This window comes from Nocardiopsis terrae (assembly GCF_014651695.1).
Lineage (GTDB): Bacteria > Actinomycetota > Actinomycetes > Streptosporangiales > Streptosporangiaceae > Nocardiopsis > Nocardiopsis terrae.
This window is the reverse complement of the sequence record NZ_BMXJ01000007.1, coordinates 136180-366865: the sequence shown is the minus strand read 5'-3', so window position 1 is coordinate 366865 and position 230686 is coordinate 136180. Positions and strand designations below refer to the sequence as shown.

Here is a 230686-nt window from a genome sequence, read left to right as displayed (position 1 = left end):
GCAGTTCTCCGCCGTTCTGGAGTGCGCGGCCGCCGCCCGTGAGCTGGGCGGGCACGTGTGGGCGGACGGCGGCGTGCGGCACCCGCGTGACGTCGCCCTGGCCCTGGCCGCGGGTGCGTCCAACGTGATGGTGGGTTCGTGGTTCGCGGGCACCTACGAGTCGCCCGGCGACGTCATGCGTGACGCCCAGGGCCGCCAGTACAAGGAGAGCTTCGGGATGGCCTCGGCCCGCGCGGTGCGGCTGCGCACCTCCGAGGACTCCCCGTTCGAGCGGGCCCGCAAGGCGCTGTTCGAGGAGGGCATCTCCACCGGCCGGATGTACCTGGACGCGGAGCGTCCCGGCGTCGAGGACCTGATCGACCAGATCATCGCCGGTGTGCGCAGCTCCATGACGTACGCGGGCGCCACGTCGCTGGCGGAGTTCCACGAGCGCGCCGTGGTCGGTGTGCAGAGCGCCGCCGGGTACAACGAGGGCCGTCCGGTGGAGAACGGCTGGTAGTCCGGACGCGGAGAGGGTGACGGGGAGGGGCCTTCGGTCCCCTCCCCGCTCCGTTCCCGGGGCCGCTACCCGTCGGCGGCGTGTTCCTTGCGGTACTGGCCGCAGAGCCGGTCCGCGTGCCGGATGGGTTCGGGGATCCGGTACTTGGGCGACAGCCGCAGGATGAGGTCGGCGGAGCCCGCCAGGTCCACGCGGTGGCCCACCGAGACGTAGACAGGTCTGGTCCTGGCCCGGGTGCGCAGGACCCGGCCGATGACCTCGGCCCCCTGGGCGGCGAGTGGCTCGGTGTCCTCGACGAGTTCTGAGCGGCCCGCGACCATGGGCTTCCACGAGCCGCGCTCCTCCCCGGGCATGGAGTTCCTCCCGTAGAGCACGGACTTGGCGGAGCCGATCACCGGTGCGTCGATGAGGACGCCGAGGTGGCTGGCGACCCCGAACCGGCGGGGGTGCGCCAGCCCGAAGCCGTCGCTGACGAAGACGTCGGGGGACACCGAGAGCCCTTCGATGGCCCTGAGGACCGGGGGCAGTTCCCGGAAGCCGAACAGGCCGGAGATGTAGGGGAAGGACGGGGTGTCGGCGATCAGGGAGGTGTCGACCACCTCCAGGGTGCGTGCGTCCAGGACCACGGCTGCCGCGGCGAGTTCCCTGTCCCCGACCCCGTAGCTGACGTCCAGCCCGGCGACGTAGCGCACCGAGTCCGGGTCGAGGGGTTCGGTGCGCACCCGGTCGGCCAGCAGGCGCTGCCGGGCCACGGCCTCCTTCGGGTCGTCCGGCCAGTTCTCCGCGTTGTCCAGGGCTTTGGCCGCCCGTTCCGCGATGTCGTCCACGTTCTCCCCCGTTACCCGTTCCGCGCGATCTCCGGTGCGGTGTCCAGCCGCAGTCTAGGACGGCCGGGGCGGGGGCGGCCGAAGGTCAGTGGGGGGCCGGTCCGGGCGCGTCGAAGACCTCGTGGTCGGCGGGCACGCCCACACCCGTCCAGGTGAACGGGATCCCGTGGGCGAGGCTGAGGTCGGGGTGGTCCATGAGGTGGAAGTGCAGGTGGGGCTCGCTGGAGTTGCCGGAGTTCCCGCACAGTCCGATCCGCTGCCCGGTGGTGACCCGGTCCCCCGCGGCTACCTCCGCCGAACCCCTCCTGAGGTGGGCGTACACGGCGTGGACGCCTTCGCCCAGGTCCAGGATCACGTGGTTGCCGACGATCCTGCGGGCACCGCCGAACATGCGGATGATCCCCTCGAACACCAGGTAGACCAGGGCCGGATAGGAGTTTCGGCTGAGGTGGTCGCGCTGGCTGTCCGAGACGGCCACGACCGTCGCGTCGGCGACGGCGTACAGGGGCTGACCGAAGGCGGGGAAGTCGCTGTTGGGCCGCATGGGCGGCCACCAGCCGGCGCCGGGACGTTCCCCGTCCGCGGGCTCGGCGACGACATCGATCGCGTACGCCTGGCCGAGTTCGCGTGTGCCGTGGCTGGGCACCCGGTCCGCGGGGCTGTTCAGGGCCGACCAGCGGCCGTGTACCGGCGGGGCGACCTCCACGGCTCCGGGTTCGCGTCCGGGCCGGGCCGCGTATCCGGCCGCCAGGGACGCCAGCCACACGCAGACCACCACCGGCGGAAGAAGGAACCACCAGGTCGGGACCGACACGAAGGCGTCGGTGACGATGAGGGCCAGGACCGCAGCCAGCCCCCACGCGAAGAGGTTCCGCAGCACCTTCGCGGTCCTGCGCATTCCCGGTCCGCCGCTGTCCACAGCCACCCACACCCTTCGGTCGCCACCTCTTCTTCATCAATTATTACGTAATTACGGAATGCCAGCAACAAGCCCCGCCCACCCCTGGGACTCCCCCTGGGACTCCGCGCTGTGCCGGAGCACACACACCCGAACGCCCGGGGCCACCGCCCCGGAGCAGTACCGTGGAGCCGTGAATTTGTACTGACCGGTCAGTTCAAAAATGGGAGGCCGCAAGGATGCGTCGGGCCACCGGAGCTCGCGTGCACGCCGAAGGCGTCACACTCACCACCCGGGAGGGCCCCGTCTACACGGGGGTCGACTTCACCGCCCGGCCGGGAACGCTCACCGTTCTCCAGGCCGACTCCGGGGGCGGGCGCAGCGCGCTGCTGCTCACCCTCTCCGGCCGGATGAAACCCACCGGGGGCACCCTGCACGTGGACGGCTACACCCTGCCCGAGCAGGCACGGAAGGTACGGCGGATCAGCTCACTCGGACTGATGGACGACGTCAACGCACTCGACGACCGCCTGCGGGTACGGGAGCACCTCTCCGAAGCCCGCCTACTGCGGGCACGGCCCGCCGCGCGCACCGTGGCCGACCAGGCCATGGCCGCGGCGGGGCTGGCCGAACTCGACCGCCAGACCCTGGTCAAGGAGCTTCCGATGCTGGATCGGCGGCGCCTCGGCGTGGCCCTCGCACTGGTCAGCGAACCGCGCCTGCTCGTGGTGGACAACGTTGACGGCGGCCTCGGCCCCGAGCACCAGGCCGACATGTGGCGGTCCCTGAAGGACCTCACCGACGAGGGACTGACCGTGATCGCCACCTGCGCCGACGCCCGACAACTCGATGCCGTGTCCGACGCCGACACCCAGGGCCCCCTCCGGATCCGGCAGGGCGAGACCGGCACGGAGGAGACCACCGCGGACGGGACCGGGACTGACGAGGCCGGAACACGGGGAGGTGAGCGCGGTGAACAGGCGTAGGAAACCCGAGGCGCCCGCCTACCGCCTCATGGCCGTCCCCAGGCTCGGCCTGCTCACCATGCGGTCCTTCCTTCGGTCGCCGCTGCCCACCGCGGCACTCGCGGCCCTCATGCTCATCCCCCTGCTCTACTCCGGGATGTACCTCTGGTCGTTCTGGGACCCCTTCGACCGGATGGAGCACCTGCCGGTCGCCCTCGTGAACGAGGACGACGGGGCCGAGGTCGACGGCGACGAGGTCAACGCCGGCGACGAGCTCACCGAGACCCTCCTGGACCGCGGCGACCTCGACTGGCACGACGTGGACGCCCGGACCGCCGCCGCGGGGCTCAGCGACGGTACGTACTACGTGACGCTGACCATCCCGGGCCACTTCAGCGAAGCCATCACCTCGCCCTCCCGCGACCGTGAGGACCCGGTCCCCGCACTGCTGGTCGCCAACTACAACGACTCCAACAGCTACATCGTGCGCCAGCTCGCCGGAAGCGCCTTCAAGGAGATCCGCGCGGCGGCGGCGGGCTCCGCCACCAGCGACTACCTGGACCAGATCTTCCTGGGCTTCAACGAGATCCACGGCAAGACGGAGGAGGCCTCGGAGGGAGCCGACCAGATCGCCGACGGCGCCGACGACGCCGAGGACAAGTCGGGGGACCTCGCCGAGGGCGTCGACGGCGCGTACGAGGGCGCCAGCTCGCTGAACAGCGGGATCAACGAGCTCCACGAGGGGTCCAAGACGATCGCCGACGGCGCCGCCACCGCCTCCGAGGGGGTGTCCGAGAAGGTCGACAGACTCGACGACGTGGCCGACGAGTGGCTGCCCCAACTGGAGGAGGACATCCCCGATATCCAGGAGCGCGCCGCCACGGCCGCGACGGTCTCCGCCGCGGTCTCCGAAGCCCTGGCGGAACTGCCCGACGAAATCGACGTCACCGCGCTGAGCGAGGTCGACGGACGCCTCGACGACTACCTGGCGGAACACCCGGAACTGGAACAGGAACAGCCCGAGCTGTACACCCTGCTGACCGACCTCCAGGAGTCCATGGACACCGCGCTGTCGGTGGCCGGGTTCGTCAACGACAACCGTCAGGAGATCAACGACACCGCCGCCGAGGCCGCCGACCTGAGTGAGAAGGCCGCCTCGCTGTCCGAGGACCTGCCCGACATGGTCGAGGACGCCGAGGCGGAACGGGAACAGGCCGACGAACTCGCCGAAGGACTGGCGGACCTGGCCGAGGGCTCCGGTGAGCTCCGCGACGGGCTCGCCGACGCCGCCGAGGGGTCGGGGGAGCTCGAAACCGGCCTGGGCACGATCAGCGACGGTGCGGGCGAATTCCACGAAGGGCTGGGCAGCCTGGCCTCGGGCTCCGACGAGCTCGCCGAGGGCCTGGCCGAGGGGACCGAGGAGATCCCCACCTACTCCGACGAGGGCCGTGTCAGCGCCGTCGACATGATGAGCGAGCCGGTCCGGTTGGACAGCGAGGTGGACAACGAGGTGCCCAACTACGGGACCGGATTCGCACCGTTCTTCGTGCCCCTGTCGCTGTGGGTCGGCGCCATGGTGGTGTTCATGGTGCTGCCCGCGCTGTCCAGCAGGGCGCTGGCCTCCTCCTCCGCCTCCTGGCGGGTCGCCCTGGCCGGACGGGTCGTCCCCCTGCTGCTCGGCTGGGCCCAGGTGGCGGTCATGATGGCCGTCCTGCACCTGGGGTTGGGGCTGGACACCCGGAACTGGCCGGCGCTCATCGGGTTCCTGCTGCTGACCTCGGCCGCCTTCACCGCGACCGTGCAGTACCTGAACGTGAAGTTCAACGCTGCGGGCAGGGTGGTCGCGCTGGCGCTGCTGGTACTCCAGCTCACGTCGGCGGGCGGCACCTACCCGATCGAGACGAGCCCGGCGTTCTTCCAGGCCATCGGCCCGTACCTGCCCCTGCACTGGGCGGTGACCGCCGTACGCCACCTGATCGGCGGAGGCGACACGGACCTGGTCTGGCAGGCCGTCGGGGTGATGTCGCTCTGGCTGGTGGTACCCCTGCTGCTCACCTGGCTGACCGTGGCCCGCAAACGGGTGTGGACGATGTCCACGCTCTACCCGGCGCTGAAGATCTGATGCCCGGGCGGGGCAGCGCGGACGCCGGGCGCACGGTGCTCGACGGCACGGCGCGGAACAGGCCGGGCCACCGACACCGGGGACCGGAACCCGTACACCGCGCGCGCCCCGCCCGACCAGTGCAGAATGGTGGAGATGAACGCGAGCACCCCCGAACCGGCGAAACCAGTCAGCGGCCGCCGCGAGGCCACACGACGCAAACTGTTCGAGGCGGCCGTCACGCTGATCTCCGAGCAGGGTTACGGAGCCACCACAGTTGACGAGATCGCCGAGCGGGCCGGGGTCGCCAAGGGCACCGTCTACTACAACTTCGGCGGCAAGAACGAGCTGTACGCGGCCCTGATGGAATGGGGCGTGACCCGGCTGGCCGACACCCTGAGGGAGGCCGTGCCCGCCGCCGGCCAGGACGTCGGACCCCGCGAGGCCCTGGCCGAGGTGCTGCGGTCCGGCGTCGTCTTCATCAGCGCCCACGAGGCGCTGGCCCGGCTGCTGATGGCCGAAGCCTGGCGCACCAACCAGTCCTGGTACGCGACCGTCCGCCAGATCCGCACCGAAGCGATCGGGGTGATCACCGGCCAGCTGGACGCCATGGTCGAACGCGGACTGACCCGACCGGACCTGGACACCTCCCTGGCCGGGTCCGCCCTGTTCGGCATGGTGGTGACAGTGGCCCTGGACTGGCGTACCCTCCAGCCGGAACGACCCGTCGAGGAGATCCACACCACCCTGGCGCACATGGCCGACGGACTCATCGGGTCCCCTGCCTCCCCGCAGTGACCCCCGCACGAAGAACCCGGAGAGAGGGCCCGCCATGGTCGACCTGTACCCGCTGCTCCCCCTGACCGCCGGCGTGGTCCTGCTGTGGATCGTCACCCGTGACACCCGCATGGAAGTACGCCTGGTCCGCAACGGCGTACGCGCCAAGGGCAGGGTGATCGGCTACCACGAGACCTCGATGGCCTCCCGGATGATCGTGCAGTTCCAGACCGAGGACGGCGAAGAGGTGCACGCCGAACACGAGAACACCGGCTGGATGGCCTCCCGGGCCGGTGAGATCGTCACCGTCTCCTACGACCCCGAACTGCCCGAACGGGCCCGCATCGTCTCCGGCCCCTGGCTGAGCCACTGGGTGCGCGCGATGTTCGGCGGTCTCGGCCTGGTGCTCCTCCTCACCGGCCTGCTCCTGGGGTATCTGCACTGGTCCGAATAGTTTCCGCCGTTTCTGTTCCGGGCCTGCGCCGTGCGGCCGCCGATGGCGGCCGTGGCGCCTCGAGCCGTGCCCGGGGTGCGCTCCACCGAGGATTACTGGTCCCTGATATCGGGATACGATGCCTGAGCGCACGGACCGCGACGCCCCCGGAGCGGTCTCGGCGCGTGTATCCGCAGTCAGAACGAACTGAGGGCCCTTTCCGTGTCCCTGCTCGAAGCGGTCGTCCTTGGCCTGGTCCAGGGTCTGACCGAATTCCTCCCGATCTCCTCCAGCGGGCACCTGCGCGTGGTGTCCGCCTTCTTCGGCTGGCCCGATCCCGGTGCTGCCTTCACGGCCGTCAGCCAGATCGGCACCGAACTCGCCGTGGTGATCTACTTCCGGCAGCGCATCTGGGCGATCCTGTCCACATGGACCAGGTCCCTGGCCAACCGCGATCTGCGCGGCGACATCAACGCCCGCATGGGCTGGTACGTCATCCTGGGCTCGATCCCCATCGTGGTGCTCGGCCTGCTCCTCGAGGACCAGATCGAGAGCGTCTTCCGTGACCTGCGCCTGGTCGCCCTGAACCTCATCATCTTCGGTGTGTTCCTGGGCCTCGCGGACCGGTACGCGCGCAAGCACCGCGACCTGGAGGAGCTCAACGTCCCCCGGGGCCTGGGCTTCGGCCTGTTCCAGGCGCTCGCGCTGATCCCCGGCGTCTCCCGCTCGGGCGGCACCATCACGGGCGGTATGCTGCTGGGCTTCAACCGCAAGGACGCCGCCGAGTACGCCTTCCTGCTCGCCCTGCCCGCGGTCTTCGGCTCGGGCGTGTACAAGCTCGCCGACATCGGCGGCGACGAGTACGCCGGCTGGGGCGCCACCATGGTGGGCACGGTCATCGCGGGCGTGATCGGCTTCGTGGTGATCGCCTGGCTGATGCGGTTCATCTCCACGCACAGCTTCATGCCCTTCGTCTACTACCGCGTGGGTCTGGGCATCGTCATCCTGGCGCTGGTGAGCTGGGGCGCGCTCGACCCCCAGGGCGGCGCGGAGTCCCAGCAGAGCCGCAGCGACATCGTCGTCACGGAGGAGACGCCCGGGCAGGAGCCGGAGGAGGACTCCGAGCCCGCCGCCGGGCCCTCCCCGGAGCCCGCCGAGGAACCGGAGCCGACACCGACACCGAGCGTCGACCCGGTGACCGGCTGGGAGATCGACCCCGAGGTGGGTCTTCCGCGCAACCCCGAGACCGGCCTTTACCACGATCCGGAGCTGGGGATGGACGTGGACTACGACGTCTCGACCGGGCTGGCCACCAACCCGGTCACCGGCGAACAGTACGACCCCTCCCCCCTGGACTGACACCGGGACCGGTCACCCGCTCCCCCTTCTCCGCCGGGCCGTCTGCCCGGGGGAGGACCCCCGCGCAGAAACCAGAGCGTCCCTGGAACCGGGCCTGCCGTAACGGGACCGGCCCGTACGGGCTACGGCCGGGATCCCTGGCGCCGGGGCCCCGGACGGGACCCCGGCGGCTCAGAGGAGGGACGGGACCTCCGGCGGAGGGGCGTAGCGCACGAGGCGGCGGGGCAGGCCGCCGTCGAGGCTGGAGCGGGTACGGACCCGCAGGCGGCAGAGCAGGTCCGCCAGGCCCGCGCCGTCCGGGCGGACCACCGCGGTGCTGGCGTGCACTCCGACGACAGCCAGGGCGAACCAGGGGGACCCGAACGCGATCAGGACGGCCACCGGCACGGGCAGCAGCAGTGCGCGGGCGGTGACGCGGCGGCGGGCGGCCGGTCGGGGCACGGACCACTCGGTCAGGGCCAGGTGCACGGCGGTCCGGCCCAGGGTGCAGCGGTCACGGCGCAGCAGGGGCAGGAAGAGCCCGAAGAGGGCCGCCAGGCCCAGGAGGGTGCCGGTCAGGACTTCTTCCTCCGTCCCGGGACGGACCACACCGTAGGCGTGCAGCAGGGCGACCAGTGTGGCCGCGCCGAACCACCACAGCCCGAGGTCGATCAGGGCGCCGAGCATACGGCGGGTGAGGTCGGGGGCGACGCGGTCGGGGACCGCGACGGGCCAGGAGCGGTGCGGGCCGAACGGCCACAGCGGGGGTACCCACCGGGCGAGGGTCCAGCCCAGGAGGGTTCCGGCGACGCCGACCCCGGCGGTTTCGAAGGCGACGGTGTCGTAGGCGCACGGGTAGAGGCCGAGGATCCCGGTGGCGCGGACCGCGGTGACCGCGAGCGCTAGGGCGGCGCCCAGGGCCAGGGTGGTGAACAGGCCGCGGCGGAACCGGGACCGGGACAGCAGTCCGACCGGCAGGAAGAGCCCCAGCGCCGGAGCGGCCTCACGGAGCGACAGGGGCGGCGCGGGTTCGGGGTCTACGGGGCAGAGCCCGTCCGCTGAGGCGGGCAGGGGCCAGACGGCGTACACGGCCAGCCCGACCCCGGTGAGCAGGGCTGCGAGGGTGAGCTGCGCCGGCCAGCCGACCAGACGCCCGTAACGCCGGTGCTGTCCGCTCAGGTAGAACGCGGATCCGACGACCACCAACAGCGGTACGGCGGCTACCGCCACCTCGATGGCGGCCTGTCCGCCGCCGAACAGTTGCCCCATCGCCTCTACGTTCCCCCTGCTCGTTCCCGGGGCGCCAGGCTAGTACGGGCCGCTCCGGCGCGGGGCGGGAACGGGGATATCCGAGGGCCCCTCGAAGCGAACCAGAGATACGCATGTGACGTTTGTCCCATAAGGTACACACAAGCGTGGACACCCCTCGCACAGGCGTCATACCTGCTCTTGTGTGACCATTTCACAACTTCATGGCAGACTGCCTGAGTCCCCCGGATAATCCGCCGTTTCCCAGGCGAGATACGATCCCCAACGCCGAACCCCCCGTTTGTGGCTACTCTGCGGTAAGTCCGGCGTCGACCACCCCCACAAGGCACGGGCGCGGCCCGCAGGGTGGGCAGGGCTGCGCACGCGCGCGCCGGCCTCCCGAAGAAGGCCAGGCGACCACGGCCCCCGACGCCACCCGAGAAGACTTTGACGCGGATCGACAGGAGAACCGTGCAGGCAGTACCGAAGAAACGTGGGCGGACGATCGCCGCCCGTATCCGCGCCATGGTCATGATCCCCACCGCCGCGCTGGTCGCGCTGTGGCTGGCCCTCACCCTCGCCCTCGGCGGCGACGCGGTCTACCAACTGATCCGGTCCAAGGCCACCGACGAGCTCGTCACCCCCGCGGCCGTGGGCCTCGTGGACGCGATGTCGGAGCGGTCCGCGACGATCGCCTACATCGAGAACCCCGACAACGCCGACCTGGCCCAGGAGCTGGAGGAGGCACGGCAGAACACCGACGGCTCCCTCGGGGCCGTCGTCGAGGACCTCATCGGGTTCGCCGACATCGCCCCCGGCGAGGGCGGCATGCATATCGAGATGCTGCACGGGATGTACCAGGACATCGGCGAGATGCGCGAGGCCGTGGACTCCGGCAGCGCCTCCCGCGCCGACGTCCTGGACTACTACAACGAACTCGTCCTGCACGGTGCCGACAGCTTCGACAGCCAGGGCCGCGCGGGCAACCAGGAGGGCTCCACCAGCCCCGGTTTCACCGCCGTCTACATGTTCCGCACGGTGGACGTGGTCGCGCGGGCAGACGCCCAGATCGCCCGCGGCTTCGCCACCGGTGAGCTCACCCTGGAGGACCAGCGCGAGTTCACCGAGCTGATGGGCTCCTTCCAGACGCTCCTGGACGCCAACGCCCCCTACCTCTCGGACGAGGGCCACCGGGAGCGGTACGAGACGCTGCTGGAGAGCCCCGAGTACGCCGCCTTCACCTCCCTCTCGAACGAGATCATCGAACGGCAGGTCGAGGCGCAGACGGTCACCAACCCGGAGACCTTCACCCTGGAGACCGTCGACGACCTCTCCATGCCGGTCGACAAGGCCGAGTGGCACGAGGCCTACGACCCCGTACTGGCCGAGCTCACCGCTCTGGGGGCCGACGAGGCCATGTACTCCGCCCAGGTGAACCGGGAGAGCGCCAACGGGGCCGTGCTGCTCGCCGTCGGCGGCAGCCTCGGCGTCGCCGCCGTCATCGTGGTCGCGTTCTACCTGGCCCGCCGGTCCTCGCGGAACCTGACCGAGCGCCTGCTCACCCTGCGCGAGGAGTCCCAGGACCTCGCGGAGAAAAGGCTGCCCGACATCATGGGGCGGCTGCACCGGGGCGAGCGCGTGGACACCTCCAGCTCCCTGCCCGAGCTCAGGATCGATGACGACGAGATCGGCGACGTCGCCCGGGCCTTCAACACCGCCCAGCACGCCGCCATCGACGAGGCCGTCCAGCAGACCGAGCTGCGCCAGGGCGTCAACCGGGTCTTCCTCAACATCGCGCACCGCAGCCAGACCCTGGTGCACCGCCAGCTCCGGCTGCTGGACCGGATGGAACGCGAGCAGGAGGACCCGGAGCAGCTCGCCCAGCTGTTCAAGCTGGACCACCTCGCGACCCGCTCCCGCCGCAACGCGGAGAACCTGCTGATTCTGGGCGGTGAGGCGCCGGGCCGCACCTGGCACCGTCCGATGCCGCTGATCGACGTACTGCGCGGCGCGATCTCGGAGTCCGGTGACTACACCCGTGTCAAGCGGGAGCGCATCGCCCGGGTGAACCTCAACGGTCCGGCCGTCGCCGACGTCATCCACCTGGTCGCGGAACTGGTCGACAACGCCGCCATGTTCTCGCCGCCGCACACCCAGGTGCGTCTGAGCAGCGAGGACGTTCCCAACGGGGTGACGATCGAGATCGAGGACCGCGGCCTGGGCATGACCGATGGCGAGTTCGACTCGGCCAACGCGCTGCTGGCCGACCCGCCCGAGTTCGACGTGATGCGCCTCAACGAGAAGATGCGCCTCGGCCTCTTCGTGGTCTCGCGCCTGTCCCACCGGCACGGCATCCGGGTGCACCTGCGTCCCTCGCCGTACGGCGGTGTGCAGGCCATCGTGCTGCTCCCGCAGGAGATCATCTCGGGTGACCGCACCCCGCTACCCTCCTCGGAGGAGAGCGGGGAGGACATCTGGGAGGTGCGCGAGATCGTCGACCGCCCCGGCCCCGCGCTGGAGGCGGGCCGGGCCGGCCGCTCCGGCAAGCCCGTCCTGACTTCGGTGTCGACCTCTCCCGGGGGTTCCGGCCAGGAGCGGCGATCCGACAAGCCGGACGGCGGCCCCGAGGCGGACGCGGAACCGCAGGCGCCGCTCGCCCCGGCCGACGCCCCCGGGGACGACCTCCTCGGCACTCCGGACAAGGACGACACCCGTCCTTCCCTGCCCACCCGCAACTCCCGGATCAGCGCGGTGCCCGACGCCCCCGGGACGTCCCCCGTCAAGGAGACCAAGCAGCCCGAGACCGTCGATGCCGGCGGCGGGCGCCCCGCACTGCCCAAGCGACGCCCGCAGGAGAACCTGGCCCCCCAGTTGGCGACCTCCCCCGCCGGTGACGGGGCCACCGGCCCCGCGGCCGGCGGCGCCTCCTCCGAGGCGGCCCCCGACAACACGGAACGGCTGGCGCGCCTGCGCCGGAACATGTCCGCGTTCCAGAAGGGGACGGACCGCGGGCGACGCGACGGCAAGCAGAACACCAACGACACCGACAAGGACGCGTAACCGTGACGAGTACCGAAAGCGCCGAGCGCGGCAGCGGAAGCGCCGCGGGCAAGAAGGACATCAACTGGCTGCTCGACGAGCTGCTCGACCGTGCCGTGGGTTCCCGCCACGCGATCGTCCTCTCCGCTGACGGCCTGCTCATCGGCCGCTCCCGTGACCTGGTCAAGGAGGACGCCGAGCACCTGTCCGCGGTGGCCTCGGCGTTCCAGAGCCTGGCCCGGGGCACCGGCCGCCACTTCGGCGGCGGCGAGGTCCTCCAGACCGTGGTCGAGATGGAGAGCGCCTACCTCTTCGTCACGGGCGCGGGCCGCGGTGCCTGCCTGGCCGTCCTCGCCGAGGAGAGCTCCGACGTCGGTCTCATCGCCTACGAGATGAATGTCCTGGTCGAGCAGGTGGGCCGTTACCTCGACGCCGCGCCCCGTAGCGAGGGTGCGGCCGGGGACTCCGGGGAAGCCACGCGATAGGGGTCGGTATGCAAGCGCACAACGAGTTCGATCCGGGCGACATACCGCACGGTCTGCCACAGCGTGACGCAGTCGGTGGTTACGGCGAGCCGGACGGCGGTCCAGACGACGCCGCCGGGTCGGAGGAGGCGGGGCCGCTCGTCCGCCCGTACGTGATCGCGCAGGGCCGCGACCACGCCGACTCCGTCCAGTTGGACATGATCAGCGTGGTGATCGCCGCAAAGCGCGCCGAGGTCGACGAGATGGCACTGGAACCGGAACAGCTCCGGATCCTGGAGCTGTGCCGCCGCCCCCAGTCGGTGGCTGAGGTGTCCGCGCACCTGGACATCCCGGTCGCCGTCGTCAAGGTCCTGCTCAGTGACCTGCTCAACCGCGGCCTGGCCCTGGCCCGCGCCCCCTACACAGCTAAGAGCCCGGTGAGCCGGGACGTACTCCAGGCGGTTCTCGATGGCATCCAGAGACTCTGACCCGGGCACCGAGGCCCCCGTTCCCTCGGCACTGAAGATCCTGGTGGCCGGTGGCTTCGGCGCCGGGAAGACCACACTGGTCGGCGCGGTCAGCGAGATCGCCCCCCTCAGCACGGAGGAGGTGATGACCGAGGCCAGTTACGGGGTCGACGACCTGTCCGGGGTGGAGGCCAAGACGACCACCACCGTGGCGCTGGACTTCGGTCGCATCACCATCAGCCCCAGTCTGGTGCTGTACCTGTTCGGCACGCCCGGCCAGGAGCGCTTCTGGTTCATGTGGGAGGAGCTGTCCGAGGGGGCTCTGGGCGCGATCGTCATCGCTGACACCCGCCGTCTGGAGACCTGCTTCGCCGCGGTCGACTTCTTCGAACGGCGCGGGGTGCCGTTCGTGGTCGCGGTGAACTGCTTCGAGGGCGCCCACGAGTACGAGGCGGACGAGGTACGCGAGGCGCTGAGCCTGAGCCCCGAGATCCCGGTGGCCCTGTGCGACGCCCGCCGACGCGAATCCGCCAAGCAGGTCCTGCTGACCCTGGTGAACCGGGTCGCGGAGCGCGTCACCGCCTAGTGCGCGTCCGGCGGCGGGTGGCGGGGGACCGGTTCCCCCGCCACCCGCCGCTGTTTTTTCGGGAACGTTCCGGGCACGGTTCGGGTGCAGGGACGGCGCATCCCGCCGGGGGCCTCTGTACACGCGAAGCGTCCAGGTAAAGTGCGGGGCGTCGCAACGTCTGTGTCGGGCGTTTCGGTGCCCGACGACCATGGTCCCGTCCCGGGCGGGCCCGGACGAAGGTGGAGTTCCCGTGAAGCGTTTCGAGTGGCGCGACAAGATCCACGGCCTGGACGCCGAGGCGGACTGTGAACAGATCGTCCGCATCCTGGGCACCTACGAGTTCCCCTGGGACATCGAGCAGGCCCTGGGGCTGGCGCTGTACCGCACCTACGCCGTGCCCAGCATCGGCGAACTACTCGGGCGGACCCGTGAGTTCACCGAGCGGACCCAGCACCGCTACGACGACACCGCGCTCATCCTCAACGACATCCTGGAGCACGGGTTCGGGCCGGGCCGCGGCCGGGACGCGCTGCGCCGGATGAACCAGATGCACCGCTCCTACGACATCAGCAACGACGACTACCGGTACGTGCTGAGCACCTTCGTCGTCATGCCGGTGCGCTGGCTCAACGACTACGGCTACGGCTGGCGGAAGCTGTCCGACCACGAGACGGCGGCCAGCACGAACTACTACCGCAAACTCGGCAGGTACATGGGCATCAAGGACGTCCCCGAGACCTACGCCGAGTTCCGTGAGCTTATGGACTCCTACGAGGCGGAGCACTTCGCCTACACCGAGGGCGGCCGCGCGGTCTCCGACGCCACCCTGGAGCTGATGGTCGACTTCTACCCGGCCTGGCAGCGGCCCCTCGTCCGGCCCTTCACCAAGGCTCTGCTGGACGAGCCCCTGATCAGGGCCTTCCGCTACCCCGAACCCTCGGCGTTCTGGCGCAGGTCCGGTGACCTGGCGCTCAGGCTGCGCGCGAAGGTCGTACGGCGGATGAAACCGCGCCGGGAGCCGCGCTGGGCCCGGATGAGCCCCAACATCCGCAGCTACCCCGACGGCTACGAGCCCGACCGCATCGGCACCTTCCCCCAGGGCTGCCCGGTCCCCCACGACATGCGCACCCAGGAGGTCCCGGCGACCGGTGCCAGGGTTCCCGCCCCCGGCCAGGCCGTCGCCTCCCGGGCACCCGAAGCGGAGTCCCCCGCCTCCCCGGAGACCCCCGCGACCTGAGCGGGTCTCCACCCCTTTCCCGAGCCCTCCGCTCCCCGATTCCAGCACACGGCCCAGCCGCGTGTTGCCACCCCCCTTCCACCATCCCCACTTCCCCCGAAGGAACCGCGAATGAAGCGCTTCGACTGGCGAGACGAGATCCACCGCCTGGACGCCGAGACGGACTGCGTGCGCATCATGCAGATCCTCAACTCCCACGAGTTCCCGTGGGACATGGGACGGGCGCTGGGTATCGCGCTGTACCGCACCTACGCCGTGCCCAGCATCGGCGAACTGCTGGGCAGAACCGACCAGTTCACCGGTCAGACCCAGAAGCGCTACGACGACACCGCGCTCATCCTGGGCAACATGATCCGGCACGGGTTCGAACCGGGTAAGGGCCGGGACGCGCTGCGCCGGATGAACCAGATGCACCGCTCCTACGACATCAGCAACGACGACTACCGGTACGTGCTCAGCACCTTCGTGATCATGCCGGTGCGCTGGCTCAACGACTACGGCTACGGCTGGCGGAAGCTGTCCGACCACGAGATCAGCGCGATCACGAACTACTACCGCAAGCTCGGCAAGTACATGGGCATCAAGGACGTCCCCGAGACCTACGAGGGGTTCCGCGAGCTCCTGGACGGCTACGAGGCGGAGCACTTCGCCTACACCGAGGGCGGCCGGAGGGTCTCCGACTCCACCCTCGACCTGATGGTGACGTTCTACCCGCCGCGGGTGTCCGGTCTGGCCCGCAAGTTCTCGATGGCGATCCTGGACGAGTCGCTGATCAAGACCTTCCGCTACGACCCGCCCAGCAAGGCCTGGCGCAGGTCCGCGGACATCGCGCTCAAGCTGCGCGCGAAGGTCGTGCGGCGGATGAAGCCGCGCGAGGAGCCGTTGTGGGCGGACATGAACCCGAACATCCGCAGCTACCCCGACGGCTACGACGTGAACGGGATCGGTACCTTCCCGGCGACCTGCCCGGTGCAGCACAACGTGGACCCGGTGGCGCACGAGGAGCTGTACGGCGAGGAGGGTGACCGGCCCGCCGAGAACGGCGAGAACGCCGGGACCTCTTCCGAGGGGTCCGGGAAGCCCACCGCCGACACGGCCTCGGACGGGCGCGCGTGACCACGACCGACAGGGCCCCGTCCGCGGTGGACGGGGCCCCCGTTGCGGGCGCCGGGCCTGCTCCCGGACCCCTGCCCCGCTCGGTGCACGCCTGGTACGGCAGCGGCGCGGTGGCCATGGGGGTCTTCAACACGGTCCCCGGGTTGCTGCTGCTGATCTATCTGACCGACACCCTCGCGGTGAGCCCGGCCCTCGCCGGTGCGGTGATCTTCCTGCCCAAGCTGGTCGATCTTCTGGCCAGTCCGTATATCGGAATCTGGTCCGATCGGACACGGTCCCCCTGGGGCCCGCGACGGCCGTGGATGCTGGCGGGCGCGATGACCCTGCCGCTGTTGTTCGCGGCCATGTTCGCGGGACCGCCGTTGGAGGGGGCTCAGGCCGCCGCCTACGTGGCGGTCCTGTTCGTACTGGCCGCGCTGGCCTCGTCGGCGTTCGTGGTGCCCTACACCGCGATGCCCGGCGAGATCACAGCGGACTACCACGAGCGCTCCACCCTGAACACGTGGCGGACCGCCTTCGCGGGCCTGGCGCTGCTCCTGGGCGGGGCCCTGGCACCCGTCGTCCAGACGACCCCCCAGGACCCGGTGGTGGGCTACCGCCTCATGGGGCTGATGATGGCCGCGGTACTCGTGCTGTCCATGCTCGGCTCGGTCGTCGGTACCCGCCGGGCACCGCACCCGGTCTTCCAACCCCGGAGCGAGGGGCTGCCCGCCCAGCTCAGAGTGGCCTTCGGGCACCGCGACTTCCGGGTCCTGTTCCCGGCCAACCTCCTCATGGCGGTGGCCAGCGGCACGATGGTGGCCGGTGTGCCGTACGTGACCGCGAACGTCATGGGCGAGCCCGCCTACACGAGCATCCTCATGGTGTGCGTGCTGGTCCCGCTCATGGCGGCGGCACCGCTGTGGAAGCGGCTGTCGGTACGGGTGGACAAGCGCCGCGCCGCCGGCTGCTCGGCACTGGTGTTCGTCCTCGGCGGGGTCGGCCTGTTCCTGATCCCGGTGCTGGGCGTACCGGGCGCGGTGGCCTCCTCCGTGCTGGTGGGCGTCGGTCTGTCCGGGACCATGATGCTGCCCGCGTCCATGCTGGCCGACTGCCTCGCCACCGACGACGGCTCCGGCCGGCGCCAGGGCGGGGTGCTGTCGGGCGTGTGGACCTCGGGGGAGGCCATGGCCCAGGCGGTGGGCACCGGCCTGCTGTCCCTCTCCCTGGCCCTGAGCGGTTACGTGGAGTCCGGCTCGGGAGAGGTCGTCCAGCAGAGCGAGACGGCTCTGCGGGGCATGCTGGTCGGCAGCAGCCTGGTACCCGCCGCCGTGATGCTGTGCTGCCTGGTGCCGCTGGTGTTCTACCGGATGCGGGCTCCCGGTACGGACGCGAAGGAGTGACCGCGCGGGGCGGGGCCGGGAGAACCGGCCCCCGCCCCGTGCGGCCCCCGCCCCGTGCGGCCCCGGTCTCATCCGCGGCCCGGTCCCAGCCCGCCCCGGCCTCATCCGCGGCCCGGGCCGTGGATGCGCAGGAAGGCGTCCACCCCCGAGCGAACCATCGCGACCCGCTCCTCCTCGGGCAGCGGGAGCGCTCCGAAGAAGGACCGGCTGTTGGCCTGGGTGCGCACCAGGGCCAGATAGTGTCCGGCGGCGGTCTCCTCACCGCCCTCCTCGATCTCCAGCAGTCCCCGGTCGGCCAGGGCGCGCAGGTGTGCCGCCAGGTCCTGGACGACCAGTTCGGAACCGCTGTCCGACCAGGCCCTGGCGGCGTCGGGGAAGTGCGCGGCCTCCCCGATCAGCAGCCGGACCAGGGCCGTGTGGTCGGCGCGGCGGCCTCTCGGGGACAGCCACTCGTCCCCGAAACCGACCAGGGCCTCGCGCGCGTCCCCGGCTTCCCGCAGGTGGCGGGCGGCGATCACGGCGTGGTCGGCGGCGAGGGTGGCACTGCTCTGGGAGACGATCCTGAGGAACAGGTCCCGCTTGTCGTCGAAGTGGTTGTAGATGGTGCGCTTGGACACGCCCGCGTCGGCGGCGATCGCGTCCACGCTGGCCCGCGCGTAGCCCTCCCTCAGGAAGACCCGCAGCGCGGCCTCCGTGATGGCCTCGTGCTTGACCGCCGACCTGCGATCACGTCCGTCCGCGCATGTGTCGGTCATCTCGCCCTCTGTCCTCGCGGGTCCTCGGTCCTGGAAGAACACAGTTCCCAAGGGAAACTGCACCGTGTAGTTTACCTTGTATGGCGAAGCAAGACCCCACCTCTCCATCCGCCGGTTCCACCGGTCCCGCCAGTTCCCTCCCCCCGGCGCCCCAGCGGCTCGACCGCCCGCTGCTCAAGCTCGCCTCCGTCCTCCTGGTCGGCGCCATGGCCGCGCTCCTGGACACCACCATCGTCAACGTGGCCGTCGACCACCTCTCCCGGGCCCTGGACGCCCCCGTCTCGACCGCGCAGTGGGTGGCCAGCGCCTACCTGCTCTCCACCGCCTCGGTGATCCCGATGACCGGCTGGGCGATCGACCGCTTCGGCCAGCGCACCACCTGGATGACCGCGCTCGCGCTGTTCGGAGCGGGGTCGCTGCTGTGCACCACCGCCTGGTCGATCGAGAGCCTGATCGCCTTCCGGGTGCTCACCGGGCTGGGCAGCGGCATGGTCCTGCCCCTGGTCATGACGATCCTCGTGCAGGCCGCGGGACCGCAGCGCCTCGGAAGGGCGATCGGTCTGCTCAGCGTGCCCATCCAGCTGGCGCCCGCCCTGGGCCCCGTGCTGGGCGGGATCGTCCTGGACACGCTGGGCTGGCGGTGGATCTTCGTGGTCTCGCTGCCCTGCATCCTGTTGGCCATGGCTCTGGCCGTGCGCGGGGTGCCCAAGGGGAGCCCGCGGGCCGCCGAACGGCTCGACCTGGTGGGGCTGCTCCTGCTCTCCCCCGGGATCGCGACCCTGCTCTACGGCATGTCCGTACTGGGCGACTCCCGCCATGCCCTGGTGTTCGTGGCCGTCGGCCTGCTACTGATAGCCGGCTTCGTGGCACACGCCCTGCGCGAGCGGCCCGGGGGCCCCGCCCCGGTGATCGATCTGCGCCTGTTCCGGAACCTGCTGTTCCGGCTGGGTGCACTGCTGATGTTCGTGTTCGGGATCTGTATCTGGGCGGGCATGTTCCTGCTCCCGCTCTTCTTCCAGCAGGTCCAGGGAGCCTCCGCGCTGACCGCGGGGCTGCTCATGGCACCGATGGCCGCCGGTGTGGCCGTGGTGAACCTGTTCATCGGGCCGATCGCGGACCGCACCGGGCCGCGTTACCTGGTGCTGGGCGGTCTCCTCGTGGGCGCGGCCGCCACCGCCCCGTTCGGTCTGGCCGGACCGGACACCCCGGCCGCCCTGCTGGCCACCGCGATGTTCGTCCGCGGTCTGGGCCTGGGCGCGGCGATGGTGCCGATGCTGGCCACCGCCTACCGGGGACTGCCCTCGGACCGGGTGCCCCGGGCCAGCAGCGCGCTGAACGTCACCCAGCGGCTCGGCGCCGCCGTCGGCACCGCCGCACTGGCCCTGCTGCTCGCGTCCCTGCTCGCCGACGCAGCCCGCCCCGAGACGGCCTTCCGGGCGACCTTCTGGTGGATGACCGGCCTGACGGCCGGGGCGATGGTCCCCGCGATGTTCCTGCCGAGCACCCGCCCGGACCTCACCGAGCGGTCCGGCTAGCTCAGGGGCCAGCGGCCGAAGGGACGCCGACCGGGGATGCGGCGGCCGTGGAGGCGGACCGGAGAACCAGGGGAGCTAACGCCCCAGGCGGCGCCACAGGGCCCGGGGCATCATCCGCATCCCCGCGAACACGGGTTGCAGCACGCGCGGCGCCCAGACCGTGGTGGCGCCGCCGCGCAGCCCCCTGGACACGGAGTCGGCCACCTGGCCGGGGGTGGCGGGGAACGGCGCCGGGTCGACGTGCCGGGACATCCGGGTGGCGACGTAGCCCGGCCGGACCACCAGGACCCGCGCCCCGGTTCCGTGCAGCGAGTCCGCCAGCCCCTGGGCGAACCCGTCGAGCCCCGCCTTGGCGGAGCCGTACACGAAGTTGGCCCGGCGCACCCGGACCCCGGCCACCGACGACAGCACCACGAGCACCCCGTGGCCCTGTTCACGCAGGCGGGCGGCGACGGCCAGCCCGACGGACACGTGCCCGGTGTAGTTCACGGTGGCCGCGCGGGCGGCGGCCAGGGGGTCGGCCTCGTACTCCGCCTGCTCGCCCAGCACCCCGAAGGCGTCCACCACCACGTCCAGGTCGCCCACCAGCTCCACTGCGGCGGCGACCACGGCGGCATGGGTGTCGGCGTCCTCGGCGTCGAACTCCAGCGAGTGGGTGGTCGCGCCGAGGGCCCCGAACACGCCCGGCGCCTCACCCGCCCCGCCCCGGGCCGCGAGCACCACCTCGCGGGCGCCCTCGCGCACCAGCCGTTCGGCGACGGCCAGGCCGATCTCACTGCGACCGCCGAGCAGCAGGACGGTTCGTACGCTTCCCAGCGAGTCGCGCATGGGCGGGTCCTTCCGGGGTTCGGGGGCGCGGGGCGGCTGCCCCGGGCCGGTGTTCACACGAGTCGGAGGCGTCGGGCCAGGTCGGACACGAGTACGCCCCCGGGGTCCGCGCGTGCCCGCGTGGCCTGCCAGGAGGGGATTTCCGGGTACATGGCGTGCACGGTCTCCGCGTCGGCCCGGCTGTCCTTGGCCAGGTACAGGCGCCCGCCCGCCGCCAGGACCCGTTCGTCGAACCCGCGCAGCAGCCGCGCCAGCCCGGGCAGGTCCGCGGGCAGGTCGAGGGCGAGCGCCCACCCGGGCCGGGGGAAGGACAGCGGGCCCGGTGTCGGCTCTCCCATCCGTTTGAGGACGGCGAGGAAGGAGGGCGCACCCACCCCGGACAGCCCCGCCACGACGGCGCGCAGGGTGTCCTCCTCCCCGAAGGGCACGACGAACTGGTACTGCACGAACCCGCGCGGCCCGTACATCCGGTTCCAGCCCCGTACCGAGTCCAGCGGGTGGAAGAACCCGCCGACCGGCTGGGCCTGGCCGCGCCTGCGCTGGGGGGCGGCGTTGTAGTAGGCGGTGTTGAAGGCGCTCACCGTCCACCGGTTGAGCAACCGCGGCGGCGCCCAGGGCGGGGCGGGCAGCGGTGTCCCGGTCCGGTACCGCAGGGGTTCGCGGCGCTGCGGCGCGGGCAGGTCGGCGGGGCGGGCGTGGTGGGCGCGGGTCAGCACCCCGCGGCCCGTGGCCGCTCCCCTGGCGAGCAGGTCGACCCAGCAGACCGTGTACCGGTAGGCGTGGTCGGTGCGCGCCATCAGGTCCAGGGTGGAGTCGAGGTCGCCGGTGCGGTCGGTGTCCACCCGGACGTGGGCGGTCTCGACCGGGTGCACGCCGAGGGTGGCCTCGGTGATGACCCCGGTCAGCCCCATCCCGCCCACGGTGGCCCAGAAGAGCTCGGTGTCGCCGTGGTCCGGGCCGAGCCGGTGCACCTCGCCGACCGGGGTGAGCAGGGTGAGGGAGCGCACGTGGGCGCCGATCGAGGAGTCGGCGTGGTGGTTCTTGCCGTGCACGTCGGCGGCGATCGCCCCGCCCAGGGTGACGTGCCTGGTCCCGGGGGTGACGGGGACGAAGTACCCGCGGGGCAGCAGGTGCGCGATGATCCGTTCGAGGCTGGTCCCCGCGGGCGCGGTGACCTCCGCCCGTCCGGTGTCCAGGCGCGGCGGCCCGGCGAGTCCGGTGCAGTCCAGGACGAGTCCGCCCGCCGCCTGGGCGGCGTCGCCGTAGGAGCGCCCCAGGCCCCGGGCGAGGGCACCGCGCGGCCCCGCGCGGGTCAGCGCCTGCGCGGCCTGTTCGAGGGTGCGCGGACGCACGACGCGGGCGGCGGTGGGGGCGGTGCGGCCCCAGCCGGTGAGGAGGGTCGGTCGACTCACAGGTAGATCCCCAGTCCGACCAGGAGGGCGAGGGCGGCGAGGACGAGCTGGAGGGGGCGGTCCCCCAACGCGATCTCCTCGGGTTCCTCGCCCGCGCCCCGGTCCACGAGCAGGTTGTAGCGGAGCACGAACATGACGAACGGAACGATACTGACCGCGTGGAACACGGAGTGCGGGCCGCCGTCCTGCTCCAGGGCCCACAGGCAGTAGGTGACGATCATGGCACCGGAGGCGATGGTGCGCATCTGGGAGAGGTAGCTGGTGGTGTAGCCCAGCAGCGCCGCGCGGGTGGGATGCACCTCCCGCTCCCGTTCCCGGGGGTCGTTCCGGGGACCGTCGTCCTGGGCCCCCGGTTCCCCGTCCGGGAGGTGCAGGCGCAGTTCGGCCTCGCGTTTGCCGACCACCACCAGCAGGGCGGCCAGCGAGACCACGATGACGAACCACGAGGTCAGCTCCACACCGGCGACGATCCCGCCCGCCACGGCCCGCAGCACGTGGCAGGAGGCGACCGCGACCAGGTCGCAGACGACGACGTCCTTGAGCAGGTGCGTGTAGGCCAGGGTGAGCAGCACGTACACGGTCAGCAGCAGGGTGAGGCGCCAGTTGCCCAGGGCGAGGGAGGCCAGCGGGGCGGTAGCGGTGAGCACAGCCCCCGCGGTCGCGGCGACCGGTGCCGGGAGCTCGCCGGAGGCGACGGGGCGGTGGCGTTTGCGGGGGTGTTCGCGGTCGCGGTGCAGGTCGCGGACGTCGTTGAGCAGGTAGGTTCCGCTGGCGGCCGCGCAGAAGAGGACGAAGGCGGCGGCGCACAGCAGCAGGGTGCGGGGATCGCCGAGCGCCCCCGCGGTGCCGGGGGCGGCGAACACCAGCAGGTTCTTCAGCCACTGGCGGGGGCGGCAGGCCCTGAGCAGGGGCAGGACCCGGAGCGGGAGGGGGCGCGGCCCCATGACGGTGCTCCTCACGGGCCGGTTTCCGGTCCCGGGGGTCGTGGTCGGCGCCATGGCCTCCCCCTTCTTCCGTGTGTCAGGCCCTGTGGAAGGTGGATGCCGGACCGCCTGTGGGGGGTTCAGGCGGTCCGGCCGACGGAGTGCCCGGGTCGGGGGGTCCGGGTCGGTTTCGGGGGGCGTGTCCTCGGGGTGCGTCCTCGCGGGGGTCGGGGGCCGGTCGGTGCCGTGCTAGTGCTGTTCGGTGCGGCGACCGGTGACGAACAGGACGATGGCGACACCGATGAACCCGACACCGACGATCAGCGCGCCGATGGGCAGTGTGGTGTGCAGCAGCGGGAGGACCGTTCGGGCCTGTTCGGTCTTCTCGATGGCGGTGGCGCGGGTGGCGTCGTCGAAGCGGAGTTCGCCGCTGAGCAGGGTCAGGACCTCCTCGCCGTCGACGACGACGACACGGTGGTGGTCCTCACTGATGTCGATGGGGGAACCGCTGACCGGTTCGATCCAGTAGGTCCGGGTGATGGAGAAGGTCTCGTCGCCGACGACGTCGCCCTCGCCCTCGAGTCCGGCGACCGAGCGCGGGATCTCGCGCTCGTCGACCACGGTCGGCTCGACGGTCTGGACGAACTTGTAGGCCTCGACGCCGTCGACCTCCTCGACGCCCTCGAACTCCATGGGGACGTTCTCCTGGACCGTGGTCTCGAAGAAGTCGTGGTCGCGCTGTTCGGCGAAGAAGGGGAACTTCCACCCCTGCCCCGTCTGGGCGACGGCTTCGTCGTTGATCATGGCGTCGCAGCAGTCGACGAGCTCTCCGGTGACGCGGTCGTGTCCGGCGCGGCGGTTGGTGGAGCTGATGCCGAAGTCGGTGTCAGCGTCCTTGATCCAGGTGAACTGGTCCCACACCACCACGTCGTCGGTGCTGGAGGCCACGTCGGCCCGGATGGTCGAGTGCGCCTCCACGTCGGCGTCCTCGACGAGTTCGACGTCCTCGATGTTGAAGTAGGTGACCTCTCCGGTGTTGACGGTGGCGTTGTAGTAGTCCAGTGGAGTCTTCATCAGGGAACTGGACATCCACGTGCGCATCATGGGTGCCAAGGCGAGACAGAAGACCCCCAGCGCGATGAGAACAACCGCAACGGTACGGCGCATGTGCCCTCCTGGGCGGATGAGAGTCCAGAGCTGGAACTAGGTTCAGTTCCGGGTAGAGTACTGCCCAGTAGTGAACGACGTCACCTGGGCGTGTCTGAATTTTTATAACACGTTCTAGTAGAACACGTTTCGGTTCCCTCCCGTTCTGGAAGGCCCCATGGCGCCCACTCCCTCCGCGCCCGAGGTCACCCCCTCCGGCAGCCCTCGGACACCCCCCGCCGACCGGACGCGCCTGCTTCCGCAGGTGAGCGGTCGGCACCACGCCCTCGACGGGGTGCGCGCCCTGGCCTGCCTGATGGTCCTGGTGGTGCACGTGTCCACCGAGACCGGCGACGCCCTCGCACCCGGCCCGGTGGGGGCGCTGCTCAGCTCCTCGGCCCTGGCGGTGCCCCTGTTCTTCGCGCTCTCGGGTGTGCTGCTGTACCGGCCGTGGGCCCGGGCCGCGCTGGACGGCACCCGCGGACCGCACACCGGCGCCTACCTGTGGCGCCGCCTCATGCGCGTCTTCCCCTCCTACTGGGTCGTGGCCGTCGTCGCCCTGTTCCTGTACGCGGGCGAACACCTGTCCTCGGCACGGCACTGGTTCGAGGTCCTCACCCTGACCTTCCCGTTCAACACCGCCCCCCACTGGGCCGGCCCGGGCCCGGAGGGGCTCGGCCAGATGTGGAGCCTGTCGGTGGAGATCGCCTTCTACGTCACCCTCCCGCTCCTGGCGGTGTTCCTGGGCCTGTGGGCCAAGGGCGGTAGGACGGTCGACGCCCGCGGCCGGAGGCTGCTCGGCGGGCTGGTGGCGGTCACGGTGCTGGCCTACCTGGCCCTGATCCCGCAGTACTATCCGGAGCCCCGCGAACTCATGCACTCCTGGCTGCCGCGCTGCATGGGCATGTTCGCGGTCGGGATGGCACTGGCCACGCTCTCGGAGTGGGCCTGGCGGGAAAGCGGCCCCGACGGCCCCGTCCGCCGGTTCTGCCGCACCGTCGGTACCGCGCCCGGCCTGTGCTGGACGGTCGCCGCTGCTTTCTACGTGCTGGAGGCGACCCCGGCTGCCGGAGGCAGGTTCTTCGAGCCCGGCAACCTGTGGATGTCGATCGTCGAGTCGACCGCGAGCATCGGTTTCGCCTTCTTCGTCGTCGCCCCGGTGGCCCTGGCCCCGCCCGCGCCCGAGGGCCCCCGCCGCCGCCTCCGATCCCTCGCCACCTGGACCGAGGGCGCCTGGCTGGACGGGCTGATGCGGCACCCGGTGATGGTGTACTTCGCCCCGATCAGCTACGGCGTGTTCCTCTGGCAGTTCGTCGTCCTCTACCTGTGGCGTGACTTCACCGGCCAGGAGATCTTCACCGGCTCGTTCTGGCTGGACCTGGTCCCGGTGCTGATCGGCAGCGTGCTGCTGGGCAAGCTCACCCACCACCTGGTCGAGGAGCCGAGCCGGAGGTGGTCGCGGGAGTTCTTCACCTCCGGGACCCGTGCCGGGCGCGGCCGGATGCGGCACGGAGGGGACGCACGGGACCCGCAGCCGCCCGCGCAGGACCGCTCCCGGGACTGAGCCGTGACCGGGTCCGACCGGTCGGACCCGGCCGGGCCTCACTCGTCCTCGCCGGCGGCCTCCGACCCGTCCTCCTCAGCGCCTTCCCCGGCTGCCGCCTCCTGCTCCGCGACCTGGCTCGCCGGGGCGAGCTGACCCAGCGAAGCCCAGGTCACGCAGGTCTTCCCCGCATCGGTGAACAGGGTGAACTTCGTGTCGCGCTCACTGACGGGCACGTACCAGAAACCGCCCTCGGGGGCGGCGGGGAGCTCGGTCCGGACCTCCTGCTCACCGACCACCACGACCAGGTCGGCGTCCTCCTCGGAGGTGTAGCCGATCGTCGCGACCTGCGCGACCCCGCCGACCTCCCACACGTTCCAGGACATCAGGCCGTCCCAGCTCTCCATGCACTCCTCGCCCTCCTCCGGGCGGAAGGCGTTGGCCCAGGAGATCGGCGCGGCCTCCACCAGGCGCCCGTCGTCGTCGAAGACGTAGGCGCTGTCGGACTCCTCCGGCGTGTACATCCGGGCGGCCACCTCGCGGTCGGCCAGCGGGGCCAGGACGTAGGAGCTGAGCCTGCGGGGCCCGTTCCACTCCAGGACGAGGTCGGTGGGGACCGGACGGCTGTACAGGCCCGCGTCCCCGGGCACGTCCTCCAGGGACTCCCGCACGTTCGCCAGGTACTCGCGCTGCCGGTCACCGCTCAGGGTCTCGGTGTAGGTGTAGGTCGAGTAGGACGCCGAAACCGCGTACACGAGCGTGACGGACGTCGCGGCCACCCACACGCCGCGGGTGTGGCGCAGGAGCTGGAGCCGGCTCCGGCCGCGCTCCTCGCCCGCGTTGCCGACCCACTCCCGGGACCGTTCCTCCCGGGTCGCCAGGAAGGCCAGCGCCAGGACGAGGGCGAAGACCAGGGCGGCGTCGGCGACGTAGCGCGGGTCCGAGCCGACCTCGCCGTACATCCGCCCGCGGGCGATGACGGTGGGGAGGGCGTCGACGAAAACCAGGTAGCCCGCGAGCAGGGCCCAGGCCCGCCAGGACGCGCGCCGCACCCGCACACTGGCGAGCACGATCGCGACGAGGACGGCCCAGGCGCCGATCAGCACCACCCCGGGGGGATCCACCAGACCGCCGGCCGGGGTGATCGGCCCCCACTGGAAGGGCCCGCCGAGCGCACCGGTGGGGAAGACCTCGCCGAGCATTCGCCCCACCAGTTGGACCACGACCTCGGACTCGGGCACCGAGGCGCCCTCCCCCGAGCTCGAGGCGCGCTGTCTGACCAGGTAGAGCAGGAGGTAGCCGACGGTGATCGCGACCATCGACAGCCAGTACGTGCGGTGCCGCCGGAAGGCGTGACCCAGCGCCGTGAGGAGGCCGCCGGGGTAGAGGAAGGCGACCGCCAACACCAGCGCCAGGGCCGGCAGGAACAGCGCCTTGACGGAGAACAGCATCCCGAACACGACGGCGCCGCCCGCCCACCAGGCGAAGAGCGGGGTCCCGGTGCGCAGGTAGCGGACAGTCCACAGCAGCGCCAGCACGGTCGCCAGCTGGAGGGGGACGGCGTTGAGCGCGGCCGCCCACCAGCCCAGGACCGGGATCGTCAGGGGCGCCAGCGCGTACACCGTGAGCGGGACGAGCAGGGCCCAGCGGCGGCCGAAGAGTTCCCACAGCAGGCGGAGGAAGGCCAGGATCGACGCCGCCTGGAGGAGCAGCATGGTGCCGGCCGCGGACGCCCAGTGGTAGGGGCCGAAGGCCGTCTGGACGTACACCAGGAAGAGCCCGCCGGGCATGAAGTGGCCCTTGTGCAGCTCCAGCAGGTACGCGGGGGCGAGTTCGCTGGTGCGCGCGCCGGCGAAGAAGAGGAAGTCGTCCTCGACGAAGTAGGACTCGCTGAGCACGTACACCTTGAGCAGGAGCGCGGCGAGGACGATCAGGAGACCGGCCTGGAGGACCCGGTCCCGCAGCACCCCCCGCAGGGCGGCGATCGAGTCGCCCAGCACGTCGCCGTACGTGGGCTCCTGGTCGTCGGCTTCCTCCACCGGTCGGCGTAGCCTGGTGGCTCCGCCGACCTCCGCGCGCCCTGTGGGGGAATCAGGCGACATGGGTACTCTCCCCGACGTAGGTTGGCCAACCCGGAAAATGGGTGCCAGAATACAACACGTTCCACTTTTTCTCTGACCCTTGGCGCAGGTCCTGATGACCCGCGTGCCCATAACAGGAACAAGCTCCAGTCGGAGCTGCCCGGCGGGTGGTCACAAGCACTGTGGGGGTGATGCCGGTGGGGCTCGAACAGGTTCGCCGCGACTGGACCCGGCTGGGTTCCACCGAGCCGCTGTGGGCGGTCTGCGTGGACCCGGACAAGCGTGACGGCGGGTGGGACGACGACGAGTTCCTCGCCTCCGGCCGCGCCGACATCGACCCGGCGATCGCCCGTCTGGACGAGCTCGGGCTGGCGCCGGGACGCGGCCGCGTCCTGGACTTCGGCTGCGGGGCGGGGCGGCTCTCCAACGCCCTGGCCGCGCACTTCGACCGGGTGGTGGGTGTGGACATCTCCGCTCCCATGCTGGACGAGGCGCGCCGCCTGGACCGCTCCGGGGGCCGGATCGACTTCGTGCTGAACGAGCGCCCGGACCTGTCGCCGTTCTCGGACGACTCCTTCGACCTCGTCTACACCGACCTCGTCCTCCAGCACCTGCCGACCGACCTGGCCGAGGGCTACCTGCGCGAGTTCGCCCGGGTGGTCCGCCCCGGCGGGGTCCTGGTGGTCGGAGTGCCCGAGTCCGAGCGGCGCACCTTCAAGGGCCTGGTGTTCCGGTACGCGCCGTGGCCGCTGGTGGCCCTGGCCCAGCGGGTGATCCTGCGCTACCCGGCGCCGATGCGGATGCACACCCTGCGGACCGGGAGGATCGCCGAGCTGCTGCCCGGGTCGCGGATCGCCGCCTCCGACGAGTACTGGGGCGGCGACCACTGGCGCCACCTGCGCCACTACGTCGAGGTCGGTGGCGCGCAGTGACCCCGGCCGCCACCCGCTCCGACGGCACGGTGCCCTTCCGCGCCACCCTCGCCCGCTCCGTGGGGCTGTTCACGGCCTTCCGCAGGGAGCAGACCGACCCGGCGTTCTTCTACGGCAGGCTGGCCCGCGACACGGTCGACCAGTTGCGGTCCTACACCCCGTTGGCCGGGGAGCTCGTGGTGGACGTGGGCGGCGGTCCCGGTTACTTCGCCGACGAGCTCCGGGCCGCGGGCGCGCGCTGCCTGTGCGTGGACTCCGACGCGCACGAGATGACCCTGCACGGCCGCGAGGCCGACTCGGGGGCCGTGCAGGGCAGCGCTCTGGACCTGCCGCTGCGCAGCGGGACCGTGGACGTGTGCTTCTCCTCCAACGTGCTGGAGCACGTGCCCGACCGCGTCCGGATGGCCGACGAGATGGTCCGGGTCACCCGCCCCGGAGGGCTCGTCTACCTCTCCTACACCCTGTGGCTCTCACCGTGGGGCGGCCATGAGACCTCTCCCTGGCACTACCTGGGCGGGTCCTACGCGGCCGATCGCTTCACGCGCAAGCACGGCCGGCGGCCCAAGAACGACTTCGGCCGGAGCATGTACGCGGCGTACGCCAAGGAGATGCTGCGCTGGGTGCGGGGGCGTTCGGACGTGGACGTGGTCGACATCCGGCCCCGGTACCTGCCCTCGTGGATGAAGCCGGTCGTGCACGTGCCGCTGCTGCGGGAGGTCGTCACCTGGAACCTGCTGATCGTCCTGCGCAGGCGCTGACCCGTCCCGACCCCCTGTGTCGCCCGCGCCCCGGGCCCTCGGGCTTCCGCCGGGTTACGGCGGGTCCCCGAGGGGCTTTTGGGTCGCCGGGGCCGTTCCGTGTTCCACCGAAACCGGGACACGGGGAGCGCACGCGGTTACGCTCCCCCGGGAATGATCACGGTGAGACGCTGGGGGCGGCTGGTGCGGGAGATCGAGGCGAAGTACAGGACCGGTGACCTGGAGGCCCTGCTGGCGGCGTTGAAGTCCGCCGGGGTGACGGTCGCTGATCCGGTCTTCCAGGACGACCAGGCCTATGCCCCGGCAGGGTGGGAGCCCGGGTACGGGAAGGTCGGGCACACGTTCGCCCGTCTGCGCACGGAGGACAACACCCACGTCCTCACCACCAAGACGCCGCTGGGCAACGCCATGGAGTGCATCGAGTACGAGACCGTGGTGGCCGACCGGGAGCAGACGCACGGTGCGCTGTTGGCGCTGGGGTACGAGCCGTTCGTGCGTATCGTCAAGGACCGCCGCAGCGGGGCCGTCGGGTCGGTGGGGGTGTGCGTCGACGTCGTCGAGGGCGCGGGCACCTTCCTGGAGTTGGAGCTGGTGGTCGACGACGACCGGGACGGGCGGGCCGCCCAGGAGGAGCTCGATGCCTGGGCGCGGGGGCTCGACGTCGAGCTGGAGCGCACCACCGAGACCTACGACGCCCTGGTGCGGCCCGGCGCGACACCCCGATGATCCTGCTCCCGCACGGGTCTCCCCCGCCCCAACCCTCGGTGATCTTGCTACCAGGGGCAACTTCGGCGCCGAAATTGCCCCTGGTAGCAAGATCACCGCGAAAAGGGGGCCGTCGGCCCGGCCTACTCCCCCTCCCCCCGGCTGGTACGGGGGCGCGGCACCACGCCGCCCTCACCCCGGTCGAGCAGGGACAGCGCCCGGCGCGGCGACCTCGCGTGCCTGCGCATCCCCGCGAACGGGCACTCCTGGCGTTCCAGGTCGATGGTGAAGTCCCGCGAGGAGGTGAGCTGGTCCAGTTCCTCCCAGGTCACCGGGGCGGCCACCGGAGCCCCGGGCCTGGCCCGGACCGAGTACGGCGCGACCGCGAGCTGGGCGGGCCCGTTGCGCAGGTAGTCGACGAACATCCGGCCGTGCCTGGCCGCCTTGCGCACCCGGGTGGTCCACTCCTCGGGCGCGCGGGCCGCGACCCGGTCCGCGACCGCCTTGGCCAGCCGCCGCACCTCCAGGTCGCCCACCTCGGGCCGCAGCGGCGAGTGGACGTGCAGCCCCCGGGAGCCGGTGGTCATCACGTACGCGGCCAGCCCGAGTTCGGTCAGGACCTCGCGCACGCTCCAGGCGGCGTCCCGGCAGGACTCGAAGGCGTCCTCCCCCTCTCCCACCGGGTCGAGGTCCAGGACCATCCGGTCGGGCAGGCCCAGGCGCGGGGTACGCGAGGACCAGGTGTGCAGGGTGATGGCGGCCTGGTCGGCGCACCACACCAGCGCGGCCGCCTCCTGGCACTCCATCATCCGCCCCGAGGAGGTCCACACCGTACGTATCCACTTGGGGTGCGGTGGGTGCTGGGACAGGAATCCGGGATCGTCGATGCCGTCCGGGAAGCGCTCCAGCGCGACGGGCCGGTCCCGGACCAGCGGCAGCATGAGCGGCGCGATCCTGGCGTAGTAGTCGGCGAGGTCGGCCTTGGTCGCCCCGTCCGGCCCGAAGAGCGGCTTCTCGGCGTGCTTGACCTCCACCTTGCGCCGCCCGGCCCGTACCGTCGTCCGCATCGACCGAACCTCCTCCGGTCAGGAACATCGTGCGCCGGACTTACCCGGACACACCACGCGAAAACCACACGGAACCTTTCACATAGGGCAAACCACCTGCCCTTCCACACACGAAAGCCAACGCCCGGCCGGGGCGGACCCCGGTCGGGCGTTGGCTCGGATACGCGAAGCGCTCGCTACTACTTGCGCTTGTTGATCTCCTCGGTCAGCTGCGGGGCGACCGTGTGCAGGTCACCCACGACGCCGAAGTCGGCGAGCTCGAAGATCGGGGCCTCGGGGTCCTTGTTGACCGCGAGGATGTTCTTCGAGGTCTGCATACCCGCCCGGTGCTGGATCGCGCCGGAGATACCCAGGGCGACGTACAGGTTCGGGCTGACCGTCTTACCGGTCTGGCCGACCTGGAACTGGTTCGGGTACCAGCCGGAGTCGACGACGGCGCGCGAGGCGCCGACGGCGGCACCGAGGGAGTCGGCCAGGTTCTCGACGACCGTGAAGTCGTCGGAGCCCACACCGCGGCCCCCGGAGACCACGATGGCGGCCTCGGTGAGCTCGGGGCGCGCGCCCTTCTCCTGGACGACGCGCTCGACGACCTTGGCGCCCTTGGCGGCGTCGGAGATGTCGACCGAGACGGCCTCCTCGGCGGCGGCGCCGGCGGCGGCCTCCGGGACGACCGAGTTCGGGCGGACCGCGACGATCGGCACACCGGTCCGCACGCGGGCGTGGGTGACGGTGGCGCCACCGAAGATGCTGTGCTCGGTGACGAGCTCAGCGGTGACGTCGACGACGTCGGTGAGCACACCGGAGCCCAGCTTCACGGCAGTACGACCGGCGATCTCCTTGTTCTCGGCGGTGGCCGAGACGAGGATGGCGGCGGCGCCCTTGTCCTGGGCGAGCTTGGTGAGCAGCTCGGCCTTGGGGGCTACGACGTAGTCGTTCACCTCGGCCGGAGCCACGTAGACCTTCTCGGCGCCGAACTCGGCCAGCGTGGCCTTGCCCGACTCCGCACCTTCGCCGACCCACACCGCGGCGGGCTCGCCGATGCGGCGCGCAGCGGTCAGCAGCTCGGTGGTGACCTTCTTGACCTGTCCGTCGACGTGGTCGACGAGGACGAGGACCTCAGCCATAATCCTTGAACCTTCCTGAGTCTCTCGCCTGACCTACACGAACTTCTTCTCGGCGAGGAAGTCGGCGGCCTTGGCGCCACCGTCACCCTCGTCCTTGACGATCGTGCCCGCGGCACGCGGCGGCGCGGCGGCGAAGTCAACGGTCTCGGTGGTGGCGTTGGCCAGACCGACCTTGCCGGTGTCGATGCCCGCGTCGGCCGCGGACTTCTTGTCGACCGGCTTCTTCTTCGCCTGCATGATCAGCTTGAAGGACGGGTAGCGGGGCTCGTTGATCTTCTCCATGACGGAGACGACCGCCGGGAGCTGAGCCTCGACCACGTCGTAGCCGTAGTCGGTCTGACGCTGGATCTTGATGGCGCTGCCGTCGATGTCGACCTTGCCGGCCAGCGTGAGCTGGGGCAGGCCGAGGTACTCGGCGAGCGCGGCACCGACGACACCGGTACGGGCGTCGGTGGACTCCGAGCCGAGGACGACCAGGTCGAACTCGATGGTGCCCAGGGCCTGCGCGAGCGCGTAGGCGGTCTGGATCGCGTCGGAGCCGTGCAGCGCCTCGTCGTTGACGAAGACGGCCTTGTCGGCACCCATGGACAGGGCCTTGCGGATCGAGTCCGTGGCCTGGTCCGGTCCCATCGTCAGGACGGTGACCTCGCCGCCGTGCTTCTCCTTGAGCAGGAGAGCCTCTTCGATCGCGTACTCGTCGAGCTCGTTGATGACGCCGTCGGACGCTGCGCGGTCCAGCGTCTTGTCATCGGCGTTGAGCTTCCGTTCGGTCGCCGTGTCCGGGACCTGCTTGACCAAAACGACAATATTCATGGCCGGTGGCCGACCTCCCTGCACTCCCATATCCGCCGTCAGGCGGGTGGGCGCTGGCGCGCCCCGTTACTGCCAACAATGCCGAATGCCGTTCGGTCATCCGACGGCGGGTCCGGTGTACACGTCTACATCCGCCCCGCCAGTGCTCATAACAAAGATGTTACTCGCTAGTAGCTTGAAGGCCAACCCGTGACCCCAAGTTCGACTTAGGAAACCCTAACCAAGTTGCCCGCGGCGGCCGCCGCCGGGCCGCGGGTACTGCGCCCACCAGCGTCGACGGACCGGGAACGCGGGGCCCCTGCCCCCACCTTAGTGACCGGTTCCACGCGGTTGGCGGGCGCACCACCGCCAACGGCTGAGGCGCTCCCCTCCCGGTGGGAGTGGGAGCGCCCCTGATCGCCTCGTGCCCCGGCCGGACCCGTCGCCCGCTAGTCGCTGAACCAGTCGGACGGGCCGCTGAGCGAGCCCATCGTCCAGATCGGCAGCGAGGTGAGCCCGGTCGACAGGACGAGCATGGTGAACAGGATGATCGCGATCACCACACCCGCGTACACGTACAGGTTGCTGAACCGGATCCGCTCCACCAGCCAGACCGCCTGGTGACGAGTCTCACGCCCGCTCGGCATGATGTAGCTCAGCAGGATCATCACGAACACCGCGAAGGCGCCCGTGTAGTTGGCCCCCTCCCCCGGTGTGTCCATGATCCTCGCGTAGACCATCCCGATCAGGATGCCGCCCAGCAGGTAGATCAGGCCGAACCCGACCGTGCGCACCGCCATGCGGCCGAAGGCCCACGGGAAACTGAGCGCCACCACCATGCTGTCGGAGTTGCGCGGCCCCCGGGTCTGGAGGCGCCGGGCGTGCTCGGACTTGACCACGTCCAGTGCGCCCAGCCCCGCGATGACCACGATCCCCAGGAAGATACCGATCCACGGGAACCACAGGGCGACCCCGGCCAGCATGAGCATGACGGGGACGAGCACCAGCGGGTGCATCCGCCAGGACTCCTCGTACTCGTCGTACTCGTCGTCGTAGTCATCGTCGCCGCCGCGGAAGTAGTCACCGAACCGGTCGCCGCGGCCGCGCCGGAAGCGCGCCAGCAGGCCCCCGCGCTCCTGGTAGTCCTCCTCGTCGAACTCCTGGGTGCTGTCGGGCCTGTTGTCCCGGCCCACCGGGGTCAGGATGTCCTGGAAGGCGTTCGGGTCCAGCGGGGAGTTGAAGAACTGGGTCTGCGGGGCGTCCTGCGGCCCGCGGCGGTCGTGCTCGGGCCGACCGGGCTCGACCGGGCCCATCATCATGGTCCCGGCCGGGTCCTCGGGCCGCGCCGGGTCGCCCGGGTCGATCCGCTGGGTGCCCTGGACGTCGTTCCGGCCGGGCTGGATCCGCATCGTGCCCTGCGGGTCGTTCAGATCCTCCGGGGAACGCGGGGCGATCCGATCCGTACCCGGCAGGTTGTCGGACAGGTCGTCGGTGGCCTCGTCATCGGAGTTCCACCCCGAACCGGAGGCGTGGCCGGCACCGGCGGAACGGGCGCCGCTCAGGTCGTCGGTGGCCTCGTCATCGGCCGCCCAACCGCCGGAGCGGGCGTGGCTGGTCTGCGGCGCCGAAGGGTTGGACCAGGCGCTCACGGTGTTGGGCGGGGTCGCGGCACGTGTGTGGGAGGGCCCCCAGCCCTCGCTGGCCCGGCCCGCGAGGTAACCCGCGGCACCGCCCATCCCGGCGCCCGCCGCTCCGGCCGCGGCCGCACCGCCCGCCCCGGCGCCACCGCCCCGGGTTCCGGGCCCGTGGGTGGGTGCGGGCGCCTGCATCGTGTGGTTGCCGGTCAGACCCGTGGACGGGGCCGTTCCGGTGGTCTCGGTCCAGGGCAGGTCGAGGTTGAGCCGACCGGTCTCGGCGACCAGCTCCGCGGCGGTGGGCCGCGCCGACATGTCCCGGGAGACGGCGCGGTTGACGAGCGGGCGCAGCGCCTCGTGCATCCCGTCCATGTCGATCTCGCCGTTGAGGATCCGGAAGAAGATGACCTCGAACGAACCCGCGCCGTAGGGCGGGCGCCCGGTCGAGGCGAAGGCCACGGTGCCGCCCCAGGCGTGCACGTCGGTGGCCGGACCCAGGTCCGTACCCTCGATGACCTCCGGGGAGAGGTAGCTGGGCGTGCCGACGAACGTACCGGTCTGGGTCAGCTTGGCGCCGTCCACGGCGTGCGCGATACCGAAGTCGATGACGATCGGCTCACCGTTGGAGATGATCACGTTGCCGGGCTTGAGGTCGCGGTGGATCACGTCCACCGCGTGGATGTCCTTGATCGCCCGGGCCATGCCGGTGACGAAACGGGTCAGAGCGCGGCCGCGCAGGGGTCCGTGGTCGGTGACGGTCGCGTCCAGGGTGGGCCCCGGAATGTACTCGGTGACCACCCAGGGCAGTTCGGCCTGGGTGTCCGCGTCGATGACCTCGGCCACGTTGGGGCTCTGCACACGACGCATCGTCTCGACCTCGCGGGCGAGCCGGGCGCGGGCGATGTGGTCTCCGGCGACCTCGGGCTTGAGGACCTTCACCGCGACGAACTGGTCCGTCCGGGTGTCCTCCGCCTGGTACACCACGCCCATCCCACCGGCACCGATGCGACGACGGATCACGTAGTGGCCGATGCGCTCCGGCAGCTCTTCACCCGCGGGGAAACCTGCCGACATTGACATCGAGAACTCATCCCCTCAAAAGACCGCATACCGCCACGTCCAGCTTATCGGCCGGGGGGATGGGTCAACGTTGGCTTGTGTGGCCCCTCCGAGGGGCGCGTGTGGTCTTCTTCGGCCCCGCCGGAGGGTGCGGACGCGGCGCGCACCACCGGGAACTCCGGGCGGACCGTCCGCCTCGGACGACCATTGACGAGTATGACGGAAAAACCGTGCGAGCGGTTCCCCGCCTCATGTCCCGGTTGGCCGGATCCGGACGTCCTGCCCGGTTCGAGCACTGTCGGGCGGCCGGGAACCGGCCGCCCGGAGCAGTCAGCGGCCGTTGAAGACGGCCTTGCCCGGACCCTGCTCGACGAAGCTGCGCATACCGGTCTTCTGGTCCTCGGTGGCGAAGAGGCCGGAGAAGTGGAGGCGCTCGATCTCCAGACCGGTGTCCAGGTCGGTCTCCAGTCCGCGGTCGATGGACTCCTTGGCGGCGGCCAGCGCCACGGCGGGGCCGTCGACGTACCGGGCGACCAGGGCGACGGCTGCCGAGTAGACCTCCTCGTCGGCCACGACCTCGTCCACGAGGCCGATCTCCCTGGCCTCCTCCGCGCGCACGTGACGACCGCTGAACACCAGGTCCTTGGCCCTGGCCGGGCCGACCAGGCGCGGCAGCCGCTGGGTGCCGCCCGCGCCCGGGATGACGCCCAGCTGGATCTCGGGCTGACCGAGTTTGGCCTTGGCGCCCGCGACCCGGAAGTCGGCGCACAGCGCCAGTTCGCAGCCGCCGCCCAGCGCGTAGCCGCTGATCGCCGCGACCACGGGCTTGGGGATGCGGGCGACCGCCGTCAGGGCGCGCTGGAGGGCACGCGAGTACTCCAGCATCCGGGCGTGGGTGAGGTCGGCCATCTCCTTGATGTCGGCCCCGGCCACGAACGCCCGCTCACCGCCGTAGATCACCACCGCCCGCACGGAGTCGTCGGCGGACACGGCGGCGGCCGCCTCCCCGATCTCCTTGGTGACCTGGCCGTTCAGCGCGTTCAGCGCCTTGGGCCGGTCAAGCCGGATGACGGCCACACCGGGGTTCTCCGGGTCGGCCTCGACTCGCACGAACTCGCCCACGTTGGACACCTTCCTCACTTCGACGTCTGTGTCAGTTTCCCACCCAACCACCGGGGTCAGGAGAACAGCAGCACCAGGGTCCCCAACCGGGCGGACAGGGCATAGGCGCCCACGAGCAGCAGGACGGTCCCCGCCAGCAGCAGGGTGTCCGCCGTACGCCAGCGGCTGTGCCGCGCGTGCGTGCGCCGACCCGTGCCGAAGGCGCGCGCGTCCATCGCCGTGGCCAACAGGGTCCCGGTCCTGATGGAGCGCACCAGCAGCGCGAACAGCCGCCCGAAGAACAGCGTGACGATCCGCACCGGATTCCGTCCGGCCTCCAGCCCGCGGGCCCGGCGGGCGAGCGTGATGGTCCGCCACTGGTCGGCGAGCAGCGGGATGAGCCGCAGCGCCGCGAGCACGCCCATGGCGGGCCGCTCGGGCACCCTGAGCTTCTGCACGAGCCCGTCGGACATCTCCGTGGGGTCGCTGCTGACCGCCGCGAGCAGCCCGGGCAGGGCGATGGCCAGCAGGCGCACCGCCGCGCCCACCGCGCCCTCCAGCCCGTGTTCGCCGTACAGGTAGTTGACCGCTCCGCTGCTGAGCCCCATCAGCAGGAAGGGGCCGCCCAGGACGAGCAGGGTGCGCCGGTCGACGCCGCTGAACGGCACGGTCAGCAGGACCGCGAGCAGGACCACGCCGCCGGTGACCGCGTCCACGGCGGGGATCAGCCCGATCCCGATCGCCAGCGCGGCCAGCAGTTTGGCGGCCGGGTTCAGGCCGGTGAGCCAGTAGCGGGCTCCCCCGCCTCCGGGCACGTCCAGGGTCAGCGCGTCCCCGCCCGTCGCCCGGGCGTGCGGTGGGGTGCTCACGAGTCCCCCTTCCGCCGTGCCGACCGCGGGTCCGCCGAGGCCGGGACCCCCGCGGGCGGGCCCGCGGCGGGCGGTGCCGTGTCCGGGGGCGCGGCCGGGGGCGGAACCGTGTCCCGGGGGCCCGTCGCAGGGGTCGCAGGGTCGGGGACGGCACGGCCGTCGGCCACCCGCACCCGCACGTCCGTCAGGCTGCGCAGGAGCAGTCCGTCGTGCGTGGCCATGGCCACGGCCCGGCCCTCGGCCCGCAGGGCGCCGAGCAGCTCCACCAGCTCCGTCCAGGTGCGGGTGTCCTGGCCGAAGGTCGGCTCGTCCAGGGCCAGCACGTCGGGTGCGTGCGAGGGGCCCGAACTGAGCGCGGTGGCCACCGAGAGCCGGCGCTTCTCCCCGCCGGAGAGCGTGTACGGGTGCGCGTCGGCCAGGCCGCTGAGCCGCAGCCGTTCCATCAGCTCACCGACCCAGCGGTCCGTCCCGGCCTCGTCCAGCCCCGCGCGCAGCGGTGCGAAGCGCAGCTCGTCGCGGACGGTGCCGGTGACGAACTGGTCCTCGGCGTGCTGGAAGACCGTGCCCACGTGCCGGGCCAGGCGCCGTGCGGGCCAGCGCACGAGCGGGCGCCGGTCGGCCCCGGCCAGTGGTCCGCGCGGCAGCACCCGGCCCCGGTGCGGTTTGGACAGTCCGGCCAGCATCGTGAGCAGCGTGGACTTGCCAGCGCCGTTGGGGCCGGTCAGGGCGGTCGCCGTTCCGGCCGCCAGGGTGAGGTCCACCCCGTCGAGCACCGTCCGCCGGGGTGCGGCCCGCACACCAACCTGGAAGGGAGTGCGCGCGGTGACGCCGACGGTCTCGACCAGGGCCGGACCGCCGGGTGCGGGCGGGACCTCCGGCACCGGTTCGTTCCCGGGGATCCACACGCCCTGTCGGGCCAGGGACCGGCCGTGCTCCGCGAACACCCTCCTCGGCGTCCCGTCGGCGATCACCCCGCCGCCCGGCTCGACCACCACGACCCGCTCCACCAGGTCCACGACGTCGGCGACCCGGTGTTCGACCAGGACGAGGGTGGCCTCGGTCTCGGCGAGCAGGCGGGTCAGCAGTGCGCGTACCAGTTCGGCCCCGGCGGGGTCGAGGTTGGCGGTGGGCTCGTCCAGCAGCAGCAGGCGCGGACGCATCGCCAGCGCCCCCGCGATGACCAGGCGCTGCTTCTCACCGCCGGACAGGGCCCCGGTGGAGTGCCGGAGCCCGTAGGGGAAACCGACCTCGGCCATGGACCGCTCCACCCGGGGCCAGATCAGCTCCGGGTCCACACCCAGGTTCTCCAGGCCGAAGGCGACGTCGTCACCGGCGCGGGCCATCACCAACTGGGTCTCGGGGTCCTGGCTGACCAGCCCGACGCCTCCCCGGCCCCGGTCGGCCGGGCGGCCGTTCACGAGCAGCGATCCCTCCTGGTCGCCGCTGATGGCGCCGTCCTGGCCGGTGAGCCCGGCCAGGGAGTGCAGCAGGGTGGACTTACCCGCCCCGGAGGCGCCCAGCAGCAGTACGCGTTCACCGGGTTCGATGGACAGGTCCACGCCCCGCAGCGCGTGGGTGGCACGACCCGAGTGCTTCCAGCCCCACCCGGAGAGTTCCACGCGCGCGCCGCGGGCGTTCGGTCCGACCACGGTCAGCCCTTGGCCGACGGGAAGGGTGCCAGGGCACCGGAGCGGGCCAGCGCCGTGGTGAGCAGACGCGCCCCCACACCAGCGATGACCGCCGCGCTGATCACCACGATCACCCCGTAGGTCACCTGGTAGTGGAGCGGCCAGGTGACGTTGTAGGCGATGTTGTCGCGGATGGCCGGGGAGACTCCCGCGACCGCGGCCGCGAGCACGGCCACGCCCATGTTCCACCGCCGGTAGGCGAAGGCCAGGAAGACCAGTTCGGGCAGCAGCCCCTGGAGGGTGCCGTCGAGGATGACCATGATCCCCCACTGGGTGCCCAGCACCGCCGAGACCGAGGCGGCCGCGACCGAGGTGAGCAGGGCCGCGCCCGGCTTGCGGATGATCAGGCCGCCGAGCACGCCGGAGATCAGCCACATGCCGTAGACGACGGCCTGCCCGGGCGGGAAGGCGACGAACAGCGGTGTGGTGACCGACCAGACGATGTTCCACAGCCAGAAGACGACGCCGACGGCGACGCCGATCACGGCGGCCACGACGATGTCGACGGTGCGCCAGCTCCGGAACCTCTCGCGGATCTGGCGGACGAAGCCCGTCCGCTCGGTGCCGGTTCCGGGGTCGGATTCGGTACTCATTCTGGTGACGTCCCTTCGTCGGGGGTGACGAGGGCCCATGTGGCTAAGAGCGCCACCCCGGCGTACCCGGGTACGCGCACGGTGACGGGTTCCTATGACTTCCTTCGCTGGCATGACCCAGATCAGGTGTGTAAGGGTCTGCGGCTCGGTGCCGCACTCTCAGCGCTCACGCGCTCCCCTGTCGGATTGGCTCCATTATGGGGCAACAAGGAGAGCTGTGGGATGTTTCCACCCCACAGCCCTCCCTGTACTCGTTTGGAGGTTCCGCCCAGTGACGGCCCCGTTCCCGTTCCCCGCAGGGGATCCGGTCCGGGTGTCGAGCCCCGTGCCAGGCTTCGGACTCCGCTCCAGACGGTCGGACTCCGCTCTAGGTGTCGGAGTCGTCCTCCTTCTCCTTGGGCGGTTTGGCCTTCGGGTCGCCGAAGGCACCCGGCGAACCCGCGAAGCTCTCCGCGGGCAGCGAGGCGGTGGCGCCGCGCATGCTCTCCTGCCAGATCGGACCGGGCAGGGTGCCGCCGTAGACGATGCCGTAGTAGCGGCCGCCGATGCTCACGCCCTGGAGCGGGTGCTTCTCACCGCCGCGCACGTCGCCGACGGCCACCGTCGAGGCGAGGTTCGGGGTGTACCCGGCGAACCAGGCGTAGGCGGCGCTGTCGGTGGTGCCGGTCTTGCCCGCGACCGGACGGCCCAGGTCCAGCCCGTTGGCGGTACCGCCGTCGAAGGTCTGCTGGAGCAGGTGGTTGACGCCGTCGGCGGTCCGCTTCTTGATCACCTGCTCGCACTCGGAGCCGGCCTTGGTCTCCTCGCCCGTCTCGTCGTCGGTCACCGAGCGCACCGGACGGGGTTCGCAGTACTGGCCGCGGGCCGCGAAGGTCGCGTACGCGGCGGCCATGGTCAGCGGGGAGACCTCCTGGTCGCCGAGGGTGAACGAGCTCCACACCCCGAGTTCGCCGCCGTCGGCGCGGTGCACACCGAGCTTCTTCGCCATCTCGGCGGTGTCGCACAGGCCCACCCGCTTCTGGAGCTGGGCGAAGTAGGTGTTCACCGACCCCTTGGTCCCGCTGATCATGTTGTGGCTGCCCCCGTCGCTCTCACCGGCGTTGCGCACGCTCCACGAGGACATCCTGCCGCCCTCGCAGTTGGTCATGCCGCTGATCGACATGTTCTTGGGCGCGGAGAAGCTGGTGCCGTACCCCAGGCCCTCGTCCAGCGCGGCGGCCAGCGTGAAGGGCTTGAAGGTCGACCCGGCCTGGTACCCGGTGGATCCGCCTTCGGCCTGGTCGACCGCGAGGTTGATCGAGGTCGTGCCGACCCGTTCGTCGTCGAACCCGTGGCGGAGGTTCTGGGCCAGCCCGCGCACCCGGCCGGAGCCGGGTTCGACGAAGGCCTGGGCGGCGAACTTGGTGGAGTCCTCGTGCGGGACCCGCTTGTCGATGGCGGCCTGCGCGGCGTCCTGCGCGGCGGCGTCGAGCGTGGTCCGCACGGTGAACCCGCCCCGGCTGATGAGCTGTTCGCGTTCGGCCGCGCTCTCGCCGAGCAGGTCCGACTCCTTCAGCCAGCGCATGGTGTAGTCGCAGAAGAACGGGTAGTCGCTCTCCGAGCAGCTGCCCGCCCGCGGTGTGGGGTCCAGGCCCAGGTCGCTCTCCTTGTATCCGGCGCCCTCCTCGGCTCCCAGCACCTCGGTGGCGACCATCCGGTCGAGCACCAGGTTCCGGCGCTCCAGCGCCGCCTCCGGGTTGCTGAGGGGGTCGTAGAACGAGGGTCCGCGGACCAGGCCGGCCAACAGGGCTGACTGCCCGGGGTCGAGTTCGGCGGCGGACACGGAGAAGTACCGTTTCGCGGCGACCTCGATGCCGTGGGCGCCGGCGCCGAAGTAGGAGAGGTTGAGGTAGCCCTCCAGGATCTCGTCCTTGGTGTGGCGTTCCTCGATCTCGATGGCGTAGCGCAGTTCGACGAGCTTGCGGTTCAGGGTCTGCGCGCTGGCGCTCTCGATCTCATCCTCGCTCTCGGCGTTCTCGATGAGGAGGTTCTTCACGTACTGCTGGGTGAGGGTCGACCCGCCCTGTGTGTCGCCCTGGGCCGTCCGCGTCGCCGCGCGCAGGACACCGCGCAGGTCCAGGCCGCTGTGCTCGTAGAAACGGTCGTCCTCGATCGCCATCAGGGCACCGGTCATCCACGGGCTGATCTCGTCGAGGCCGACGACCTCGCGTTCGCGTTCGGCGACCTCCGCGAAGGGCTCACCGCCGTCGGTGGTGAGCAGGATGCGTGAGGACAGGGGCGGGACCTCCAGGTCACTGGGCATGGCCATGAACCCGGCGGCCGTGTCCCTGGCGACCAGCCCGATGCTGCCCGCCCACGGCAGGACCAGGGCCGCCGACAGGAGTCCGGCGACCACGCCGAGCCCGGACAGGCGCAGCAGCGTGTCGCCCCTCCCCTTGAACAGGTCACCCTTCAGGAACTCCCGGGCCCCCCGGAACTGACCACTCCGGTTCGACTCCGTCACGTCGCCCCCCTACGGCCGTGTGCTGTCCGCCCGCGGTGCGGAACGGACACTGCGCCGCCCACACTCGCAGGGACGCCGTAAAGGGAACTCCGCCAAATCGGGCGTGTCGCCGAAAAGCTTCCCCAATCTACGGCAAAGCACACAGATCACCCATGAGGCACGAGCAAGGGCGCATCATAAGAAAACCACCGCCCTCTTTCTTGATGTCAAGAAGAGTTGGACAACAAAGTCGACCCCCAGAGCGACAGCTCGACCAAATATGGGACGAATGCTTCCCAGGGGGCTGAACGGACACAAGGGGATGTCCGGAATACGACCCGACCCCCGCCTGGTGCATTCGGTCATCCCTACCCACCCCGAAGGCATCGACAACATGCGGGGGGAATTTTCCGACTTTTCATGAGGGGGAATGCGAAAACAACCACAGAGACCCCTGAATCGCATGTGTACTTATGCCCGCTTTGAGAGGTTAGCCCGGGCGAAACGCGGCAAATACCAGGTCTTGGCGCTGACAGCGAGTGTGATGAGGATCACATAAATTATCCGGCCCCGACACTCCGCCAAACCCCGCCAGAGGGCCGACGATAGACAGGGGAGAGCATCGAAGCCGCAATCCGGACAGTTTTCGATCCAGCACTTCGTTAACTCCACCGCACCCCGGATTAAGTTCCGATTATTTCCGCACGCAAGCCACTGCGTGCTGCCCCATAACGCCCGAACCACGACAATTACGGTGTAGCCAGTGATCGGACGACTGCCCATCCTCGATATCTCTCCAGACAACGACCTGGGGCCGGTGAAAGCCGTTCCCGGAGAGCGCTTCACGGTGAGCGCCACCGTGATCCGGGAGGGGCACGACTCCCTCGCCGCGGGCGTGGTGGTCCACCCGCCCAAAGGCCGCCGGAGGGCCCTGGTCCCGATGCGCGAGAAGGCCCCCGGAACCGACCGCTACGAGGCCGAGATCAGCCTCCCCCGGGAGGGGAACTGGTCGTTCTCGGTCGAAGCCTGGAGCGACCCCTTCACCACCTGGCTCCGCGTCGCCCGCGTGAAGCTGCCCCTGGACACCGACACCGACCTCGTCCTGGAGGAGGGCGCGCGCCTGCTGGACCGGGCCGGCCGCCGAGTCCCCCGCGTACCCGCCCTGAACAGGGCAGCCAAGGTCCTGCGCGACACCTCCCTGCCCCCCATGGAGCGTTTCGCCGCCGTCACCGACGACGTCCTCGCCCAGATGGAGCGCAATCCCCTGCGCGAACTCCTCACCCGTTCCAGGCGCACCAGGGTCGTCGTCCACCGCGAACGGGCCCTCTTCGGCTCCTGGTACGAGTTCTTCCCCCGCTCCGAGGGCGCCCAGGTGGACACCGCGCCCGGCCAGGAGGTGTCGGGGACCTTCTCGACCGCGGCCAAACGCCTGCCCGCCATCGCCGACATGGGCTTCGACGTCGTCTACCTGCCGCCGATCCACCCCGTCGGCGAGTCCCACCGCAAGGGCCGCGACAACACGCTCCGGGCGGGTCCGGGCGACCCCGGCTCGGTGTGGGCGATCGGTTCGGCCGACGGCGGCCACGACGCCGTCCACCCGGACCTGGGCACCCTCACCGACTTCGACTCCTTCGTCGCGGAGGCCCGCGAGAACGGCCTGGAGATCGCCCTGGACCTGGCCCTGCAGTGCTCCCCCGACCACCCCTGGGTGGCCGAGCACCCCGAGTGGTTCACCAGGCGCGCCGACGGATCGATCGCCTACGCCGAGAACCCGCCCAAGAAGTACCAGGACATCTACCCGCTCTGCTTCGACCACGACTTCGAGGGGCTCTACCGGGAGTGCCTGCGGGTGGTCGGGCACTGGATCGACCACGGCGTCCGGATCTTCCGCGTCGACAACCCGCACACCAAACCGGTCGCCTTCTGGCAGCGGCTGCTCGCCGACGTCGCCGAACGGGACCCGGACGTGCTCTTCCTCGCCGAGGCCTTCACCCGCCCCGCGATGATGCGCACCCTGGCCAAGGTCGGCTTCCACCAGTCGTACACCTACTTCACCTGGCGCAACGGCAAGGACGAGCTCACCGACTACCTCACCGAGCTCAGCCAGGAGACCGCGCACTACCTGCGCCCCAACCTCTTCGCCAACACCCCGGACATCCTCAACGCCTACCTCCAGGAGGGCGGCCGCCCCGCCTTCGAGGTGCGCGCGGTGCTGGCCGCGCTGCTCTCCCCCACCTGGGGCGTCTACTCGGGCTTCGAACTGTGCGAGAACACCCCCGCCGCCCCGGGCAGCGAGGAGTACCTGCACTCGGAGAAGTTCGAGTACCGGCCCCGCGACTGGGCCGCGGCCGACGCCTCCGGCGGGACCATCGCCCCGCTGATCACCAGGCTGAACAGGCTGCGCCGGGCCCACCCCGCCCTGCGCGAGCTGCGCAACCTGCGGTTCCACCACGTGGACCGGCCCGAGCTGATCTGTTTCTCCAAGTACCGCCCCGGATCCCCCGGTGAGCCCGACGACGCCGTGATCGCCGTCGTCAACCTCGACCCGCATCACGCCCGCGAGGCGACGGTGCATCTCGACCTGCCGTCGATCGGCCGCACGTGGGAGGAGGACCTCAGGGTGACCGACGAGCTGACCGGACGCGACTACACCTGGCGAGCGGACAACTACGTCCGCCTCGACCCGGCGACCGGACCCGCGCACGTGTTCACCGTCAACGGCAGATGAGGGGCCGGGGCGGGGCGCCCGGTCCGAGAGCCGCAGCCCCGCCCGAAACGCCTGTTGATCAGATGTCGAACATTCTTGGTGGGGAGCAGTAGATGAGCAACGACGAGCCCGGACCCGGTGCCCGCGAGCACGCCGAACACGGTCCGCTCGCCCCAGCCACCGGGGCTGCCACCGGCCCGCTCATGTCCTCCGGCGGCACCAGTGACCCCCACTGGTTCAAGCACGCCGTCTTCTACGAGGTACTCGCACGGGGTTTCTTCGACTCCAACGGCGACGGCACCGGTGACCTCGCCGGGCTCGTGCAGAAAATGGACTACCTCCAGTGGCTCGGCATCGACTGCGTCTGGCTGCTGCCGATGTACGAGTCCCCGCTGCGCGACGGCGGATACGACATCTCGGACTACTTCAAGATCCTCCCCGAGTTCGGCAACACCGCCGACTTCGTGGAGCTCCTGGACGAGGCGCACCGACGCGGCATCCGCGTCATCACCGACCTGGTCATGAACCACACCAGCGACCAGCACCCGTGGTTCAGGGCCTCACGGGAGGACCCGGACGGCCCCTACGGCGACTTCTACGTGTGGTCCGACACCGACGACCGCTACGACGAGGCCCGGATCATCTTCGTCGACACTGAGACCTCCAACTGGACCTACGACGAGGTCCGCGGCCAGTACTACTGGCACCGGTTCTTCTCCCACCAGCCCGACCTCAACTTCGAGAACCCTGCGGTCCAGGAGGCGATCCTGGAGGTGCTGCGCTACTGGCTGGACCTGGGCATCGACGGGTTCCGCCTGGACGCCGTGCCGTACCTGTACGAGCGCGAGGGCACCAACTGCGAGAACCTCAAGGAGACCCACGAGTTCCTCAAACGGGTGCGCGCCGAGGTGGACCGCCTGTACCCGGACCGGGTGCTGCTGAGCGAGGCCAACCAGTGGCCGTCGGAGGTCGTCGACTACTTCGGCGACTTCGAGTCCGGCGGCGACGAGTGCCACATGAACTTCCACTTCCCGCTGATGCCGCGCATGTTCATGGCGGTGCGGCAGGAACAGCGCTTCCCGATCTCGGAGATCCTCGCCCAGACCCCGGAGATCCCGCGCAACTGCCAGTGGGCGATCTTCCTGCGCAACCACGACGAGCTGACCCTGGAGATGGTCACCGACGAGGAGCGCGACTACATGTACTCCGAGTACGCCAAGGAACCCCGCATGCGTGCCAACGTGGGGATCCGGCGGCGGCTCGCCCCCCTTCTGGACAACGACCGGAACCAGATCGAGCTCTTCACCGCGCTCCTGCTCTCCCTCCCGGGCTCACCGGTCCTGTACTACGGCGACGAGATCGGGATGGGCGACAACATCTGGCTGGGCGACCGGGACGCCGTGCGCACACCCATGCAGTGGAGTTCGGACCGCAACGCCGGGTTCTCCCGCGGCGACCCCGCCCGGCTCTACCTCCCGCTGGTCCTGGACCCGGTCTACGGGTACCAGGCGCTCAACGTGGAGGCCCAGCGCGACAACCCGGGCTCCCTGCTGCACTGGACGCGCCGGATGATCCAGATCCGCAAGCGCCACCCCGTGTTCGGCACCGGGGAGTTCACCAAGCTGAACGCCACCAACCCCAGCGTGCTGGCGTTCATCCGGGAGCACGGCGACGACCGCATGCTGTGCGTGAACAACCTGTCCAGGTTCCCGCAGCCCGTGGAGCTGGACCTGCGCCGCTACGCCGGAGTGAGCCCGGTGGAGTGCGTGGGCGGGGTCCGCTTCCCGGAGATCGGTGAGTTGCCGTACCTGCTCACCCTGCCGGGCCACGGCTTCTACTGGTTCCAGCTCCCGCCGGAGCACACGGGTGAACCGCGCTCCGAAAGCCGCGAGGGTGTGCCCTCCTACGGGTTGCCCGAGGCGGGGGTCAGCGCCCGGGACGCCTTCGACACCGGTCGCCCCGCCGCGACCACCACAACGTCGGACGCCCAGCGCAGGGGCGGCGGGAAAGGACACGGGCCTGTCTGAGATGTCGCAACTAGAGGAACTCCTGGCAGTCTGGCTACCCCGGCAACGATGGTTCTCCGGCAAGGGGATCCCGATCCGGCAGATCCGGGTCGAGAGCAGGTACACCCTGGTCTCGGCCGGCCCCGGCGGGCCGGACCTGAACGTCCTCGTCGTGCAGGCGGGGCAGCGCGGCCTCAGCTCCCGGTACCAGGTGCTGCTCGGTTCACGGCCGCCCCGGTCCCTGCCGCCCAACCTGGCCCGCGCCGCGATCGGTGTGTGCCAGGTCGCGGGCGGCCGTCCCAGGGTGGTCTACGACGCCGCACACGACCCGCAGCTCACGGCGCTGCTCCTGGAGCGGTTCACCGTCGGGGAGGACCCGGGGCGGCGCGGCCGGGTACGGTTCCGCACGCTGCCGGGCACCACCGTCGACGCCTGCGGGCCGGGGCGGCTGCTGACCGGGGAGCAGTCCAACACCTCGCTGGTCTACGGCAGCGAGTACGTCCTCAAGACCTTCCGCAGACTCTGGCCCGGCCGCAACCCGGACCTGGAACTGAACATGGCTCTGTCGGGTTCGCCGTACGTGGCGCGCCCCTGCGGGTGGATCGAGGCGGACCTGTCCGGCCACACCACGCCGACCACGCTCGCCCTGCTGCAGACCTTCGTCCCCGACGCCGCGGACGGCTGGGTACTGGCCACGGAGAACGTGCGCACCCTGGTGGAGGGCGAGGACGCCGACTTCAGCGAGGAGGCCGCCCGGCTCGGCCACACCACCGCACAGGTGCACAGTTCGCTGGCGCGGGCGCTGCCCACCGACGTGCTGGCGCCGACCTCGGCGGCCGAACTGGCCGACGCCATGGTGGAACGCCTGGCCATGGCCAGCGCGGAGGTCCCGGAACTCGCGGAGCACGCGCCCAGGGTGCTGGAGGCCTACGCCGACTTCGCCCGGGTGGACGAGCCGCTGCCCATCCAGCGCATCCACGGCGACTACCACCTGGGACAGGTCATCCGCCCCGAGCGGGGGTGGGTGCTGCTGGACTTCGAGGGTGAGCCGACCGTCCCGGTGCGTGAACGCCAGCGACTGTCCAGCCCGCTGCGGGACGTGGCCGGGATGCTGCGTTCCTTCGACTACGCGGCCGGTTACCTGCTGGTCGGCGAGGAGGAGGACCCGCAACTGTCGTGGGCGGCGCGGGCCTGGGCCCGGCGCAACCGGGAGGCGTTCTGCCGGGGCTACGCCGACGGCGGAGGGGCCGACCCCGAGAAGCACCTGACGGTGCTGCGGGCCTTCGAGTTCGACAAGGCCGTGTACGAGGTCCTGTACGAGGCGCGCAACCGGCCGAACTGGCTCCGGGTGCCGTTGGAGTCCATCGCCACCGCGGCCATGGCGGCCACAGGAAGCTCGGGGCCGCCGATGCCCGGCTGATTCCCGGGCGGCCGCCGTCCGCGCACTGCGGCCGCCCTCCCGTACCCCCGTTGACCCCTCCCCTCTCACCACCCGTCCACCACGAGTCACCACGGAGTCGAATTGTCACCGCGTCCGACCAACAAGTCCGCCACCGCCGACGAGCAACCGACGGCAGCGGAGCCCGCGGCCGCGAAGAAGGCGCCCGCCAAGGCGGCCGCCGGCAGAACCGACGCCAAGGCAGCGCCGGGGAAGGCTGCGAGGAAGGCAACGGAGAAGACCTCGAAGACCGCGGAGAAGGCCCCGGCCGCGAAGAAGACGGCGGCCCGGAAGACGGAGCCGAAGAAGACCGCCGCGAAGAGGACCGCGCCCGGGAAGGCGGCGCCCAAGCGGACCCGCACACCCGCCGCCCCCGACCCGGAACTGGTCGCCGAACTGGACAGGGTGGTGGACGGCTGGCACCACGACCCGCATTCCGTCCTCGGCCTGCACGGACGTGACCTGCGCGTACTCCGTCCAGGAGCCGTCGGGGTCGACGCCGTCCTGCCCGACAACACCCGCGTCGCCCTCCCGCACCGCCACCGCGGGGTGTTCGCCGCCCGCCTCCCGAAGCAGACCGACGACTACCGGATCGCGGTCCGCTACGAGGAGGGCGGGCCGGAGCTGGTCGAGGCCGACGCCTACCGGGTCGCGCCCACACTCGGCGAACTGGACCTGCACCTGATCGGCGAGGGCCGCCACGAGGAACTGTGGCGGGCTCTGGGCGCGAACACGGCGACCGCGGACAGCCCCATGGGAGAGATACCGGGTACGGGCTTCGCGGTCTGGGCCCCGGACGCCCGCGGGGTGCGGGTGGTCGGTGACTTCAACTACTGGAACGGAACAGCGCACCCGATGCGCAGCCTCGGTTCCAGCGGCGTGTGGGAGCTGTTCGTACCCGGAACGGGCGACGGCGACCTGTACAAGTTCCAGATCCTGGGCGCTGACGGGCACTGGCGGGACAAGGCCGACCCGATGGCGCGGCGCACCCAGATGCCCCCGGCGACGGCGTCGGTGGTCACCACCTCCGAGCACGTGTGGTCGGACGAGCAGTGGATGGCCGAGCGCAAGGGCGTGCAGGCGCACCGCGCGCCGATGAGCGTGTACGAGGTGCACCTCGGTTCCTGGCGCCCCGGGCTGGACTACCGGGAACTGGCCGAACAGCTGGTGGAGTACGTCAGCGACCTGGGCTTCACCCACGTGGAGTTCCTGCCGGTGGCGGGCCACCCCTTCGACGGTTCGTGGGGTTACCAGGTCACCTCCTACTACGCGCCGACACCGCGTTTCGGTTCACCGGACGAGTTCCGGCACCTGGTGGAATCGCTGCACCGGGCCGGGATCGGGGTGTTCCTGGACTGGGTGCCCGCGCACTTCCCCAGGGACGAGTGGGCGCTGGCCCGGTTCGACGGCACCGCGCTGTACGAGCACCCGGACCCCCGCCGCGGCGAGCACCCGGACTGGGGGACGCTCATCTTCAACTACGGGCGGACCGAGGTGCGCAACTTCCTCGTGGCCAACGCCCTGTACTGGCTCGAGGAGTTCCACATCGACGGCCTGCGCGTGGACGCCGTCGCCTCGATGATCTACCTCGACTACTCGCGGGACTCCGGGCAGTGGGAACCGAACATGTTCGGCGGCCGGGAGAACCTGGAGGCGATCGACTTCATCAAGGAGCTCAACACCACGGTCTACCGGCGCAACCCGGGCGCGGTGATGATCGCGGAGGAGTCCACGGCGTACACGGGTGTGACCCAGCCGGTCGACCTGGGCGGACTCGGGTTCGGGTTGAAGTGGAACATGGGCTGGATGCACGACTCCCTGGAGTACGTGAAGAAGGAACCGATCCACCGCAAGTACCACCACAACGACATCACGTTCTCGATGATGTACGCCTACAGCGAGAACTACGTGCTGCCGCTGTCGCACGACGAGGTGGTGCACGGAAAGCAGGCGCTGTTCAACAAGCCGCCCGGCGACGAGTGGCAGCGCGCGGCCACACTGCGGGCCCTGCTCTCGTTCATGTGGTCCCACCCGGGCAAGCAGCTGCTGTTCATGGGCGGCGAGATCGCCCAGGGGGACGAGTGGTCGCACGAGGCCGGGGTGCCGTGGTGGCTGCTCCAGTTCGAGCACCACGCCGGGACGCAGAAGCTGGTGAAGAAGCTCAACGACACCTACCGTCCCCGCCCCGCGCTGTGGTCCCTGGACACCGACCCGGCCGGTTTCCGCTGGTTGGACGGGGGCGACCACGAGGGGAACACCCTCAGCTACCTGCGCCACGGCGAGGACGGCTCGGTGCTGGTATGCGCGGTGAACTTCTCGCCGGTGCCCCGACCGGGCTGGCGGGTCGGCCTGCCCTCCGAGGGCCGGTGGACGTCGGTGCTCAACTCGGACGAGCGCCGCTTCGGCGGCTCCGGGTACGAGGCGCCCTCCTCGGTGACGGCCGAGCCCCGGGAGTGGCACGGCCAGCCGTACTCCGCGGAGATCACCCTGCCCCCGCTGGGCGGGGTCTGGTTCGAGCCGGAGCGGTAGCCCGAACGCGGTCGGTCCGCGGTTCCGCGAGGTGAAGGGCCCCGGAACGGTCGCCGTCGGGCGAGCGTTCCGGGGCTCGCCCTCGCTCCGTGAGGAACCGGAGCGGAGCGTGGGCTACGCCCCGTTCCCGTGCCAGGCGGTCAGGCGGCGAACCGCCTCGTCGAGGACCTCGTCCTTCTTACAGAAGGCGAAGCGCAGCAGGTGCCGCCCCTCCTCCTGGTGGTCGTAGAACACCTTGGCGGGCACCGCCGCCACACCGGCCTCACGGGGCAGCGCCCGGGCGACGTCCTCGCCGTCCAGGTAGCCCAGCGGCCGGATGTCGGCCATCAGGAAGTAGGTGCCCTCGCACACGTTCACGTCGAAACCGGCTTCGGCCAGCCCCGCCGCGAGCCGGTCCCGCTTGTCCTGGAGCGAACGGCGCTGCTGCTGGATCCACTCCCACTCGGAGTCCAACGCGTCGGCGACCGCCAGCTGGAGGGCACCGTTGGCGGAGAAGGTGAGGAACTGGTTGACCGTGCGCACCGCACGGACCAGAGGTTCGGGGCCGGTGACCCAGCCGGTCTTCCACGCGGTCACCGCGAACGTCTTGCCCGCGGACGAAACAGACAGGGTCCGCTCCCGCATCCCCGGAAGCGTGGCCAGCGACACGTGCCGGCGCTCGTCGAAGGTGAGGAACTCGTACACCTCGTCGGTGACCGCGAGCAGGTCGTGGTCACGGCACACCCGGGCGATCTCCTCCAGCTCGGCGGCGGTGAACACCGTGCCGGTGGGGTTGTGCGGGGTGTTGACCATGATCAGCCTGGTGCGCGGGGTCACCGCGGCGCGCAGTTCGGCGGGGTCGAAGGTGAGGCGCCCGCTCGCCGGGTCTCGGCGCAGGGCCACCGGACGGCGCACCCCGCCCGCGAGGGAGATCATCGCGGCGTAGGAGTCGTACATCGGCTCGAAGACGACCACCTCGTCCCCGCGCTCCACCAGGGCCAGCAGCGAGGCCGCGATCCCGGCGGTCGCGCCGACGGTCACGTACACCTCGGAGTCCGGGTCGAAGTCCAGCCCCTGGTGGCGGGAGCGGTACCGGCTCACCGCCCGGCGCAGCTCGGGGCGGCCCGGGCCGGGCGGGTACTGGTTCACTCCCGCCGTGATGTTGCGGGTCGCGCCCTCCAGCAGGGATCGCGGCCCGTCGGTGTCGGGGAAACCCTGCCCGAGGTTGACGGAATCGGTCTCGACGGCCAGGCGCGTCATCTCGGCGAAGATCGTCTCACCGTAGGCGCGCATTCGTTCGATCAGCGGTTCTTCCACCCGTCGAGCGTATCCACCCGTCCGCGCGCACACGGCAGCCCGCCCCTCGGACACGGCGAGGGCCCCGGTCTCGTGGCGTCCGGCCGGTTGCCGGGCGCCACGAGGCCGGGGCCCGTCCCTCCCCTAAGGGAGGAGGAGGCTCAACACGACCCAGACCACGGGACCCGCGATGAGCAGCGAGTCCATTCGGTCCATCAGGCCGCCGTGGCCCGGCATGAACCGGCCCATGTCCTTGACCCCGAGGTCGCGCTTGAAGAGCGACTCGATGAGGTCCCCGACCGTGGCGGCCAGCACGACGGCCAGGCCCAGGACCACGCCGACCCACCAGGGGCCGTCCAGGAGCAGGGTCACGCACAGCGCGCCCGCCACCGCACAGCCCACCACGGAGCCGCCGAAGCCCTCCCAGGTCTTGTTCGGGCTGATCACCGGGGCCATCTTGTGCCGCCCCAGCATGATCCCGGCGAAGTAGCCGCCGATGTCGCTGGAGATCGTCACCACGATGAACACGAGGAGCCGGTACTGGCCGTCCTCCGGGTCCGCGATGAGCAGCAGCCAGGTGGCCAGCAGGAACGGCAGGTACACCAGGACGAACAGGTTGGCCGACGCGTCGGCGACGAACCCCTCCGCGCCTCCGCGCAACCGCCAGACCAGGCAGACGATCGCGGTGAGGGCGGTGATGCCCACCAGCCACTCCGGCCCGCCGAAATAGGCTCCGGCCTGCATCGCGACCCCGCCCACGGCCAACGGGGCCAGGGCCAGGGCCACGCCCTTGCCGCCGAAGGCCCGGTTGAGTTCGCGCAGCCCGATCAGCGCGGCCAGGGAGGTGATGACCGTGAACAGCTCCGGCCTGGGGAAGACCGAGAAGAAGACGAGCGCGCCCAGGACGCACCCGCTGGCGATGGCCACCGGGAGGTTACGGCCGGTCTTGACCGGATCGCCCCCCGGCTTGTGCAGCACGAAGCGCTGCCCGGCGGCCGTGTCCGTCACGGAGGACTCCGCCTCGGACGGGGAGGTGTCGTCGGGTCTGTGCTCCGGCGATTGGTCATCGCCTCCGGAGCCGTTGGAAGGTGTGGTCACCGGCTAAACCTCGAGAAGTTCAGATTCCTTGTGCTTCAGCAGCTCGTCGACCGAGGCCACGTACTTCTGCGAGAGCTCGTCCAGTTCGGCCTGGGCGCGGTGCGCCTCGTCCTCACCGATGTCGCCGGCCTTGACCGCCTTCTCGAAGCTGTCCTTGGCGCGGCGGCGCACGTTGCGGATCGAGACCTTGCTGTCCTCGGCCTTGGTGCGCGCGACCTTCACGTACTCCTTGCGGCGCTCCTCCGACAGGTCCGGGAACACCACCCGGATGACCTGGCCGTCGTCGGAGGGGTTGACCCCGAGGTCGCTGTTGCGGATCGCGTTGATGATCGAGGTGCGAGCACTGACGTCGAACGGGGAGATGACGACCATCCGCGGCTCGGGCACCGAGAAGGAGGCCAACTGGTTGATCGGGGTGCGGGCACCGTAGTAGTCGACGGTGATCTTGTTGAAGGTGGCGGGGGTGGGACGGCCGGTCCGGATCGTCGCGAAGTCCTCCTTCGCCACGGTCACGGCCTTTTCCATCTTCTCTTCGGCCTCAAGGAGGGTTTCATCGATCATTGGGGCGCTCCCGGATTCTCGGCTGGGTGTTCGTGGCTTGGTGCGTGGCCCGACGCCGTCTAGACGGAGGCCGGACCGACGATGGTGCCGATCTTCTCACCGCGGACGGCGCGCAGGATGTTGCCCTGGCTCATGAGGTCGAAAACGACGATGGGCAGACCGTTGTCCATGCACAGGCTGACGGCCGTGGCGTCCATGACCTTCAGGCCGCGGGTGAGGACCTCGTTGTAGTTGAGCTTGTCGAACCTGACCGCGTCCGGGTTGCGCTGGGGGTCGGCGTCGTAGACCCCGTCCACCTGGGTGCCCTTGAGGACCGCCTGGGCACCGATCTCCAGCGCCCGCTGGGCGGCGGTGGTGTCGGTGGAGAAGAACGGCGCGCCCAGGCCGGCGCCGAAGATGACCACGCGGCCCTTCTCCAGGTGGCGAATGGCGCGACGCGGGATGTAGGCCTCGGCGACCTGGCTCATGTGGATCGCGGTCTGCACGCGCGTGTCCACACCCAGGCGCTCCAGGAAGTCCTGGAGGGCGAGGCAGTTGATGACGGTGCCGAGCATCCCCATGTAGTCGGCGCGGCCGCGCTCGATCCCGCCCTCGGTGAGCTGCGCGCCGCGGAACATGTTGCCGCCGCCGACGACAACGGCGACCTGGATCCCCTCGGAGACCGCTTCGGCGATGGACTCAGCAACGTACTGGACGACCTCGGGCTCTATCCCGAGACCGCCACCGCCCGCGAACGCCTCCCCCGAGAGCTTGAGCATGACACGCTTCCAACCGGAATTGTGCATGGCTGGTGCGGTGGTCATCGCTTCGTTCTCCGACACGGCCTGCGGCCTCCCTTATTGTCCCCGAGTGGCACAGGGTCCCCCGAGTGTTCCTGCTGCGGGCAGAGCGCACGACAACGCCCCGAATCCGCCCATATCCACCGAAGGTGCCGGGGAGAGAAGTCTCCCCGGCACCTCCATCATCCCAAAGCCCTAGGCCTGGCCGACCTTGAAGCGGACGAAGCGCTTGACGGTGACGCCGGCCTCGTCGACGACCTTCTGGACCGTCTTCTTGTTCTCCTTGACGAACGGCTGGCCGAGCAGCGTCACGTCCTTGAAGTAACCGTTGAGGCGGCCCTCCACGATCTTCGGGATCGCCTGCTCGGGCTTGCCCTCCTCGCGGGTGGTCTCCTCGGCGATGCGGCGCTCGTTGGCCACCACGTCGGCGGGGACCTCGTCCTTGCTGACGTACTGGGGGGCCAGCGCGGCGATCTGCTGGGCGAGGTCCTTGCCGACCTCTTCGTCCTTCTTGTCCAGCTCGACCAGAACACCCATGGTGGGGGGCAGGTCCGGGTCGGACTTGTGCAGGTAGCTCGCGACGTAGGCGCCGTCGAACTTGGCGATGCGGCGGAACTCGAGCTTCTCGCCGATGATCGCGCTCTTGCCCTCGATGTAGGCCTGGAGGCTCTTGCCCGGCTCGATCTCGGCGGCGGCGACGGTGGCGAGGTCATCGCTGTCCTGCTCGGCGACGAAGTCGGCGACCTGGTTGGCCAGCTCGATGAACTGCTCGTTCTTGGCGACGAAGTCGGTCTCGCAGTTGAGCTCGACCAGGGTGGCCTTGCCCTCGCCCTGCTCGCGCAGGACCACGGTGCCCTGGGCGGCGGTGCGGTCCGCGCGCTTGTCGACGGACTTGGCGCCCTTGATGCGCAGGGCCTCGACGGCCTTGTCGTAGTCGCCGTCGGCCTCGGTCAGGGCCTTCTTGCAGTCCATCATGCCGGCGCCGGTCGCGTCGCGCAGCTTCTTGACGTCCGCGGCGGTGAAGTTCGCCATGACTCTTCTCGGTTCCCTTGGAGTGAAGTCTGATCTGGAAGTGGAGCGACCCGGGTGAGCACCGCGCGGGCCGCCCCGCCCACAGGGGGCGAGGCGGCACGCAGGCGACGGTGCGCCCGGAGGGGGCCGCTGACTACTCGGCGGCCTTGTCCTCGGCGGGGGCCGAGTCCTCGGCGGGAGCCTGCTCGGGAGCGTCCACCGGGGACTCCTCGGCGACGGCCTCGGCCGGAGCCTCGGCAGCGACCTCGTCGGCCGGGGCCTTGGTGGGGGTCTCGTCCGGAGCCTGCTCGGCGGCGGCCTCGGCGGCAGCCGTCTCGCTCTTGCCTTCGAGGAGCTCGCGCTCCCACTCGGCCAGGGGCTCCTCGGCGGCCTTCTCCTCGGTCGCGCCGGAGGCACCGGAGCGGACCAGCAGACCGTCGGCGACGGCGTCGGCGACGACGCGGGTGAGCAGGCTGACGCTGCGGATGGCGTCGTCGTTACCCGGGATCGGGTAGTCGACCTCGTCCGGGTCACAGTTGGTGTCGAGGATCGCGACGACCGGGATGTTCAGCTTGCGAGCCTCGCTGATCGCGATGTGCTCCTTCTTGGTGTCCACGATCCACACGGCGCTGGGCACGCGGGCCATGTCGCGGATACCGCCGAGGGTGCGGTCGAGCTTGTCCTTCTCACGGCGAAGGTTCAGCAGTTCCTTCTTGGTGAGCGTGGAGCCGGCGACGTCGTCGAAGTCGATCTCCTCCAGCTCCTTGAGGCGCTGGAGCCGCTTGTGCACGGTGGAGAAGTTGGTGAGCATACCGCCCAGCCAGCGCTGGTTGACGAAAGGCATGCCGACACGGCGGGCCTGCTCGTCAATGGCCTCCTGCGCCTGCTTCTTCGTGCCGACGAACAGGATGGTGCCACCGTGGGCGACCGTCTGCTTGACGAACTCGTAGGCGCGGTCGATGTACGCCAGCGACTTCTGGAGGTCGATGATGTAGATGCCGTTGCGCTCGGTGAAGATGAAGCGCTTCATCTTGGGGTTCCAGCGACGAGTCTGGTGCCCGAAGTGGACGCCGCTCTCCAGGAGCTGGCGAATCGTCACGACTGTGGCCATGACCTGGTCCTCCTTGCGGTGGCGGAAGCTTTCTCCGCCGTCGGTTGATCCTGACGCCCCGGCCGTACCGCCACGCCGCCGAAGCGGTGTGGACCGTAGGTGCGACCCCTCCCGGGGGAGGCGGGTGGGCGTGCGTATTGTGGTTTGGCCCAACGGGCCACGGATGATTCTATCCTCCCTCGGGCGCACCGTGGAACGGCCTCGTGTCCAGGTAGGTCACCGGATGCGCGGGGGTGCGCCGAGGGGGTGTCGGAGGGCGGCGGGCAGAGGCCGCGGCGAAGGTTTTCCACAGGCTCGGGGCGGGTCTGGCGAAGGACGTCCGCTCAGCACACCCTGGATACATGAGACACCGCCGCATCTGGCACCTCCTGCTCTCGCTCTCGCTCCTGCTCTTCCCCCTTCTCCCGTACCGAACCGCGCTGGCCGCGACCTCGCCCGAGGCTCCGTGGCGCTGGCCGGTGGATCCTCCGGTGCAGGTCCTGCGCCGCTTCGACCCCCCGGAGCAGCGCTGGCTACCCGGGCACCTGGGGGTGGATCTGGCCGCCGAACCCGGGCAGCCGGTGCACGCGGCGGGCCCCGGCCGGGTCCACTTCGCGGGCCGGGTGGCCGGGGTGGGCGTGGTGAGCGTCTCGCACGGCGGACTGCGCACCACCTACCTCCCGGTGGACGCCGCCGTCGCCCGCGGCGACCCGGTCACCGACCAGCCCCTCGGCACCCTGGCCGCCGAACCCCCGCACTGCCCCGCACGACCCTGCCTGCACTGGGGCCTCCTGCACGGTGACGGCTACCTCGACCCGCTGTCCCTCCTGGGCCGGGGCGAGATCCGCCTGCTGCCGTGGGGGAATCGTCCCGAAAGCCGTCAGCGTCGCCGCAGCAGCCCGTACACGCCGAACGCCCCTGCGGCGGCCGTCGGCACGGCCAGGAACAGCCCCGCCGTGGTCCGTCCCTGGCGTACGTGAGCACACTGTTCCCTCGTCCGGGAGTTGGCCCGTTCGTTCTCGAAGCGCGGATCGTCCGGTTGGAACAGCCACGAAACCACGGGATGGCAGGGACTGGGTTCGTGTGAGTCCAGGTGGTGACTGGACGGCGCCACGAGCAGCAGGAACACACCGACCAGCCCGAGGACCGCGGTCACCGCGCCCGCCAGCGCCACGGGTCGGAACCACGGGCCCACGCGAGGACCTGTGGGGGCTCGGTCTCCGGGTGCTGGCATACGTGGCCTCAGCATTCGTGGGGGTGTCGGAACCGCCGGTCGCGTCACGGATTCTTCGTCGACCAATCGGTCAGATGACCGGTCGGCCGTTCGGGTTCGGGCCTGGGCACCACTGTCGCCCCCGACCGCTTTCGGCCTTGACTGCCGGTGCGGAGGACAGCTCAGGCTCTGGGATGGGCCTGCTGGTAGGCGGAGCGCAGGCGGTCCACGGAGACGTGTGTGTAGATCTGGGTACTGCGCGGGCTGGAGTGGCCCAGGAACTCCTGGACGCTGCGCAGGTCCGCCCCGCCGTTCAGCAGGTGGGTGGCGGCGCTGTGCCGCAGGCCGTGCGGGGCGCTGTCCAGCCCGGCCGCGCGCAGGTGGGCGTGCACGTCCTCACGGGCCTGGCGGACACCGAGGCGACGGCCGCGCGCCCCCAGGAAGAGCGCGCTTCCGTTGTTGGCCCCGGTGGCGGGGACGGTGAGTTCGGGACGGCCCCCGGTGATCCAGGCGTCCAGGGCTTCCAGGGCCGGGGCGCCCACCGGGACGGTGCGTTCCCGGTCCCCCTTGCCCAGCACCCGGACGGTGTCCCGGGAGCGGTCGAGGTCGGCCAGGTCCAGGGCGCACAGTTCGGCGACCCGGACACCGGTGGCGTAGAGCAGCTCCACGACCGCGTGCCGGCGCAGCTCCACCGGCGACTCGGGGGCTGCGGCCGACAGGGCGGCCCCGACCTGTTCCTCCTGCAGAACCGCGGGCAGGGAGCGCTGCTGGGCGGGGGTGGCCAGGCGGGGCCCGGGGTCCGTCGCCAGAACCCCTTCGCGGTGCAGGTAGCGGGTGAGGGCCCGCACCGCCGCGACCCGGCGGGCGACCGTGGAGCGGCTGGCCCCCCGGGCACGGGCGGTGGAGAGCCAGGCCCGGACCAGCGGCACGTCCAGGTCGGCCGGGGTGTGTCCGTGCTCGTCGAGATGGATGAGAAGGGATCGGAGGTCGGCCAGGTACCCGCGCACGGTGTGCGGCGACCTGCCCAGCTCGCCGGAAAGGTACGCGGCGAAGCGCTCCAGAACCCCGGAGGCGGGTTCGGGGGCTGTCACGCCCTCTCCCTGGGCAGGCAGGCGACGGCGTCGATCTCCACCAGGAAACGGGGGTCGACCAGTCCGCTCACCTCGACCAGGCTCGCCGCCGGGAGGTGTCCCTCGGGCAGGGAGTCCAGCAGCGCGGCGCGGAACTCGTCCAGGTCGGCGATGTGTCGGAGGTAGTAGGTCAGTTTCACCACGTGACCGAGGTCGGCCCCGTGCCGGGCCAGGATGGCTTCCATGTTCCGGAAGATCTGCCGGGTCTGCCCGCCCGCGTCCCCCACGACACCACCGTCGGGGGCCGTCGGGGTCTGTCCGGAGACGAACAGGAGCGGGCCGTCGGCCAGCAGGGCGTCACTGTACGGTTTGGCCATAGCGGAACCGTACCCGCGAGGCGGCCCCGGTATCCGCCCGTCATCCCGTTCCTGCGCTCCCCGCTGGCCCCGTCCGGTTCACCGGTGCCCCCTCCGGCCGCCGCGCCCGGGCAGACGCCACCCGGCCGGGCAGCGTTCCGCCAGGCCCGCGGCGGCCAGCATTCCCAGGGAGCGGATCGTGCCCTCCAGGTCCCCGCCGCTGTTCAGGGCCACCGTGGCCGTTCCCGCCCCCTCCGGGGTGAGCGCCCCCAGGACCCGGGCGGTCTCCGGGGCCAGGTCGGCGTCGATCCGCGGCCTCCCCTCATCCACCAGGGCCCCATCCAGGGGAGTGACCTGTTCCACCACGTCGTCGACACCGGTGACGCAGGTGGCCCTGCCCTCGCGGAGGAGCCGGTGGCAGCCCACCGAGGTCGCGGAGGTCACGGGGCCCGGGACCGCCATCAGGACCCGGTGCAGGTCGTTGGCGTGCGAGGCCGTGTTGAGCGCGCCGCTGCGCCGACCGGCCTCCACCACCACGGTGCCCGGGGTGAGTGCCGCGATGACCCGGTTGCGGACCAGGAAGTCCGGGGCACGCGGGGTACGGCCAACCGGGCGTTCGCTGACCAGCGCCCCGGTCCGGGCCACGTCCGCGAACAGCCCCGCGTGCCCGCGCGGGTAGTCCATGTCCAGGCCGCAGGCCAGGACCACCACGGTGCGCCCCGCCGCGTGCGCGGCCCGGTGCGCCGCTCCGTCGATCCCGTAGGCCCCGCCGGAGACCACCGTGTAGGAGCGTTCGGCCAGCCCGTAGGAGAGCTCCGCTGCCACGTGCGCACCGTAGGAGGTGGCGGTGCGTGACCCCACCACCGAGACCGCCCTCAGGCACAGGTTCCGCAGGTCGCCCAGGCCCCGGACCCAGAGCCCGTAACAGAGCCGACTTCCCCGGGGCTCGTCGAGCCGCCCCGGCCACTCCGGATCCCCGGGGGCCACGAATCGCACCCCGGCCTCCGCGGAGGCGTCGAGAAGCCGGTCCGGATCCACCTTTCCGGACCGCTGTGCCCAGCCCCGCCACCTCCGGGCAGCGTTCCCCCACGCTTCCACCGGCGGCGAATCCGCCGGCCCCGGTGGCGGCGCCCCCGAGGCCAGGGCCGACCACACCGGGGCCGCACCGTGTTCGGCCACCATGGCCCCCAACCAGGGGTCGCTCGGCGGCGCCACCGCAGTCAGGCAGACCCGGGCCCGCACCTCGTCCTCGTCCCCCACGCGTCCCCCTCACCCTTCCCGAACCCGCTAACGGCGGGCGGCACCCCTGGCCGCCGGTCACACACCCTCACCAGGCACGCCCGGACCACAGGGCGTAGGCGTAGGCGGTCTCCTCCTCTCCCGGTCTGTCCCGTCCGGCGAGGTCCGCCAGGGTCCAGGCCACCCGCAGTGCCCGGTCCACGCCCCGGGCACTGATCTGTCCCCGGTCCATGGCCCGGCCCAGGACCCGCAGGGCCGTCGGCTCCACCGGAAAGTCCCGACGCAGCCGCGCGCCGGGGATGGCCGCGTTGGTGTTCCACGGGGTGTGTTCGAGCCGTTCCCGGGCGCGGCAGCGGGCCTGCGCCACCCGGGCGGCCACCGTCTCGGAGGACTCGGCGAAGGCCCGGTCTGCGAGCAGCTCGGCCCGGGCCACCGGTTGGAGCTCCACCTTGAGGTCGATCCGGTCCAGCAGCGGACCGGACAGCCGGGAGAGGTACCGGCGACGTTCACCGGCCGGGCAGGTGCAGAGGTTCCCCGGTTTGGCGCAGGGGCACGGGTTGGCCGCCATCACCAGTTGGAAGCGGGCGGGAAAGGTCACCGTGGAGGACGCCCTGGCGATCACCACCTCGCCGCGTTCCAGCGGTTCGCGCAGCGAGTCCAGTACTCCCCGGCCGAACTGCGGAGCCTCGTCCACGAAGAGGACCCCCTGGTGGGCCTTGGACACCCACCCCGGCTGCGGGTTTCCGTGGCCGCCCCCGATGATCGAGGCGCGACTGGAGGTGTGGTGAGGTGCGGCGAAGGGCGGAACGGTGACCAGCGGGGACCCGGGAGGGAGCAGCCCGGCCACCGAGTGGATCGCGGTGGCCTCCAGAGCCTCGCTCGGGGTAAGCCTGGGCAGCACCGTGGGCAGGCGTTCGGCCAGCAGACTCTTACCGGTGCCCGGCGGGCCGAGCATCATCAGGTTGTGCCCGCCCGCCGCCGCGACCTCCACCGCGCGCCGGGCCACCGGCTGCCCCAGCACGTCGGCGAGGTCGACCCCCCGATCTCGGAGGTCGGTCCGCTCCGGAACCGGCCCCTCCCCCGGGTGGTCCGGTTCTCGGCCCTCGCGCAGCCAGTCGCACAGCTCTGCGAGGTCGGTCACCGCCGTCACCTCGACGTCGGGGACCAGCCGGGCCTCCGCCGCGTTGCCCGCAGCCACCACGAACCGTTTGAACCCCTGCTCCGCGGCTGAGGCCATGGCTGGCAGCACCCCGTGTACGGGACGGGCCCGACCGTCCAGACCTAGTTCGGCGATGAGCACAGTGTCGGCCAGCCGCTCGGCGGGGACCTCGCCCGCGGCGGCCAGGACCGCGCCCGCGATGGCCAGGTCGAAGAGGCTTCCGGACTTGGGCAGGCTGGCCGGGGAGAGGCTGACGGTGATCTGGCCGCTGGGCCAGCTCTCGGAGCTGTTGGCCACGGCGGCACGGATCCGGTCCCTGGCCTCGCGCAGGGCGGCGTCGGGCAGGCCCACCAGGGTGACCCCGGGGTCACCGCCGCCCAGGTGCACCTCCACCTCGATGACGTGTCCCTGTACGCCCAGCAGGGTCACGCAGTGGGTCCGGGAGAGCGACATCAGGCCATCCCCCGTTCGTGGGAGACGAACACGCGGCCGCCGGTGACCAGCACACAGAGCCCGTCGATGCGCAGCGGGCCCGGGGCGCAGCGGTGCTGCGCGGCCCAGGTCCGGCCCAGCCCGCGCAGGCGGTGCCGTTTGCGCGCGGTGATGGCCTCCACCGGGTGCCCGTGCCTCAGCGAGGTCCTGGTCTTGACCTCGGCCACGACCAGGACGGGGCCGTCCCGGGCCACGATGTCGATCTCCCCGGCGCCTCCGGGGGCGCACCAGTTGCGGGCCACCACCCGCATCCCCGCGCGTTCCAGATAGGCCGCGGCGAGCTCCTCGCCGCGGCACCCCAGCTTCCTTCGGTATCCGGCCCACCGATCCACCGGCGACCACCTCCCGTTACCACGGTCGGTGATCGGCGTCCGGCGCACCAGGGGTCAGTTTTTTCCTGTGGAAAACCCACTCCCGGGGCCGCCCTGGAACACCTGCTCGCCACCCCAGCCGTAGGAGAACTTCCCACCCGTGCACCTGAGCCACAGCAGGAGCCGCATCCCCGCTCACCGTCACGCCCGGGGGTGTGCCCGCCCTCCGCCCTCAACCACAGGGGGGTACTCCCTACTCACCTCGGCCATGGGAGAACCCCCCGCCCGCCTGAGCCACGGGGGTGCCCCTATCTGCTCACCCCGATCCCAGGAGGAATGCCTGTTCTCCCACCTGAGACACGGTGATGCACCCTCCCGCTCACCTCAGCCCCAGGGGGTGCCCCTGTCCGCGCACCCCGACCCCAGGGGGATCCTCTTCCCGCTTACCTTCGCCCCAGGAGGTGCCCCTGCCTGCTCGCGGTCACTCCAGGGGGTGTTCTTTCGTTCGGGCGCGGGAGTGTTCTGCAAGACGAGTCAAGCCGCCAGCGAGGAACGAGCCAGGCGTAGACGAGGATGAAGAACGCTCCCCTGAGGCGCCCGAACACGGTCCGAAGCGAAGCGGAGGACCCAAGCAAACACAGGGAGGCCCAAAGCAAACACAGCAAACACCCCCTAGTCGGTCGGGGGCAGTTCGAGGTCGGACTTGGTGATCTCCTCGACGTTCACGTCCTTGAACGTCACCACGCGCACGTTGCGCACGAACCGGGCGGGACGGTACATGTCCCAGACCCATGCGTCCTCCATCACGACCTCGAAGTACATCTCCCCGTTCTCGGTCGTCCGGGGTTGCAGGTCCACGTGGTTGGTGAGGTAGAAACGGCGCTCGGTCTCCACCACGTAGCCGAACAGGCCGACGACGTCGCGGTACTCGCGATAGAGCTGGAGCTCCATCTCGGCCTCGTACTTCTCCAGGTCCTCAGAACTCATGTGCGCGCTCGCTTTCGTCAGCACTCTCCGGGCGTGGTCTGCCGGTTCCCCTCACGTGGACACCGCCGCAACCCGGCTTGTTCCCGCCGCGGCCGTGTGCCACGCGTTCGGAGAACGCCAATACGATCCGAGATCCATGATGCGTCACGGAACGGGCTTTTGTACCTCATCGAGCGAATTTCCTTCGACGAATCAGTCACCCGCACCACGGGCACCACCGTCACCTGTGACATTGCGTCATTGGTCGGACTCGTTCAGTTCATCGAAGGACGGCGGGACGCTCAACGCCCCCGCCTGGTCGAACGGCCAGATGATGACGAAGGCGCGCCCCACGACGTGGTCGATCGGCACGGCCCCGCCGCCGGGGTTGTTCTGGTTCAGCCGGGAGTCGTAGGAGATGGCGCGGTGGTCACCCATCAGCCACAGGTACCCCTCCGGCACCTCGACGGGGCCGAACTCGGTGTGGCTTTCGACGCTCCCCGGGTGCAGGTAGGCGTCCTCCTCCAGGGGCTCCCCGTTGACCATGACCCGGTTCTGGTCGTCGCAGCACTCCACGGTGTCACCCGGCAGACCGATGACCCGCTTGATGTACTCCTTGCCCGTGGGGGCCGCGCCCAGTTGCTGCTGCACCCAGGTGAAACCGCGGCTGATCGGGTTGGCCGGCTCGGGGGGCTGCACGATGGTCGGGTCGTCCCACGACCCGTCACCGTTGAAGACGATGACCTCGCCGCGCTCGATGTCACGGATCTGGTAGACCACCTTGTTCACCAGGACCCGGTCGCCGACGAGGAGGGTGTTCTCCATCGACGACGAGGGGATGTAGAACGCCTGCATAACCCAGGTTCTGATCACGAACGCCAACACGAGGGCGATCACGATCAGGATGGGCAGTTCCTTCCAGAACGACCCCTGCTTCGCACTGCTCTTGGACTCGCCCATGCCAGCGTCCGCCCTTTCCTCCGGCTCCTGGCCAGCGGCGCCGGAAACACCACTGGCTCCCAGGCGCTCATGCGTCTGGGAGCCAGTGGCGGAGCTGTGCTCCTCCGGGCCGGGCCGGGCGGAATCCTCGTGCCGGACCCCGTCCGCGCCGAGGTCCCTCTCGTCTTTGCTCATCGGCCGAAAGCCTATCCTGCCGCCCGGCGGGGCGGTGTGGTTCCGGACCGATCAGGCAAGACCTACTTCTTGGGCTCGCGGCGCTCGCGGATGCGGGCGGCCTTGCCGCGCAGGTCGCGCAGGTAGTACAGCTTGGCGCGACGCACGCGACCGCGGGCGGCGACCTCGTACTTCTCGACGGCCGGGGTGTGGATGGGGAAGGTGCGCTCCACGCCCACGCCGTAGCTCACCTTGCGAATGGTGAAGGTCTCGCGGTTGCCCGCGCCCTGGCGGCGGATGACAACGCCCTTGAAGACCTGGACACGGGTACGGGTGCCCTCGGTCACGCGGACGTGAACGTTGAGCGTGTCACCCGGACGGAACTCCGGAACGTCGGTGCGAAGCTGAGCCTTTTCCAGCTCCTGAATGGCGGTGTGCATCTCGCGAATCCTCATCAATAGCGCGCCGCGTCCTGCTCCCAGGCTGTTCCGGGGAGGGGGTTCACGGGCGAGGCCCTGTACTTGGGTCTGACCAGTCGAACCGCCCGGTGACCGACACAGAGGCCGACGTCGTGCCGCCGGCATGCGGATGCCTTGGGGTCACCAGGGGGGAACTCACCTAGTTTGCCACATGTTCCCCGCCGCCCTGAACCGGCTGGTCTCCAGCGGCCCGATCCGTCCGGACCCCGCCGCCTCGGACCGGCTCCTCGGCGAGGACCTCGCGGTCCCGTCCGTCCAGGCTGTCGGCGGGCATGGACCCGATGAGGTCGGGGCGGTTGCGGGCGGTCTTTCGCAGCGCCTGGTCGCGGCGCCAGCGGTCGACGGCGCCGTGGTTACCGGAGAGCAGCACCGGCGGGACCTCCTGGCCCCGCCACGTACCCGGTTTGGTGTACACCGGCCCCTCCACCAGGTGTTCCATCCCACCGGAGGCGAAGGAGTCCTGGACGTGCGACTCCCGGTTCCCGAGCACTCCGGGCAGCAGCCGGGTGATCGCCTCCACCATGACCAGCGTCGCCGACTCGCCCCCGTTGAGGACGTAGTCGCCGATACTGACCTCCTCGACCGGCATGCGCCGAGCCGCCTCGACGGCGACGCGGGAGTCGATTCCCTCGTAGCGCCCGCACCCGAACACCAGGTTCTCCTCCCCCGCCAGGCGTTCGGCGTCGGCCTGGGTGAAGGGGCGTCCGCTCGGGGTCGGCAGGATCAGCCGGGTGGGCCGGTCCGCCACGACCTCGTCGAGGGCCTCCCCCCACGGCTCGGGCTTCATCACCATGCCGGGACCCCCGCCATAGGGGGTGTCGTCAACGGTGTTGTGCCGGTCGTGGGTCCATCCGCGCAGGTCGTGGACGTGCACGTCGAGTAGGCCCGCCTCGCGCGCCTTTCCGATCAGCGACAGTTCCAGGGGAGCGAAGTAGTCGGGGAAGATACTGATGATGTCGATGCGCACTGCGTACTCGTTCAGTCGGTGTTCTGCAGGTCGAGCAGGCCGGGCGGCGGATCGAGCACGATCCGTCCGGCTGCCACGTCGACCTCGGGGACCAGGGCGGCGACGAACGGAACCAGGACCTCGTGCCCGGCCTCGGCGGTGATGACGAGCACGTCCTGGGCGTGGTGCAGGACGTCGTCGACGGTGCCCACCGTCTCGCCCCCGGTGGTGACGGCGGTCAGGCCGACCAGTTCGTGGTCGTGGAACTCGTCGGGGTCGTCCAGGGGGGCGATGTCGGCGGAGTCCACCAGCAGGGCGGTGCCGCGCAGCGCCTCCGCGGCGTCCCGGTCCGCCATCCCCTCGAAGCGGACGAGCAGCCTGCCGCTGTGCCGCCGGGTCGAGGCGATCGTCAGCGGACCGGCCGAGGCGGGGTCCGTCCGGAGTACGGCGCCGGCGGTGAACCGGGCGTCGGGGTCGTCTGTGCGCACGTCGACGGCGACGTCGCCGCGGATACCGTGCGCGCGGCCGATCCGGCCCACCACGAGTCGCATGAGTGCTTTCCTTCGATCGTTGTCGGTGTTCCCCGCTGTCCCCCGTTCGGGAACGGCCCACGGGGAACGTCGTGCCCGGGTCCGCTCACACGGTCCCCGGGCACGAGTTCGGGGCGCCGACCGTCAGCGGTCGGCGCCCCAAGAGGCGCGTCAGCGCACTTCGTTCAGGTCCAACAGGTCCACACGGACGTAACGGCCGCCGGCGAGAGAGCCGACGACGGTCCGCAGTGCCTTGGCGGTCCGACCGTTGCGGCCGATGACCTTGCCAAGGTCGTCTGGGTGGACCCGGACCTCCAGAACCTTGCCCTTGCGGAGCCGCTTGGCTCTCACCTGGACGTCCTCGGAGTTCGCAACGATCCCCTTCACGAGGTGCTCAAGCGCCTCTTCCAGCACGATTAGGCCTCGCCCTCGGACTTCTTCTCAGCCTCGGCGTTCTCGGCGGGCTTGTCGGCCGCCTTCTCCGCCTTGTCCGACTTCTTCTCGGCCTTCTCAGCCTTGTCGGCCTTCTTGGCCTTCTTCTCCTGGCCGGGGAGCACGAGCTCCTTCAGCGCGGCCTGGAAGGCGGCTTCCTTGGCCTCGGGGTCCTTGGCCTCGGCGACCTGGAGCGGAGCCGGGGCGGCCAGGCCCTTGAACTTCTGCCAGTCACCGGTCTTGCGCAGGAGGACCTTCACCGCGTCGGACGGCTGGGCGCCGACGGACAGCCAGTACTGGGCCCGCTCGGAGTTGACCTCGATGAGGCTCGGGTGCTCCTTGGGGTGGTACTTGCCGATCTCCTCGATCGCCTTGCCGTCACGCTTGTTGCGGGCGTCGGCGACGATGACACGGTACTGGGGCGTACGGATCTTGCCCATACGCTTGAGCTTCAGTTTGACAGCCACTGGAGTGGTCTTCTCCCGAATAACGGTGTTAGGCGCCTGACAGGCGGCCCACGTGGGGTTGTGGAACCCGTCGAGGCAGGACGTGGGTGGCGGGCTAGTTAGAGGGCCGGCCCGGCCACCGTTAGTCGACTACTCATTGTGCCAGACGCGGACGTGTTCCTCGGACAGGACACCGCCACGCGTCCGCCCTCCGCGCGGAAACACCCGCGGCCCGGCCGGAGGGTTCCGGACGGGCCGTGGCGGGTCTCACTACTTCTTGGGCAGTTTGAAGTTCGACAGGTCGGGCATGTTGGGCCCGCCCAGACCGGGCGGCAGGTTGGGCTGACCGCCGCCGAGGCCCGGAGGAAGCTGGGGCATCTCCTGGCCGCCCTCCTCCTGGCGCCGCTTGCGTTCGGCCTCCCGCTCGGCCTCCTGCTGGCGTGCCTTCAACGGGTTACCGCTGCGCTGCTTGCCCTTCTTGGCCTTCTTCGCCTGGGCCTTGGCCTTCTTCTTGTTGCCGCCGCCCGTGCCGGGCATCCCGGGCATCCCCGGCATGCCGCCACCGCTCTTCATCTTGCGCATCATCTTCTGCGCCTCGAAGAAGCGGGTGACCAGACCGTTGACGTCACTGACCTGGGTGCCGGAACCGTTGGCGATCCGCAGACGACGGGAACCGTTGATCATCTTCGGGTTGGCCCGCTCGCCCGGCGTCATCGACTGGATGATGGCCTGGATGCGGTCCAGGTCCTTGTCGTCGATGCCCTCGATCTGGTCCCGCATCTGCCCCATACCGGGCATCATGCCGAGCAGGTTGCCGATCGGGCCGAGCTTGCGGACCATCGCCATCTGCTGGAGGAAGTCGTCCAGCGTGAAGTCGTCGTCCGAGGCCATGGTCGAGGCCATCTTCTCGACCTCGGCCTCGTCGAACGTGCGCTGGGCCTGTTCGATGAGGGTGAGGACGTCACCCATGTCCAGGATGCGCGAGGCCATCCGGTCCGGGTGGAAGAGGTCGAAGTCCTCGAGCTTCTCACCCGTGGAGGCGAACATGATCGGGCGGCCGGTGAGGTGCCGGATCGACAGGGCCGCACCGCCGCGGGCGTCACCGTCGAGCTTGGTGAGCGCGACCGCGTCGTAGCCGACACCGTCCAGGAAGGCCTGGGCGGTGTTGACCGCGTCCTGACCGATCATGGCGTCGACGACGAAGAGGATCTCGTCGGGGCTGACCGCGTCGCGGATGTCCGCGGCCTGCTGCATCATCTCGGTGTCCACACCGAGGCGGCCCGCGGTGTCGATGATGACGACGTTGTGGTTGTTGCGCCGCGCGTGCTCGATGGACTCCCGGGCGACGCTGACGGGGTCACCTACGCCGTTGCCCGGCTGGGGGGCGAAGACCGGGGTACCCGCGCGCTCACCGACCACCTGGAGCTGTGTGACGGCGTTGGGGCGCTGGAGGTCGGCCGCGACCAGCAGCGGGGTGTTGCGGTCGTCGGAGAGCCACTTGGCGAGCTTGCCCGCGAGGGTCGTCTTACCCGCGCCCTGCAGACCCGCGAGCATGATCACGGTGGGCGGGTTCTTCGCGAACCGGACCTGCCTGGTCTCGCCACCGAGGATCTCGACCAGTTCCTCGTTGACGATCTTGATGACCTGCTGGGCGGGGTTGAGGGCCTTGGAGACCTCTTCGCCGCGGGCGCGCTCCTTGACCCGCGAGATGAACTCGCGGACCACCGGCAGCGCGACGTCCGCCTCGAGCAGCGCGAGACGGATCTCCCGCGCGGTCGCGTTGATGTCCTCCTCGGACAGCCGCCCCTTGCCGCGCAGCGAGGAGAAGACCGATGTCAGCCGGTCGGAAAGCGTCTCGAACACGAGTTTGGCCAGTCCTTCGTCGTCGGAATTGACTTCCTAGCCTACCTGCCAGCCCCCACCCGCAGGAGCCGGTGCGTCCCCGGGGCGGGTACCGCTACTCTCCCCCGGTCTCCTCGGCCTCCTCGGTGCCCTCGCCGCCGGTCTCCCCGTCGCCTTCGCCCTCGGTGTCCCCGGTCTCCTCGTCGCCGCCCGAGAGGGTGGCCTCGCGCTGTTCGGCGAGGGCGGTGAGCATCTCCTGCTGCTGGTCGGAGCTGAGCCCGCTGGTGGACAGCCGGGCCTCGCCCTGGATGTCGTCGTAGGTCCGCGGTTCGGGGGTGGTGATGTCGTAGTTGGCGTCACAGGCCAGGTCGAGGGTGCCGCCCGCCTCCAGGGCCCCGTTGTCGGAGCACTCCTGGTCGCCGATCTCCTCCTGGCTGAAGGTGACGTCCATCCGGACCAGGACCGTGCCGCTGCCCGAGGCGCCGGCGTCGCGTAGGGTGCCGGACCAGGTGCAGTGCGGCCCCTCCTCGCACTCCATGGCGGGCTGCCCGTCCCAGCTGACCTCGATGCGCGCGTCGCGGGAGGAGGTGAGCTCCTCCTCGACGGTGGTGGTCAGGCCGGTGTACAGCTCCTCGGCCGCGGTCTCGTCGGCCCGGGCCAGGTCCAGGCGGACCTGGGGGCCGGTCTCGCCGCCCTCGGGGACCAGCTCCTCGATCTCGATGCGCAGGATCTGGTTGGTCTCGGCGTCGATCCACAACTGGTTGCGTTCGCCGTCGAGGTCGATCCGGTAGGCACGGGTGTCGTCGAGGTTCTCCTCGACCGCCTCCTCGTCCTCCAGGCCGATCCCCTCCAGGATCGTCGAGAGCGTCGGCGGGGCGAGCGTGTTCTGCGGGTTGATGCCCGCCTGTTCGGCGGACGAGCGCACCCAGGTGCCGCCGAACTGGTCGCTGTCCGGGCCGAAGACCCCCTTGTCCAGCCAGAACTCCTCGTCCGCGCGCAGGAAGAGCTTGTCGTCCGCGGCGACCAGCTCGGCCTCGATCCCGTTGGCGCGGACGGTCCCGCTGGACGCGCCGCCGTCGGCGACGGTCAGGGTGGTCTCCTGGATGTTTCCGCCGACGGTCGGGGCGACCTGCCCCTCCGCGGTGAGCGCGGGGTAGGCGGCCAGGTCGGTCAGGGCCTCTTCGAGCAGGGGTGCCGCCTCGACCGGCTCCGCGGCCTCCTCGGTGGGCTCCGGCTCCTCGTCCCCGCCGCCGAGGCCGCATCCGGCCAGTCCCAGCGCGGTGATGGTGGACACCGCGGCGAGGGCGAGCCGTCGGCTCCCGGAGCCGGTGTCCACCGAGTACGCCCTGGGGCCCCTGTTGCGAGTAACCGGCGCCATCTTGCCTCCTGACCCCGACCTGTGGGGTGCTGATCCGAATGCGCGTGAAGTAAGCCGTCGGGAGGGCCCGGGCGTTGGCACCGCCCTGCCTCTCCGCAGTGTGGGATGCGGGTGCCGATCCGCCGGTTGCGTCCGATGGAGCACTGCTCGGACCGCCCCGGCGCTCTTCGCCGTTCCCCCGGAACCGGGTCGGCCGCCGCACCGCCACGAAAGGGTATCGAACAAGGGCGCGGCTCATTGCCAACACCAGCCCATGAACACGTACATATGAGTGGAATCCGTCGGCCGCACGCAGGGGGAACACGGACGGGGCCGGCGGGGAAATCCCCGCCGGCCCCTGAGCCGCCTCACCGCGTCATCGGTTCAAGGCCCGCGGCCTCGACATTGAGGGTCAGGACTTGACCTGCGGTGAGGCCGTCTCCCCGCCCGGAGGCGTCGACGAGGAGACCGCTTCCTCCTCCAGCTCGTCGAGCTCGTCGAAGGCGTAGGCCGACTCCGCGTGCAGCTCGTGGTCGAGGCCGTTGGTCTCGACCTCCTCGGCGATCCGGAAGCCGATGACGAGGTCGATGACCTTGGCGATGACCCAGGTGACGACGAAGGAGTAGATCATCACGCCGATGACCGAGATGGCCTGGGCGGCCAGGAGGCCGATGCCGCCGCCGGTGAACAGGCCGGTGTCGCCGCCGCCGGGTACCGCGGAGGAGGCGATGAAGCCGATGGCGAGGCAGCCGACGATGCCGCCGACCATGTGGATGCCCACCACGTCGAGGGCGTCGTCGTACTTGAACTTGAACTTCCAGCTGATCGCGTAGGCGCAGACGGCACCGGACAGGAGGCCGACGACGATGGCGCCGACCGGGGTGACGCTGGCGGCTGCGGGGGTGATGGCGACCAGGCCGGCGATGGCACCGGAGGCGAAGCCCAGGGCACTGATCTTGCCGTAGCGGATGCGCTCGACGAGCATCCAGGCGGCGGTCGCGGCGGCGGTGGCGACCTGGGTGTTGACCAGTGCCAGGGCGGCCTGCTCGTTGGCGGCGTAGGCGGATCCGGCGTTGAAACCGAACCAGCCGAACCACAGGAGCGCGGTACCCAGCAGCACGAACGGCAGGTTGTGCGGGCGCATCGACTCGGAGCCGAAGCCCTTGCGGCGGCCGAGGACCAGGACCAGGGCCAGGGCCGCGGCGCCGGCGTTGATGTGGACCGCGGTACCGCCGGCGAAGTCGATGACCTCGGGCAGGCCGGTCCACTCGTGCATGGTGGCGATCCAGCCGCCGCCCCAGACCCAGTGGGCGACCGGGAAGTAGACGATCAGGGCCCAGACCGGGGCGAACAGCAGCCAGGCGCCGAACTTGGCGCGGTCGGCGATGGCGCCGCTGATCAGGGCCACGGTGATGACGGCGAACATCAGCTGGAAGCCGGCGTCGACGAGGAGCGGGTAACCGCCCTCGCCGCCCTCGGCGGGCTCGATCTCACCGAGGAGGTTGGTCAGCCCCACGTAGTCGAATCCGCCGACGAACATGTCGAGGGCGCCGTAACCGGGCGCGTAGGAGAGCGAGTGCCCGATGAGCACCCACAGCACGCTGACGATCGCGATACTTCCGAAGCTCATGAGCATCATGTTCAGGACGCTCTTCGCCCGGGACATGCCTCCGTAGAAGAAAGCCAGGCCCGGGGTCATGAGCATCACCAGCGCGGCGCTCATCAGCAGCCACGCGGTGTTGCCTGTGTCGATCATTTCGTCGCCTCCATAGGACGGACGGGGGATTGTCTTGAAGGGCGGCAGTCAGCGAGCGCATCATCGGGCCCGGTGCGCTGGCCACGGCGTCCACTGTCCGTGCGGGGTGTTTCTCCGCCGGACCCGACGTGTTGCGCGGGCGTAAAAGGACAGACAGAAGTGTTAAGGCGGCGTGAACCGAACGTGCAGGCCGCGCCAATGCACGTGCACGGGCACAGGAGACGCACACCACAGGGGCCGAGGGGCATGATTCGATCACCCTCAGTGACTTCTCACGTCGGCGGTGTCGGTGCGGTCAGGTTCCCGGCCCCGGTGTTTCCCGGGGGTTGCGTTCCGGTGAACCCGCTCCCGGGCGGGTGCCCCGGACGTGAGAAGGCCGGACACCCGTGTGCGGGTGTCCGGCCGGAGGGCTGGCGGATCAGCCGAGGATGGCGTCCACGAAGACCTCGGGGTCGAAGGGCGCGAGGTCGTCGGGGCCCTCGCCGAGCCCGACGAGTTTGACGGGCACGCCCAGCTCGCGCTGGACCTGGACGATGATGCCGCCCTTGGCGGTTCCGTCGAGCTTGGTCAGGGCGATACCGGTGACGTTGACGACCTCGGCGAACACGCGCGCCTGACGCAGGCCGTTCTGGCCGGTGGTGGCGTCCAGGACGAGTAGGACCTCGTCGACCTGGGACTTCTTCTCCACCACGCGCTTGACCTTGCCCAGCTCGTCCATGAGGCCGGTCTTGGTGTGCAGGCGCCCGGCGGTGTCGATGATGACGGTGTCCGCGCCGTCCTCGATGCCCCGGGCGACGGCGTCGAAGGCCACACTGGCGGGGTCGGCGCCCTCCTCCTTGCGCACGACCGGGGCGCCCACCCGCCCGCCCCAGGTCTGCAGCTGCTCGGTGGCCGCGGCGCGGAAGGTGTCCGCGGCGCCCAGGACGACGCTGCGGCCGTCACCGACCAGGGCACGTGCGAGCTTGCCGGTGGTGGTGGTCTTGCCGGTGCCGTTGACGCCCACGACCATGATCACGGCCGGACGGCCGCTGTGCGGTTCGGTGCGCACCGCGCGGTCGGCGTCGGCGCCGATCTGGTTGAGGAGTTCCTCGCGCAGCAGGCCCCGCACCTCCTCGGTGTCACGGGTGCCGAGCACCTTGACCCGGGTGCGCAGGTTCTCGACGATCTGGGTGGCCGAGGTGACACCGATGTCGGCGGTGATCAGGGTGTCCTCGATCTCCTCCCAGGTGTCCTCGTCGAGGGTCTTGGCGGAGAGGAGGGTGAGAAGGCCCTGCCCGAAGGAGCTCTGCGAGCGGGCCAGGCGGGCGCGCAGGCGGACCATGCGTCCGGCCGACGGGGGCGGGGTCTCGATTTCGGGTGCGGCCGGTTCGGCGGGGGCCGGGGCGGCCTCCTCCGCGGGAGGGGCGTGGGCGGGGGGCGTGCCGACCGTCCCCGCATCCCGTTCTCGGTCCTCCTCCGGGGCGGCCTCCTCGGGCTCCCCGGTGACCTCGGGCTTGGTCTCCTCCTTACCCGGTGTGACCGATCGTCGGGTCCTGACCAGGAAGAACCCGCCAACCGCCAGGAGGGCGACGACGACGATGATGCTTACGAGCAAGGTGATGTCCATAGCGTGAACCAGTCTCCCAGAGTGTTCGACGCCTTCGCATCACGCGGGGTGGCGTGCCGTCAGGTACCGCGGTGGCGGGTGGTCCGCAGGATGAGGACGAAGAAGGGTGCGCCGAGGAACGCGGTGACCACCCCGATGGGCAGTTCCGCGGGGGCGACGATGGTGCGCGCCACGATGTCCACCGCCACCAGGAAGGCGCCGCCCGCCAGCACGGTGACGGGCAGGATCGCCCGGTAGTTGGAACCCACGAGGCGGCGCACGATGTGCGGGACGACGATGCCGACGAAGCCGATCAGCCCGCTCACCGAGACGGCGGCCGCGGTGGCCAGGGAGGCGGCAGCGATGACGACCATCCGCACGACGGCGGGGTTCAGGCCGAGGCTGACCGCCTTGTCGTCGCCCAGGGCGAGCATGTCCAGCAGGTAGCCGCAGAGCAGCAGGACGAGGAGCCCGACGGCCGCGTACGGCGCGACGAGGCGGACGTCGTCCCATCCGCCCCGGCCGAGCCCGCCCAGGAGCCATGCGTAGATGCGCTGGAGCTGGTCCACACCCATCTGCTGGACGAGGGTCTGGGCGGCGGAGAGGAACGAGGAGACGGCCACCCCCGCCAGCACCAGGGCGGCGGTGCCGCCTCCCCCGGCGGTGGAGCCGAGTGCGTAGGCGGCCGTCACCCCGGCCAGGGCGCCGAAGAAGGCCGCCACGGGGACCAGGCCGCGCGGGTCGGCGGTCAGTTCCTGCCCGAAGACCATGACCATGGTGGCGCCCAACCCGGCCCCGGACGCGGCACCGAGGAGGAAGGGGTCGGCGAGCGGGTTGCGGAAGACGCCCTGGTAGGCGCCGCCCGCCGTGGCCAGGAGCGCGCCGACCACGGCGCCCATCACCACCCGGGGCAGGCGCAGCTCCATCAGGAGCGCCTCCTGCCGTTCGGTGAGCGGTGACTCGGTGCCGAACGGCAGGAAGCTGAGCATGTGACGGAGGATGTCCGCCGCGGAGATCGAGGCGGCGCCCGCGGAGATGCCGAGGAGCCCGGCCGCGAACAGCGCCGCCGCGGCGCCCAGGAGCCAGCCCAACGGGACCCCGAAGCCCTTCACGCCCTGTTCCCCCCGCTGCTCTGCGTACTGCCCGTGCCGGTGCTACCGGTTGGCGGTCTCGGTGACCGCGTCCCCGACGGCCTGGGCGAAGTCGACCACGCGCGGCCCCCAGCGGGAGGCGATGTCGCCGTCGAGCACGTGGACCGACCCGGTCTCGACCGCGGAGACGGTGTCGAAGGCCGGGCGCTCGGCGACGGCCTCGGCCGCGGCCTCGTCCCCGTAGGAGAGGAAGATCAGGTCGGGGTTCTCCTCGACCACGAACTCCGCGGACAGTTGCGGGTAGTCGCCGCTCTCGTCGTCGGCGGCCTGGTCGGCGATGTTCACCAGGCCGAAGGCGTCGTAGACCTGACCGACGAAGGTGTTGGAGGTCGCGGAGTAGAGGGTGTCGTCGAGTTCCTGGTAGAAGGTCAGCTCGGTGCCCGCGAGTTCGGCGCAGGCGGCGTCGACGATCTCGGTGAACTCGCTCTCCACCCGGTCGGCCTCGGCGTCGGCCTCCTCCGTGTGGCCCGTGGCCTCGCCCAGCAGACGGATCTGGGAGTAGACGTCCTCCATGTCGGCGGCGCCGCCCAGGACCAGGGTGGGGATGTCGACGGCGCCGAGCTGCTCCGCGGTGTCGATGGCGCTGTCGGCGAGGATGACGAGGTCGGGGTCGTACTCGCTGATCGCCTCGACGCCGGGGGTGAAGCCGCTGAGGTCCGTGGTGGGGGCCTCGTCAGGATAGTTCGAGTACTCGTCGGCCGCCTCGACCCGGTCGCCCGCCCCGATGGCGAAGAGCATCTCGGTGTTGCTCGGTGAGAGGGAGACGATGCGTTCGGGCGCCTCTTCGAGGGTGACCTCGCCGAGCACGCCGGCCACGGTGACGGGGAAGGTTCCGTCTCCGACGGGCTCCCGGTCGGCGGCCGGCTCGGGGGCCCCGCAGTCGGCGGAGGCGGCCCCGGTCTCCTCCGTGGTGCCGGGTTCGGCGTCAGTGGTACCGCAGGCCGTGAGGGCGAGGGTGGCGCCCAGGAATGCGACGGGCAGTTGGCGAGCGATCCGCACGGTGCTCCTTCGGTGAGCCGGGAAGGGGCACGGCCCGGTCGGGGACGGCCGGTCCTTCCCACGAGGACGGGTTCGTCGGGGCCGAAGAGGCGACCTGGCTCGTCCCCGCGCTCCGGCGGGGCCTCACAGTTGCGGGACAGCACCGGGTTGGGCGGCCGGATGTGGCCGCGGGACCGGATTTCGCTCGTTCGGCACCGGTCGTGCCTCCCGGAGGGTGGCACAACCCCTCCACTGTACGGGCACCCCTTCGGCCGCCGCGCGCCCGGGTTCACCCGCTCCGAGCTGCGCTTTCCGTACGGTTTCAAGGTCGGCTCCCCGAACCGGAGGCATTCGGTACCGCGTTCCCCGATCCGAGTTTTTGTTTGGTTTCAAACTAAAAATGCTTTATGTCCAATTTATTAACTTCTGAGGCATCAAAAGAAACTCGCACCGCTTGGACCTGCTGCGTGGCCATATTGAGTCTTAATGCGCATTGACACCTCGATCGCACACAGCAATGATCTCGTTGCCATGCGCGCCGATTATCCGAATACGGACATCAAGCGGCGTATCCCCCCGTGCGCGTACACCCGCACCCGGCGGGTCGTCGCCCCCCCGGTGTCCTGAGGCGCGCACGAGAAGGGATGTGTTGACAAGGTGGCACCCCACCGATCACGCCTGGCGCCGCTCGCCGGGCTGACACTCATTGCGGGCCTGGTCGCGGTCGCACCGGCAGGCGCCGACGAGAGCTCGGAACTCGCACCCCTCCACCCGGCACCCACGGCGGAGAACGGCGAGCTGACACACCAGGTACAGGACCTGTGGTTCATTGAACTGGAGAGCCCTCCCACCTCCAGGGGAACGGCCTCCGCACGCGTCGACGACGAGCACGAGGAGTTCCGCGCCGAAGCCGAGGAGTACGGCCTGGAGTACAGCGAACGGCTGTCCTTCAGCGAGCTGTGGAACGGCGTCTCCGTGGAGATGGACGACGCCCAGGTAGGTACGGCTCGGGAGATCCCCGGCGTCGCCGCGATCCACCCGGTCATCCGCCACGAGATCCCCGAGCAGGACGACAGCGCACCGGAGATGGACACCGCGCTCGGCATGACCGGCGCGGACGTCGTACAGAGCGAGCTCGGACTGTCCGGTGAGGGCCTGCGGGTGGCCGTCATGGACACCGGGGTCGACTACACCCACCCCGACCTCGGCGGTTCCAGCGAGTTCCCGTCCGAGCGCGTGGTCGCGGGCCACGACTTCGTCGGCGACGACTTCAACGCCGGCGACCCGGCCAGCTCCACCCCCGCCCCCGACGACGACCCGCAGGACTGCAACGGCCACGGCACCCACGTCGCGGGCATCATCGGCGCCGAGGGCGAGGTCACCGGGGTCGCACCCGACGTGACCTTCGGCGCCTACAAGGTGTTCGGCTGCTCCGGCTCCACCACCTCCGACATCATGGTCGCGGCCATGGAGCAGGCTCTGGCCGACAACATGGACGTGCTCAACATGAGCATCGGCTCGGCCCACTCCTGGCCCCAGTACCCGACCGCCGTCGCCTCGGACAACCTGGTCGACGAGGGCATGGTCGTGGTCGCCTCCATCGGCAACTCCGGAGACACCGGCCTCTACTCCGCGGGTGCTCCGGGCCTGGGCGCCAACGTCATCGGCGTCGCCGCCTACGACAACACCCACATCCGGGCCGCGGCCGCCGAGGCCACCCAGAGCGGCGAGACCATCGCCTACATGGAGATGGACGACGCGGTCCTGCCGCCCGAATCCGGTGAGAGCGACGAACTCGTCTACGTGGGCCGGAGCTGTTCGTCCCTGGGCGACGAACTGGAGGGCGACCCCGAGGGCAGGACGGCCCTCATCGTCCGCGGTGACTGCACCTTCGCCGAGAAGTACGACGCCGCGGTCGACGCCGGCGCCACCGGTGTCGTGATCCACAACAACCTGCCCGGCATGTTCGCCGGAGGCGGCATCACCGACCGGGGCGCCTTCGCCGTCGGCATCTCCCAGGAGGCCGGGACCCACCTCCTCGAACTCCTGGAGGGCGACGAGCCCGTCACCCTGACCTGGACCGGCGATCAGGCCACGGTCGCCAACCCGAACGGCGGCCTGATCAGCAGCTTCAGCTCCTACGGCATGGCCCCCAACCTGGACCTCAAGCCGGACCTGGGCGCCCCGGGCGGCCTGATCAACTCCACCTATCCGATGGCCAAGGGCGGTTACGCCACCATCAGCGGCACCTCGATGTCCTCCCCGCACGTCGCGGGCGGCGTCGCCCTGCTGCTGGAGGCCCGCCCCGACCTCGGCGCGCACGAGGTGCGCGACGTCCTGCAGAACACCGCCGACCCGACGATGTGGTGGGGCAACCCGGACCTGGGGGTCCTGGACAACGTCCACCGCCAGGGCGCGGGCATGCTCGACCTCCCCGGCTCGATCCTGACCACCACGAGCCTGGCCCCCGGAAAGCTGGCCCTCGGCGCCACCGAGGGACCGGTGACCGAGACCGTCACCGTCTCCAACGACGGCGACGAGGCCGCCACCTACGAGATCTCGCACGAGCCCGCGCTGGGCACGCACGGCAGCACCTTCACCCCGTCCTTCAACGCGGCCTCCGCCGAGGCCTCCTTCAGCACGGACGAGGTGACCGTCGGCCCCGGCGAGTCCGTGGAGGTCGACGTGACCGTCACGCCGCCCGCCCGCGACCACGAGCAGATGCTCTACGGCGGCTACGTCACGGTCACCGAGGTCGAGGGCAAGGGTGCGGGCGAGTCCCACCGCGTTCCGTACGCCGCCTACAACGGCGACTACCAGGAGATCGAGGCGATGACCCCGATCACCGACGACAACGGCGACGTGCACGAGCTGCCGTGGCTCACCCGCATCACCGAGTGCGAGGCGTTCTCCGGCCTGGAGTGCGCCGACGACAACGGCGGCACCTTCGAGAACCAGCCCGACGGTGCCACCTACACGCTGGACTGGGTGGACGGGCTGCCCGACATCCCGTACGTGATCGCGCACTTCGACCACCACGTGACCAAGCTGGAGATGATCGTCGTCGACGAGCGCACCGGTCGCCCGGTCCACCCGGACCGGAACGTGGCCGTGGACGTCGACTACGTCAACCGCAGCGCCACCAGCACCGCCTTCTTCAGCTACGCCTGGGACGGCACCGTGGTGGACTCCCGCGACCGCGTCAAGGCCGTGCGGGACGGCGACTACCGGCTGGAGGCCCGGGCGCTGAAGGCGCTCGGCGATCCGGACAACCCGGACCACTGGGAGACGTGGACCTCTCCGGTCATCACCATCGACCGGGGCTGAGCCCGACCCTGTAACGGGTGAAACGACGGGGCCGCCCTTCTCGGCCGAGGAGGGCGGCCCCCGCGTGTGCCGCGGTGTCCGCCTGTCCGGACCCGGACAGGACCCGGGTAGGGGACCGAGCAGGGCTCCCGGACGGGCCGGTCCCAGAGTGGCGGGCTCAGGCGGGCCGGTCGAGCTTCTGGCTGATGACCTGGGAGATGCCGTCGCCCTGCATGGTGACGCCGTACAGCGCGTCAGCCGACTCCATCGTGCGCTTCTGGTGCGTGATGACGATGAGCTGCGAGGACTCCCTCAGTTCCTCGAAGATCACCAGCAGACGCTGGAGGTTGGTGTCGTCCAGGGCCGCCTCCACCTCGTCCATCACGTAGAAGGGCGACGGACGGGCCTTGAAGATGGCGGCGAGGAAGGCCACGGCGGTCAGCGAACGCTCACCGCCGGACAGCAGCGACAGCCGCTTGACCTTCTTGCCCGGAGGTCGGGCCTCCACCTCGATACCGGTGGTCAGCATGTCCTCCGGCGTGGTCAGGACCAGTTTGCCCTCACCGCCGGGGAACAGCCTGCCGAAGATCGCCGCGAACTCCCGCTCCACGTCCAGGTAGGCGGCGGAGAACACCTCCTGCACCCGGGCGTCCACCTCGGCGACGATGTCCATCAGGTCCCGGCGCGTCTTCTTGAGGTCCTCCAACTGCGCGTTGAGGAAGGCGTGCCGCTCCTCCAGCGCCGCGAACTCCTCCAGCGCGAGCGGGTTGATCTTGCCGAGCTGGTTGAGCTGGCGCTCGGCGGCCCTGAGCCGCTTGGCCTGCACCTCTCGGACGTACGGCAGCGGTACCGCCTCCTCCCCCGCGTCCACCGGCGGCGGCACCGGGACCCGGGGGCCGTACTCGGCGACCAGGGCGGGCACGTCCACACCCAGTTCCTCCACCGCCTTGGTCTCCAGCTGCTCCAGGCGCATCCGGCGCTCGGCCCTGGCCACCTCGCCGCTGTGCGCGGAGCTGGTGAGCTTCTCCAGTTCCACGGACAGCTCCCGGACCCGGGCGCGCACGGTCCTGAGTTCCCCCTCGCGGGCCTCGCGTTCGGCCTCGGCGGCCACCCGCTCGGTCTCGGCCGCGGCCAGGGACGCGGCGATCCGCTCCAGGGCCAGCCGTGCGCTCTCCGCCACCGCCCGGGCGACGGTGGCCTGCGCGGCACGTTCGCGGCGGCGCTCGGCCTCGCGCTCCACGGCGCGGCGCTCCTCGGCGGCCTGGGCGAGGAGCGCGTCGGCCCGGCCCGCGATGGAACGGGCCCTCTCCTCTGCGGTGCGCACGGCCAGCCGCCGCTCCATCTCGGTGGCGCGGGCGCGGGAGGCCAGCGCGGCGAGCTCGTCGCGGTGGTCGGCGTCGGGCGCCTCCTCTTCGACCGCGGCGGCGATCTCCTCGGCCTCGGCCAGTTCCTCCTCCAGGCGCTCCAGCTTCCGGGCCTCCTCACCACGCGAGGCGGCGGCCTTCTCGGCGGCCGCGGCGTAGCGTTCGGACTCGGCCTCGGCGGAGCGGGCCTGTCCGCCCAGTTTGCCCAGCAGCTGCGCGGACTCGTTGCGCCTGCGGTCGCTCTGACGGCGCCGCGCCGTGACCTCCTCGGCGGCGGCGGCGGTCTCGGCCCGTTCGCGTTTCTTGGCGTCCAGCTCCACGGCCACGCGCTTGGCCGCCTCGGTGGCGGCCTCCAACCGTTCGGCGGCCTCGTCGACCGCCGCCTGGACCTCCAGGAGGCTGGGCGCGGCCGCGGTTCCGCCGTGGACCATCTCGGCGGCGAAGACGTCGCCCTCAGGGGTGACCGCGCGAACCCCGGGCAGTGCGCGGACCAGGTCACGGGCGCCCCGGGCGTCGGAGGCCAGGGCCACCCGGTCGAGCAGTGCGTGCACCGCGTCGGACAGGTCCCCGGGCGCGGAGACGGCGTCGGCGGCGTAGCGCACGCCGCCGGGCAGGGGCGGCCAGTCGGCGCGGTCGGCGGAGGGGATCGCGCGGGCCACCACGATCCCGGCCCGTCCGGCGTCCTCGGACTTGAGGAGTTCCAGGGCCGCGGTGGCGCTGGCCTCGTCCCGGACGGCGACGGCCCCCGCTGCGGCCCCGAAGGCCGCGGCGACGGCGGTCTCGTGACCGGGATCGACCTGTACGAGGGCGGCGAGGCTGCCGAGCATGCCGGGAAGTCCGGCCTCCAGGAGGGTTCCGGCGCCGTCCTTGTGCGCCAGGCCCAGCTCGAGGGCCTCCTTGCGGGCGGCCAGCGCGGCACGCTCGCCCTCGGCGGTGCGCTCGGTGTCGCGAAGCTCGTTGAGTTCGGCGTCCACGGCCGACAGCCGGCGGGCGAAGCGCTCCTGGGTCTCGTCGAGTTCGGCGTCGCCCTCGTCCAACCCGGCGGACTCCTCGGCCGCCGTCTCGTACTCGGCCTGGGCGGCGACGGCTCGTTCGGCGGCCTGCCGGGCGGCCTCCTCCAGCCGGCTGATCTCGCTCTCCTGCGAGGTCAGTCGTCCCCGTAGGCTCTCCACTCGGGCGGCCGCCCGGACGATACCCTCCCGGCGTTCGGCCGCGGCACGGGAGGCGGCCTCCAGCCGGCGCTCCTCGCGGTGCAGGGCGTCCTCCGCGGCGGAGCGCTCGGTGACACTGGTCTCCAGGACCTCGCGGGCCTCCTCCAGCCGGGTCTGGAGTTCCTCCTCCTGGGCGGCGGCCTCCTCGGCCTCCATCTCCAGTTCCTCGGGGTCGCGGCGCTGGACGACCTCGCCCTGCACCGCGACCAGGTTCCGGTGGCGCTCGGTGGCCAGCCCGCGTACGGCTTCGAGGCGCTCGGTGAGCCGGGACAACGCGTGGTAGGTCTCGGTGGCCCGGGCCAGGACCGGAGCGGCGGCGGTGGCCCGCTCGTCCAATTCGGCCTCGCGTGCCTGGGCCTGGTTGAGGGAGGTCTCGGCGGCCTTCCGGTGCGCCAGGACCTCCTTTTCGTCCGCCTCCTCCTTGGCCAGCTGGTCGGTGAGGGTGACGATGTCGTCGGCGAGCAGGCGCAGCCGGGCGTCGCGCAGGTCGGCCTGGATGACGGCGGCCCTGCGGGCGAGTTCGGCCTGCCTGCCCAGGGGCTTGAGCTGGCGGCGCAGTTCGGCGGTGAGGTCGGTGACGCGGTCCAGGTTGCCCTGCATCGCGTTGAGCTTGCGGATCGCCTTCTCTTTGCGTTTGCGGTGCTTGAGGATGCCCGCCGCCTCCTCGATGAGGGCGCGGCGCTCCTCGGGTCCGGCGTGCAGGACGGTGTCCAACTGGCCCTGGCCGACGATGACGTGCATCTCGCGGCCGATACCGGAGTCGCTGAGCAGGTCCTGGATGTCGAGCAGGCGGCAGGTGTCACCGTTGATCGCGTACTCCGAGCCGCCGTTGCGGAACATCGTCCGCCTGATGGTGACCTCGGTGTAGTCGATCGGCAGGGCGCCGTCGGTGTTGTCGATGGTGAGGCTGACCTCGGCGCGGCCCAGCGCCTGGCGGGTGGAGGTGCCCGCGAAGATCACGTCCTCCATCTTGCCGCCGCGCAGGGACTTGGCCCCCTGTTCGCCCATCACCCAGGACAGGGCGTCGACGACGTTGGACTTGCCCGAACCGTTGGGCCCCACCACACAGGTGATCCCGGGCTCGAAGCGCAGGGTGGTGGCCGACGCGAACGACTTGAAGCCGCGTAGCGTCAGATTCTTCAGGTACACCCGCGCCTCCCACGTCGGTCACCGTTCCTGCCACGGGCGGTCGCCACGGGGCCGACAACAAGGGTGCCACGAAGCGGTGGCCGAGGGGCGGTGTTGGGAAGACCCGGGGCCGATGACCTGCACCACCGTCGGCCGGAGGCGGGGAGAGGCCCGGGAGGACGGAAGGAGGGGGATATCCGGCGGACACGGAGGGTTGCGTAGGGGCCCGCCGGGTACAACGGTAAAGAAGCCGCAAGGGAAAGGAAAAGCGTACGGCGGATTGTCCACTGGGTCCCGGTCCGCGACGACCGGGTTTCGTCAGTGATCCGGCCAGGGACGCCTGTGATGCGTTCGGCGTCCCCGTCAGTGGATCATCAGCGGATCAAAGGTGTCGTGTACGGGCCACTTCCTTCGACCCCACGACGGTGAAACGGAAATCAGGCGAGCGCGGGCTCGCGGTCGGTCGCGCCAGCGACGTCGGTGACGGCCATGCTGAGCTGGTCGTTCTGGGCCTGAAGACGGCTGATCTCGTCCTCAAGGTCGCGTACCCGCTTCTGGAGACGTCGCATCTCCGAGACCATACGCGGGTCGGAGCCGCCAACGTGGCCAAACAGAGCCTTCGCCATGGTGTGGGTCCTCCACAGTGAGTGACCAGTGGTGATGCGCACATACGTGACCCGTGTTCCTGTCGGTCCCACCTACCGTGGGCCGACAGCACGGGCGGAAGATGCGCTGTGTACCTTCCAGAGTCTCACTCTGCGCGCCACTGGTCAAGATTGGATTACAACGGTCCGTAACGACCAAAACCCAGACAGAAACGCCCAGGGCATGTGGTATCGCACGGCACGAACATGATCCACCCCCGGCGGAGCCGGTACGCAGGGCCCGGAAACGGCTTGCGCGGTGGTCCGTGTGTCGCGGCGCCCGGCTACCGCTCGGCCGCGCCGCCCCACGGTCGATGTTCGGACCGCGTTACCCTTCCAGCATACTCACCGTTCGACGAAACCGTCGAAGGAACCCCCCGCCGAAGCCCAGCGTTCGACCACGGAGTCCACCCGTCCGGGGGTTTCTCCGCTTCTCAGGTGTCCCAGGAGCCTCTCGCAGCCCACCCTGGGCCCTTCCGCGACGACCTCGACCCGGCCGTCGTCCAGGTTGGTGGCGGCTCCGGTCAGCCCCGACTCCAACCCGCGAGACCGCACCCACCAGCGGAAACCCACACCCTGGACCCGCCCGCGCACCCACGCGGTCAACCGGACGGGCTCTTCCTCTTTCCTCACGGCCCCGAACTCTCCCTTACTTCACGGAGACACTTTCCTCACCGACACGCCCCGAAAGCCCTTTAGGGCACACAATCGGACATATCAACCATGTCTGCGGGCCTCTCCGCCGACCTCCGGGACCCGGGCCCGCAGGAACGCCCGCCTCAGGAACGCGGGCGCGGAGCCCGCTGGCAGCTCGGGCAACTGAACGACGAACGGTTCATGAACGCCTCGCGCACGATCGGTGTGCCGCAGCGCCCGCAGGGCCGGTCCCGCCGCCCGTAGGCGTTGAGCCCGCGTTCGAAGTACCCGCTCTCCCCGTTGACGTTGACGTACAGCCCGTCGAAGGTGGTGCCGCCCACCTCCAAGGCCTCGGTCATCACGTCGCTGACGTGGCCGAGCAGTTCCCCGGCCTGGTCGTTGGTCAGCCCCCGGGTGGACCGGGCCCAGTGCAGCCGCGCCCGCCACAACGCCTCGTCCGCGTAGATGTTGCCCACGCCGCTGATCAGCGACTGGTCGAGCAGGGCCCGTTTGACCTCGGTCCGCTTGGCTCGCAGCGCCCGGACGAACGCCTCCGGGACGAAGCCGGGGTCCAGCGGGTCCAGCGCGATGTGGTCCACCGACGAGGGCACCTCGGCGTGCTCCCCCGCCTGGTCCACCAGCAGGTGGCCGAAGGTGCGCTGGTCGACGAAGCGCAGTTCGTTGCCGTCGGCCAGGGTCAGGCGCACCCGCAGGTGCCTCTCGTCCGGCTTGCCCTGCGGCTGCACCAGCATCTGCCCGCTCATACCCAGATGGGTGAGGAGCATGTCACCGCTGTCCAGGACGAGCCACATGTACTTGCCCCGGCGGCGGACCGCGGTGGGGATCTGGCCGGTCAGACGTCCGGCGAAGTCGGCGGGGCCCGGCACGTGCCGGCGGACCGAACGCGGGTGCAGCACCTCGACGGCACCGATCCGCCGTCCCACCGCGTGCTCGCTGAGGCCGCGTCGGACGACCTCCACCTCGGGGAGCTCCGGCATTCCTCAGCCCTGCCCCTGGCCGGTGGCCTTGCCCTTGGCCTTCTCGGCGGCGTCCGCACGGGCGCGGATGGCCTTCCAGGCGGATTCGGCGGCCTGCTGCTCGGCCTCCTTCTTGCTGCGGCCCTCGCCCAGGCCGTAGCTCTCCCCCGCCACCCGGACGGTGGCGCGGAAGGTCTTCTGGTGGTCGGGGCCGCTCTCGTCGACGTGGTACTCGGGCACACCGAGCATCCGGGCGGCGGTGAGCTCCTGGAGGGAGGTCTTCCAGTCCAGTCCGGCGCCCAGCCCGGAGGCGGTGGCGATGAGCGGATCGAAGAGGCGGTGCACGAACTCCGAGGCCACGTCGAGGCCGCGGTCCAGGTAGACCGCGCCGATGATGGCTTCGAGGGTGTCCGCGAGGATCGAGGACTTGTCCCGGCCCCCGGTGCCCTCCTCGCCCCGGCCGAGCCGGATGTAGGTGCCGATGCCCAGCCCCCGTGCGACGTCGGCGAGGGCGCGCATGTTGACCACGGCGGCGCGCAGCTTGGCGAGCTGACCCTCGGGCAGGTCCGGGTGCTTGCGGAAGAGGGTGTCGGTGACCACCAGGCCGAGCACGGAGTCGCCGAGGAACTCCAGGCGCTCGTTGGTGGGCAGGCCGCCCTTCTCGTAGGCGTAGGAGCGGTGGGTCAGGGCGCGGAGCAGGATCTTGGGGTCGACCTCGACCCCGATCGCCTGATGGAACGACCTGGCTTCGGAGACGGAGAGTTGGCTGGCCACGCGAGTTCGCTTCCCTGTCGGGCGTGCCGGTGCGCGGCACGCGGAGGTGGAGGGTTCCCCGGTCCGGCCAGGACGCTCGAAAACGAGGTGATCGTCGCGGGAGCACTCGCTCCCCCGGCGGCCACCACGATCTCGGGAGTCCGCACGGAACCCGGATCACCGGTGTTGGGCTGCCCCGGGAAGGTTCGTTCCCGGGGTTTCCCAGATCACTCTACAAAGCTCCGGGGCCGGGGGTCCCCGAGACAGCCCCTCCCCCTGACAGCGCTGCGGGGCGGACCCCTCAGTGGGTTCCGCCCCGATGCGCCTCGGGAGTACTGGATCGGATGCTGGACCCGAAGCCTGTCATCCGCGGGTTAGGCCGGGTTGGTGACCTGGCGGTTGTTGTAGGTGCCGCAGGTCGGGCACGCGATGTGGGGCTGCTTCGGGTCACGGCAGCGCGGGCAGTTGACCAGCACCGGGCGCGACGCCTTCCACTGGGAACGGCGGGTCCGGGTGTTGCTCCGCGACATCTTCCGCTTCGGGACGGCCACTTCAATCCTCCTGGGTCACCCCCGCGCGGTCGCGGGAGGTCGCTTATCTGGTCACCCCGCGCGCTGTGGCGGGGAGGGTGTGCTCCGGTCGTCAGCGGTGCCCGGCGGACACCGCACGCGATCGGTTCACGAGCTCACTGCTGTCCGGGATCCTCCGCGATCGAGCGGAGCGCTTCCCAACGCGGGTCGACACCGTCGCCGTGACCGTGGTCGGGTCCGGCGTCGGCGAGTTTGACCCCGCACTCGGCGCACAGGCCGGGGCAGTCCGGGCCGCACAGCGGTGAGAGTGGGAGCGCGAGCACGACGGCGTCTCGGATTACCGGTCCGAGGTCGAGCAGATCGCCCTCTAGATAGTAGTCCTCATCCTCGTCGCCCGCGTCCTCGTCACTTCCGCCGCTCTCTTCCTCGTCGGCGGCGTAGCGGTACAGCTCCTGGAAGTCGGCCTCCAGCTCCTCGCTCAGAGGGTCGAGGCAGCGGGAGCACTCCGCGTTGAGGCGCCCGTGGGCGGTTCCGGTGACGAGGACCCCCTCCATCACCGCCTCCAGGCGCAGGTCCAGCTCGATCTCCTGGCCCTTGGGCACGCTGGCCATCGCCGTCTCGAACGCCTCGGGGACGGTCACGATTCGGTTGACGGTCCGCATCGACCCCGGCTGGCGGCCCAGCTGGCGGGTGTCGACCACGTACGGGTCACGGGCATCTAGACGAGACAGAGTGATCGCGCTTTCAGAAGAGTTAACGGGTGCCGGGCACGCGGGCTCCGACGCGCTCGGCGTCGGTTGTCGCGGTGGTGCTGACCGGCCTGAGCGCACGCCGGAGACCGGCGACGCCCATGGTCGAACCCAGATTCTACCTACCATGTCCCCGACCACCCAAATCAGCACCCGGGGAGGACTGTGCGCAGGCCGCGGACGGGGCCGCCGGCCCCTACCCCTGGTGGCGTTCGGCGTACTTCTCCCTGAGGCGGCCCTGGACGTAGGGCGTGACCAGACTGGAGACGTCGCCGCGGTGCTGGGCGATCTCGCGGACCAGGCTGGAGGACAGGAAGGAGTACTGGGGGTTGGCGGTCATGAAGACGGTTTCCACGCCGGAGAGCTGGTAGTTCATCTGCGCGATCTGGAGTTCGTAGTCGAAGTCGCTGACGGAGCGCAGGCTGCGGACGATGGTCTCGATGCCGTTCTCCCGGCAGAAGTCGACGAGGAGTCCGTCGAACTCGCTGATCCGGACGTTGCCGAACTCCGCGGTGCCCTCGGTGAGCATGTCGATCTTCTCGGGGACGGTGAAGAGTCCCCGTTTGTTGACGTTGTTGAGTACGGCGGCGATGACCTCGTCGTACTGTTTGGCGGCTCGTCCGATGATGTCGATGTGACCGTGGGTGACCGGGTCGAAGGAACCCGGACAGACGACTCGGCGCACGGTGGATCGCCCCTCTCAAGAACTACTCTCGGGTACCGCGATCGTAGGGGTTCACCCGTACACCAATTCGGGCAACACCCGCTTAGTGTTCTTTCCCCGGACAATTGTGTCCGTACTCACACCGAGGACGACCAGGGCCGGGTCGCCGCCACACCACGCGCGGGCCGTCCGGACCTTCCCGCGCGAAACACCGGAGAACGCCCCCTGCCGCCGCCCCTAACCGGCGGTGCGGGCGTACCAGAGGATCGCCTCGCCGTACCTGCGGCTGCGGTCGGGTTCGACCCCCTCTGGCCAGGCAGGTTCGGCACCGCGCTTGGAGCGCTCCACCACGAGGACCGCGTCCTCGGCCAGCCACCCGTGCCCGACCAGGGCGGAGAGCACCGAGGAGACCTCGTCGTCGGTGACCGCGTAGGGCGGGTCGGCCACCACCAGGTCGTAGGGTGCGCCGTGGTTCGCCCGCGCGAGGACCCGCTCCACCCGGTCAGCGGCCAGTTCGGCCCCCGGCAGCCGGAGTGTGGCGATGTTCTCCTTCACCACCCGGGCGGCCCTGCGGTCGGCCTCCACCAGCAGGGCGTGCGAAGCCCCGCGCGACAGGGCCTCCAGGCCGATCGCCCCGGATCCGGCGTAGAGGTCCATGACCCGGAGTCCGTCGAGGGAGCCGAGGTCGGACTGGACGGAGGCGAACAGGGCCTCGCGGGCCCGGTCGCTGGTGGGTCGGGTGGTACGGCCGTCTGGGGCGGAGATACGCCGCCCGCCCGCGGCCCCGGCGATGATGCGGGTCATGAACACCACGGTAGTGCGGTTCAGGTCTTGTCGAGGTACTCCGCCCGTTCCTCGGGCAGCAGCGCGGCCAGAGCGTCAGCCAGGGGCGGGTGCCCCTTCAGCTCCGGGTCCCGGGCGACGAGGCGGGTGGCCTCCTCCCGGGCCCGGCCGATGAGCTCCTCGTCCCGGACCAGGGTGAGCATCCGCAGGCTCGAACGCGCCCCGGACTGCGCGTCGCCGAGCACGTCTCCCTCGCGGCGCATCTCCAGGTCGGCACGGGACAGTTCGAACCCGTCCGTGGTCGAGGCCACCGCGGCCAGCCGCTCGCGTGCGGGGGTCCCCTCCTCGGACTCGGTGACCAGCAGGCAGAGCCCGGGCAGGCTGCCCCGGCCGACCCGGCCGCGCAACTGGTGCAGCTGCGAGATACCGAACCGGTCGGCGTCCATGACGGCCATGACCGTGGCGTTGGGTACGTCCACGCCGACCTCGATGACCGTGGTGGAGACCACCACGTCGGTCCGCCCGGACGAGAGGCGGCGCATCACCGCCTCCTTGTCGTCCGGGGCCATCCGGCCGTGCAGGGCCTCCACCCGCACGTCGGCCAGCGGGCCCTCCTTCAACCGGGCGAGCACCTCCAGCACGGCGAGCGGCGGGCGGGCCCCGGGCGGCGCCTCCTCCGGCGGAGCGTCGACCTCGTCACCGGCCTCTCCCCCGCCGGAGCCCTCGGTGCCGTCGCCGATCCGCGGGCAGACCACGAACGCCTGGCGGCCCTGGCCCACCTCCTCCCGGATCCGCTCCCAGGCACGGGCGAGGAAGTGCGGTTTCTCGCTGGTGGGGACGATGTGGGTGGCGATGGGGGCACGCCCCGCGGGCAACTGGGTGAGGGAGACCACGTCCAGGTCCCCGTAGACCGTCATGGCGACCGTCCGCGGGATGGGTGTGGCGGTCATCACCAGCACGTGCGGCCGGCCGTTCCGGGCCTTCTCCCGTAGGGCGTCGCGCTGCTCCACCCCGAAGCGGTGCTGTTCGTCCACCACCACCAGGCCCAGGTCGGCGAAGGACACGTGTTCCTGGAGGAGGGCGTGGGTGCCCACCACGATCCCGGCCCGGCCGGAGGCGGCCTCCAGCAGGGCCTCCCGGCGGGCCGCGGTGTTCATGGAACCGGTCAGCAGGGCGATACGGGTGGCGTTCTCGGCGCCGTCGAGCTGCCCGGCGCGGCCGAGCGCGCCGAGCATCGCACTGATGGAGCGGTGGTGCTGCTGGGCGAGGACCTCGGTGGGGGCGAGCATGACGGCCTGGCCGCCGGAGTCCACCACCCGCAGCATCGCGCGCAGGGCCACCAGGGTCTTGCCCGCGCCGACGTCGCCCTGGAGCAGACAGTGCATGGGGTGGGTGGCGTCGAGCCGTTCCGCCAGCCGGTCGCCGACCTCGCTCTGGCCCTCGGTGAGGGTGAAGGGGAGCTGGGAGTCGAAGGCGTCGAGGAGGCAGCCGTCCGCGCCGGGGCGGGGGGTCGCGGGCAGCTCCCCGGCCTGCCGGCGGCGCTGGGCGAGGGCGAGCTGCAGGACGAAGGCCTCGTCCCACTTCAGGCGGCGTCGGGCGGTGCCGACCTCGGCCCACTCCGCGGGCCGGTGGATCCTGCGGAGCGCCCCGTGCACGCCGAGCAGGCCCTGGTCCGCGCGCAGCTCCGGAGGCAGGGGGTCGGGGATGTCCACGGAGTAGTCCAGTGCGACTCCGACCGAGCGGGCGATCGTGGCGGAGTCCAGGCCCTTGACCGCCGGGTAGACGGGGATGAGCTCGTTCGCGTAGGCGCGGGCGGCCTCGCCTTCGAGGCCGTCGTCGTCGAGGAGGACGTACTCGGGGTGGTCGAGCTGTCGGCGCCCCTTGAAGGTGGAGACCCGTCCGGAGAACATGGCCAGCCGCCCGGGGACCAGGGTGTTCTGGTGGTGGGAGCCCCGGTTGAAGAAGGTCAGGTGCAGGCGGGCGGTACCGTCGGTGACGGTGGCCTCCATCATGTCCATCCGTCGGCGCCCCTGACGGGCGGGGATGGTGCGCCGCCTGGCGTCCAGCACCTTGGCCTGCACGGTGACGTCCTCCCCCTCCCTCAGGAGGGCGAGGTCGGTGAGTTCGCCCCTGCGGTCGTAGCGGCGCGGGTAGTAGCGCAGCAGGTCGCCGAGGGTGTGCAGATCGAGTTTGTCGGCGAGTGCCTTCGCCGTCCTGCCGCCGAGTGGTCCCTTGCGCAGCGGCTCGTCCCAGGTGCTCACTGTGGTTCCCGTCCTGGCCTCGTGCATCGGTCTACGCCACGTTAGACCTCCGGTGCGACGTCCGGGGCCGAACCGGAGCTGGCAGCCGCCCCTCCCAGCAGGGGGCGGTGGACTGTTCGCCGTTGAGTGTGCACGGGTGTGCGTGCGCGTGAACGGATCCCGCTGCGACGGTGGTTCTGCGGGCACCGCACTGAATGTAGTTACCATGTGTATGCGACCTGAGACGCCGGGTTTGGTGTCAGTGTTCGTGCCCCCTTGCCGCCAGCGCGATGGTCTGGGGCCTCCCGCACACCTGCGACCACTCCCACACGGCCGGATCGTGAGGAGACCGGCCTCCGGAAACGGACCACACACAGGATGTGTGTCGCCGAACCGGGACCTGAGTACGCCGGGGATCCAGTGCGCCCAGGACCGTTCGGGGCGTGCGATCGAACGGGACCGATCCCGTCCAGTCCGCAGGAACGGTATACTTCTTAGAGTTCATCGCGTTTTCGCCATGCCTGCGTGGCTGATCTCGATGCTCCGGTGGGTGCGCGAGGCTTCGGCCGCACCGCGTTCCACCGTTGCGCGTACGGGTGCCCCCAGTGGTCTGATTCCACCTTCGGGCATGTCTGTCGTGTACTCTTCCACGGTTGGCTTCCTCGCCAGCCTGCCCACCCGGCCTCTTCTGGTCGGATGACCTCTCGCGTGCGGCGACGTGCGCGATCCCGAGCACTTGAATGGAGTTACCGTGGCTTCCGTCTGCGACGTCTGCGGCAAGGGACCAGGGTTCGGTAACAGTGTTTCCCACTCGCACCGTCGCACCCGCCGCCGCTGGAACCCCAACATCCAGACCGTTCGCACCCGCGTGGGCGGCACGCCCAAGCGTGTGAACGCGTGCACCTCGTGCATCAAGGCCGGCAAGGTGGCCCGCTAGGGTCTCCCTCCGCTGTCTTCGAAGAGCCCTCCGACTCCGGTCGGGGGGCCTTCTTCGTGTTTCCGGGCCCCTCTTCCGCGGTGATCTTGCTACCAAGGGCGATTTCGGCGCCGAAGTTGCCCCTGGTAGCAAGATCACCGGTGGGTAGGCGCCGGTCACAGCCGACAGACGTGCCCGTTGAGGGAGCACCGGACGGGGCTCTGGGCGGGACCGACGGCGTCGAAGGTGAGAGAGGCCGAGGCCCCGGGTTCGAGCTGGCCCCCGCTCCCGGACGGGCGGGCCAGGATCCCGTCCTCCAGGGGCTCCCAGTCAGCGTCGCGAACCTCGGTTACCTCGGCGGACTCGAAGGCCAGCGCCAGCTCCCAGGTGTCGAGCCGGGTCTGCGAGGTGTTGGTGACGGTGACGCGGCCGGTGAAGCCGACCGAGGTCGTCTCCAGTACCTGGTAGACGACGGTGGTGGGTTCGGTCCCGGCCTGGATCTGCGGCCCGTCGCCGCCCTCCTCGGCGGAGGCGTCCCCGCTCCCGGGGGCCGGGGAGGCGTCATGGCTGGGTTCGGCGCCGTCCTGGCGGCCGGGGGCCTCCGTCGCGCCGGGGGTGCCGCCGAACTGGAGGTAGATCTGTGTGGTGCTGTAACCGAACAGGAGCAGCCCGAGGATCACCCCGGAGATGATGAGGACGTTGAGTAGTCTCGGGGGTTCGACCCGTTTGGGGACCGTGCTCTCGATGAGTCCGCCGATCCGCCGCAGGGCGCCGGCGTTCTCCGGCTCGCTGCGATGGGCTCCACGACGAGGGCCGTGCCGACTAGCCATGCCGCCCCATATGCCGCCTCCCGACGCCGCTCCGCTGGCCTTCCTGCGCTCTCACCCGTCGGCTCCCGGATCAGGGGTGGTTCCTCGTGCGGACCTTCGCGGTTCCGCTTTCCAACGAGGCCGGACGGACGCCCGGTAGGCAGAGCTGACCGCGTTGGCAAAGCCTAGCGTGATCGCCAAACAGGACAAATCCAAACGGGGCTCACTCCCGCCGGAAATGATCCCATCCACCGCGTTCGACCACGTCCCCGTCCAGTGTGACCGGGTGCTCGGGAACCTCCTCCGAGCCCCGGGGCGCCTCCGCCACGACCCCCACCGCATGCCAGTGCTCCGGGAGCCCGGTCTCCGGCGGGAAGACGGCAGCGAGCGCGTGGTCCTCTCCGCCCACCGCCATCAGACGGCGGGCGGCCGCCACGGCGTTCCCCGCCGGGGCGCCCAGCACACGGACGGCCTCCAGGAGCGCGGGCTCGGGGCGGAGCGCGTCCGACTCCAGGTCGACACGGACCCCGCTCGCCCGGCAGATGTGCCCCAGGTCCTGGACCAGGCCGTCGCTGATGTCGAGCATGGCGGTCGCGCCCAGCACGGCGGCCTCGGGGCCCGCGGCGTAGGGCGGGCTCGGCCTCCGGTGCTCGGACAGGCAGTCCGCGGGGCCGTCGACCCCCCGCTCCAGCAGGGCCAGCCCGGCGGCCGAGAGGCCGAGGTGCCCGGTGTAGGCGACCACGTCCCCCGCCCGGGCTCCGTCACGGCGTACCGGCGCGCGCCCCTCCAGGTCGCCGAGGGCGGTGACGGCGATGGTCAGGGTGTCCGAACCCACCATGTCGCCGCCGACCACGGCTCCCCCGGCCAGGGCGCACTCCTCGCGCACCCCGGCGGTGAACTCCTCGGCCCAGGCCAGTGGGAGGTCGGCGGGCGCGGCGAAACCGATGAGCAGCCCGGTGGGGCGGGCGCCCATGGCCACGACGTCGGCGTAGTTCTGCGCCACGGCGCGGTGCCCGACGTCCCGGGCGGTGGACCACTCCCGTCTGAAGTGGCGGCCCTCGACGAGGAGGTCCGTGGTCGCGACCGTGCGCCCGTCGGGTGCGGCCACGACCGCGGCGTCGTCGCCGGGGCCGAGGATTACATCGTCCGTACTGGGGAATTGGCTCGTCACACGTGTGATCAGAGCGAACTCACCAAGTCCCCCAATGGTGCTCAACACAGAGATCAGGGTACGGTGACGCTCCGGCTCAAGTGGTCCGGACCCGGCGGTCAAGCCCCACGTTCGTCATCCGTTCGTCATCAGCTGTGCCCTCCGGCCGGGGATGCGTTCGCTCGACCTCACACCCGGCACAGCACGAAGGAGAAGACACCATGGTGCAGGCGTACATCCTGATCCAGACCGAGGTCGGCCAGGCGGCGGAGGTCGCGAACCGGATCCGGGGGATCGCGGGGGTGGAGGAGGCACACGACGTCACCGGTCCCTACGATGTGATCGTTCAGGCGAAGGCAGACGACATCGACGCTCTGGGGACTCTGGTGGTGGCCCGGATCCAGCGGCTGGAGGGCATCGACCGTACGCTCACCTGCCCCATCGTCAACATCTGAAGCCGACCGGGTCGATGGAGCGGGTTTGACTGTGCGCAAGCGCTACTTCGGGGCGGCTCTGGCCGTCGCCCTGGTGACGGTCGGCTGCGGCGAGCAGCCCGTGCGGATACAACCGCCCGAGCCGGACGAGCGGACCGCCGAGGTCTGCGCCGCGCTGGTCGCCGACCTCCCGGACACCCTGCTCGACGCCGAACGCGCGAGTGTGCGGCCCGACTCGGAGCTCACGGCCGCCTGGGGCGACCCGCCCATCGGGCTGCGGTGCGGTGTGCCCCGCCCCGCCTCCCTGCAGATGGACTCGGTTCTGCAGGAGGTCAACGGTGTGGCGTGGTTCTCCCCGCCCGAGGACGCCCCCTCCCTGTACACGGTGGTGGAGCGCGAGGCCCACGTCGAGCTGACCGTTCCACCCTCCTACGGTCCGCCCGCGGCCGCGCTCGCCGAGGTGAGCGAACTGGTCGACGAGCACCTGGAGGAGCGCGCCGACAGCGGCCGGTGACCCCGCCGGGGGCTCTTCCGCGCCCCGGACAGACGTGCGGGGCCGGAGACGGTTCTCCGCCTCCGGCCCCGCTTCCGCGGCCCCGGGGACACCGGGAGGCAGCGGGGCGCCCGCCCCGCTCCTAGTCCTCGTCCCCGGTTTCGCTGTCCTCGTTGTTGGCAGCGTCCTCGGAACCGGAGTCCTCGTTCCCGGTCTCCTCGCTGTCCATTTCCGCGCCTTCAAGGGCCTCGGCGTCCTCACCCTGTTCGGCGATCTGGGCCTCGATCTCGGGAGCGGTCTCCTGGATGGCGCCCGAGCAGGCGGCACCCGGCTCGGGAACGTCGCTGCCGCGCTCGTAGAACCGCACGTAGCGGGCGAGTTCCTCGTCGTCGGCGCTCTCCGCGGTGATCTGGCGGCCCCAGCTGGAGGCGACGATCGGCGCGGGCATCTCCCCGTCGTAGGGGCTGATGACCAGGTAGTCGCCGGGGTTGTAGAAGCCCTCCAGCGCCTCCACCTCCGCCTCGGGCAGCTCCGGGTCGTAGGTGATCCAGACCGCGCCGTGCTCCAGGGCGTGGACCGCGAACTCCGGCATCAGCGTGTCCGCGTAGACACCGCAGTTCTGCCAGCTGCTCCAGTGCTGGCCGCCGACCGGCGGGGACTGGGCGTAGTCGACGCGCTGTCCCGTCTGGACGTGGTTGTACTCGTCGATGGCGTACTCCTGCACGCCCTGGATGTTGCGGGAGCGGAACTCCATGAAGATCGCGGTTCCCAGAAGACCCAGGACCGCGGCGGCGGCTACGCTGATCCCGGTGATCTTGAGGGCTTTGGCGCGACGTTCCTTCTTCCGCTGCTCCTCGCGCAGCGCGGCGGCGCGAGCGCGGCGCTCCTCCGCCTTCGACTTCTTGGCCACTGGGTCTCCTGGGGATGGATGTGGTCGAATAGGACTTTCCTACCCTCTACTTTGGCACCAGAGTTGTGCGATTTGACCAAGGTGGTTCCGATGGGGCATGTGACCGGCCCGGCGTCCGCGGACGCTGACGGCACCGAAGAAGCGTCGAACGAGGACGGGCCGGACGGCCCCGAGGAGTCCTCCCCCGGCGGTGTGGGCGCCGCCGCGCAGCAGCGCACCGTCCCCCTCTGGATGGCCGCGACCCTGGTCGTGCTGGCGCTGGTCGGCGGCTTCCTGGTGGGCCGGCCGTCCTATCCGCTCGACACCGGGGCCGACGCCGGTTTCCTGCGCGACATGAGCGCGCACCACGCCCAGGCAGTGGACATGTCGCTGATCATCATCGACAAGACAGAGGACGTCGAGCTGCACACGGTGGCCACGGACATGGCCAGGACCCAGCAGGCCCAGATCGGGATGATGCAGGGCTGGCTGGCCGCGTGGGGGCTGAACTCGCGCTCGGCCGAACCCCCGATGGCCTGGATGGAGGGCCACGAGCACGGCGGCGGCGAGGGGGAGGTCCCCGAGACCATGCCGGGTCTGGCCACCAGCGAGCAACTCGTGGAGCTGAACGAGGCCGAGGGGGTGGAGGCCGAGGTGCTCTTCCTCGAACTGATGATCGCCCACCACATCGGCGGGGTCGAGATGGCCGAGGCCGAGGTGGACCTGGGCAACGAGGAACTCGTCACAAACCTCGCCCAGGGGATGATCGACGCCCAGCTGTCCGAGGTCGAGAACATGGAGCGCATGATCGAGCTCCGCGAGTAGGAGAGAAACGGCTCCACCTGCGAAGACGGTGAATCCGACGAAGACGCGGCACCAAGGCGGCGCATCCCCGTTCAGGGGGTGCGCCGCTTCTGCGTGCGGGCCCCGGCGCAGGGACCACACCGTCCGGACCCCCTCGGGCCGCCGGTACCCGGGGGGCGCCCTCCACTACGACGGAAAGTAGCACTACAGTTCGTAGTACTACCGGCAGTCGGTACCTGAGAGGCGGGCATGGAAGCTCTTGACCTGGCGAGGTGGCAGTTCGGGGTCACCACGATCTACCACTTCCTCTTCGTCCCCCTGACGATCGGCCTGTCCTTCATCGTGGCCGTGCTCCAGACCTTCTGGTACCGCACCGGACGGCACGAGTACCTCCAGGCCACCCAGTTCTTCGGCAAGCTGTTCCTGATCAACTTCGCCATGGGCGTGGTCACCGGGATCGTGCAGGAGTTCCAGTTCGGCATGAACTGGAGCGAGTACTCACGCTTCGTCGGCGACGTCTTCGGGGCGCCCCTGGCCATGGAGGCCCTCCTGGCCTTCTTCCTGGAGTCCACCTTCATCGGACTGTGGATCTTCGGCTGGCACCGGCTCCCACGCGGCGTCCACCTGGCCTGCATCTGGGTGGTCGCCGTCGGCACCAACCTGTCGGCCTACTTCATCCTGGCCGCCAACGCCTGGATGCGCCGCCCGGTGGGCTACGACGTCAACCCCGAGACCGGCCGCGCCGAGCTCAACGACATCTGGGCCGTACTCAGCAACGACCAGGCCTGGTCCACCTACCTGCACACCGTCTCGGCCGCCTTCGTCACCGCCGGACTCTTCGTGGTGGCGGTCAGCGCCTACAAGCTGTGGCGCAACGCCGGGCACGACGACACCGGCGAGGCCGGCGTCACCCCGCCCGGGCGGGACTTCGCACTGTTCCGCTCCACCCTCAGGACCGGCCTGGTCATCACCCTGGCCGCCGGGGCCCTCACCGTCTTCTCCGGTGACCACCAGGCCAAGCTCGCCGCCGAGTACGAGCCCATGAAGCTCGCCGCCGCCGAGGCCCTGTGGGACACCGAGGAGGGCGCCGCCTTCTCCGCCTTCGCCGTCGGCGACACCGAAGCGCGCCACAACCCCATCGACGTCACCGTCCCCAACGTCCTCAGCTTCCTGGCCACCGGCACCTTCGACGGCGAGGTGCACGGCATGAACAACCTCCAGGAGGCCTACGAGGAGTACTACGGGCCCGGCGACTACATGCCCAACGTGTTCGTCGTGTACTGGTCCTTCCGGCTGATGATGGGGCTCGGGATGTTCGGGATCGCCGTCGCCGCCGCAGGCCTGTGGTTCACCCGCGGACGCGGGCGGATGCCCGGGAGCCGGTGGTTCTACTACGCGGCCATCGCCGCGCTGCCCGCCGCACTGGCCGCCAACATCTTCGGATGGGTGCTCACCGAGATGGGCCGCCAGCCCTGGACGGTCCACGGCGAGCTGCTCACCGCCGCCAGCGTCTCGCCCGGGGTCAGCCTCGGAACGGTCGCCATGAGCCTGGGCCTGTTCACCGCCGTGTACGGGCTGCTGTTCGTCGTCGAGGTCGGCCTGCTCTGGAAGTACATCAAGAAGGGGCCCGCACACGTCGTTCCCGACCTGGAGAACGACGAGGACGAGTCCCAGATCCCGCACTTCAGCTACTAGGAGCCAACGACCATGGAACTGGCCGTCATCTGGTTCGCCGCCATCGCCGTCCTGTGGACCGGCTTCTTCCTCCTGGAGGGGTTCGACTTCGGGGTCGGGATCCTCATGCCCTTCATGGGCAGGCGCCACTCCGTGGACCGCCGGGTGGCCATCAACGCCATCGGGCCGGTCTGGGACGCCAACGAGGTGTGGATGATCACCGCCGTCGGCGCCATGTTCGCCGCGTTCCCCGCCTGGTACGCGTCCGTGTTCAGCGGGTTCTACGTGCCGGTGTTCCTCGTCCTGATCGCGCTCATCGTGCGCGGGGTGGCGTTCGAGTACCGCCACAAGCGCGACAGCGACCGGTGGCGGGACTGGTGGGACCGGGCGATCTTCTTCGGCAGCGCCGTGCCCGCCTTCCTGTGGGGGCTGATCTTCGCCAACATCGTCCGGGGCGTGGCCATGGACGCCGACCACATCGTCACCGCGTCCCCGCTCGACCTGCTCAACCCGCACGCCCTGCTCGGCGGGGTGAGCACCCTGGCGCTGTTCACCCTGCACGGCGCCGTCTTCCTGACCCTCAAGACCGACGGACCGGTCCGGGTCCGCGCACGGAGGGCCGCCCTGGGCGCCGCCTGCGTCGCGGTCCCCGCCGTGACCGCCTTCCTGCTGTGGACCCAGTCCGCGCACGGCGGCCCGTGGACCCTGCCGCTCGCACTGACCGCCGTCGCGACCCTGGTGGGCGGGGTCGCGGCGGCCCGCTTCCGCCGTGAGGGGTGGTCCTTCCTCGCCACCGCGGCGACCATCGTGCTCACGTTCGCCACACTGCTCGGTTCGCTGTTCCCGAACGTGCTCCCGTCCACCACCGACCCGGCGTTCAGCCTGACCGTCGCCAACGCCTCCTCGGCGGACTACACGCTCACCCTGATGACCTGGGTCGCGGTGGTGTTCCTGCCTCTGGTGCTGGGCTACCAGGGCTGGAGCTACTGGGTGTTCCGCCAGCGGGTCACCGGCGAACAGATCACCCGCTCCACCGTCACCACGGGCGGGAAGGAGCAGGGCCGGGCCGCCTGAGCCCGCTCCCGCCTCTCCCGCCTCCGAGGCCCGCGCCCCCTGCCCCCCGAATCGCCCCGGGAGACGGGGGGTGCGGCGTTCCCGGCGGGCTCCCCGGGATACTGGGCCGACCCGCACCGTGTCCCGTGTCCCCCGCATCCGCCGCGCCGGAGCCCCCTTCGGAACCGAACCCCGAAGGTCCGGTCGAGTCCCGACGCCACGAGGTACCCGCACATGAAACCGCTCGATCCGCGCCTGGTGCGCACCGCAGACGCGGTCCGGACGCACCTGGCCGTCACCGTCGTCAGCGGCGTGCTGATCACCGGCCTGATCCTCATCCAGGCCTGGCTGCTCGCCCGGGTCATCACCGGGGCGTGGGCCGGGGAGGGCATGGACGCCCTCGGCTGGATGATCGCCGCGGTGGCCGCCGTCGCGGTCGCCCGCGCCCTGCTGTCCTACCTCGCCGAGGCCTCGGCACTGCACAGCGCCGCCCGCACCAAGTCGCAGCTGCGGCGCAGGCTGGTCGCGCACGTGACCGGTTCGGGCAAGGTGTGGCTGGCCGAGGGCGGCGACCGGGAGGACGGGGCGCCCAGGGCCGGCGAGCTCGTCACCCTGGCCACCCGCGGCCTGGACGCCCTCGACGAGTACTTCTCCCGTTACCTGCCCCAGCTGGTGCTGGCGTGCATCGTGCCGTTCGCCGTGCTGGCGGTGGTCTTCTGGGCGGACTGGATCTCCGGGGCCGTCATCCTGGTGACGCTGCCGCTCATCCCGGTCTTCATGGCGCTGATCGGGATGCACACCCAGCAGCGCACCGAACGCCAGTGGCGGCTGCTGAGCCGGCTGGGCGGGCACTTCCTCGACGTCGTGGAGGGGCTGCCGACCCTGGCGGTCTTCCGTCGGGCCAAGGCGCAGGCCGCCATCATCCGCGGTGTCGGCGAGGACCACCGCAGGGCGACCATGGGCACGCTGCGGATCGCGTTCCTGTCGGCCTTCGCCCTGGAACTGCTCGCCACCCTGGCGGTGGCGCTGGTCGCCGTCGAGGTGGGTCTGCGCCTGCTGGGCGGGCACATGGACTACCAGACCGCCCTCCTGGTGCTGATCCTCGCCCCCGAGGCCTACCTACCGCTGCGCGAGGTGGGTGCGCGCTTCCACGCGAGCATGGAGGGCGTGGCCGCGGCCGACCAGGTCTTCACCGAGCTGGACCGCAGACGGGAGACGGCCGGGCCCGGCGCGGCTGGGGACGAGGCGGCCGGTCAGGCCCCTGCCCCGACCGGCGCCCCCTCCCCCGCCGCGGCGGGGGACATCCGGTTCGAGGGGGTCGGGCTGCTCTACCCGGGCCGCGACGTCCCTGCCCTGTCCGGGCTGGACCTGACCGTGCGAGCCGGGGAGCGCCTGCTGCTCACCGGACCGAGCGGCTCCGGAAAGACCACCCTGCTCTCCCTGCTGCTGCGGCTCGGTGAACCCACCGAGGGCCGGATCAGCGTGCGGGCCCCCGGCGGTGAGTGGACCCCCCTCGACCGGCTGCCCGCCGACGACTGGCGGCTCGGCATCGCCTGGGTACCGCAGCACCCCTACCTGTTCGACGTCTCCGTCGCCGACAACATCCGGTTGGGCGCCCCCGACGCCGACATGGAGCGGGTCCGGGAGGCGGCGCGGCTGGCCGAGGCGGACGGATTCGTGTCCGCTCTCCCCGACGGCTACGGCACACGCCTGGGTGAGCGGGGCGCGCGGCTGTCCGCCGGGCAGCGGCAGCGGATCGCGCTGGCCCGGGCGATGTGCCGGGACGCGCCGCTGGTCCTGCTCGACGAACCCACCGCGCACCTGGACCCGGAGAACGCGAAGGCGGTGCGCACCGCCGTGACCCGCCTGCTGGAGGGGCGCACCGCCGTGATCGTCGCCCACGACACCGGCTGGGCCGAGTCCGTGCTCGGCGAGAACCTGCGGACCGCCGCACTGCCGCTGCTGACCCGGGAGGCGCACCGATGAACGCCGAGACGAACGGGACCGGAGGGGACCCGACCGCCGTGACCGGTGGGTTCGAGGTGGACGAGCGGGAGCGGCGCAGGGACCCGCTGCTCCGGATGATCGGACTGGCCAGGCCCCGGGGAGGCCGGTTCGCGCTGGGTGTGCTGCTCGGCGCCGCCGCCACCGGCTCGGGCGTGGCCCTGCTCGGCGTCGCCGCCTGGATGCTGGCCACCGCCGCCGACCATCCCTCCATCACCGCGCTGAGCGTGGCCGTGGTCGCCACCCGCGCCCTGGGTGTCAGCAAGGGTGTGACCCGCTACCTGGAGCGGCTGGTCACCCACGACGCCGCCTTCCGCACCCTCGCCGAGGTCCGGGTCCGGGTGTACGAGCGGCTGGCCGGGACCGAACCGTTCGGCCGCTTCCGCTCCGGCGACCTGGTGTCCCGCCTGGTCAACGACACCGAGACCACCCTCGACCTGTTGGTGCGCGGGCTGGCCCCGCCGCTGGTCTCGGTGGTCACCGGCGGCGCGACCGTACTGTTCCTGACCTCGGTGTACGTGCCCGGCGGCCTGCTGCTCGCGGCGGGCCTGCTGCTCGCCGGGCTCGCGGTACCGCTGGCCGCGGCCGCCCTGGGCACCGGGCCGGGCCGCCGGGAGGCCGTGGCGCGCGGCAGGCTCTCCACCACCCTGGTCGACACCCTCCAGGGCGCACCGGACCTGGTCGCCTACGGGGCCATGGAGCGCCAGGTGGCCCTGGTGAACGAGGCCGACACCGAGCTCACCCGGGTGGCGGCGCGCGACGCCGCCACCCTGGGGCTGAGCGCCGGGGCGAACGCGCTCATCACCGGGCTGACCGTGTGGGGCGCGCTGTTCCTGGGCGTGCTCGCCGTGTCGGACGGTTCGATCGGCCCGACCGCGCTGGCGGTCCTGGTGCTGACCACCCTCGCCGCCTTCGAGATCGTCGCCCCGCTGCCCGCCGTCGCGGCCAGGCTGGGGGCGATCCGGGCCAGCGGGGAGCGGCTGTTCGGTGTGCTGGACACCCCGGCGGCGGTCTCGGCTCCCGCGCGGTCCGGCCTGGAGATCGATCCGGAGGCCGACACCACGGTGCGGGTCCGCAACCTTCGGGTGCGGTACGGGCCCGGGGAGCCGTGGGCACTGGACGGGGTGGACCTGGAGATCCCCGCCGGGGCGACCGTCGCGGTGGTCGGGCCGAGCGGTGCGGGTAAGAGCACGCTCGCCTCGGTCCTGCTGCGCTTCCGCGATCCGGACGGCGGCCGCGTGGAGATCGGCGGCACCGACGTCACCGACTACCCGGCCGACGAGGTACGGCGTGTGGTGTCCGGGGTCCCGCAGGACCCGCACGTGTTCGCGTCCACGCTCCGGGAGAACCTGCGGTTGGCCAGGCCGGGGGCCGAGGACGACGAACTGTGGGCGGCGCTGCGCAGGGCGCGGCTGGCCGAGGAGGTCGAGGCGATGCCCAGGGGCCTGGACACGCAGGTGGGTTCGCACGGCCTGGGGCTGAGCGGCGGGATGCGGCAGCGGCTGGCCCTGGCCAGGGCGGTGCTGGCGGGACCGCGTGTGCTCGTGCTGGACGAGCCGACCGCGCACCTGGACCCGGACACGCGCGACGGGGTGGTCGCCGACCTGCTCGCCGCCGCCCGGGGGTTCTCCACCCTGCTCATCACCCACGACCTCACCGGCCTGGACCGGGTGGACCGGATCTACGTGGTCCGTGAGGGAAGGGTGCTGCAGTCGGGGACGCACGAGGAGCTCACCACGGAGGCCGGGTGGTTCCGATCGGTCTCCGAGCGCTAGGGTTCGCCCGTGAGTGCTGTGAATGAGGTCTTCGGTGGTTTCGGCGTCCTGCTGCGCGGTCTGGGCATCGTGCTGCGCAAACCGCGCCTGTTCCTGTTGGGTGCGCTGCCCGCGCTGATCACGTCGCTGCTGTTCCTGGCGGCGCTGATCACCCTGGCGGTGAACCTGGCGGACCTGGTGACGTGGGCGACGCCGTTCGCCCGGGACTGGGACACCGTCTGGCAGGGGCTGCTGCGCGGCGCCCTGTCCGTGGCTCTGCTGGCCGGGTCGGTCCTGGTCATGGTGGTGGCGTTCACGACGGTGACCCTGGCCCTGGGCGCGCCGATCTACGACAGGATCGCCGAACTGGTCGAGCAGGAGCTCGGCGGTGCGCCCGAGGCCCCGGAGGAGTCGCTGATGGCCTCGATGGCCAGGGCGGTGCGCCAGTCGGTGGTGATCGTGCTGGTCTCCCTGACGGTGACGGTCTGCGCGTTCCTGATCGGGCTCGTCCCGCTGGTCGGCTGGATCGCCGGCCCCGTGCTGACCGCGGTGATGGGCGGCTGGCTGTTGGGGATCGAGCTGACGGCTCCCGCCTTCGACCGGCGCGGTCTGCTGCGTATCCGCGACCGCCGCCGCTCCATGGGTACCCGGCGTATGCGGACGCTGGGCTTCTCGGTCCCGACCTACTTCCTGCTGGCGATCCCGTTCGTGGCGGTGGCGGTGTTCCCGGCGGCGACTGCGGGCGGCACCATCCTCGCCCGGGAGCTGCTCCCCGGGCCCCCCGAGGGGCACCAGCCGCCCCAGGGGCGCCTCCACCCGAGCCAGACACCGCCTCAGGCTCCGCGGGGACCCCAGGGGCCGCCTCAGGATCCGCCGCGGACCTAGGGGCTCGGAGGACCGACGCCGAGGGGCGGACGACCGCGCGGTCGTCCGCCCCTCGGCGTCGGTTCGGTGGTGCCGGTTCCGCCGGTCAGCGCAGTCCGGGGTCGCGGCGCAGGGCGGTGGTGATCATCCGCTCCACGAGTGTCGCGTAGTCCACCCCGGTGGCCCCCCACATCTGCGGGAAGGCCGAGGCCGGGGTGAATCCGGGCATCGTGTTCAGCTCGTTGACGAGGATCCGGCCGTCCTCGGTGTAGAAGAAGTCCACCCGGGCCAGGCCCTCGCAGCCCATGGCCTCGAACACGTCGGCGGCCATCCTCCGCAGCCGCCCGGTGGCCTCCTCCGGGATCTCGGCCGGGATGGTGAGGCTGCTCGTGGACAGGTACTTGGCCTCGAAGTCGTAGAAGTCGAAGCCCTCCGCCACGTGCACCTCGGCGGGCAGGGAGACGTCGGGGGTGCCGCCGTCCTCCGCCTCCAGGACTCCGCACTCGATCTCGCGGCCCACGACCTGCGCCTCGACCAGGACCTTGGGGTCGTGCTCGCGGGCGGCCTCGACCGCGGCGATCACGGCGTCGGTGTCGGAGGAGTCCTTCACCCTGCTGATGCCGACGCTGCTCCCGGCGCGGGCGGGCTTGACGAACACCGTCGCGCCCAGCTCCGCGACGTCGTCCAACAGCCTCTTGCGCTCGTTGCGCCAGGTGCGCTCGGTGATGGCGACGAAGTCGCTGGTGGGAATACCGTTGCCGACCAGGAGGGCCTTCATGAAGATCTTGTCCATGGCCGCGGCGCTGGAGAAGACCCCGGCGCCCGCGTAGCGCACGCCCATCATCTCGAACAGGCCCTGGATGGTGCCGTCCTCGCCGAAGGGGCCGTGCAGCAGCGGCAGCACGACGTCCACCTCGGCAAGGCGCCGGGGGCCCTGCTCCGGGGCCACGGTCATGAGCTGGCCGGCCGAGTCGAAGGGCAGCACCAGGTCGGTGCCGTCCTCGGAGACGGTCGGCAGGGCCTTGGTCGCCGCGTCGATGCGCAGGCTCTCGGGGTCACCCGAGGTCAGTACCCAGTTGCCGGTGGGGGTGATCCCGACCGGAACGACCTCGTAACGGTCCTGGTCGATGACGGACAGGACGCTGCCCGCGGTGACGCAGGAGATCTCGTGTTCGGAACTGCGTCCGCCGAATACGACGGCGACCCGAATCTTGCGCTGCTCGGACATGCTGCCTGACCCTATCTCGCCTACTGATGGAACCGGTACGGGGCGAAAAACACCGGTGTGTCACTTTCTCCCGTCGAGCGCCGCGAGGGCGTCGTCGATGAGGTCCCGGGGATCCTCCAGACCGACGGAGAACCGTACCGCGCCCGGGGAGATGCCCGCGGCCGCCAGTTCGGCGCCATCCATGTTCCGGTGCGAGGTGGAGGCCACGTGCCCGGCCAGCGTGTGCGTGCCACCGAGGGAGGCGGCGATGGTGGCCACCCTGAGCCGGTCGGCGAAGGCCATGCCCTCGTCGACGCCGCCACGCGGGTGGACGGTGACGACCGCGCCGTAACGGCCCTGGTCGAAGAGCTTGCCCGCGAGCTCGTGCTCCGGGTGCGAGGCCAGAGACGGATGGTCGACCCGCTCCACGAGGGGGTGTTCCGCCAGGGCCGCGGCGAAGGCCGCCGCGGTCTCGCACTGGCGCTGGACGCGCAGCGGCAGCGTCTCCAGGCCGCGGTGCAGCAGGTAGGCCTCGTCCGGGGCCAGGCACGGGCCCAGGTCGATCCGGGCCGAGCGGATCCGGTCGATCAGGTCGGGAGAGGCCACCGCCACACCGCCGGTGGTGTCGCTGTGCCCGCCCAGGTACTTGGTGGCGGAGTGCACCACGGCGTCGGCGCCGAACTCCAGGGGGCGGCAGACCGCCGGGGAGGCGAACGTGGAGTCCACCACCAGGGCGGCGCCCGCCTCCCGGGAGATCTGCGCCAGCCCGGGCAGGTCCGACACGGTCATGGCGGGGTTGGACAGCGTCTCGGTGAAGACCACGCGCGTCTGCGGGCCGACCGCGGCGCGCACCGCGTCCAGGTCGGTGATGTCCACGAAGTCGGTGCGCACGCCGAACCGGCGCATCAGCCGGTCCAGCAGCGAGTACGTGTTGCCGTAGATGGAACGGGAGGCCACCACGTGCGATCCGGCCTCGGTGAGCGCCAGCAGCACGGTGCTGATCGCGGCCATGCCGGAGGCGAAGGACTGGCCGCGCACCCGGTCCGGGAGCCCCGCGCCCTCCAGTGCCGCGACCGCGTCCGCGAAGGCGTCCACGGTGGGGCTGTCGATACGGGCGTAGGAGTAACCGCTCCGGGCGCCGGCCAGTACGTCCGCGAAACCCTGGGAGGTGTCGAAGGCGTAGGTGGTGGACCGGTGGACGGGCATCCGCATCGGGCGTTCGGCGGGGACCGGCGCCTCCGGGAGGGAGACCGCCCTGGTGTGCTCGCCCGTGCTCCCGGGACCAGGTGTGTGTGACATCGTGCTCGCTCTCAGACCCCGTAGCGCTCCGGCTTGGTGCTGCGTGACATGAACGCCACCAGCGCCTGGGCCGGGCTCAGGTCGTGGTGCATCATCTTGACGACGGACTCGGTGATCGGCATGTCGACCCCGTTGGCCCACCCGAGTTCGAGGATCGACTCGGAGGACTTGACCCCCTCGGCCGTCTGCTTGGTCTCCGCGACGACCTGTTCGAGGGTCTTGCCCGCGCCCAGTTTCTCACCGAAGGTCCGGTTCCGCGACAGCGGGGAGGAGCATGTCGCCACGAGGTCACCCATCCCGGCCAGACCGGACAGGGTGTGCTCGTCCGCGCCGAGGGTGACCGCGAGGCGGGTCGTCTCGGCCAGTCCGCGGGTGATCAGCGAGGCCTTGGTGTTGTCGCCGAGGCCCATGCCCTCGGCCACGCCGACCGCCAGGCCGATCACGTTCTTCATCGCGCCGCCGATCTCCACCCCCACGAGGTCGGTGCTGGTGTAGGGGCGGAAGTACGCCGACCGGAAGAGGTCCTGGAGCAGAACCGCGGTCTCCTCGTGCGGGCAGGCCACCACGGCGGTGGCCGGCTGGCGCTCGGCGATCTCCCGGGCCAGGTTGGGCCCGGACACCACGGCGATCCGCTCCTCGGGGAAGTCCAGGACCTCACCGACGACCTGGCTCATCCGCATGAGGCTGCCCAGCTCGACGCCCTTCATGAGGCTGACGACCACCGCGTCGGAGGGGATGTGGGGGCGCCAGGCCGCCAGGTTCTCCCGCAGGGACTGCGAGGGGACCGCGAGCACCACGACCCGGGCGCCGGACAGCGCCTCGGCCGGGTCCGTGGTGGCGCGCAGCCCCTCGTTGAGCGTGACCCCCGGAAAGTAGTCCGGATTCTCCGAACTCTCGTTGATCGCGTCGACCACCGAGGCGCGGCGGCCCCACAGGACCACCTCGGTCTTGTGTCCCTCCGCCGTTCGCAGGTCCGCCGCGTCAGCGACGATGTTGGCGAACGTGGTCCCCCAGGACCCGCTGCCCAGTACCGCGACCTTCACTTCAGCGCCCATCTGGTCGGTCATGCCCCCGTGTTGTTCTTCCCGTTCTCGCCTTCGGTCCCGGCGTTCTCCGGCCGACCTTCCTGCTCCTCCGGGGCGCGTTCGGACCGCTTGGCCTCCGCGGCCCGCTGACGGGCCTTCTTGAGGTCGAAGGGCTCGGCGGGCGGCTGCTCGCCGCGGATCCCGGCCTGGAGGGCGGTGATGTCGGCCATGATCGCCTTGGTCGCGTCCTCCAGGACGGTCGCGGTGAGCGGCTGGTCCCGGAAGGCGGACAGGTCCACCGGCGGGCCCGCGCTGAACTGGATCCGCTTGCGCGGGAAGAGGCTGGGCTTCTTGGACCCGTAGGGCAGGAGGTTCTGCTCGCCCCAGTGCGCGACCGGGACGACCGGCACCCCCGTGGTCAGGGCCAACCGCGCCACACCGTTCTTGGCGGTCATCGGCCAGAGCTCGGGGTCGCGGGTGCAGGTGCCCTCGGGGTAGAAGATCACCGAGGAGCCGTCCTGGGTCAGCGCCTTCTCTGCCTCGCCCAGCGCCTTGACCGCGTCGGCGCTGCCGCGCTTGATCGGGATCTGCCCGGTGCTCCTGGCCACCGACCGGACCACGGGGATCCTCATGACCGCGTCCTTCATCGTGAAGGTCGGCCAGCGGCGCGCTCCGATGTAGAGGAAGTGCGCGACGGTCAGGGGGTCGGTCACCGACAGGTGGTTCGCCGCGATGATGACCCCGCCCCGGGCGGGCACGTTCTCCGTGCCCTTCCACTCGGGCTTGGTCACCATCCACAGGATGAACCGGACGATCCGGGACACGATCCACTGGACCCATCGCGATTCTCGTTGCTTGGCCACGGGACTCCTCACTTCTCGCTCCCGGCCCGGTCGGGACCACGGAAGCACAACCGACTCAGTTTAGGGTGCACTCCGCACGTGCGCTGATGCGCCGGGGTGCGCCCGGGGCGGCCCCGGTCCGCCACGCCCAGGGCGCCCGCGCCGCGCCGTACCCCGAACGCCTACCCTCGTCACTGTCGTCGCCGCATCAACGTCCCGGGGGAACCGTGACCGGCTTTGGAGAGCGCGGAGGGGCTTCGCGCGTCGGGGCGCGCTGGTCCCTGATCGTCCCAGTCAAGCACCTCGGCCTGGCCAAGACGCGACTGGCCCGGGCCGCCGGGGACCACCGGGAGGATCTGGCGCTCGCGATCGCCTGCGACACGGTGGCCGCCGCACGCTCCTGCACGGCCGTGGGGGCGGTGTTCGCGGTGACCGACGACCCGCGCGCCCGCGCCGCGCTGTCGGGCCTGGGCGCGGTGGTCGTCGGCGGCGAGCCGGGCGGCGGGCTGAACCCCGCCCTGGAGCACGGTGCGCGTGCCGCGCTGGGCCGGTTGCCGGGTTTCGGGGTGTGCGCGCTCTCCGCGGACCTGCCCGCGCTGCGCCCGGCCGAACTGGCGAGGGTGCTGACGGCGGCCTCCGCCCACGGCCGGTCCTTCCTGCCGGACTCCCCGGGGGTGGGGACCACCCTGCTCGCCGCGACCCCCGGGCAGCGGCTCGACCCGGCCTTCGAGGGGGCCTCACGCGCCCGTCATCTGGCCGCTGGGGCCCGCGAACTGGTACTCCCCGGCGTGGAGTCGGTCCGCCGGGACGTGGACACTCCTGAGGATCTGACGGCCGCCATGGCCCTCGGGGTGGGACCGCGGACGCGGGAGCTCCTGGGACGGGTGCCGGTGTGCGCCCGTTCCGCCCCCTGAGCCCGCCGTCGCGGGCGGCCCCGGTGCCCGAGGCCGCGGCCCGCCCGGGCGGGTCCGCCCCCTCCGGCCCCGGACAGCACTCCGCCCGGGCTCCCTTGTGGGGAACCCGGGCGGAGTACGGCCTGCCCGCCTGGCGGCGGGGAGGCTACTTCTTGTCGCCGTTGACCAGAGCCTTGAAGTCAGCGCCAGCGCGGAACTTCGGAACGAAGCTCGCGGGGACGTTGATGGTGGCGCCAGTGGCGGGGTTGCGCGCGGTGCGAGCCGCACGCTCGGACTTCTCGAAAACGCCGAAGCCCGTGATGGCGACCTTGTCGCCCGACGCCACGGTGGCCTGAATGGTCTCAAGCACAGCGTTGACCGCTTCGGTCGCGGTCTTCTTGTCTCCGAGACGGTCGGAGATCGCGTCGATCAGGTCACGCTTGTTCATAAGGTTCCTCCGGTTCCCCCTTGCTCGCACGAAATTAGGGGAAGCAGAGGCCCTTACACAAATACAAACGCCCGCGGACAAGGCGTGTCGGGCCCCTCCCGACCTGCGAGGTCACGCTCCGCAACGACCGGGGAGCAAGGGGCGGGTGTGGCAACCCAGTCCCTTTTGACCCCTTCTGTGAGCCTCAAAAGCCTACGTATAACCGGATTCCGGGCGTTGGACACGCCGCGCTTAAGGGCACAAAGACCGTAAGCGAACGCTCACGTCAAGTAAAGGTAAAATTATTCGGGATCGAGGGTGCGCTGCGTCACAACGACCCTCGATCCCGCTTCGGATCGGCGTTCCGGAGCTAGAGCGTGACCGGCTTCCAGGGCTCCCGGGTCGTCTCGAACGCACCGATCTCGTCCGTGTGACGGAGCGTCAGGGCGATGTCGTCCAGACCCTCCAGAAGCCGCCAGCGGGTGTAGTCGTCCAGCTCGAACGACTCCTGCACACCCGGGGCGCGAACCTCGCGGTTGACCAGGTCCACCGTCACCTCGGTGGCGGGGTCGGCCTCGACCGCGTCCCAGATCCGGTCGATGACCTCCTGCGGCAGCAGAACGGTCAGCAGGCCGCCCTTGAGCGAGTTGCCGCGGAAGATGTCGGCGAAGCGCGAGGACAGCACGGTCTTGAAACCGTAGTTCTGCAGGGCCCACACGGCGTGCTCACGGGAGGAACCTGTACCGAAGTCCGGCCCGGCCACCAGTACGGACGCACCCTCGTACTCGGGGCGGTTGAGCACGAAGTCCGGGTCGGACTTGCGCCACTCGGCGAACAGGCCGTCCTCGAAGCCGTTCCGGCTGACCCGCTTCAGGTAGACGGCGGGGATGATCTGGTCGGTGTCGACGTTGCTGGCGCGCAGCGGGACGGCCCGACCGGTGTGGACGTCGAACTTCTCCATGGGAGGACTCTCCTGACGGGGTCGGGGACTACTGGGCGTCCAGGTCGGCGGGCGAGGACAGGGTGCCGCGCACGGCGGTGGCGGCGGCGACCTGGGGCGAGACCAGGTGGGTGCGGCCGCCCCGGCCCTGGCGGCCCTCGAAGTTGCGGTTGGAGGTGGAGGCGCTGCGCTCACCGGGCTTGAGCTGGTCCGGGTTCATGCCCAGGCACATCGAGCAGCCCGCCTCGCGCCACTCGGCTCCGGCGTCCAGGAAGACCTGCCCCAGGCCCTCCTCGTTGGCCTGCTCCTTGACCCGCATGGAGCCGGGCACCACGAGCATCCGCACGCCGTCGGCGACCCTGCGCCCGCGGATGATCTCCGCGGCGGTGCGCAGGTCCTCGATCCGGCCGTTGGTGCACGAGCCGAGGAAGACCGTGTCCACCCGCACCTCACGCATCGGCGTCCCGGCCCTGAGGTCCATGTACTTCAGGGCCTTCTCGGCGGCGGCCCGCGCGGAGGGGTCCTCGTAGGAGGCGGGGTCGGGCACCTCGGCGTCCAGCGGCACGCCCTGGCCGGGGTTGGTCCCCCAGGTGACGAACGGGCTGAGCTCGTCCGCGTCCAGGACCACCTCGGCGTCGAACTCGGCGCCCTCGTCGGTGCGCAGGCTCTTCCAGTGCTCGACCGCGGCGTCGAACTCGGCGCCCCGGGGGGCGTGCGGGCGTCCCTGGACGTAGTCGAAGGTGGTCTGGTCCGGGGCGATCATCCCGGCACGGGCGCCCGCCTCGATGGACATGTTGCACACCGTCATCCGGGCCTCCATGGACAGGGCCTCGATGGCCTCGCCCCGGTACTCGATGACGTAGCCCTGGCCGCCGCCGGTGCCGATCTTGGCGATCACGGCGAGGATGATGTCCTTGGCGGACACACCCGGCTGGAGCGTGCCGTTGACCGTGACGGCCATGGTCCTGAACGGCTGCATCGGGAGGGTCTGGGTGGCCAGCACGTGCTCGACCTGACTGGTGCCGATACCGAAGGCCAGGGCGCCGAACGCGCCGTGGGTGCTGGTGTGGCTGTCACCGCAGACGACGGTCATGCCGGGCTGGGTGAGGCCGAGCTGGGGGCCGACCACGTGCACGACGCCCTGGTCGATGTCGCCCATGGGGTGCAGGCGGACGCCGAAGTCGGAGCAGTTCTTGCGCAGCGTCTCGACCTGTTTGCGGGAGACGGGGTCGGCGATGGGCGCCAGCAGGTCCGCCGTGGGGACGTTGTGGTCCTCGGTGGCGATGGTCAGGTCCGGACGGCGCACGGAGCGACCCGCCAGGCGCAGGCCCTCGAAGGCCTGCGGGCTGGTCACCTCGTGGACGAGGTGGAGGTCGATGTAGAGCAGGTCCGGCTCGCCGTCGGCACGCCGGACGACGTGCTCCTCCCAGACCTTCTCGGCCATCGTGCGTGCCATGGGCGATCGCCTCTCTCGTGTCTCGCGTCTCGGGCTCGTCTCGTGTGGTCAGCTCGTGCGGACCGCTGGCCTCGCGCACGGATGTGCGGTCGACTTGCATTCCATATTTCGAGACGGCAATATCAAGCCATGGACAACTCTAGCTCATCCAGCGGTGTCGGTGTCCTGGACAAGACAATGTCCGTCCTCGACGCCCTGGAGTCGGGGCCCGCGTCACTGGCCCAGCTGGTCCAGATCACCGGTCTGGCCCGCCCCACAGCCCACCGTCTCGCCGTCGCCCTGGAGCGGCACCGCATGGTCACCAGGGACAGTCAGGGCCGGTTCGTACTCGGACCGCGCCTGGGCGAACTTTCGATAGCCACCGGCGAGGACCGGCTGCTCGCCGTGGCCTCCCCGGTCCTCGTCCAACTGCGCGACCTGACCGGCGAGAGCGCCCAGCTCTACCGCCGCCAGGGCGACCTGCGCGTGTGCGTGGCCGCGTCCGAGCGCAGCAGCGGCCTGCGCGACACCGTGCCCGTGGGCAGCGAACTGCCGATGAACGCGGGCTCGGCCGCCCAGGTTCTGCTCGCCTGGGAGGACTCCGACCGCATCCGCCGATCCCTGGTGGGCGCCCGCTTCACCGCGGCCAGCCTCGCCCAGGTGCGCCGCCGCCGCTGGGCCCAGAGCGTCGCCGAACGCGAGCAGGGGGTCGCCTCGGTCTCGGCCCCCGTGTCCGGCCCCGGCGGGCGGGTGATCGCCGCGGTGTCCGTCTCCGGCCCCATAGAGCGGCTCACCCGCTCCCCCGGCCGCATGCACTCGCAGGCCGTGGTGTCCGCCGCCGAGAAGATCAGCGAGTCCCTGCACACCTACGAGGGCGCACACTGACCCACCCGTCCCACCCGACCCGCCAATCCCCGATGCTCCTGCACGGAGGGCGGCACCCCACCACAGGGGTGCCGCCCTCCGTGTCGTTCCCATGCCGCACGTCCGGGCGCCCGCCGTGAAGCACCCTGGACCGACTCCCGCGAAAACCCGGCCCCGACCGTGGACACTTACTGACAGCTTGTCTAACATGACAAGATGTCTCACAAGAAAGTGACCGGGGACACATCATCCCGGGCCGAGCTCGACGCCTTCCGCGAGCTCCAACAGCTCGCCTACCAGGCCGCCGGCGACGTGGCCGTCACCCTCGAACCCGGCGTGACCGAACGCGAGGCCGCCCGGCGCATCCGCGAACACCTGGAGGCGCGCGGCGTCCAGGACTGGTTCCACACACCCTTCGCGTGGTTCGGCGACCGCACCGCCTTCCGCAACTTCCGCATCCCCCTCCAGTTCTTCCCGACCGGACGCAGGCTGGAGGAGGGCATGCCCTTCATCCTCGACTGCGCGCCGGTACGCGACGGCTACGTCGCCGACATCGGCTACTCCGGATACCTCGGCGAGAACCCCCTGCACGACCGCCTGATGGACGACCTGCGGGCACACCGCGGCCTCATCGTGGAGAAGGTGCGCGAGGGCCACACCCTCCAGGACGTCTACCGCGCGGTCGACGCCCTCATCCGTGAGCAGGGCTACGACAACCGGCACCGGGTCTACCCCGGCCGGGTGATCGCCCACCAGGTCGGCAGGGTCGAGTCCCGCCTGCCCAGGGCGATCGTCGCCGGGTTCGGGATCCGCTCCCTGCAGACCCTGTTCGGCGACCTCCTCGTCGAGCGCATGCACCACCGCTCCCCCCTGTGGGCGGACGGCGACATCTCCGCCCACCCCGCCACCCCCGGCCTGTGGGCGGTGGAACCCCACATCGGCTTCCGCGACATGGGGGTGAAGTTCGAGGAGATCCTCGTCGTGACCCCCGACGACGCCTACTGGCTCGACGAGGACCTGCCCCACGTGCGCCGCTGGGGAACCCGCTCCCCGGTCGGCGTCGGAACCAGCGAGGAGACCGCGACCGCATGACCACCAGACCGCACCGCTACGTGACCGCCACCGACGGCCAGCTCCTGGCCGTCTACTCCGCCGGCGACAGCACCGGGCCCACCCTCGTGCTCGTGCACGGCTACCCGGACAACGCCACCGTCTGGGACGCCCTCGTCGACGAGCTCTCCGCCGACCACCACGTGGTCACCTACGACGTCCGGGGCGCCGGACGCTCCACCGCCCCCGAGGACCGCTCCGGCTACCTGCTGGGCCAGCTCGCCGACGACCTGCGCACCGTCGCGGACGCCGTCAGCCCGGACCGGCCCGTGCACCTGGTCGCCCACGACTGGGGCTCCATCCAGACCTGGCACGCCGTCACCGAACCGGGGCACGCCCACCGCTTCGCCTCCTTCACCTCGGTCTCCGGGCCCGACCTGGACCATGCCGGACACTGGCTCCGCAAGGCCCCCGACGGATTCCGCAACGTCCTGCGCCAGGCCGTCCGCTCCAGCTACATCGGTTTCTTCGGCACCCCCGGCCTGCCCGAGGCCGCCTGGCTCACCGGAATCGGCGGCGCCGCCCTGTCCGGCCTGGAACGCATCGGCGGCGGCCACCGCGTACCCGCCCGGCGCGCCACCCGCGACTACCTCAACGGGCTCTCCCTGTACCGCGCCAACATGTTCCGCCGCTTCACCCGGCCCGCCGGGCGCCGCACCGGCGTTCCGGTCCAGGTCCTGGCCCCCACCCACGACGCGTTCATGGTCGACCAGGTCCAGTCCAACGCCGGGCGCTGGGCGGACGACTTCCGCTTCCACCGCTTCCAGGGCGGCCACTGGTCCCTGCGCTCCCGGCCCGGCCCCGTCGCCCGCCGCGTCCGCGCCCTCGTCGGGGAGATCGAGTCCGGCGCCCCGCGACCGGTCCGCAACCTCACCGCGCAACAGGCCCGCCGCCACGGCGGCGCCTTCGCCGGACAGGTCGCCGTGATCACCGGGGCCGGCAGCGGGATCGGCCGGTGTCTGGCCTTCGAGCTCGCCGAACGCGGGGCGCGGATCGTCGCGGTGGACGTCAACGCGCCCGCCGCCGAGCGCACCGCCGAACTCTGCGCCATGATCACGCCCGGTGCCCGCGCCCGGCGGGTGGACGTCACCGACTCCGCCGCCGTGGACGGGCTCGCCGCGTGGGTGCGCGAGGAGTACGGGGTCCCCGACATGGTCGTCAACAACGCGGGGATCGGCGTGGCCGGCCCCTTCCTGGAAGCCACCACCGAGGACCTGGAACGGGTCGTCGACGTCAACCTGTGGGGCGTCGTCAACGGCGTCCGCGCCTTCGCCCCGATGATGGTCGAGAGCGGGGGCGGCGGCCGGATCGTCAACACGGCCTCCGCCGCGTCCTTCCTGCCCTCCCGCCTGTACGGCGCCTACTCGGCCACCAAGGCCGCCGTGCTGGGGCTGAGCCGCTCCCTGCGCGGAGAGCTCGCCGGGAGGGGCGTCAGCGTCACCGCGGTCTGCCCGGGCCTGATCAACACCGGGATCATCGCCAACGCCCGCGTCTCCGGCCTGGGCGAGGTGTCCGGAACCAAGGACAGGCTCAACCGGCTGTACCGGCTGCGCGGCTACACCCCGGAGAAGGCGGCCCGGCGGATCGCCGACGCCCTCGGGTCCGCCCCCGAGATCGTCCCGGTGACCAGCGAGGCGCACATCGGCCTGGCCCTGTCCCGGCTCTCCCCCGCTGCGATCCGCGGCTACGCCCGCCTCGCCCCGCCCCTGTGAGAACCCGCCCCCGGGCACCCCCGCCCCACTTCCTCGCTCCCACCCAGGAGGCCGACCATGAGCAGCGACCACTCCCCCGTCCCCGGCCCCGCCGCTCCCGCCGTGGACGAACCCGACCGCCTCGTCCTGCACGCCCGCGACGTCCGGTTCGACTGGAGCGCGCTGGACCTGCACTGGATCCCGGACGAACCCTTCGCCACCCACGTCATCAACGTGCTGCACCTGCTGCTGCCCGAGGGCGAGCGGTGGTTCGTGGAGGTCTTCAAGCAGGCCGTCCCCCACATCACCGATGACGAACTCCGCGAACAGGTCCTCGGATTCATCGGCCAGGAGGCCGTACACGCGGAGGCGCACGCCGGAGTCCTCGACCACATGGACGCGCACGGCCTGGACCCGCGCCCCTACGTGGAGCAGATCGCCTGGCTGTTCCGCGTGGTACTCGGCGACCGCGAACTGTCCGGCGCCCGCGAGTTCGCCTGGCTGCGGATGCGGCTCGCCGTCATCGCCGGGATCGAGCACTACACGGCCGTCCTGGGCCAGTGGGTGCTGGACGCCGACCGGCTCGACGAGGCCGGCACCGACCCCACCATGCTGGACCTGCTGCGCTGGCACGGCGCCGAGGAGGTCGAGCACCGCGCGGTCGCCTACGACCTGTACACACACCTGGACGGCGGGTACCCGCGCCGCGCCCTCGCAATGGGGGTGGCCGCCGTGGCCCTGGCGTCCCTGTGGGTGCGCGGGGTCCGGTTCCTCATCGCCAACGACCCCTACCTCAAGGGCAGGATCGGAGGCCGCCGCCCCAGGGCCTCCTGGGCGCTCCGGGACGGGAGGCGGGGGCTCGTCCCGCACCTGGGCCGCCTGGCCCGGGCCGTCCCCGAGTACCTGCGCCGCAGGTACCACCCCTCGCACCACGGCTCCACCAGCCAGGCCGTCGCCTACCTGGCGGTCTCCCCCGCCGCCCGGGCCGCCGAGGCCGCCGAGCAGGAGGCCGCCCGGCAGGAGGGTCCCCGGTGACCGGCGGGAGCGAAGGGGTCAGGCACAGCGCCGAGTACTACGCGGATCCGCGCCCCCCGGTCGCCCTGTTCGGCCGCGGCGGGCAGCCGGACCGGTTCATGCTGGCCCTGGAGGGGCTGGCCGCGCGACTCGAACCGCTCACCTCGCGGTGGCGGCCGGGCCACCCGCCCCCGGAGTCCGCAGGCGACCTGACGGTCCGGGTCGCCGCGGTGGAGCACCCCGCGCCGGACGTCGCGGCCCTCACCCTCGTCCCCGCCGGCCCCGGCACCGTGCTGCCCCCCTGGCAGCCCGGCCACCACGTGGACGTGGTGCTGGGCGGCGGCGTGGTGCGGCAGTACTCGCTCACCGGCGATCCGGCGGACCGGTCCGGCTACCGGATCGCGGTCCGCCGTATCGAGGGCGGCGCCGGATCGGGGCTGGTGCACGGACTCGCCGCCGGGGACACGGTCGGGCTGCGCGGACCGCGCAACGCCTTCCCCTTCTCCAGAGCCGACCGGTACCTGTTCGTGGCGGGCGGTATCGGGATCACACCCGTCCTGCCGATGGTCCGGGCAGCGCATGCCGCGGGCCGGGAGTTCCGGTTCGTCTACACCGGCCGCGACCGGGAGAGCATGCCGTTCCGGGACGAGCTCCCCGAGGGCGCGGACGTGTTCGTGCGGCCCGACGACGAGTACGGGATCCCGGACGCCGACGAGCTCCTCACCGGTTTCACCCCGGGCACGGCCGTGTACGTGTGCGGCCCGGCACCGCTGATCAACGCCCTACGGAGGCGGATCCCCGAGGGGACCCCGTTCTTCTCCGAACGCTTCTCCCCGTCCCCCGTCGTGGACGGCCGCAGGTTCGAGGTGCGACTGGGCCGTTCCGGCCCGGTGCTCACCGTGCCGGAGGACGAGTCGGCACTGGACGTCGTGCGCCGGGTACGGCCGGAGACCGCCTACTCGTGCCGTCAGGGCTTCTGCGGCACCTGCCGGGTGGGCCTGCTGGCGGGCGTCCCGGACCACCGCGACCGGCCCACCGGCGGCTCGCCGCGCGGCGGGGAGTTCGCCCTGTGCGTCTCCCGCGCCGAGGAGGGCGAGCGGATCGTGCTGGACCTGTGAGCGCTCCCCCGAGGCGGTAGTTTCGGAGGAGGAACAGCCAGGAGCAGGACAGAGAGGGTTCGGGAGGTTACGACAACGGTGGTGTCCCACAGGGCCGACCGTCACCAGGCGCGGGTGACGGGTTCGGCGGTCCCGGCGCACCCGTCGGGAACCGGGCGGCGGCCACGCCGCATGGCGCCGCACGAACGCCGCGAGGACCTGATCAGGACGGCGCTGCGCGTGTTCGCGCGGCGCCCGCCCGGTGACGTCACCCCGGAGGAGATCGCCGAGGAGGCCGACGTCTCCCGGGCCCTGGTCTACCGCTACTTCCCCAACATGGCGGAATTGCGCAGGGCCGCGCTGGAGCAGGCCGTGTCCGAGCTCCTGCCGCGGCTGGCCCCGCCCGAGGACCTGCCCCCGCTGGAGCAGCTGCGGCTGGCCCTGCGCACCTTCGTCGACTTCGCGGACTCCTACTCGCCCTCCTACGCCGCCCTGCTGAACGGCGGCTCGATGGTGGCCACGGAGGAGACCGAGGCGGAGATCGACCGGGTCCGCCAGGGTGTGCGGAACCTGATCCTGCGGCGGGTGGGTGTCGAGGACCCCTCGCCCCGGCTGCTGATGGCCCTGCGCTGCTGGGTGGCGGCGGTGGAGACCGCGGTGATGTTCTGGCTGCGCGAGCGTGAGATGTCCCGCGACGAGCTGGCGGACTGGCTGCTCGACCAGCTGGTCGCCATGCTGGTCTCGGCGGGCGGGCCGAAGGGGGAACTGGACCGGCTGGTCGCCCGGGTGGGCTGAGGCCGGTGAGCGGGCCGGGTTTTCACCGTGATCTTGCTACCAGGGGCAACTTCGGCGCCGAAGTTGCCCCTGGTAGCAAGATCACGGCGGGTGGGCCGGTTCGGCGCCACGGACTTCCGGGCCGGACCGCGGCGGCACCCGAGTGGCCACCGGCTCCTGGAAAAGCAGAAGGCCCCACCCGAACCGGGTGGGGCCTTCTTCACGTACTTCTCGTACCCCCGAGCGGATTCGAACCGCCGTTACCGCCTTGAGAGGGCGGCGTCCTAGGCCACTAGACGACGGGGGCCTGTTCGGTCAGCAGAGGACCGTCGATCCGGGCCGGACCGCGAAACCACGATACCCACCCGAACCGGACACCGGTGACATGCACCGGCCAGAAAGAAAGCTCCCACGGTGTGGAAGCGACTTCCCGTTGGTACCCCCGAGCGGATTCGAACCGCCGTTACCGCCTTGAGAGGGCGGCGTCCTAGGCCACTAGACGACGGGGGCGCACCTGGGTCGAAGACCCGTGCCGACCGCGGCGAACCACGGTCACGCGCTGGCCTACCAGGACTCGAACCTAGACTAACTGAACCAGAATCAGTCGTGCTGCCGATTACACCATAGGCCAATGCTTTCGGAGGACTTGGCAGCTCTTCGCTCCCCGGTCCCCCTCGGCGACGTGTTTAACTCTAGCGGACATTCTGAGTACTCGCGAACCGGAATCGGGGTGGCTGCGCCCACAGCCCGGCCACCCCGACCGGGTCAGCCCTCGTCCGCGGCCTTCTCCTCGGCGCGCAGGCGCTCCAGGGCGGCCTCCAGGCGCGTCTGGACGCGCTCGCGGCCCAGCAGCTCCAGGGACTCGAACAGCGGAAGCCCCACGGTCCGCCCGGTGACGGCCACGCGCACCGGCGCCTGGGCCTTGCCGAGCTTCAGTCCGAGCGCGGCCCCGGTCTCCTCGGTGGCGTCCTTGAGGGAGTCCGCGGTCCACTCCAGTGCGGGGTCGGCGAAGCGCGCCAGGGCGGCCTCCACCATCTCCCGGCCGACGCCCGGCTTCATCGCCTTGCGCCAGCTCTTCTCGTCCTCCGCCGGCTCCCGCAGGAACAGGAAGTCCACGTTCGGGACGATCTCGCTGAGCACCGCCACCCGGCTCTGGGCCAGCGGAGCCACGGCGGCGAAGACCGCGGGGTCGTAGTCGGCGGCGTCCCAGGGGGTGCCCTGGCCGGTCAACCACGGCTGGCAGCGCTCGACGAAGTCCTCGACGCTCAGCTGGCGGATGTACTCACCGTTGAAGGCCCGCAGCTTCTTCTCGTCGAAGAAGGCGCTGGAGCTGTTGACGTCCTGGATACGGAACAACGGCATCATCTCGGACCACGGCATGATCTCGCGGTCCTCGCCCGGCGCCCAGCCCAGCAGCATCAGGTAGTTGACCATCGCCTCGGCGAGGTAGCCCTCCTCCTGGTAGGACTCCAGGGCGACCTTGTCACGGCGCTTGGACAGCTTCTTGCGCTGCTCGTTGACGATGACGGGCAGGTGCGCCCACACCGGCGGGGCCAGGTCCAGCGCCTCCCACAGCAGCTGCTGCTTGGGGGTGTTGGACAGGTGCTCCTCGCCGCGGATGACGTGGGTGATCCGCATCTCGACGTCGTCGAGCACGTTGGCCAGGACGAACAGCGGGGAGCCGTCGGCGCGGGCGATCACGAAGTCCTCGATCGAGGCGTGGTCGAACTCCACGTCGCCGCGGACCTGGTCGCGCACGACCGTGGGCCCGCCTTCGGGCACGCGGAAGCGCAGCGCGCGGCCCGGGCCCGGCTCCAGGCCGCGGTCGCGGCAGAAGCCGTCATAGCCCAGGTTCGGGTTGTCGCGGCGCTCCTGCACCTGTTCGCGGGTGCAGTCGCAGTAGTAGGCGCGACCGGAGCGGTACAGCTCCTGGGCGGTCTCACGGTGTTTGTCCACGTAGGCCGACTGGAAGTACGGGCCCTCGAAGTGCGGGTCGGCCTCGTCGATGCCGATCCAGGACATCGCGCGGATGATGCCGTCGGTCCACTCGGGACGGTTGCGGGCGGCGTCGGTGTCCTCGATGCGCAGGACCATGCGGCCCTCGGGCTGCTGTTGGGCCAGCGCCCAGTTGAAGAGCGCGGAGCGGGCGCCACCGACGTGGAACATGCCCGTGGGGGACGGGGCGAAGCGGGTACGAATCGGAGTCTCAGTCACGGACCCCAGGGTATCGGTGGCCCGGGATGACCTGTGGGAAGTCCCGGAGCGGGCGGAGGGGCAGCGGTGCCCGGGGCGCCCCGGGCACCGGGAACACCGGTCAGGTACTGCTCGGCAGCGGCCTCGGGTAGGCCGGGCCCAGACCGAACTCGCGGGAGAGGGCGTCGGCGAAACCCGCGGCGATCTTCAGCTCCCCGCTGTCGGTGGGATGGGTGCCGTCGTAGGTGTCCGAGGCGACGCTCCAGTCCTCGGCCCGGCCCAGGTCGAAGCTGACGACCGGGGACCGCTCCGTGGACATGTCCTCCGCCACCGTACGGAGCATCTCGTTGTACGCGTACACCCGCAGGGCGAAACCCTCGTCCTCGTCCGCCCGAGCGATGGGCAGCGCGTGGGCGAGGAGGATCCGGATCTCCGGGTTGGCCTCACGGGCGCCACCGACGTAGTCCCGCAGCAGCTGTTCCATCTCCTCGGCGGAGATCGGGAACAGCAGGTCGTTGAGGCCGATCATGGCGCACAGCACGTCCGGCCGGTGCGTCCGGACGTCGTCCTCGATCGTGGTGACGGCGTCGGCCAGGGTCCGGCCCCAGCGGGCGTTGTGGTCCTGGTCGAAGTCCGGGTCCCGGTAGTCGACCTCGTCAGGGTCGCCGTCATCGGGTTCACCGCCGGTGAGCTCCGGCGGGATGATCTGTTCGGGGGTGGCGGGCGAGGTGAAGGGCCCGACGAAGTCCAGTCCCTCGACGTGGGGCTGGAGGTGGTTCCACAGGTGGAAGCGCCAGGTCCGGTCACCGTCGGATCCGTGGGTCATGGAGTCCCCCGCCAGCATCACGCGTACCTGTGTCCGGCCGGTGTTCTCGGGCTCCGGGCCGGAGTCTGCGGAGGGGCCCGGGGACGCCGGGTCGACCCTGGTGAGTATCCACAGCCCGGACCCCACCAGTGCCAGAACCAGAGTGCACACGCCCGCGAGGAGGGCGGGTCGGGGGAGGCGGCTGAGTGCGGACAACGGGTGGGACCTTCCGTGGTGGGGTGTGGTGCGGGCCGACCCCGGAGCGGACCGTGCGCGGGAACGCCCGCGCACGGTCGGCCGGGCTCAGTCCCGGGCGACCACCCTGTTGCGGATGGTGCCCAGGCGCTCCACGGTAACGGCGACCTCCTGGCCGACCTCGACAGGGCCCACACCTGCGGGTGTACCGGTCAGGACCACGTCGCCCGGGAGCAGTGTCATGAAGGAGGTGACATAGGAGATGATGCCCGGGATGTCGTGGAGGAACTGTGACGTACGCCCCTCCTGGCGCGTCTGGCCGTCCACGGTCGTGGTGACCGCCAGGTCCTGGGCTTCCTCGATGCTCAGGCCGGTGGTGATCCACGGCCCGATCGGGCAGAAGGAGTCGAAGCCCTTGGCCCGCGTCCACTGCTTGTCCGTCTTCTGGAGGTCGCGGGCGGTGACGTCGTTGGCCACCGTGTAACCCAGGATGACGTCCTTGGCGCGTTCCCGGGGGACCTCGCGGCAGGGCCGGGAGATGACGATCGCCATCTCGCCCTCGTAGTCGACCCGCTCGGAGGCCGAGGGGTAGAAGACCGGGTCGGCCGGCCCGGTGACCGCGGTGGACGGTTTGAGGAAGACGACCGGTTCGTCGGTGGACTCGCCCGTGATGTCCTGCATCTCCGCGACGTGGTCGGCGTAGTTCTTGCCGATGCACACCACCTTGGTGGGCAGGACCGGCGACAGCAGCCGCACGTCGGAGAGCTTGGCCCGCTCACCGGTCAGCTTGATGTCCCCCAGCAGCGGGTGGCCCGTCAACCGCGCGACGAACTCCTCCCCGCTGTCCGTCTCCGTCTCGACAATGCCGAAACCGACCTCGTCACCGGCCGCGAACCGTGCGATACGCACCTGATGCCTCCCAGCAGCCCTGCTTGACTCGCTCTTGCCGTGTGCAGCGTAACGGCGCGAAGGGCGCGACCGGACCCGAGGCGGGGCGGCGCGCGGCGGCCCGCCGGGGCGGGCCGGGGCGCGACGGGGACGGGAGGGCCACGACAAAAGCCCGAAGCCGGGACACACCCTCATTTCCCGGGGCGCCGCCTGGCCCGCCACGGGGGCGATCTCTGGCATGCTGGGGTTCGTTGCACCAAGCCCCCGGGAGCCGCCGTTCCGGGGGTAGGCGGTACCGCTCCCCGGTGAGCGGAGACACTGCCCAGGGTGACCGCCACGACATCCGGTCATCCCGTGGGGGCGCCTCCACCGGCCGCCCCGGCCGGAGCGGCCCCACGGCCGCCGGAAGGGGGCGGAGGCACAGCCTCCCGTACCCGGGCCGGCGGTACCACCGTCCACTGTCGAGAGGTTGAGCCTCGTGCCCGCTTCCGCTCCCCGCGCCAAGCACCGTCGGCGCCGCAGGTACCCCATGGGCCTCGCCCTGGGCCTGTGTCTGGTCTCGGGTGCCTCCGCCGTACTGATGGTCAGCGTGCCCGAGACCGACTCCGCCCCGGGGTCCCCGGCGGAGACCTCGGCCACCGGCCCGGTCAGCGACGGAATCCCCGAGGAGAGCGGGAGCAGCCACCCCGCCACGGGGGAGGAGTCGGCCGCCGGAGCCGCCGCTGCCCCGGGCAGCCCCTCCCCCAGCCCCTCGTCGTCCGAGGAGGAGGCCCCGGTGCTGCTGCGCTCGGTGGAGGAGGAGGTCGACTCCGCCGACGGTGAGATCCGGGTGGTGGACGACGAGAGCGAGGTCATGGGTGAGGGCCCGCTGACCACCTTCGCGGTGGAGGTCGAGGAGGGGCTGCCCGGCGAGGACGGGGACTTCGTGGACGCCGTCGAGGAGATCCTGGGCGACCCCCGCAGCTGGGGCAACGACGGAGACCGGTCGTTCCAGCGGGTGGACGGCGACGACGCCGACATCCGGGTCCTGCTCGCCGCCCCGGACACGGTCGACCGCATGTGCGCTCCGCTGAACACCAACGGGTTCGTCTCCTGCGCCAACGGCAACCGCGCCATCATCAACCAGAACCGCTGGGTGTCGGGGGTCGAGCACTTCGACGACGACCTGGAGACCTACCGGATCTACCTGATCAACCACGAGGTCGGCCACACCCTGGGCCACGGGCACGTGAACTGCCCCGGCGAGGGCGAACCCGCCCCCGTGATGCAGCAGCAGACCCTGGACCTCCAGGGTTGCGAGGCCAACGGCTGGGTCCACCCCTAGGTCCGGTCCGCCGCCGTGTCGCCCCCGGGGCGGTCCCGGAGCGGACACGTCAGCGAATTTCCCGGACACGGGGGGCCTGCGCCGTGTTCCATGGAGACCGGCCCCGTCGGACGGGGCCGTCCGCCGTCCGTGCGGGGCCCGAGGACCCCGCGCGCGAGTCCGCCCCGCTCCGCGCAGGGCGAGAGAGTGAGGCCGCATGTGCGACTGCCGTGACACGCGTTCCGAGACCGTCCTGTCGGAGGTGACCCGGCGCTCCGTGTTCGGGGCCGCCGGAGGCGGGGCCCTGGTGGGGGTGGTCACCGCCTGCAGCGGGGGCGCCGACGGCGGGGCCGCGACGGACGGCGGGAACGACACCGGGGGCGGGGAACCGGGCGGCACGGAAGCGCCGATCGCGACCACCGGCGAGGTCCCCGTGGGGGGCGGCACCGTTCTCAGCGAGCACGAGGTGGTCCTCACCCAGCCCGAGGAGGGCGCCTTCCGGGCCTTCTCCACCAGCTGCACCCACGAGGGATGCCCGGTCGACCAGGTGGCCGACGGGCAGATCCAGTGCCCCTGCCACGGAAGCCGCTTCTCCGTCGAGGACGGCTCCCCCGTCGAGGGCCCGGCGGGGAGCCCCTTGGAGGAGATCCCGATCCGGGTCGAGGGCGACGACATCCTCCTCGCCTGAACCGGCGGGCGGAGAAGGGGCCGCGGACCCCCTCGGAGCTCCGGAGCTCGCAGCGCCGGGCGCCCGGAGGTCAGCCCTGCGGGTAGCCCTGGCGCAGGAGCCCGTAGGTGATGGCCTGCTCCAGCGCGACCCAGGAGGCGTCGACGACGTTCGGCCCCACGCCCACGGTCGTCCACTCCTCGTTGCCGTCGCTGAAGCTGACCAGGATCCGGGTGATCGCGTTGGTGCCCGAGGAGCCCTCCAGGATGCGGACCTTGTAGTCGGTCAGCTCCAGTCCGGCCAGGGCCGTGTAGACGCTCTCCATCGAGCTGCGCAGTGCCCGGTCCAGGGCGTTGACCGGACCGTTGCCCTCCGAGGTGGCGATGACCCGCTCCCCCTTGACCCGGAGCTTGACGGTGGCCTCGGAGAGGCTCTCGTAGTCGCTGGACAGGGGGCTGGTCCCGGCGGTGGGGCGGCGCTCGGTGATGACGCGCCAGGACTCGGTGTCGAAGTAGCGGACCGGTTCCCCGAGCTCCTCGCGCAGCAGCAGCTCCAGGGAGGCGTCGGCCGCCTCGAAGCTGTAGCCGGACAGTTCCAGGCCCTTGACCCGCTCCACGACCCGCCCGGACAGGGCCTTGTCGCCGGACAGGTCCAGCCCCAGCTCCTGGGCCTTGAGCTCGATCGAGGCGCGCCCGGCCATGTCGGAGACGAGCATCCGCATGCGGTTGCCGACCAGTTCGGGGTCGGTGTGCTGGTAGAGGTCGGGATCGACCTTGATGGCCGAGGCGTGCAGCCCCGCCTTGTGCGCGAAGGCCGACACCCCCACGTAGGGCTGGTGGGTGTCGGGGGCGAGGTTGACGATCTCGGCGATGGCGGTGGCCACGCGGGTCATCTCGGCCAGGCAGCCCTCGGGCAGGACCTCGTGGCCCCGCTTGAGGGTGAGCGCGCCGACCACGGAGAAGAGGTTGGCGTTGCCCACGCGCTCGCCGTAGCCGTTGGCGGTGCACTGGACGTGGGTGGCGCCCGCGTCCACCGCGGCCAGGGTGTTGGCGACGGCGCAGCCGGTGTCGTCCTGGGCGTGGATGCCCAGGCGGGCGCCGGTGGCCTCCAGCACCTCGGTGACGACCCGGGTGACGTCGGCGGGGAGCATGCCGCCGTTGGTGTCGCACAGGACGACCACGTCGGCGCCCGCGTCGGCGGCGGCGCGGACCACGGACAGGGCGTACTCGGGGTTGTGGTGGTAGCCGTCGAAGAAGTGCTCGCAGTCGACGAACACGCGCTGCCCGTGCTCGCACAGGTGCGAGACGGTGTCGGCGACCATGGCGAGGTTCTCGTCGAGGGTCGTGCGCAGGGCACGTTCGACGTGTCGGTCGTCGCTCTTGGCGACAAGAGTGACGACCGACGCGCCGCTGTCGCGCAGTGCGGCCACCTGGGGGTCGTCGGCGGCCCTCACACCGGCCCGGCGGGTCGCGCCGAAGGCGGTGAGTCGCGCGTGCTCCAGCGTGAGCTCTTGTGAAGCCCGCTGGAAGAACTCGGTGTCCTTGGGGTTGGCCCCGGGCCATCCGCCCTCGATGAACGCCACCCCGAAGTCGTCGAGCAGCTTCGCGATGGCCAGCTTGTCGGAGACCCGGAGGTTGATCCCCTCGCGCTGGGCTCCGTCGCGCAGCGTGGTGTCGAAGACGTGGAAACTGTCGTTCCTCATGGGTGGGACTCCCGGTTGATGCTGTGTGTGGCGGGCCCGGCCAACAAAAAAGACCCCTCGTGGACACGAGAGGTCAGCGCGCTGGCAGGGTCCGGTTTCTTCCCTGCGGTACGCGGGAAGTCGTCAGCCAGCGCGCCCCAAAATAATGAGTACCTGGGACAGCATGTGGTCAGTGTGCCACACGGGTGGCGGAGAGACGCAGTTCGGAACCCATATGTCTCACACTGCGAGATGAAAATTTCTCAGAACGGACAAAAGTGCAGCCCGGAACCCAGAAAGCGGTGAGGGCCGCCCGGGGGTTCCGGGCAGCCCTTCGTGTTTCGCGGGACGTGGGCCGGGGGCGGTTGTCAGGGGCTACCGGGCGTCGGGGGCCACTTCGAGGAACTCCGAGTAGTCGGGCTCGGGCACCTGCACCACCGCGTCGGCTTCTTCGGCCTCCCGCAGGGCGTCGAGCTCCTCCTGGGTGATCTGCGGTTCCATCGGCGGGCGCTCCTGCGGGGTGTTGAGCATCTCCTCCAGGATCTCCTCGCGGGGGTCGACCCAGCCCGGGTCCCCCTCGGAGAGGGCTCCCGGGGCTCCCCCGCCGGTCTCGGGGGGCGTGGAGCCGCCCGGACCCTGTTCCCCTGAAGCCTGCTTCGGGGGGTCCGCGGCGTGCTCGGCCGCCTGCTCGCCCTCGGCCCCCTCCGTGTCCCGGGGCTCCTCGGACCCGGCAGTACCGGTCAGCGGGGTGGTACGGCGTTCGGAGGGACCCTCCTCCTCGTCCTCGGCCACGCTCGGGGCCGGGCTGGGCGGGGAGAGGGCGGCGGCCACCTCGGTGGCGGTGAAAGCCGCACCGCCCACCACCAGGCCGACGGAGGCCACCAGGGCCACCCGGGCCGGCCAGGAGAAGGGGGTGCGGGGCGCGGTCGTCTCATCCGCCGCGGGGGCGGCGGGTTCGTCGCTCCCGGGGACGGGGGAAGCGGTGGGTTCGGGCACGGAGGGCTCCTCGGGGGAAGGGGATGACGGGGGGCACGGAGCGGGCCGGAGCAGGATATCCAGCGGACAGGACGCACGGAGGGCCGCCGCCGGGTTCTCCGGCGGCGGCCCCTGTGGAGCCTTCGGCCCCTGCGCTCCTAGAAGCGGGTGATCCAGCCGTGCTTGTCGCTGCGCAGGCCGGTCTGCAGGCCCACCAGCTCCTCGCGCAGGCGCATGGTGACCGGACCGGGCTCGCCGTCGCCGACGGTGAACTCGCCCTCGTCGCTCCGGACCCGACCGACCGGGGTGATCACGGCCGCGGTGCCGCAGGCGAAGACCTCGGTCATCTCACCGGACTCGGCGGCCGCCTTCCACTCCTCGATCGACAGCGGCTTCTCCTCCGCCGGGATGCCCAGGTCGGGGGCGAGGGTCAGCAGCGACTCGCGGGTGATGCCCGGCAGCAGGGTGCCGGTCAGCGGGGGCGTGCGCAGACGGGCGTTCTCCCCCTCTCCGAACACGAACCACAGGTTCATGCCACCCATCTCCTCGACCCAGCGGTGCTCGCGGGCGTCGAGCCACACGACCTGGTCGCAGCCCTTCTCGACCGCCTGGGCCTGGGCGAGGAAGCTCGCGGCGTAGTTGCCCGCGAACTTCGCGGCGCCGGTGCCGCCCGGGGCGGCACGGGTGAAGTCCTTGGACAGCCAGACCGTCACCGGCTTGACCCCGCCGGAGAAGTAGGAACCCACCGGCGAGGCGATGAGCAGGTAGACGTAGCTGCGCGAGGGGTTGTTGACCCCGAGGCCCACGTCGGTGGCGACCATGAACGGCCGCAGGTAGAGGCTGAAGTACTCCTTGGTCGGAACCCATTCCCCGTCGTGCTCGAGCAGGAGCTCGATCGACTTGAGGAAGAGCTCCTCGGGCAGCTCCGGCATGGCCATCCGGGCCGCGCTCCGGTTGAAGCGGGCCGCGTTGGCCTCCGGGCGGAACGAGGCCAGTGAGCCGTCGGGGTGGCGGTAGGCCTTGAGCCCCTCGAAGATCTCCTGGGCGTAGTGCAGGGAGGCCGTGGCCGGGTCCAGGCTCAGCGGACCGTACGGCTCCAGCTTGGCGTCGTGCCAGCCCTTGCCCTCCGTGTAACGGATGCTCACCATGTGGTCGGTGAACACCTGACCGAACCCGGGGTTCTCCAGCAGTGCCTCGCGCTCCTGCGGGGTCTTCCGCTGGTCGGAGAGCTGGATGTCGAACGTCAACCCAGTGGTGGTGGTGTTGTTGTTCATGTTGTCGGTGGTCCTCTCGGGTGCAACGGGTCGGCAGCGCCGCCGACCTGGGATCCAGTGTGTCGGAAGAGCGCCCCCGGTGCCAGACCGGAGCCGGACGGACAGCGGGCGCGCCGGAGTGTCTCCAGGCGCGCCCGATGGTGGTCACCGCCGGCTCCCGCCGTCGGCCGCGCCTCGGAGGGGCAGGGCCGACGGTGGTCGCGTCAGCCCTGCTCGGCTACTCGTGCGGCGAGGTCGTCGCCGATCTGGGAGGTGGAGCGGACCGCACCGTCCTGGGCGCGGGTCTTCAGGTCCGCCGAGACCGCGTCCTCGATACGGCGCGCGGCCTCGGGCACCCCCAGGTGGTCCAGCATGGTCGCGGCCGAGAGCACCGTGGCGGTCGGGTCCGCCTTGCCCTGGCCCGCGATGTCCGGAGCGGAACCGTGGACCGGCTCGAACATGCTGGGGAAGGTTTTGTCCGGGTTGATGTTACCGCTCGCGGCCAGGCCGATGCCTCCGGTGATGGCGGCGCCGATGTCGGTGATGATGTCGCCGAACAGGTTGTCGGTGACGACCACGTCGAAGCGGCCGGGCTGGTTGACGAAGAACATCGCGGCGGCGTCGACGTGGCAGTAGTCCACGCTGACCTGCGGGTACTCGACCCCGACCTCCTTGACGGTGCGCTGCCACAGCTCGCCGGCGAAGGTGAGGACGTTGTCCTTGTGCACCAGGGTCAGCTTCTGGCGGGGGCGTTCCGCGGCCTTGGCGAAGGCGTAGCGGACCACGCGCTCGACACCGAAGCGGGTGTTCACGCTGTCCTGGGTGGCGATCTCGTGCGGGGTGCCCCTGCGCAGGACCCCGCCCGCACCCGCGTAGGGGCCCTCGGTGCCCTCGCGCACGACCAGCATGTCGATGTCCTCGGGGGCCACGCCCGCCAGCGGGCTCTCCACCCCGGGGTAGAGGCGCACGGGGCGCAGGTTGACGTAGTGGTCGAAGTCGAACCGCAGGCGGAGCAGCAGGCCGCGCTCCAGGACGCCGCTGGGGACGGACGGGTCGCCGACCGCGCCCAGGAAGATCGCCTCGTGCTGGCGCAGTTCGGCGGCGACCGAGTCGGGCAGCGTCTCACCGGTGCGGTGCCAGAGCCTGGCGCCCAGTTCGTACTCGGTGGTCTCGATGGCCAGGTCGTACTGGGAGGACGCGGCCTCCAGCACCTTGAGGCCTTCGGCGACCACCTCGGAGCCGATCCCGTCACCGGGGATGACGGCCAGTTTCACGGTGCGCGCTGCCATACGGACTGCCTCTAACTCAGATGTGACCCCACCATGGCTTCTCAAATGGCGAGATCAGATGAACAGTAGGTGAGACAACTGTACCGGCCTCCGGGGACCGCCACCGCCGCCCCACCTCCCGTCCAGGACAAAGGGACGCGAACCGCCCTCTAGTCGCGGCGGTTGATCGCGTCCTGGAGAGCGCGGGCGATCTCGTCCTCGGAGTCGGGCGTGGACGGGTACTCGATCATGTCGTACATGTGATCCTCCGGGTGCGGTACGTGACCGGCGGCGCGTAAGAAACAGCCGCGGAGCTCAGGAAACGAGAGGCCAGACCGCGGGGCCCGGTGGTCCCGGGCGGCGCGCTGGCCGCGTGGGCGGCGGTGGCCACGAAAGAGGACTGCCCGCCCCGGCGCGGACCCGGTGGGGCCGACGAAGCGGGAAACGGCGGCATCCGGCGGTGGAGCCGATGCCACTGACTCTTAGGACGACAGAATATCGGATGTCCAACTATCTGGCCAGGATATCTCACCCAGCGAGACAGATTGGCGTTTTCGCAGTTCACAGCGGCGCAAGCAAAGCGACCTAACGGACTAATCGCCCGAGTTCACCTCCGGGGACCCCGCGTGCCGCTCCGCAGACCACAGAGCAGCAGCCACCCGCAGCGCCCCTGTGTCAGCGCCCGGATCCGCCGCTCCCACCTGTCGGACTCCTTCCGCCAGCGCTCCGCGTCCCGCTCAGCCTTGCGCATCTTCCTGTGCCAGCCCTTCGGCGGCCTCTCCCCGTCCCCGGCGAGGACCTCGGAGCGGTCCAGCACGTGGACGCCCCACAGTTCGGCCACGGCGGCGTCGCGGTCCGCGGCCCCCGCCCCCAGGTGCCGCGCCCTGGCGAAGGCCGCCGTGCGCTCCAACCGCAGGGGGTGGGGCCGTCCGCCCGTACCCGGCACCCTGACGAGCCCGGCGCCCTCCCTGTCCGCCGCCCCCGTCAGGGAGCGCACCGCGCTCCGCCTCGGACGCACCCCGGGCGACAGCAGCAGCCGGAAGGGGACGTCCGGATCGGGCTCCGGCTCGGCCCCGGCGAAGACCACCCTCGGCTCGCACCGGTAGTTCTCGTGAACCAGCCGCACGTCCACCGCCGGATCGTCGATCGTGGCGTACCGCCCCGGCACCACCAGCCGCCAGTCGCCCACCAGCGTGATCCGGATATCGGCCACGTCACCGGCCAGCAGCCCGTCCACCGTTTCGGTCACGTCGTCGAACCGGCGGCCGACGGTGTCCACCACCACGTCGACGAAGGGCACCTGCCAGGTCCGCCCGGGGGCCCTGCGGCGGGTGCCCAGCCGGGGCAGCCGGTTCTCCGCGAAGGGGCGCCGGTAGCGCGCCGCCTCCTCCCGGCGCCGCTCCGTCGTCGGCCGCCCCAGGTGCAGGCCGTCAGCAGCACGCTCGGGGACGAACACCGCCCCCCGCTGGGAGAGCCGGTACCCGAGTTCGCTGTCCTCTCCCATGACCAGATCCGGCGACGTACCGCCGGCGGCCTCGAACAGTTCGCGCCGCACCGAGGCCGTGGCCCCCGTGAACACCTCCCAGGCCCGGTGCCCCGCAGACCGCAGATCGTCGGTCTGCGCCAGCACCTGGGCGATCCACTCCATGTGGGCCGAACCCCGGTCCAGGAGATCGGCCGTCTCCGCCCTGCGCACCCGCTCGTACACCCGGTCCGGGGCGAGACCGGTGCCCGGGTCCTCGCTGAACACGACCCGGCCCATGACGACGAGGTAGTCGGCCAGGTGATGCCAGCGCATCTGCGCCTCGACGTGTCGGCGGCCGATGACCATGTCGGCGTCCAACCGCAGTACGACCGGTGCCGCGCAGGATGCCACCCCCGTCCGTACCGCGTGCCCCGGCCCCCAGCCCTGTTCCGGGGCCAGGACCAGTCGCGTGTGCTCCGGACGGATCGGTGGCAGCCGCAGCGCCGGATCACTGCCGTCGTCCACCACCACGACCTCCATCAGGTCACCGGGGTAGCTCTGCGCCGCCAACGAGGCCAGGGTCAGATCCAGCTTCTCCTGCCCCCCGTAGGCCGGGATCACCACACTCACCGACAGCTCAGGCTCCCACTCCCCCAACAACGGCGGCTCCAACACCGAAAAATCGTTGCGGCGCAGCCGGGGCTGCCCACCGGGGCTCCCTCCCTTCGGCACCCCGAAAACGGCCCCCGTGCCCCATGCGTCATTGCTCACCATGCGCTGCCCCTCGCCCTCAACCGATCATCCGGCACAGGAACCGACCGGTGCGGCTCCTGGTCAGCCAGCGGAACCGGCTCTTCAACCGTTCGGCCCGGGCCCGGTGCGACTCAGCCCTCGCCTGTGCCCGCTCCAACAGCACTCTCCAGTCCCGCGGGGGCTCCTCCACCTCTTCCTCCGGGGTGAACAGCACCGACTCGCCGTCGATCCAGTGCACCCCGAAGACCTCGTCCACCACGGTCTCCAGGTCGGCCTCCCCGGCCCCCAACCGCCGGGCGCGGGCGAAGGCCGCCGTGCGCTCCAGCCGGGGCCCGCCCAGGTCGTCACCGGGCGCGGTGGCGCGTACCAGCCCCGCGTTCGCCTCGTTCGCCTTCGCGATCATCCGGCGCACCCCCTGTGGGGCCGGTGCCTGACCGGGACCGAGCAGCAGCCGGAAGGGCACCTCCGGGTCCGGTTCGGGCTCGGCCTCCACGAACTCCACCCTCGGTTCGCAGCGGTAGTGCTCGTGGAGGAGCCTTACGTGCACCGCCGGGTCGTCCAGGACCGCGTGCCGCCCGGGTGTCACCCGCCACCACTCGCCCACCAACCGGATCCGCAGGTCGCACACCTCACCGGTCAGCAGAGCGTCCACCGTCTCCGCCACCTCGTCGAACCGGGCCCCCGTGGCGTCGAGCACCGCGTCGACCCGCGGCACCTCCCACTGCCGCCCCGGCAGGGCCCGGTGCTCCCCGATGAGGGGGAGCCTGTTCCCGACGAAGGGACGGCGGAAACGGGCTCCGTCCTCCCTCCGGCTCTCCATCTGCGGGAGGCCCAGGTGCCAGCTACTGGTCTCCAGCTCGGGGACGAAGACCGCCCCGTTCTGGGCGAACCGGTACCCCAGGTGGGTGTCCTCGCCCAGAACCAGTTCGGAGGCGGCCCCACCCGACTCCTCGAAGAAGGCGCGACGCACCGATCCGGTGCCGCCGATGAAGTAGTGGAACGCCCTGTGATCGGCGGCACGCAGACCCTTGGTCCGCCTGTAGGCGCGGCGCAGCCACCCGAGTTCCTCACCCGGCCCGTCGACCAGCGCCTCCGGCTCCCCCCGTCGCACCGCGTCGAGTACCCCGGCCGGATCCAGCACTCCGGGCTCGTGGTCGACACAGCGCAGATCGCCGGTGACGGCGAGGTAGTCGGCCAGGTGGTGCCAGCGCATCTGCGCCTCGACGTGCTCCCGGAAGGCGATCATGTCCGCGTCGAAGAACAGCAGCACGTCTGCGTCGGAGGCCGCGGCGCCGGAGTTCACCGCGTGTCCGCGCGCCCAACCGCCGGGCAGGCTCGGCACGATCCGGGCGTGTTCGGGGCGGATCGGTGGCAGCCGCAGCGCCGGATCACTGCCGTCGTCCACCACCACGACCTCCATCAGGTCACCGGGGTAGCTCTGCGCCGCCAACGAGGCCAGGGTCAGATCCAGCTTCTCCTGCCCCCCGTAGGCCGGGATCACCACACTCACCGACAGCTCAGGCTCCCACTCCCCCAACAACGGCGGCTCCAACACCGAAAAATCGTTGCGGCGGATGAGCGGGCGCGGGGCGGACAGCGTCCGCACGGGTCCGCCCTGGACAAGCGTCATCGGTCGCTCCCGTGTGCCGTCGGGTCAGATGTCGTCGTGCCCGGTGCCGTGGTCGGCACGTCCCCGGGGTCGGACTCCAGTAGCGCGCTGGGACGCCAGCCGCGCCACTGGCGCTGGGGCTCCCTCAGGAAGTAGCCGGACGCCTCGCGCCAGGTGTGGCCCGTCCTCCTGCGGCGGATGACAGATCCCAGACCGTGGGTCCGATAGATCGAACCGCCCATGTCCCGCACGTCGTCGAGGAGTGCGTTGTCCTCCCCGAGCCCCATCGGACGGAAGCCGCCGACCTCCTCCAGGACAGTGCGGTCGGTCAGCATCGCGGCGCCGGTCACGTGCCGGACGAAGCGTTCCGAGGGGACCGAGCGCCGCACGGTGAGACCCAGATGTTCCAGGTGGTAGTACTCCGTCGCGCAGCCGGCCAGGTCAGCGCCGGAGTAGCGGCGGGCCAGCACCAGATCCGACAGGTGGTCGGGCCCGTACCAGTCGTCGTCGTCCATCTTCGCCACCAACGAACCACCCGCCCGCGCGATCGCACCGTTGAGCACCGAACCGAGGACCAGACCCTCCCCCGGCTCCCACACCACCAACTCCCGGCCCGGAGCCCGGTAGGCATCGACCGCCTCCGCCACCCCCGGAGCGTCCAACCCGAAGCCGTGCAACGCCAGCACCAACTCCACGTCCACACCCCGCTGCCGCGCCACCTGCCGCAACGCGAACCCCACCATCTCCGGCCGCCGAGTACACAACACCACCGACACCGAAGGCTCCACCGGAGCGCCGGGACCGGAGCGGTACCACCGTGTGCGCTGCCCGTGCAGCCGCAGCGCCGCCCGCCGCAACCGGATGCTGTGCTCCTCCCGCAGCAGTTCGTCGGCGAGTTCCTCCTCGCGCGACCACGAGAGAAGGTCGTGGAGTTCCTCGCCCAGCGGTCCCGCCCACATCGGCGGTCGGGCGCCCATCAGGGGGATCCCTGCCGCGGCGAGTCCGGCCACCGCCCGCACCGCCGCCACCGGCCCACTGTGCCGACCCCACTCCACCCGCACCGCACGCAAATCACGCAGCGCAGCCACATCCACATCAGTCACAGCACCGTCATCCGGCACCCGCCAACGCACCCCGCCACCCACAACCAACACCCACCGGCCACCACGCGAAACCAACCGCCCCACCTTGGCCCCGGACCCCCGCCTGAACCCCATCGGATTCACCACCCGCTCATCCACCGCCGGAACATCGTCCACCGACAGACGAGGGGAGGCCGTGGCCCCGCTCACCGCTCCCGGCTCGCCCAGACGCCGCCAGGACAGGGCGGTCACCGACCGGCCCTCCGTACCGGACTGCGCGGGTCCCGCCGGGCTCCGGCGACCCCCCACCAGTCCGCGTGCCACCGCCGCCAGCACCTCCGCCGTCTCGATCGGATCGGTGAAGGCGAACTCCCACAGCCAGCCCCCGTCCGGGAGACGGCGTGTCCGCGAGCCCAGCAGCCCCTCCCACTGCCCCAGGCCCGGCGGCGAGGGTAGGGGCGGGCCTTGGCGCGGGGCGGCGTCCAGCACTGCGACCGCGATCCCGGCCGCCGAGGGGAGCCCGCTGTTCAGAGGGACGGCCGCGCGCAGGTCGGCCGGGGTCGCCGCGACGAGCACGACCAGGTCGACCGTCCGGTCCGGCCCTCCGTCCGTCCCGGCTCCATCCGGCCCCAGGTCCCGAGCCCGGACCCCGGCCACCCGGGCCACCTCTTCGACGACCCCGGCGGTGCCCGGCCCCATGTGGCCGACCAGGGCCGTCCGTGCTCCGTGCGCCCGCAGCGCACCGGTCAACAGCGTCTCGATCACCGCGCCGCCCCCACCGTGCGGATCCGCCCTTCGCCGGGTCCGGCCAGATCAGTCCAGGTACCGGCCAGCGCGGTCGGTGGCAGGTCCTCGGATGCGGGTTCCAGCAGTGCGCTGGGCCGCCACCCGGGGAGCTGCCGCTGCTCGCACAGCCGTAGGAAGTAGCCCGCGTCGACGCCCCAGGTGTGCCCGGCCGCCTTGCGCCGGAGCACGTAGTTGCAGCCGTGTCCGCGGTGGATACGGCCGCCCATGCGCTGGACCGCTGCCAGCAGGAGGGTGTCCTCGGACGTGGGTACGGGTTGGAAGCCGCCCACCTCCTCCAGTGTCCGGCGGTCCATCAGCAGCGTGCCCCCGGCGGACTTGTGCCACAGGGCATCGGTGGTCCCGGTCAGGCGCACGGTCCGGTCGAGGGGTTCCAGGTAGACGAAGGAGGCAATGGTCCCGGCCAGGTCGGCGCCGGAGTAGCGGCGGGCCAGCACCAGATCCGACAGGTGGTCGGGCCCGTACCAGTCGTCGTCGTCCATCTTCGCCACCAACGAACCACCCGCCCGCGCGATCGCACCGTTGAGCACCGAACCGAGGACCAGACCCTCCCCCGGCTCCCACACCAGGAGGGAGCGTCCGCTCCGCCGGAAGTCCGCAACCGCCTCCGCCACCCCCGGAGCGTCCAACCCGAAGCCGTGCAACGCCAGCACCAACTCCACGTCCACACCCCGCTGCCGCGCCACCTGCCGCAACGCGAACCCCACCATCTCCGGCCGCCGAGTACACAACACCACCGACACCGAAGGCTCCGGGGGCACCGGTGTGCCCTGCCGGGCCGCGAGACAACGGGCCCGCGCGTGCCGCCCGTGCAACCGCAGCGCCGCCCGCCGCAACCGGATGCTGTGCTCCTCCCGCAGCTGCGGGTCAGCCATCCGCCGTTCCTCGGCGGAGGCGACGAGGTCCGACAGTTCCCCGCCCAGGCACCGGGCCCATCCGGGTACCGGACCGCTCACCAGGGGGATCCCTGCCGCGGCGAGTCCGGCCACCGCCCGCACCGCCGCCACCGGCCCACTGTGCCGACCCCACTCCACCCGCACCGCACGCAAATCACGCAGCGCAGCCACATCCACATCAGTCACAGCACCGTCATCCGGCACCCGCCAACGCACCCCGCCACCCACAACCAACACCCACCGGCCACCACGCGAAACCAACCGCCCCACCTTGGCCCCGGACCCCCGCCTGAACCCCATCGGATTCACCACCCGCTCATCCACCGCCGGAACATCGTCCACCGACAGGTCCAGCAGCGTGCCGCACCCGGCCAACGCGCCGGGGCTACCCATCCCCTCCCAGGTGGGGCCGGCGGCCACGGGAACGTCCGGGACCTCCCGCCGTGGCGCCGCCTGGTCCCGTCGGCCGCCCACCATCCCCTGGGCCACCGCCCGGAGGACCACCTGCACCGCCACCGGATCGGTGAAGGCGAAGGCGCACGACCACCCTCGGTCCGGCAACCGGCTCACCTGGAAGTCGAGCAGGCCCTCCCACTGCCCCAGCCCGGGGACCACCGGGAAGGGCGGTCCGCTGTGCGGGGCCGAGGCCGCGACCACCACCCTGACGTCGGCCACCGGCGGCAGCCCGCCGCTCAGGGAGACAGCCGCCCGCAGGTCCGCCGTGGTCGCCGCGAGGACGGCGACACCTGTGACGGGGCCCTCGAAGGTACGCCCGGCCGCGCTCCGCAGATCGACGACCTCGGTCCGCGGCTCCCGGCGGGCGGGATCCGGAGCCGTACCCGCTCCGATGTGGCAGAGCAGGAGGCTCCCCGGCCCGCGGGCCCGGAGGGCCTCGGCCAGGGCCCCGTCCGTCACGAGGCCGCCCGTGCGGGGACCGAAGCGCTTTCCATCACCTGGACGTCCGACACCCTTCCCCCGGGGTCCGTGCGCAGCTCGGACACCGACTCGGCCACCGCGTCCAGCCGATCGGCCAGGTCGTCGGCCCGGCCGAAGAGCTCGGCCCGGTTCTCGCCCGCGATCTCGGCGACCTCACGCAGCTGCCGGTCGAAACCGCGGCGCAGCTGCCGCATCTGGACGCTGGTACGCCGGATCTGGACGGCCAGGAGCAGCACCAGCCCGCAGAGCACGGTCAGTAGCAGGAGTTGCGCCGCCGACCACACGTCGATCAGGCGGTAGGCCAGCAGCAGGCCGAGCGCCCCGGACACAGCGATCACGGGAACGGTGGACAAAAGGACGTTACGCCGCCGCAGGAATCGCATTGCAAACCTCATCCATGTCGATGTGGGAACAGCGTTCCACCGAAATCAGGAACACGCTCACAGGACACGGTGCAGACGTCGTTGTTTACCAATATCTGACCGGCTCCAACCAGGCCAGTGCGACAAGAGGGAAAGGATCGGACCCGGAAAAACGCATCGCATTCAATATGACAAAAGCGAAAGTCGACCCTTCCCGAAGTGCGAAGAATCGGGAAAAACAGGCCTTTTGCCGAAGGATCTGAAAATTCCGTGACCCCCGAGCACCGCGAAGTCCGCCGACGACGTCACGGGCCGCCCGGAGGAGGCACACCGAACACACTGAGGCCCCGCGCCCCACCGGCTGGTGCCGCGTGGGTCACGGGGCCCTGCCCCCGGAGGGGCTCCTAGTCCTCCAGGTCGATCTGACGGGCGATCTCCGCGTCGATCTCGGCGGAGATCGAGCCGAGGATCTCGTCCGGCACCGCGGAGTCGACGGTCAGGGCGATCAGCGCCTTACCGCCCTCCTGGTCCCGGATGACCTGCATTCCGGCGATGTTGACCTCGGCGTCGCCGAGCAGCGCACCGACCTTGCCGACGATGCCCGGACGGTCCTCGTAGGAGAGGAAGACCATGTGCTCGGCGAGGCCGATCTCCATCGTGTAGTTGTTGATCTCCACCAGCTTCTCGGACTGGCGGGGACCGGTCAGCGTGCCCGACACGGACACGCGGGTGCCGTCGGCCAGGACACCGCGCACGGAGATCAGGTTGCGCCAGTCGCTGCTGTCGTCACTGGTGACCAGGTTGACCTCGACACCGCGCTCCTTGGCGAGCAGCGGAGCGTTCACGAAGGTCACCGTGTCCTCGACCACATCGGTGAACACACCCTTGAGCGCGGCCAGCTCCAGGACCTTGACGTCGTGCTGGGCGATCTCGCCGCGCACCTCGACGTCGATCCGGGCGGCGAGCGCGCCGGCGAGCGAGGTGAACACCCGGCCGAGCTTCTCGGTCAGCGGCAGCCCCGGCTTGATCTCCTCCGCGACACCGGTGCCCTGCACGTTCACCGCGTCCGGAACGAACTCGCCCGACAGGGCCAGCTTCACCGACCGAGCCACCTGCGTGCCCGCCTTCTCCTGCGCCTCGGTGGTGCTCGCACCCAGGTGCGGGGCCACGACGACGTTCTCGAACTCGAACAGCGGGCTGTCCGTGGTGGGCTCCTTGGCGAACACGTCGATGCCCGCACCGGCCACCCGGCCGTCCTTGAGCGCCCGGTACAGCGCGTCCTCGTCGAGGATGCCGCCGCGTGCGGCGTTGATGACCCGAACCGAGGGCTTGACCTTGCTCAGCGCCTCGTCACCGATCAGGCCCAGGGTGTCCTTGTTCTTGGGCAGGTGGATGGTGATGAAGTCGCTGCGCTCCAGCAGCTCGTCCAGCGTCACCATCTCGACGCCGATCTGCGCGGCGCGGGCGGGCTGCACGAACGGGTCGTAGGCGATGACCCTGGTACCGAAGGCCAGCAGGCGCTGGGCGACCAGGGCGCCGATCCGGCCGAGGCCGACGACACCGACGACCTTCTCGTAGAGCTCCACACCCGTGTACTTGGACCGCTTCCACTCACCGTTGATGAGGGCGTTGTGCGCGGGGGCGGTGTTGCGCGCGCTGGCGAGGAGGAGGTTGATGGCCTGCTCGGCGGCGCTGATGATGTTGGAGGTCGGGGCGTTGACGACCAGGACGCCGGCCTTGGTGGCGGCGTCGACGTCCACGTTGTCCAGGCCCACACCGGCACGGGCGACGACCTGGAGGCGGTTGGCCGCGGCGACCGCCTCCGCGTCGACCTGGGTGGCGCTGCGGACGATCAGGGCGTCGACGTCAGCCAGGGCCGGAAGCAGCTGGGACCGGTCGGCGCCGTCCACATGGCGGACCTCGAAGTCGTCTTCGAGGAGCGCGATTCCGGCGGGAGAGAGCTTTTCCGCGACGAGTACGACGGGTTTGGTCACAAAGGTTCCTTTACGGGTGGTGTGACCCGTTCGCGCAGGTGGAGGCGCTGCCCGAACCGGGTCTGACGGCCGGTCAAAAGTCTACTAGCGGGGTAGGGAAGCCTGTCGGGCGGATTGGGCGTAGCCGCCAGGGTCATCCTCCGCGCGAACGCCGTCGGGACGGGGCACACGCCCCGCCCCGACGATTCTCCCACCGGCCTCGGCCGGTGGGGGTGTTCCTGTCACCTCAGCCCACAGGGGGAGTGCCCCCGCTCACCTCAGCCGAAGAGGGTGTTCCCGCCCCCTCGGCCGAAGAGAGCATTCCTGCCCTCTCAGCCACAGCAGGTGTACCTCCCCGCCCGCCTTCACCCCAGGGGGTGTTCCCTCGTTCGGGCGCGGGAGTGTTCTGCAAGACGAGTCAAGCCGCCAGCGAGGAACGAGCCAGGCGCAGACGAGGATGAAGAACACCTCCCCTCAGGCGCCCGAACACGGTCCGAAGCGCCAGCGGAGGACCAAAGCAAGCAGGAACACGGGCCGAAGCGAAGCGGAGGCCCCAGGCAAACACAGCGGAGGCCCAAAGAACTACGCCTTCAGCCAGCTCATCAGCGGACGCAGCTCGGAGCCCACCTTCTCGATCTGCTCGTTCTGCTCGGCCTCACGGCGCTTGGTGAAGGTCGGCTGACCGGCGTCGAACTCGTCCATGAGCTCCTTGGCGTAGCTGCCGTCCCGGATCTCACCCAGGATCTTGCGCATCTCCTCGCGGGTCTGCTCGGTGATCAGGCGCGGGCCGCGGGTGTAGCCGCCGTACTCGGCGTTGTCCGAGATGGACCAGTTCATCTTGGAGATGCCGCCCTCGTACATGAGGTCGACGATCAGCTTGAGCTCGTGCAGGCACTCGAAGTAGGCGATCTCCGGCTGGTAGCCCGCCTCGACCAGGGTGGCGAAACCGGCCTTGACCAGCTCCTCGGTGCCACCGCACAGGACGACCTGCTCGCCGAAGAGGTCGGTCTCGGTCTCCTCGGTGAAGGTGGTCCTGATGACGCCGGCCTTGGTGCCGCCGATGCCCTTGGCCCACGACAGCGCCAGGTCCCAGGCCTGCCCGCTGGCGTCCTTCTCGACCGCGACCAGGCAGGGCACGCCGCGCCCGGCCTCGTACTGGCGGCGGACCAGGTGGCCCGGGCCCTTGGGGGCGACCATGGCGACGTCGACGCCCTCGGGGGCCTCGACGAGGCCGTAGCGGATGCTGAAGCCGTGGCCGAAGAAGAGGGCGTTGCCCGCTTCCAGGTTGGGCTCGATCTCCTGGGCGTACAGGTCGCGGTGGATGTGGTCGGGGACCAGGATCATGATGACGTCGGCCTCGCGGGTGGCCTCCGCGGGGGTGAGGACCCGCAGGCCCTCCTCCTCGGCCTTGGCCCGGCTCTTGGAGCCCTCGGCCAGACCGATCCGGACGTCCACTCCCGAGTCCCGCAGCGACAGCGCGTGCGCGTGGCCCTGGCTGCCGTAACCGATCACGGCGACCTTCTTGCTCTGGATGAGCTCGAGGTCGGCGGCGTCGTCGTAGTACATCTGTGCTGCCACTTGGGGTTGCTCCTTGTTTCTCACGTTCTTTGGGGGCGGGGGGCCGGCCGTCCGGCCGTGTCCGGACAGCCTTTCAGTTCGAGCTCAGCTCGGTGTCATCTTCGGGTGACACCTCAGGCGCTGCGGTCGACCGCCCGAAGGGAGCGGTCGGTGATCGAACGGGGTCCCCGTCCCAGGGCGACCAGCCCTGACTTCACCAGTTCCCGGATACCGAAGGGTTCCAGGTTCTTGACCAGGGCATCGAGCTTCTCGGGGTCGCCGGTGGCCTCGATGACGACGACGTCCGGGCTGACGTCCACGACGTGTGCGCGGAAGAGCTCGGCCGTCTGAAGCACATGGGTGCGGCTCGACGCGTCGGCTTTGACCTTGACCAGGAGCAGCTCTCGCTGCACCGACGCGGTGGTGTCCATCTCCACGATCTTGACGACGTTGACCAGCTTGTTGAGCTGTTTGGTCACCTGCTCCAAGGGGTGGAGGTCGCAGTTGACCACGATCGTCATCCGGGACAGTCCGGTGTACTCAGTGGTGCTGACACTGAGCGAGTCGATGTTGAACCCACGACGGGAGAAGAGGGCTGAGGCTCGGGCGAGGATGCCCGGGGTGTCCTCGACCAGAACGGAAAGCGTGTGACGGCTCATGGTGGTTCGGCCTTCTCCTAGTCCTGGTGTTCCCAGTTCGGCGCCATGTCGCGCGCGTACTGGATCTTGTCGTTGCTGACGCCGGGGCCGACCATGGGCCAGACCATGGCGTCGTGGTTCACGGTGAAGTCGACGACGACCGGGGCGTCGTTGATCGCCATGGCCTTCTCGATGGTCGCGTCGATGTCCTCGGGGCGCTCGCACCGCAGGCCGACACAGCCGTACGCCTCGGCGAGCCGGACGAAGTCGGGGATGCGGACCTTCTCGTCCCTGGGCGAGGTCTGCAGGTCCGTGTTGGAGTAGCGGCCCTCGTAGAACAGGGTCTGCCACTGGCGGACCATGCCCAGGTTGCCGTTGTTGACCACCGCGACCTTGATCGGGATGCCCTCGATCGCGCAGGTGGCGAGCTCCTGGTTGGTCATCTGGAAGCAGCCGTCGCCGTCCACGGACCAGACCGTGCGGTCGGGGTCGCCGACCTTGGCGCCCAGGGCTGCCGGGACGGAGAAGCCCATGGTGCCGAGGCCGCCGGAGTTGACGAAGGAGCCGGGGCGCTCGTAGTCGATGAACTGCGCGGCCCACATCTGGTGCTGGCCGACGCCCGCGACGTAGGTGGCCTCGGGGCCGACGACCTGGCCCAGGCGCTGGATGACCGCCTGCGGGGACAGGCTGCCGTCGTCGGGGGTCTCGAAGCCCTTGGGGTAGGTGGTGCGGAGCTGCTTGAGCCGGTGCCACCAGGCCTCGTAGTCGCCCTGGCGACCCTTCTCCTGGTCGGAGCGGACGGCCACGACCAGGTCGGCGAGGACCTCGCGGCAGTCGCCGACGATGGGCACGTCCGCGTGGCGGTTCTTGGAGATCTCGGCCGGGTCGATGTCGGCGTGGACGATCTTGGCGTCGGGGGCGAAGCTGTCCAGCCGGCCGGTGACGCGGTCGTCGAAGCGGGCTCCGAGGGCGACGATCAGGTCGGCCTGCTGGAGCGAGCCGACCGCGGCGACGTCGCCGTGCATGCCGGGCATGCCCACGTACTGCGGGTGGCTGTCCGGGAAGACGCCGCGGGCCATCAGCGTGGTGACGACGGGGACACCGGTGAGTTCGGCGAGGACGCGCAGCTCGGCTGCGGCCCCGGCGCGCAGGACGCCGCCGCCGACGTAGAGGACCGGACGCTTGGCTTCGGCGATCATCCGGGCGGCCTCACGGACCTGCTTGCCGTGGGGCTTGGTGACCGGGCGGTAGCCGGGCAGTTCCAGGCGCTCGGGCCAGACGAAGTCGGTGACGTTCTGGAGGGCGTCCTTGGAGATGTCGACGAGCACCGGGCCGGGGCGGCCGCTGGAGGCGATGTGGAAGGCCTCAGCGATGGTGCGGGGGATGTCCCGGACGTCCTTGACCAGGAAGTTGTGCTTGGTGATCGGCATGGTGATGCCGCAGATGTCGGCTTCCTGGAAGGCGTCGGTGCCGATCATCGGGGAGGCGACCTGACCGGTGATGGCGACCATCGGAACCGAGTCCATGTGGGCGTCGGCCAGGGGCGTGACGAGGTTGGTGGCTCCGGGGCCGCTGGTGGCCATGCACACGCCGGGTCGGCCGGTGGCGTAGGCGTAGCCCTCGGCAGCGTGCCCGGCCCCCTGCTCGTGGCGCATGAGGATGTGGCGCACCTTGGCCGAGTCGTAGAGGGGGTCGTAGGCGGGGAGGATGGCGCCGCCGGGAATCCCGAAGACAGTGTCAACGCCGACGTGCTCCAGGGACCTGATCAGCGATTGGGCGCCGGTCATCTGCTCGGTCATCTCAAGATCCTTCAGCGAGGGTCCAGAGCGGTACAGCAGCTCTGGGGATGGTGGTTCCGGTTCTCGGCCTTGGTGCGGCAATAAAAAAACCCCCACCGCCCGGTGGCGGTTGAGGGGTGGCGCGCAGCAGAAGAAACTCAGTGGGCTGCGCGCCGACCAAGTACGAGAATCAGGGAGTTGCTCTGCACGCTGACAACATTGGCCGACGGAGCGGTGGCCCGTCAACCAGAACTTAATAATGTCTCACCAGGTGAGACCAAAATGTCAGCATGCGGTGAGACCTCCTCAAAGAAGACCGTCCTGACCTGCACATACAGCAACAGAACCCCCGCCTCGTGTAACGCAGAACACGTGACAGGGGTCTGACGTTTCATTCGTAAGCAGGACTTAACAACTCATGCCGGCTGGTCCTCGAAGAGTTCCCCGACCCGCTCGACGTCGACGGACCTGCGCAACCAGGCGTCCAACACGGCGATGTCGGTCGTACCGGTGATCCGTTCCCGAGCCGCCTCGGGTACGTCGATCCCCCTGGCCTCCAGGAACCCGAGAAGCGCCTCGACACGCCCCTCGACGCGCCCCTCGACACGCCCCTCCTCACGGCCCTTGGCCTCACCCTCCCGGAAGGGGCGTCCGATCATCTCGGTCCTGAACTCGTAGTCCTTCAGCTTCATCAGCTTCTCCAAAGATCCGCGGGCCGTGGCCGACAGAGCCGCGATCACATAGTCAGAGTACAGCGAGGAGGACGAGCCATCGAGGCTTTTCAGGGCCATGAGCAGCGCATCCAACGCCGCCTCGTCCTCGGTCGGGTTGTTGGCGAGAGCAAGAATGGTCAGTATCGGCCGGGAGGCGGCCGCCTCCGGGTCCGTGACGGGCGTGAGGGTGTCCAGCGCCAGCACCAGTGGACGAACCTCCCCGCAACCCAAGTCGATCACCCCGGAGAAGTAGCCGGCCAGCCCCGAGGTGGGGGTGAGCACCAGGAGAACCACCGGGCACTTCAGGCGGAGGCGGGTGTTGGCCACGTAAGCGGGCCAACTGAGGAACCTGTGGTCGTCCCTGCCGTTCTGGGGCTCGACGATGATCCCCAGGACCGGAACCGGATCCTCCCCCTTCTCCCAGGGGTGGGACGGACGTTCGCAGACCACGACCGAGTCCGAGGTCAGGCAGTTGAGGGCCGTACTGGTGGCCTCGGCCGCGTCGCAGCGCACGCGGGTGTACTCCGGCAACGGCTTACCGGTGATCTCCTTGAGGAGTTCGACCGCGGAACCCGGATCGTTGCGGATCAGGTCGAGGGGGAACTCGTGTTCGAGCGAAGGCATACCGGAAAGTTAGCGAACGCACCATCATTTCCGCAGGTGAACGCCGCTGTATCCGCATTGGTCCCGGATCGCCCTAAAGATTCGCCCCGGCCTCGCCGCCGACGAGGGACTCCACACCGCTCGCGGGCATGGGGCGGGCGACCAGGAAGCCCTGGCCGTGGTCGCAGCCCATCACCCGGAGCTGCTCCAGCTGCTCGGGGCGCTCGATGCCCTCGGCGACCACCTGGACGCCCAGGTCGCGGCCGAGCTGGATGATCGTGTGCGTGAGCAGCGTGACCGTGTCATCACGACCCAGGTCCGCGATGAACGACGGATCGATCTTGATGGCGTCCACGCTCAGCTCGCGCAGGTGCGCCAGGGAGGCGTACCCCATGCCGTAGTCGTCGATGGCCAACCGCACGCCCAGTTCACGCAGCTCGCCCAGGCGCTCCACCGAGTCCTCCTCGGCGTCGAGGAGGAGCTCCTCGTCGACCTCCAGGGTCAGCGCGCCCGCGGCCAGGCCGGACTCGCCGAGCACGCCCTCGACCGTCTCCACGAACCGCGACGACAGCACCTGCTTGACGGACAGGTTCACCGACAGGCCGATGTCCCAGTCCGAGACCCGCCACACGGCGACCTTCTCGCAGGCCTCCCGGAGGATCCACTCCCCCAGCGGCACGATCAGGCCCGACTCCTCGGCGGCGCCCAGGAACTCGTCCGGGCCCACCGTCTCACCGTCGCGGTCCCAGCGCACCAGCGCCTCCACCGCCCGCACCTGGGACGTCCCCAGGTCCACGATCGGCTGGTACTCCAGGTAGAACTCGCCGCCCGCCAGCGCCTCACGCAGCCGGATCTGGAGTTCGAGCCGCGACACGACCATGTCGTGCATGTGCGCGGCGTAGACCTCCACGTTCCCGACCCCGCGCTCCTTGGCCCTGGTCATCGCCACGTCGGCGTTGCGCAGGAGTTCACCGCTGTCCGTTGCGGGTTCGGCGAAGGCCACACCGATGCTGGCGGTCAGCACGATGTCCCGGTCGGCCACCTGGAAGGGTTCGGAGGCGATCACCCGGCCCAGCCGCTCAGCCAGGTCCACCACCTGCTGGGCCCTGGGCACGTCCTCGACCAGTACCGCGAACTCGTCCCCGCCCCAGCGCGCCAGGGTCGCGTTGGTGCCCAGCTCGCCGCGCAGGCGCCGGGCGGCCTGGCCCAACATGTGGTCACCGCGCACGTGGCCGGCGGAGTCGTTGACCGCCGTGAACCCGTCCAGGTCCAGGAAGATCACCGCCACGTCCCCCGAGGGCTCCTCGCTGATCGCGCGGTGCGCGAGCACGTCACTGGCCCGTTCCTCCAGATAGGCCCGGTTGGGCAGCCCGGTCACCCCGTCGTGGAAGGTCAGGTGCTGCACCTGGTCCTGCAGGGCGACCTGGGCGCTGATGTCGCTGGTCGTGACCAGCAGCCGGTCGGGCTCGCCCGGCTGCTCGTACAGGGAGATCGTGGAGGAGGTGTGCCGCCAGGTCCCGTCCGCGGCGCGCACCCGCAACCGCAGGTGCACCCCCTGGCTGGCGCGTTCGGTGAACAGGTCCGTGACGGCCTTGGTCCGCCCCAGGTCCTCGGGGTGGATGAGGGTGGTGACCGGAGCCGCGAGGACGTCCTCCAGCCGGTAACCGAACGCTTCCGCCGTGCCCGGGCTCATGTAGTGGACGCCGCCGTCGCGGTCCAGTACCAGGATGACGTCGCCGCTGTTGCGGGCGAGCTCGTTGAAGTGGCCCTCACGGTTGCGCACCATGCGGGCGAGCGTGGAGTTCTCCTCCAGCAACCCGATCACGCGCAGCAGCAGGACCAGTACCGCGGTGCCGGCGGCCAGCGGCAGCACCGGGGCGACGTCGGGCAGCCTCAGGGCCGAGACCGTGAGCACCAGCGTGGCCGCGAAGACCGCACCCACCGCGGCGATCTCCGGAGCGAACCGGTACAGCCCGCGGCCGGTGATCCGGCGCGGTGCGGCACCCGGCCGGTGCTCCACCAGCCAGGGCAGCGCGCCCAGCAGGCCGAAGCCGAGGAAACGCACGGGCTGTTCGAGACCGCCCGCCACCGGCGGCCCGGTCAGGCGGGTCACCGCACCGAGCATGTCCGATCCGGCGATGACGACGAGCGCGCCGATCGCGACGAGCACCGCGCGTCGGGTGCTGTGCGGGGACATGAAGACCAGCGGTATGAGCAGGCACAGCACCACGATGTCGGCGACCGGGTAGACCAGGGCGAAGCCGAGGAAGCCGGCCCCCTCGCCCAGCTCGCGGTAGAACGGGGAGAACAGCAGCACCCACACCACCGAGAAGACCGCGGCGGCGCACACGTAGCTGTCGGTGATGTGCCGTACGGCGGTGCGCAGGCCCCCTGGCCAGGGGGCGAACCGGGTGAAGCCGATCACGAAGAGTGGCAGGGCCGCCAGCGCGAAAAGGTCACCCAGTGTGAGGGATAGGACCGAGGATCCGCTGAACGACCGGGTCACCGCGTGAGTGAGACCACCCGCGCACCAGGCCAGCGCGGCCAGTCCGAGGAACCGCAGCGCCGCGGCTCCGTCCGCACCGTCCACGTGGGCGGCCCGGTCCGCGCCGGTCCGCGCCCAGCGCCGTGAGGCGTACAGCAGGGATCCCCCCGCGGCTCCGGCGACCACTGCGGTGGGCCACTGCCCCATGGCGGCGGCCAACGTGGACTCGCCCACCCGGACCAGGGTTCCCAGAAGGTAGACCAGGAAAAACGCGCCCAATCCGAACAGCCACAAGCGACGTGCCCTCATACCCATCACTGGCCTCCCAGCGGGTGCGTCGCGAACCGTGCGGCCCTCGGCCGCCGTCGCGCTCTCTGCTCGAACATGGAGCACCCACCTCGTGATCACTCGAATCAGGACGCGGCGCCGTGCCGCACCGCGGGTTGCCGCCCAGGATTCTCGCGGGACCGGGACGAACGGCAGCAGGCGGATTCTGCCCGGACCGCCCACCCCCCGTGCGTGGACACCCTACGCAACCAAGGTCACACAGCGATTGAGGACTGGATGAGAGATGACGACAGAACCGTCACTCCGAGTGATCATCATGCGTTCAGGCATGGAAACGCCACGAGGGAAGCGCCCCCGGCTCGCACCGGAGGCGCTTCCGGTGCGCTAGCCCGAAAGCTTCTCCAGGATGAGTTCCCGGGCGCGGCCGGCGTCGGCCTGCCCGCGGGTGGCCTTCATGACGGCGCCGACCAGGGCCCCGGCCGCGGCCACCTTGCCGCCCCGCACCTTGTCCGCGGCGTCGGGGTTGTTGGCGATGGCCTCGTCGACGGCGGCACCGAGGGCACCGTCGTCGCTGACGACCTTCAGGCCGCGGGACTCCACGACGGCGTCGGGCTCACCCTCGCCGGCGAGGACGCCCTCGACCACCTGGCGGGCCAGCTTGTTGGTGAGCGTGCCCTCGGCGACCAGGGCGATGACCCGGGCGACCTGGGCGGGGGTGATGGGCAGGGAGGTCAGCTCGACCTCCTGCTCGGTGGCGCGGCGGGACAGCTCGTTCAGCCACAGCTTGCGGGCCTCGGCCGAGGGCGCGCCCTCGACGACGGTCGCCTCGACCAGGCCGATGGCGTCGGCGTTGACCAGGTCGCGCAGCTCGGTGTCGGAGAGGTTCCACTCGGCCTTGACCCGGGCGCGCTGGGCGGCGGGCAGTTCGGGCAGGGTGGCGCGCAGCTCCTCGATCCACTCCTCGGACGGAGCGACCGGGACGAGGTCGGGGTCCGGGAAGTAGCGGTAGTCCTGGGCCTCTTCCTTGGAGCGGCCGGAGGTGCTGCGGCCGAGGTTCTCCTGGAAGTGGCGGGTCTCCTGCACGACCCGCTCCCCGGCGTCGAGGATACCGGCCTGGCGCTCGATCTCCGAGCGCACGGCGCGCTCGACGGAGCGCAGGGAGTTGACGTTCTTGGTCTCGCTGCGGGTGCCCCACTCGTCGGCGCCGCGCTCGTTGATCGAGACGTTGACGTCGCAGCGCATGGAGCCCTCCTCCATGCGCACGTCGGAGATACCGAGCGAGCGGACCAGGTCGCGCAGCTCGGCCGCGTAGGCGCGGGCGACCAGGGGCGCGAGGTCGTCGGTACCGGTGATCGGCTTGGTGACGATCTCCAGCAGCGGGATGCCCGCGCGGTTGTAGTCGACGTTGGAGTGGCTGGCGCCGTGGATACGGCCGGTGGAGCCGCCGACGTGAGAGGACTTGCCGGTGTCCTCCTCCATGTGGACGCGCTCGATCTGCACGCGGAACTCGCGGGGGCCGTCGGGGGTGTCGACGGTGACGTCGAGGTAGCCGTCGACGCAGATCGGCTCGTCGTACTGCGAGATCTGGTAGTTCTTCGGCATGTCCGGATAGAAGTAGTTCTTCCGGGCGAAACGCCCCCAGGGGGCGATGGAGCAGTTGAGCGCCAGGCCGAGCCGGATCGCGCCCTCCACGGCCTTCTCGTTCACCACCGGGAGGGACCCCGGGAAGGCGAGGCAGACCGGGCACACCTGGGTGTTGGGCTCGGCACCGAACGCCGTGGGGCAGGGGCAGAACATCTTGGAGGCGGTACCCAGCTCGATGTGGGTCTCCAGCCCGAGCACGGGTTCGTACCTGGTCAGCGCCTGCTCATAGGCCACCGGGGTGGGGCCGCCACCGGTCTTGGCAGGGCTAGGAGTTACCGCGTGGGCCATCGCCGCAAACCCGTTTCCGTAGAGGACATACCTTCCAGGTCAGCCTACCGAGGCTGAGAGGCCCGCCAGCCCCGTTCCCGGGTGTGGCGCACCTGACGGATGTTACGGCCAGTGCACGATTGGGCCGCTGTAGAGGTGTTCTACCGGCGCAGGAAGTGCCGGACCGTTAGTCTTGATTGCCCAGGAACACGATTTCGCCTGTAGGGGCTGTCCGCCTCTTCCATCCTTCGTACAGGAGCGCCCGAGCATGTCCGGCATACTACGTCGGTGCGTCGCGCTGCTCACAGCCTCCGCACTGATCGGCTCACTGGCCTCAGCGCCAGCCGCGGCCGACGACTTCTCCCGAGTGGACCGCGATCCGGTCGCGGGCTCCTCCCTCGTGCTCTCCGACGGGGACGAGACCGACACGGCGCTGTTCAGCCTGCGCGTGGCCGACGAGGACTCGGTACGGGCCTACGCGCTGGACGTCGACGAGGAACTGCGCCCGCGCACCGCCTACGTGGAGTCGGCGTGGGCCGACCGCCCGGAGTGGACCCGGGCCGGCAGTACCGCGGCGCCCGCGGACAGGGCCAACTGGATCGTGACCAACTCCTACCCCAACCTGGACCTGGCGGACCTGGCAACGGCCTTCGACGCGGCGGACCTGGAGGAGGCGCACGCCATCGCGGCGACCCAGGCCGCCCTGTGGAACGTGTTGGAGGGGGTGGAGCTGGACCCGGACAACAACAACGAGGACGTTCTCGCCCTCTACGGGCGCCTGGTCGAGGGCAGCGCCGACGCCGAGGGCGACGCGACCGCCCGTTCCCTGGAGGTTTCCCCGGCACAGGTCGAGGCGGTCGCCCCCGAGGAGCCGCTGGGACCGCTGACGGTCTCCACCCCGAGCGAGGCCCCCATGCGGCTGTCGGTGAACGGGGCTCCGGCGTCATGGCTGGTCGACGAGGAGGGCCGGGAGGTCTCCGAGGCGTTCGACGGGGACCAGGTCTTCCTGGACGTGGATCCGTCGGTCCCGGCCGGCGTGGCCACCCTGCACGTGCGCGGCGACCGGGTTCCCCTGGAGGAGGGGCGCCTGTTCACCGGCAGGGAGGGCGTGCGGACGCAGCCGCTGATCACCGCGGAGGCCGGTTCGGCGACGAGCTCGACCACCGCGACGTTCACCTGGCGCCGAGAGGAGGCCGTCGAGGCCCCCGAGGCGACCGAGCCGGAGACGGCCGAACCCGAGGTGCCCGAGGCGCGCGGACAGAGCTCGCCCGAACCCACGGTGGAGGAGGAGGTAACCACCCCGGAAACGGATGACCACAACAACTCCGAAGGTGGTCTGGCTTTCACCGGCACCTGGCTGTCCGGCCTGTTGGTCATCGCCGGAGCGTTGGTGGTATCCGGCCTGCTCATCCTGGTTTTGGGCCGCAAACGGCGCGACTGATCGCTCCCGAAGGACGCGTTGAAGCACTTTCAGTTGCGCGCGAAAAGGGAACAATTTGGTCAATCTGTGCAGTGATTTTTTTCTGACCAGATCGCGGCATTTTTCGACGAAACGGGTTGGAAGCACCGACGGGGATCGCTAGTATCAGTCCAGCGTTGGCACCCACAGCGAGTAGCCCGTTCCCCTGGCACCCTGAGCCGTCCTGCGCGATCGAACCCACGTTTGCGCAGTGACGCTCCGAATGCCTCGTGGTGACCCCTCGAAGACCGCAGAACACGCCGTGCGGTACCGACCCCCCGCAATCGCAGTGCTGTGGCCCTCGCTCTTGTTCCTCGGCTGCGCACAGCCGTGCGAACGAAAACCATCCGGTTACCCCTAGAACACACCGGGATACGACTTGAGTACTTTCTCCCTTCCCCGTACCGCCGGACGCGCTGGCTTCGCCGCCTCCGCCGCGGCGCTCCTCGCCCTCGGTCTGGCCGCTCCCGCGGTCGCCGACGAGGAGGTGGAGACCTACGAGGGTTCCGTCGAAGGCCAGTACATCGGCAACGCCGAAGAAGGCCCGACGGTCCACATGGACGGCGCCTCGGCCCCGACCAGTCTCTTCAAGCTGCAGCTGAAGGACCAGGACACCGTCCTCACCACGTACTGCATCGACTTCCGGACCGACATCCGGTGGAAGGCCTGGTACAAGGAGGACGACTGGGCCAACTACCCGGGCAAGGGCGAGTTCGCCCAGCCGGGCAAGGTCCACTGGATCCTGCAGAACTCCTACCCGAACGTGAGCGCCGGTGACCTGGGCGCGGCCGCGGGTGTCGAGGGCCTGAGCGACGAGGACGCCCTGGCGGGCACCCAGGCCGCCATCTGGCACTTCAGCAACGACATGGGCCTCGGTGACGGCAACAGCGAGGGCGTCGAGAAGGTCTTCGCCTACCTGACCGAGAACGCCGTGGAGCTCGATCAGCACGAGGAGCCCGAGGCCGCCCTGAGCATCACCCCGAACGAGGCCACCGGTGAGGCCGGCGGCACCGTCGGCGAGTTCGTCATCCAGACGAACGCCTCCGACGTCCCCGTCGACCTGGGCGACGGCCTGCCCGAGGGCGTCGAGCTGGTCGACGTCGAGACCGGTGAGCCCGTCGACTCCGTCAACAACGGCGACACCGTGGGCTTCTCGGTCCCGGCCGACGCCGACGAGGGCCAGGCCTCCTTCAGCCTGGAGACCACCTCGACGGTCGAGACCGGACGCCTCTTCCAGGGCAAGGACCCGGACAAGCCCACCCAGACGCTGATCACCGCCGAGGGCGGCAGCACCACGGCCTCCGCCTCGGCCACCGCCTCCTGGACCGAGGGCCCGGGCGAGACCCCGCCCCCGACCGACGAGCCGTCCGAGCCGGAGGAGCCCAGCGAGGAGCCCACCGAGCCGGAGGAGCCCTCCGAGGAGCCGTCCGAGCCGGGCGATGACAAGCCGACCCCGCCCAAGGACGACGAGCCGACCCTGCCGGTGACCGGTGGCGCGCTCGCCGGGCTGGTCGCAGCCGGCGTGGCCGCCCTGGGCGCAGGCGGCGGCGCCATCTACCTGAGCCGCAAGCGCAAGGCCGCCGCAGGCGACAGCGAGACCGACGTCTAAGGGATCACCCCCAGACCGGTCCCGCCCAGCGGGCAGTACCAGGGCCCGCCTCCGTGAAACTCCACGGAGGCGGGCCTCTGTCGTTTCCGGGCTCCGTCGCGCCCCCTCCCTACGGCTCCGGGCAGGGAGGACACGGGGGACCGGAACATCCCCCGGGGCAGACTTGGAGGCCACTGAACAAATCAGTAATATCGGTCAGGCACAAACCACTCCTGCTGTGCCATCGGACTCATCCGATATCCGAAGCCGCTCCGGCCCCTCCCGAGCGTGCCCTCCTCCCTGCCCGCTGCCACACGCCCCCAGGGCTGTGCGGCACAGCACACCACGACAGGACACGACGTGAAGCACTCCCCCATCACCCCCTCCGCGGGTCGCACGGGTCTCGCACTCTCCGCCGCGGCCCTGCTGGCCTTCGGCCTGGCCGCACCGGCCGCTGCAGAGCCCGTGGAAACCTACGAGGGTTCCGTTCGCGCGCAGTACGTCGGAAACCACGAGTCCGGCGAAACCGTCACGATGAACGTCGGCACGATCGGCACGAACCTCTTCAGGCTCCGCCTGGAGGACGGCAGCGAACTCATCACCTACTGCATCGACATCGAGACGGGCATCCGCTCCTCCTCCTGGTACCAGGAGGACGAATGGGCCAACTACCCGGGCAAGGGCGAGTTCGCCGAGCCCGGAAAGGTCCACTGGATCCTCCAGCACGGCTACCCGAACGTGAGCGCCCAGGACCTGGCTGAGGCCGCCAACGGCGCCAACGCGGCCCGGGTCACCGACGCTGAGGCGCTCGCCGCCACCCAGGCCGCCATCTGGCACTACAGCAACGGCGCCGACCTGAACCGCGGTCGCGGCAACGTCAAGGGAATCTACGACTACCTGGTCGAGAACGCCGAGGCCATGGCCCAGGAGCCCGCCCCGACCCTCAGCGTGACCCCGGACAGCGCCACCGGTCAGGCCGGTAACACGGTGGGCGAATTCGACATCTCCACCAGCTCCGCCGAGGTGCCGATCGCTCTGGACGCACCCGAGGGCGTCGAGCTGATCGACCTGTCCACCGGCGAGCCGGTCGGCGAAACCGTCAACGACGGCGCCAGGATCGGCTTCGCCGTCCCCGAGGACGCCGAGGCGGGCGAGGCCTCCTTCTCCCTGGAGACCACCGCCACCGTCCAGCAGGGCCGTCTGTTCAAGGGCGAGGACAGCCACAAGGCGACCCAGACGCTGATCACCGCCCAGGACAGCGAGGTCACCGTCGACGCGGCCGCCTCCGTCGAGTGGTCCGAGGCCGACGAGCCCGCCCCGGAGCCGACACCGGAGCCCACACCGACGCCGGAGCCCGAGCCCACCCCGACCGACGAGCCGGACCCGAAGCCCACCCCGACCGGGGAGCCCGGCGATGACAAGCCGACCCCGCCCAAGGACGACGAGCCGACCCTGCCGGTGACCGGTGGCGCGCTCGCCGGACTGGTCGCAGCCGGCGTGGCCGCCCTGGGCGCAGGCGGCGGCGCCATCTACCTGAGCCGCAAGCGCAAGGCCGCCGCAGGCGACAGCGAGACCGACGTCTAAGGGATCACCCCCAGACCGGTCCCGCCCAGCGGGCAGTACCAGGGCCCGCCTCCGTGAAACTCCACGGAGGCGGGCCTTTTCGGGCTTCCGATGGTTGGGGGTCGGGCGGGTTGTGGTTGGGGTTCAAGTCACCCCTGGAGTGTCCTGAACCCCAACCAAAACCCCCGCCTCCCGGACACGCGAACGCCCCGCACTCCCGTCCGGGAGCGCGGGGCGTTCGGCGCGTGCATGCGCCGCGGGCCGCGTGTCCGACCGCTGTCAGGCGACCGCCGCTAGGCGACCGCGTACGGGCTGCGGGCGATCAGCGAACCGTCCCGCTCGGTCAGGGCGCGCTCGACGGCGGCCGCGACCCGGTAGGTGCGGTCGTCGGCCAGCGGGGGCGCCATGATCTGGAAGCCGACCGGCAGGTCGTCCTCCGGGGCGAGTCCGCACGGCACCGACAGCGACGCGTTCCCGGCCAGGTTGGACGGGATGGTGCACAGGTCGGCCAGGTACATGGCCATCGGGTCCTCGGAGCGCTCGCCGATCGGGAACGCGGTGGTCGGTGTGGTCGGCGAGACCAGCACGTCCACGTTCTCGAAGGCGGCGTCGAAGTCGCGCTTGATCAGCGTGCGCACCTGCTGGGCGCTGCCGTAGTAGGCGTCGTAGTAGCCGCTCGACAGGGCGTAGGTACCCAGCATGATGCGGCGCTTGACCTCGGGGCCGAAGCCCTCGGCACGGGTGAGCGCCATGACCTCCTCGGCGCTGCGCGTACCGTCGTCGCCGACGCGCAGGCCGTAGCGCATGGCGTCGAAGCGGGCCAGGTTCGAGGAGGCCTCGCTGGGCGCGATGAGGTAGTACGCCGACAGGGCGGCGTCGAAGCTCGGGCAGGACACCTCGACGACCTTGGCGCCCAGGGACTCCAACAGCTCCACGGTCTCCCGGAAGCGCTGGCGCACACCGGGCTGGAAGCCGTCGTTGTCCAGTTCCTTGACCACGCCGACGCGCAGGCCCTCGACGTCGCCGAGTCGGGCGGCGTCCGCCACCGCGGGCACCGGGGCGTCGATGGAGGTGGAGTCGCGCGGGTCGTGACCGGAGAAGGCCTCGTGGAGCAGGGCGGCGTCCAGCACGTTGCGCGCGAACGGGCCCGGGGTGTCCAGGGAGGAGGCGAAGGCGATCATCCCGTAACGGGAGGAGCCGCCGTAGGTGGGCTTGCCACCGACCAGGCCGCACACGGCGGCGGGTTGGCGGATGGAGCCGCCGGTGTCGGTGCCGGTGGCCAGGGGCGCCTCGAAGGCGGCCACGGCCGCGGAGGAGCCGCCGGAGGAGCCGCCGGGGATGCGTCCGGTGTCCCACGGGTTGCGGGTGACCTGATAGGCGGAGTTCTCCGTGGAGGAGCCCATCGCGAACTCGTCCATGTTGGTCTTGCCCAGGATGACCAGCCCGGCCCCGCGCAGGCGCTCGGTGACGGTGGCGTCGTAGGGGGGCTGCCAGCCTTCGAGGATCTTGGAGGCGGCGGTGGTGGGCATGTCCTTGGTGGTGAACACGTCCTTGTGCGCGACCGGCACACCGGCGAGGGGGCCCAGGTCGGCACCGGCGGCGCGCCTGGCGTCCACCTCGCGGGCCTGGTCGAGGGCGGTCTCACGCCGCACGTGCAGGAAGGCGCCGATGTCGCCGTCGACCGACTCGATCCGGTCCAGGTAGGCGGTGGTGGCCTCCTCGGAGGAGACCTCACCCGCCTTGATGGCCGCGCCGAGGTCTGCGGCGCTGAGCCTGATGACGTCGCTCATCTACTCTTCCTCCCCAAGGATCCGCGGAACCCGGAAACGCTGGTCCTCCACCGCGGGGGCGCCGGCCAGGGCCTGCTCGGGGGTGAGGCCGGTCCTGGCCTCGTCGGGGCGGTAGACGTTGGTCAGCGGCAGGGCGTGCGAGCTCGGCGGGATGTCGCCCTGGGCGACCTCCTGCACCTTGGCCACGGCGGTGAGGATGTCACCGAGCTGGGCGGCGAGCGTGTCGAGCTCGCTCTCGTCGAGCGCCAGCCGCGACAACCGTGCGAGGTGCGCGACCTCATCGCGGGTGATGGCGGTCATCAGATGAGAACCGTTTCTTCGGCGGACGGATGATCAGCCCAATCCTATTGGCCCCGGCCCGGTCCGCGTGCCCGCTCCCCGTCACCTGAGGCCCATGACACCCGGTTCACCGTCAGCCCTGTAGGCGACGGCCACACCCCCGGGAACACTGAGCGCGTTGCTCACGCTGATGCTCTCCGCCCGGTCCCAGACGAAGGTCGTGGAGCTGTCGAAACCCTCGAAACGCGCGAACCCCTCCGGAACGGAGCCGTCCTCTGTCCACTCGGCCAGATAGAGCACACCACCCTCCAGACCGACCCTGTGACCATCGGCCACCATGTCATCACTCATGGACACGCCGTCTCGCTCCAGAGTGCGTTCGACGTCGCCCGAACGGTCCTGAATGAGGTAATCACCGGTCTCGGTGTCCCACAGCCCCAGTCGGGCCCCGTCCTGAGATGTCCACAGGAGACTGCGCGTCTCCAGGTGGGTGGCCTCCCTCTCCTCGATGTCGAGGAGGGAGTACCTCAGCGGCAGGGACGGATCATTGAAATCGATATACACCAACCCGCCGGGGCGTGAGGTTATGGTGCGCCCCAAGGAGTCATAGGGCATTCGACCGATGGAGTGTTCGACCCGCCACAGTTCCTCACCGGTGCCAGGATCGAGACCAACCAGTTCGGACGTAAAATCCCAGCCCACAGTCCAAGCTACGGTTTCCTTGTCCTCAGGGTGTTCGAAGCAGGTGGTCGCAGCCACGACAACCTCCTTCTGCACCGTCAGACTGTCGACCTGGCCGACGTCTGAGCAACTCGGCACGTCCGCTGCAGCCCACACCGGCTCCCCGGTGTCGAGGTCATACGAACTGACCGAGTCCTCCCAGCGAACGACCCAAGTCTCACCCGTGATACCGCCGAGCGCGGCATCGAGGTCATGCGGAGACGTAGTTTGGGTGTATTCGTATTCAGACAAGTCGAGACCGTACTCGTGGGCGATCCGACCAGTATCGGTTTCCAAAAGTACAGTTCGATCCGAATCCTCATCGTGGAGTACGACATATTCACCATCGTCGGTGACGTTTCCGGCCAACTGTTCACCGCGATCATAATAAGACCAGAGCTCCTCGCCGGTCTCCCCGGAAAGGGCGAAGGCACCGCCCTCCAGGAGCACGACAATTCCTTCACTCATCTCACGAATCACGGCCCCGCCATCATCCCGGGGCGGCTCCCAGGTCCAGGCGATCTCGCCAACCGAATCCAAACGCTCGAGTGAATTAGCGCCTTCATACACACTATGAGAGACCCCAAGAAAGGAACACCCTGATACAAAAATCAAAAGAACCAGAGAAAAGGAAGACCCAGACGCAAAATGAGAAGCAGAATAACGAGTATTCATTCTTGCCTTCCACTCCTCAGCTGCGCTCGACTTTATTTCCATTTTCATCGACTATATGCTCTTCCCATTTTTCCTGGGCGTGACTGAAATCCCTAACGAAATCCTCTACAGCTTCCCTGGTGTTACTTTCTCCATCAGGCCACGGCCTGTCATCGATCTGTCCATAGTATTTCGAGAGCTCGGCATCAGATCCTGATTTCTCCCAGGTGCTGTGGTCCGGCGGAACATACAGATCTCCAGATGCGTCTCTCTTCGCGATTCCCTCTTCTGCAAGCTCAGCCATGAGATCTGGATCCTGCTCAGCTGCGGCACCGAGCGCGTAACCCATCATGCGTTCGGACTTCACCCATTCTCCACTCAATTCCACGTGAGGCTTGGCAGAGTTCCCAGAAACCTCGAAGGCCTCGCCGGCGACGGCCTTGGCAAGCTCCACGACCAATCCGGAAACTTCTGCGTCCCCTGCAACACCACCGAGGATGTTGACAGCAGAGGTAGCTACCTTGTTTCGATAGTCGACGAATTCCTGATCGTTCGCCTCACGTGTGGTGCTCTCGTTGAGCAAAGCCACTTCCACCAGAGTCTGCAGACTTGCAGCCTCAATATTCGCCCCTGGCTCCCTCTCACCGGTATTGGTCGAGAACTCCTCCATCGCCCCTGCGGTACGGAGCAGAGCCTCGCCGTACACCTTGTCCGCCGCGTCCGGATCTCCCATGGCGAGCTGAGTAAAAGCCACGCGACCTCCAGAGGTAAGCTCCACCCCCTCCCCATGGCCGAGTGGAGCATTACCCGGAACACCATCCGTGTTGGCAAAAGCATCCTGGAAGACAATGAATATGTCAGCGAAACTATCCGCCAACTGAGGGTTCAACTGGCCGGCAGAGACATCATGCCAGGTGATACCATCTTCATCGGTGACAGTTTTTCCAGTACCGAACATGGAATCCTGGAAGGCCTCATCCTCCATAAGGATGGTCAGTTCTTCCAAAACTTTTTCGCGAAGCTGACCAGCGGTGTCGTCGTCCCCTTCGGCGGGACCGTCAGCGACCCAGTCGGTGATCCCCCTGACAGCCTCCCCGCCATCATCCCAGTCATGGGTGTACAAGCGCTCCAGAAGTCGAACATGGTAGTCTTCCGGACTGTCTTCGTTCCAGGGAAGATCAGCCTCCACTCCTTCCGGGTACTCTCCAGTGACCAGAGCGTAGTTCGCATCATTGTTCCGGGTCGCCACATTCAGGAAGTCAGACATGACACTGTCGCCTTCCCCATTACTGTCCTCCATGAAGGAGAAACCATCGACCTCATTAGCAGCGACAGCCATAAGTCGTGTGGAGAACTCCGCACCTCCCTCCATGCCTGCATCAGCATGAGCGAAAAGCTCTCCCAGGCCCGCAGCCCGCGATTGCCAATCCAGAAGAGCCTGGCCCGCACCGTGGCCCTTGACATCACCGGAGCCTGCGATCACGTCACGCACGCTCTCGGGTAGCGCGTCGTATTCGCCGCCCGTCCTCTCGTCGGACAGCACCAGAAGTCCGTCCCCGAGCGTCCCCAGCACATGTTCACGCTGTGAGGCACTGAAGTGATCGCCGTCCAGCTCTTCGGGCAGGCCGACCACACCGTTCTCGGCTGCCTCGTCCAAGGCGGCGTAGAACTCCTCCAGGTATTCGATCTGGTAGTCCCGGAGGTGCTCCCCCTTGCGTTTGCCGTCCGCTGCCAGCGCGTTGACCACAGCCAACTGCTCCAGCAGGCGGTAGTACTCGTCATCCGGTTCCTTGTCACCGATCAGGTACGGCAGAAGGGCTTCGGCGTCCCTCTCCCCGGTGTCGAAGGTGGACGGGTAGTACATGATCTGCCGTGTGGCGTTGTAAGCTGCAAACCCGAGCACTCCGGCATCGACGAGCTCGCGCAGGTTGGCGACCGTGGGCCCGCCCTCCAGGTTGGCGGAGTTGTCCCCAGCCTCTTCCACCAGGGTCTCCCAGTAGCCGCGAGCGCGATCGTTGAGAGCCCCGGCCAGCGCTCGGCGCGCCTCTACCATTCCGGCATCGTCGTGCTCGAAGCCGAAGTTCGCGCTGATCGCGCTGTCCCATTCCTCTTGCAGGCCGGCAATGTTGGCCCTGTAACGTTCCACGTCGCCGCTCCACTTGGTCACCACGCCCCACACGTGCCAGCAGGCGGTCAGTGCGGAGGTCCATGCTCCGTGGTTGTCATTCGCGGTTGAGCGGATGCCTTCTGCGATCAGGTCGGAGAATTCCATGGCTGCGCTGTCGAACAGTTCCTCCAGGTCCCCGCTCTTGCCAGTGATACGAGCGACGATGTCGAGCATGTCGTCAGCTGCCTGATCGAGCTTGCCAGTGTCGATGTCGCATGGTGTGGGAGAGAAGTACACGGGTTACCTCGCGGGCAGAGGGCGTTGGACTCACGCGGGGAAGGAAAGGATGGGCTCGTGGAGGGTCAGTGGAAGTTGACCGGCAGGGACGGCGGCACGCCAACCTCTGCGTACTGCTCACTGGCCTGCGTATCCGTGTTGGCCACGTCAGAGGCGCCGCCCTGGACGTTCTCGGCCAACGCCACCCCGTGATGCTCGACCCGCGCGATCGCGTCTGCCTGTTCCTCCCCGTAGGCGGACCACCCCGTCAGCTGGGGTTCATCAGCACAGGCGTCCTTGGCCGCGTCGAGCACGTCGGTGAAGTCGCTGTGCAGACCTTCGAACGAGGAGGCGTACTGTTCCGCGTTGGCTCCTGCGCCGTAGGCGTCCTGGACGTTGACGCCTAACTCGTGTCCGGGCATGGGGAGGTCCTCCGTCACCGTTGGGGGGTACGCCGGTCACGTTAGCAATCATCACTTTCGGTGATTCCACCGGCGGCGGAGCCCTCCAGGAACCGGAACCCCCGGCACGCCTCCGAACTGCGGTTTCAAAGGGCGCCCTTGCCCATGGCCACAACCGGCCTTCGGGAAGCGAGGCTGGCCACGATCCCCGACCCACCACCCGGCCGGTGCGGCGTCATCGCCTCAGACGGGGGTGCCGGTGTCGTGGGCGGACATCCAGGCGGGGACGTCACGGGCCTTCATCGGCCGGGCCAGGTGGTGGCCCTGGGCGGCGTGGCAGCCGGTGTCGCGAGCGGCCTCGGCCAGGGCCCGGGTCTGCACGCCCTCAGCCGTGGTGCGCATGCCCAGGGCGTGGACCAGGGCGATGGCCCCGTGCACCACGGTGCGGCCGTTGGCGGTGCCGTCGACCAGGCGGGCGGTGAACGACCCGTGGATCTTCACCTCGTCCAGCGGCAGCCCGGCCAGCTGGGCGAGGGTGAAGTGGCCGGTACCGAAGTCGTCCAGGGCCAGCCCCACGCCGAGGGAGCGCAGGCGTTCGACCGCCCCGGTGGTGGCGCCCAGATCGGTGATGAGGGTCTGTTCGCTGATCTCCAGGACCAGCTGCCCGGGCGGGACGCCGTGCTCGCGCAGCGCCGCCGCGACGGTCTCGGGGAGTTCGGGGTCCAGGAGTTCTCGTACGCCCAGGTTGACCGCGACGGGCAGGGTGAGCCCCGCCTTCCGCCACTGGGCGACGCGGGCCAGGGTGATGTCCAGGACCTGCCCGGTGAAGGCGCGGAACAGGTTGGAGTGCTCGATCACCGGCATGAACTCGTCGGGGGTGAGCAGGCCCCGGTGCGGGTGGCGCCAGCGGGCCAGGGCCTCCAGGCCGATCGGCCGGTCGTCGGCCAGGGACACCTTGGGCTGGTAGTGCATCTCCAGGGCGCCGTCGGCCAGGCCCCTGCGCAGCTCGCTGTACATGCTGAGCCGCGCGGTGGAGTTGCGGTCCTTGCCGGGGTCGTAGCTCTCCACCCCGGTGCGGTCGGCCTTGGCGACGTACATGGCGACGTCGGCGCGCTGCATGAGGAGCTCGAAGTCGGGCGCGTCGTCGGGGTACAGGGCGATGCCGGTGCTGACCTGGAGGTCGAAGTCCATGCCGTCCATCCGTACCGGTTCGGACAGCGCGCCCCGCAGGCGCAGGGCCACCTCGCGGGCGGACGCGGTGTCGCGCACCTGGGGCAGCAGGATCGCGAACTCGTCGCCGCCGAGCCGGGCCACCAGGTCGGCGGGGCGGACGCTGTGCGTGAGGCGGCGGGCGAGGGTCTGCAGGAGCCGGTCGCCGGTCGGGTGGCCGAGGGTGTCGTTGACCTCCTTGAACCGGTCCAGGTCGAGCAGGAGCAGGCCGACCCGGGTGCCGCGCTGGTGGGCCTGGTCGACCTCCTGGCGGGCACGGACGGTGAGGAGTTTGCGGTTGGCCAGGCCGGTGAGTTCGTCGTGGTTGGCCTGGTGGTCGCGTTTCACCGACAGCAGGGCGCTGGTGTAGAGGGCGCCGAGGGGGAAGGCGAACAGCGGGACGTAGAGCACCGAGTGGGTCATCGCGATGACGATGAGCGGGGACAGGCTGAGCAGGACCGTGTTCACGTAGACCTGCTGGCCCAGGCCCTTGAACATGACCTGCTGGAGGGGCACGCGCTCGTGCATGGCCACGGCGGACAGCACCAGGACCCGGTTGACCAGGAACGACGCCGCCCCGGCGAGGGCGATGGCGATGAGTTCTCCCCCGGCGGGCAGCCAGGGGGAGGTGACGATCCCGGGGAGGGTCAGGCGCAGCACCGCGTCGGCGGTTCCCAGGGTCAGGACGTATTGGGCGGCGTTGAAGGCGGTGCGGTGGGGCGCGTGGCGGCGGGCCGCCCCGGCGATGACGGTGGCGGCGCACTGCAGGAGGGCCGCGACGGGCAACCCGTAGAAGATGACGAGTGCGAAGGTGAAGGGCAGCGAGGTGGGTGCCCCGCTGCCGGGCGCCTGGCCGGGCATGGCGATCGGCCTCAGCTCGCCGAGGGTCACCATGCACAGCAGCACCCACACCAGGGGCTCGCCCGCCAGGTTGGCCAGCTGGTCGAGGCCGAGTTCGAGGCTGGAGAAGGCGAGCAGCGCCGCCCCGGCGGCGGTGGCGGCCGCCATGTAGAGCCAGAGCGGCGTCCCGACCCGGGGGCCGATGTCCCGGGTGCCGATGGGGTCCTTCATCAGAATCCTCATGACCGATATCCGAGATATGTCTGTGTCCATATCCGGGGTGTTGTTGCACAGCTTACGGGCTTTCGTCACCAACTGTCGCTCGACAGGAACTATCAGTTAACCCTCTTGTAAGCCGGAAAGGGCAGGGATCCGCCAGATCCCTGCCCGCGCGCCCGGACCGTCCCCCTACTCGGGCTCCTCCACGGGGTTGGTGCGGAGCTTCTCCGCGGCCTCCGGCCCCTGGGACAGCAGCACCCGGAACCCGGCCTCGTCAAGCACGGGAACGCCCAGCTTGACCGCCTTGTCGTACTTGGAACCGGGCGCGTCGCCGACCACCACGAAGCCGGTCTTCTTGGAGACCGACGCGGTGGAGCGGCCCCCGCACTCGGCGACGGCCTCCTTGGCGCCGTCCCGGGTGAACCCCTCCAGGGAACCGGTCACCACGACGGTGACGCCCTCCAGCACCCGCGAGCCCGGAGCCTGGCCCTCGTCCTCCATCCGGACCCCGGCCGCCGCCCACTTGCGGACGATCTCGCTGTGCCAGTCCACCGCGAACCACTCGCGGATGGACGCGGCGATGGTCGGGCCGATCCCGTCCACCGACGCCAGCTCCTCCTCGGTGGCGCTGCGGATCGCGTCCATGGACCGGAAGTGGCGGGCCAGGTCCTCGGCGGCGCGCGGGCCGACGTGGCGGATGGACAGGGAGACCAGCACCCGCCACAGCGGCTTGCTCTTGGCCTCCTCCAGCTGATCGAACAGCTTCTCGACGGTCTTCTTCGGCTCGCCCTTCAGGTTGGCGAAGAAGGAGACGACCTTGGGTTCCCCGGTCCTGGGGTCGGTCTTGGGCTCGGTGGTGTCCGGGTCCAGGACGTGCGTGCGGATCGGCAGCAGCTGCTCGACGGTGAGGTCGAACAGGTCGCCCTCGTCCCTGAGCGGCGGCTCGGCGGGCTCCAGCGGCTGGGTGAGCGCGGTGGCCGCAACGTAGCCGAGCGCCTCGATGTCCAGGGCCTTGCGCCCGGCGATGAAGGCGATGCGTTCGCGCAGCTGGCCGGGGCAGGAGCGGGCGTTCGGGCAGCGCAGGTCGACGTCGCCCTCCTTCTGCTGGCCGAGTTCGGTGTCGCACTCGGGGCAGCGCTGCGGCATGACGAACTCGCGTTCGGTGCCGTCCCGCAGGTCCAGCACCGGGCCGACGATCTCGGGGATGACGTCGCCCGCCTTGCGCAGGACGACGGTGTCACCGATCCGCACACCCTTGCGGGCGACCTCCTGCCCGTTGTGCAGGGTGGCGAACTCGACCTCGGAGCCGGCCACCACGACCGGCTCCATCACGCCGTAGGGGGTGACCCGGCCGGTACGGCCCACGCCCACCTTGATGTCGACCAGCTTGGTGGTGACCTCCTCCGGGGGGTACTTGTACGCGATCGCCCACCGGGGAGCGCGGCTGGTGGATCCCAGGCGGCGCTGGAGGGCGAAGTCGTCCACCTTGACGACGATGCCGTCGATCTCGTAGGCGGGGTCGTGCCGGTGCGCCTGGTAGTACGAGACGTACTCGCGGACCTCGTCCATGGTGGACACGACCCGGTAGCGGTCGCTGAGCGGCAGCCCCCACTCGCCGAGGAGCCGGTAGGTCTTCGACTGGCTGGTGAGTTTCACCTCCTCCGGCGCGCTCGCCGGGGCGTCGACGCCCCGCCCCCCTTCCGCCTCGCTGTGACCGGCGGGGACGTAGGCGCCGACCCCGTGCACGATCATCGACAGCGGGCGGGTCGCGGTGACCCTGGGGTCCTTCTGCCGCAGCGAGCCGGCGGCGGCGTTGCGCGGGTTGGCGAAGGGCGCGTGGCTGCCGTCCTCGGTGATGCGCCGGTTGAGTTCGGCGAAGTCCTCGACCGGGAGGAAGACCTCGCCGCGCACCTCCAGCAGTTCGGGGGCCGGCCGCACGCTCTCGTCGAGCTGTTCGGGGACCACGCCGATGGTGCGGACGTTGAGGGTGATGTCCTCGCCGACCCGGCCGTCTCCCCTGGTCGCGGCCCGGACCAGGCGGCCCTTCTCGTAGACCAGGTCCACGGCCAGGCCGTCGATCTTGAGTTCGCACAGGTAGGCGTCGACGGGCACCTCGGCGGAGGCGCGGTCGGCCCAGGCGCTCAGCTCCTCGGTGTCGAAGGCGTTGCCCAGGCTCTCCATCCGGACGAGGTGTTCGACCTCCGCGAAGTCGACGCTGATGGGCGCGCCGACCTTCTGGGTGGGCGAGTCCTGGCTGACCAGGATCGGATACCGGTCCTCGACGTCGCGCAGTTCGAGCATGAGCTGGTCGTACTCGGCGTCGGAGACGATCGGTCTGCCCAGGTAGTACCGGTAGCTGTGGTCGTCCAGCTCACGGCACAGCTCGGCGTGGCGGGCGCGTACCTCGTGGGGGACGGTGGTGTTGTCGGGCGCGCTCACAGCCTGCCTTTCATCGTTGCTTTCGCGGAGGGACCTGCGGAGGGGTTCGGCGTGGAGGGGGCTACCTGCGGGGCTCGTCCCTCAGGACCCTCGCCCCGGCTCGGACGGCTTCGAGTGCCGCTCTGGCGTGCCGGGGCGAAGCCCCCGCCAGACCGCAGGTGGGCGTGGTGACCACCGCGGCAGACAGCAGGTCGGGGCTGAACCCGAGCCGGTTCCAGAGCTCGCGTACGGGGTCGACGATAGCCGCCGGGTCCGACATTCCGGGGGCCTGGGCGGACCCTGGCGGACGGGTTCCTGCGGGGGACCCACCGGGCTCGGCGGCCGTGCCCGAGGCGGGCGGGTCCGTGGCGGGGACGGTCCCGAGGAGGAGGCCGACGCCGTCCTCCACGGCGTCCCCCACCATCTCGTCGTGGGCCCGCTCCAGCAGGAGCGCGTTCATGCTCAGGGCACGGGCCCCGCTGCGGCGCAGGAGGTCGACGGGCACCCCGGGCGCGCAGCAGTGCGCGGCGGGCACGGCCCCGGCCGCGGTGATCGCGGAGAAGAGCGTGCGCAGGACGGCCTCGACCTGGATCCGGTCCACGGCGGGCAGGACGCCGAGGCCGCTGGCGGTGGGGAGGGAGCCGAGCAGGACTGACGGCAGGGAGGGTTCGTCGACCTGCACGAGGAGCCGGGCGCCGGGGACGCGCCTGCGCACCTCGGCGATGTGCACGAGGGCGCCCTCCAGGTGGGACTCGGCGAGGTCGCGGTGGGCACCGGGGTCGGAGACCAGGCGCTGGCCGTTGCGGAGTTCGATCGCGGCGGCCAGGGTCCAGGGGCCGGCCAGCTGGATCTTGAGCGGTCCCTCGTAGGTGTGGGCGTGGTCGGTGAGGGCGTCGAGGTCGTAGGAGAGGAAGCTTCCGGCGCGGGCGAGGTCGCGGCCGGGGGTGTCCGCGACCCGCCAACCGGTGGGCTGGACCTCGACGGGTAGGTCGACGAGGAGGCCCGCGGTACGGCCGATCATGTCGGCGCCCGCACCGCGGCCGGGGAGTTCCGGTAGGTGCGGCAGGTCGGGGAGCTCGCCGAGGACGGTACGCATGGCTTCGTCGGGGTCCTCCCCCGGCCAGGATCCGACACCGGTGGAGGACGCGACGGGCCAGGGGTAGGACTGCTGCTGTTGACTCACGTTGCCCAAGGTTAGAGCAACCGGGGCGAGGCGGTGCTGCGGCCGACACGCGCCCGGGCACCCTCCCCGGACCCGGGTCAGGGTGTGCTGAGGACCAGGCCGTCGGGGCCGGTCTCCAGGGAGCACCGGGTGAGGTTGTCGACGACCTCGGTGGCACCGAGCCCCTCGAGTTCGAAGCGGTCGTGGGAGGTGGCCACGGCCAGTACGGCGGCCCCGGAGGCCAGACCCGCCCGGATCCCCGCCGGGGCGTCCTCGACGACCAGGCAGCGGGCCGGGTCGTGGCCGAGCCGGGCCGCGGCCCTGAGATAGCCCTGCGGGTCGGGTTTGCCGACGGTGACGTCGTCGGCGGTGACGAGTACGCCGGGTACGGGCAGGCCCGCTGCCTCCAGGCGGGCGGTCATGAGCCTGCGCGTCCCAGAGGTGACGGCGGCCCAGCGCGTGGCGGGCAGGGCGGCGAGGAGTTCGGCCGCGGCGGGGAGAGCGGTCACGCCGTCGAGGTCGGCGAGTTCGAGTTCCTCCAGCTCGGCGGTGGCCTCCGCCACCTGTTCGTCGGGCAGGAACATCGCGATGGTGTCCTCGGAGCGCCTGCCGTGGGAGACCTCCAGGATCTCGTCCGGGTCGGTGCCGTGGGCCTCGGCCCACAGGCGCCAGGTCCGTTCCACGGCGCCGGTGGAGTCCACGAGTGTGCCGTCGATGTCGAACAGGACGGCGTCTACGGAGATGCGCATGGTCCCACGCTAGCGATTGGGGCCCTCCGCGGTGATCCTGCCCGTGCCGCGGGTCCGGCCGGCCGGCCCGGTTTCGGGTGCGGTCGCCGCTTCGGGTGCGGTCTCGGCGGCGGCTTCGGGCGCGGCCCCGCGGGAGCGGTGGACCAGCCGGGCGCGCAGCACCAGGGCGCCGACGGCCAGCACGGCCGCCGCGATCACACCCGTCGCGGTCCACGGCGACCGGAGGAAGAGCTCCAGCCAGGTTCCGACCAGCCCGGCGATGACCGTGCCCCACAGGCCAGCCCAGGCCAGACCGCCGACGAACACGGCGGCGAAGTACCGGGGGAAGCGCATACGCACGGCCCCGGCGGAGAAGTTGATCGCCGTCTGCATGCCCACGGTGAAGAAGCTGAGCGTGACCACGGGCGCACCGTAGCGGTCGATGCGCCCTTTGGCGGCGTCCAGCTTCGGCCCGAGGCGCTCGCCCATGCGGCTGCGGGTGACACCGGCGCCCAGCCCCCGGCCGATCCAGTAGGTCGCCGGGGCCCGGAGCAGGATCACCACGAGCAGCGTGCAGTAGATGACCCAGAAGGGCTGACCCTCGAGAAACGCGAACTGCGGCATGGACCGGACCCCTTCAACACCTTGACCACCCAACTTTGCATTGCCTTACCTAACTTCGGCAAGGGGCGCGGGGCGGAAAAGGCGTGTGGTGTGTCCTACCGCGACCGGTTCACCGTCACGCCGGAGCGCTGCGCGAACCCGCCGTCTCCGGAGCCGCCTGGCGTGAACGCGCGGTCGAGCGGATGGTCGCCGAGCCCAGCACCGTGTCGCCGTCGTAGACCACCACGGCCTGGCCCGCGGCCACACCCTTGGCGGGCTCGGCCAACCGGACCAGCAGCTCCGGGCCGTCCTCGGCCTCGCGCTGCACGACCGTGGCCGGGTACACCTCGCCGTGCGCCCGCAGCTGGACGCGGCACTCGGTGGGCTCGGCGAGCGGCTCGCTGCCGCTCCACACCGGCCGGGTCCCCACGATCTCGTCCACCCGCAGCGACTCGCGGGGGCCCACCGTCACGGTGTTGTTCACCGGTTCGATGGAGAGCACGTAGCGCGGGTTCGGGGCCCCGCCCAGGCCCAGGCCCTTGCGCTGGCCGACCGTGAACGCGTGCGACCCCTTGTGGCTGCCCACCACGTTGCCGTCCTCGTCCTGGATCGGACCCGGCTTCTCGCCGAGCCGACTGTTCAGGAACCCCGCGGTGTCGCCGTCGGCGATGAAGCAGATGTCGTGGCTGTCCGGCTTGTCCGCCACCGAGAGCCCGCGCCGCTCCGCCTCCGCGCGCACCTCGTCCTTGGTGCAGTCACCGAGCGGGAACATCGCGTGGGCGAGCTGTTCGGCGTTGAGCACGCCCAGCACGTACGACTGGTCCTTGCCCTCGTCGACGCTGCGCACCAGGCGCCCGTCGAGCTTGCGGACGTGGTGTCCCGTGGCCACGGCGTCGAAGCCGAGCGCGACGGCGCGGTCGAGCACCGCCTCGAACTTGATCTTCTCGTTGCAGCGCAGGCACGGGTTGGGGGTGTTGCCCGCCTCGTACTCGGCGACGAAGTCCTGGACCACCTCGCGGTCGAACTCCTCCGACATGTCCCACACGTAGAAGGGGATGCCGATGACGTCCGCGGCACGGCGGGCGTCGTGGGAGTCCTCCACGGTGCAGCAGCCCCGCGCACCGGTTCGGTAGGACTGTGGGTTCTTGGAGAGGGCCAGGTGAACGCCGGTGACGTCGTACCCCGCCTCGGCCACACGGGCCGCGGCTACCGCGGAATCGACCCCGCCGGACATGGCGGCCAGTACACGCAAAGTCATAACGCCCCCAGCCTATGCGCCCGGAGGAGGGCGGGGCCACGGCACGGCCCGCACGGGGGTGTGCTTTGGGACGCGCCCGACTCCGGGGGACGCGGTGGTCGTCCGGTTCTGCGAAAATCGGGGTATGGCTCTGTTCCGTCGTCGCCGCTCCGCCGGCTCCTCCGACTCCGCCGAATCCACGGCCGCCGTCACCGCGTTCTGGGACGCCTGGCCCACCGTTCGCTCGGCCCTGGCCGACTCCGTCGAGTCCGGGACCCCCGCCCCCGCGGAGGTGTCCGAGCGGGTCACCGCCCTGGTCAGGGAGATCCACCCCGACCTCGACTGGGAGGTGGGGCAGGCACCCCGGCCCCAGGGCGGGCTGGACGAGTTGGACCTGTCCCCGGACGTCGACCCGGCCAAGCTCCTGGAGCAGCTAGCCGCCCTGGACGACCCGTCCGGGCTCACCGAGGCGCCCGCCTACGCGATGACCCTGCGGCCCGGCCCCTCCGAGGAGGCGCGCATCCAGTCCGAGCGCTGGTTCCGGTCCGCTCCCGAGGACACCGAGTGGCGGTTCCTCCCGGTGCGCCCCGCCGACCACGAGCAGCTGGGCAACACGGTGAGCTGGGACGACCACGAGCTGGACCTGTCCCACGTGTCGGTGTCGATGCGGGTCAACCAGGGCGCCGGCAAGATCGAGGTGGGCGTCTACCACCCCGACAACATGTTCCTGTCCGGCGAGGCCCGCCAGGGCGTGGCCGACCACGTCACGATGCTGGCGCTCGGCGAGGACGAGGTGGTGCGCTGGGTCGGGAAGGTGGAGTCGCTGGACGAGCGGCCGCTGGACCCGCTCCCGCCGACCTCCATGCCCGCCGTCGCCAAGCAGATGGGCGACCTCCTCGGCGGGACCGACGGCTGGGTGACCCTGCACGGCAGGCTTCCGCTGCAGGGCCCGGTGGAGATCCTGCTCCGTCACCCGGTGACCCGCCGCGACCTGCCCGCGCTGTCGCTGTTCGTCCAGGTGCTGGTGCCCTACGCCGACGCCGACGCCGACCGGCTCCCCGAGGAGACCTCGGTGGCGGCCCTGTCCGACCTGGAGGCCCGGCTGGCGGGGATCCTCGGTGAGAACGGGGCGCTGTTCATGCAGCAGACCGCGGGCGGGCAGCGGATGTACGTCTACTACCTGGACCCGGACTCCGGTGTGCTCCCCGAGTTCGAGAACGAGCTGATGGACTGGCCCGAGGGGAAGGTGCAGCTGCGCACCCAGATGGACCCGAAGTGGCAGCAGTTCAACCTGGCCCGCCGTCCCTACGTACGCAAACTGGGCCTCTAGTGCGGTGACCGCGGGGGTTCACCGCCCCCGGCCGGGGACCCCGCCGCCGGGTCAAGGACGATTCCCGGTTTGCGCATCTGGCGCCCAAGCGACAACAGGCGTAACGTGTCGTCCCCGCTCAGGAGGTTGGGGTCTGATGGACGGCGTGCTCCCGCGAACGCCCACGGGCCGGCCCCGGGTAGCCGCGGTCGGCGCGATCCTCGTCCTGTGCCTGTTGGCCGCCCCGCTGATGTCACTGTTCCCCGTCGCTGTCTGGGACCTGACCAGCACCCTGACCACGGGCGGGGCCGGATCCGAGTCGCTGCTGGTCGCACCGGTGGCGGTCGGCGGCATCCTGCTGATGCTCCTCCTCTCCGGGTACTGGCTGAGGAGCGCCGGGGTGACCCGTCCGGCCTCCTGCGCCTCCCTGGTGGTCGGGGTCTCGATGGCCACACCCGTGGTGATGGGTTTCCTGGCGCCCGCGTTCACCCCTCTGCCCGGCGGCCTCGTGGCGAACATCGCCGCGGTGAGCGCCCTGTTGTCGACCGCCGCGCTGGGCGTGTGCGTACTGTCCAACCGCCCCGAGGGACGTCGCCAAGCCGGGGTGCTGCCGGGGGTGGCGGTGGCGGTCGCCGCACTGCTGGTGCTGCCGTTGGCGTCCGAACACATGCGCGGCCGGTTCACCGAACAGCGGTCGCTCGCCCAGATCAACGGCTTCGAGTACACGATCGCCGTGCTGGACTCCCCGCGGTGGGTGCCGGTGCGGGTGCACGAGGTGCATGACGGCCTGCGGATGACCTACGTCCGCGACGGCGGAGCGGAGGGGGCGCCGAACGCCGGGGGGCCCGGCGGGACGGACGCGGGGGAAGAACCGGAACCGGACGGCGGTGAGGGGGCCGCGGCCGTCCACGTGCTGAGCTGGACCCGGGAACGGGCCGCCGAAGGGATCAGCGACGACTGCGGGTTCCCCGGGGTGGAGTGCTCGCAGGAGGAGGGCCTGCTGGCCGTGTACCGGAGCCCGGACGGCCGGGAGGGCAGTGGTCCGAGCGAGGTTCGCGCCCGGCTCGACGACGGAACCGTCGCGAGCGTGCACCCCGCCGGCTCCCTCCCCCCGGACCAGCTGTTCACCGCGGCCCGCTTCCTGCGCGCCGAACACCCCGGCGAGCGCGACGCCCTGGTCGACGCCGTCCTCCGGCGCTGATCCCGCTCCGGGTCCCGGGACACCTGGTCGAAGCGTGTCGGTCCCGGCGGCACCGGCACCGGCGGCAAGCGCCCTCAACCACCCCGGCCCGGTGCCCGTGGACCGCTCGGCGTGACCGGGTGCGGACACCCCCGGGCCCCGCAACGGCGTTCTCACGCGGCGACGCTCCGTTAGCCTCTACGCGAACCGGTCCCCTCCCTGTGGAGTCGCCCCGTGTGGCAGGTGCTGTTCTACGTCAACCCGACGACCATCGCCGTGGTTCTCGCCCTGTGCCTGGCGGCCGCGGCGGCCCTGGCCTGGTGGCGGCACCCGGACCCGGCACGGTTCCGGCGACCGGTGCGGGTGCTGCTGGCGGTGGCGGGCGCGGTGTACCTGGCGGTGCTGGCGGCACCGGTGGGCGGTACGGGGGTCGCCGAGAGCGGCGACCGCGCGGTGGTCTGGGACCCGATGCTGTCCTTCCGGGACATCCCCGGGTTCGGTGAGCCCTCCGGCCCCCGGGCGGGGTTCGGCCGGACGCTGGAGGACGGCCGCACCGTCTGGTACGCGCCCGAGGAGGCCCCCCTCGCCGAGCGGACCGGGGAGGGCCGAGGCGAGGACGGCCTGTACGTGCACGACACTCCGGACGGGGACCTGGCGGTCACCGACGCCGAGGGCGGGCCCGCCCCGCAGGAGGAGGCCGCCCTGGCCGAGCGGGTGGTCACGGAGGAGCTCACGCGCAACGCCGAGTACGAGGCCCGACTGGCCGCCGAGGGCCCGTGGGGCACGAGCGGGGGCCTCGCCCTCCAGGAACGCACCCTGAACACGCTGCTGTTCGTCCCGGTCGGTGTGCTCGCCTTCTTCGCCTTCGGTTCCTGGACCGCCCGGGTGCTGTTCGGCCCGGGGCTGTCGCTGACCGTCGAGGCCGCCCAGTGGGCCCTGCCGTGGAACCGGATGGCCGACACGGGAGACCTGCTGGTCAACAGTGCGGGGTCGGTGGCCGGAACGCTGTTCGCCCTGGCCGCGGTCGGAGCCGTGGCGGTGGCCCGTCCCGGAGGCGCGGCCGGGACCGGCGCCGGGGGCGCACCCTCCGATCCCCCGCACGGGTCGGGAACGGATTCCCAGCGGTCCCGGACAACCCCGGAACCAACCTCGCGGCACTGACCTGGGATAGCGCAAACGATGGGGTTGACTCCCCTCTGTGATGGGAACTGGATCGTCCGAAACCCCTTTGCCCCCGGGGTTCCCGACACACGGTCGGGGCATACGACACGTAGGTGCGATGGGCGCGCGCGGCTCCCCCAGACCCCGGGAAGGGTGTGGCTGTTGAACTCTGGCCACGAACACGGCAACGGCACGACCGCGGACGGCAACCCCCTCGGTCCAGGACCCGACCACTCGGCCCCGACGGACACCCCCTCCCAGGAGGACGACTTCCACACCAGCCGAAACCCGGTGAACTGGCCGATCAGGGTGGGGCTGGTCCCGGAGCCCGCAGCACACCTGCGGCGACGCTCCCTCTCCGGCGTCCTCGACGAGGCCCTCTCCTGTTTCGGCGCCCCCGCAGCGCACCAGGTCCTGTCCGGGGACAGCGGGGTCGGCAAGACCCAGCTCGCCGCCCAGCACGCCCGTGCCCTGCGCGAGCACCCAGACCCCGACCAGCGCCCGGAGGTCCTCGTCTGGGCGGACGCCGCCACCCGCGAGGGGGTGGTCTTCGCCTACGCCCAGGCCGCCCGCCAGCTCTTCGCCCGGGTCCCCGACGACGCCGAACTGGCCGCCGGGCAGTTCCTCGCCTGGCTGCACGAGCCCGTGGACGCCGAGGGCCGCCGCTGGCTGGTGGTGTGGGACGACCTCACCGACCCGGTGGAGGTCGAGGACCTGTGGCCGCCCCCGGGTACCGGGCACGGCCGGACGGTCGTCACCACCCGCAGCCACGACGGCACGCTCGACCCGTGCGGCCGACGCCTGGTCACCGTCCACGGCTTCTCCGCCCCCGAGGCGCACGGTTACCTGCACGCCTCGCTGGTGGAGGCCGAGATCGAGCACACCGACGACGACCTCCGTTCCCTCGCCGCCGACCTGGGCCACCTCCCCCTCGCCCTCGCCCAGGCCGTCGCGTACATGGCGGACCTGCGGCTCTCCCCCGCCGCCTACCTGGCGCTGTTCCACGAGCGCACGGCCGGGCTCGCCGACTCCTTCCCCCGCTGGGCCACCCGTTCCCCCGCAGCCGCCACCTGGGAGCTGGCGGTGGAGCGCGCCGACGCCCACCGCCCCGAGGGGGTGGCACGCCCCCTCATGGGCCTGATCGCCCTCCTGGACTCCGCGGCCGCCCCCGAACAGGTCCTCGTCTCCCGGCCGGTCCGCAACTACCTGGGGCGCCGCACCTTCCCCGCGCGTACCCTGACCAGGCACGAGGTCCGGCTGGCGCTGGCCTCCCTGGAGCGCCTGAACCTGGTCACCCGGGACACCCCGCTGGTGATCGGCGCCCACCACCTCACCCAGCGCGCGGCCCGGGAGCACACGCGCAGCCGCCCCGCCCGGGAGACGGTCCGCACCATCGCGGACGCGCTGGTGGACGTGTGGCCGGACACCGCGCGCGACTCGGCTCTGGGGCGCCGACTGCGCTCGAACACGGCGGTGCTGCGCGAGCGGACCGCGGGCCGGGTCCGGGTGTGGAGCTGGCTGTGGGAGGAGGGCATCCACCCGGTGCTGTTCCGGGCGGGCCGCGGACTGGACTCGTCCCGGCAGGTGGAGTGGGCGGTGACGTACTGGGAGGTGCTGGCGGAGGCGGTCGCTCACGCCCTGGACCCCGAGCACCCGGAACACCCCGGGCTGTCCGGGAACCCCGTCAACGTCGACCCCCTGGCGTACTGGACCGGGGCGACCGGAGACCTGTCGCAGGCCCAGCGGGTCTTCGAGGAACTGTACGAACGCCAACTCCGGGTGCTCGGCCCGGACCACCTCGACACCCTGCGTACCCGGCACGGGCTGGCCTACCTGCGGTCCCGGGCGGGGGACACCGCCGGCGCGATCATCCGGTACCGGCACCTGCTGTCGGACCTGGAGCGCGTGGTGGGCGCGGACCGGGTGGAGACCCTGAGCACCCGCGGCAACCTCGCGGTGTGCCGGGCCGAGGCGGGGGACCTGTCGGCGGCGGTCCAGGCCTCCCAGGAGCTCCTCGCCGACCAGCGCGCACACCTGGGCCCCGACCACCCGAACACCCTCAACACGCTGCACAACCTCGCCCACTGGCGCGGGGTCGCCGGGGACCCGGAGGGTGCGGTGGCGGGGCTCCGGGAGCTGGTCGCCGTCCAGGAGGACGTGCTGGGCCCGGAGCATCCGAGCACCCTGGTCAGCCGACACAACCTGGCCTGTTGGCGGGCCCGGGCCGACGACACCGGCGGCGCCGTCCGCGCGTTGGAGGACCTGGTGGAGGACCGCGGCCGGATCCAGGGGCCGGGGCACCCCGACACCCTCACCAGCCTGCGGCAGTTGGAGCGGCTGCGCCGGGAGTTCCGGACCCGCGCGCGGAGCCGCCCCAGCGGCCGGGCCCCGGACGACAGCGGCGCCCGCGAGAGCGAGGCCCACGGGAACGGGAGCGGTAACGGTGGGAACGGGGGGAACGGTGGTTCCCACGAGGTGGATCCCAACGACGAACCCACCGGCCCCCAGGCCCTCAACCAGTCCTGGGGATAGGACTCGGGAGGGGGTGACGGGCCTCGGAATCAGCCGGTCGTCACGGTTCGCCGTGCACGGCCCGGGCGGCCCGGGCGGGGCCCGCACACGTCCCGGGGTGCGAGGGCCCCGGCCAGGGCCCCGCGGTTCACCTGCCGTACTTGGCCTTGAGCTGGTGGGCCAGCTTCGGGTACTCCTCCAGGATCCGTTCCTGTTCGGCCACGGGCAGCAGGAAGACGGTCTTCTCCACCTCGCTGTGGTGGCGCCAGAGTTCGTCGAACTCGCTCCACTCCTGCGAACCGCGTTCCGCCCGGTACCGCAGCGACTGGTAGATGCGCCGAACCTCGGTCACGCACCCCTCGAGCCGTTCACGGCGCTGCAGCCTGGCGACGTGGTCCCGGTACTTGCGGTCCCGGTCTCGCTGTCTGGGGGTCCGGCCGTCGTCCTCTTCGGGCTCAGCGCTCATCAGTGTCCGCTCTCTCAGGGGCAGGTGTTCAGGCGGGCGGTCTCTCGGGACCCCTGGGGTTCGGGGCCCTTCTGATCTTCGCACCCCTGACGTTCCTATCCCGATTCCAGGGCTGGGAACAGAGAAAACCCGAGATCGAAGCCTGTGTGCGACCTCACGGCCGCGATCGGCGAGTGTGCCCGGCACGGTTCGGGTGGGCGGCCCCGGGCCGGGACCGCCCACCCTCCGTGGTTCGCCGCACCCGTCCCTGTACCTGTGCTACCGGGCGCTGTTGACGCGCGGTCGGCGGCCATAACGCGGAGGGTGAGTGCGGCGGTCAAGGCGGTTACTACTCGCTGAGCCACGGTTCGGGGAGCGGGGACCGTTCGATGAGGGCCCGGTCCAGCCGTTCCCAGGCCCGGGCCGCCTCCCGGAGCGCTCGCCAGGCGACGACCACTCCCCCGACCTCCCGCAGGGCCTCGCTCACCGAGTCGTAGCACTGGGTGGCGTACTCGTAGGCGATGCCGCGCCGCGAGGACGGCGGTGCGGGGCGTCGTGCCGCCAACCAGGCACCGGGCAGCGGCTCACCGGACCTGATCCGGCGGTCGAGTTCGGAGAACAGCCGGTCGGCCCGCGCGAGGGTGCGGGTCGCGTGCGCCGACCGGCCCGGGTGGTTGAGGATCCCCGTGATCTCCGAGACCAGCTCGTCGGTGCGGCTGGCCGCGACCACCGGGGGCCGATTCGGCACCCGGGTGGCGGGGGTGTCGGTGTTCGGAGTCCTGGTGTTCGGGATGCCGGTGGTCGGGGTGCCGACGATCGGGATGCCGGTGGTCGAAGTTCCGGTAGCCGGAACCTGGACGTCCGGGGTGTGGGAGTGGGCATTCATGCGCAGCACGTCCTCACGGCCTCGGGGAGGTTGTGGGCGTACCGGCGCACCCGCCGGGAACGGCGGCGGACCTCGGAGGTGAGCCCCCAGACGTAACCGTAGGAGGAGGCGTGGAGGCCCCGCGTCGGGCGTGCGAGCCGTACGGGTACGGCGAGCACGGCGATGAGGGCAAGTAGGATCTGCATCGTCGTCCTGTCTGCTTCAGGTCGGCCATGGCCCCGGGGCGTGTTCCAGCACGTCGCCGGGGTTCCGCATGTTACGGATCCTTTACTGTACCTCACTGATCTTCAGTGGTCTATGGATAACCTCAAACTTCCCCGAATGACAGCTTTGAACCTCGCTCCTCCAAGCTCGATACATGGACTTGCCCAGTGGATACACAGCGGACAGCGAGATCGATGACGAGGGCATGGACCCCGTGTGGCTGCAACTGGCAGCGATCCTCGTCGCGCGCATCGAAGCCGGTCGGTACCCGACGGGGAGAGCCATCCCCTCCCTGAACCAACTGCGCCAGGAGTTCGGGGTCGCACGCGGAACCATCGTCAAGGCCACGAACTATCTGGCAGAACTCGGGCGCGTACGCGCTGTTCACGGACGGGGTGTTTTCGTTCTCCCGCAGGATTGACACTTTTGCCCCGCTTCAGGGCATGCACGAAGTCAGCCAACCGAAAAAATCGGGGCGGATTCACGAGAATCCGCCCCACTCCACACCGTGGTTCCCCATAATCATTGGCGAGGGCAGGAACACCGCCCGTCGAGGGTTCTACTCCCCTCGACGGGCACCTGTGCCCTCCGTACCGCTCTCACGAGTCCCCGAGTTCTCGCACGGCCCGCTGCCGTCGCCGGAGACTTCAGCGGCTATGCCATCCATGCCCTGGGCAACGCCGTTCTCCTGAGCCCGGAGTCGGTCCTCAAGGCGGCGCACCTGATCGCTCAGTCGCACGAGGTGCTCCATGACCGCGTGGTGCTGAACCAGCTCCAACTCCTGGTCCTCCTCCCAACGCCCCTCGTTGAACTCGCGCTCCATCGACGTGACGATCACACCGATCACCAGGTTCAGGATGATGAACGCGGTCAGGACGATGTACAGGACGAAGAAGAGCCAGCCGTACGGGTGCTGCTCCAGTACCGCCTCCGACACGTCGGGCCAGTTCTCCGTGGTCATCAGCAGGAACATCGTGTACAGCGAGGTCCCGAGGTCCCCGAAGTACTCCGGGACGTCCTCGCCGAACAGCTGCTGCGCGAGGATCGCGGACGCGTAGACGACGATCAGCAGCAGCCCGATCACCGTGCCCATCCCCGGGACCGACTTGAAGAGCGCCCCGATGATCTGGCGCATCTGCGGGACGGCGGTGATCACCCGCAGGATCCTGAGCACCCGTAGGACGCGCAGCACGGCGAAGGGCCCGGTCGCCGGAACCAGCGAAATCGCGACCACCGCGAAATCGAACCAGTTCCACGCGCCCTTCCAGAAATCCCCGCGCCAGGCGTACAGCTTCAGCGCCATCTCGACCACGAACAGGCCGACCACGACCCGCTCGGCCACAACGAGATACGGAAGCACGGGGCCCCGTACGTCGCCCACCCCAATATGGCGGCATTGACCAGAATCACGACGAGCATCGAGTTGGAGAATCCGCGACTCTCCACCAGTCGAGTGGCCTGATCACGCCGCAACGTCACTTCTCCCTCGCGTTCGCACCCTGAATGTGAACAAGGCATGACCAAATATAGCGAACCATTTCTGGACAGCCCAAAGCGTGCCATAAACCGCAGTGATTGGCTTCCGGGCAGACCCAGTATCCCCGCCAATTTCCATCGTGCCGTCACCGGTACGCCCGTGTCCGATTCCCACGGCGATCCAGCCTGAGCTGGCGGTATCGCCTACGGAAGGCACGCCTGCGGGCCCGTCCGAGGAGCCACGAACGCGGATCGCCCGCACCCGCATCTCCTCGTGCGACTTCCCACACGCCCCCGGAGCCCAGGTTTCGGCCCAGCCCTATGTAGTGCCGACCGTTCCCCGGAGCCAGCCCGTTGTTCCCCGGGGAGGGCCGTGCCTGAGCCCCGGAGCCCATGCCCGGGAAGCCCCTTCACGCTGGTATCTTCTCTGCTGGCCTCGGCCGCGTTCAGCGGCTCCCGGTAGCTCCCCGAGAGTTCCCCCGAGGGCCGCCCCCGCCCGCGACCGATGACGACCGAGGAAGAGTCATGGCGGAGTTGAAGTACTTCACCGGTTCGATGAACTCGGGCAAGAGCACGATGGCCCTCCAGGAACACCACTCACGCGGCGGCGAGGGCGTCCTGTACACGAAACAGGACCGTGCGGGCTCGGGGATCATCTCGTCCCGCCTGGGTCTGACCTCCCCCGCGATGGAGGTCGGAGACGCCCTGGACCTGTACGACGACATCGCCGACCGCAAGGCCCCCTACGTCATCTGCGACGAGGCCCAGTTCCTGTCGTACAAGCAGGTGGGGCAGTTGGCGGGGGTTGTCGACGGCATGGGCATCGACGTGTACTGCTACGGGATCCTGACCGACTTCCAGGGACAGCTGTTCCCGGGGTCGAAGAGGCTGGTCGAGCTGGCCGACAGGATAGAGATTCTGCCGGTCTACGCGCGCTGCTGGTGCGGGAACCGGGCCACGCACAACGCCCGCGTGGTCGACGGGGTCATGATCTACAAGGGCGAGCAGGTGCACATCGGGGGCAACGAGTCATACACGACTCTGTGCCGCCACCACTTCATGGCAGGCGTGGCTTAGAGGTGATAAACGGGAGATGCCAACCTCGCCAAAAATCACTCCGGAACTAGAACCTGAAGCGCGGGCTCCACTTTCGCCGCCACAACCCGAGCTTCATTTGTAAACCAGGTCGAATCCACTTCTCCGTTCTCAGACGGCGCCTCGAAGTGAATCACATAAACGGTACTCCGAGTTTGACCAATCAGGTAGTACACGTAATCCTCGGATCCACTCATTCCATAGTGGAAATATGAGCGATCACCAAGGCCCACCTCCCCAGACTCCCGCAGGTCATTTACTTCACCCGCGAGTTCGCCAACGAGCTCATCATAGCGAAGTGAAGCGACTTCCTCCTGAGATGCACCCCCGGAACTACTCACTACAGCTTCATAAGAATACAAAAAATACCAGGGATCGAAGAGATTATCCCCTTTGGGAGTTATTTCCCAATCGCACTGATCCGAAACCACCCGATCGTCTTCATTACCGTCAAGAGCAGGATCATCAAAGTTCTCACTCACATATCCAGGATCAGCCTGATCATGCGAGTACTGGACATCCTGCTCACACAGATTCAACTCGCCCGGCTCAAGTTCGACAATCGGCTCCCCAGTTTGTTCAACAGAGACATCACCACCAGATGCCGATGAGCCAACACCTGAGGACAAAGTATTTAAGAACAAACTAAGAATTCCGACAATGGCACCGAAAACACCGAAGGCGGCGAGCGTCCCGCAACCGAAAACCGCGCCTGCGGCCTTCCAGCCATGCAGACCCTTCTTCGCTGGTGCCCTGCGCTCCGGGTCTGCTTCTCTCGTGTCTGCCACGGTTAAGCCTGCGCCTCCAGCTGAGCCTTCACTTCGGGGTGCTCAAGCGGACGGGTGAAACCCACGATGTCCGCACGATTGGGGTCATCGTACTCCCGCACGGCGATCGGTCCACAGTTGGTGCACCAGGCCTCGACCATCAGGCCGTCACCGATGACCATAGCCATATGCCCCGGTCCCGGCGGTTCACCGGCACGGGTCACGTCAAAGAAGACCAGGTCGCCGGGCTGTTCTTCACCCTGGGGAATCTCCGGGCCGAAATTCCACTGGTCCTGGGAGACCCGGGGCACCGTCACCCCGATGCTCTCGTAGGCCTTCATCGTCAATCCGGAGCAGTCATATCCGGCCGGTCCGGTGCCGCCCCAGATATACGGCTTTCCTCGCTGGTCCAGGGCCCAGTCCACCACTGCCTGGGTCAGCTCGTCCGGGGCCCGGCCGATCGGCACCCCTTGTTCATCCAACTCGCAAAGCACCGCGGTCCGGATCGAGTCCGAGGTGTTGAAGTCCCCGTCGGCGTACCGCTCGGCCCACTCCATCACGTCGTCCACGTACCACCAGGCGTGGTTGTAACCGAAGATCGCCTGACGCACGTCATCCGCGAGACCGTGCGCCAGAAGGTAGTCGGCAGCGGCCGGAATCGCGTCGGCCGGATCGTAGACGTTCACGATCCCGTCGCCGTTGCCGTCCACCCCGTAACCCTCTTCCGGACGTTCGTCCACCGGCTGGATCGGCTCCCCGCCCCAGCTGTTTCCGGCTGCCGAACCGTCCAGAGAGCCGAACTGCATGGGCCCCGCCGCACCCCAGTCATTGTGCCCTTCCGTGATCCCCGGGCCCTCCCAACGGCCGTGGTGCGACTCCACCTGGCCGACCCCGGCCAGGATGTTCCAGGGGATACCCCTGTCCTCCCCCACCTCTCGGTACAGCTCCAGGTAGTTCTCCGGGATGGTGTCCATGGCGTACGCGCTGCTGTCCGGTTGGTTCGCGTCGGCGTTGGGTGCGCAGACCACACCGGAGGCCAGCCAGGAACCCACCCGGGAGTTGTCGGTGATCGCGGGGATCACCATCAGGGTCAGAAAGACCAGGCCCGCCACCCCGACAGCGGCCAGTACGGCGACCCTGGTCAGACAGGAGCCGCTGCGCCCGTCGGGGGCGGGGGTGCGCAGAGCGGAGATCAAGGGGTCACTCCTCCCCGAACTGTCCGACGTCGGCGGGCTGGAAGTCGAAGACCGCCCAGGACCCGCCCTCCCGGACCACGGTGACGGCGAAGTCTCCCAGATCCTCGTCGAACTCGGCGTCCCCGGTCTCGGTAATGGACTGGGCGGTGACCACGAAGGTGACGGAGTCACTGCCGAAGGTCCGGACCTTCTGGACCTCGGCACGCCCCTCGGCGACTGCCTCCGCCTGGCTCATCTCCTCCCAGAAGGCCCCGGCCCGGTTCGCGTCGGAGAGCACCTCGGCGTACTCGTCGGTGGCCATGACCTCCATCGAGGCGTAGTAGGTCTCAGGTTCCTGGGAGTAGTCGATGGTGCCGTAGGCCTCGGCGAAGGCCTGCGCGGTGGCCCCCGCCGCCTGGAACTCCGCCTCGCTGAACGGGAGCCAGCCGAGGACGTCAAGGTCCTCCGCCCCTGTGGTCGGAATGGGGCTGGGCGGCACGGTGGCCAGCCCGCCGGGCTCAGAGAGCGGTTCCGCCGCGCCCCGGGTCGCCCCAGGGTCACCAGGCGGGACGGTGCGCCCGTCCTCGTCGCTGCTGAACCCACCGAGGCTGAAGTAGAGCCCGAACCCGGCCAGGACTGCGATCAGGCCGATGACGACCATTCGCTGGGTGCGTTCGGGGAGAGGGTTGGGCATGGTGCTCGGTTGCCTTGTCGTCTGCTCGGTGGCTCGGTCGCTAGTCGTCGTTCAGCCAGAAGGGGACATCCCGCTTGCGGTCCCTGGTGGAGTTACCGCCCTCTCCCCAGAAGGGGGTGATGGGGGCGTCGTCTTTGCGCTTACCGGAGCCGGTCAGCCAACCGCCCTCTCCATCGCCACGCCTTCCGTGATCGGTGGGGGCGGGACGCGCGGGGCGCTGTGGGGCAGGGCGGTCGCGTTTCTCCTTCGGGCCTCCCCAGCGCGAGCGCCGACTGCCCAGGTTCCCCTGGCCCGGGGTGTCCTCACGGCCGCTGAAGATGCCGCGTCCGCTGCTGGGCTCAGGGCGTTCGGCGCTGGCCGCACGCGAACTGCCCGCCGCGCCACCGAACATGCCGCCGCCCGAACCGGCGCCGCCGCTGTCGCTACGGGTGGGGCTGCCGCCTCCCCCGTTGGTGCCGAAGACCGAAGCCCAACCACTGTCGCCGGTTCCGGTGTAACCGCCGGTGGGCCTGGGCGGGATGGATCCGCTACCGCCGCCGGTGGTGTTGCCACCACTCTTTCCGCTGAGGCTCGGGGCCTGGTCGGAGCTCCGATTGGCTCCATTGGATCGGCCCGCACCCGAGGTATTGGTTCGGCTGACGTTGAGCGGCGGAGCTGACTCGTTTTCACGGACACGCCCGTAGCCAGCGGCCCCCCGAACACGAGCGCCATCTGCGCGGGCGTTCCCTCCCTCAGGAGCTTCTTCGACGCCTTCAACGGAACCCCCTGGTACGCCCCCGCCTGCAGGAACCCCTGCGGCCGCGCCCGCGATCATCGCTCCACGGCGACGACCCCAGTTCTGGCCCTTGAGGTAGGCGACCGGCGGTAGAACCATCGAGCTCTTGTCCAGCGCCTGGCTCTGCGCGGCATCACTGACGATCCGCGAAGTGAAGCTGTTCGCGTTGACCGAGGCGAAGAGGTAGGCGAAGGTCTTCCGATAAATGAAGAGCGCCAGGGTGAAGAGGGCCAGCAGGATCATCTGCAAGCCCCAGCCAAAGGCAGTCGACATGACGATGCCGTAGCTCATCACAAGCAGAGCGATCAGTAGTACAACGAAGATCTGTTTAAGCAGGAATCCAACCATCAGCTCGACCCACCGGAGCAGGACCATGCGCCCGTAACCCGGGTGGATACCTATGAGCAGGAACACCGGAGAGAGCATGAAGAGCAGCATGAAACCGATCTTCAAAACGATAAGTGCTACAGACCCAGCTAGAATCAACCCACCCGCGAAGATTGAGGCAAAGAGCGCAAGCGTCGCCACCCCGAGCCGACTTCCCTGATCTTCTCCCGAAAACAGCGGATAGACACTCGGAAAGGATGTTTCAATTCGAGAAGAAATATCCTGATAGGATTCCTGCTTCTCAGACATCAACTCATTGGCATCTATTTCATCATTGGCAATTTGCTGCTGCTCAATTCGACTGATTCCCTGGGCAGAAATCAGCTCCTCAGCGTGCCGGCGAGCCACGCTCTGCCCAGTCTCATCATTTCCAAATTGACCAGCAACCCAAGGCTGACAAACCAGACTCGACCACATCATGTCCGCATTTCGCCGAACCTGAAAATCTGCCTCAGACTCCCAGTCGGCCCGCTCAGGAGGAGCTGCGCCAGCTGGACAAGTTCCCGATCCGCCGCCATAAGGAATTTGCCCAACTGTACTAGTCACCAACTGGGTGCCAGAGTTGACCAGCGCACTCCCAAGGCTCATTACCTGAGCTGGATTAATCAGGATCCACATCCCGAGTGCGGTTGCGGCAACCATCCATACACTAGATTCGATCGTGAGCGTCATCCTCTTACGAATGAGCCCGTACCATCCAAGCCAGATTGCACCAAGAATTACAACGGTCGGAATAAGTGGCCGCCAGACACCCTCCCTCAGGGCCACGACTACATTCTCTACAGTTTCAGAGAAACTTGCCAGAAGCCCATCGGAAGTAGCGGCCTGGTAAACTGTAATAGTTGATTGGTTAATGGTCTTGGAGAGATCCCAGGCAGAATTCGCAATGGTCGCCTGAGCCCCCAGCCCCATCTTGTCGACACAGGACTCGGTAATCATGTGCCACTGCTGCCCAGCCGTCCCGTACTGGCCGTACATGCTGGCGTCAGGAGGAAGGCCATCAGGTGCGCTCTGAAGCGCAGACTGGGACCGGGGTGGAACCAACAGCCCGTCTGCGCCGCTTCCCGCGGACTCGGGTAGGGGCGCGGGGTTGCCCGAGCAGATCGGGTCAGCCTGCGCCGAGGTCAGCGGTAGCAGGATGAAGGTGCTCAACATCAGGAACGTCATCAGTAGTCGGCGCCAACCCCGCCGGTGGACGTGCTGATGCGTCATCTGCTGAGCTCCTGCGTCGTGGTTCGGGCGGGGAATCGGTTGCAGACACCAGGGCCCGGACCACGCACACACGCCACCGCACCATCCGGCGTGCGACCGCGCGCGGCCACAAGGCCCCCGCATGTCTTTACCCCATCCTCTATGGTGCGCCATCACCGGGTTGAGGGAAGGCCGCAACGCGACCGGTTTTCCGGTTGTCACCCCAAGGCTGACCGGAAGCAGGGGCACAAACCGGATAGTTCTTCCTGTTTACGCAGGTAACAGGCTTGAACGGGCGACCGGAACGCCCAAAAACCGCAAGGCCACAATTTGCTGTCCACATGCGTACTATGAGGCGCGTCACAGAACTTTTCACCTCGAAAAGTGGACATACAGCAAGCAAGTGGACTGGTACTCAGTACCAAATCTGTCTTCCGTGGTACCCGCAGACCCTATTGCTGGCGGGCCGAAACGATTCGCCCTCCCGACCCACCGCTCGATGCCCTCCCGTAGACAGCCAGGCCGCTTCCCGGCGCGGTGCCCAGGAGGAAGTCCTCCGCACACTCACCTCCGGCTGCCCGCGAAGCCGGGTGCACGGTTCGGATACGGCCCGTACCCGAACAGGCCCGGCCCCAGAAGCGTCCCAGTTTCCAGGGCACGGGACCACCACGCCCACTCCGCCTGTTTGCCTGCTCCCCCGCCTCCCGCCCCCCGGAGACGCCTTGTCCACCCACCAGAACACCGACTCCCCCGAACCGCCCGGTCCCCCCGGGCCCCCGGAGCCGCTCGCCTTCGTCGCGCTCGGGGCCCTGGCTCTCCTCCTGCCCTTCCTCGTCCTCCTCTTCGTCTTCATGCCCGTGTTCGTCCTCTCCTTCGTGCTCGCCTTCGAGTTCTCCGGACCGGGCAGCTCCGACGCGGTCCTCCCGATCGTTCTGGTGTTGGGCACAGCCGTCGTCAGCCTGGTGTCCCTGACGGCCCTGATGTCCTTCCTGCTGCGGCTCGCCGGATGGCCCCGACCGATGGGGACCAGCCTGCTACTGATGTTCGCTCTGCTTCCGGCACTGCTCCAGGCCCCGGCCCTGGCCCTGTTGTTCGAGGGCGAACGCGGAGCGGCCCTGGGCGTGGAGATCGGCCCGGCCGAACTGGGGGTCTTCTCCCCGGGGATGGCCGGACCTGCGGGATACCTGCACCTGACCGCGGTGGTCCTGGTCCTGTTCGCGGTGCGGTGGCGTGCCCGGGCGTCCCGCAGGGCCACAGAGCGCCGGGCGGGGTTCGGGTGGGCGGGCGCCGCGCTGGCGGGCGCCGTCCTGGTGTCGACCGCGTTCACCGTCATCCACCTGCGGAACGACACCGCGCGGCGGATTCAGGAGTACACGGAGTCGGTCGAGGGGTACCCGTACCCGCTCGCCGTACTCGACGCCCCCGGGTGGCGGCCCTGGCACCTGAAGTTCCACCACGAGCACAGCTCCTTCACCGCCGTGTACACCAATGACGACGACCTCCGACTGGAGTTGGGCACCCGGCCGGAGTACGACCCCCTGTACGAGTGCCCCGGCCTCTCGGAGGGCGCGGGACCCTCGGAGGACACGGGCGATCACGGCAGCGGGAACTCCGACAGCCAGGGGTGCGCTGAGGGCCGGGTCGAGGTGTCCGGGCTGAACGACGGCGCCTCCGGTTTCGAGGCCTTCGAGGCCCGGCTGGTCGTGTACGACCCCTACGAGGGGTCTCCGGACCTGGACTATCCCGGGCTGTCCGAGGTCCGGGTGGACCTGCGGGGTGCGGGTTCTCCGGGCTACGCGGAGGCCGCGGCCGCGACGGAGGACGAGGGTTGGCCGGACTCGGGCCCCTGGGGCGTGGGGGCCGACCCGGGCCCGGTGGCGCTGCTGGCGCCCGCCGACAACCCCAGGGAGAGCTTCCTCCAGGGCGAGGTCGGATTCGACATCCCCACGTCGGAACTCCGGAAGGCAGCCGGACACGTGCGCCTGCTGGACCCCGGAGACGGTGCGGCGGTGCGGGAGCTGGCAGCCTCCGCCTACCTGGCGCGGTAACGCATACCGGGAGCGGAGGCACGGGGCCCGGACGGGCCTGCGGTAGGGCGGCGACAGGACCGGGCGCGGGCGGAACGGGAGCAGGGGCGCAACGGAACCCCTGCCCCGCCCGGCCCGCGTTCCCCCGCTCGATTCCGGCTTGACCCTCACGCGACGTGAGGCTCCACGATGACCGCATGAGCGAAAACTTTCCCGCGTTCAGCATCAGCCCCGTCCCGCAGCCCGGGCCCGACACCGCTCCCCCGGAACTGTTCCGGGGCATCTACGGCATGCCCGTGTTCCTGACCGTGCCGACCGGCGACCTGGAGGCGTCCAAGGAGTTCTGGACCAGCGGACTCGGCTTCTTCGACATCTTCTCCATGCCCGGACAGGTCGTCCACCTGCGCCGATGGGCGTTCCAGGACGTCCTGCTCGTACCGGGGGAACGCCCCGCCGAGGCGCCCGCGGTGGGCATCACCTTCTCGTGTGTGCTGAACCAGATCGACCCAATCGTGGCGGCGTGCGAGAAGGAGCTTCCCGGCTGCACCAGTGGGCCCAGGCAGATGCCGTGGAACACGGTGGACGTGGAGGTCACCACCCCGGAGAACACCCGGGTGACCATGACCGCCGCTCGCCCGTTCGACCCGAAGAGCCCGGAGGCCCGGTTCCTCCGCGAAGAGATGGAGATCGACGTCCCTGAGGGGTAGAGGGCACGGAGACGACTGTTCGCGGGGGGTGTGGGCAGCATGAAGTGGGCGGGACTTGAGGATCCCCCGGGTTCGAGTCAACCCGGTTGGGCGGGGTTGTGCCAGAGGCCTGCTCCAGCCTGTGGACAACCCGCCTCCGGTGGCGCGTCTGCCCCCGGTGACACACTGGTCGGTGTGACAGACCGATCCCACCGAGCCCGCTCAGCTCCCCCGGAGTCCGCTGCGGACCAGGGCCGGACGATGACCGTCGGCGCGGTGGCCTCCCTCGTGGGGGTCACCGTCAGGACGCTGCACCACTGGGACGAGATCGGGCTGGCCGGTCCCAGTGACCGCACCGCCGCCGGTTACCGGCTCTACACGTCCTCGGACGTCGCCCGTATCCACCGCGTGCTGGTCTACCGCGAACTCGGCGTCTCCCTCGAGGAGACCGCGCGGCTGCTGGAGGCGGACGCCGACGAGGCCACCGAGTCCCTGCTCCGGCGGCGCGACCAGCTGCGCGAACGCATCCGCAGGCTGGAGCGGATGGCGGACTCCCTGGACCGGATGGCCGAGGCCAGACAGGAGGGGATCCTGCTGTCGGCGGAGGAACAGGTCGAGATCTTCGGCGAGCACTGGCAGCCCGCCTGGGCGGCGGGGGCGCGTGAGCGGTGGGGCGGCACCCGCCAGTGGGCCCAGTTCGCCGAGCGTGCCGCGGAGCGGACGGCCGAGGACTGGCAGCGGATCTCGGAGGACGTCGAGGCACTGAACGCGGACCTCGCCGAGGCCCTGCGGGCGGAGGCGGCGCCCGGAAGCGAGCGGGCGAACGCCCTGGCCGAGCGGCACCGGGAATCGATGGCCGTCTACTTCGACTGCACGCACTCCATGCAGGTGATCCTGGGACGCATGAACCTGGAGGACCCGGGGTTCAGGTCCCACTACGAGGGCATCGAACCCGGTCTGGCGGTGTGGCTGAGCGAGGTCATCGACGCCAACGCGCGGGCGCACGGTGTGGACCCGGAGACCGCGACCTGGGGTTGAGGCGACCTCCGGGCCGCGGCGCTGACCGCTGTCGGTCATCCGCGGTTGGCTCCGAAGCCGCCGTGGCGGGCAGGTTTACAGATGCAGTCCTGCTGGAACAGGTTCAAGAACGGCGGTTCCCCCTCGCTGTCGCCCCAGACGGCGGACGGCCCCCTCCGGGCGTGACCGGCCCGGGCGGGCCCCTCGCACCGCCAGAAGGGAAGTCACCCCATGCCGACCTCCGGACACACCCGCATCGGCCGCTACGAACTGCGGAAGAGGCTGGGTGTCGGGGGGATGGGCACGGTCTGGCACGCCTGGGACCCCGCCCTGCGACGGGACGTCGCGGTCAAGGAGGTCCTCCTCCCCGACAACATGACCCCGCAGGAGCGCGCCGAGGCACACGTCCGCACCCTGCGGGAGGCCCAGGCGACCGCCCGGATCAGCCACAGCTCCGTCGTCACCGTCCACGACGTGCTCGAACACGAGTCGAGCCCGTGGATCGTGATGGAGCTGCTCGACGGGACCTCGTTCCAGCACCGCCTCGACACGGTGGGGCCGATGCGGGTCGAACGGGTCGAACAGGCGGCGCGTTCGCTGCTGGGCGGGTTGCGGGCCGCGCACGCGGCGGGGGTCGCGCACCGCGACGTCAAACCCGCCAACATCATGTCCACCAGCGACAACCGGACGATGCTGACGGACTTCGGGATCGCGAACGTCGACGGGAGCACAGCGCTCACCCAGACCGGTGTGTACATCGGTTCGCCCGAGTACATGGCACCGGAGCGGTTCGAGGGCGCGCGGGCTCTGCCCGCCTCGGACCTGTGGAGTCTCGGGGTGACGCTGTACGCGCTGTTGGAGGGGCGTTCGCCGTTCAAGCGGGACAGCGTCACCGGCATGATCAGCGCGGTGCTGACCGACCCGATGCCGCCGCAGCTGACCCGGAACCAGGACGCACGGGCCCCCGAGGGAGCAGCTCTGCGCGCGTTGATCGCGGCGCTGCTCACCCGGGACGTGGCGGCCCGGCCCGACCCCCGGGCCGCCCTGGAGCTGCTGGAGCGGGAACGCCAGGCGGCGCAGCATGACGTGGCGACGCGCAGGGCGCCGTTGCCGGGGAACGGGCCACCGCGGCCCCAACCGTTGAGCGGACCGCAACAACCCCGGCCCCCGGGCGGACCCGGCCAGGCCCCGACCGGCGTACCGCGGGTACCGGGCGTGCCCCGGCGGCCGCCGAACGGGCCCCAACAGCCACAACCGCCGAGCGGTCCGCAGCAGCCTCAGCCACCGGGCGTGCCCCAGCGTCTCGTGTACCCGCAGGCGGCTCCGCCCGGACCGACCGGCCCTGTCGCGGGCCCCGTTCCCGGGCCCACCGGTCGGTTCACGGGCCCCGCTCCCGGTCAGACCGGCGGGTTCGCCGGCCCCGTCTCCGGGCGGAACGGGGCCAGCAGCCCGGTGTCCGGTGGCCCGTTCCCAGGCGGACCCGTGCCGGGCCGGGCGGTCCCGGCCAACGCGGGCCTGCGGTTCCTGCACGGGGTCGGGCACACCGGCCCCCGCCCCGGGACCGCGGCGGCTCCCGGCCGGGGACACCCCGCCAGACCGGACACGGCCAAGCCCGCGCCGCTGCTCACCGCCATGGTGATGCTGGGGCTCAACGCCCTCGCGCTGTTCGTGTTCACGGCCCTGGCCGCGGACCGGGCGAACGGGGACGGATCCGGCACCGGGTGGGGCAGCGTGGTGTTCCTGGGGCTGTGGGGGGTGGTTTCGGCCTTCGCCGCCTTCGGGCTGCTCACCCGGTCCCGGCTGGTGTACGCGCTGGTGGTGATCGTGCAGGGCATCGCGTCGGCCTCGCTGGCGATGAGCATGTTCACGGTGTTCGTCTACACGCCGGAACTCATGGTGCCCTATGCGCTGATGCTGCTGTACACCCTGGCCGTCGGCGGGCTCCTGCTCGTCCCCGCCTCCTCGCGGGCCTACTTCGGGCTGGGTTGACGTCAGCCCCGGCCCGTCGACGCCGGCCCGTCCGGGCCGAGTCCGGCGAGGCCGGTCACGGCGGCGCGGACCCTGGCCCCGCTCTCCTCACGGACCCGGCGGGCGGCCTCAGCGGTGTCGGCGAGCTCCGCGACCTCCGGGGAGCGGACGGACAGCAGGGAGGCCTCGGCGCGCAGGTCGGCGTAGGCCGCGGTGGCGTCCAGGGCCTCCTGGCACTGCTCCCACTCGCGGTGCGCCAGGACCGCGGCGTCCACCAGCCGCCCGTACTCGACGATCTGGCCGACCCGGTCCCGGATGTGGCCCTCCACCGCGGCCAGGTGCCGCCGCTGGGGTTCGAGTGCCTCGCGTACCCGGGGAGAGGCCGCCCGCTGCCACCGCAGGACGTACCCCCGGCGCAGTTCGCGCTGGCGGGCCAGCAGGGAGGCGATCCGCCACTCCTGCTCCCGCAGGACCGACAGCCCGCGGGCGAGGTCCAGACCGTCGGACCGGCCCAGTTCCGCCCGGGCGTCGACGACCCCGTCCACGGTCTGCTGAACCGCCGCCAGCAGGCCGTGGTCGGCGGTGCTGACGTCCTCGGGCCACAGGACCCGGTCCCGGTGGCGTTCCTTCGGGGGCTCCTTCGTCCCCGCGGTGAGGGTGTCCGCGGTGACCATGCCGACCAGCAGCGTGAACAGCAGCCAGGGGGCGCCTCCGAGCGGGTCGGGCGGTAGGACGCCGAACAGCCACGGGGGCGCGGACACCAGGACGGCTCCGCCCACCGCGGCGCCGGCCCCCCGGACCGCCGGTGCGGCCTCCCTGCGCAGGGCCAGTGCGGTGACGTAGGCGACCAGGCTGATGCTGGCGATCACCATGGCGAGGTACCAGCCAGCGGTGAACAGCGCCAGGAACAGGGTGAACCCGACCCCGAGCAGTTGGATGCCGCCCTCGCGCAGGCGCAGGACGCGGCTGGCGTCCTCCCGCTCGGTGCGCGCACGGCTCGGTGCGGGGGCGTCGGCGCCCCGGAGGAGGCCCTCGCGCAGTTCCTCGGGCAGGGCTGGGTCGACGACGGGGCGCGGCCGGATGACGTCCTCACTCATGGGCGGTCCCTCGTGAGTGGTGGGTGTCGGTCGGGGTGCGGGGTCGTCCGGAGAGTCGGGGGAGGCGTGGGGAGGCAAACCGGTCGGGGTGACCGTCAGGGGCTCCGGGGCCGGGCGGTCGCCTCCGGGTCGGGGCGGGATACGGGTCGGCTGGGGCCGGGGCGCGGTACGAAAGGGCGGACGACAGTCTCCTCGTTCCCCGTCCGCGGGGCGCCCGAACCCGGCTCCCCGCGCCCCTTAGGCGCCGGTGGTCCGCCCGCGCCCGCCGTCCGCCCTCCCGAACCGCTGCTGAACTGCGCCTACACGAGGGGGCCGCTACTGGTCGCGGCCGTTAGCGGACACCAGGGAATCTCCCGCGGGCCGCTCGCGGGTGGGGTTGGTGTCCAGCCAGTGCAGCAGGCCCTCGGAGACCAGGTCGACACCGATCCGCCCGGTCCGGCCGTCGAGGTCGCGGAAGAGGCACTCCCCGTTCCCGAGGTTGCGGAGCACCGCCATGTGGTCCTCGTTGGAGTCCACGCCCAGCAGCGCCATCACGTCCGCCACCTCGTGGGCCTCGCTGGACCGGAAGGCGAACACCGAGGACAGGCAGTTGGTGACCTGCTCGTTGAGCATGTCACCCGCGTTCTGCGACACCAGGATGAGCGCGGTGTTGCGGGACCGACCCATCCGGGAGACCTCGGGGACGAGTTTGGCGCCCTCGGGGGTGGAGGTGACCGCCCACGCCTCGTCGAGGAAGATCGCCTTGGGCAGGCGCCGGTCGAGGCCGTTCATCAGGCGGCGGGCGAACTGGGAGACCAGGTAGAGGAGTGCGACGGACAGCCGCTGCTCGTAGGAGTAGTCGTCGCGGTTGACGCCGGAGTCGGGCAGGGTGAGTCCGCCCAGGGTGAACACGGTGGTCCACCCCTCGGTGTCGATGCGCGCCTCACCCTGGGGGTCGAAGCACAGCGAGGCCAGCCGCATCTCCGACATGGACCCGAGGACCGCCCCCAGGTTGCGGGAGGCGGCGTCCTCGGAGGAGACCAGGTGGTCGACGACCTTGGCCAGGGAGGGCTGGGGCTGGTTGGCGACCGTGGCGACCGCCTGGATCATCGCCGACTCGCGCTCCTCGCTCATCCGTGGCAGCAGCAGGCGCAGCGTCTCGGTCGCCATGGTCTTCTTGGCGGCGAGGTCGTCACCGAAGGCGAAGGGGTCGAGCAGGCCGGGCTGGGCCGACCCCAGCGACATGATCCTGGCCTTCCGGCCGCGGTGCTTGAGCAGCTCCACGAGGGACTCGGCGTCACCCTTGGGGTCGATGGCGGCGACCGTGACCCCGCGTAGCGCCAGCTGGTAGATCATGAGCAGCGCGAGGGTGGTCTTGCCGCCGCCGGGCTCGCCGGTGATGGCGATGGCGGTGGGGCGGTTGCGGGCCGCGGCGACCATCGGGTCGAAGTGCACGATGGACCGCGCCCGGCCGATGGTCTCGCCGACGTAGGGGCCGATCCAGCCTCCGCCCCGGCCGTCCTCGCGGTCGCCGACGTCGACGGTGGCGGTGGGCATGCCGCCCGCGATGGTGCGCAGCGGCTGGCGCTGGGCGTAGGCGTTCAGGCGGATGCGGTCGCCGGGCAGGGACTCGTTGAACAGGGAGAACTGGTCGCCGGTGGAGTTGATGACGTCGATGCCGATGTCGCGGTAGTGCTCCACGACCGCCTCGACGTGCTGGCCGAGGAGGCGTTCGGTGGGCGCGGAGACCATGAGCCGGTGCCAGCCGTACACGAACGGCAGCCGCTCCTTGGTGATGCCGTGCTCCAGCATGCGGGCGGCGTCGATCTGCTCGGCGAGCGCGATCGGCGCCTCGACCCCGGCCTCGCGGATGTGGGCGTCCATGTCGCGGGCGTGCGCGAGTTTGCGGCCGACGTCCTTGGAGGCCTTCGCCGGCGGGATCAGCTTCATCCGGAGCGAGATCTCGACGGGGAAGGGCAGCGCGTCCGCGTGGTGCAGCCAGGGCTCGCCGTCGGGGAAGGGCATGAGGTCCGGGAAGCGGGCGAACGACAGGAACGCCACGTAGGTGGACCCGGCGGGCTGTTCGAGGCGGAGCATGGAGCGGCCGTTGTGCACCACCCCGTCCACGAGCGCCTCGATCTCGCCCCGGCCCCAGGTGCGGCGGCCCGCGGCGGAGGGGCGGGGCTCCTCGGCGGTGCCGCTGACCGCGTGCCGGATGAGCCAGGCGACCTCGTCGGAGGTGGCGTGCCGGGCGTGCAGGGAGCTGGCGGCCAGGGCGCGGCCCAGCCGTTCGGACTGGTCGGTCCAGCGGGCGATCTCCTTGTCGTCGATCGCGTCGTCCTCGATCCCGAGGATCTGCTCGGTGCGCTGGTAGGCGCCGAAGAGCTGGGAGAACAGGCCCAGGCCCGCGCCCGCGTTGCGCAGGCCCAGGCGCACGCCCAGGTAGACCTCCTTGGTCCAGAAGTCCTTGGCCCACACGTGCCGGTACATCTCGTCGAGGTAGTCGTACCAGCCGGGTCCGGCGTCGGCGGTCCCGTCCAGCCGGGTCGCCCACTGGGCGGCCGGGTAGGTGCGGTGGGCGACGCGCAGGTGCACCTCGGCGTCGTTCATCCGGATGGCGGCGAGGGCGATGGTGATGTTGGTGGCGAGCGCCTGGCGTTCCTCGGGGGTGGTGAACTCGTAGGACACCGTGGGGAGCCGGAAGTAGGCCCAGGCCTCGTTGTCGCTGAAGAGCACACGGTCGTCGAAGTAGCGGACCGCGAGGCGGGTCGCCCCACGGGTCCCCCTGGTGCCGGTCATCTGCTCGCCCTTCCTCGTGACAGCGCTGACGGTTCCGCCCTTGAAACATCACCCATAGTGCTGCATCCGGCTGTGGCTGAGAAGCCGGGACCGTTTCGGCGCGCCAGAACCCCGGGCGGGGGCGGGTCACCGGGGTTCCGCAGGGGTCCCGGACCGGAGTGGGCCCGGCCCCGTACGAGGGGCCGAGCCGCACGCCGTCGGCCGGCCGTCGCCGTCCGGCCGACAGGCGCCGTCCGCTAGCAGGCGGTGTCGAGGGTGCTCTGGAGGGCGGACTCCTCGGAGGAGGTGATGGTGAGGTCGTAGACGTACTTCACGTTGATCCAGGACTTGGCGTAGTCGCAGTGGACGGCGGTGTTGGTCGGCATCCACTCCGAGGGGTCCCTGTCCCCCTTGGTGCTGTTGCTGGACGGGGTGGCCAGCCACAGCTGGGAACTCGTGACGTCGTTGGCGAAGTCGGCGCGGCGGGAGGTGGACCAGTCGGCGGCGCCGGTCTTCCAGGCCTCGCTGAGCGGGACCATGTGGTCGACGCTGATGTCGCCGGGGACGTCGTGCACCCACTCGTCGTCGAAGGCGCTCCACCAGCTCCCGGCGGTGGGCTGGCAGCCGGAGTCGGTCACGACGCCGTGGCCGTCCCGCTGGAGCACGACCTGGCGGGCCGTGCAGGGGCTGTCGACCACGTACCAGTGCGGAAAGAGGCTTCGGTCGTAGCCGGACTGCGGGCCCTTGGCTGCGACGGTGAGCGAGTCCAGCTGGGACTGGGCCGCGAAGTCGCCGGGGATGTTCGGAGGAAGGGTGTGGTCGGCGGCGGCCGGGGCGGACCAGCCGAGGACCATCGCCACCGCGACGGCCGAGACCGCGGCTGCGGCGCGAGCGAGCACACGGGGGGAGGGGGGCTTGGGCGGAAGGGGCACTGAGTTCTCCTCTTGAGCGGGTCGAGGAAATACGGACCCCACCACTGTGGGACGGCAAAGCCTTTCATGCCAGTACCCGCGGGGGTAATTCCGTGTGAACCGGAGGGCACGGGTAGAGAACTCGGAAGACACGCGCGGCGGCGCGTGGAGTCGCGTGCCGAGTGGCGTGCAAAGTCGCGTGCGGGAGCACGGGCAGTAGCGCGCCTCCGGGCCTCCGGCAGCGGTGGAAACACCCCTCGGCATTGCACCGCGAGCCGCACCAGATGTATGTGAAATAGATCACATGCACAGATGCGCCGAAGCGGCTCAGAGCCTGAGATCCGCCGCTGCAAGTGGACGACCTGGGATGATTACAAACAGACGGCTCCTGGAGGGCCAGACGATCACCCTCCGCGACACCGCGCAGGTGAACACTACCGAAAAGCGGAGCGGGGGCACCGAAAACCTACGGGCAAAGCCGCCGAGAAATATGTTTTGGCCCATATAGTATGGCTGTACTACCCAGCGGCCCGATCCGTAAACCCGCGACGAAAAGGCCGCCGGATATCCTCCCCGCGTAAGTTTGTTAAGTTCGCATGTCGTACGGAGAACCCGATTCTGAGAGGAGCACCCTCACCGAGGGGAACGGCATGACTCTGCAAATGGATCTTCCGACCGCGGACGAGTACCCGACCCGAAAGGCCACCGAACCGTCCCTGCTCTACCGCAGGGACCCCGTCGTCTGGCAGGGCTCCGAAGGAGGCCCGTTCACCTCAGGGGAACTGGAGGGCTACGACCGCCGCGGCTACACACAGGTCGAGTCGATGGTGAACCCGCAGGAGGTCGAGGCCTACCGCGCCGAGCTCCGACGGCTCAGTTCCGACCCCGCGCTGCGCGCCGACGAGCGCGTGGTCGTCGAACCGTCCTCCGAGGAGGTGCGTTCGGTCTTCGAGGTGCACAAGGTCAGCAAGGTCTTCCGTGACCTCGTGAACGACCCGCGCCTCGTCAACCGCGCCCGCCAGATCCTCGGATCCGACGTGTACGTGCACCAGAGCCGCGTCAACTACAAGCCGGGCTTCGGCGGCGGTTCGTTCTACTGGCACTCGGACTTCGAGACCTGGCACGCCGAGGACGGCATGCCCCGCATGCGGGCGGTCAGTTTCTCCGTGGCGCTCACCGACAACTACACCCACAACGGTGCCCTGATGATCATGCCCGGGTCGCACCGGACCTTCGTGTCCTGTGTGGGCGAGACCCCGGACGACCACTACCGCTCCTCGCTGAAGAGCCAGCACGTGGGCACCCCGGACCAGGCGTCCCTGACGATGCTGGCCGACCGGCACGGCATCGACGTGCTCACCGGATCGGCGGGCGACGTGACCGTGTTCGACTCCAACTGCATGCACGGCTCCGGCGGCAACATCACGCCCTACCCGCGCTCCAACGTGTTCATCGTTTTCAACAGCGTGGACAACGCGTGCACGAAACCGTTCAGCGCCAACGGCGCCCGCCCGGAGTTCCTCGCCGCCCGGGAGAACACACCCGTCGGCCGGTAACTCCGAACCCGAGCATGATCTTGCCCCCAGTGCAGTCCTCGGTCGTCGAGCCCTGCACTACGGGCAAGATCACGGTTGTGGAGGCGACACCACGGCGGCCCGCCCCCGGTCGGGGCGGGCCGCCGTGTGCGTGCGAAGGGCCGCGGCTCAGGTGGCCGTGGAGGCGGGTGCCAGGGCGTTGACCAGAACCCCGCCCAGGGCCCCGTGCGCGCGTTTGGTGGCCGGGCGCAGGGCACCGACGTCGATCTTCGTGTACGAGGATCCCAGGTGGTCGTCCCACGGGATCCGCACGATCGCACGGCAGCGGCCGCGGGCCACCCGCTCCGCGGCGTCCACGTCCTGGAGGCTGCGCTTGCTCACCCCGTTGACCACCAGGACCGAGTTGGCCCTGAGCGCGCCGTAGCCGTTGCCGTCCAACCACTCGAAGGTCATCGAGACCGCGCGCTCGGCGTCCGCGCTGGCCGGCGCCACCAGGACGAGCCCGTCGGCCACCGGCAGGGCCCGGGCCACACCCGTGGCGGCCGGGTCCAGCAGCGTCACACCGTAGAACCCGCCGAGCAGACCGGTGAGCTGGCCGTAGTCGCGGTCGTCCAGGGTCTGGACATAGGGGTCGTCCAGGGTCTGGACGACCTCCAGCCCGGTCCCGGCCCGGCCAGCGTAGGAACGCATCCGGTCGTACTCGTCCACGGCGTCGGCGTTGGCCAACAACGCGGTGAGGGTCTCCGGGGCCTGCGCGCCGACCCGGCGGGACAGGCCGTTCGGGCCGGGGTTGACGTCGACCGCCACCACCCGGTCGTCGCGGTGCGCGGCGAGGGTGTGCCCGACCATCAGGGCGGTCACCGTCTGCCCGGCGCCACCGGTGCAGCCGAGGACGACCAGGGAACGGGGTTCGGCCAGCGGGATGCGCAAACGCTCGATGTCGCTGGCGGGCAGGTCCGAGCGGACCGGTGCCCCTCCCCCGGTGACGACCTTGGCCAGACGGCGCCAGCCGCGGGTACCGCCGGAGTCGGCGGCGGGTTCCTCGGCCTGCCTGGCCGACTCGGGTTCGGGCCGCTGCGAGGGCACCCCGTTGGGGGTGTCCCCCAGGCGGGCCTGCTCGCCGGTGCCGTGGTCGAGTTCCAGTTCGGGCTTGGCCGGGTCCGTGTCGGCGGACGCGGGGCCGGAACCGCGGGTCGGTTCGGGTTCCTCCCCCGGGACGGGCTGGCCGAAAAGCTGACCGATGCGCCGGGCGTTCTGCGCGACCCGGTGGAAGACCCCGTCGTGCAGGTCGTGCTCCCCCGGGGCGCCCTGGGGAGCGTCCGTCGTGCTCTCCTCGGCTTCCGGAGCGGTCGGCTCCGCAGCCGTCTGCTCCGCCCGGGCCTGTGACCCGCCCTCTCCTGCGGCCGGGGATCCCGCCGGGGCGGCCGAAGAGTCCGCCGAAGCGGCCGGGGTGGTGGAGGCGGCCCGCATCGTCCGGGACAGCCGGTCGGAACGGGCCGGGGCCTCCGGTTCGGTCTCGGCCACGGCAGGGGCCCGACGGGCGCGGAGCGCGTCCGCCTCCGCCTCGGCGAGCTCGGCCTCGGTCCTCCTGGCCGCGGCCCCGGACACAGACCCCGACTCGGAGGCGGAATCGGGTGCCGAGGCCGCGGGCTCCGGGGAAGCCGTCCCGGCCCCGTGCCCGGACGCGGGCCCGGACTCTGCAGGGGCGGGGTCCTTGCGGACCTCCGCGAAGCTCACGAGCTCACCCGTGCCGTGGTCCAGCTGCGTGGGCGGCTTGGGCCCCTCGTCCGGCTCGGCGGCGGCTCCGGCCGTGCGGCGCTCGGCCTCCGCCTCCTCCCGAACAACCCGCTCCCGGTCCTGCCGCTCCCGCGCGGCCCGCTCCCGGGCCTGCTGTTCGCGGGCCTGCCGCTCGCGCGCCTCGGCAGCGGCGCGGCGCTCCTCCCGGAGCTCGCTGACCGCGATCACCGGGTTGTCGCGGTCCCCCACCTTGGGCTGGTCCGGGTGGCGGCGCTTACCGTCGTCGAACCACTCCGAGGGGTCCCTGTGCTCGTCCGCGCGCTCCCCGGAGGGCACGGCGTCGGCGAACTTGGGCCGCGGCGGGGCCGGGGTGTCGGCCTTGATCAGATGCTGGTCGAGCACGGACATGTGCTCGGACCATTCCGGGCCGCGCTCGGCGGGGTCCTCCGGAGCGGGCTCCACCGGCACAGCCTCGTGCTCGCCGGTACCGTGGTCCAGCTGTAGCGGCGGTTTGGCGGCCCCGTCAGCCGGGACGGAGGCGGGCGCGGCCCCCGCCGACGGTTCGGTGCCCGCCCCGTCCGCTGGTTCGGTCGCGGCCTCCGGCTCGGATCCGGTCCGGCGGGCGGCTCCGAGGCCGGTCGCGGCGTGGGAGGCCTGCGGCCCGGCCTCGGACCGGCCGATCCCGGCGTCGCCCCCCTCCTCGCGCGGCCCCGGCCCGCTCTGTTCCTGGTCCTGTTCCCCGCCCGGTACGGCCTCCTCGGGCGTGCCGGAGGCCGGGGGCAGCCACGGCGCCGCGGACACCTCACCGGCCGCCGTGGGGCGTCCGGTGGCGGCGGCGTAGCGGGCGGCGTAGTCGGACAGGTCCGGGTAGTCGGTCCCTCCCCCGGAGCCCGGACGGTTCCCCTCCTCGTCGGCTCCGAGCGCCCACGGAGCGGCGTGCGGGCGCCCCTGGCGGCGGGCCTTCGCCGACCGGTCCGGGCCGGCTCCCCCGCTGTCCGGGAGGGCCTGCCCCCGGGCCCTGGTTCCGGGCTCGGGCCGGGCCGGGCGGACGCGTTCACGCACCGGGGCCGGTTCCGGGCCCGCCTCCAGGGCGGGCCCCTCCTCGTCAACGGGGCTCTCACGGCGGTCCGCGAGGTCCTTGGCCACTCTGATGCCCTGGACCCGACCGCGCAGGCGACGGGCGGCGGCGGACTCCTCGCCCGTCCCCTCCGGCGCCCGGGCCTCCGCGATCTGCTCGGCACGACGCCGCTCTTCCGCGTCCCGCGCGGGGCCGGGTGCGTCCGGGGTGACCGCGTCGGCGAGGTCGGCGCTGCTCATGGCACCCGTCTCGCTGGAGGCGTAGGCGCCCTTGGAGGTCAGTCCGAGGGGGGTGTGGCCGGAGGAGGCGCGCAGCTGGGCGAACCACTCGTCACGGTCGCGCTGCTCGTCCTCCTCGGTGACGTAGAGCGGTTCGTCGAAGCCCTCACCGGTGTCGTCGGCCCCCTCGGGCAGATCCCGTTCCGGCCCCCGGCGGCCACGGCCCCCGTCCGGGCCGCCGTCACCGGTCCGCCCGCCGTGGTGCCCGCCCCCGTCCGGGACGGAACCGTCAGCGCCGGGTTCGGCCCCCAGGCCGAAGCCGAAGTAGTTGAGGACACGGCGGCCCACCCCGGACCGGGCACGGTCCTCGTACCCGGGGGTGTCGGCGGCCAGCGCCAGGTGCCGGGACCCGTCCTGCTGCTCCGCCACGGCACCCTCCCCCCCGATCGGTGCGGTACCGGATCCGACCGGGCCGTGCCCGCCCGAAGCGGCGGCGGCAACGGACGGAACCCTCCGGGCGGAGGTGTGCTCACGGACGGGGGTGTACTCGACGGAGTCGTCGGGGCCGGGGGCCGGACGGGACACGGGCTCGGCCACGGGGGCCGGCCCGGGGGCGGGGCGGGACGCGGCGCCGACGGGCACACCGCGCAGCGGCGGCGCGGCCTCGGGGTCGGCGCGCAGACCGCTGCTCCCCGCGGCCGGGTGCTCCTCTGCGGCCAATTCCTGATCCGCGTCCTCGGAGACGGCGGCGAGCTCCCGCTCGGCGGCCTCCTCCGCCTGGACGCGACGGGCCGCACTCCGGGTCAGGGGCAGGGGCCCGGCGTCGGGGTCCCGGTGCCACACCCGGGCCGAGACCCGGGCCTCGGCGGGCTCGTACTCGGGAGCCAGGCGGGTGTAGACGCGAGCCTCGACGAGGAAGCGCGCCTGCGAGATGAGCAGCTCGGTGAGGCGTTTTCCCTCGACCACCGGCCGGGTGGCCAGCACGGTGATCACGCCCGGCGGAACGACCCACAGCACCAGGTGCCAGCCGTTGCCGAAGTCGAACGGGGCGTTGAGGATGCTCAGCAGCACCACCCACAGCGCGAACACGCCCAGGGCGACCCCGAAGGTACCCACCGGGAGCGGCATGGGCAGCCGGAAATCGTAGAGCTTGTACAGCCGCTTCTCGATACGCCAGATGTTGGTGTACGTGGGCAGATCCACGTTTCCGGCCTCCCTCGCCTATTCCGTCGATACGCCCATCGCTCGGGCGAGCGCCACGGCGATGACCTCGATGATGCCGGGGACGTAGAAGACGATCCCGATGAAGATCGCCAGGATGATGAACTGCATGAAGCGGGTGATCTCCCTGGTGAACAGGAAGAAGATCGCCACGATGGACACGATGACGAGGAAGAGCGGTCCGAAGAAGCCGCGTAGGAAGTCCGCGAGTCCACCGGTGTCGGGGGCGTTCTCCGCGGGGGTGGTCCCGTTCGCGAGGGAGGTCGGGTCGGCGCTGCCGAGGGCCGTCATGGTGTCGGCCGCGGCGGACAACAGGGGGAGCATGTCAGGCGCCTTCCTCCGCTGTCGGTGCTGGTGTGCACATGGTTTCTCTCGTCTCCTTGCCTACGGGCCCCGTCACCGTCCGGTCACTCGCCGAACGAGTGCGGGGCGCCCTGGATGTCACGCACGTACCACTCGTTGCCGGAGTCGACGATCGTGACCAGGTAGTTCTGCACCACCTGCCCGGTCTCGTCCGCGCTGTCGCCGGAGTCGGCGGAGGGCAGGGACCAGACCACGGTGGTCGCCACCTGTCGTACGTCATCATCCCCGGTCGAGGACTGGGATGGCACCGTCAGATCGGACAGTTCGTGAAATTCCAGACTGTTCGCCGGAAGCGGGGCGATCGCGGCACCCGGTTCCACGTAGCGGTCGAGGTGACCGGGCTCCTGCGCGTAGGCCTCGAAGAAGCCGGGGAGCACCTCCCAGAGCTGGTCGGCGACCTGCGGGTCCTCCTCGAACGAGGAGCCCGCGGGCAGCTCGGCCAGACCGGGCTCGGCGAGCAGGGCGGGGCGGCCGGAGAGGACCAGGGAGTCGCCGTCGCTGTAGACCGGCACCTGGAGGCTCATGGTTTCGCCGTTGACGTCGGCGCGGACGACCACGAGGGCGTTGTACTCGTCGCTGACGTCGACGGCGACCACGGTCAGGCTGTCCCCGGTGAGGCTGTCCGCGGGGACGTTGAGCCCGCCCGCCTCGCCCTCGGGGACGAAGGCGGCCAGGGCGGCCTGCCGGGCTTCGGGGTCGGAGGTGTCGAGGTAGGTCTCGGCGAAGCGCAGCGCGAAGGCGGCCGCGGCGGTCTCGGGGAAGTCGACCGTTTCGGCGGTCTCGGGTTCGGCCGCCGAGGTGGGGAGGGAGAAACCGTTGCGGATGGGGAACCAGATGCCGTTGAAGATGACGACGATGACGAACGCCCACAGCAGGACGCGCCCCACACCGACCCACCAGCGCCCGCCCGCGCCGGCGCGCGGCCTGCGGGGAGGCGGAGCGTCGAGCTCGCGGTCGGTGTCGTCCGCCCGGTCACGCACCGCGGTGTCGCGCCGCGACGTCTTGGCCATCCCCGCCTCCTCCACACAGTGACGCGCCGGCTGGCACGCCGACGCCCGAACATCATCGCGCCGTCGCCGACGCTTCCGCCATGCCCTTGTCTACCCCATCCCTATAGTGAGGCATTGTGCGGGTTGGGAGCCGCCAGGGCGAGTCCGCGTTTCCCTGTCGGGTGCCCATTGTCCCGCAGGGCGGAACTTCGCAAAAAGCGCAGAATACGGCAATGCACCACTGAACTCACCCTATGGTTGTGCACGTCAGCGTATTTCTGGCCAGACCGTAAAGGGATTGGTCACTGGCCGGAGAGCAAGATCTGTCCCCGGAGGACAGGAAACCGTTGACCGGTTGTAACCGGGATCTCCCCGGAAGTATCCGCCACCGCGGTCGGCCGACGGCCGAACCGCTAACGTGGGGACATGACCGCGCTGCCCGAACGGATGCGTCCGCCCCGGGAGGAAGGCTGGTTCGCGGAGGACCTGGACCACCTCCCGGAGGCCCCCGGCACACCGAGCTCATCGACGGAGCACTCGTCTTCGTGACGTCCCCCCAGCGCTCCCGGCACGGCCGCCTGGTCACCGGACTGACCACCGCACTGACGGACCGGGCTTTCCGGGGCGTCGGGACCGAACGGGAGATGACGGTCCGGCTCGACGCACGCAACCGGCCCGAACCCGACCTCCTGGCCACCAGCGCCCCCTACGACCCCGATCGCACGTGGTACGCCCCCGAGGACGTCCTGCTGGTCGTCGAGGTCGTCTCACCCGAGTCCGCCCACCGGGACCGGACGGTCAAGCTCCGCAAGTACGCGGAGGCCGGGATCCCCCACTACTGGTGCGTCGAGGAGGAGAACGGGGTCCCGGTCGCCCACGTCCACGAACTCGACGGTCCCACGGGCGCCTACGCCGCGGCGGGTATCTTCCGGGGCGCGCTCCAACGGCCCCTGCCCTTCGACCTGGACCTGGACCTGGCCGGGTTCCTGCCCCGACGCCGGGCCTGACCGGCGGTTCAGCAGCGGGACCGGGCTGCGGGCACGACGGTGCCGCGGCGTAGGGTTCCCGGCATGGCACAACGACTCCCCCTGCTCACTCCGCGCGTGCGCGACGCCGCCGTGGACCACCACGGGACGGTGGGCTCCGAGCACCGCTCCGCCCCGTGCCGCACCGTCCTCCCCGGCGGTGCCGGAAACACGGAGCAGGGCGCAGGAAGGCCGGTGACGAGACCGTGAGCGGTAGGAACGGATCCGTCCGGCGCAAGGTGGGCAGGGCGCACCCGGCCCGGCGGATGGAGCGGGTGTTCGGGTACGGCGCTCTGGCGGGGCTGGGGCTGTTGCTGCTGAGCATCCCGATCGGCATCGTGACCAACCTGGTCACCGGCGAACTCGAAAGCCCGGTGTTCCTGGTGCCGCTCGGCCTGGGCACCGTACTTGCCTGCGTGGGCTGGGTCATGTGGGGCTCGTGGTCGGCGACGCTGGACCGGTACACCGAACCCCTGAGCACCACGGCGAAGCTCACCCTCGCCGGTACCACCGCGATCATCCTGAGCGTGCTGCTCCTCTTCGGCGCCGGAATCCCCGTGGTCATGTACGGCGATACCGAACCTCCGCCGGGGTGGGTGATCCCCACCGTGGTCGGCATCGGCGGCGCGGGGGTACTCCTGTTCACCGCCACCCTCGTCGGCTCGGCCGTCTACGGAGGCATCGCGCTGGGCGGGCCGCGCTGGTGGTGGGTGGGGGTTCTCCTGTCAGTCGGCATCGCGGCGACCAGCGTCGGCTGGGCGGTCGGGCAGGCACCGACCACCGTGCTGGGCGTGGTCTGCCTGGTCGGGTCGGTCGTCGGCTACCGCCGGGCGCTGAAGTCCGGTCTCAGGCAGGGCAGGCCGGACGCCGTGGAGGCGGACGGCCACCGCAGGGGGCGCGGCCGATGACCCCGGACGGGACACTGCGAGGGGCGGCCCGAACCGGTCGGGCCGCCCCTCGTGAACGGTTTGGGGCATACGTCACCCCCTCTCAATTCCAGACCCTGGTGCGGTGACCGCAGGGCTTCACCGGGCTCGTCCCCCCTGGCTCGCCCCGGCAACATTTCAGGTCATCCCATTAGACTGACCTCATGGCGAAGCACCCGATCACCCGACTCGACGCATTCGCGTTCGGCCCCTTCCGCGATATCAGTGTGGATCTCGCTCCCGGATTGAACGTGATCGTCGGTGACAACGCGACGGGGAAGTCGCAACTGCTCAAACTTCTTTATACCGGCACGAAGTCACTGCACGAAGCCGAAGTACTGACGAAGAAGGAACTCAGTTCAGCGATCGCGTCGAAGCTGGTCGGCACCTTCCGCCCCGAGAGCCTGGGGCGACTCTGCCGCCGTGTCCAGGGGACCGGAAGAACGAACGTCAGCATGAAGTACTCGGGGATCCGTGAACCGCTCAGCTTTTCCTTCTCCTCGAAGGCGACGCGCGAGGTGGTCATGAACCAGGTGCCGCATCGGCCGTTGGAAGACGAACCGGTCTTCCTTCCCTCTCACGAGCTGCTCTCGCTCGCCGCCACATTCGTCGCCCTGTACAACACCAGGGAGACTCCGTTCGAAGAGACGTGGAGGGACACCGCGGAACTCCTGCAGCGACCGGCCCTCCTCGGACCCAAGGGAAAACGCGCCAACACGATCCTCAAACCGTTCTCCGATCTCCTCCAGGGCGGAACCGTCTTCGAGAGGGACGGGCGGTTCTTCCTCAAGCAACCCGGTATCGGGAATCTGGAGGCCCCCCTCCTGGCGGAAGGGCATCGGAAACTCGCCATGATCGTCAGGCTCATCGCCTCCGGGGTTCTCCTGGAGGGGGGATACCTGTTCTGGGACGAGCCCGAGGCCAACCTCAACCCCAGGTCGCAGAGGGCGGTGGCGCACGCTCTGATCCATTTGGCCTCGCAGGGCTCCCAGATCTTCGTCGCGACCCACAGCATGTTCCTCCTACGCGAACTACAGATGTCCTCCGGCGACGTCGCCCCCCGCTACATCGGACTGGAACGGCGCCGAAGCGACAACGAGAACGTGGCCGCCGCCGAAGTGACGGCACAGGCGAGTGACGATCTCGACGAACTCGATTTCATCGCCGCCCTCGAAGCAGAGGCCGAGCAGTCCGATCGCTACCTCGCCTGGTGACCCGACATGCCCACCCGTGAAATATGCGTGGACGGGACCTACTTCACGTTCCCGGACGGCTGGCAGGTCGACATGTTCGACGAGTGGCCGCAGTTTCGCAAGGCGGCAGGAGCGCTGAGCCTCAAAGGCTGCGACGTCATAGCCCTCAACAGCGATGAACTGTGGATCATCGAGGTGAAGGACTACACCTACGCAAATGCGGAGCAGCCGCCGGACCTCGCCAGAACGGTGGCTCTGAAAGCGGCCGGAACGATGGCGTTGCTCTACTCCCTCGCCCGAACGAACGCGGACAGCAGGGCCAAGGAGTTTGCGATCAGGTGCGCATCGAGCACACGGATCCATCTCGCGCTACACATCGACGTGAAGGACGGGGGACGGCGGCAGAGGCAGATCAAACCGGTGCTTCCACCAATCCTGACCAAGCTCCGGCATTACCAGAAGGCGCTCGGACTGCACAAAGCACACGTCACCTCGACGCTCGCACCGAGCGCCTCCACACCGTGGACCGCCCGGCGGGACCCCGCGACACGTGCCGTTCACGCGGACCGCTGAGGTCTCCGGGCGCGATCGTTACGGCGCGCGAGGGGCGGCCCGAACCGGTCGGGCCGCCCCTCGTGAACGTTCGGGTCAGACGTTGAAGCGGAACTCCACCACGTCGCCGTCGGCCATCACGTAGTCCTTGCCCTCGATTCGGACCTTGCCCGCGGAGCGGGCGGACTGCATGTCCCCGGCCTCGACCAGGTCGTCGTAGGAGACCACCTCGGCCTTGATGAAGCCGCGCTGGAAGTCGGTGTGGATGACGCCGGCCGCCTCGGGGGCCGTGTCGCCCTGCTTGATCGTCCAGGCACGGGCCTCCTTGGGCCCGGCGGTCAGGTAGGTCTGCAGGCCCAGGGTGGAGAAGCCGACCCGGGCCAGCTGGGCCAGGCCGGACTCGGTCTGGCCGAGGGACTCCAGCAGCTCCTGGGCCTCGTCCTCCTCCAGCTCGGCCAGCTCCGCCTCGATCTTGGCGTCGAGGAAGATCGCCTCGGCCGGGGAGACCAGCTCCTGGAGCTTGGTGCGCAGGGCCTCGTCGGCGAGCTCGTCGCTGTCGAGGTTGAACACGTAGATGAACGGCTTGACGGTGAGCAGGCTCAGCTCACGCAGCCGGTCCAGGTCGATGTCCTTGGCCTGCGAGAGCGACACGCCCTCGTCGAGGACCTCCTGGGCGCTCCTGGCCGCCTTGAGAAGCTCCTGGGCGTTCTTGTCCTTGGCGTTGCGCTTGGCGTCCTTCTCCAGGCGCGGAACGGCCTTCTCCAGGGTCTGGAGGTCGGCGAGGATCAGCTCGGTGTTGATGGTCTCGATGTCGCGGGAGGGCTCGACGTCGCCGTCGACGTGTGTGACGTCGGCGTCCTCGAAGGCCCGGATGACCTGGCAGATGGCGTCGCTCTCGCGGATGTTGGCGAGGAACTTGTTGCCCAGGCCCTCACCGGTGGAGGCGCCGCGCACGATGCCCGCGATGTCGACGAAGTCCACCGTCGCCGGCAGGATCTTCGCCGAGCCGAAGATCTCGGCCAGCTTCGCGAGCCGGGCATCGGGCACGCCCACGACTCCGACATTGGGCTCGATGGTCGCGAACGGGTAGTTCGCGGCCAGAGCGTCGTTCTTGGTCAGCGCGTTGAAGAGGGTGGACTTGCCAACGTTGGGCAGGCCGACGATCCCGATAGACAGACTCACAAGGTCAGAGTCTATGCGGACCGAGGGGGCGGCCGGTCCGTCCCCGTCGGAGGGCAGACGCGGGCACGAGAACCCAGTCGGCGAAACCCAACCGCCCAAACCCAATCACCGAAACACAGTGCACTCATGACACTACCCAGAGTAGGTTCGGTGTGCGGCCGGGCTCCAGGGGCGGGAACCGGGCACACACCTCCGGGCCACAGGAGCGCGCCCGAGGAGCGACGGAGCGTTCGCCGCCCCGGCAGCAGCCACCACGGCACCGTTCCTTTGGGGGGAAGACACTGTGGTCCAAGACCAGCTGCGCGCGTTCGTGCACCGATACCCGATCGTGCGCTTCGCCACCCGGCAGATCCGCGTCCACCTGCCCAGACGGTTCGGCGGCCTGGACCCGTCCAGGGTCCCGCCGTGGAACCGCCGCTTCTGCCTGGACCTGCCCCGCCCCGCGGACGACCGGCGCAGGGTCGGCCCGGACACACTCACCCTCCAACTGCCCGGAGACCTGACGGTTCCCCGGCGGCTGGCCGCCTCGGGCCTGTCCAGACACGAACCCGGCAGCCTCGCCAGCTTCATGGCGATCCTCGACCACACCCGTCCCGGCGCGGTCCTGGACATCGGTGCGGGCGTGGGGGTGTACTCGATGCTGGCGGCCGCGCGCTCCCGCTGCCCCGTCTTCGCCTTCGAGCCCACCCCGGAGCTGGCCTCCGCCGCACGGTCCGTCTCAGCCTCCGCCGACCTGGGCTTCAGCGTCGTGGACCTGGCCCTGAGCAACCACAACGGCACCGGACACCTGCGCCGGGCCCTGCACAACGACATGTGCAACCGGCTCGTACGCACCGCCCGGCTGGGGTTCGCGCACATCACCGTGCGCACGGCCACCCTGTCGCGCTGGAACGAGACCGCCGCCACCTACCCGACCGTGGTGAAGATCGACACCGCCGGAACCGAACCGGACGTGGTCGCCGGGGGTCTGGAGGTCCTGCGGCGCTACCGCCCCTGGGTGATGACCAAGGTGCGTCCCGACCGGGGGGTGGAGGAACGCCTGATGGCCCTCCTCGACCCGCTGGAGTACCGGTGGTTCCCGATCAGCGGCGCCCCGCCCTACGAGGCCCGCACCGAGATCTCCGGCAGGGCCTCCCCCGCCTGGGAGCGGATGTGGATGCTCGCGCCGGAGGAACCGTCGAGCGGGTTCTGGGATTCGGTCACCGTGTGGCGTGAGGCCCTGAAGAAGTGTCGGAGCGGACCCGCCTGACACACGGAGTTCGGCGTGCCCGCCCGGCCCGCTCGTGTCCGGGACCGGCTCAGATCCAGCCGTCCAGAGCGGTGAGCAGCCCCGGGAGGTCGTCACGGTGGATGCAGTGCCCGGCCCCCTCCACCGTGCGGACGGTGAAGCCGCGGTCGGCCAGGGCGCGGGCGCCCTCGGGCCCGACCGGCGAGCCCACCCCCGCGATCACCGCGAGCGAGGGCACCTCGGCGGTCTTGGGGAAGTTGTCCGTCCCGGCGACGTGTTCGGCGACCCAGGTGTGGAAGTCCGGGTCGGCGGCGGCGAAACCCGCCAACTCGATCCGTACGTCCTCGTCGCTCCACAACGGGTGGAGTTCGCGTACCCGGGCGGCGTCGGCGGTGGCGTACACCCGGCGCATGCGTTCCCCGGTCCCGTCGGGCAGGGGTGGGACGCGAAAGGCCGGGTCCACGTAGACGGCCCGGGCCGGGCGCAGGTGCTCCAGCGCCAGGGACACGGCCACGCAGCCGATGGAGTGGCCCATGACCAGGTCGGCTCCGGCGGGCAGCGTGTCGACGAGGTCCTGGCGGAGCGCCTCCGTCGAGTACTCGCCGCGCGGGCTGTCTCCGTGCCCGCGCAGGTCCACGCCGACGACCCGGTAGCCGCGGCGGACGAGTTCGTCCTCCACGGCGTGCCAGGTGCGGTGCAGGGCCGACCCGCCGTGCACGAGGAGGGCGGTGCGGTCTCCGTCTCCGCTGGTATGGGTGGCGAGGCGCATGTGGGGCCTTTCTCCGGGGGCCGCGGGTGTCACGGGGGTTCCGGAAAGCGTGAGTCCTCGGCTCCACCCCGACAACCCCCGCTGGTGGCCGGTTCCGGTCAGGGGACGGGTGCCGACGGGCCCGCCCCGGCCCGCGGCCTCCGCGCCGCCCCCGCCGTCCGGGGTCCTGCGCGTTGACGACACGGGGCGCCCGTGGATTGAGAACATGGCGCCATGGACGCCCTCGCACTCGTACTCACGCTCCTCATCGGCCTGGCGGTCGGTGCCGCCCTCGGATGGACGCTCGCCCGCGGCCGCGGCGCCGAGGCCCGAGCGGACGCCCGAGCGGCCCAGGAGCGCGCCGTCTACGTGGAGGAACAGCTCGCGGACCGGTTCCGGGCGCTGTCCGCGCAGGCCCTGGACCAGACCAACCAGCGTTTCCTCGAACTCGCCGAGGGGCGGCTCCGGGCCGTGAGCGCCGAGGCCGGGAGCGACCTGGACGAGCGTCGGCGTGCCGTGGAGCGGATGGTGGAACCGTTGACAGCGACCCTGAACCGGGTGGAGACGCAGCTGAGGGAGGTCGACGCCGGGCGGGCCGCCGCGCACGCGGAGCTGGCCAAGCAGGTCGAGTCCGTGCGTGAGGGTTCGGATCGCCTGCGGGACCAGACGCAGTCGCTGGTGACGGCGCTGCGCAGGCCGGAGGCGCGCGGCCGGTGGGGTGAGCTGCAGTTGCGCCGGGTGGCGGAGCTGGCCGGGATGGTCGCGCACTGCGACTTCGAGGAGCAGGCGGTGTCCGGGTCGCAGCGACCGGACATGGTGGTGCGATTGGCGGGCGGCAAGAACGTCGTCGTGGACTCCAAGGTGCCGTTGGCCGCTTACCTGGACGCGGTCGGGGCCGGGGAGGGGCCGGGGACGCGGGACAGGCTGCGGGCGCACGCCAGGCACGTGCGCACCCACGTGGACCAGCTGGCTGCCAAGTCGTACTGGGCGGCCTTCACCCCCGCGCCCGAGTTCGTGGTGCTGTTCATCCCCGGTGAGGCCTTCCTGGCTCCGGCGCTGGAGTACGACCCGGAGCTGCTGGAGTACGCGATGGGGCGGCGGGTGCACATCGCGACACCGACCACGCTGATCTCGCTCCTACGGACGGCGCAGTACGCGTGGCAGCAGGAGGCATTGAGCGAGAACGCCCGCGAGGTGTTCGACCTGGGAAAACAGCTGCACGCGCGGTTGTCGAAGCTGGGCGGGCACGTGGAGGTGCTGGGCCGGGCGCTGAACCGGACGGTGGGCGCCTACAACCAGACCGTGGGGTCGCTGGAGAGCCGGGTGCTGGTGACCGCGCGCAAGTTCGGGGAGCTGGGTCTGGTCGAGGGCGATCTGGGGCGGCCCTCGGGTGTGGAGGAGCGTCCGCGTACGGTGACGGCACCGGAGTTCACCGAACCCGCGTCGGTCGAATCGGATATGTCGGAACTCGGAATCACGGGCACCGCCGGTTTCGACGGTATTCGGCATGGGGGTAACGGCCACAACGGTTCGACCCAAAAGGAACACGGCGAGAGCCTTCACGGAGAGTGACTTAACGGTCAACCGTCCGGAACCGGCCAGAACCAGCCGGGGAGATCCCGGCGTCCAAGGGGTGGAAGCCGCGTTCACCCCGGAAGGGGCAAGTGGCCGAAATGACGACACGATCCCAGGAAAGACCCCCGAACATTCACGAGAAGTGACACACTAAACACTGTGAGTAACAAACTTGGGAGGCGCACGACCATGCCCCCGCGCAAGACGGACGGTCCGGAGCCCGGACAGGCCCCGTACTTCGTGCGGTCCAGCGGTCGCAGCCGGGAGGCACCCAGCGCGGACGGGACGGCACGCAGGCAACCGAAAACGGCCCCGGCCGCTCCCCGGCGCCCGCCCCGGCTGACCGGGCGCGGCGGGGTGCTGCTGATCGTCGTGTTCAGCTTCGCCGGAACCATGATCGCCCACCTGGCCTCCGTCACCACCGCCCCGGGCCTGGCCTTCACCATCGCCTGCCTGGTCACCGCGTCCCTCGTCCGGCCCGGCGACCTGCTGTCGCTGTCGGTGAGCCCGCCGATCGCCTACTTCGCCGCCGTGGTCGCCGCCGAGAGCCTGCTGGCCCTGGGCAACGAGGGCTTCGCCCGTGTGCTCATCCTGGGCCTGGCCTCCCGACTGGCCGAGGTCGCGCCGTGGCTGTTCCTGGGCACGGCGCTGGTCCTGGTCATCGCGGTCTTCCGCGGGCTGCCCGGCAACCTGCGCACCCTCGGCGACGAGCTCAACGGCCGCGAATAGCCCCGGCAGCGCTCCGGGGCCGAAGTCGGGCCGCCGGGGTCAGAAGGGCGCGTCGGCGTCCTTGGGCTCATCGCCCCGCCGCTCGTCCATGGCTGCGGCCAGCTTGGCGCGAGCGCCCTCCAGCCAGCGCTCACAGATCCGGGCCAGTTCCTCGCCGCGCTCCCACAGCGCCAGGGACTCCTGGAGGGTGAGACCGCCCGACTCCAGCTTGCGGACGACGTTGTTCAACTCCTCCCGGCTCTCCTCGTAGCTCAGTTCCGGGGCCTCACTCGTGTCGGCCATACCTACTCCCCCTCGGGCTGTGCGGTGTCGGTCTCGGGGCCGGTGTCCTCGGCGGTGCCCGTCCTCTTCGAGGCACCGGTCCTCTCGGCGGTGCCGGCCTTCTTCGCGGTACCGGCCTTCCTGGCAGAGCCGGCGGCCTTGCCGGTACCGGCCTTCTTCGCAGTACCGCCCCTCTTCGCGGTACCGCCCTTCCCTGCGGCACCGGTCCTCCCGGGTGCGGCGGACCCGCGCGGTCCGGCCTTCTCCGCCGGTGCGGGCTCCACGGTCGCCCCGACCGCCGCGGTCTCCTCCTCGCTGTCCACGGAATCGACCGTGGCCCTGAGACCGTCCTCCGCGAAGCGCAGTCGCAGAACCTCTCCCACCGCGGGCTCGGTCGCCGAACGGACCACCGAGCCGTCCTCGCGCTGCACGATGGCGTAACCGCGCGCCAGGGTGGTGGCCGGGGACAGGGCGTGCAGCCGGGCCTCGGTGTGGCCGAGCCCGTCGGCGGCGCGGTCCAGCGAGACGGTCAGGCTCCGCCGGGCCCGGTCGCGCAGCTCCAGGACCTGCTCGGTGAGCCGCTCCGTCTCCCGGACCGGGTCGGCCAGGACCGGGCGGGCCCGGATACCCGACAGCCAGGTGAGCTCCCGGTCGAGCCCGCCGCCGATGACCCTGCGGCCGCGGTCACGGAGCTGACGGATGATCTCCAACTGCTCGCCCACGTCGGGGACGGTGCGCTTGGCGGCGTCGGTGGGGGTGGAGGCCCGCACGTCCGCCACGTGGTCCAGCAGGGGTGCGTCCTGCTCGTGACCGATCGCGCTGACCACCGGGGTGGCCGCGGCGGCGACGGCGCGGACCAGGGCCTCGTCGGAGAAGGGCAGCAGGTCCTCCATGGAACCCCCGCCCCGGGCGATGACGATGACGTCGACCTCGGGGCGCGAGTCCAGTTCGTGCAGTGCCTCGATCACCTCACGGGTGGCACGCTCACCCTGGACCGCCACCTGGCGCACCTCGAAGCGCACGGCGGGCCACCGGCGGCGGCTGTTCTCCAGCACGTCGCGTTCGGCTGCCGAGTCACGGCCGCAGACCAGGCCGACGGTGTTGGGCAGGAACGGCAGCGGGCGCTTGCGGGCCGGGTCGAACACGCCCTCGGCGGTCAGGGTGCGCCGCAGCTGTTCCAGACGGGCCAGGAGTTCACCGATACCGACGTGCCGGATCTCCCTGGCCCTCAGCGAGAAGGTGCCCTTGAGCTGGTAGAAGTCGGGCTTGGCGTGCATGACCACGCGGTCTCCGGGACCCGGGGCCGGTTCCTGCCTGCGTAGGACGGAGGTCTCGCAGATCACCCGGATGGAGGCGTTGGCGACCGGGTCGCGCAGGGTCAGGTAGGACATGCGGCCGCGCGAGTTCAGTTCGGCGATCTGGCCCTCGACCCAGATGGCGCCCAGCCGGTCGATCCAACCGCCGACCGCTTGGAGTACGACCCTGACCGGTTGCGGTGACTCCGCGGAACTCTCCATGCCCATGGCTCCAGAGCCTAGGCCAGGGTGGTGACAGTTCCGGGCAGGAGAGGCTCCACGGAGCACGCCGCGGCGCGCTCAGGCCTCGGCCTCGAGCTTGGCGATGCGGTTGTCGTACATCTTCACGAACTCGGGGCGGCTCTGGTGCGCGACCTCGTAGGAACGCAGGTCGCGGACCTGCTCGATGGTGAGCTTGCGCAGGCGGGCACGGACGGAGGGCAGGGTGAGCTCGTCGTAGGTGGGCACGGCCAGGTCCTCGGCGGCGGGGGAGGCCCCCTTGCGGACCTTCTCCAGGACCTCGTCGCTGGCGACCCTGGTGTGCGCCTCGGCGGCCTCGATCTCCTCGGCCAGCGCGGAACCGTCCTCGGGAACGTCGGCGGTGGCCGGGGCGGAGGGGCCTTCCCTGCGCTCCTCGACCAGCTTGGCGGCCTCGGCGGCGGTGGACCCGGCCTCCTCGGCTCCGTCTCCGGACCGCGACCCGTCGGACTGCGCGGTCCCGTCGGGGGCGGCCTCGGGCTGCTCGGCTCCGGCAGCAGCGGTCTCGGACTGCTCGGGCTCGGCGGGAGCCTCCTTCTTCTCCTCCTCCTTCTCCACGGGGGTTCCGGTCTTCTCCGAAGGAGCCTCAGCGGCGGTCTCGGCGGCAGCGGCCGGGGCCTCGGTGCTGTCCACCGTCTCCGCGGTCTCCGCCGTGGGGGTCTCGTCCTTCTTGTCCTGCACGGTCGTGACGACCGGGTCCTTGCGCCCGAAGACGCCCTTGAAAAGGGAGGTCAGCTTCGTGACGATGGTCGGGTTCGACATAGGACGGGGGCTCCTGATGCTCTCGGCGTTGGGCCGGCGGCGCGCGTCCAGCAAACCAGGCAAGGCCGAGTTGAGGGCGAACCGCCTCATAACAGATGCGATGGTGAACCAGGATAGAGGAGGGATTACCAGTATGAGCGGGTGGGAAGTGAACGATTTCGCCACTTCGCAGCCCGGTCGGGAGCATTCCGTTGCCCTGTCGTCACCTGTCCGTGGCCTCGCCGATAGGTGAACCCCGACCGGTGTGCTATCCCACACCCGGACGCACAACCCGAGATCACACCTAGGATGTGTCCCATGAGTGCGATGACGACTGCCACGAACCAACGCCGTGTGCTACTCGCCAACCCCCGGGGTTACTGCGCCGGTGTCGACCGGGCGGTCATCACCGTCGAGAAGGCCCTGGAGCAGTACGGCGCCCCGATCTACGTGCGCAAGCAGATCGTGCACAACACCCATGTCGTACGCACCCTGGAGGAACGCGGCGCGATCTTCGTCGAGGAGACCGAGGAGGTGCCCGAGGGCGCCATCGTCGTCTTCTCCGCCCACGGCGTCTCGCCGGCCGTCCACGAACAGGCCGAGCGGCGCCAGCTCAAGACCATCGACGCCACCTGCCCGCTGGTCACCAAGGTGCACAAGGAAGCCCAGCGCTTCGCCGGTCAGGACCGCGACATCATCCTCATCGGCCACAACGGCCACGAGGAGGTCGAGGGCACCAGCGGCCACGCCCCCGAGCACATCCAGATCGTGGAGAGCCCGGAGGAGGTCGACAAGGTCGAGGTCCGCGACCCGGACAACGTCTCCTGGCTGTCCCAGACCACCCTGTCGGTGGACGAGACCACCCAGACCGTGGACGCGCTCCGGAAGAAGTTCCCGAACCTGCTCGCGCCGCCCAGCGACGACATCTGCTACGCCACCTCCAACCGCCAGGAGGCCGTCAAGGCGATGGCGCCCGAGTGCGAGCTCGTGATCGTGGTCGGCTCCGACAACTCCTCGAACTCCGTGCGGCTGGTCGAGGTGGCCCTGGACGCCGGGGCGGACGCCTCGTACCTGATCGACAACGCCTCCCTGATGGAGGAGGCGTGGCTGGAGGGCGTCACCACGGTGGGTGTGACCAGCGGTGCCTCGGTGCCCGACATCCTGGTCCGGGAGCTGCTGGACAAGCTGGCCGGCTACGGCTTCGGCTCGGTCAGCCCGGTGACCACCGCCGACGAGACCCTCACCTTCTCGCTGCCCAAGGAGCTGCGCCGCGACCTGCGCGCGGAGTAGGTCCGGGAGGCGAACGATGACGGGCCCCGGAGGGCCGCCCCTTTCGGGGGGCGCCTCCGGGGCCCTGACGTGTGTAGGGTGCCCGGGAACCCCGGACCGCCGGATGCCCGAGGGCGGTTCCTCAGGAGTCGGTGTCCTCCGGGTCGCCCTCACCGGCAGCGCCGTCCCCGTTCCCGGAGCCCTCGTCGCTCCCGGAGCCCTCGTCCGAACCCGCTCCGGCCCCCTCGCCTCCGTCGGCCTCCTCGGCCTCCCGGGCCGGGAAGGTCTCCAGGTGCTCGGCCAGGACGGCGAACTCGTCGACGGAGGTGCTGCCGGAGATCACCAGGGTCCGGTCCTCCTCGCGCAGCACCAGGGCTCCCCAGTCCTCGGACTCCAGGTGCTCCCACTCCTGGCCGCCGACCATGACGGTGCCGACCGGCTCGGCGTCCTTGACCTGGTCCTCCACCACGTCGTCAGGGTCCCTGTCGCTCTGGGTCAGCCTGGCGTGGCTGTCCTGCGGGGTGGCGAACCCGACGGTCCACTCGACCGGGCCGGTCAGGTCCAGGGTGGAACTGGTGGGCGTCCATCCCTCCGGGAGATCCTCGGAGGGCGCCGTCACCGGGTAGTCGGCGGCGTCCCGGAGCACCTCGATGTCCGGGCGGTACTCCACGGTGGGGATGTGTTCACCCGATCGGGTGGAGACCACGAACACCATCACCAGCAGGATCGCGACGACGACCCCGAGGGAGATGGCGTAGTTCTTGAAGGTGGCGTTGGCCCGGCTGTATGCACTCATGACAGTGTCCAGCTTGCCCCAGGCCCCGGCCCGCTTCGACCTGGGGGGCGGTTAGGGCACGTGAGCTGGGCCCCGCCCCCGCGGCGGGCCCGGGGCGCGAACCCGCCGGGCTCAGTCCCGGAGGCGGTTGCGGGGCTCGAGTTCGGTGAGCAGACCGGTGATCTCGTCGGCCAGCCGGTGGGCGTCGGCGTCGTCGCGGCGGACGACCTCGGCGACGGCGAGGAGCATGGAACCGCTCACCACGATCAGCAGCGCCTCGTCCACGGGCTCGTCCGCCTTGCGGAACAGGGCCACGTTGCGGTCGGTCCACTGGGTGAGCCGGGACCGCAGCTGGTAGTCGAACCCGGGCGGTCCGTCCCCGCTGAAGAACAGCCGGGCGGTCTCCCGCTCCTCGATGCAGCCGAGGAGGTAGGCGTGCGCCGCGATGTTCATCAGCCGTGTGGGATCACTCTCACCACTGGCCCGTGCCTCGCGGACCGCCTGGTGCGTGCGCTCCTGCTGCCGCTGCTGGAACTCCTCGTACAGGGCGATGTACAGATCCGCCTTGCCGGTGAAGTGGTGGTAGAGGCTGCCGACACTGGCCCCCGCGACCGAGACGACCTCACTCACACCGGCCTTCGCGAAGCCCACGGTGCGGAACACCTGGGCCGCGGCCTTCAGCAGGGCACTGCGGGTGGCCGCGCCCCGCGGCGAGACCCGCGCGGGCTTGTCCGTCTTGTCCACTGTCACGCCCTCACTCCTGTCCGGGTCCCCGCCAGCGTAGACCGTAACGCCCCCGCAGCGGTCGCCCTCCCCCACCGGGCCCGTGACGACCGGGGCTCACCTCGGGTGACTACCCTAAGAGGTGAACTCCACCCTGTTCCCGACGGAAGGTGTCACGTCCATGTCGCAGCCCAGTGGTCAGCCCGCGCAGCCCCCGGCGCCCGACCGCAACCTCGCGCTGGAACTGGTCCGCGTCACCGAGACCGCCGCGCTCGCCGCGGCCCGCTGGGTCGGCAAGGGTGACAAGCTCGGCGCCGACGGCGCCGCGGTGCGGGGCATGCGCCACATGATCAGCACCGTGTCGATGAACGGCACCGTGGTGATCGGCGAGGGCGAGAAGGACAACGCCCCCATGCTCTACAACGGCGAGCGCGTCGGCGACGGCGGCGGCCACGAGTGGGACGTGGCGGTCGACCCGATCGACGGCACCACCCTCACCGCCATGGGTATGCCCAACGCCATCGCCGTGATCGCGATGAGCCCGCGCAACACCATGTTCGACCCGTCCGCGGTGTTCTACATGGAGAAGCTGGCCACCGGCCCCGAGGCCGCCGACGTGGTGGACATCGCCGCATCGCCCGCGGACAACATCCGCGCCGTGGCCCGCGCCAAGGGCAAGTCTCCGCAGGACGTCACGGTCGTGATCCTGGACCGTCCGCGGCACAAGCAGATCGTGCAGGACGTGCGCGACGCGGGGGCCCGGATCAAGTTCATCAGCGACGGCGACGTGGCCGGCGCCATCATGGCCGCCCGTCCCGGCACCGGTGTCGACCTGATGCTGGGCATCGGCGGCACGCCCGAGGGCATCATCACGGCGTGCGCGATGAAGTGCCTGGGCGGGGTCATCCAGGGCCGTCTGTGGCCCAAGGACGACGAGGAGCGGCAGAAGGCGGTCGAGGCGGGCCACGACCTGAACCGTGTGCTGTACACCGACGACCTCGTGTCCTCCGACGACGTGTTCTTCGCCGCGACCGGTATCACCGAGGGCGAGCTGGTCGGCGGGGTCCGGTACGAGTCCACCGGCGCGACCACCGACTCGCTGGTCATGCGCGGCCGCAGCGGCACCGTGCGCCAGGTCCGGAGCGAGCACCGCCTGACCAAGCTCTCCGCCTACAGCGGCGTCGACCTCACCTCCGCCCCGGAGTAGAACCCCCTCCCCCGCGCGGCCCGCATCCGGTGCCCGGAACCCACGGCGCCCCGCCGACACGGCGGGGCGCCGTGGCACGCGGAGCCGGAACCGTCGCCGTGTGTGCGAACCACCCGGGTCACCACGGCATCAGACCCATCACTGGCCCCGCGGCCGCGCCTGTCCCGTGAACACCCTCGTCGGAGGTCCGATGTCCTATCCAGATCCCCAGCAGCAGCCCCAGTGGCAGCCGCCGCAGCAGCCTGGGCAGCCCGGTCAGGGTTTCCCGCCGCAGCAGGGGCCCGGACAGCCGCACTTCGCCCCGCCACCGGGGCCCGGAGCGCAGTACCCGGGTCCCGGCGGCCCCCACCCCCACAACCCGGGTGCCCCCATGGGCCCCGGAGGCCCGGCTGGCCCCGGAGGCCCCGGCGGCCCCGGGCAGCCGCCCTACGGCGGCCAGTACTCAGGCGGCCAGGTGCCGCCGTCCGGTGGCGGAGGGGGCCGTAGGTGGCTGATCCCGGCGGCCGCGGCTGCCGCCCTCGTGGTCATGGGCGGCACCCTGTGGGCAGCGGCGTCCCTGGTCGACTTCGGCGGCCCGCAACCCGAGTCGGTCCTGCCCGGCAACTCCATCGCCTTCGCCAAGCTGGACCTGGACATCGACGGGTCCCAGGTCATGGACCTGCTCCAGTTCTCCTCGAAACTCCCCGACGAGGTCACCGAGGAGACCGGTGAGGTCGAGGAGGACACCTCGGGCGTCTTCGCCGAGCTGTTCGCGGACACCTTCGACGTGGAACAGGACGCGGTCGAGGAGTGGATCGGGCAGAAGGGCGGGGTCGCCGTCTGGCCGGCCTCGGACCCCGAGGCCGGGACCTCGGAGGGCATGGCCTTCATGATGGCGTTGGCCGTCGAGGACCCCGAGGCGGCAGAGGCGCAGTTCAGCGAGATCAGCGGCTCCGAGGACCTGTACTACGAGCTGGCCGACGACTTCATGGTCTTCACCGACAGCGAGGCCGGGCTCAACGAGTACCGGGACCAGATGTCGGCCCACGGCGACCTGGAGGGCAACGACACCTACAGCGGTGACCTCCAGGGCGTGCCCAACGGCAGCATCGCCCTGGGCTGGATGGACTTCGGCGCGCTCAGCGAGGCGACCGGGCTCGACGAGGAGTTCGCCGCCGAATTCGGCACCGGGGCCCAGAGCCTGGAGGGCCGGGCGACCGCCTCCATGCGGGTGGACGGCGACTACCTCGAGGCCAGGATGGACGTGTTCGGCTTCGAGGTCGAGAACGAGAACCTGGCCTGGCTCGCCGACGCCCCCGGCGCGAGCGTGGACGCCATGGGCGGCCTGTCGGAGGACTCCGTGATGGCCTTCGGCGGCAGCGGCCTGGACGAGGCCCTGAGCACCGCGTGGGAGGACGGGCTCCCGTTCGTCGGGCAGAGCGAGATCTCGGAGGCGGAGTCGTTCTTCAACTCCGTCGGCGCCCCGCTGCCGGACGGGTTCACCTCCCTGCTGGGCACCTCCACGGCCCTGGGCCTGGGCAACTTCGACCCGGACGGGTTCACCGAGCCGTCCTTCGAGTACCGCGCGGTCGACGGCGACCAGAGCGCGGTCGAAGGGCTCGTCGACGAGATCGCCAACGACCCCTACTCCTCCTCCCCCGTCCCCGACGTGGGCACGGACGGCGACACCGTGGTGGTCACCTACGGAGACGGCGGCTCCTCGGCCCGGCTGGGCGATGACGAGGTCTTCCAGCAGACCATGCAGGATCTGGACGACGCGGTGATGGCCGGATACTTCGACCTGCGCCAGGCCCTGAGTCGGGACGAGGTGGAGGCCCCGGACCAGTGGGGCGCGGTCGGCATGGGGCTGAGCGTCGTCGACGGCGGCGAGCGCGCCGTGGTCGAGCTGCGTTGGACGCCCAGCGGCGACCGGTAGCCGGTAGCCGGCTGGCCGGACGAGCGTGTCGACGGCGCGGGAGGGGCGAACCCTCCCGCGCCGTCGCGTTTCGGTTGGCCGGACACGCTGTGCGGCCGAGCGCGGTGGGCGGCGGGGCCCGTCCGGCGGGCACCCGCCCCGCCACACGGGTCCGGGCCGACGCCCTAGTTCACGACCCGGCGTCGCATCTGGAATGAGGCGAGGTTCCACATCAGTGCGACGAAGGCCAGCAGGACGCCGACGTGGACCAGCACCGCGAGGGCGTCCAGCCCGCCGAAGACGGAGCCGCGGATCAGCTCGACGGCGTGGTAGAGCGGGTTGACCATGGCGGCGGTCTGGACCCAGCCGGGCAGTTCGGTGAGCGGGAAGAACGTGCCCGCGACGAGGAACAGCGGGGTGAACAGGCCGCTGAACACGTAGTCCATGGAGCGCACCGAGCTGATCACCGCCGAGATCCAGATGCCGAAGAGCGCGAAGGCGAACCCGGCGAGGAAGGCGATGAACGGGACCAGCAGCATCCCGGGGCCGGGCCGGAGTCCGAAGCCGATCGCGACCAGCAGCGGTACACAGCCGTAGACCCCCGACCGCAGGGCCAGCCAGAGCGCCTCCCCGGTGACGAGTTCGCGCACGTCGACGGGGGCGGCCAGGATGCCCTCGTAGGTGTGCAGGAAGCGGCGCTTGATGAAGGTGTTGATGACGGCCGGCATCATCGACTGGAACATGACCGACACCGCGACGATGCCGGTGCCGAGGAAGTCGATGTAGCTGTATCCGGCGAGGGTCCCGATGAGGGCGCCCATACCGAAGCCGAAACAGAGCAGGTAGAGGGTGGGCTCGACGACGGCGGCGAAGGTCGTGGCCCGCCAGGACTGCCCGTACAGGATCCACTCCCGGGCGACCACGCCCATGACGGCGTCGGCCTCGAAGCGTCCCGGCCGGGCGTGCCGTTCCGGCCGGGCGTCGTCGCGGCGTTGTGACAGGCTCATTCCACGCTCTCCCCGGTCAGGGTGACGAACACGTCCTCAAGGTTGCTGGCCCGGCGCTCGGGTGCGCCCAACCGCTCCCGGACCGACTCCGGGATCTCCTCGGCCCGCAGCACGGACAGGGTGGTCCCGGTACGGCGTGTGGTGAATCCGTGCCCGTTGACCAGGCGTTCCATTTCGGCCATCCCCTCGCCGTCGGGGGTGTACTCCTCGACGGTGGACCCCGCGTACTTGGCGACGAGGTCCGCGGGGGCTCCCCGCTCGATGACGCGGCCGCGGGCCATGAGGGCGACCTCGTCGGAGAGGCGTTCGGCCTCCTCGATGTAGTGGGTGGACATGAGGACGGTGGCGCCCTCGTCGCGCAGGGCGGAGATGACCCCCCACAGCTCCTGGCGCACCTGCGGGTCCAGCCCGACGGTGGGTTCGTCCATGAGGACCAGCTCGGGCCGGTGCAGGAGGGCGCGGACGATGAGCAGGCGGCGGCGCATGCCGCCGGAGAGGTTGTCGACGGGGGTGTCCCCGCGGTCGCTGAGCTGGGCCAGGCGCAGGGTGCGGGCGATGGCCTCCCTGCGCCGGGCGCGTGGGACCCGGTAGAGGAACGAGAACATCCGGAGGTTCTGTTCGACCGTGAGTTCCTCGTCGAGGTTGTCGTGCTGGGGGACGACACCCATGCGGGCCCGGGCCCACTTGGACTCGGCGGGAACCTCGTGGCCGAGGATGCTGATGGTGCCCTCGTCGGCGATGGACTGGGCGGTGAGCATCTTCATGGTGGTGGACTTGCCCGCACCGTTGGGCCCGAGCAGGCCGAGGACGATGCCCTGGGGCACCTCCAGGTCGAGGCCGTCAACGGCGGTCAGCGACCCGAAACGCTTGACGACGCCGCGCAGGTGCAGGGCCGGTACGGCGGATGGAGCCCGGGAGGTCATGGCAGCGCTCCCGGGTACGGCCCGTCCGGGCTCTGGTGTGGTCATGGGAACACGTTAGGCAGCCGGTCGGACGTTTTTCCAACGGTTTTCGCGGCGGCGCGGACGCGGGCGCGCCGCTCCGTGCGGGGTCCGGGCCCGGTCTGTCCACAGGCGGAGAAAACCCGTTGCGCCCGCGCCCGCCCCGTACCTAACGTCAAGAAGTCGGATCCGGACACGTGACCGGGGCGGAGACGCCCCCGAAAAGGGATGGGTGAGTATGCCCCGGACTGCGCCGAGCGCGCCTCACAACCGCGCGGGCCTCCGCCTGCCCCGAAACCCTTCGGCCGCCTGAGCGGACCCCGCCCACGTCGAGAACCGCTCGGCGCTCTTGCTGTTGACCTCTCAGCTCTCTCCAGCAAGGAGTCCCCGGGTTGTCCTTCACCGACCCCGACACCACCGAGAACACCCGTCCCACCGCCTTCCGCTGTGTGCTCTGCGGCCTGTCCGTGCCCGCCCCGGGCCCCGACGGACCGCAGCGCGGCCACTGCCCGAGCTGCCTGAGCTCCCGGCACGTCCACGACCAGGTCGGGAGCGGCGCCTCCGACTGCGAGGGGCGCATGACACCCATCTCCGTGGTCGTCCCTCGCGACCACCGGTGGAGACTCGTGCACCGCTGCGTCCGCTGTGACGAGTTGTCCGAAAGCGCCGTCGCCGACGACGACAACCCGCTCGTCCTCATGCGGATCGCCGTACGGCCGCTCGCCGAACCGCCCTTCCCGCTGGAACTGCTCGGGGAGGTGTGAGCGTGGGACGGCGCAACAACGACCGGCGGAACCAACGCAGACGGCAGCGCCCCAAGGCCGTCCTGCGGGCCCGCGGCGAGCGGGGCCGCCGCTCCGGACCGGCCGCGGAGTCCTTCCGCTGCACCGGATGCCGGCTCGACGTTCCCGTGCGGGCGGTGGGCACCGCACACCGCAACCACTGCCCGCACTGCCTCACCAGCCTGCACGTGGACGCGCGGGTCCCCGGCGACCGGGCCGCCGACTGCCGCGGCCGGATGGTCGCGGCCGGTGTCAGCGCACGGCCGGACGGCGAGTGGTCGGTCATCCACCGCTGCCTGTCGTGCGGCGAACTCAGCGCCAACCGGATCGCGGGCGACGACAACGCCCGTGCCCTGGTGCGGATCGCGGTGCGTCCGCTTTCGACCTCCGCCGCGGCCAGACGGGCACTGGTCCACCTGTGACCGGAAACGGCCGCGGGACCGGATCAGTCCGGGCCCGCGGCCCCGCCTGCTCCTCCTCTAGGCTTACGGGCGTGAGTGAGGATGTCTCCCCCGCCCGGATGAGGGCCTCGAACAGTGACCGTGAACGCGTCAGCGAGGTACTCCGCGCCGCCGTCACCGACGGCCGCCTCGACATGGAGGAGTTCGAGGAGCGCCTGAACCGGGCGCAGGAGGCCAGGACCCTCGGCGAGCTCCCGGCGATCACCGCCGACCTCCTGCCCCCGGAGGAGCAACCCGTCCGGATCGACAGCGAGCCGATGGTCAGCTGGTTCACCACGCTCACCCGCAGGGGGCGGTGGGTCGCGCTCCCCGACGAGCAGGCCGGAGCGGTCGTCGGGCGCACCGAGATCGACATGCGCCAGGCCCTGCTCACACACAGCCACCACCGGATGACGGTCAGCACGTTCCTCGGCCGCGTGGTCATCGACGTCCCCGAGGGGGTGGAGGTGCGCATCAGGGGCTGGTCCTTCCTGGGCAGACGCAGCACCAACGCCCGTCGCAGCACCATGTCCGACCCGCCGGTCCTGGAGATCGACGGGTTCTGCCTGTTCGGCACCGTGCGCGTACGCGCCCCCAGGCGCCGCCTCTTCCTGGGCCGACGGCGCACCCGCCCGCAGATCAACCGCTGACCTTCCCCTGCGCCGCCTGTGACCTGGTCCGATGTCAACATGACACGTGCAACACCGTGAAGTGCGGGTGAGGTGCGCTGTGCTCTGCCGCGTCTGGCAGGCTTTAGGTCACAGGTTTTCCCAGGAAAGACGGGTTGCAATGAGTGAGTTCCGTATCGAGCACGACTCGATGGGCGAGGTCAGGGTTCCGGCCGAGGCCAAGTGGCGGGCCCAGACCCAGCGTGCCGTCGAGAACTTCCCGATCTCGGGCCAGGGTCTGGAGAACGCCCACATCGCGGCGCTCGGCCAGATCAAGGCCGCGGCCGCCAAGGTCAACGCCGAGCTCGGTGTGATCGGAGACGACCTCGGCAAGGCCATCCGTGAGGCTGCCCTGGAGGTAGCCGACGGCAGGTGGAACGACGAGTTCCCGATCGACGTCTTCCAGACCGGTTCGGGCACCTCCAGCAACATGAACACCAACGAGGTCGTGGCGACCGTCGCCAAGGAGCGCACCGGCCTCGACGTTCACCCGAACGACCACGTGAACGCCTCGCAGTCGTCCAACGACGTGTTCCCGTCCTCCATCCACATCGCCGCCACCTCGGCCGTACAGAACGAGCTGATCCCGGCGCTGCGCCACCTGGAGGGCGAGCTCACCCGCAAGTCCGTCGAGTTCGCCTCGGTCGTCAAGAGCGGCCGCACCCACCTGATGGACGCCACTCCGGTCACCCTGGGCCAGGAGTTCGCCGGGTTCGCCGCGCAGGTCCGCTACGGGGTCGAACGCCTGGAGGCCGTCCTCCCGCGCGTGGCCGAGCTCCCCCTGGGCGGCACCGCCGTCGGCACCGGCATCAACACCCCCGAGGGCTTCTCCGCCCGGGTCATCGCCGAGATCGCCGCCAACACCGGCCTGCCGCTGAGCGAGGCCCGCGACCACTTCGAGGCGCAGGGCGCCCGCGACGGTCTGGTCGAGCTCTCCGGGCAGCTGCGGACCATCGCGGTCGGCTACTGCAAGATCGCCAACGACATCCGTTGGATGGGTTCGGGCCCGACCACCGGCCTGTCCGAGATCTTCCTGCCCGACCTCCAGCCCGGTTCGTCGATCATGCCGGGCAAGGTCAACCCGGTCCTGTGCGAGGCCATGCTCCAGGTCTCCTCGCAGGTCGTCGGCAACGACGCCGCGGTGGCCTTCGGCGGCGCCTCCGGCAGCTTCGAGCTCAACGTCCAGCTGCCGATGATCGCGCGCAACGTGCTCGAGTCGATCCGCCTGCTGGCCAACGTCTCCACGGTCTTCGCCGACCGCTGCGTAGCCGGGATCAGGGCCAACGAGGAGCAGTGCCGCACCTACGCGGAGTCCTCCCCGTCGATCGTCACGCCGCTCAACCGGTACATCGGCTACGAGGAGGCCGCCAAGGTCGCCAAGCAGTCGCTGGCCGAGAAGAAGACCATCCGCGAGGTCGTGCTGGAGCGCGGCTACATCGAGGACGGCAAGCTCACCGAGGAGCAGCTCGACGCCGCTCTCGACGTCCTCAAGATGACCAACTCCCAGTAGTAGCCGCCGGCGAAGGGGCACCTCGCGGACGCGGGGTGCCCCTTCGCGCGCGATCTCCCGCCCCCGATCCTGTTCCGTGCCCCACACGACAGGAACCTCCCCCGCACAGAGCCCGCTCCGAGAGGGCGACAGATGCCGAGCAACAACCACCCCACCATCGCGAACCGCTACGCCCTGCGCCGTGAACTCGGCCGCGGCGGCATGGGCATCGTCTGGGAAGCCCACGACACCGCCCTGGACCGGGTCGTGGCGATCAAGCAGGTCCTCCTGCCCGGCCACTTCACCGCCGCCGAACGCGCGGACGCACACGCCCGTGTCCGCCGCGAGGCCCAGTCGGCCGCCCGGATCAACCACCCCACGGTCATCACCATCCACGACGTGTTCGAGTTCGAGCACGATCCCTGGGTGGTCATGGAACTCGTCGACGGCGACTCCCTCCAGGACCTGCTCGCCGCGTCCGGGTCCCTGCCCCCGGCCCGGGTCGCCGGCATCGCCGAGTCCCTGCTCCAGGCCGTGCGCGCCGCCGACACGGCCGGGGTCCTGCACCGCGACATCAAGCCGGGCAACATCATGGTGTCGGCCGACGGGCGGGTCATCCTCACCGACTTCGGTATCGCCACCATGGAGGGCGGACCGAGCATCACCCGCACCGGCGCGCTGGTCGGCTCACCCGAGTACATGCCGCCCGAGCGGCTGGAGGGCGGCCCGGCCGAGCACCGGGGCGACCTGTGGAGCATCGGCGTGACGCTCTACGCCGCCGTGGAAGGGGTCTCCCCCTTCCGCCGCGACTCCATCACCGCCGCGATCGCCGCGGTCATCTCCGCCCCGCTCCCGCCCATGTCCCGGGCCGGGTGGCTGGAGCCGGTGATCACCGGCCTGCTGGAGCGCGACCCCGACCGGAGGCTCACCGCCGACCAGGCCCTGGAACTCCTACGGCGGTGCCGCGACGGAGGCGGCCGGGGCTCCTCCCCGGGCCGCGAGCGCGGAACCCCGGCGCCTGGCAGGCGCAGGGCCGGTGGCCGCGAGGCCGCGAACCGGCGCAGGGGTTCCAGGAAGACCGTGATGGCGCTGGGCGCGAGCGCGCTGGCGGTCCTGGCCGTCGGGACCACCGTGGTCGTGCTGTCCCTGCCCTCCGGCGACAGTGACGGGCCCGCCGCCTCCACCACCTCCGCGTGCGGGGTGGGGACCTTCGACGCCGAAGCCGACCTGGACGGCGAGACCTGGACGTCGCGCCACGGCGGCGACGTCGTGTACGAGGGCGGCGACATGCTCCAGGCGATGCGCGCGGCAGTCGACAGTTTGGACCCGCGGCGCACGGAGCAGCAGAGCGTGGCCGTGCGCGGCTCCGGCGTGATGCCCGCCGACACCTCCCTCGACCTGCCCAGCCACACCTCGCTGGAGGTCTGCGGCACCATCGACGTCACCGGCGACTCCACGAGTGACAGCGCCGCCGTGCGGATCCGCGACGCCCGGGACGTCTCCGTCCCCCACCTGTCCCTGACCGGGGCGCCCAACTTCGGGGTCCACATCCGGACCTCGCAGGACGTGCACCTCGGACAGGTCGACCTACGCCTGTCCGGCGGCCTCGGCGTGCGCGTCGACAGCCGTGACGACGACTCGGTCCGTCAGGCGCGCGACATCCGCGTCGACGACGTCCACGTCTCCGGCACCAGCGACCACGGTGTGGAGACCTACGGAGTCGACGGGCTCACCATCGGCACGGTCACCGCCCGGGACACCGGCTCCTCGGGGCTGATGCTCAACGACACCGTCAACGTCACCGTCGGCGGTGTCGACGCCGAGGGGGCCGGCACCGGCACCGGGTACGCGGCCCTGCGCATGGCCAACCGCAACGGCCACCTGGACGGCGGTTACGACACCAACATCCGGGTGGGAGAGGTCCGGGCGCGCGGCGGCGGCCGCGGGATCTTCTGTCTCTCCGAGAGCGGCGGCGCCGTGATCGAGAACGTCGACATCGCGGAGACCGGCAACAACGCCGTCCTGTTCGAGAACTGCCACAACGTCACCGTCAGGGGCGGAACCGTCGCCGGCCCGGGGGGTATCCGGCTCGCCGCCCGCTCGGAGTTCGCCAACACCTCCGACATCACCTTCGAGGACCTGACACTGATCGACACCCAGATCGTCGAGAACCCCTGCGGGGTGAACACGAGCGTCCGCGACGTCACCTGGCAGAACAGCCAGGACAACACCTGCTGATCCCGCGCGCGCCCGGGTTCGGACCCGGCGTCCTCGGCTCCGATGAGCTGTCCGGAGAAGACGGGAAGCGGCCCCTGGGATCGGAGTTCGATCACGGGGCCGCTTCCTGTGGCCCGGAGGGGCCGACCGCCTAGTACCAGCCGACGGACTGGGAGTGGGCCCAGGCCTCGCAGGGGGTGCCGTAGCGGCCCTTGATGTAGTCGATGCCCCAGGAGATCTGGGTGGCGGGGTTGGTCTGCCAGTCGGAGCCGTGGGAGGCCATCTTGCTGCCGGGAAGCGACTGCGGAATGCCATAGGCACCGGAACTGGGGTTCTGGGCCGTGTGGTTCCAGTTGCTCTCCTTCTCCCACAGGGGCTCGAGGCAGCCGTCGAACTGGTCGGCGCCCCAGCCCTGTTCCGCCACCATCTGACGGGCGATGCCCTTGGCGTCACCCGTGAACTCGGGCGTCTCCTCCGGCTCCTCCTCTTCTTCCTCTTCCTCCTCGATGTCGCTCCCGGTGGCCTGGGCGCTGCGCACCCCTTCGCCACTGGCAGCGTCACGCTGGGCCTGCGCGTCCATGCGCAGGTCCTGGAGTTCCTCTTCGGTCAGCGGTTCCGAGGCGGCGAAGAACTCATCGCCTTCGGTCTCGTCGGTGTCGGTCGCGGGTTCCTCGGACTGCGGCACGGCGGCACTGGCCGCCAGGTCCGGTTCCACGCCGTCGTCCGCGAAGGCGGAGACGGCGAACGTCGCGCCGGCGACCAGGGTGGCCGCACCGACCGCCGCGGTACTGCGCAGCGACATTCGGTTGAGTAGCACGGTCGCCTTTCCCAAAGGGGGGTTATTGGCAGGGAAAAACCTATTAATACCAGTTGTTCGCCTGGGAGTGGGACCAGGCGCCGCACGGGTTCCCGTAGCGGCCCTTGATGTAGTCGATGCCCCAGGAGATCTGGGTGGCGGGGTTGGTCTGCCAGTCGGAGCCGTGGGAGGCCATCTTGCTGCCGGGAAGCGACTGCGGAATGCCATAGGCACCGGAACTGGGGTTCTGGGCCGTGTGGTTCCAGTTGCTCTCCTTCTCCCACAGGGGCTCGAGGCAGCCGTGGAACTGGTCGGCGTCCCAGCCCTCGTCGAGGACCATCTGGAGGGCGATCTCCTTGGCGGAGCCCGCGGGAACGGGGGCACCGCCGCCCGAGGAACCGGAACCGCTGTCGGAGGAACCACCTGCGGTCTCGCCGGAGGTCTCCTCGGGTTCGGGCTCGGGCTCAGCGATCTCCGAGCCGCTGCCGCTGGCGGACTGCACGGCTTCCTCGGCCGCGGCCAGTACCCCGGCCCGGTTCTGCTCGCGCCGGTTCTCGCGCTCGGTGTCGTCGACCGCGGGCGGGCTCGCGAAGAACTCGTCCTCCGACGCCTGCGGTGCTTCCGTCGGCTCCGGGAGCGTCGCGGCGGAGGCGGCCTGCCGGGGGTCGAGTCCGTCCGTCTCCGCGAAGGCCGAGACCGTGAACATGCCGCCCGCGACCAGCGCGGCGGCTCCGACAGCACTCATCTGGCGCAGTGAGATCCGGTTGAGTAGCAAGATCGCCCTTTCACGTTGGCGCACGCGGACCCGCCCGGGGGGTGTTCGTGTGGTGTGGGTGGCCGCCGTCGGACCGTGTGGCCCGTCAAGGTGCCGCGGAGGGGACGGGGGTGCCGTTCGACCGCCCGCGGAGCGGGGCTCCCACACGGGAGGGGGTTGCGAACTGTTCTTGGTTGAGTATGCGCAGGTGTGTATACGTGCGTATGAGTGGTTTCTGGCGTGATAGTGGTTCTGCTGGTGTCACGCCGATGCGGTTACTGTGGGTGTGCGATCCGGGACACCTGGTGTGGTGTCGGCGTTACGGGCCCCCTTGCCACCAGTGCGATGGCCTGGGGCCTCCCGTGCACTTGTGGCCACACCCCATGGCCGGGTCGCGAGGAAACCGGTCTCCCGGGATCGGACCACGTACGGGATGCGTGTCGCCGCCCCGGGGCCCGAGCACGCCGGGGACCAGTGCACCCAAGACCGTTCGGGGCGCGCGACTGAACGGGAACACTCCCGACCAGTCCACAGGAACGGTTCTCAGTGCAGCGAACTCAGCCTGCATCATCGTCACGGTAAAGTAACGCCAGTTTTACTATGCCCTGGCTCACATCACGGAATGTAGGCATGTCGCGCACCTCTGACCTGCATTCCGACACTAAGGGTAAATAGCGCGTCAATGCCGAACAGGTCTTTGTCACCCCCGCCCCAAGCGTTCGGGGAGAGAACAGGGTCACGGCCCCGGCAGTACTCGCCCCCGCACGCGCGCCCGGGCGTCCGAGTAGCCTGAGTATCCGTACCGATGCGCCGGGCCCGGACAGCGGGGAGCATGGGCGCCATGAACGCCCGAGGACTCCCACACCCCCCGCCGGGAGCACCGCGACACTGTCCGGACTGCCAGGCGGCGCTCACCCGCTCCGCTCCCTGGTGCCAGCGCTGCGGACTGGCCCTGGTCGGACCGACCGCACAACGCCTGTGGTGGATCGACTCCGAACTGCGGGCGCTGCGCGGGCGCGAGCGCGTACTGGCTCAGGAACGCCCCGGCGTGCTGGCACAGCTGCGCCGGGAGTCCGAGGCGCGTTTGCGCTCCGACGGCCCCGAACACCCCGCCCCCGCTCCGGGGCGGGCCCCGGCCCCCGCACCGGAACGGCGCGCCGCGCCCGCGGACACCGCCGCGAACGCCGCCCAGGCCGTAGCTCCGCGCGAGCCCGCAGGGCCCGGACACGACGGGGCGCCCCAGGGCCCGCACCGGAGCTCCGCCGCCCACCGGAGCCAGCCCGATCCCGGCCCGGTCCCGGGCGGGGAGGTCAGCCGACGCTCGGCCCAGAACGTCATCCTCGCCCTGGGCGGCCTCCTCGTCGGCATCGCCGCCCTGGTCTTCGCCATCTGGACGTGGAGCGACATGGGCACCGGCGCCCGTGCCGCCGTACTCGGCCTGACCACCCTGGCCTTCGCCGTCCTGGCCCGCCCGCTGCACCGGCGCGGGCTGCACGCCACCGCCGAGACCTTCGGCGCCGTGGCCGCCGGGCTGCTCTGCGTCGACGCGCTCGCCCTGTGGCTGCTGAGCGACCGGCTCACCAACGGCCCCGGGTACACCGGCGCGGCCCTCACGGTGATCAGTGCGCTCCTGGTGCTCTACCCGGCCCTGGTGCCGCTCCGCTCTCCCCGGATCCTGGCCGCACTGTTCGCCCAGCCGGTTCCGGTGCTGCTGGTCATCGCGCTGCCCACCGACGGGAACCCCGGCTGGCTGCTGGCCGTGCTCGCCGCCACCGCACTCGTCGACGGGCTGGTCGTCCGCCGGCTCGGCTCCCCCCGCCGGGGCGTGCCGGTCCGGACCCTGCACGTGTCGGCCCTCATCCTGTGGGGTCTGGCCCTGCTCGTCACCGGTGTGGTCGTGCTCGCCAGCACCTCCTCCTCCGGTTCCGACCCGCTGGGCTGGTGGTCACTGGCCACAACGCTGCTGCTGGCCGGGGCCACCGGTCTCCTGCTGGACCGCTGGCGGGGCCCGGGACGAACAGGCCCGGGGCAGGCCGCCACGCCCCGCACGCTCTCCGTGTACGCGATCA

The 230686-nt window shown here is 70.6% G+C and carries 192 protein-coding genes, 3 tRNA genes and 1 riboswitch (2 of these 196 running past the window's edge); of the genes, 75 read left to right on the top strand and 120 right to left on the bottom strand.

All coding sequences use genetic code 11. From position 1 onward, the window contains the following. Positions 1-499, top strand: the final stretch of a protein-coding gene (locus IE195_RS21510; RefSeq protein ID WP_191274414.1) for a GuaB1 family IMP dehydrogenase-related protein. 941 nt of this gene lie to the left of the window's left edge; only the last 499 of its 1440 coding nucleotides appear in the window; the start codon falls outside the window, past its left edge; its stop codon occupies positions 497-499. A gap of 65 nt (positions 500-564) precedes the next feature. On the opposite strand, the gene IE195_RS21505 is transcribed toward IE195_RS21510, so the two are convergent. After that, the gene (locus IE195_RS21505) at positions 565-1326 is read right to left on the bottom strand and encodes an endonuclease V (protein WP_191274412.1); all 762 of its coding nucleotides are present in this window, start codon (positions 1324-1326) and stop codon (positions 565-567) included. An 85-nt stretch (positions 1327-1411) separates the two neighbouring features. After that, positions 1412-2251 (bottom strand): M23 family metallopeptidase, encoded by an 840-nt coding sequence (locus IE195_RS21500; protein WP_229826368.1) that lies wholly within the window; start codon positions 2249-2251, stop codon positions 1412-1414. Positions 2252-2463: 212 nt separating this feature from the next. On the opposite strand from IE195_RS21500, the gene IE195_RS21495 reads away from it, so the two are divergent. The 5 genes from IE195_RS21495 (at position 2464) to IE195_RS21475 (ending at position 7859) form a co-directional block, all read left to right on the top strand. Further along, the gene (locus IE195_RS21495) at positions 2464-3210 is read left to right on the top strand and encodes an ATP-binding cassette domain-containing protein (RefSeq protein ID WP_191274410.1); all 747 of its coding nucleotides are present in this window, start codon (positions 2464-2466) and stop codon (positions 3208-3210) included. A 28-nt stretch (positions 3211-3238) separates the two neighbouring features. Further along, positions 3239-5311: a YhgE/Pip domain-containing protein gene (locus IE195_RS21490; protein WP_191274709.1), complete on the top strand. Its 2073-nt coding sequence runs from the start codon at positions 3239-3241 to the stop codon at positions 5309-5311. Positions 5312-5437: 126 nt separating this feature from the next. Then, positions 5438-6088 (top strand): TetR/AcrR family transcriptional regulator, encoded by a 651-nt coding sequence (locus tag IE195_RS21485; protein ID WP_373295673.1) that lies wholly within the window; start codon positions 5438-5440, stop codon positions 6086-6088. Positions 6089-6122: 34 nt separating this feature from the next. Continuing rightward, on the top strand, positions 6123-6521 hold the full coding sequence (locus tag IE195_RS21480) for a DUF3592 domain-containing protein (protein ID WP_191274400.1): 399 nt from the start codon (positions 6123-6125) through the stop codon (positions 6519-6521). 201 nt (positions 6522-6722) lie between these two features. Beyond that, a complete protein-coding gene (locus IE195_RS21475; RefSeq protein WP_191274398.1) occupies positions 6723-7859 on the top strand; it encodes an undecaprenyl-diphosphate phosphatase in 1137 nt (378 codons plus the stop codon). Positions 7860-8030: 171 nt separating this feature from the next. Here the strand turns inward: IE195_RS21475 and IE195_RS21470 are convergent, their stop codons facing one another. Continuing rightward, positions 8031-9107 carry an RDD family protein gene (locus tag IE195_RS21470; protein WP_191274396.1) on the bottom strand — a complete coding sequence of 359 codons (1077 nt, stop codon included), beginning with the start codon at positions 9105-9107 and terminating at the stop codon, positions 8031-8033. Between the two features lie 450 nt (positions 9108-9557). Between IE195_RS21470 and IE195_RS21465 the strand changes: the two genes are divergently transcribed. The 7 genes from IE195_RS21465 (at position 9558) to IE195_RS21435 (ending at position 17359) form a co-directional block, all read left to right on the top strand. After that, the gene (locus IE195_RS21465) at positions 9558-12146 is read left to right on the top strand and encodes a sensor histidine kinase (protein WP_268249190.1); all 2589 of its coding nucleotides are present in this window, start codon (positions 9558-9560) and stop codon (positions 12144-12146) included. 2 nt (positions 12147-12148) lie between these two features. Then, the gene (locus IE195_RS21460) at positions 12149-12610 is read left to right on the top strand and encodes a roadblock/LC7 domain-containing protein (RefSeq protein WP_191274394.1); all 462 of its coding nucleotides are present in this window, start codon (positions 12149-12151) and stop codon (positions 12608-12610) included. An 8-nt stretch (positions 12611-12618) separates the two neighbouring features. Beyond that, on the top strand, positions 12619-13077 hold the full coding sequence (locus tag IE195_RS21455; protein WP_191274392.1) for a DUF742 domain-containing protein: 459 nt from the start codon (positions 12619-12621) through the stop codon (positions 13075-13077). Next, entirely contained in the window at positions 13058-13642 is a 585-nt protein-coding gene (locus IE195_RS21450; RefSeq protein ID WP_191274390.1) for a GTP-binding protein, read from the top strand. Before IE195_RS21455 ends, IE195_RS21450 begins: the two co-directional genes overlap by 20 nt. 232 nt (positions 13643-13874) lie before the next feature. Then, positions 13875-14861: an oxygenase MpaB family protein gene (locus IE195_RS21445; protein ID WP_191274388.1), complete on the top strand. Its 987-nt coding sequence runs from the start codon at positions 13875-13877 to the stop codon at positions 14859-14861. Positions 14862-14972: 111 nt separating this feature from the next. Then, complete coding sequence (locus tag IE195_RS21440) at positions 14973-15977, top strand: oxygenase MpaB family protein (protein ID WP_191274386.1); 1005 nt, start codon at positions 14973-14975, stop codon at positions 15975-15977. A gap of 26 nt (positions 15978-16003) precedes the next feature. Continuing rightward, positions 16004-17359: an MFS transporter gene (locus IE195_RS21435; protein ID WP_229826377.1), complete on the top strand. Its 1356-nt coding sequence runs from the start codon at positions 16004-16006 to the stop codon at positions 17357-17359. Between the two features lie 101 nt (positions 17360-17460). Here the strand turns inward: IE195_RS21435 and IE195_RS21430 are convergent, their stop codons facing one another. Next, positions 17461-18114, bottom strand: a complete 654-nt coding sequence (locus IE195_RS21430) for a TetR/AcrR family transcriptional regulator (protein ID WP_191274382.1) — start codon at positions 18112-18114, stop codon at positions 17461-17463. Positions 18115-18194: 80 nt separating this feature from the next. On the opposite strand from IE195_RS21430, the gene IE195_RS21425 reads away from it, so the two are divergent. Next, positions 18195-19649 (top strand): MDR family MFS transporter, encoded by a 1455-nt coding sequence (locus tag IE195_RS21425; RefSeq protein WP_225942525.1) that lies wholly within the window; start codon positions 18195-18197, stop codon positions 19647-19649. A 75-nt stretch (positions 19650-19724) separates the two neighbouring features. Here the strand turns inward: IE195_RS21425 and dprE2 are convergent, their stop codons facing one another. From dprE2 to pgfA, 4 genes are all read right to left on the bottom strand, one after another. After that, on the bottom strand, positions 19725-20477 hold the full coding sequence (gene dprE2, locus IE195_RS21420; RefSeq protein WP_191274380.1) for a decaprenylphospho-beta-D-erythro-pentofuranosid-2-ulose 2-reductase: 753 nt from the start codon (positions 20475-20477) through the stop codon (positions 19725-19727). Positions 20478-20530: 53 nt separating this feature from the next. Beyond that, on the bottom strand, positions 20531-21889 hold the full coding sequence (gene dprE1 / locus IE195_RS21415) for an FAD-binding protein (RefSeq protein WP_191274378.1): 1359 nt from the start codon (positions 21887-21889) through the stop codon (positions 20531-20533). Next, positions 21886-22833: a decaprenyl-phosphate phosphoribosyltransferase gene (locus IE195_RS21410; protein ID WP_225942526.1), complete on the bottom strand. Its 948-nt coding sequence runs from the start codon at positions 22831-22833 to the stop codon at positions 21886-21888. Before IE195_RS21410 ends, dprE1 begins: the two co-directional genes overlap by 4 nt. 228 nt (positions 22834-23061) lie before the next feature. Next, a complete protein-coding gene (gene pgfA, locus IE195_RS21405; RefSeq protein WP_191274374.1) occupies positions 23062-23979 on the bottom strand; it encodes a cell envelope lipid trafficking protein PgfA in 918 nt (305 codons plus the stop codon). Positions 23980-24136: 157 nt separating this feature from the next. Between pgfA and IE195_RS21400 the strand changes: the two genes are divergently transcribed. Continuing rightward, positions 24137-25522 (top strand): acyltransferase family protein, encoded by a 1386-nt coding sequence (locus IE195_RS21400; RefSeq protein WP_191274372.1) that lies wholly within the window; start codon positions 24137-24139, stop codon positions 25520-25522. A gap of 38 nt (positions 25523-25560) precedes the next feature. On the opposite strand, the gene IE195_RS21395 is transcribed toward IE195_RS21400, so the two are convergent. Further along, positions 25561-27603: a glycosyltransferase family protein gene (locus tag IE195_RS21395; protein WP_191274370.1), complete on the bottom strand. Its 2043-nt coding sequence runs from the start codon at positions 27601-27603 to the stop codon at positions 25561-25563. Between the two features lie 146 nt (positions 27604-27749). Here IE195_RS21395 and IE195_RS21390 point away from each other — a divergent pair, with 146 nt between their 5' ends. The 3 genes from IE195_RS21390 (at position 27750) to IE195_RS21380 (ending at position 29998) form a co-directional block, all read left to right on the top strand. Continuing rightward, the gene (locus IE195_RS21390; RefSeq protein ID WP_318784773.1) at positions 27750-28514 is read left to right on the top strand and encodes a class I SAM-dependent methyltransferase; all 765 of its coding nucleotides are present in this window, start codon (positions 27750-27752) and stop codon (positions 28512-28514) included. Further along, positions 28511-29272 carry a class I SAM-dependent methyltransferase gene (locus IE195_RS21385; protein ID WP_191274368.1) on the top strand — a complete coding sequence of 254 codons (762 nt, stop codon included), beginning with the start codon at positions 28511-28513 and terminating at the stop codon, positions 29270-29272. Before IE195_RS21390 ends, IE195_RS21385 begins: the two co-directional genes overlap by 4 nt. Positions 29273-29455: 183 nt before the next feature. Then, on the top strand, positions 29456-29998 hold the full coding sequence (locus tag IE195_RS21380; protein ID WP_191274701.1) for a class IV adenylate cyclase: 543 nt from the start codon (positions 29456-29458) through the stop codon (positions 29996-29998). Between the two features lie 122 nt (positions 29999-30120). Here IE195_RS21380 and ligD read toward each other — a convergent pair whose 3' ends face one another. From ligD to IE195_RS21335, 9 genes are all read right to left on the bottom strand, one after another. Continuing rightward, on the bottom strand, positions 30121-31044 hold the full coding sequence (gene ligD / locus IE195_RS21375; protein ID WP_191274366.1) for a non-homologous end-joining DNA ligase: 924 nt from the start codon (positions 31042-31044) through the stop codon (positions 30121-30123). A 179-nt stretch (positions 31045-31223) separates the two neighbouring features. Then, on the bottom strand, positions 31224-32168 hold the full coding sequence (locus IE195_RS21370; protein ID WP_191274364.1) for an electron transfer flavoprotein subunit alpha/FixB family protein: 945 nt from the start codon (positions 32166-32168) through the stop codon (positions 31224-31226). A 33-nt stretch (positions 32169-32201) separates the two neighbouring features. After that, positions 32202-32981 carry an electron transfer flavoprotein subunit beta/FixA family protein gene (locus IE195_RS21365; RefSeq protein WP_191274362.1) on the bottom strand — a complete coding sequence of 260 codons (780 nt, stop codon included), beginning with the start codon at positions 32979-32981 and terminating at the stop codon, positions 32202-32204. A 428-nt stretch (positions 32982-33409) separates the two neighbouring features. Next, the gene (locus IE195_RS21360; protein ID WP_225942528.1) at positions 33410-35674 is read right to left on the bottom strand and encodes a protein kinase domain-containing protein; all 2265 of its coding nucleotides are present in this window, start codon (positions 35672-35674) and stop codon (positions 33410-33412) included. Between the two features lie 309 nt (positions 35675-35983). After that, complete coding sequence (locus tag IE195_RS21355; protein ID WP_191274360.1) at positions 35984-36793, bottom strand: enoyl-CoA hydratase/isomerase family protein; 810 nt, start codon at positions 36791-36793, stop codon at positions 35984-35986. Between the two features lie 38 nt (positions 36794-36831). Further along, positions 36832-37623, bottom strand: a complete 792-nt coding sequence (locus IE195_RS21350) for an energy-coupling factor transporter transmembrane component T family protein (protein WP_191274358.1) — start codon at positions 37621-37623, stop codon at positions 36832-36834. Then, positions 37620-39272: an ABC transporter ATP-binding protein gene (locus tag IE195_RS21345; RefSeq protein ID WP_229826366.1), complete on the bottom strand. Its 1653-nt coding sequence runs from the start codon at positions 39270-39272 to the stop codon at positions 37620-37622. Before IE195_RS21345 ends, IE195_RS21350 begins: the two co-directional genes overlap by 4 nt. A 2-nt stretch (positions 39273-39274) precedes the next feature. After that, positions 39275-39904 carry an ECF transporter S component gene (locus IE195_RS21340; RefSeq protein WP_191274356.1) on the bottom strand — a complete coding sequence of 210 codons (630 nt, stop codon included), beginning with the start codon at positions 39902-39904 and terminating at the stop codon, positions 39275-39277. A gap of 82 nt (positions 39905-39986) precedes the next feature. Then, positions 39987-40094: riboswitch (TPP riboswitch) on the bottom strand. Between the two features lie 177 nt (positions 40095-40271). Then, the gene (locus IE195_RS21335; RefSeq protein WP_191274354.1) at positions 40272-42407 is read right to left on the bottom strand and encodes a transglycosylase domain-containing protein; all 2136 of its coding nucleotides are present in this window, start codon (positions 42405-42407) and stop codon (positions 40272-40274) included. 742 nt (positions 42408-43149) lie between these two features. Here IE195_RS21335 and IE195_RS21330 point away from each other — a divergent pair. The 4 genes from IE195_RS21330 to glgB all read left to right on the top strand — a co-directional run bounded on the left by IE195_RS21330 (position 43150) and on the right by glgB (position 51066). Next, positions 43150-45114, top strand: a complete 1965-nt coding sequence (locus tag IE195_RS21330) for an alpha-1,4-glucan--maltose-1-phosphate maltosyltransferase (protein WP_191274351.1) — start codon at positions 43150-43152, stop codon at positions 45112-45114. Between the two features lie 92 nt (positions 45115-45206). Further along, a complete protein-coding gene (gene treS, locus IE195_RS21325; RefSeq protein ID WP_191274349.1) occupies positions 45207-47120 on the top strand; it encodes a maltose alpha-D-glucosyltransferase in 1914 nt (637 codons plus the stop codon). A 1-nt stretch (position 47121) separates the two neighbouring features. Further along, entirely contained in the window at positions 47122-48519 is a 1398-nt protein-coding gene (locus tag IE195_RS21320; RefSeq protein WP_191274347.1) for a maltokinase N-terminal cap-like domain-containing protein, read from the top strand. A gap of 402 nt (positions 48520-48921) precedes the next feature. Then, positions 48922-51066: a 1,4-alpha-glucan branching protein GlgB gene (gene glgB, locus IE195_RS21315; protein WP_225943500.1), complete on the top strand. Its 2145-nt coding sequence runs from the start codon at positions 48922-48924 to the stop codon at positions 51064-51066. Between the two features lie 114 nt (positions 51067-51180). On the opposite strand, the gene IE195_RS21310 is transcribed toward glgB, so the two are convergent. The 6 genes from IE195_RS21310 to rpsB form a co-directional block, all read right to left on the bottom strand. Then, positions 51181-52362 (bottom strand): pyridoxal phosphate-dependent aminotransferase, encoded by a 1182-nt coding sequence (locus tag IE195_RS21310; protein WP_191274344.1) that lies wholly within the window; start codon positions 52360-52362, stop codon positions 51181-51183. Between the two features lie 123 nt (positions 52363-52485). Continuing rightward, positions 52486-53439 (bottom strand): phosphatidate cytidylyltransferase, encoded by a 954-nt coding sequence (locus IE195_RS21305; protein WP_191274342.1) that lies wholly within the window; start codon positions 53437-53439, stop codon positions 52486-52488. 3 nt (positions 53440-53442) lie between these two features. Then, positions 53443-54000 (bottom strand): ribosome recycling factor, encoded by a 558-nt coding sequence (gene frr, locus IE195_RS21300; RefSeq protein ID WP_191274340.1) that lies wholly within the window; start codon positions 53998-54000, stop codon positions 53443-53445. A gap of 59 nt (positions 54001-54059) precedes the next feature. Then, a complete protein-coding gene (gene pyrH, locus IE195_RS21295; RefSeq protein WP_191274687.1) occupies positions 54060-54803 on the bottom strand; it encodes a UMP kinase in 744 nt (247 codons plus the stop codon). 171 nt (positions 54804-54974) lie between these two features. Further along, positions 54975-55811 carry a translation elongation factor Ts gene (tsf, locus tag IE195_RS21290; protein ID WP_191274338.1) on the bottom strand — a complete coding sequence of 279 codons (837 nt, stop codon included), beginning with the start codon at positions 55809-55811 and terminating at the stop codon, positions 54975-54977. 133 nt (positions 55812-55944) lie between these two features. After that, positions 55945-56901, bottom strand: coding sequence for a 30S ribosomal protein S2 (gene rpsB, locus IE195_RS21285; RefSeq protein WP_191274336.1), 957 nt, complete (start codon positions 56899-56901; stop codon positions 55945-55947). A gap of 341 nt (positions 56902-57242) precedes the next feature. Between rpsB and IE195_RS21280 the strand changes: the two genes are divergently transcribed. Next, positions 57243-57860: a M23 family metallopeptidase gene (locus tag IE195_RS21280; RefSeq protein WP_191274334.1), complete on the top strand. Its 618-nt coding sequence runs from the start codon at positions 57243-57245 to the stop codon at positions 57858-57860. 415 nt (positions 57861-58275) lie between these two features. Here IE195_RS21280 and IE195_RS21275 read toward each other — a convergent pair whose 3' ends face one another. From IE195_RS21275 to IE195_RS21190, 18 genes are all read right to left on the bottom strand, one after another. After that, entirely contained in the window at positions 58276-59184 is a 909-nt protein-coding gene (locus IE195_RS21275) for a tyrosine recombinase XerC (RefSeq protein ID WP_191274331.1), read from the bottom strand. After that, on the bottom strand, positions 59181-59540 hold the full coding sequence (locus IE195_RS21270) for a RidA family protein (RefSeq protein WP_191274329.1): 360 nt from the start codon (positions 59538-59540) through the stop codon (positions 59181-59183). The genes IE195_RS21275 and IE195_RS21270 overlap by 4 nt, the downstream gene beginning before the upstream one ends. A 78-nt stretch (positions 59541-59618) precedes the next feature. Beyond that, positions 59619-60779: a DNA-processing protein DprA gene (dprA, locus tag IE195_RS21265; protein WP_229826364.1), complete on the bottom strand. Its 1161-nt coding sequence runs from the start codon at positions 60777-60779 to the stop codon at positions 59619-59621. Between the two features lie 67 nt (positions 60780-60846). Then, on the bottom strand, positions 60847-62370 hold the full coding sequence (locus IE195_RS21260; RefSeq protein WP_191274327.1) for a YifB family Mg chelatase-like AAA ATPase: 1524 nt from the start codon (positions 62368-62370) through the stop codon (positions 60847-60849). Further along, positions 62370-62741 carry a YraN family protein gene (locus IE195_RS21255; RefSeq protein ID WP_191274325.1) on the bottom strand — a complete coding sequence of 124 codons (372 nt, stop codon included), beginning with the start codon at positions 62739-62741 and terminating at the stop codon, positions 62370-62372. The genes IE195_RS21260 and IE195_RS21255 overlap by 1 nt, the downstream gene beginning before the upstream one ends. 651 nt (positions 62742-63392) lie before the next feature. Further along, positions 63393-63707 (bottom strand): DUF2469 domain-containing protein, encoded by a 315-nt coding sequence (locus IE195_RS21250; protein WP_191274323.1) that lies wholly within the window; start codon positions 63705-63707, stop codon positions 63393-63395. 237 nt (positions 63708-63944) lie between these two features. Next, positions 63945-64820 carry a signal peptidase I gene (gene lepB / locus IE195_RS21245; RefSeq protein WP_191274321.1) on the bottom strand — a complete coding sequence of 292 codons (876 nt, stop codon included), beginning with the start codon at positions 64818-64820 and terminating at the stop codon, positions 63945-63947. Positions 64821-64882: 62 nt separating this feature from the next. Further along, positions 64883-65239: a 50S ribosomal protein L19 gene (gene rplS / locus IE195_RS21240; RefSeq protein WP_191274319.1), complete on the bottom strand. Its 357-nt coding sequence runs from the start codon at positions 65237-65239 to the stop codon at positions 64883-64885. A 178-nt stretch (positions 65240-65417) separates the two neighbouring features. Continuing rightward, on the bottom strand, positions 65418-66245 hold the full coding sequence (trmD, locus tag IE195_RS21235; RefSeq protein ID WP_229826362.1) for a tRNA (guanosine(37)-N1)-methyltransferase TrmD: 828 nt from the start codon (positions 66243-66245) through the stop codon (positions 65418-65420). An 11-nt stretch (positions 66246-66256) separates the two neighbouring features. Beyond that, complete coding sequence (rimM, locus tag IE195_RS21230; protein ID WP_191274316.1) at positions 66257-66775, bottom strand: ribosome maturation factor RimM; 519 nt, start codon at positions 66773-66775, stop codon at positions 66257-66259. Between the two features lie 150 nt (positions 66776-66925). After that, on the bottom strand, positions 66926-67168 hold the full coding sequence (locus tag IE195_RS21225; protein WP_191274314.1) for an RNA-binding protein: 243 nt from the start codon (positions 67166-67168) through the stop codon (positions 66926-66928). Between the two features lie 2 nt (positions 67169-67170). After that, positions 67171-67653 (bottom strand): 30S ribosomal protein S16, encoded by a 483-nt coding sequence (rpsP, locus tag IE195_RS21220; protein ID WP_191274312.1) that lies wholly within the window; start codon positions 67651-67653, stop codon positions 67171-67173. A 249-nt stretch (positions 67654-67902) separates the two neighbouring features. Next, the gene (ffh, locus tag IE195_RS21215; RefSeq protein WP_191274309.1) at positions 67903-69495 is read right to left on the bottom strand and encodes a signal recognition particle protein; all 1593 of its coding nucleotides are present in this window, start codon (positions 69493-69495) and stop codon (positions 67903-67905) included. Between the two features lie 94 nt (positions 69496-69589). Beyond that, entirely contained in the window at positions 69590-70852 is a 1263-nt protein-coding gene (locus IE195_RS21210; RefSeq protein ID WP_225942529.1) for a hypothetical protein, read from the bottom strand. Between the two features lie 391 nt (positions 70853-71243). Then, on the bottom strand, positions 71244-72587 hold the full coding sequence (locus IE195_RS21205; protein ID WP_191274307.1) for an ammonium transporter: 1344 nt from the start codon (positions 72585-72587) through the stop codon (positions 71244-71246). Between the two features lie 418 nt (positions 72588-73005). Next, positions 73006-74193, bottom strand: a complete 1188-nt coding sequence (gene ftsY, locus IE195_RS21200; RefSeq protein WP_191274306.1) for a signal recognition particle-docking protein FtsY — start codon at positions 74191-74193, stop codon at positions 73006-73008. A gap of 59 nt (positions 74194-74252) precedes the next feature. Continuing rightward, positions 74253-75284 carry a FecCD family ABC transporter permease gene (locus IE195_RS21195; RefSeq protein ID WP_191274304.1) on the bottom strand — a complete coding sequence of 344 codons (1032 nt, stop codon included), beginning with the start codon at positions 75282-75284 and terminating at the stop codon, positions 74253-74255. Between the two features lie 42 nt (positions 75285-75326). After that, on the bottom strand, positions 75327-76322 hold the full coding sequence (locus IE195_RS21190; RefSeq protein WP_191274302.1) for an ABC transporter substrate-binding protein: 996 nt from the start codon (positions 76320-76322) through the stop codon (positions 75327-75329). 636 nt (positions 76323-76958) lie between these two features. Here IE195_RS21190 and IE195_RS21185 point away from each other — a divergent pair. Continuing rightward, a complete protein-coding gene (locus IE195_RS21185) occupies positions 76959-79628 on the top strand; it encodes a S8 family serine peptidase (protein ID WP_191274300.1) in 2670 nt (889 codons plus the stop codon). A 157-nt stretch (positions 79629-79785) separates the two neighbouring features. Here IE195_RS21185 and smc read toward each other — a convergent pair whose 3' ends face one another. The 10 genes from smc to recG form a co-directional block, all read right to left on the bottom strand. After that, positions 79786-83331, bottom strand: a complete 3546-nt coding sequence (gene smc, locus IE195_RS21180) for a chromosome segregation protein SMC (RefSeq protein ID WP_191274298.1) — start codon at positions 83329-83331, stop codon at positions 79786-79788. Positions 83332-83747: 416 nt separating this feature from the next. Continuing rightward, positions 83748-83936 (bottom strand): hypothetical protein, encoded by a 189-nt coding sequence (locus tag IE195_RS21175; protein ID WP_191274288.1) that lies wholly within the window; start codon positions 83934-83936, stop codon positions 83748-83750. Between the two features lie 363 nt (positions 83937-84299). Continuing rightward, positions 84300-84587, bottom strand: a complete 288-nt coding sequence (locus tag IE195_RS21170) for an acylphosphatase (protein ID WP_191274286.1) — start codon at positions 84585-84587, stop codon at positions 84300-84302. Positions 84588-84733: 146 nt separating this feature from the next. Beyond that, positions 84734-85588: a bifunctional DNA-formamidopyrimidine glycosylase/DNA-(apurinic or apyrimidinic site) lyase gene (mutM, locus tag IE195_RS21165; protein ID WP_191274284.1), complete on the bottom strand. Its 855-nt coding sequence runs from the start codon at positions 85586-85588 to the stop codon at positions 84734-84736. A gap of 3 nt (positions 85589-85591) precedes the next feature. Then, the gene (gene rnc, locus IE195_RS21160) at positions 85592-86341 is read right to left on the bottom strand and encodes a ribonuclease III (protein ID WP_191274282.1); all 750 of its coding nucleotides are present in this window, start codon (positions 86339-86341) and stop codon (positions 85592-85594) included. A gap of 353 nt (positions 86342-86694) precedes the next feature. Then, positions 86695-86871, bottom strand: coding sequence for a 50S ribosomal protein L32 (gene rpmF / locus IE195_RS21155; RefSeq protein WP_013151268.1), 177 nt, complete (start codon positions 86869-86871; stop codon positions 86695-86697). A gap of 134 nt (positions 86872-87005) precedes the next feature. Beyond that, positions 87006-87551 carry a YceD family protein gene (locus tag IE195_RS21150; RefSeq protein ID WP_191274279.1) on the bottom strand — a complete coding sequence of 182 codons (546 nt, stop codon included), beginning with the start codon at positions 87549-87551 and terminating at the stop codon, positions 87006-87008. Between the two features lie 244 nt (positions 87552-87795). Continuing rightward, positions 87796-88284, bottom strand: a complete 489-nt coding sequence (gene coaD / locus IE195_RS21145; protein ID WP_191274277.1) for a pantetheine-phosphate adenylyltransferase — start codon at positions 88282-88284, stop codon at positions 87796-87798. A gap of 216 nt (positions 88285-88500) precedes the next feature. Next, complete coding sequence (rsmD, locus tag IE195_RS21140) at positions 88501-89067, bottom strand: 16S rRNA (guanine(966)-N(2))-methyltransferase RsmD (protein WP_191274275.1); 567 nt, start codon at positions 89065-89067, stop codon at positions 88501-88503. Between the two features lie 20 nt (positions 89068-89087). After that, positions 89088-91307 (bottom strand): ATP-dependent DNA helicase RecG, encoded by a 2220-nt coding sequence (gene recG, locus IE195_RS21135; protein ID WP_191274273.1) that lies wholly within the window; start codon positions 91305-91307, stop codon positions 89088-89090. A gap of 730 nt (positions 91308-92037) precedes the next feature. Between recG and rpmB the strand changes: the two genes are divergently transcribed. After that, positions 92038-92223: a 50S ribosomal protein L28 gene (gene rpmB / locus IE195_RS21130; protein ID WP_073704548.1), complete on the top strand. Its 186-nt coding sequence runs from the start codon at positions 92038-92040 to the stop codon at positions 92221-92223. A 155-nt stretch (positions 92224-92378) separates the two neighbouring features. On the opposite strand, the gene IE195_RS21125 is transcribed toward rpmB, so the two are convergent. Further along, on the bottom strand, positions 92379-93032 hold the full coding sequence (locus IE195_RS21125; RefSeq protein WP_191274271.1) for a cellulose binding domain-containing protein: 654 nt from the start codon (positions 93030-93032) through the stop codon (positions 92379-92381). A 202-nt stretch (positions 93033-93234) separates the two neighbouring features. Then, positions 93235-94230, bottom strand: coding sequence for a thiamine-phosphate kinase (locus IE195_RS21120; RefSeq protein WP_191274269.1), 996 nt, complete (start codon positions 94228-94230; stop codon positions 93235-93237). Positions 94231-94382: 152 nt separating this feature from the next. Between IE195_RS21120 and IE195_RS21115 the strand changes: the two genes are divergently transcribed. Both IE195_RS21115 and IE195_RS21110 read left to right on the top strand, forming a co-directional pair. Next, positions 94383-94616: an Lrp/AsnC family transcriptional regulator gene (locus IE195_RS21115; RefSeq protein WP_191274267.1), complete on the top strand. Its 234-nt coding sequence runs from the start codon at positions 94383-94385 to the stop codon at positions 94614-94616. 31 nt (positions 94617-94647) lie between these two features. Continuing rightward, complete coding sequence (locus IE195_RS21110; protein ID WP_191274672.1) at positions 94648-95109, top strand: DUF3515 domain-containing protein; 462 nt, start codon at positions 94648-94650, stop codon at positions 95107-95109. Positions 95110-95230: 121 nt separating this feature from the next. On the opposite strand, the gene IE195_RS21105 is transcribed toward IE195_RS21110, so the two are convergent. Beyond that, a complete protein-coding gene (locus IE195_RS21105) occupies positions 95231-95998 on the bottom strand; it encodes a thioredoxin-like domain-containing protein (RefSeq protein WP_191274265.1) in 768 nt (255 codons plus the stop codon). A gap of 90 nt (positions 95999-96088) precedes the next feature. Here IE195_RS21105 and IE195_RS21100 point away from each other — a divergent pair, with 90 nt between their 5' ends. The 6 genes from IE195_RS21100 (at position 96089) to IE195_RS21075 (ending at position 104151) form a co-directional block, all read left to right on the top strand. Then, complete coding sequence (locus IE195_RS21100; protein WP_191274263.1) at positions 96089-96802, top strand: DUF305 domain-containing protein; 714 nt, start codon at positions 96089-96091, stop codon at positions 96800-96802. A 228-nt stretch (positions 96803-97030) separates the two neighbouring features. Beyond that, the gene (locus IE195_RS21095) at positions 97031-98476 is read left to right on the top strand and encodes a cytochrome ubiquinol oxidase subunit I (RefSeq protein ID WP_191274261.1); all 1446 of its coding nucleotides are present in this window, start codon (positions 97031-97033) and stop codon (positions 98474-98476) included. Between the two features lie 12 nt (positions 98477-98488). Further along, positions 98489-99529, top strand: a complete 1041-nt coding sequence (cydB, locus tag IE195_RS21090) for a cytochrome d ubiquinol oxidase subunit II (RefSeq protein ID WP_191274259.1) — start codon at positions 98489-98491, stop codon at positions 99527-99529. 213 nt (positions 99530-99742) lie between these two features. Continuing rightward, positions 99743-101494 carry a thiol reductant ABC exporter subunit CydD gene (gene cydD, locus IE195_RS21085; RefSeq protein ID WP_191274257.1) on the top strand — a complete coding sequence of 584 codons (1752 nt, stop codon included), beginning with the start codon at positions 99743-99745 and terminating at the stop codon, positions 101492-101494. Continuing rightward, the gene (gene cydC / locus IE195_RS21080; protein WP_191274248.1) at positions 101491-103287 is read left to right on the top strand and encodes a thiol reductant ABC exporter subunit CydC; all 1797 of its coding nucleotides are present in this window, start codon (positions 101491-101493) and stop codon (positions 103285-103287) included. The genes cydD and cydC overlap by 4 nt, the downstream gene beginning before the upstream one ends. 9 nt (positions 103288-103296) lie before the next feature. Then, a complete protein-coding gene (locus IE195_RS21075) occupies positions 103297-104151 on the top strand; it encodes an EI24 domain-containing protein (RefSeq protein ID WP_191274239.1) in 855 nt (284 codons plus the stop codon). Between the two features lie 85 nt (positions 104152-104236). On the opposite strand, the gene IE195_RS21070 is transcribed toward IE195_RS21075, so the two are convergent. The 4 genes from IE195_RS21070 to IE195_RS21055 are packed head-to-tail and all read right to left on the bottom strand — an operon-like array spanning position 104237 to position 108524. After that, positions 104237-105358 (bottom strand): D-alanine--D-alanine ligase family protein, encoded by a 1122-nt coding sequence (locus tag IE195_RS21070; protein ID WP_191274237.1) that lies wholly within the window; start codon positions 105356-105358, stop codon positions 104237-104239. Positions 105359-105418: 60 nt separating this feature from the next. Then, positions 105419-106636 carry a trans-sulfuration enzyme family protein gene (locus IE195_RS21065; protein ID WP_191274235.1) on the bottom strand — a complete coding sequence of 406 codons (1218 nt, stop codon included), beginning with the start codon at positions 106634-106636 and terminating at the stop codon, positions 105419-105421. Between the two features lie 11 nt (positions 106637-106647). Continuing rightward, entirely contained in the window at positions 106648-107703 is a 1056-nt protein-coding gene (locus IE195_RS21060; RefSeq protein WP_191274233.1) for an NAD(P)H-dependent glycerol-3-phosphate dehydrogenase, read from the bottom strand. Then, positions 107700-108524 carry a lysophospholipid acyltransferase family protein gene (locus IE195_RS21055; protein ID WP_191274231.1) on the bottom strand — a complete coding sequence of 275 codons (825 nt, stop codon included), beginning with the start codon at positions 108522-108524 and terminating at the stop codon, positions 107700-107702. The genes IE195_RS21060 and IE195_RS21055 overlap by 4 nt, the downstream gene beginning before the upstream one ends. Before the next feature lie 206 nt (positions 108525-108730). Between IE195_RS21055 and cofC the strand changes: the two genes are divergently transcribed. Further along, entirely contained in the window at positions 108731-109417 is a 687-nt protein-coding gene (gene cofC, locus IE195_RS21050) for a 2-phospho-L-lactate guanylyltransferase (protein ID WP_229826355.1), read from the top strand. 145 nt (positions 109418-109562) lie between these two features. Here the strand turns inward: cofC and IE195_RS21045 are convergent, their stop codons facing one another. The 3 genes from IE195_RS21045 to leuC form a co-directional block, all read right to left on the bottom strand. Next, on the bottom strand, positions 109563-109844 hold the full coding sequence (locus tag IE195_RS21045) for an HU family DNA-binding protein (protein ID WP_014910144.1): 282 nt from the start codon (positions 109842-109844) through the stop codon (positions 109563-109565). Positions 109845-110193: 349 nt separating this feature from the next. Beyond that, positions 110194-110784 carry a 3-isopropylmalate dehydratase small subunit gene (gene leuD / locus IE195_RS21040; RefSeq protein ID WP_191274229.1) on the bottom strand — a complete coding sequence of 197 codons (591 nt, stop codon included), beginning with the start codon at positions 110782-110784 and terminating at the stop codon, positions 110194-110196. Positions 110785-110812: 28 nt separating this feature from the next. Further along, positions 110813-112219 carry a 3-isopropylmalate dehydratase large subunit gene (leuC, locus tag IE195_RS21035; protein ID WP_191274227.1) on the bottom strand — a complete coding sequence of 469 codons (1407 nt, stop codon included), beginning with the start codon at positions 112217-112219 and terminating at the stop codon, positions 110813-110815. Positions 112220-112396: 177 nt separating this feature from the next. Between leuC and IE195_RS21030 the strand changes: the two genes are divergently transcribed. From IE195_RS21030 to IE195_RS21005, 6 genes are all read left to right on the top strand, one after another. After that, a complete protein-coding gene (locus IE195_RS21030; protein WP_308428452.1) occupies positions 112397-113083 on the top strand; it encodes an IclR family transcriptional regulator in 687 nt (228 codons plus the stop codon). Positions 113084-113278: 195 nt separating this feature from the next. Then, positions 113279-114154 carry a M24 family metallopeptidase gene (locus IE195_RS21025; RefSeq protein ID WP_191274223.1) on the top strand — a complete coding sequence of 292 codons (876 nt, stop codon included), beginning with the start codon at positions 113279-113281 and terminating at the stop codon, positions 114152-114154. After that, the gene (locus tag IE195_RS21020) at positions 114151-115884 is read left to right on the top strand and encodes an SDR family oxidoreductase (RefSeq protein WP_191274221.1); all 1734 of its coding nucleotides are present in this window, start codon (positions 114151-114153) and stop codon (positions 115882-115884) included. The genes IE195_RS21025 and IE195_RS21020 overlap by 4 nt, the downstream gene beginning before the upstream one ends. A 57-nt stretch (positions 115885-115941) precedes the next feature. Further along, positions 115942-116898 (top strand): metal-dependent hydrolase, encoded by a 957-nt coding sequence (locus IE195_RS21015; protein ID WP_191274219.1) that lies wholly within the window; start codon positions 115942-115944, stop codon positions 116896-116898. Then, on the top strand, positions 116895-117995 hold the full coding sequence (locus IE195_RS21010) for a PDR/VanB family oxidoreductase (RefSeq protein ID WP_191274217.1): 1101 nt from the start codon (positions 116895-116897) through the stop codon (positions 117993-117995). Before IE195_RS21015 ends, IE195_RS21010 begins: the two co-directional genes overlap by 4 nt. A 171-nt stretch (positions 117996-118166) precedes the next feature. Beyond that, positions 118167-118769: a TetR/AcrR family transcriptional regulator gene (locus IE195_RS21005; RefSeq protein ID WP_191274215.1), complete on the top strand. Its 603-nt coding sequence runs from the start codon at positions 118167-118169 to the stop codon at positions 118767-118769. A 213-nt stretch (positions 118770-118982) separates the two neighbouring features. Here IE195_RS21005 and IE195_RS21000 read toward each other — a convergent pair. The 6 genes from IE195_RS21000 to IE195_RS20975 all read right to left on the bottom strand — a co-directional run bounded on the left by IE195_RS21000 (position 118983) and on the right by IE195_RS20975 (position 122850). Then, positions 118983-119055: transfer RNA gene (locus tag IE195_RS21000), tRNA-Glu, on the bottom strand. A 127-nt stretch (positions 119056-119182) separates the two neighbouring features. Next, positions 119183-119258, bottom strand: a tRNA-Glu gene (locus IE195_RS20995). A gap of 49 nt (positions 119259-119307) precedes the next feature. Next, a tRNA-Gln gene (locus tag IE195_RS20990) sits at positions 119308-119379 on the bottom strand. A 134-nt stretch (positions 119380-119513) separates the two neighbouring features. Next, positions 119514-120962 carry a glutamate--tRNA ligase gene (gene gltX / locus IE195_RS20985; RefSeq protein ID WP_191274212.1) on the bottom strand — a complete coding sequence of 483 codons (1449 nt, stop codon included), beginning with the start codon at positions 120960-120962 and terminating at the stop codon, positions 119514-119516. A 100-nt stretch (positions 120963-121062) separates the two neighbouring features. Then, a complete protein-coding gene (locus IE195_RS20980) occupies positions 121063-121962 on the bottom strand; it encodes a GDSL-type esterase/lipase family protein (RefSeq protein ID WP_191274210.1) in 900 nt (299 codons plus the stop codon). Between the two features lie 87 nt (positions 121963-122049). After that, the gene (locus IE195_RS20975) at positions 122050-122850 is read right to left on the bottom strand and encodes a fumarylacetoacetate hydrolase family protein (RefSeq protein ID WP_191274208.1); all 801 of its coding nucleotides are present in this window, start codon (positions 122848-122850) and stop codon (positions 122050-122052) included. 508 nt (positions 122851-123358) lie between these two features. Between IE195_RS20975 and IE195_RS20970 the strand changes: the two genes are divergently transcribed. Both IE195_RS20970 and IE195_RS26545 read left to right on the top strand, forming a co-directional pair. Next, positions 123359-124153 (top strand): DUF3152 domain-containing protein, encoded by a 795-nt coding sequence (locus IE195_RS20970; RefSeq protein WP_191274668.1) that lies wholly within the window; start codon positions 123359-123361, stop codon positions 124151-124153. Between the two features lie 196 nt (positions 124154-124349). Further along, positions 124350-124820, top strand: a complete 471-nt coding sequence (locus tag IE195_RS26545) for a Rieske (2Fe-2S) protein (protein WP_191274206.1) — start codon at positions 124350-124352, stop codon at positions 124818-124820. A 70-nt stretch (positions 124821-124890) separates the two neighbouring features. Here IE195_RS26545 and cimA read toward each other — a convergent pair whose 3' ends face one another. The 9 genes from cimA to IE195_RS20920 all read right to left on the bottom strand — a co-directional run bounded on the left by cimA (position 124891) and on the right by IE195_RS20920 (position 137859). Continuing rightward, positions 124891-126501: a citramalate synthase gene (gene cimA, locus IE195_RS20960; protein WP_191274204.1), complete on the bottom strand. Its 1611-nt coding sequence runs from the start codon at positions 126499-126501 to the stop codon at positions 124891-124893. A 354-nt stretch (positions 126502-126855) separates the two neighbouring features. After that, entirely contained in the window at positions 126856-127476 is a 621-nt protein-coding gene (locus tag IE195_RS20955) for a hypothetical protein (protein ID WP_191274201.1), read from the bottom strand. 137 nt (positions 127477-127613) lie between these two features. Beyond that, on the bottom strand, positions 127614-128729 hold the full coding sequence (locus tag IE195_RS20950; RefSeq protein WP_191274199.1) for a branched-chain amino acid aminotransferase: 1116 nt from the start codon (positions 128727-128729) through the stop codon (positions 127614-127616). Between the two features lie 203 nt (positions 128730-128932). Continuing rightward, a complete protein-coding gene (locus tag IE195_RS20945; RefSeq protein ID WP_191274197.1) occupies positions 128933-129997 on the bottom strand; it encodes a 3-isopropylmalate dehydrogenase in 1065 nt (354 codons plus the stop codon). Between the two features lie 586 nt (positions 129998-130583). Then, entirely contained in the window at positions 130584-132215 is a 1632-nt protein-coding gene (locus tag IE195_RS20940; RefSeq protein ID WP_191274195.1) for a glycosyltransferase family 2 protein, read from the bottom strand. Between the two features lie 16 nt (positions 132216-132231). Further along, entirely contained in the window at positions 132232-133824 is a 1593-nt protein-coding gene (locus tag IE195_RS20935) for a glycosyltransferase family A protein (RefSeq protein ID WP_191274193.1), read from the bottom strand. Continuing rightward, positions 133821-135650, bottom strand: a complete 1830-nt coding sequence (locus IE195_RS20930; protein WP_191274190.1) for a glycosyltransferase family A protein — start codon at positions 135648-135650, stop codon at positions 133821-133823. Before IE195_RS20930 ends, IE195_RS20935 begins: the two co-directional genes overlap by 4 nt. Further along, complete coding sequence (locus tag IE195_RS20925; protein WP_191274188.1) at positions 135647-137500, bottom strand: glycosyltransferase family 2 protein; 1854 nt, start codon at positions 137498-137500, stop codon at positions 135647-135649. The genes IE195_RS20930 and IE195_RS20925 overlap by 4 nt, the downstream gene beginning before the upstream one ends. Next, positions 137497-137859, bottom strand: coding sequence for a hypothetical protein (locus tag IE195_RS20920; protein WP_229826351.1), 363 nt, complete (start codon positions 137857-137859; stop codon positions 137497-137499). The genes IE195_RS20925 and IE195_RS20920 overlap by 4 nt, the downstream gene beginning before the upstream one ends. 59 nt (positions 137860-137918) lie before the next feature. Here IE195_RS20920 and IE195_RS20915 point away from each other — a divergent pair, with 59 nt between their 5' ends. Then, positions 137919-138146 carry a hypothetical protein gene (locus tag IE195_RS20915; RefSeq protein WP_191274184.1) on the top strand — a complete coding sequence of 76 codons (228 nt, stop codon included), beginning with the start codon at positions 137919-137921 and terminating at the stop codon, positions 138144-138146. A gap of 141 nt (positions 138147-138287) precedes the next feature. Here the strand turns inward: IE195_RS20915 and serA are convergent, their stop codons facing one another. The 7 genes from serA to gatB form a co-directional block, all read right to left on the bottom strand. After that, entirely contained in the window at positions 138288-139877 is a 1590-nt protein-coding gene (gene serA, locus IE195_RS20910; RefSeq protein ID WP_191274181.1) for a phosphoglycerate dehydrogenase, read from the bottom strand. Between the two features lie 561 nt (positions 139878-140438). Further along, entirely contained in the window at positions 140439-141434 is a 996-nt protein-coding gene (gene ilvC, locus IE195_RS20905; protein ID WP_191274179.1) for a ketol-acid reductoisomerase, read from the bottom strand. A 113-nt stretch (positions 141435-141547) separates the two neighbouring features. Beyond that, positions 141548-142072, bottom strand: coding sequence for an acetolactate synthase small subunit (gene ilvN, locus IE195_RS20900; protein WP_017589496.1), 525 nt, complete (start codon positions 142070-142072; stop codon positions 141548-141550). Positions 142073-142089: 17 nt separating this feature from the next. Further along, positions 142090-143850 carry an acetolactate synthase large subunit gene (locus IE195_RS20895; protein ID WP_191274177.1) on the bottom strand — a complete coding sequence of 587 codons (1761 nt, stop codon included), beginning with the start codon at positions 143848-143850 and terminating at the stop codon, positions 142090-142092. Positions 143851-144245: 395 nt separating this feature from the next. Then, on the bottom strand, positions 144246-145166 hold the full coding sequence (locus IE195_RS20890; RefSeq protein WP_191274175.1) for an RpnC/YadD family protein: 921 nt from the start codon (positions 145164-145166) through the stop codon (positions 144246-144248). 73 nt (positions 145167-145239) lie between these two features. Continuing rightward, positions 145240-147945 carry a putative bifunctional diguanylate cyclase/phosphodiesterase gene (locus IE195_RS20885; RefSeq protein ID WP_191274173.1) on the bottom strand — a complete coding sequence of 902 codons (2706 nt, stop codon included), beginning with the start codon at positions 147943-147945 and terminating at the stop codon, positions 145240-145242. A 357-nt stretch (positions 147946-148302) separates the two neighbouring features. Next, the gene (gene gatB, locus IE195_RS20880) at positions 148303-149796 is read right to left on the bottom strand and encodes an Asp-tRNA(Asn)/Glu-tRNA(Gln) amidotransferase subunit GatB (protein WP_191274666.1); all 1494 of its coding nucleotides are present in this window, start codon (positions 149794-149796) and stop codon (positions 148303-148305) included. A 301-nt stretch (positions 149797-150097) separates the two neighbouring features. Between gatB and IE195_RS20875 the strand changes: the two genes are divergently transcribed. The 3 genes from IE195_RS20875 to IE195_RS20865 all read left to right on the top strand — a co-directional run bounded on the left by IE195_RS20875 (position 150098) and on the right by IE195_RS20865 (position 154460). Continuing rightward, entirely contained in the window at positions 150098-151270 is a 1173-nt protein-coding gene (locus IE195_RS20875; RefSeq protein ID WP_191274171.1) for a Cys-Gln thioester bond-forming surface protein, read from the top strand. A gap of 397 nt (positions 151271-151667) precedes the next feature. Beyond that, entirely contained in the window at positions 151668-152897 is a 1230-nt protein-coding gene (locus IE195_RS20870) for a thioester domain-containing protein (RefSeq protein WP_191274169.1), read from the top strand. Between the two features lie 339 nt (positions 152898-153236). After that, positions 153237-154460: a thioester domain-containing protein gene (locus IE195_RS20865; protein WP_191274167.1), complete on the top strand. Its 1224-nt coding sequence runs from the start codon at positions 153237-153239 to the stop codon at positions 154458-154460. A 272-nt stretch (positions 154461-154732) separates the two neighbouring features. Here the strand turns inward: IE195_RS20865 and gatA are convergent, their stop codons facing one another. From gatA to mnmA, 11 genes are all read right to left on the bottom strand, one after another. Next, positions 154733-156229: an Asp-tRNA(Asn)/Glu-tRNA(Gln) amidotransferase subunit GatA gene (gene gatA, locus IE195_RS20860; RefSeq protein ID WP_191274164.1), complete on the bottom strand. Its 1497-nt coding sequence runs from the start codon at positions 156227-156229 to the stop codon at positions 154733-154735. Then, positions 156230-156529 carry an Asp-tRNA(Asn)/Glu-tRNA(Gln) amidotransferase subunit GatC gene (gene gatC, locus IE195_RS20855; RefSeq protein ID WP_191274162.1) on the bottom strand — a complete coding sequence of 100 codons (300 nt, stop codon included), beginning with the start codon at positions 156527-156529 and terminating at the stop codon, positions 156230-156232. Between the two features lie 81 nt (positions 156530-156610). Next, positions 156611-157678, bottom strand: coding sequence for an outer membrane protein assembly factor BamB family protein (locus tag IE195_RS20850; protein ID WP_373295672.1), 1068 nt, complete (start codon positions 157676-157678; stop codon positions 156611-156613). 241 nt (positions 157679-157919) lie between these two features. Beyond that, positions 157920-160286, bottom strand: coding sequence for a TPR repeat domain-containing protein (locus IE195_RS20845; RefSeq protein WP_191274158.1), 2367 nt, complete (start codon positions 160284-160286; stop codon positions 157920-157922). 65 nt (positions 160287-160351) lie between these two features. After that, the gene (locus IE195_RS20840; RefSeq protein ID WP_191274156.1) at positions 160352-160687 is read right to left on the bottom strand and encodes a hypothetical protein; all 336 of its coding nucleotides are present in this window, start codon (positions 160685-160687) and stop codon (positions 160352-160354) included. Between the two features lie 222 nt (positions 160688-160909). Further along, entirely contained in the window at positions 160910-162946 is a 2037-nt protein-coding gene (locus IE195_RS20835) for a putative bifunctional diguanylate cyclase/phosphodiesterase (RefSeq protein ID WP_191274664.1), read from the bottom strand. Between the two features lie 177 nt (positions 162947-163123). Further along, positions 163124-165373 carry an NAD-dependent DNA ligase LigA gene (ligA, locus tag IE195_RS20830; protein WP_191274154.1) on the bottom strand — a complete coding sequence of 750 codons (2250 nt, stop codon included), beginning with the start codon at positions 165371-165373 and terminating at the stop codon, positions 163124-163126. Positions 165374-165434: 61 nt separating this feature from the next. Then, positions 165435-166544, bottom strand: coding sequence for a methionine synthase (locus tag IE195_RS20825; RefSeq protein WP_191274152.1), 1110 nt, complete (start codon positions 166542-166544; stop codon positions 165435-165437). A 68-nt stretch (positions 166545-166612) separates the two neighbouring features. Beyond that, entirely contained in the window at positions 166613-167263 is a 651-nt protein-coding gene (locus IE195_RS20820) for an HAD-IA family hydrolase (protein WP_191274149.1), read from the bottom strand. A 9-nt stretch (positions 167264-167272) separates the two neighbouring features. Continuing rightward, the gene (locus IE195_RS20815) at positions 167273-167866 is read right to left on the bottom strand and encodes a DedA family protein (protein ID WP_225942534.1); all 594 of its coding nucleotides are present in this window, start codon (positions 167864-167866) and stop codon (positions 167273-167275) included. Positions 167867-167981: 115 nt separating this feature from the next. Then, positions 167982-169103, bottom strand: a complete 1122-nt coding sequence (gene mnmA / locus IE195_RS20810; protein WP_225942535.1) for a tRNA 2-thiouridine(34) synthase MnmA — start codon at positions 169101-169103, stop codon at positions 167982-167984. Between the two features lie 124 nt (positions 169104-169227). Here mnmA and IE195_RS20805 point away from each other — a divergent pair, with 124 nt between their 5' ends. From IE195_RS20805 to IE195_RS26540, 4 genes are all read left to right on the top strand, one after another. Continuing rightward, positions 169228-170412, top strand: a complete 1185-nt coding sequence (locus IE195_RS20805) for a DUF695 domain-containing protein (protein WP_191274147.1) — start codon at positions 169228-169230, stop codon at positions 170410-170412. A gap of 136 nt (positions 170413-170548) precedes the next feature. Continuing rightward, positions 170549-171592, top strand: coding sequence for a hypothetical protein (locus tag IE195_RS20800; RefSeq protein WP_191274145.1), 1044 nt, complete (start codon positions 170549-170551; stop codon positions 171590-171592). 213 nt (positions 171593-171805) lie between these two features. Continuing rightward, a complete protein-coding gene (locus IE195_RS20795) occupies positions 171806-172732 on the top strand; it encodes a VanZ family protein (RefSeq protein ID WP_191274143.1) in 927 nt (308 codons plus the stop codon). A gap of 162 nt (positions 172733-172894) precedes the next feature. Then, positions 172895-175264 carry a tetratricopeptide repeat protein gene (locus IE195_RS26540; protein ID WP_264081839.1) on the top strand — a complete coding sequence of 790 codons (2370 nt, stop codon included), beginning with the start codon at positions 172895-172897 and terminating at the stop codon, positions 175262-175264. A 127-nt stretch (positions 175265-175391) separates the two neighbouring features. Here IE195_RS26540 and IE195_RS20785 read toward each other — a convergent pair whose 3' ends face one another. From IE195_RS20785 to IE195_RS20775, 3 genes are all read right to left on the bottom strand, one after another. Continuing rightward, a complete protein-coding gene (locus IE195_RS20785) occupies positions 175392-175709 on the bottom strand; it encodes a DUF535 family protein (RefSeq protein ID WP_191274139.1) in 318 nt (105 codons plus the stop codon). A gap of 328 nt (positions 175710-176037) precedes the next feature. After that, positions 176038-176574 carry a hypothetical protein gene (locus IE195_RS20780; protein WP_225942536.1) on the bottom strand — a complete coding sequence of 179 codons (537 nt, stop codon included), beginning with the start codon at positions 176572-176574 and terminating at the stop codon, positions 176038-176040. Then, on the bottom strand, positions 176571-176759 hold the full coding sequence (locus IE195_RS20775; RefSeq protein ID WP_191274135.1) for a hypothetical protein: 189 nt from the start codon (positions 176757-176759) through the stop codon (positions 176571-176573). Before IE195_RS20775 ends, IE195_RS20780 begins: the two co-directional genes overlap by 4 nt. Before the next feature lie 173 nt (positions 176760-176932). Here IE195_RS20775 and IE195_RS20770 point away from each other — a divergent pair, with 173 nt between their 5' ends. Continuing rightward, positions 176933-177199 (top strand): GntR family transcriptional regulator, encoded by a 267-nt coding sequence (locus tag IE195_RS20770; protein ID WP_191274133.1) that lies wholly within the window; start codon positions 176933-176935, stop codon positions 177197-177199. A gap of 138 nt (positions 177200-177337) precedes the next feature. Here IE195_RS20770 and IE195_RS20765 read toward each other — a convergent pair whose 3' ends face one another. Further along, on the bottom strand, positions 177338-178120 hold the full coding sequence (locus tag IE195_RS20765) for an ion transporter (protein WP_229826348.1): 783 nt from the start codon (positions 178118-178120) through the stop codon (positions 177338-177340). A 659-nt stretch (positions 178121-178779) separates the two neighbouring features. Between IE195_RS20765 and IE195_RS20760 the strand changes: the two genes are divergently transcribed. Further along, positions 178780-179331, top strand: a complete 552-nt coding sequence (locus IE195_RS20760; RefSeq protein ID WP_191274131.1) for a thymidine kinase — start codon at positions 178780-178782, stop codon at positions 179329-179331. A gap of 35 nt (positions 179332-179366) precedes the next feature. On the opposite strand, the gene IE195_RS20755 is transcribed toward IE195_RS20760, so the two are convergent. The 4 genes from IE195_RS20755 to IE195_RS20740 are packed head-to-tail and all read right to left on the bottom strand — an operon-like array spanning position 179367 to position 184359. After that, positions 179367-180137 (bottom strand): hypothetical protein, encoded by a 771-nt coding sequence (locus IE195_RS20755; protein WP_191274129.1) that lies wholly within the window; start codon positions 180135-180137, stop codon positions 179367-179369. Between the two features lie 2 nt (positions 180138-180139). Then, positions 180140-181312, bottom strand: a complete 1173-nt coding sequence (locus IE195_RS20750) for a C40 family peptidase (RefSeq protein ID WP_191274127.1) — start codon at positions 181310-181312, stop codon at positions 180140-180142. Positions 181313-181316: 4 nt separating this feature from the next. Next, positions 181317-181985 (bottom strand): hypothetical protein, encoded by a 669-nt coding sequence (locus IE195_RS20745; protein WP_191274125.1) that lies wholly within the window; start codon positions 181983-181985, stop codon positions 181317-181319. A gap of 40 nt (positions 181986-182025) precedes the next feature. Continuing rightward, positions 182026-184359 (bottom strand): TrbL/VirB6 family protein, encoded by a 2334-nt coding sequence (locus IE195_RS20740; RefSeq protein ID WP_191274123.1) that lies wholly within the window; start codon positions 184357-184359, stop codon positions 182026-182028. 701 nt (positions 184360-185060) lie between these two features. On the opposite strand from IE195_RS20740, the gene IE195_RS20735 reads away from it, so the two are divergent. The 4 genes from IE195_RS20735 (at position 185061) to IE195_RS20720 (ending at position 190057) form a co-directional block, all read left to right on the top strand. After that, complete coding sequence (locus IE195_RS20735) at positions 185061-186386, top strand: hypothetical protein (protein WP_191274121.1); 1326 nt, start codon at positions 185061-185063, stop codon at positions 186384-186386. A gap of 176 nt (positions 186387-186562) precedes the next feature. Next, on the top strand, positions 186563-187072 hold the full coding sequence (locus tag IE195_RS20730; RefSeq protein ID WP_191274119.1) for a VOC family protein: 510 nt from the start codon (positions 186563-186565) through the stop codon (positions 187070-187072). A 174-nt stretch (positions 187073-187246) separates the two neighbouring features. Then, the gene (locus IE195_RS20725) at positions 187247-188089 is read left to right on the top strand and encodes a MerR family transcriptional regulator (protein ID WP_444544297.1); all 843 of its coding nucleotides are present in this window, start codon (positions 187247-187249) and stop codon (positions 188087-188089) included. Positions 188090-188299: 210 nt separating this feature from the next. Continuing rightward, the gene (locus IE195_RS20720) at positions 188300-190057 is read left to right on the top strand and encodes a protein kinase domain-containing protein (RefSeq protein ID WP_191274117.1); all 1758 of its coding nucleotides are present in this window, start codon (positions 188300-188302) and stop codon (positions 190055-190057) included. A 2-nt stretch (positions 190058-190059) separates the two neighbouring features. On the opposite strand, the gene IE195_RS20715 is transcribed toward IE195_RS20720, so the two are convergent. The 3 genes from IE195_RS20715 to IE195_RS20705 all read right to left on the bottom strand — a co-directional run bounded on the left by IE195_RS20715 (position 190060) and on the right by IE195_RS20705 (position 194822). Continuing rightward, a complete protein-coding gene (locus IE195_RS20715; protein ID WP_191274114.1) occupies positions 190060-191133 on the bottom strand; it encodes a hypothetical protein in 1074 nt (357 codons plus the stop codon). Positions 191134-191448: 315 nt separating this feature from the next. Continuing rightward, positions 191449-193911: an ATP-binding protein gene (locus IE195_RS20710; protein WP_191274113.1), complete on the bottom strand. Its 2463-nt coding sequence runs from the start codon at positions 193909-193911 to the stop codon at positions 191449-191451. A gap of 236 nt (positions 193912-194147) precedes the next feature. Next, a complete protein-coding gene (locus IE195_RS20705; RefSeq protein WP_191274112.1) occupies positions 194148-194822 on the bottom strand; it encodes a GmrSD restriction endonuclease domain-containing protein in 675 nt (224 codons plus the stop codon). Positions 194823-195451: 629 nt separating this feature from the next. On the opposite strand from IE195_RS20705, the gene thpD reads away from it, so the two are divergent. Then, positions 195452-196357, top strand: a complete 906-nt coding sequence (gene thpD / locus IE195_RS20700) for an ectoine hydroxylase (protein WP_225942537.1) — start codon at positions 195452-195454, stop codon at positions 196355-196357. A 147-nt stretch (positions 196358-196504) separates the two neighbouring features. Here the strand turns inward: thpD and IE195_RS26535 are convergent, their stop codons facing one another. The 3 genes from IE195_RS26535 to IE195_RS20685 all read right to left on the bottom strand — a co-directional run bounded on the left by IE195_RS26535 (position 196505) and on the right by IE195_RS20685 (position 201963). Continuing rightward, positions 196505-200572 carry a conjugal transfer protein gene (locus IE195_RS26535; protein ID WP_191274109.1) on the bottom strand — a complete coding sequence of 1356 codons (4068 nt, stop codon included), beginning with the start codon at positions 200570-200572 and terminating at the stop codon, positions 196505-196507. A gap of 18 nt (positions 200573-200590) precedes the next feature. Continuing rightward, positions 200591-200914 (bottom strand): hypothetical protein, encoded by a 324-nt coding sequence (locus IE195_RS20690; protein WP_191274107.1) that lies wholly within the window; start codon positions 200912-200914, stop codon positions 200591-200593. 83 nt (positions 200915-200997) lie between these two features. Further along, positions 200998-201963, bottom strand: coding sequence for a conjugal transfer protein (locus tag IE195_RS20685; protein WP_191274105.1), 966 nt, complete (start codon positions 201961-201963; stop codon positions 200998-201000). Between the two features lie 405 nt (positions 201964-202368). Here IE195_RS20685 and IE195_RS26530 point away from each other — a divergent pair, with 405 nt between their 5' ends. From IE195_RS26530 to IE195_RS20660, 6 genes are all read left to right on the top strand, one after another. Further along, positions 202369-202491: a hypothetical protein gene (locus IE195_RS26530; protein WP_264081840.1), complete on the top strand. Its 123-nt coding sequence runs from the start codon at positions 202369-202371 to the stop codon at positions 202489-202491. Next, positions 202488-202949 (top strand): Uma2 family endonuclease, encoded by a 462-nt coding sequence (locus tag IE195_RS20680; RefSeq protein ID WP_229826347.1) that lies wholly within the window; start codon positions 202488-202490, stop codon positions 202947-202949. The genes IE195_RS26530 and IE195_RS20680 overlap by 4 nt, the downstream gene beginning before the upstream one ends. A gap of 63 nt (positions 202950-203012) precedes the next feature. Continuing rightward, entirely contained in the window at positions 203013-203177 is a 165-nt protein-coding gene (locus IE195_RS20675) for a hypothetical protein (protein WP_191274103.1), read from the top strand. Further along, entirely contained in the window at positions 203174-203875 is a 702-nt protein-coding gene (locus IE195_RS20670) for a hypothetical protein (RefSeq protein ID WP_229826341.1), read from the top strand. Before IE195_RS20675 ends, IE195_RS20670 begins: the two co-directional genes overlap by 4 nt. Positions 203876-204057: 182 nt before the next feature. Further along, the gene (locus IE195_RS20665) at positions 204058-205107 is read left to right on the top strand and encodes an AAA family ATPase (protein ID WP_191274101.1); all 1050 of its coding nucleotides are present in this window, start codon (positions 204058-204060) and stop codon (positions 205105-205107) included. Positions 205108-205134: 27 nt separating this feature from the next. Further along, positions 205135-205659, top strand: a complete 525-nt coding sequence (locus IE195_RS20660) for a hypothetical protein (protein WP_229826340.1) — start codon at positions 205135-205137, stop codon at positions 205657-205659. Positions 205660-205734: 75 nt separating this feature from the next. Here IE195_RS20660 and ychF read toward each other — a convergent pair whose 3' ends face one another. Next, entirely contained in the window at positions 205735-206820 is a 1086-nt protein-coding gene (ychF, locus tag IE195_RS20655; RefSeq protein ID WP_191274097.1) for a redox-regulated ATPase YchF, read from the bottom strand. A gap of 283 nt (positions 206821-207103) precedes the next feature. Here ychF and IE195_RS20650 point away from each other — a divergent pair, with 283 nt between their 5' ends. Further along, entirely contained in the window at positions 207104-208069 is a 966-nt protein-coding gene (locus IE195_RS20650) for an FkbM family methyltransferase (protein ID WP_191274095.1), read from the top strand. 49 nt (positions 208070-208118) lie between these two features. On the opposite strand, the gene IE195_RS20645 is transcribed toward IE195_RS20650, so the two are convergent. Continuing rightward, on the bottom strand, positions 208119-208817 hold the full coding sequence (locus IE195_RS20645; RefSeq protein ID WP_191274092.1) for an alpha/beta fold hydrolase: 699 nt from the start codon (positions 208815-208817) through the stop codon (positions 208119-208121). Between the two features lie 213 nt (positions 208818-209030). Between IE195_RS20645 and IE195_RS20640 the strand changes: the two genes are divergently transcribed. Together IE195_RS20640 and IE195_RS20635 are read left to right on the top strand one after the other, a co-directional pair. Next, the gene (locus IE195_RS20640) at positions 209031-210368 is read left to right on the top strand and encodes a DNA recombination protein RmuC (RefSeq protein ID WP_191274090.1); all 1338 of its coding nucleotides are present in this window, start codon (positions 209031-209033) and stop codon (positions 210366-210368) included. A gap of 192 nt (positions 210369-210560) precedes the next feature. Next, positions 210561-211100: a DUF6542 domain-containing protein gene (locus IE195_RS20635; protein ID WP_191274649.1), complete on the top strand. Its 540-nt coding sequence runs from the start codon at positions 210561-210563 to the stop codon at positions 211098-211100. 39 nt (positions 211101-211139) lie between these two features. Here IE195_RS20635 and IE195_RS20630 read toward each other — a convergent pair whose 3' ends face one another. The 3 genes from IE195_RS20630 to IE195_RS20620 form a co-directional block, all read right to left on the bottom strand. After that, a complete protein-coding gene (locus tag IE195_RS20630) occupies positions 211140-211382 on the bottom strand; it encodes an exodeoxyribonuclease VII small subunit (RefSeq protein WP_191274088.1) in 243 nt (80 codons plus the stop codon). Between the two features lie 2 nt (positions 211383-211384). After that, the gene (xseA, locus tag IE195_RS20625; RefSeq protein WP_191274086.1) at positions 211385-212884 is read right to left on the bottom strand and encodes an exodeoxyribonuclease VII large subunit; all 1500 of its coding nucleotides are present in this window, start codon (positions 212882-212884) and stop codon (positions 211385-211387) included. Positions 212885-212956: 72 nt separating this feature from the next. Beyond that, complete coding sequence (locus tag IE195_RS20620; RefSeq protein ID WP_191274084.1) at positions 212957-213676, bottom strand: DUF8129 domain-containing protein; 720 nt, start codon at positions 213674-213676, stop codon at positions 212957-212959. 297 nt (positions 213677-213973) lie between these two features. Between IE195_RS20620 and IE195_RS20615 the strand changes: the two genes are divergently transcribed. After that, positions 213974-214945, top strand: coding sequence for a 4-hydroxy-3-methylbut-2-enyl diphosphate reductase (locus IE195_RS20615; RefSeq protein ID WP_191274082.1), 972 nt, complete (start codon positions 213974-213976; stop codon positions 214943-214945). A gap of 121 nt (positions 214946-215066) precedes the next feature. Here the strand turns inward: IE195_RS20615 and IE195_RS20610 are convergent, their stop codons facing one another. Both IE195_RS20610 and IE195_RS20605 read right to left on the bottom strand, forming a co-directional pair. Then, positions 215067-215720 (bottom strand): DUF4245 domain-containing protein, encoded by a 654-nt coding sequence (locus IE195_RS20610; RefSeq protein ID WP_191274080.1) that lies wholly within the window; start codon positions 215718-215720, stop codon positions 215067-215069. A gap of 111 nt (positions 215721-215831) precedes the next feature. Beyond that, positions 215832-216443, bottom strand: a complete 612-nt coding sequence (locus IE195_RS20605) for a TetR/AcrR family transcriptional regulator (RefSeq protein WP_191274648.1) — start codon at positions 216441-216443, stop codon at positions 215832-215834. Positions 216444-216603: 160 nt separating this feature from the next. On the opposite strand from IE195_RS20605, the gene glpX reads away from it, so the two are divergent. After that, a complete protein-coding gene (gene glpX, locus IE195_RS20600) occupies positions 216604-217629 on the top strand; it encodes a class II fructose-bisphosphatase (protein ID WP_191274078.1) in 1026 nt (341 codons plus the stop codon). Between the two features lie 190 nt (positions 217630-217819). Continuing rightward, positions 217820-219544, top strand: a complete 1725-nt coding sequence (locus IE195_RS20595) for a hypothetical protein (protein ID WP_191274069.1) — start codon at positions 217820-217822, stop codon at positions 219542-219544. Between the two features lie 164 nt (positions 219545-219708). On the opposite strand, the gene IE195_RS20590 is transcribed toward IE195_RS20595, so the two are convergent. Beyond that, positions 219709-220530: an ABC transporter permease gene (locus IE195_RS20590; protein ID WP_191274067.1), complete on the bottom strand. Its 822-nt coding sequence runs from the start codon at positions 220528-220530 to the stop codon at positions 219709-219711. Then, positions 220527-221453, bottom strand: coding sequence for an ABC transporter ATP-binding protein (locus IE195_RS20585; RefSeq protein WP_191274646.1), 927 nt, complete (start codon positions 221451-221453; stop codon positions 220527-220529). Before IE195_RS20585 ends, IE195_RS20590 begins: the two co-directional genes overlap by 4 nt. 410 nt (positions 221454-221863) lie before the next feature. On the opposite strand from IE195_RS20585, the gene IE195_RS20580 reads away from it, so the two are divergent. The 5 genes from IE195_RS20580 to IE195_RS20560 all read left to right on the top strand — a co-directional run bounded on the left by IE195_RS20580 (position 221864) and on the right by IE195_RS20560 (position 227088). Next, entirely contained in the window at positions 221864-222235 is a 372-nt protein-coding gene (locus tag IE195_RS20580) for an RNHCP domain-containing protein (RefSeq protein ID WP_191274065.1), read from the top strand. After that, on the top strand, positions 222232-222675 hold the full coding sequence (locus tag IE195_RS20575) for an RNHCP domain-containing protein (RefSeq protein ID WP_191274063.1): 444 nt from the start codon (positions 222232-222234) through the stop codon (positions 222673-222675). The genes IE195_RS20580 and IE195_RS20575 overlap by 4 nt, the downstream gene beginning before the upstream one ends. A 98-nt stretch (positions 222676-222773) precedes the next feature. Beyond that, a complete protein-coding gene (locus tag IE195_RS20570) occupies positions 222774-223343 on the top strand; it encodes a DUF1707 SHOCT-like domain-containing protein (protein WP_191274643.1) in 570 nt (189 codons plus the stop codon). Between the two features lie 139 nt (positions 223344-223482). Further along, entirely contained in the window at positions 223483-224871 is a 1389-nt protein-coding gene (locus IE195_RS20565) for a class II fumarate hydratase (RefSeq protein ID WP_191274061.1), read from the top strand. A gap of 132 nt (positions 224872-225003) precedes the next feature. Continuing rightward, positions 225004-227088: a protein kinase domain-containing protein gene (locus IE195_RS20560; RefSeq protein WP_191274059.1), complete on the top strand. Its 2085-nt coding sequence runs from the start codon at positions 225004-225006 to the stop codon at positions 227086-227088. A 130-nt stretch (positions 227089-227218) separates the two neighbouring features. Here IE195_RS20560 and IE195_RS20555 read toward each other — a convergent pair whose 3' ends face one another. Beyond that, positions 227219-227884, bottom strand: coding sequence for an aggregation-promoting factor C-terminal-like domain-containing protein (locus IE195_RS20555; RefSeq protein ID WP_373295671.1), 666 nt, complete (start codon positions 227882-227884; stop codon positions 227219-227221). Between the two features lie 43 nt (positions 227885-227927). Further along, entirely contained in the window at positions 227928-228638 is a 711-nt protein-coding gene (locus tag IE195_RS20550) for an aggregation-promoting factor C-terminal-like domain-containing protein (protein WP_191274048.1), read from the bottom strand. Between the two features lie 820 nt (positions 228639-229458). Between IE195_RS20550 and IE195_RS20545 the strand changes: the two genes are divergently transcribed. Next, positions 229459-230686, top strand: partial view of an SCO7613 C-terminal domain-containing membrane protein gene (locus tag IE195_RS20545; protein WP_225942538.1) — the start only. Its footprint extends 2984 nt past the window's final position; the window shows 1228 of its 4212 coding nt (coding positions 1-1228); its start codon is at positions 229459-229461; its stop codon lies off the right edge, out of view.

Excerpts from the sequence above, each read along its gene's own strand:
- IE195_RS21495 (WP_191274410.1), top strand. The coding sequence starts at position 2,464 with ATGCGTCGGGCCACCGGAGCTCGCGTGCACGCCGAAGGCGTCACACTC.
- IE195_RS21490 (WP_191274709.1), top strand. The coding sequence starts at position 3,239 with ATGGCCGTCCCCAGGCTCGGCCTGCTCACCATGCGGTCCTTCCTTCGG.
- IE195_RS21485 (WP_373295673.1), top strand. The coding sequence starts at position 5,438 with ATGGTGGAGATGAACGCGAGCACCCCCGAACCGGCGAAACCAGTCAGC.
- IE195_RS21480 (WP_191274400.1), top strand. The coding sequence starts at position 6,123 with ATGGTCGACCTGTACCCGCTGCTCCCCCTGACCGCCGGCGTGGTCCTG.
- IE195_RS21470 (WP_191274396.1), bottom strand. The coding sequence starts at position 9,107 with ATGGGGCAACTGTTCGGCGGCGGACAGGCCGCCATCGAGGTGGCGGTA.
- IE195_RS21455 (WP_191274392.1), top strand. The coding sequence starts at position 12,619 with ATGCAAGCGCACAACGAGTTCGATCCGGGCGACATACCGCACGGTCTG.
- IE195_RS21450 (WP_191274390.1), top strand. The coding sequence starts at position 13,058 with ATGGCATCCAGAGACTCTGACCCGGGCACCGAGGCCCCCGTTCCCTCG.
- IE195_RS21440 (WP_191274386.1), top strand. The coding sequence starts at position 14,973 with ATGAAGCGCTTCGACTGGCGAGACGAGATCCACCGCCTGGACGCCGAG.
- IE195_RS21430 (WP_191274382.1), bottom strand. The coding sequence starts at position 18,114 with ATGACCGACACATGCGCGGACGGACGTGATCGCAGGTCGGCGGTCAAG.
- IE195_RS21425 (WP_225942525.1), top strand. The coding sequence starts at position 18,195 with ATGGCGAAGCAAGACCCCACCTCTCCATCCGCCGGTTCCACCGGTCCC.
- dprE2 (WP_191274380.1), bottom strand. The coding sequence starts at position 20,477 with ATGCGCGACTCGCTGGGAAGCGTACGAACCGTCCTGCTGCTCGGCGGT.
- IE195_RS21410 (WP_225942526.1), bottom strand. The coding sequence starts at position 22,833 with ATGGGGCCGCGCCCCCTCCCGCTCCGGGTCCTGCCCCTGCTCAGGGCC.
- pgfA (WP_191274374.1), bottom strand. The coding sequence starts at position 23,979 with ATGCGCCGTACCGTTGCGGTTGTTCTCATCGCGCTGGGGGTCTTCTGT.
- IE195_RS21400 (WP_191274372.1), top strand. The coding sequence starts at position 24,137 with ATGGCGCCCACTCCCTCCGCGCCCGAGGTCACCCCCTCCGGCAGCCCT.
- IE195_RS21395 (WP_191274370.1), bottom strand. The coding sequence starts at position 27,603 with ATGTCGCCTGATTCCCCCACAGGGCGCGCGGAGGTCGGCGGAGCCACC.
- ligD (WP_191274366.1), bottom strand. The coding sequence starts at position 31,044 with ATGCGGACGACGGTACGGGCCGGGCGGCGCAAGGTGGAGGTCAAGCAC.
- IE195_RS21370 (WP_191274364.1), bottom strand. The coding sequence starts at position 32,168 with ATGGCTGAGGTCCTCGTCCTCGTCGACCACGTCGACGGACAGGTCAAG.
- IE195_RS21365 (WP_191274362.1), bottom strand. The coding sequence starts at position 32,981 with ATGAATATTGTCGTTTTGGTCAAGCAGGTCCCGGACACGGCGACCGAA.
- IE195_RS21360 (WP_225942528.1), bottom strand. The coding sequence starts at position 35,674 with ATGTCAATGTCGGCAGGTTTCCCCGCGGGTGAAGAGCTGCCGGAGCGC.
- IE195_RS21340 (WP_191274356.1), bottom strand. The coding sequence starts at position 39,904 with ATGAGTACCGAATCCGACCCCGGAACCGGCACCGAGCGGACGGGCTTC.
- treS (WP_191274349.1), top strand. The coding sequence starts at position 45,207 with ATGAGCAACGACGAGCCCGGACCCGGTGCCCGCGAGCACGCCGAACAC.
- IE195_RS21320 (WP_191274347.1), top strand. The coding sequence starts at position 47,122 with ATGTCGCAACTAGAGGAACTCCTGGCAGTCTGGCTACCCCGGCAACGA.
- frr (WP_191274340.1), bottom strand. The coding sequence starts at position 54,000 with ATGATCGATGAAACCCTCCTTGAGGCCGAAGAGAAGATGGAAAAGGCC.
- pyrH (WP_191274687.1), bottom strand. The coding sequence starts at position 54,803 with ATGACCACCGCACCAGCCATGCACAATTCCGGTTGGAAGCGTGTCATG.
- tsf (WP_191274338.1), bottom strand. The coding sequence starts at position 55,811 with ATGGCGAACTTCACCGCCGCGGACGTCAAGAAGCTGCGCGACGCGACC.
- rpsB (WP_191274336.1), bottom strand. The coding sequence starts at position 56,901 with ATGGCCACAGTCGTGACGATTCGCCAGCTCCTGGAGAGCGGCGTCCAC.
- IE195_RS21280 (WP_191274334.1), top strand. The coding sequence starts at position 57,243 with ATGAGACACCGCCGCATCTGGCACCTCCTGCTCTCGCTCTCGCTCCTG.
- IE195_RS21270 (WP_191274329.1), bottom strand. The coding sequence starts at position 59,540 with ATGGCCAAACCGTACAGTGACGCCCTGCTGGCCGACGGCCCGCTCCTG.
- IE195_RS21260 (WP_191274327.1), bottom strand. The coding sequence starts at position 62,370 with ATGTCGCTCTCCCGGACCCACTGCGTGACCCTGCTGGGCGTACAGGGA.
- IE195_RS21250 (WP_191274323.1), bottom strand. The coding sequence starts at position 63,707 with ATGAGTTCTGAGGACCTGGAGAAGTACGAGGCCGAGATGGAGCTCCAG.
- lepB (WP_191274321.1), bottom strand. The coding sequence starts at position 64,820 with ATGAGCAAAGACGAGAGGGACCTCGGCGCGGACGGGGTCCGGCACGAG.
- rplS (WP_191274319.1), bottom strand. The coding sequence starts at position 65,239 with ATGCACACCGCCATTCAGGAGCTGGAAAAGGCTCAGCTTCGCACCGAC.
- rimM (WP_191274316.1), bottom strand. The coding sequence starts at position 66,775 with ATGCGACTCGTGGTGGGCCGGATCGGCCGCGCGCACGGTATCCGCGGC.
- IE195_RS21210 (WP_225942529.1), bottom strand. The coding sequence starts at position 70,852 with ATGGCGCCGGTTACTCGCAACAGGGGCCCCAGGGCGTACTCGGTGGAC.
- IE195_RS21205 (WP_191274307.1), bottom strand. The coding sequence starts at position 72,587 with ATGATCGACACAGGCAACACCGCGTGGCTGCTGATGAGCGCCGCGCTG.
- ftsY (WP_191274306.1), bottom strand. The coding sequence starts at position 74,193 with ATGGACATCACCTTGCTCGTAAGCATCATCGTCGTCGTCGCCCTCCTG.
- IE195_RS21175 (WP_191274288.1), bottom strand. The coding sequence starts at position 83,936 with ATGGCGAAGGCTCTGTTTGGCCACGTTGGCGGCTCCGACCCGCGTATG.
- mutM (WP_191274284.1), bottom strand. The coding sequence starts at position 85,588 with ATGCCGGAGCTCCCCGAGGTGGAGGTCGTCCGACGCGGCCTCAGCGAG.
- rsmD (WP_191274275.1), bottom strand. The coding sequence starts at position 89,067 with ATGACCCGCATCATCGCCGGGGCCGCGGGCGGGCGGCGTATCTCCGCC.
- IE195_RS21125 (WP_191274271.1), bottom strand. The coding sequence starts at position 93,032 with ATGGCTAGTCGGCACGGCCCTCGTCGTGGAGCCCATCGCAGCGAGCCG.
- IE195_RS21115 (WP_191274267.1), top strand. The coding sequence starts at position 94,383 with ATGGTGCAGGCGTACATCCTGATCCAGACCGAGGTCGGCCAGGCGGCG.
- IE195_RS21100 (WP_191274263.1), top strand. The coding sequence starts at position 96,089 with ATGGGGCATGTGACCGGCCCGGCGTCCGCGGACGCTGACGGCACCGAA.
- IE195_RS21095 (WP_191274261.1), top strand. The coding sequence starts at position 97,031 with ATGGAAGCTCTTGACCTGGCGAGGTGGCAGTTCGGGGTCACCACGATC.
- cydB (WP_191274259.1), top strand. The coding sequence starts at position 98,489 with ATGGAACTGGCCGTCATCTGGTTCGCCGCCATCGCCGTCCTGTGGACC.
- cydD (WP_191274257.1), top strand. The coding sequence starts at position 99,743 with ATGAAACCGCTCGATCCGCGCCTGGTGCGCACCGCAGACGCGGTCCGG.
- cydC (WP_191274248.1), top strand. The coding sequence starts at position 101,491 with ATGAACGCCGAGACGAACGGGACCGGAGGGGACCCGACCGCCGTGACC.
- IE195_RS21070 (WP_191274237.1), bottom strand. The coding sequence starts at position 105,358 with ATGTCCGAGCAGCGCAAGATTCGGGTCGCCGTCGTATTCGGCGGACGC.
- IE195_RS21065 (WP_191274235.1), bottom strand. The coding sequence starts at position 106,636 with ATGTCACACACACCTGGTCCCGGGAGCACGGGCGAGCACACCAGGGCG.
- IE195_RS21060 (WP_191274233.1), bottom strand. The coding sequence starts at position 107,703 with ATGACCGACCAGATGGGCGCTGAAGTGAAGGTCGCGGTACTGGGCAGC.
- IE195_RS21045 (WP_014910144.1), bottom strand. The coding sequence starts at position 109,844 with ATGAACAAGCGTGACCTGATCGACGCGATCTCCGACCGTCTCGGAGAC.
- leuD (WP_191274229.1), bottom strand. The coding sequence starts at position 110,784 with ATGGAGAAGTTCGACGTCCACACCGGTCGGGCCGTCCCGCTGCGCGCC.
- leuC (WP_191274227.1), bottom strand. The coding sequence starts at position 112,219 with ATGGCACGCACGATGGCCGAGAAGGTCTGGGAGGAGCACGTCGTCCGG.
- IE195_RS21030 (WP_308428452.1), top strand. The coding sequence starts at position 112,397 with ATGTCCGTCCTCGACGCCCTGGAGTCGGGGCCCGCGTCACTGGCCCAG.
- IE195_RS21025 (WP_191274223.1), top strand. The coding sequence starts at position 113,279 with ATGTCTCACAAGAAAGTGACCGGGGACACATCATCCCGGGCCGAGCTC.
- IE195_RS21020 (WP_191274221.1), top strand. The coding sequence starts at position 114,151 with ATGACCACCAGACCGCACCGCTACGTGACCGCCACCGACGGCCAGCTC.
- IE195_RS21015 (WP_191274219.1), top strand. The coding sequence starts at position 115,942 with ATGAGCAGCGACCACTCCCCCGTCCCCGGCCCCGCCGCTCCCGCCGTG.
- IE195_RS21005 (WP_191274215.1), top strand. The coding sequence starts at position 118,167 with ATGGCGCCGCACGAACGCCGCGAGGACCTGATCAGGACGGCGCTGCGC.
- IE195_RS20970 (WP_191274668.1), top strand. The coding sequence starts at position 123,359 with ATGGGCCTCGCCCTGGGCCTGTGTCTGGTCTCGGGTGCCTCCGCCGTA.
- IE195_RS26545 (WP_191274206.1), top strand. The coding sequence starts at position 124,350 with ATGTGCGACTGCCGTGACACGCGTTCCGAGACCGTCCTGTCGGAGGTG.
- cimA (WP_191274204.1), bottom strand. The coding sequence starts at position 126,501 with ATGAGGAACGACAGTTTCCACGTCTTCGACACCACGCTGCGCGACGGA.
- IE195_RS20950 (WP_191274199.1), bottom strand. The coding sequence starts at position 128,729 with ATGAACAACAACACCACCACCACTGGGTTGACGTTCGACATCCAGCTC.
- IE195_RS20945 (WP_191274197.1), bottom strand. The coding sequence starts at position 129,997 with ATGGCAGCGCGCACCGTGAAACTGGCCGTCATCCCCGGTGACGGGATC.
- IE195_RS20940 (WP_191274195.1), bottom strand. The coding sequence starts at position 132,215 with ATGGTGAGCAATGACGCATGGGGCACGGGGGCCGTTTTCGGGGTGCCG.
- IE195_RS20935 (WP_191274193.1), bottom strand. The coding sequence starts at position 133,824 with ATGACGCTTGTCCAGGGCGGACCCGTGCGGACGCTGTCCGCCCCGCGC.
- IE195_RS20915 (WP_191274184.1), top strand. The coding sequence starts at position 137,919 with ATGTCGATGTGGGAACAGCGTTCCACCGAAATCAGGAACACGCTCACA.
- ilvN (WP_017589496.1), bottom strand. The coding sequence starts at position 142,072 with ATGAGCCGTCACACGCTTTCCGTTCTGGTCGAGGACACCCCGGGCATC.
- IE195_RS20895 (WP_191274177.1), bottom strand. The coding sequence starts at position 143,850 with ATGACCGAGCAGATGACCGGCGCCCAATCGCTGATCAGGTCCCTGGAG.
- IE195_RS20890 (WP_191274175.1), bottom strand. The coding sequence starts at position 145,166 with ATGCCTTCGCTCGAACACGAGTTCCCCCTCGACCTGATCCGCAACGAT.
- IE195_RS20885 (WP_191274173.1), bottom strand. The coding sequence starts at position 147,945 with ATGGGTATGAGGGCACGTCGCTTGTGGCTGTTCGGATTGGGCGCGTTT.
- IE195_RS20875 (WP_191274171.1), top strand. The coding sequence starts at position 150,098 with ATGTCCGGCATACTACGTCGGTGCGTCGCGCTGCTCACAGCCTCCGCA.
- gatA (WP_191274164.1), bottom strand. The coding sequence starts at position 156,229 with ATGAGCGACGTCATCAGGCTCAGCGCCGCAGACCTCGGCGCGGCCATC.
- gatC (WP_191274162.1), bottom strand. The coding sequence starts at position 156,529 with ATGACCGCCATCACCCGCGATGAGGTCGCGCACCTCGCACGGTTGTCG.
- IE195_RS20840 (WP_191274156.1), bottom strand. The coding sequence starts at position 160,687 with ATGCCCGGACACGAGTTAGGCGTCAACGTCCAGGACGCCTACGGCGCA.
- IE195_RS20835 (WP_191274664.1), bottom strand. The coding sequence starts at position 162,946 with ATGAAGGACCCCATCGGCACCCGGGACATCGGCCCCCGGGTCGGGACG.
- IE195_RS20820 (WP_191274149.1), bottom strand. The coding sequence starts at position 167,263 with ATGCGCATCTCCGTAGACGCCGTCCTGTTCGACATCGACGGCACACTC.
- IE195_RS20815 (WP_225942534.1), bottom strand. The coding sequence starts at position 167,866 with ATGCCGCAGTTCGCGTTTCTCGAGGGTCAGCCCTTCTGGGTCATCTAC.
- mnmA (WP_225942535.1), bottom strand. The coding sequence starts at position 169,103 with ATGACTTTGCGTGTACTGGCCGCCATGTCCGGCGGGGTCGATTCCGCG.
- IE195_RS20805 (WP_191274147.1), top strand. The coding sequence starts at position 169,228 with ATGGCTCTGTTCCGTCGTCGCCGCTCCGCCGGCTCCTCCGACTCCGCC.
- IE195_RS20800 (WP_191274145.1), top strand. The coding sequence starts at position 170,549 with ATGGACGGCGTGCTCCCGCGAACGCCCACGGGCCGGCCCCGGGTAGCC.
- IE195_RS20785 (WP_191274139.1), bottom strand. The coding sequence starts at position 175,709 with ATGAGCGCTGAGCCCGAAGAGGACGACGGCCGGACCCCCAGACAGCGA.
- IE195_RS20780 (WP_225942536.1), bottom strand. The coding sequence starts at position 176,574 with ATGAATGCCCACTCCCACACCCCGGACGTCCAGGTTCCGGCTACCGGA.
- IE195_RS20775 (WP_191274135.1), bottom strand. The coding sequence starts at position 176,759 with ATGCAGATCCTACTTGCCCTCATCGCCGTGCTCGCCGTACCCGTACGG.
- IE195_RS20770 (WP_191274133.1), top strand. The coding sequence starts at position 176,933 with ATGGACTTGCCCAGTGGATACACAGCGGACAGCGAGATCGATGACGAG.
- IE195_RS20760 (WP_191274131.1), top strand. The coding sequence starts at position 178,780 with ATGGCGGAGTTGAAGTACTTCACCGGTTCGATGAACTCGGGCAAGAGC.
- IE195_RS20745 (WP_191274125.1), bottom strand. The coding sequence starts at position 181,985 with ATGCCCAACCCTCTCCCCGAACGCACCCAGCGAATGGTCGTCATCGGC.
- IE195_RS20740 (WP_191274123.1), bottom strand. The coding sequence starts at position 184,359 with ATGACGCATCAGCACGTCCACCGGCGGGGTTGGCGCCGACTACTGATG.
- IE195_RS20730 (WP_191274119.1), top strand. The coding sequence starts at position 186,563 with ATGAGCGAAAACTTTCCCGCGTTCAGCATCAGCCCCGTCCCGCAGCCC.
- IE195_RS20720 (WP_191274117.1), top strand. The coding sequence starts at position 188,300 with ATGCCGACCTCCGGACACACCCGCATCGGCCGCTACGAACTGCGGAAG.
- IE195_RS20715 (WP_191274114.1), bottom strand. The coding sequence starts at position 191,133 with ATGAGTGAGGACGTCATCCGGCCGCGCCCCGTCGTCGACCCAGCCCTG.
- IE195_RS20710 (WP_191274113.1), bottom strand. The coding sequence starts at position 193,911 with ATGACCGGCACCAGGGGGACCCGTGGGGCGACCCGCCTCGCGGTCCGC.
- thpD (WP_225942537.1), top strand. The coding sequence starts at position 195,452 with ATGACTCTGCAAATGGATCTTCCGACCGCGGACGAGTACCCGACCCGA.
- IE195_RS20690 (WP_191274107.1), bottom strand. The coding sequence starts at position 200,914 with ATGCTCCCCCTGTTGTCCGCCGCGGCCGACACCATGACGGCCCTCGGC.
- IE195_RS20685 (WP_191274105.1), bottom strand. The coding sequence starts at position 201,963 with ATGGCCAAGACGTCGCGGCGCGACACCGCGGTGCGTGACCGGGCGGAC.
- IE195_RS26530 (WP_264081840.1), top strand. The coding sequence starts at position 202,369 with ATGACCGCGCTGCCCGAACGGATGCGTCCGCCCCGGGAGGAAGGCTGG.
- IE195_RS20675 (WP_191274103.1), top strand. The coding sequence starts at position 203,013 with ATGGCACAACGACTCCCCCTGCTCACTCCGCGCGTGCGCGACGCCGCC.
- IE195_RS20665 (WP_191274101.1), top strand. The coding sequence starts at position 204,058 with ATGGCGAAGCACCCGATCACCCGACTCGACGCATTCGCGTTCGGCCCC.
- IE195_RS20645 (WP_191274092.1), bottom strand. The coding sequence starts at position 208,817 with ATGCGCCTCGCCACCCATACCAGCGGAGACGGAGACCGCACCGCCCTC.
- IE195_RS20640 (WP_191274090.1), top strand. The coding sequence starts at position 209,031 with ATGGACGCCCTCGCACTCGTACTCACGCTCCTCATCGGCCTGGCGGTC.
- IE195_RS20635 (WP_191274649.1), top strand. The coding sequence starts at position 210,561 with ATGCCCCCGCGCAAGACGGACGGTCCGGAGCCCGGACAGGCCCCGTAC.
- IE195_RS20630 (WP_191274088.1), bottom strand. The coding sequence starts at position 211,382 with ATGGCCGACACGAGTGAGGCCCCGGAACTGAGCTACGAGGAGAGCCGG.
- xseA (WP_191274086.1), bottom strand. The coding sequence starts at position 212,884 with ATGGGCATGGAGAGTTCCGCGGAGTCACCGCAACCGGTCAGGGTCGTA.
- IE195_RS20620 (WP_191274084.1), bottom strand. The coding sequence starts at position 213,676 with ATGTCGAACCCGACCATCGTCACGAAGCTGACCTCCCTTTTCAAGGGC.
- IE195_RS20615 (WP_191274082.1), top strand. The coding sequence starts at position 213,974 with ATGAGTGCGATGACGACTGCCACGAACCAACGCCGTGTGCTACTCGCC.
- IE195_RS20610 (WP_191274080.1), bottom strand. The coding sequence starts at position 215,720 with ATGAGTGCATACAGCCGGGCCAACGCCACCTTCAAGAACTACGCCATC.
- glpX (WP_191274078.1), top strand. The coding sequence starts at position 216,604 with ATGTCGCAGCCCAGTGGTCAGCCCGCGCAGCCCCCGGCGCCCGACCGC.
- IE195_RS20595 (WP_191274069.1), top strand. The coding sequence starts at position 217,820 with ATGTCCTATCCAGATCCCCAGCAGCAGCCCCAGTGGCAGCCGCCGCAG.
- IE195_RS20590 (WP_191274067.1), bottom strand. The coding sequence starts at position 220,530 with ATGAGCCTGTCACAACGCCGCGACGACGCCCGGCCGGAACGGCACGCC.
- IE195_RS20585 (WP_191274646.1), bottom strand. The coding sequence starts at position 221,453 with ATGACCTCCCGGGCTCCATCCGCCGTACCGGCCCTGCACCTGCGCGGC.
- IE195_RS20570 (WP_191274643.1), top strand. The coding sequence starts at position 222,774 with ATGAGGGCCTCGAACAGTGACCGTGAACGCGTCAGCGAGGTACTCCGC.
- IE195_RS20565 (WP_191274061.1), top strand. The coding sequence starts at position 223,483 with ATGAGTGAGTTCCGTATCGAGCACGACTCGATGGGCGAGGTCAGGGTT.
- IE195_RS20560 (WP_191274059.1), top strand. The coding sequence starts at position 225,004 with ATGCCGAGCAACAACCACCCCACCATCGCGAACCGCTACGCCCTGCGC.